At 68.0% G+C, this 228,398-nt stretch carries 197 protein-coding genes, 3 tRNA genes and 1 pseudogene (1 of these 201 cut by a window edge); 94 read left to right on the plus strand and 107 right to left on the minus strand.

Annotated elements, in window-relative coordinates:
- Positions 1 to 46 precede the first annotated feature (46 nt).
- Together F7Q96_RS04115 and F7Q96_RS04120 are read right to left on the minus strand one after the other, a co-directional pair.
- Positions 47 to 706 carry an amino acid ABC transporter permease gene (locus F7Q96_RS04115; RefSeq protein ID WP_006576846.1) on the minus strand — a complete coding sequence of 220 codons (660 nt, stop codon included), beginning with the start codon at positions 704 to 706 and terminating at the stop codon, positions 47 to 49.
- A 141-nt stretch (positions 707 to 847) separates the two neighbouring features.
- A complete protein-coding gene (locus F7Q96_RS04120; RefSeq protein ID WP_226994887.1) occupies positions 848 to 1,585 on the minus strand; it encodes a transporter substrate-binding domain-containing protein in 738 nt (245 codons plus the stop codon).
- Positions 1,586 to 1,911: 326 nt separating this feature from the next.
- Here F7Q96_RS04120 and F7Q96_RS04125 point away from each other — a divergent pair, with 326 nt between their 5' ends.
- Positions 1,912 to 3,342 (plus strand): polyamine export protein PaeA, encoded by a 1,431-nt coding sequence (locus tag F7Q96_RS04125; RefSeq protein ID WP_082371407.1) that lies wholly within the window; start codon positions 1,912 to 1,914, stop codon positions 3,340 to 3,342.
- A gap of 148 nt (positions 3,343 to 3,490) precedes the next feature.
- On the opposite strand, the pseudogene F7Q96_RS27435 reads toward F7Q96_RS04125, so the two are convergent.
- Positions 3,491 to 4,465: pseudogene (locus F7Q96_RS27435) on the minus strand (phosphatase PAP2 family protein); the annotation flags it as partial.
- Between the two features lie 176 nt (positions 4,466 to 4,641).
- Here F7Q96_RS27435 and F7Q96_RS04135 point away from each other — a divergent pair.
- The gene (locus F7Q96_RS04135) at positions 4,642 to 6,819 is read left to right on the plus strand and encodes a S8 family serine peptidase (protein WP_053821265.1); all 2,178 of its coding nucleotides are present in this window, start codon (positions 4,642 to 4,644) and stop codon (positions 6,817 to 6,819) included.
- Positions 6,816 to 8,159: an MBL fold metallo-hydrolase gene (locus tag F7Q96_RS04140; RefSeq protein WP_151022160.1), complete on the plus strand. Its 1,344-nt coding sequence runs from the start codon at positions 6,816 to 6,818 to the stop codon at positions 8,157 to 8,159. The genes F7Q96_RS04135 and F7Q96_RS04140 overlap by 4 nt, the downstream gene beginning before the upstream one ends.
- Positions 8,160 to 8,202: 43 nt before the next feature.
- Here F7Q96_RS04140 and F7Q96_RS04145 read toward each other — a convergent pair whose 3' ends face one another.
- Entirely contained in the window at positions 8,203 to 9,156 is a 954-nt protein-coding gene (locus F7Q96_RS04145) for a LysR family transcriptional regulator (RefSeq protein ID WP_053821262.1), read from the minus strand.
- Positions 9,157 to 9,281: 125 nt separating this feature from the next.
- Between F7Q96_RS04145 and F7Q96_RS04150 the strand changes: the two genes are divergently transcribed.
- From F7Q96_RS04150 to F7Q96_RS04160, 3 genes are all read left to right on the plus strand, one after another.
- A complete protein-coding gene (locus tag F7Q96_RS04150; protein WP_053821261.1) occupies positions 9,282 to 10,544 on the plus strand; it encodes a D-amino acid dehydrogenase in 1,263 nt (420 codons plus the stop codon).
- Positions 10,545 to 10,673: 129 nt separating this feature from the next.
- Positions 10,674 to 11,627, plus strand: coding sequence for a glutamate/aspartate ABC transporter substrate-binding protein (locus F7Q96_RS04155; protein ID WP_082371607.1), 954 nt, complete (start codon positions 10,674 to 10,676; stop codon positions 11,625 to 11,627).
- A gap of 170 nt (positions 11,628 to 11,797) precedes the next feature.
- Complete coding sequence (locus tag F7Q96_RS04160; RefSeq protein ID WP_053821260.1) at positions 11,798 to 12,754, plus strand: Rpn family recombination-promoting nuclease/putative transposase; 957 nt, start codon at positions 11,798 to 11,800, stop codon at positions 12,752 to 12,754.
- A 101-nt stretch (positions 12,755 to 12,855) separates the two neighbouring features.
- Here the strand turns inward: F7Q96_RS04160 and F7Q96_RS04165 are convergent.
- The 4 genes from F7Q96_RS04165 to F7Q96_RS04180 all read right to left on the minus strand — a co-directional run bounded on the left by F7Q96_RS04165 (position 12,856) and on the right by F7Q96_RS04180 (position 17,062).
- Positions 12,856 to 12,945 (minus strand) — tRNA-Ser (locus tag F7Q96_RS04165).
- Positions 12,946 to 13,056: 111 nt separating this feature from the next.
- Entirely contained in the window at positions 13,057 to 14,370 is a 1,314-nt protein-coding gene (gene serS / locus F7Q96_RS04170; protein WP_053821259.1) for a serine--tRNA ligase, read from the minus strand.
- A 124-nt stretch (positions 14,371 to 14,494) separates the two neighbouring features.
- Positions 14,495 to 15,859, minus strand: a complete 1,365-nt coding sequence (locus F7Q96_RS04175; RefSeq protein ID WP_053823012.1) for a replication-associated recombination protein A — start codon at positions 15,857 to 15,859, stop codon at positions 14,495 to 14,497.
- Positions 15,860 to 16,021: 162 nt separating this feature from the next.
- On the minus strand, positions 16,022 to 17,062 hold the full coding sequence (locus tag F7Q96_RS04180) for an ABC transporter ATP-binding protein (protein WP_390884816.1): 1,041 nt from the start codon (positions 17,060 to 17,062) through the stop codon (positions 16,022 to 16,024).
- A 208-nt stretch (positions 17,063 to 17,270) separates the two neighbouring features.
- Here F7Q96_RS04180 and F7Q96_RS04185 point away from each other — a divergent pair, with 208 nt between their 5' ends.
- Positions 17,271 to 18,959, plus strand: coding sequence for an ABC transporter permease (locus F7Q96_RS04185; RefSeq protein ID WP_082371405.1), 1,689 nt, complete (start codon positions 17,271 to 17,273; stop codon positions 18,957 to 18,959).
- Between the two features lie 168 nt (positions 18,960 to 19,127).
- Complete coding sequence (locus F7Q96_RS04190; protein WP_226994831.1) at positions 19,128 to 19,862, plus strand: hypothetical protein; 735 nt, start codon at positions 19,128 to 19,130, stop codon at positions 19,860 to 19,862.
- Positions 19,863 to 19,895: 33 nt separating this feature from the next.
- Here the strand turns inward: F7Q96_RS04190 and F7Q96_RS04195 are convergent, their stop codons facing one another.
- The 4 genes from F7Q96_RS04195 to F7Q96_RS04210 form a co-directional block, all read right to left on the minus strand.
- Positions 19,896 to 20,951, minus strand: a complete 1,056-nt coding sequence (locus tag F7Q96_RS04195; RefSeq protein WP_053821258.1) for a Fe(3+) ABC transporter substrate-binding protein — start codon at positions 20,949 to 20,951, stop codon at positions 19,896 to 19,898.
- A gap of 179 nt (positions 20,952 to 21,130) precedes the next feature.
- On the minus strand, positions 21,131 to 21,562 hold the full coding sequence (locus F7Q96_RS04200; protein WP_144425748.1) for a hypothetical protein: 432 nt from the start codon (positions 21,560 to 21,562) through the stop codon (positions 21,131 to 21,133).
- Positions 21,559 to 22,215 (minus strand): outer membrane lipoprotein chaperone LolA, encoded by a 657-nt coding sequence (gene lolA, locus F7Q96_RS04205; RefSeq protein ID WP_151022162.1) that lies wholly within the window; start codon positions 22,213 to 22,215, stop codon positions 21,559 to 21,561. Before lolA ends, F7Q96_RS04200 begins: the two co-directional genes overlap by 4 nt.
- A 133-nt stretch (positions 22,216 to 22,348) precedes the next feature.
- Positions 22,349 to 24,670: a DNA translocase FtsK gene (locus F7Q96_RS04210; protein WP_151022164.1), complete on the minus strand. Its 2,322-nt coding sequence runs from the start codon at positions 24,668 to 24,670 to the stop codon at positions 22,349 to 22,351.
- A gap of 184 nt (positions 24,671 to 24,854) precedes the next feature.
- Between F7Q96_RS04210 and trxB the strand changes: the two genes are divergently transcribed.
- Together trxB and F7Q96_RS04220 are read left to right on the plus strand one after the other, a co-directional pair.
- Positions 24,855 to 25,802, plus strand: coding sequence for a thioredoxin-disulfide reductase (trxB, locus tag F7Q96_RS04215; RefSeq protein ID WP_151022166.1), 948 nt, complete (start codon positions 24,855 to 24,857; stop codon positions 25,800 to 25,802).
- A 304-nt stretch (positions 25,803 to 26,106) separates the two neighbouring features.
- Positions 26,107 to 26,805 (plus strand): Smr/MutS family protein, encoded by a 699-nt coding sequence (locus tag F7Q96_RS04220; protein WP_053821257.1) that lies wholly within the window; start codon positions 26,107 to 26,109, stop codon positions 26,803 to 26,805.
- A 49-nt stretch (positions 26,806 to 26,854) separates the two neighbouring features.
- Here the strand turns inward: F7Q96_RS04220 and glnK are convergent, their stop codons facing one another.
- Positions 26,855 to 27,193, minus strand: coding sequence for a P-II family nitrogen regulator (gene glnK / locus F7Q96_RS04225; RefSeq protein WP_006578394.1), 339 nt, complete (start codon positions 27,191 to 27,193; stop codon positions 26,855 to 26,857).
- 81 nt (positions 27,194 to 27,274) lie between these two features.
- Positions 27,275 to 29,392 carry an NAD(+) synthase gene (locus tag F7Q96_RS04230; protein WP_053823008.1) on the minus strand — a complete coding sequence of 706 codons (2,118 nt, stop codon included), beginning with the start codon at positions 29,390 to 29,392 and terminating at the stop codon, positions 27,275 to 27,277.
- 167 nt (positions 29,393 to 29,559) lie between these two features.
- Between F7Q96_RS04230 and F7Q96_RS04235 the strand changes: the two genes are divergently transcribed.
- On the plus strand, positions 29,560 to 30,780 hold the full coding sequence (locus F7Q96_RS04235; RefSeq protein ID WP_053821256.1) for a GNAT family N-acetyltransferase: 1,221 nt from the start codon (positions 29,560 to 29,562) through the stop codon (positions 30,778 to 30,780).
- Between the two features lie 107 nt (positions 30,781 to 30,887).
- Here the strand turns inward: F7Q96_RS04235 and alaS are convergent, their stop codons facing one another.
- Positions 30,888 to 33,512, minus strand: a complete 2,625-nt coding sequence (gene alaS, locus F7Q96_RS04240) for an alanine--tRNA ligase (protein WP_151022168.1) — start codon at positions 33,510 to 33,512, stop codon at positions 30,888 to 30,890.
- A gap of 350 nt (positions 33,513 to 33,862) precedes the next feature.
- Between alaS and F7Q96_RS04245 the strand changes: the two genes are divergently transcribed.
- The 4 genes from F7Q96_RS04245 (at position 33,863) to F7Q96_RS04260 (ending at position 39,875) form a co-directional block, all read left to right on the plus strand.
- Positions 33,863 to 35,083 carry a CaiB/BaiF CoA transferase family protein gene (locus tag F7Q96_RS04245; protein WP_053821255.1) on the plus strand — a complete coding sequence of 407 codons (1,221 nt, stop codon included), beginning with the start codon at positions 33,863 to 33,865 and terminating at the stop codon, positions 35,081 to 35,083.
- Between the two features lie 120 nt (positions 35,084 to 35,203).
- Positions 35,204 to 35,662: a DUF2214 family protein gene (locus F7Q96_RS04250; protein ID WP_053821254.1), complete on the plus strand. Its 459-nt coding sequence runs from the start codon at positions 35,204 to 35,206 to the stop codon at positions 35,660 to 35,662.
- Between the two features lie 116 nt (positions 35,663 to 35,778).
- Positions 35,779 to 36,807, plus strand: coding sequence for a Bug family tripartite tricarboxylate transporter substrate binding protein (locus F7Q96_RS04255; RefSeq protein WP_053821253.1), 1,029 nt, complete (start codon positions 35,779 to 35,781; stop codon positions 36,805 to 36,807).
- A 206-nt stretch (positions 36,808 to 37,013) separates the two neighbouring features.
- A complete protein-coding gene (locus F7Q96_RS04260) occupies positions 37,014 to 39,875 on the plus strand; it encodes a hypothetical protein (RefSeq protein WP_053821252.1) in 2,862 nt (953 codons plus the stop codon).
- Here the strand turns inward: F7Q96_RS04260 and F7Q96_RS04265 are convergent.
- On the minus strand, positions 39,872 to 41,590 hold the full coding sequence (locus F7Q96_RS04265; RefSeq protein WP_053821251.1) for a potassium/proton antiporter: 1,719 nt from the start codon (positions 41,588 to 41,590) through the stop codon (positions 39,872 to 39,874). The genes F7Q96_RS04260 and F7Q96_RS04265 overlap by 4 nt on opposite strands.
- Positions 41,591 to 41,969: 379 nt before the next feature.
- Here F7Q96_RS04265 and F7Q96_RS04270 point away from each other — a divergent pair, with 379 nt between their 5' ends.
- Together F7Q96_RS04270 and F7Q96_RS04275 are read left to right on the plus strand one after the other, a co-directional pair.
- Positions 41,970 to 42,431, plus strand: a complete 462-nt coding sequence (locus tag F7Q96_RS04270; RefSeq protein WP_053821250.1) for a tripartite tricarboxylate transporter TctB family protein — start codon at positions 41,970 to 41,972, stop codon at positions 42,429 to 42,431.
- Positions 42,432 to 42,441: 10 nt separating this feature from the next.
- Entirely contained in the window at positions 42,442 to 43,944 is a 1,503-nt protein-coding gene (locus F7Q96_RS04275) for a tripartite tricarboxylate transporter permease (protein WP_053821249.1), read from the plus strand.
- A 73-nt stretch (positions 43,945 to 44,017) separates the two neighbouring features.
- On the opposite strand, the gene F7Q96_RS04280 is transcribed toward F7Q96_RS04275, so the two are convergent.
- Positions 44,018 to 44,908 (minus strand): LysR substrate-binding domain-containing protein, encoded by an 891-nt coding sequence (locus F7Q96_RS04280; RefSeq protein ID WP_053821248.1) that lies wholly within the window; start codon positions 44,906 to 44,908, stop codon positions 44,018 to 44,020.
- A 198-nt stretch (positions 44,909 to 45,106) separates the two neighbouring features.
- Here F7Q96_RS04280 and F7Q96_RS04285 point away from each other — a divergent pair, with 198 nt between their 5' ends.
- The 5 genes from F7Q96_RS04285 (at position 45,107) to F7Q96_RS04305 (ending at position 49,757) form a co-directional block, all read left to right on the plus strand.
- Positions 45,107 to 46,084, plus strand: a complete 978-nt coding sequence (locus F7Q96_RS04285) for a Bug family tripartite tricarboxylate transporter substrate binding protein (RefSeq protein ID WP_053821247.1) — start codon at positions 45,107 to 45,109, stop codon at positions 46,082 to 46,084.
- Positions 46,085 to 46,132: 48 nt separating this feature from the next.
- A complete protein-coding gene (ggt, locus tag F7Q96_RS04290) occupies positions 46,133 to 47,758 on the plus strand; it encodes a gamma-glutamyltransferase (RefSeq protein WP_053821246.1) in 1,626 nt (541 codons plus the stop codon).
- 143 nt (positions 47,759 to 47,901) lie between these two features.
- Positions 47,902 to 48,099: a hypothetical protein gene (locus tag F7Q96_RS04295; protein ID WP_144425745.1), complete on the plus strand. Its 198-nt coding sequence runs from the start codon at positions 47,902 to 47,904 to the stop codon at positions 48,097 to 48,099.
- A 73-nt stretch (positions 48,100 to 48,172) separates the two neighbouring features.
- The gene (locus F7Q96_RS04300; protein ID WP_053821245.1) at positions 48,173 to 49,042 is read left to right on the plus strand and encodes a PhzF family phenazine biosynthesis protein; all 870 of its coding nucleotides are present in this window, start codon (positions 48,173 to 48,175) and stop codon (positions 49,040 to 49,042) included.
- Between the two features lie 97 nt (positions 49,043 to 49,139).
- Positions 49,140 to 49,757, plus strand: a complete 618-nt coding sequence (locus tag F7Q96_RS04305) for a pyridoxamine 5'-phosphate oxidase family protein (RefSeq protein ID WP_053821244.1) — start codon at positions 49,140 to 49,142, stop codon at positions 49,755 to 49,757.
- Positions 49,758 to 49,784: 27 nt separating this feature from the next.
- Here F7Q96_RS04305 and F7Q96_RS04310 read toward each other — a convergent pair whose 3' ends face one another.
- From F7Q96_RS04310 to F7Q96_RS04325, 4 genes are all read right to left on the minus strand, one after another.
- The gene (locus F7Q96_RS04310) at positions 49,785 to 50,441 is read right to left on the minus strand and encodes a TetR/AcrR family transcriptional regulator (protein WP_053821243.1); all 657 of its coding nucleotides are present in this window, start codon (positions 50,439 to 50,441) and stop codon (positions 49,785 to 49,787) included.
- Positions 50,438 to 51,844 (minus strand): flavin-containing monooxygenase, encoded by a 1,407-nt coding sequence (locus F7Q96_RS04315; protein WP_170265836.1) that lies wholly within the window; start codon positions 51,842 to 51,844, stop codon positions 50,438 to 50,440. The genes F7Q96_RS04310 and F7Q96_RS04315 overlap by 4 nt, the downstream gene beginning before the upstream one ends.
- Positions 51,841 to 52,812 carry an NAD-dependent epimerase/dehydratase family protein gene (locus tag F7Q96_RS04320; protein ID WP_151022170.1) on the minus strand — a complete coding sequence of 324 codons (972 nt, stop codon included), beginning with the start codon at positions 52,810 to 52,812 and terminating at the stop codon, positions 51,841 to 51,843. The genes F7Q96_RS04315 and F7Q96_RS04320 overlap by 4 nt, the downstream gene beginning before the upstream one ends.
- 244 nt (positions 52,813 to 53,056) lie before the next feature.
- Positions 53,057 to 54,517, minus strand: a complete 1,461-nt coding sequence (locus tag F7Q96_RS04325; RefSeq protein WP_151022172.1) for a CoA transferase — start codon at positions 54,515 to 54,517, stop codon at positions 53,057 to 53,059.
- A gap of 189 nt (positions 54,518 to 54,706) precedes the next feature.
- On the opposite strand from F7Q96_RS04325, the gene F7Q96_RS04330 reads away from it, so the two are divergent.
- The 6 genes from F7Q96_RS04330 (at position 54,707) to F7Q96_RS04355 (ending at position 58,892) form a co-directional block, all read left to right on the plus strand.
- Positions 54,707 to 56,464: a glutamine--tRNA ligase/YqeY domain fusion protein gene (locus tag F7Q96_RS04330; protein ID WP_151022174.1), complete on the plus strand. Its 1,758-nt coding sequence runs from the start codon at positions 54,707 to 54,709 to the stop codon at positions 56,462 to 56,464.
- Between the two features lie 68 nt (positions 56,465 to 56,532).
- Complete coding sequence (locus F7Q96_RS04335; RefSeq protein WP_006578670.1) at positions 56,533 to 56,751, plus strand: RNA-binding S4 domain-containing protein; 219 nt, start codon at positions 56,533 to 56,535, stop codon at positions 56,749 to 56,751.
- A gap of 83 nt (positions 56,752 to 56,834) precedes the next feature.
- Positions 56,835 to 57,218 carry an MAPEG family protein gene (locus tag F7Q96_RS04340; protein ID WP_053821241.1) on the plus strand — a complete coding sequence of 128 codons (384 nt, stop codon included), beginning with the start codon at positions 56,835 to 56,837 and terminating at the stop codon, positions 57,216 to 57,218.
- A 125-nt stretch (positions 57,219 to 57,343) separates the two neighbouring features.
- On the plus strand, positions 57,344 to 57,667 hold the full coding sequence (locus tag F7Q96_RS04345; RefSeq protein ID WP_053821240.1) for a hypothetical protein: 324 nt from the start codon (positions 57,344 to 57,346) through the stop codon (positions 57,665 to 57,667).
- Positions 57,668 to 57,845: 178 nt separating this feature from the next.
- Positions 57,846 to 58,394 (plus strand): YaeQ family protein, encoded by a 549-nt coding sequence (locus F7Q96_RS04350; protein WP_053821239.1) that lies wholly within the window; start codon positions 57,846 to 57,848, stop codon positions 58,392 to 58,394.
- Positions 58,395 to 58,544: 150 nt separating this feature from the next.
- Positions 58,545 to 58,892, plus strand: coding sequence for an FKBP-type peptidyl-prolyl cis-trans isomerase (locus F7Q96_RS04355; RefSeq protein ID WP_006578666.1), 348 nt, complete (start codon positions 58,545 to 58,547; stop codon positions 58,890 to 58,892).
- 54 nt (positions 58,893 to 58,946) lie between these two features.
- Here the strand turns inward: F7Q96_RS04355 and F7Q96_RS04360 are convergent, their stop codons facing one another.
- Positions 58,947 to 59,267, minus strand: a complete 321-nt coding sequence (locus F7Q96_RS04360; protein ID WP_151022176.1) for a hypothetical protein — start codon at positions 59,265 to 59,267, stop codon at positions 58,947 to 58,949.
- Positions 59,268 to 59,429: 162 nt separating this feature from the next.
- On the opposite strand from F7Q96_RS04360, the gene F7Q96_RS04365 reads away from it, so the two are divergent.
- Together F7Q96_RS04365 and F7Q96_RS04370 are read left to right on the plus strand one after the other, a co-directional pair.
- On the plus strand, positions 59,430 to 60,161 hold the full coding sequence (locus F7Q96_RS04365; protein ID WP_053821238.1) for a gamma-glutamylcyclotransferase: 732 nt from the start codon (positions 59,430 to 59,432) through the stop codon (positions 60,159 to 60,161).
- A 13-nt stretch (positions 60,162 to 60,174) separates the two neighbouring features.
- Positions 60,175 to 60,981, plus strand: a complete 807-nt coding sequence (locus F7Q96_RS04370) for an ankyrin repeat domain-containing protein (RefSeq protein WP_170265837.1) — start codon at positions 60,175 to 60,177, stop codon at positions 60,979 to 60,981.
- 30 nt (positions 60,982 to 61,011) lie between these two features.
- Here the strand turns inward: F7Q96_RS04370 and F7Q96_RS04375 are convergent, their stop codons facing one another.
- Complete coding sequence (locus F7Q96_RS04375) at positions 61,012 to 62,712, minus strand: long-chain fatty acid--CoA ligase (protein WP_053821236.1); 1,701 nt, start codon at positions 62,710 to 62,712, stop codon at positions 61,012 to 61,014.
- Positions 62,713 to 63,024: 312 nt separating this feature from the next.
- Here F7Q96_RS04375 and trxA point away from each other — a divergent pair, with 312 nt between their 5' ends.
- Positions 63,025 to 63,870 carry a thioredoxin gene (gene trxA, locus F7Q96_RS04380; RefSeq protein ID WP_053821235.1) on the plus strand — a complete coding sequence of 282 codons (846 nt, stop codon included), beginning with the start codon at positions 63,025 to 63,027 and terminating at the stop codon, positions 63,868 to 63,870.
- A 207-nt stretch (positions 63,871 to 64,077) separates the two neighbouring features.
- Here trxA and F7Q96_RS04385 read toward each other — a convergent pair whose 3' ends face one another.
- Entirely contained in the window at positions 64,078 to 64,557 is a 480-nt protein-coding gene (locus F7Q96_RS04385; RefSeq protein WP_082371403.1) for a bacteriohemerythrin, read from the minus strand.
- Positions 64,558 to 64,676: 119 nt separating this feature from the next.
- Between F7Q96_RS04385 and F7Q96_RS04390 the strand changes: the two genes are divergently transcribed.
- Positions 64,677 to 65,255, plus strand: a complete 579-nt coding sequence (locus tag F7Q96_RS04390) for an AAA family ATPase (RefSeq protein WP_053821234.1) — start codon at positions 64,677 to 64,679, stop codon at positions 65,253 to 65,255.
- 94 nt (positions 65,256 to 65,349) lie between these two features.
- On the opposite strand, the gene F7Q96_RS04395 is transcribed toward F7Q96_RS04390, so the two are convergent.
- On the minus strand, positions 65,350 to 66,192 hold the full coding sequence (locus F7Q96_RS04395) for a tRNA threonylcarbamoyladenosine dehydratase (RefSeq protein WP_053823004.1): 843 nt from the start codon (positions 66,190 to 66,192) through the stop codon (positions 65,350 to 65,352).
- Positions 66,193 to 66,464: 272 nt separating this feature from the next.
- Between F7Q96_RS04395 and F7Q96_RS04400 the strand changes: the two genes are divergently transcribed.
- The 5 genes from F7Q96_RS04400 (at position 66,465) to F7Q96_RS04420 (ending at position 73,765) form a co-directional block, all read left to right on the plus strand.
- Positions 66,465 to 68,783: an AsmA family protein gene (locus F7Q96_RS04400; protein WP_151022178.1), complete on the plus strand. Its 2,319-nt coding sequence runs from the start codon at positions 66,465 to 66,467 to the stop codon at positions 68,781 to 68,783.
- A 345-nt stretch (positions 68,784 to 69,128) separates the two neighbouring features.
- Complete coding sequence (locus tag F7Q96_RS04405; RefSeq protein ID WP_053821233.1) at positions 69,129 to 70,322, plus strand: MFS transporter; 1,194 nt, start codon at positions 69,129 to 69,131, stop codon at positions 70,320 to 70,322.
- 190 nt (positions 70,323 to 70,512) lie between these two features.
- Positions 70,513 to 71,151: a pyridoxamine 5'-phosphate oxidase gene (pdxH, locus tag F7Q96_RS04410; RefSeq protein WP_053821232.1), complete on the plus strand. Its 639-nt coding sequence runs from the start codon at positions 70,513 to 70,515 to the stop codon at positions 71,149 to 71,151.
- 227 nt (positions 71,152 to 71,378) lie between these two features.
- Entirely contained in the window at positions 71,379 to 72,611 is a 1,233-nt protein-coding gene (locus F7Q96_RS04415; protein WP_053821231.1) for an SAM-dependent methyltransferase, read from the plus strand.
- A gap of 62 nt (positions 72,612 to 72,673) precedes the next feature.
- A complete protein-coding gene (locus F7Q96_RS04420) occupies positions 72,674 to 73,765 on the plus strand; it encodes a DUF72 domain-containing protein (protein WP_249041649.1) in 1,092 nt (363 codons plus the stop codon).
- A gap of 55 nt (positions 73,766 to 73,820) precedes the next feature.
- Here F7Q96_RS04420 and msrA read toward each other — a convergent pair whose 3' ends face one another.
- From msrA to F7Q96_RS04445, 5 genes are all read right to left on the minus strand, one after another.
- The gene (gene msrA, locus F7Q96_RS04425; RefSeq protein ID WP_053821230.1) at positions 73,821 to 74,366 is read right to left on the minus strand and encodes a peptide-methionine (S)-S-oxide reductase MsrA; all 546 of its coding nucleotides are present in this window, start codon (positions 74,364 to 74,366) and stop codon (positions 73,821 to 73,823) included.
- Between the two features lie 59 nt (positions 74,367 to 74,425).
- Positions 74,426 to 76,036 carry a class I adenylate-forming enzyme family protein gene (locus F7Q96_RS04430; protein WP_151022180.1) on the minus strand — a complete coding sequence of 537 codons (1,611 nt, stop codon included), beginning with the start codon at positions 76,034 to 76,036 and terminating at the stop codon, positions 74,426 to 74,428.
- The gene (locus F7Q96_RS04435) at positions 76,033 to 77,277 is read right to left on the minus strand and encodes an acyl-CoA dehydrogenase family protein (RefSeq protein ID WP_053821229.1); all 1,245 of its coding nucleotides are present in this window, start codon (positions 77,275 to 77,277) and stop codon (positions 76,033 to 76,035) included. Before F7Q96_RS04435 ends, F7Q96_RS04430 begins: the two co-directional genes overlap by 4 nt.
- 154 nt (positions 77,278 to 77,431) lie before the next feature.
- A complete protein-coding gene (locus F7Q96_RS04440) occupies positions 77,432 to 78,277 on the minus strand; it encodes an alpha/beta fold hydrolase (protein WP_053821228.1) in 846 nt (281 codons plus the stop codon).
- A gap of 47 nt (positions 78,278 to 78,324) precedes the next feature.
- Positions 78,325 to 79,395, minus strand: a complete 1,071-nt coding sequence (locus F7Q96_RS04445) for a peptidase M29 (protein WP_053821227.1) — start codon at positions 79,393 to 79,395, stop codon at positions 78,325 to 78,327.
- 193 nt (positions 79,396 to 79,588) lie between these two features.
- On the opposite strand from F7Q96_RS04445, the gene F7Q96_RS04450 reads away from it, so the two are divergent.
- Together F7Q96_RS04450 and F7Q96_RS04455 are read left to right on the plus strand one after the other, a co-directional pair.
- Positions 79,589 to 80,158 (plus strand): flavin reductase family protein, encoded by a 570-nt coding sequence (locus tag F7Q96_RS04450; protein ID WP_053821226.1) that lies wholly within the window; start codon positions 79,589 to 79,591, stop codon positions 80,156 to 80,158.
- Positions 80,159 to 80,202: 44 nt separating this feature from the next.
- A complete protein-coding gene (locus F7Q96_RS04455) occupies positions 80,203 to 80,634 on the plus strand; it encodes a MarR family winged helix-turn-helix transcriptional regulator (protein WP_006578454.1) in 432 nt (143 codons plus the stop codon).
- 39 nt (positions 80,635 to 80,673) lie between these two features.
- On the opposite strand, the gene F7Q96_RS04460 is transcribed toward F7Q96_RS04455, so the two are convergent.
- Positions 80,674 to 81,156: an Lrp/AsnC family transcriptional regulator gene (locus tag F7Q96_RS04460; protein WP_053821225.1), complete on the minus strand. Its 483-nt coding sequence runs from the start codon at positions 81,154 to 81,156 to the stop codon at positions 80,674 to 80,676.
- 183 nt (positions 81,157 to 81,339) lie between these two features.
- Between F7Q96_RS04460 and kynB the strand changes: the two genes are divergently transcribed.
- From kynB to kynA, 3 genes are all read left to right on the plus strand, one after another.
- On the plus strand, positions 81,340 to 82,020 hold the full coding sequence (gene kynB, locus F7Q96_RS04465) for an arylformamidase (protein ID WP_053821224.1): 681 nt from the start codon (positions 81,340 to 81,342) through the stop codon (positions 82,018 to 82,020).
- A gap of 87 nt (positions 82,021 to 82,107) precedes the next feature.
- Positions 82,108 to 83,364: a kynureninase gene (kynU, locus tag F7Q96_RS04470; RefSeq protein WP_151022182.1), complete on the plus strand. Its 1,257-nt coding sequence runs from the start codon at positions 82,108 to 82,110 to the stop codon at positions 83,362 to 83,364.
- A gap of 63 nt (positions 83,365 to 83,427) precedes the next feature.
- A complete protein-coding gene (kynA, locus tag F7Q96_RS04475) occupies positions 83,428 to 84,306 on the plus strand; it encodes a tryptophan 2,3-dioxygenase (protein ID WP_053823003.1) in 879 nt (292 codons plus the stop codon).
- A gap of 223 nt (positions 84,307 to 84,529) precedes the next feature.
- On the opposite strand, the gene F7Q96_RS04480 is transcribed toward kynA, so the two are convergent.
- Positions 84,530 to 85,264, minus strand: a complete 735-nt coding sequence (locus tag F7Q96_RS04480; RefSeq protein WP_226994884.1) for an IclR family transcriptional regulator — start codon at positions 85,262 to 85,264, stop codon at positions 84,530 to 84,532.
- Positions 85,265 to 85,612: 348 nt separating this feature from the next.
- Between F7Q96_RS04480 and F7Q96_RS04485 the strand changes: the two genes are divergently transcribed.
- The gene (locus tag F7Q96_RS04485; protein WP_053821223.1) at positions 85,613 to 86,815 is read left to right on the plus strand and encodes an acyl-CoA dehydrogenase; all 1,203 of its coding nucleotides are present in this window, start codon (positions 85,613 to 85,615) and stop codon (positions 86,813 to 86,815) included.
- Positions 86,816 to 87,010: 195 nt separating this feature from the next.
- Here F7Q96_RS04485 and F7Q96_RS04490 read toward each other — a convergent pair whose 3' ends face one another.
- Both F7Q96_RS04490 and F7Q96_RS04495 read right to left on the minus strand, forming a co-directional pair.
- Positions 87,011 to 87,655 (minus strand): peroxiredoxin, encoded by a 645-nt coding sequence (locus tag F7Q96_RS04490; protein ID WP_053821222.1) that lies wholly within the window; start codon positions 87,653 to 87,655, stop codon positions 87,011 to 87,013.
- 131 nt (positions 87,656 to 87,786) lie between these two features.
- A complete protein-coding gene (locus F7Q96_RS04495; protein WP_144425743.1) occupies positions 87,787 to 88,062 on the minus strand; it encodes a hypothetical protein in 276 nt (91 codons plus the stop codon).
- On the opposite strand from F7Q96_RS04495, the gene F7Q96_RS04500 reads away from it, so the two are divergent.
- The 4 genes from F7Q96_RS04500 to F7Q96_RS04515 all read left to right on the plus strand — a co-directional run bounded on the left by F7Q96_RS04500 (position 88,061) and on the right by F7Q96_RS04515 (position 90,786).
- On the plus strand, positions 88,061 to 88,378 hold the full coding sequence (locus F7Q96_RS04500; RefSeq protein ID WP_315904136.1) for a DUF883 family protein: 318 nt from the start codon (positions 88,061 to 88,063) through the stop codon (positions 88,376 to 88,378). The genes F7Q96_RS04495 and F7Q96_RS04500 overlap by 2 nt on opposite strands.
- Positions 88,379 to 88,557: 179 nt before the next feature.
- Complete coding sequence (locus F7Q96_RS04505; RefSeq protein WP_053821221.1) at positions 88,558 to 88,935, plus strand: phage holin family protein; 378 nt, start codon at positions 88,558 to 88,560, stop codon at positions 88,933 to 88,935.
- Positions 88,932 to 89,573: a DUF3318 domain-containing protein gene (locus F7Q96_RS04510; protein WP_082371402.1), complete on the plus strand. Its 642-nt coding sequence runs from the start codon at positions 88,932 to 88,934 to the stop codon at positions 89,571 to 89,573. Before F7Q96_RS04505 ends, F7Q96_RS04510 begins: the two co-directional genes overlap by 4 nt.
- A gap of 115 nt (positions 89,574 to 89,688) precedes the next feature.
- Complete coding sequence (locus tag F7Q96_RS04515; RefSeq protein WP_006578190.1) at positions 89,689 to 90,786, plus strand: AI-2E family transporter; 1,098 nt, start codon at positions 89,689 to 89,691, stop codon at positions 90,784 to 90,786.
- 77 nt (positions 90,787 to 90,863) lie between these two features.
- Here the strand turns inward: F7Q96_RS04515 and F7Q96_RS04520 are convergent.
- From F7Q96_RS04520 to ybgC, 10 genes are all read right to left on the minus strand, one after another.
- A tRNA-Lys gene (locus F7Q96_RS04520) sits at positions 90,864 to 90,939 on the minus strand.
- A 107-nt stretch (positions 90,940 to 91,046) separates the two neighbouring features.
- Complete coding sequence (locus F7Q96_RS04525; RefSeq protein ID WP_053821219.1) at positions 91,047 to 92,159, minus strand: YeeE/YedE family protein; 1,113 nt, start codon at positions 92,157 to 92,159, stop codon at positions 91,047 to 91,049.
- Positions 92,160 to 92,226: 67 nt separating this feature from the next.
- Complete coding sequence (queC, locus tag F7Q96_RS04530) at positions 92,227 to 92,916, minus strand: 7-cyano-7-deazaguanine synthase QueC (protein ID WP_053821218.1); 690 nt, start codon at positions 92,914 to 92,916, stop codon at positions 92,227 to 92,229.
- A gap of 166 nt (positions 92,917 to 93,082) precedes the next feature.
- Entirely contained in the window at positions 93,083 to 93,841 is a 759-nt protein-coding gene (gene ybgF, locus F7Q96_RS04535) for a tol-pal system protein YbgF (RefSeq protein ID WP_053821217.1), read from the minus strand.
- 67 nt (positions 93,842 to 93,908) lie between these two features.
- Positions 93,909 to 94,424 carry a peptidoglycan-associated lipoprotein Pal gene (gene pal / locus F7Q96_RS04540; protein WP_023264086.1) on the minus strand — a complete coding sequence of 172 codons (516 nt, stop codon included), beginning with the start codon at positions 94,422 to 94,424 and terminating at the stop codon, positions 93,909 to 93,911.
- 21 nt (positions 94,425 to 94,445) lie between these two features.
- On the minus strand, positions 94,446 to 95,699 hold the full coding sequence (tolB, locus tag F7Q96_RS04545; protein WP_053823001.1) for a Tol-Pal system beta propeller repeat protein TolB: 1,254 nt from the start codon (positions 95,697 to 95,699) through the stop codon (positions 94,446 to 94,448).
- 342 nt (positions 95,700 to 96,041) lie between these two features.
- Positions 96,042 to 97,055 carry a cell envelope integrity protein TolA gene (gene tolA / locus F7Q96_RS04550; RefSeq protein WP_151022184.1) on the minus strand — a complete coding sequence of 338 codons (1,014 nt, stop codon included), beginning with the start codon at positions 97,053 to 97,055 and terminating at the stop codon, positions 96,042 to 96,044.
- 51 nt (positions 97,056 to 97,106) lie between these two features.
- Complete coding sequence (tolR, locus tag F7Q96_RS04555) at positions 97,107 to 97,544, minus strand: protein TolR (protein ID WP_053821216.1); 438 nt, start codon at positions 97,542 to 97,544, stop codon at positions 97,107 to 97,109.
- A gap of 25 nt (positions 97,545 to 97,569) precedes the next feature.
- The gene (tolQ, locus tag F7Q96_RS04560) at positions 97,570 to 98,253 is read right to left on the minus strand and encodes a protein TolQ (protein WP_023264902.1); all 684 of its coding nucleotides are present in this window, start codon (positions 98,251 to 98,253) and stop codon (positions 97,570 to 97,572) included.
- A complete protein-coding gene (ybgC, locus tag F7Q96_RS04565; protein WP_053821215.1) occupies positions 98,250 to 98,654 on the minus strand; it encodes a tol-pal system-associated acyl-CoA thioesterase in 405 nt (134 codons plus the stop codon). Before ybgC ends, tolQ begins: the two co-directional genes overlap by 4 nt.
- 500 nt (positions 98,655 to 99,154) lie before the next feature.
- On the opposite strand from ybgC, the gene glyA reads away from it, so the two are divergent.
- The 13 genes from glyA to F7Q96_RS04630 all read left to right on the plus strand — a co-directional run bounded on the left by glyA (position 99,155) and on the right by F7Q96_RS04630 (position 110,017).
- Entirely contained in the window at positions 99,155 to 100,402 is a 1,248-nt protein-coding gene (gene glyA / locus F7Q96_RS04570) for a serine hydroxymethyltransferase (RefSeq protein WP_053821214.1), read from the plus strand.
- A gap of 70 nt (positions 100,403 to 100,472) precedes the next feature.
- Positions 100,473 to 100,937: a transcriptional regulator NrdR gene (gene nrdR / locus F7Q96_RS04575; protein WP_053821213.1), complete on the plus strand. Its 465-nt coding sequence runs from the start codon at positions 100,473 to 100,475 to the stop codon at positions 100,935 to 100,937.
- 166 nt (positions 100,938 to 101,103) lie between these two features.
- Positions 101,104 to 101,577 carry a type IV pilus modification PilV family protein gene (locus F7Q96_RS04580; RefSeq protein WP_144425741.1) on the plus strand — a complete coding sequence of 158 codons (474 nt, stop codon included), beginning with the start codon at positions 101,104 to 101,106 and terminating at the stop codon, positions 101,575 to 101,577.
- Between the two features lie 74 nt (positions 101,578 to 101,651).
- The gene (locus tag F7Q96_RS04585) at positions 101,652 to 102,575 is read left to right on the plus strand and encodes a PilW family protein (protein ID WP_226994829.1); all 924 of its coding nucleotides are present in this window, start codon (positions 101,652 to 101,654) and stop codon (positions 102,573 to 102,575) included.
- Complete coding sequence (locus tag F7Q96_RS04590; RefSeq protein ID WP_158507244.1) at positions 102,569 to 103,291, plus strand: pilus assembly PilX family protein; 723 nt, start codon at positions 102,569 to 102,571, stop codon at positions 103,289 to 103,291. The genes F7Q96_RS04585 and F7Q96_RS04590 overlap by 7 nt, the downstream gene beginning before the upstream one ends.
- A complete protein-coding gene (locus tag F7Q96_RS04595; RefSeq protein WP_053821210.1) occupies positions 103,288 to 103,731 on the plus strand; it encodes a type IV pilin protein in 444 nt (147 codons plus the stop codon). The genes F7Q96_RS04590 and F7Q96_RS04595 overlap by 4 nt, the downstream gene beginning before the upstream one ends.
- Positions 103,713 to 104,327: a pilus assembly FimT family protein gene (locus F7Q96_RS04600; RefSeq protein ID WP_082371400.1), complete on the plus strand. Its 615-nt coding sequence runs from the start codon at positions 103,713 to 103,715 to the stop codon at positions 104,325 to 104,327. The genes F7Q96_RS04595 and F7Q96_RS04600 overlap by 19 nt, the downstream gene beginning before the upstream one ends.
- A 154-nt stretch (positions 104,328 to 104,481) precedes the next feature.
- Positions 104,482 to 105,600, plus strand: a complete 1,119-nt coding sequence (gene ribD / locus F7Q96_RS04605) for a bifunctional diaminohydroxyphosphoribosylaminopyrimidine deaminase/5-amino-6-(5-phosphoribosylamino)uracil reductase RibD (protein ID WP_053821209.1) — start codon at positions 104,482 to 104,484, stop codon at positions 105,598 to 105,600.
- An 85-nt stretch (positions 105,601 to 105,685) separates the two neighbouring features.
- Complete coding sequence (locus F7Q96_RS04610; protein ID WP_053821208.1) at positions 105,686 to 106,324, plus strand: riboflavin synthase; 639 nt, start codon at positions 105,686 to 105,688, stop codon at positions 106,322 to 106,324.
- 182 nt (positions 106,325 to 106,506) lie between these two features.
- On the plus strand, positions 106,507 to 107,616 hold the full coding sequence (ribBA, locus tag F7Q96_RS04615) for a bifunctional 3,4-dihydroxy-2-butanone-4-phosphate synthase/GTP cyclohydrolase II (protein ID WP_053821207.1): 1,110 nt from the start codon (positions 106,507 to 106,509) through the stop codon (positions 107,614 to 107,616).
- Between the two features lie 67 nt (positions 107,617 to 107,683).
- Positions 107,684 to 108,184: a 6,7-dimethyl-8-ribityllumazine synthase gene (ribH, locus tag F7Q96_RS04620; RefSeq protein ID WP_053821206.1), complete on the plus strand. Its 501-nt coding sequence runs from the start codon at positions 107,684 to 107,686 to the stop codon at positions 108,182 to 108,184.
- Entirely contained in the window at positions 108,177 to 108,671 is a 495-nt protein-coding gene (gene nusB / locus F7Q96_RS04625) for a transcription antitermination factor NusB (RefSeq protein ID WP_006579655.1), read from the plus strand. The genes ribH and nusB overlap by 8 nt, the downstream gene beginning before the upstream one ends.
- A gap of 161 nt (positions 108,672 to 108,832) precedes the next feature.
- The gene (locus tag F7Q96_RS04630) at positions 108,833 to 110,017 is read left to right on the plus strand and encodes a pyridoxal phosphate-dependent aminotransferase (protein WP_053821205.1); all 1,185 of its coding nucleotides are present in this window, start codon (positions 108,833 to 108,835) and stop codon (positions 110,015 to 110,017) included.
- A gap of 123 nt (positions 110,018 to 110,140) precedes the next feature.
- On the opposite strand, the gene F7Q96_RS04635 is transcribed toward F7Q96_RS04630, so the two are convergent.
- On the minus strand, positions 110,141 to 111,256 hold the full coding sequence (locus F7Q96_RS04635) for a lytic transglycosylase domain-containing protein (protein WP_053822998.1): 1,116 nt from the start codon (positions 111,254 to 111,256) through the stop codon (positions 110,141 to 110,143).
- Between the two features lie 651 nt (positions 111,257 to 111,907).
- Here F7Q96_RS04635 and ubiD point away from each other — a divergent pair.
- From ubiD to F7Q96_RS04660, 5 genes are all read left to right on the plus strand, one after another.
- Complete coding sequence (ubiD, locus tag F7Q96_RS04640) at positions 111,908 to 113,455, plus strand: 4-hydroxy-3-polyprenylbenzoate decarboxylase (RefSeq protein ID WP_053821204.1); 1,548 nt, start codon at positions 111,908 to 111,910, stop codon at positions 113,453 to 113,455.
- Between the two features lie 110 nt (positions 113,456 to 113,565).
- Positions 113,566 to 115,047 carry an NAD-dependent succinate-semialdehyde dehydrogenase gene (locus F7Q96_RS04645; RefSeq protein WP_053821203.1) on the plus strand — a complete coding sequence of 494 codons (1,482 nt, stop codon included), beginning with the start codon at positions 113,566 to 113,568 and terminating at the stop codon, positions 115,045 to 115,047.
- Between the two features lie 99 nt (positions 115,048 to 115,146).
- A complete protein-coding gene (locus F7Q96_RS04650) occupies positions 115,147 to 117,225 on the plus strand; it encodes an acetoacetate--CoA ligase (RefSeq protein WP_053821202.1) in 2,079 nt (692 codons plus the stop codon).
- A 106-nt stretch (positions 117,226 to 117,331) separates the two neighbouring features.
- Entirely contained in the window at positions 117,332 to 118,261 is a 930-nt protein-coding gene (locus F7Q96_RS04655; protein ID WP_053821201.1) for an aldose epimerase family protein, read from the plus strand.
- A gap of 46 nt (positions 118,262 to 118,307) precedes the next feature.
- Positions 118,308 to 118,382: transfer RNA gene (locus F7Q96_RS04660), tRNA-Gly, on the plus strand.
- A 210-nt stretch (positions 118,383 to 118,592) separates the two neighbouring features.
- Here F7Q96_RS04660 and F7Q96_RS04670 read toward each other — a convergent pair.
- Entirely contained in the window at positions 118,593 to 119,987 is a 1,395-nt protein-coding gene (locus tag F7Q96_RS04670; protein WP_226994828.1) for a Fic family protein, read from the minus strand.
- Positions 119,988 to 120,240: 253 nt separating this feature from the next.
- Between F7Q96_RS04670 and trmB the strand changes: the two genes are divergently transcribed.
- The gene (gene trmB / locus F7Q96_RS04675) at positions 120,241 to 121,020 is read left to right on the plus strand and encodes a tRNA (guanosine(46)-N7)-methyltransferase TrmB (RefSeq protein WP_053821199.1); all 780 of its coding nucleotides are present in this window, start codon (positions 120,241 to 120,243) and stop codon (positions 121,018 to 121,020) included.
- A gap of 348 nt (positions 121,021 to 121,368) precedes the next feature.
- Here trmB and F7Q96_RS04680 read toward each other — a convergent pair whose 3' ends face one another.
- The 3 genes from F7Q96_RS04680 to F7Q96_RS04690 all read right to left on the minus strand — a co-directional run bounded on the left by F7Q96_RS04680 (position 121,369) and on the right by F7Q96_RS04690 (position 123,315).
- The gene (locus F7Q96_RS04680; RefSeq protein ID WP_006576557.1) at positions 121,369 to 122,250 is read right to left on the minus strand and encodes an undecaprenyl-diphosphate phosphatase; all 882 of its coding nucleotides are present in this window, start codon (positions 122,248 to 122,250) and stop codon (positions 121,369 to 121,371) included.
- A gap of 183 nt (positions 122,251 to 122,433) precedes the next feature.
- Positions 122,434 to 123,003 carry a DUF1439 domain-containing protein gene (locus F7Q96_RS04685; RefSeq protein ID WP_053821198.1) on the minus strand — a complete coding sequence of 190 codons (570 nt, stop codon included), beginning with the start codon at positions 123,001 to 123,003 and terminating at the stop codon, positions 122,434 to 122,436.
- Between the two features lie 21 nt (positions 123,004 to 123,024).
- A complete protein-coding gene (locus F7Q96_RS04690) occupies positions 123,025 to 123,315 on the minus strand; it encodes a YkgJ family cysteine cluster protein (RefSeq protein ID WP_053821197.1) in 291 nt (96 codons plus the stop codon).
- 198 nt (positions 123,316 to 123,513) lie between these two features.
- Here F7Q96_RS04690 and F7Q96_RS04695 point away from each other — a divergent pair, with 198 nt between their 5' ends.
- The 9 genes from F7Q96_RS04695 to F7Q96_RS04735 all read left to right on the plus strand — a co-directional run bounded on the left by F7Q96_RS04695 (position 123,514) and on the right by F7Q96_RS04735 (position 133,488).
- On the plus strand, positions 123,514 to 124,437 hold the full coding sequence (locus tag F7Q96_RS04695) for a TetR/AcrR family transcriptional regulator (RefSeq protein WP_226994827.1): 924 nt from the start codon (positions 123,514 to 123,516) through the stop codon (positions 124,435 to 124,437).
- Between the two features lie 13 nt (positions 124,438 to 124,450).
- A complete protein-coding gene (locus F7Q96_RS04700) occupies positions 124,451 to 125,560 on the plus strand; it encodes an efflux RND transporter periplasmic adaptor subunit (RefSeq protein WP_082371602.1) in 1,110 nt (369 codons plus the stop codon).
- 18 nt (positions 125,561 to 125,578) lie between these two features.
- Complete coding sequence (locus F7Q96_RS04705; protein ID WP_053821195.1) at positions 125,579 to 128,821, plus strand: efflux RND transporter permease subunit; 3,243 nt, start codon at positions 125,579 to 125,581, stop codon at positions 128,819 to 128,821.
- Between the two features lie 164 nt (positions 128,822 to 128,985).
- The gene (locus F7Q96_RS04710; RefSeq protein WP_053821194.1) at positions 128,986 to 129,639 is read left to right on the plus strand and encodes a protein-L-isoaspartate O-methyltransferase family protein; all 654 of its coding nucleotides are present in this window, start codon (positions 128,986 to 128,988) and stop codon (positions 129,637 to 129,639) included.
- 13 nt (positions 129,640 to 129,652) lie between these two features.
- Positions 129,653 to 129,979 carry a rhodanese-like domain-containing protein gene (locus F7Q96_RS04715; protein ID WP_006579501.1) on the plus strand — a complete coding sequence of 109 codons (327 nt, stop codon included), beginning with the start codon at positions 129,653 to 129,655 and terminating at the stop codon, positions 129,977 to 129,979.
- 162 nt (positions 129,980 to 130,141) lie between these two features.
- Positions 130,142 to 131,536 carry a TolC family outer membrane protein gene (locus tag F7Q96_RS04720; protein WP_053821193.1) on the plus strand — a complete coding sequence of 465 codons (1,395 nt, stop codon included), beginning with the start codon at positions 130,142 to 130,144 and terminating at the stop codon, positions 131,534 to 131,536.
- Between the two features lie 204 nt (positions 131,537 to 131,740).
- The gene (locus F7Q96_RS04725; protein ID WP_315904140.1) at positions 131,741 to 132,025 is read left to right on the plus strand and encodes a BrnT family toxin; all 285 of its coding nucleotides are present in this window, start codon (positions 131,741 to 131,743) and stop codon (positions 132,023 to 132,025) included.
- Entirely contained in the window at positions 131,979 to 132,281 is a 303-nt protein-coding gene (locus tag F7Q96_RS04730; RefSeq protein WP_053821192.1) for a BrnA antitoxin family protein, read from the plus strand. Before F7Q96_RS04725 ends, F7Q96_RS04730 begins: the two co-directional genes overlap by 47 nt.
- Positions 132,282 to 132,324: 43 nt before the next feature.
- Positions 132,325 to 133,488: an AAA family ATPase gene (locus tag F7Q96_RS04735; protein ID WP_151022186.1), complete on the plus strand. Its 1,164-nt coding sequence runs from the start codon at positions 132,325 to 132,327 to the stop codon at positions 133,486 to 133,488.
- A 126-nt stretch (positions 133,489 to 133,614) separates the two neighbouring features.
- On the opposite strand, the gene F7Q96_RS04740 is transcribed toward F7Q96_RS04735, so the two are convergent.
- From F7Q96_RS04740 to F7Q96_RS04755, 4 genes are all read right to left on the minus strand, one after another.
- Positions 133,615 to 134,466, minus strand: coding sequence for an META and DUF4377 domain-containing protein (locus F7Q96_RS04740; RefSeq protein WP_249041650.1), 852 nt, complete (start codon positions 134,464 to 134,466; stop codon positions 133,615 to 133,617).
- A gap of 130 nt (positions 134,467 to 134,596) precedes the next feature.
- Positions 134,597 to 136,015 carry a lipid IV(A) 3-deoxy-D-manno-octulosonic acid transferase gene (waaA, locus tag F7Q96_RS04745; protein WP_082371600.1) on the minus strand — a complete coding sequence of 473 codons (1,419 nt, stop codon included), beginning with the start codon at positions 136,013 to 136,015 and terminating at the stop codon, positions 134,597 to 134,599.
- A gap of 2 nt (positions 136,016 to 136,017) precedes the next feature.
- A complete protein-coding gene (gene waaC / locus F7Q96_RS04750) occupies positions 136,018 to 137,148 on the minus strand; it encodes a lipopolysaccharide heptosyltransferase I (RefSeq protein ID WP_053821191.1) in 1,131 nt (376 codons plus the stop codon).
- Positions 137,129 to 138,514 (minus strand): phosphomannomutase/phosphoglucomutase, encoded by a 1,386-nt coding sequence (locus F7Q96_RS04755; protein ID WP_053821190.1) that lies wholly within the window; start codon positions 138,512 to 138,514, stop codon positions 137,129 to 137,131. The genes waaC and F7Q96_RS04755 overlap by 20 nt, the downstream gene beginning before the upstream one ends.
- A 336-nt stretch (positions 138,515 to 138,850) precedes the next feature.
- Here F7Q96_RS04755 and F7Q96_RS04760 point away from each other — a divergent pair, with 336 nt between their 5' ends.
- From F7Q96_RS04760 to F7Q96_RS04790, 7 genes are all read left to right on the plus strand, one after another.
- The gene (locus F7Q96_RS04760) at positions 138,851 to 140,017 is read left to right on the plus strand and encodes a glycosyltransferase family 4 protein (RefSeq protein WP_315904141.1); all 1,167 of its coding nucleotides are present in this window, start codon (positions 138,851 to 138,853) and stop codon (positions 140,015 to 140,017) included.
- Between the two features lie 10 nt (positions 140,018 to 140,027).
- The gene (locus F7Q96_RS04765) at positions 140,028 to 141,353 is read left to right on the plus strand and encodes an exopolysaccharide biosynthesis polyprenyl glycosylphosphotransferase (RefSeq protein WP_053822997.1); all 1,326 of its coding nucleotides are present in this window, start codon (positions 140,028 to 140,030) and stop codon (positions 141,351 to 141,353) included.
- A gap of 101 nt (positions 141,354 to 141,454) precedes the next feature.
- Entirely contained in the window at positions 141,455 to 142,615 is a 1,161-nt protein-coding gene (locus F7Q96_RS04770; RefSeq protein WP_226994826.1) for a glycosyltransferase, read from the plus strand.
- Positions 142,615 to 143,883 (plus strand): lipopolysaccharide biosynthesis protein, encoded by a 1,269-nt coding sequence (locus F7Q96_RS04775; RefSeq protein WP_151022188.1) that lies wholly within the window; start codon positions 142,615 to 142,617, stop codon positions 143,881 to 143,883. Before F7Q96_RS04770 ends, F7Q96_RS04775 begins: the two co-directional genes overlap by 1 nt.
- Positions 143,873 to 144,994 carry a glycosyltransferase family 4 protein gene (locus F7Q96_RS04780; RefSeq protein WP_053821189.1) on the plus strand — a complete coding sequence of 374 codons (1,122 nt, stop codon included), beginning with the start codon at positions 143,873 to 143,875 and terminating at the stop codon, positions 144,992 to 144,994. Before F7Q96_RS04775 ends, F7Q96_RS04780 begins: the two co-directional genes overlap by 11 nt.
- A gap of 225 nt (positions 144,995 to 145,219) precedes the next feature.
- Positions 145,220 to 145,810, plus strand: coding sequence for an adenylyl-sulfate kinase (cysC, locus tag F7Q96_RS04785; RefSeq protein WP_226994825.1), 591 nt, complete (start codon positions 145,220 to 145,222; stop codon positions 145,808 to 145,810).
- Between the two features lie 105 nt (positions 145,811 to 145,915).
- Positions 145,916 to 147,130 carry a sulfotransferase family 2 domain-containing protein gene (locus tag F7Q96_RS04790; protein WP_053821188.1) on the plus strand — a complete coding sequence of 405 codons (1,215 nt, stop codon included), beginning with the start codon at positions 145,916 to 145,918 and terminating at the stop codon, positions 147,128 to 147,130.
- 53 nt (positions 147,131 to 147,183) lie between these two features.
- Here the strand turns inward: F7Q96_RS04790 and F7Q96_RS04795 are convergent, their stop codons facing one another.
- The 23 genes from F7Q96_RS04795 to rfbB form a co-directional block, all read right to left on the minus strand.
- Positions 147,184 to 149,091 (minus strand): polysaccharide biosynthesis protein, encoded by a 1,908-nt coding sequence (locus tag F7Q96_RS04795; protein ID WP_082371399.1) that lies wholly within the window; start codon positions 149,089 to 149,091, stop codon positions 147,184 to 147,186.
- A 12-nt stretch (positions 149,092 to 149,103) separates the two neighbouring features.
- Positions 149,104 to 150,087 carry an MraY family glycosyltransferase gene (locus F7Q96_RS04800; protein WP_053821187.1) on the minus strand — a complete coding sequence of 328 codons (984 nt, stop codon included), beginning with the start codon at positions 150,085 to 150,087 and terminating at the stop codon, positions 149,104 to 149,106.
- Positions 150,074 to 151,057: an NAD-dependent epimerase/dehydratase family protein gene (locus tag F7Q96_RS04805; protein ID WP_053821186.1), complete on the minus strand. Its 984-nt coding sequence runs from the start codon at positions 151,055 to 151,057 to the stop codon at positions 150,074 to 150,076. Before F7Q96_RS04805 ends, F7Q96_RS04800 begins: the two co-directional genes overlap by 14 nt.
- Before the next feature lie 37 nt (positions 151,058 to 151,094).
- Positions 151,095 to 152,255 carry a glycosyltransferase gene (locus F7Q96_RS04810; protein WP_053822993.1) on the minus strand — a complete coding sequence of 387 codons (1,161 nt, stop codon included), beginning with the start codon at positions 152,253 to 152,255 and terminating at the stop codon, positions 151,095 to 151,097.
- Positions 152,256 to 152,305: 50 nt separating this feature from the next.
- Positions 152,306 to 153,295 (minus strand): glycosyltransferase family protein, encoded by a 990-nt coding sequence (locus tag F7Q96_RS04815; RefSeq protein ID WP_211923500.1) that lies wholly within the window; start codon positions 153,293 to 153,295, stop codon positions 152,306 to 152,308.
- A 29-nt stretch (positions 153,296 to 153,324) separates the two neighbouring features.
- On the minus strand, positions 153,325 to 153,963 hold the full coding sequence (locus tag F7Q96_RS04820) for a histidine phosphatase family protein (RefSeq protein ID WP_053821185.1): 639 nt from the start codon (positions 153,961 to 153,963) through the stop codon (positions 153,325 to 153,327).
- On the minus strand, positions 153,960 to 154,928 hold the full coding sequence (locus tag F7Q96_RS04825; RefSeq protein ID WP_053821184.1) for a glycosyltransferase: 969 nt from the start codon (positions 154,926 to 154,928) through the stop codon (positions 153,960 to 153,962). The genes F7Q96_RS04820 and F7Q96_RS04825 overlap by 4 nt, the downstream gene beginning before the upstream one ends.
- A 12-nt stretch (positions 154,929 to 154,940) precedes the next feature.
- Entirely contained in the window at positions 154,941 to 155,990 is a 1,050-nt protein-coding gene (locus tag F7Q96_RS04830; protein WP_053821183.1) for a glycosyltransferase, read from the minus strand.
- The gene (locus F7Q96_RS04835; protein ID WP_151022190.1) at positions 155,987 to 159,640 is read right to left on the minus strand and encodes a glycosyltransferase; all 3,654 of its coding nucleotides are present in this window, start codon (positions 159,638 to 159,640) and stop codon (positions 155,987 to 155,989) included. The genes F7Q96_RS04830 and F7Q96_RS04835 overlap by 4 nt, the downstream gene beginning before the upstream one ends.
- On the minus strand, positions 159,637 to 161,583 hold the full coding sequence (locus tag F7Q96_RS04840; RefSeq protein ID WP_053821179.1) for a glycosyltransferase family 4 protein: 1,947 nt from the start codon (positions 161,581 to 161,583) through the stop codon (positions 159,637 to 159,639). The genes F7Q96_RS04835 and F7Q96_RS04840 overlap by 4 nt, the downstream gene beginning before the upstream one ends.
- The gene (locus tag F7Q96_RS04845) at positions 161,580 to 162,836 is read right to left on the minus strand and encodes a glycosyltransferase family 4 protein (protein ID WP_053821178.1); all 1,257 of its coding nucleotides are present in this window, start codon (positions 162,834 to 162,836) and stop codon (positions 161,580 to 161,582) included. Before F7Q96_RS04845 ends, F7Q96_RS04840 begins: the two co-directional genes overlap by 4 nt.
- A gap of 52 nt (positions 162,837 to 162,888) precedes the next feature.
- Complete coding sequence (locus F7Q96_RS04850; RefSeq protein ID WP_053821177.1) at positions 162,889 to 163,881, minus strand: glycosyltransferase; 993 nt, start codon at positions 163,879 to 163,881, stop codon at positions 162,889 to 162,891.
- On the minus strand, positions 163,878 to 164,996 hold the full coding sequence (locus F7Q96_RS04855; protein ID WP_226994881.1) for a glycosyltransferase: 1,119 nt from the start codon (positions 164,994 to 164,996) through the stop codon (positions 163,878 to 163,880). Before F7Q96_RS04855 ends, F7Q96_RS04850 begins: the two co-directional genes overlap by 4 nt.
- Before the next feature lie 130 nt (positions 164,997 to 165,126).
- Complete coding sequence (wecB, locus tag F7Q96_RS04860; RefSeq protein WP_053822991.1) at positions 165,127 to 166,242, minus strand: non-hydrolyzing UDP-N-acetylglucosamine 2-epimerase; 1,116 nt, start codon at positions 166,240 to 166,242, stop codon at positions 165,127 to 165,129.
- Positions 166,239 to 167,801 (minus strand): polysaccharide deacetylase family protein, encoded by a 1,563-nt coding sequence (locus F7Q96_RS04865; RefSeq protein ID WP_053821175.1) that lies wholly within the window; start codon positions 167,799 to 167,801, stop codon positions 166,239 to 166,241. The genes wecB and F7Q96_RS04865 overlap by 4 nt, the downstream gene beginning before the upstream one ends.
- Positions 167,798 to 169,180 (minus strand): phenylacetate--CoA ligase family protein, encoded by a 1,383-nt coding sequence (locus F7Q96_RS04870; protein WP_053821174.1) that lies wholly within the window; start codon positions 169,178 to 169,180, stop codon positions 167,798 to 167,800. Before F7Q96_RS04870 ends, F7Q96_RS04865 begins: the two co-directional genes overlap by 4 nt.
- Positions 169,181 to 169,308: 128 nt before the next feature.
- Positions 169,309 to 170,097, minus strand: a complete 789-nt coding sequence (locus F7Q96_RS04875) for an ABC transporter ATP-binding protein (RefSeq protein ID WP_053821173.1) — start codon at positions 170,095 to 170,097, stop codon at positions 169,309 to 169,311.
- Between the two features lie 4 nt (positions 170,098 to 170,101).
- Positions 170,102 to 170,932, minus strand: a complete 831-nt coding sequence (locus F7Q96_RS04880; RefSeq protein ID WP_053821172.1) for an ABC transporter permease — start codon at positions 170,930 to 170,932, stop codon at positions 170,102 to 170,104.
- Between the two features lies 1 nt (position 170,933).
- Complete coding sequence (locus tag F7Q96_RS04885) at positions 170,934 to 172,349, minus strand: mannose-1-phosphate guanylyltransferase/mannose-6-phosphate isomerase (protein WP_151022192.1); 1,416 nt, start codon at positions 172,347 to 172,349, stop codon at positions 170,934 to 170,936.
- A gap of 104 nt (positions 172,350 to 172,453) precedes the next feature.
- Complete coding sequence (rfbC, locus tag F7Q96_RS04890) at positions 172,454 to 173,041, minus strand: dTDP-4-dehydrorhamnose 3,5-epimerase (protein WP_053821170.1); 588 nt, start codon at positions 173,039 to 173,041, stop codon at positions 172,454 to 172,456.
- Positions 173,038 to 173,916: a glucose-1-phosphate thymidylyltransferase RfbA gene (rfbA, locus tag F7Q96_RS04895; RefSeq protein WP_053821169.1), complete on the minus strand. Its 879-nt coding sequence runs from the start codon at positions 173,914 to 173,916 to the stop codon at positions 173,038 to 173,040. Before rfbA ends, rfbC begins: the two co-directional genes overlap by 4 nt.
- A 10-nt stretch (positions 173,917 to 173,926) precedes the next feature.
- Positions 173,927 to 174,844 carry a dTDP-4-dehydrorhamnose reductase gene (gene rfbD / locus F7Q96_RS04900; RefSeq protein ID WP_053821168.1) on the minus strand — a complete coding sequence of 306 codons (918 nt, stop codon included), beginning with the start codon at positions 174,842 to 174,844 and terminating at the stop codon, positions 173,927 to 173,929.
- Positions 174,834 to 175,898 (minus strand): dTDP-glucose 4,6-dehydratase, encoded by a 1,065-nt coding sequence (rfbB, locus tag F7Q96_RS04905; RefSeq protein WP_053821167.1) that lies wholly within the window; start codon positions 175,896 to 175,898, stop codon positions 174,834 to 174,836. Before rfbB ends, rfbD begins: the two co-directional genes overlap by 11 nt.
- Positions 175,899 to 176,134: 236 nt before the next feature.
- Between rfbB and F7Q96_RS04910 the strand changes: the two genes are divergently transcribed.
- Positions 176,135 to 176,983 carry a symmetrical bis(5'-nucleosyl)-tetraphosphatase gene (locus F7Q96_RS04910; protein WP_053821166.1) on the plus strand — a complete coding sequence of 283 codons (849 nt, stop codon included), beginning with the start codon at positions 176,135 to 176,137 and terminating at the stop codon, positions 176,981 to 176,983.
- A gap of 48 nt (positions 176,984 to 177,031) precedes the next feature.
- Here F7Q96_RS04910 and F7Q96_RS04915 read toward each other — a convergent pair whose 3' ends face one another.
- The 10 genes from F7Q96_RS04915 to hemC all read right to left on the minus strand — a co-directional run bounded on the left by F7Q96_RS04915 (position 177,032) and on the right by hemC (position 187,637).
- Positions 177,032 to 177,838 (minus strand): lysophospholipid acyltransferase family protein, encoded by an 807-nt coding sequence (locus tag F7Q96_RS04915; protein ID WP_053821165.1) that lies wholly within the window; start codon positions 177,836 to 177,838, stop codon positions 177,032 to 177,034.
- A gap of 131 nt (positions 177,839 to 177,969) precedes the next feature.
- A complete protein-coding gene (locus F7Q96_RS04920; protein ID WP_144425737.1) occupies positions 177,970 to 179,280 on the minus strand; it encodes a dihydroorotase in 1,311 nt (436 codons plus the stop codon).
- A 100-nt stretch (positions 179,281 to 179,380) separates the two neighbouring features.
- Positions 179,381 to 180,352: an aspartate carbamoyltransferase catalytic subunit gene (locus F7Q96_RS04925; RefSeq protein ID WP_006575889.1), complete on the minus strand. Its 972-nt coding sequence runs from the start codon at positions 180,350 to 180,352 to the stop codon at positions 179,381 to 179,383.
- A 119-nt stretch (positions 180,353 to 180,471) separates the two neighbouring features.
- Positions 180,472 to 181,035 carry a bifunctional pyr operon transcriptional regulator/uracil phosphoribosyltransferase PyrR gene (gene pyrR, locus F7Q96_RS04930; protein ID WP_053821163.1) on the minus strand — a complete coding sequence of 188 codons (564 nt, stop codon included), beginning with the start codon at positions 181,033 to 181,035 and terminating at the stop codon, positions 180,472 to 180,474.
- Complete coding sequence (gene ruvX / locus F7Q96_RS04935; RefSeq protein WP_053821162.1) at positions 181,032 to 181,499, minus strand: Holliday junction resolvase RuvX; 468 nt, start codon at positions 181,497 to 181,499, stop codon at positions 181,032 to 181,034. The genes pyrR and ruvX overlap by 4 nt, the downstream gene beginning before the upstream one ends.
- Positions 181,492 to 182,064 (minus strand): YqgE/AlgH family protein, encoded by a 573-nt coding sequence (locus F7Q96_RS04940; protein ID WP_006575892.1) that lies wholly within the window; start codon positions 182,062 to 182,064, stop codon positions 181,492 to 181,494. The genes ruvX and F7Q96_RS04940 overlap by 8 nt, the downstream gene beginning before the upstream one ends.
- A 160-nt stretch (positions 182,065 to 182,224) precedes the next feature.
- Positions 182,225 to 182,965: a 16S rRNA pseudouridine(516) synthase gene (locus F7Q96_RS04945; protein WP_053821161.1), complete on the minus strand. Its 741-nt coding sequence runs from the start codon at positions 182,963 to 182,965 to the stop codon at positions 182,225 to 182,227.
- Between the two features lie 238 nt (positions 182,966 to 183,203).
- A complete protein-coding gene (locus F7Q96_RS04950; RefSeq protein ID WP_053821160.1) occupies positions 183,204 to 184,394 on the minus strand; it encodes a heme biosynthesis protein HemY in 1,191 nt (396 codons plus the stop codon).
- Positions 184,395 to 184,397: 3 nt separating this feature from the next.
- On the minus strand, positions 184,398 to 186,626 hold the full coding sequence (gene hemDX, locus F7Q96_RS04955; protein WP_053821159.1) for a fused uroporphyrinogen-III synthase HemD/membrane protein HemX: 2,229 nt from the start codon (positions 186,624 to 186,626) through the stop codon (positions 184,398 to 184,400).
- A 9-nt stretch (positions 186,627 to 186,635) separates the two neighbouring features.
- Positions 186,636 to 187,637 (minus strand): hydroxymethylbilane synthase, encoded by a 1,002-nt coding sequence (hemC, locus tag F7Q96_RS04960; RefSeq protein ID WP_053821158.1) that lies wholly within the window; start codon positions 187,635 to 187,637, stop codon positions 186,636 to 186,638.
- Between the two features lie 161 nt (positions 187,638 to 187,798).
- Between hemC and ppc the strand changes: the two genes are divergently transcribed.
- Positions 187,799 to 190,870 (plus strand): phosphoenolpyruvate carboxylase, encoded by a 3,072-nt coding sequence (gene ppc / locus F7Q96_RS04965; RefSeq protein ID WP_151022194.1) that lies wholly within the window; start codon positions 187,799 to 187,801, stop codon positions 190,868 to 190,870.
- A 45-nt stretch (positions 190,871 to 190,915) separates the two neighbouring features.
- Here ppc and F7Q96_RS04970 read toward each other — a convergent pair whose 3' ends face one another.
- Entirely contained in the window at positions 190,916 to 191,233 is a 318-nt protein-coding gene (locus F7Q96_RS04970; protein ID WP_053821157.1) for a helix-turn-helix domain-containing transcriptional regulator, read from the minus strand.
- Complete coding sequence (locus F7Q96_RS04975; RefSeq protein ID WP_053821156.1) at positions 191,214 to 191,564, minus strand: type II toxin-antitoxin system RelE/ParE family toxin; 351 nt, start codon at positions 191,562 to 191,564, stop codon at positions 191,214 to 191,216. The genes F7Q96_RS04970 and F7Q96_RS04975 overlap by 20 nt, the downstream gene beginning before the upstream one ends.
- 266 nt (positions 191,565 to 191,830) lie before the next feature.
- Here F7Q96_RS04975 and argH point away from each other — a divergent pair, with 266 nt between their 5' ends.
- The 3 genes from argH (at position 191,831) to F7Q96_RS04990 (ending at position 195,830) form a co-directional block, all read left to right on the plus strand.
- Positions 191,831 to 193,240, plus strand: a complete 1,410-nt coding sequence (gene argH / locus F7Q96_RS04980) for an argininosuccinate lyase (protein WP_053821155.1) — start codon at positions 191,831 to 191,833, stop codon at positions 193,238 to 193,240.
- A 244-nt stretch (positions 193,241 to 193,484) separates the two neighbouring features.
- Positions 193,485 to 194,084 (plus strand): TRAP transporter small permease subunit, encoded by a 600-nt coding sequence (locus F7Q96_RS04985; RefSeq protein ID WP_053821154.1) that lies wholly within the window; start codon positions 193,485 to 193,487, stop codon positions 194,082 to 194,084.
- A 12-nt stretch (positions 194,085 to 194,096) separates the two neighbouring features.
- Entirely contained in the window at positions 194,097 to 195,830 is a 1,734-nt protein-coding gene (locus F7Q96_RS04990; protein WP_053821153.1) for a TRAP transporter large permease, read from the plus strand.
- 104 nt (positions 195,831 to 195,934) lie between these two features.
- Here F7Q96_RS04990 and F7Q96_RS04995 read toward each other — a convergent pair whose 3' ends face one another.
- From F7Q96_RS04995 to apbC, 14 genes are all read right to left on the minus strand, one after another.
- On the minus strand, positions 195,935 to 198,205 hold the full coding sequence (locus F7Q96_RS04995) for an arginine/lysine/ornithine decarboxylase (protein ID WP_053821152.1): 2,271 nt from the start codon (positions 198,203 to 198,205) through the stop codon (positions 195,935 to 195,937).
- A gap of 195 nt (positions 198,206 to 198,400) precedes the next feature.
- Positions 198,401 to 198,967 (minus strand): dCTP deaminase, encoded by a 567-nt coding sequence (gene dcd, locus F7Q96_RS05000; RefSeq protein ID WP_053821151.1) that lies wholly within the window; start codon positions 198,965 to 198,967, stop codon positions 198,401 to 198,403.
- Between the two features lie 184 nt (positions 198,968 to 199,151).
- Positions 199,152 to 199,982, minus strand: a complete 831-nt coding sequence (locus tag F7Q96_RS05005) for a formate dehydrogenase accessory sulfurtransferase FdhD (protein ID WP_053821150.1) — start codon at positions 199,980 to 199,982, stop codon at positions 199,152 to 199,154.
- 93 nt (positions 199,983 to 200,075) lie between these two features.
- Positions 200,076 to 200,621: a superoxide dismutase family protein gene (locus F7Q96_RS05010; RefSeq protein ID WP_151022196.1), complete on the minus strand. Its 546-nt coding sequence runs from the start codon at positions 200,619 to 200,621 to the stop codon at positions 200,076 to 200,078.
- Between the two features lie 73 nt (positions 200,622 to 200,694).
- Positions 200,695 to 201,945 (minus strand): formate dehydrogenase subunit gamma, encoded by a 1,251-nt coding sequence (locus tag F7Q96_RS05015; RefSeq protein ID WP_082371395.1) that lies wholly within the window; start codon positions 201,943 to 201,945, stop codon positions 200,695 to 200,697.
- A 61-nt stretch (positions 201,946 to 202,006) separates the two neighbouring features.
- Positions 202,007 to 202,246: a hypothetical protein gene (locus F7Q96_RS05020; protein WP_053821149.1), complete on the minus strand. Its 240-nt coding sequence runs from the start codon at positions 202,244 to 202,246 to the stop codon at positions 202,007 to 202,009.
- Positions 202,243 to 202,932 carry a formate dehydrogenase FDH3 subunit beta gene (fdh3B, locus tag F7Q96_RS05025; RefSeq protein WP_053821148.1) on the minus strand — a complete coding sequence of 230 codons (690 nt, stop codon included), beginning with the start codon at positions 202,930 to 202,932 and terminating at the stop codon, positions 202,243 to 202,245. The genes F7Q96_RS05020 and fdh3B overlap by 4 nt, the downstream gene beginning before the upstream one ends.
- 10 nt (positions 202,933 to 202,942) lie before the next feature.
- Positions 202,943 to 205,972 carry a molybdopterin-dependent oxidoreductase gene (locus F7Q96_RS05030; protein ID WP_053821147.1) on the minus strand — a complete coding sequence of 1,010 codons (3,030 nt, stop codon included), beginning with the start codon at positions 205,970 to 205,972 and terminating at the stop codon, positions 202,943 to 202,945.
- A gap of 100 nt (positions 205,973 to 206,072) precedes the next feature.
- Positions 206,073 to 206,282, minus strand: coding sequence for a hypothetical protein (locus F7Q96_RS05035; protein ID WP_006579351.1), 210 nt, complete (start codon positions 206,280 to 206,282; stop codon positions 206,073 to 206,075).
- A gap of 265 nt (positions 206,283 to 206,547) precedes the next feature.
- Complete coding sequence (locus F7Q96_RS05040) at positions 206,548 to 207,180, minus strand: TorD/DmsD family molecular chaperone (RefSeq protein ID WP_053821146.1); 633 nt, start codon at positions 207,178 to 207,180, stop codon at positions 206,548 to 206,550.
- A 190-nt stretch (positions 207,181 to 207,370) separates the two neighbouring features.
- Positions 207,371 to 209,527, minus strand: a complete 2,157-nt coding sequence (locus F7Q96_RS05045; RefSeq protein ID WP_053822989.1) for a 4Fe-4S binding protein — start codon at positions 209,525 to 209,527, stop codon at positions 207,371 to 207,373.
- A 101-nt stretch (positions 209,528 to 209,628) separates the two neighbouring features.
- Positions 209,629 to 210,321, minus strand: a complete 693-nt coding sequence (locus tag F7Q96_RS27020; RefSeq protein WP_211923501.1) for a DUF3306 domain-containing protein — start codon at positions 210,319 to 210,321, stop codon at positions 209,629 to 209,631.
- A 126-nt stretch (positions 210,322 to 210,447) separates the two neighbouring features.
- Positions 210,448 to 210,978 carry a DUF3305 domain-containing protein gene (locus tag F7Q96_RS05055; RefSeq protein ID WP_053821145.1) on the minus strand — a complete coding sequence of 177 codons (531 nt, stop codon included), beginning with the start codon at positions 210,976 to 210,978 and terminating at the stop codon, positions 210,448 to 210,450.
- Positions 210,979 to 210,980: 2 nt separating this feature from the next.
- Positions 210,981 to 212,069 carry an iron-sulfur cluster carrier protein ApbC gene (apbC, locus tag F7Q96_RS05060; protein ID WP_053821144.1) on the minus strand — a complete coding sequence of 363 codons (1,089 nt, stop codon included), beginning with the start codon at positions 212,067 to 212,069 and terminating at the stop codon, positions 210,981 to 210,983.
- A 366-nt stretch (positions 212,070 to 212,435) separates the two neighbouring features.
- Between apbC and F7Q96_RS05065 the strand changes: the two genes are divergently transcribed.
- Both F7Q96_RS05065 and metG read left to right on the plus strand, forming a co-directional pair.
- Positions 212,436 to 213,068, plus strand: a complete 633-nt coding sequence (locus F7Q96_RS05065; protein WP_023263915.1) for an OmpA family protein — start codon at positions 212,436 to 212,438, stop codon at positions 213,066 to 213,068.
- A gap of 274 nt (positions 213,069 to 213,342) precedes the next feature.
- Positions 213,343 to 215,427, plus strand: a complete 2,085-nt coding sequence (metG, locus tag F7Q96_RS05070; RefSeq protein ID WP_053821143.1) for a methionine--tRNA ligase — start codon at positions 213,343 to 213,345, stop codon at positions 215,425 to 215,427.
- A 109-nt stretch (positions 215,428 to 215,536) separates the two neighbouring features.
- Here metG and bamE read toward each other — a convergent pair whose 3' ends face one another.
- From bamE to F7Q96_RS05085, 3 genes are all read right to left on the minus strand, one after another.
- Positions 215,537 to 216,085 carry an outer membrane protein assembly factor BamE domain-containing protein gene (gene bamE, locus F7Q96_RS05075; RefSeq protein ID WP_006578135.1) on the minus strand — a complete coding sequence of 183 codons (549 nt, stop codon included), beginning with the start codon at positions 216,083 to 216,085 and terminating at the stop codon, positions 215,537 to 215,539.
- 64 nt (positions 216,086 to 216,149) lie between these two features.
- Positions 216,150 to 220,451 (minus strand): translocation/assembly module TamB domain-containing protein, encoded by a 4,302-nt coding sequence (locus tag F7Q96_RS05080; RefSeq protein WP_151022198.1) that lies wholly within the window; start codon positions 220,449 to 220,451, stop codon positions 216,150 to 216,152.
- A 100-nt stretch (positions 220,452 to 220,551) separates the two neighbouring features.
- Entirely contained in the window at positions 220,552 to 222,393 is a 1,842-nt protein-coding gene (locus F7Q96_RS05085) for an autotransporter assembly complex protein TamA (protein ID WP_151022200.1), read from the minus strand.
- A gap of 182 nt (positions 222,394 to 222,575) precedes the next feature.
- Here F7Q96_RS05085 and F7Q96_RS05090 point away from each other — a divergent pair, with 182 nt between their 5' ends.
- From F7Q96_RS05090 to panC, 3 genes are all read left to right on the plus strand, one after another.
- Positions 222,576 to 222,764: a DUF3460 family protein gene (locus F7Q96_RS05090; protein ID WP_006579309.1), complete on the plus strand. Its 189-nt coding sequence runs from the start codon at positions 222,576 to 222,578 to the stop codon at positions 222,762 to 222,764.
- A gap of 67 nt (positions 222,765 to 222,831) precedes the next feature.
- Positions 222,832 to 223,710, plus strand: coding sequence for a segregation and condensation protein A (locus F7Q96_RS05095; protein ID WP_053821142.1), 879 nt, complete (start codon positions 222,832 to 222,834; stop codon positions 223,708 to 223,710).
- Between the two features lie 46 nt (positions 223,711 to 223,756).
- A complete protein-coding gene (gene panC, locus F7Q96_RS05100; protein WP_053821141.1) occupies positions 223,757 to 224,605 on the plus strand; it encodes a pantoate--beta-alanine ligase in 849 nt (282 codons plus the stop codon).
- Between the two features lie 49 nt (positions 224,606 to 224,654).
- On the opposite strand, the gene F7Q96_RS05105 is transcribed toward panC, so the two are convergent.
- On the minus strand, positions 224,655 to 225,854 hold the full coding sequence (locus F7Q96_RS05105; protein ID WP_053821140.1) for a PepSY-associated TM helix domain-containing protein: 1,200 nt from the start codon (positions 225,852 to 225,854) through the stop codon (positions 224,655 to 224,657).
- Between the two features lie 118 nt (positions 225,855 to 225,972).
- On the minus strand, positions 225,973 to 227,430 hold the full coding sequence (locus F7Q96_RS05110; RefSeq protein WP_053821139.1) for a cobyric acid synthase: 1,458 nt from the start codon (positions 227,428 to 227,430) through the stop codon (positions 225,973 to 225,975).
- A 210-nt stretch (positions 227,431 to 227,640) separates the two neighbouring features.
- Between F7Q96_RS05110 and cobU the strand changes: the two genes are divergently transcribed.
- Both cobU and cbiB read left to right on the plus strand, forming a co-directional pair.
- Positions 227,641 to 228,363, plus strand: a complete 723-nt coding sequence (cobU, locus tag F7Q96_RS05115) for a bifunctional adenosylcobinamide kinase/adenosylcobinamide-phosphate guanylyltransferase (protein WP_144425734.1) — start codon at positions 227,641 to 227,643, stop codon at positions 228,361 to 228,363.
- Positions 228,357 to 228,398, plus strand: the beginning of a protein-coding gene (gene cbiB, locus F7Q96_RS05120) for an adenosylcobinamide-phosphate synthase CbiB (RefSeq protein WP_151022202.1). 951 nt of this gene lie beyond the right edge of the window; the window shows 42 of its 993 coding nt (coding positions 1-42); the start codon lies at positions 228,357 to 228,359; its stop codon lies off the right edge, out of view. Before cobU ends, cbiB begins: the two co-directional genes overlap by 7 nt.

Here is a 228,398-nt window from a genome sequence, read left to right on the forward strand (position 1 = left end):
AGCGGGCGCCGGCAGGAGTGCCGGCGCCCGCTTCGCTATCGGCGGCTCAATGCCGCCCCGGCAACGACAGCCGGCGCTCCAGCAGCCGTTGCACGAACGACAGCAGCGTGCTCAATACCCAGTAGATCGCCGCCGCCGCCAGATAGAGCGGCAGCGGCTGATAGGTCGCCGCGATCAGTTCCTGCGTGGTGCGCAGCAGTTCGGTGACCGTGATCACCGACACCAGCGAGGTGTCCTTGATCAGGCTGATCAGGCTGTTCGACAGGCTCGGCACCGCGATGCGCAGCGCCTGCGGACCCACCACGTAGCGCAGCGTCTGCGCCGGCGTCAGCCCGAGGCTGTAGGCCGCCAGCCATTGCCCGCGCGAGATGCCGAGGATCGCGCCGCGCATGCTCTCCGACAGATAGGCGCCGACATTCAGGCTCAGCGTCAGCACGCCGGCGGGCGTGGGCTCCATCGTGATGCCAATGCCCGGCAGGCCGTAATACACCACGAAGATCTGCACCAGCAGCGGCGTGCCGCGCATCACGCTGACATAGACGCGCGCGATCGCCCTGAGCACGCGGTTATGGCCGATCCCCATCAGCGCGACCACCAGGCCGATCACCAGCCCGAAAGCCATCGACCACAGCGCGAACTTGATGGTCAGCACCATGCCTTGCAGCAGCACGGGCAGCGAATCGATTACCAGTTGAAGGGATGGCATGGCAGGCGGGGAATGTAGGCGGGGTGGAGGCGCTGATGACCGCGCAAAGTCGGAATCATAAAGGGGTGCCCCAAAAAACAAAACGGCAGTGCGATTGCACTGCCGTCTGTCATTGGGCGCTGTCGCCCGGCCGGACCAGGCTTACTTGACCGGCTTGGTCACGTCCGCGCCGAACCACTTGTTCGACAGCTTGGTCAGCGTGCCGTCCTTGCGCAGATCGTCCAGCGCGCGGTCGAGTGCCTGTGCGAACTTCGGATTGTCCTTGCGGAACGGGATCGCGACCTCGGTATCGCCGCCCTTCACCACCGCGCCGGCGCGCAGCGGCAGATTCGACGTCTTGATCAGGTAGTTGACCATCAGCCGGTCGTTCAGCGCGGCATCGACACGTTGCGCGGCCAGGTCGCGCAGATACTCGGGCGCGCCCGGATAGGTCTTGACGTCGATGCCCGCCACCGACTTGGCCAGCTCGTTGTAGTTGCTGCCCAGGCTGACGCCCAGCCGCTTGCCCTTCAGGTCTTCCAGCGACTTGAACTCGCGCTTGTCGTCCTTGCGCTGGATCAGCTGCGCGGCCGAGAAGACGTAGGGCTTCGAGAAGTCCAGCACCTGCTTGCGCTGCGGCGTCACGTTGACCTGATTGACGATCACGTCGAACTTGCCCGCCTGCAGCCCGGCGATGATGCCGCTCCATTCGGTGGTGACGAACTCGGGCTTGACGCCCAGCTTGGCCGCAACGGCGCGCGCGACATCGACGTCGAAGCCTTCGAGCTGGTTGTTGGCGCCGCGATAGCCGAACGGCGGATAGGTGCCCTCCAGGCCGATCTTCAGTACGCCTGCCTGCTTGACGTTGTCGAGCAGATCGGCGGCATGGGCGCCGGCCATTGTCAGGGCCAGCAGCGGCGCCGCGATCAGCGGGCGGATCCAGCCAGCGGGAAACCAGGTCATCGAGTTCTCCAATCGAAGTTGATGGACGGCATGATAGTGCATGGGCCTGACGGCGCCTCGGCAGCGTTTCAGCAGCGTTTCGGCACCGCCTCCGTACCGGCACAGACTAAGTCAATCGCTATCAAATCAAAAATAACAATTCATAATGGCTATATAACGGGCAGTCCAGGCGGCGTTCGGTTCGCATTGACAGCCCGCATCGGCCTGCACCATCATCGAAACGCCCTTCCGGCCTCCAGCCACCGGCCCCTGCCGCCATCGCCATGTTCGTCCTGATCCTGCTGCTGCTGATCCTGATCAGCGCCTTCTTCTCGATCTCCGAGATCGCCCTGACCGCCGCTCGCCGCACCAAGCTGCAGACGCTGTCGGAGCGCGGCGACCGGCGCGCGACCAAGGTGATGCTGCTCAAGGAGGAACCGGGCAACTTCTTCACCATCGTGCAGATCGGCGTCAATACCGTCGCGATCCTGGCGGGCGTACTGGGCGAGAAGCATCTGTCCGACGTTGCCTTCGCGCTGCTGTCGCCCCACTTCAGCGACACGATCGCGCAGCGCATCGCCAATATCGGCTCCTTCCTGCTGGTCACGCTGCTGTTCATCCAGTTCGCCGACCTGATCCCGAAGCGGATCGCGATGAGCTTCCCCGAGGCCTGCGCGCTGGCGGTGATCGGGCCGATGCTGTGGCTGCTGAAGGTGCTCAAGCCGCTGGTCTGGCTGTTCAATGCCGCCGCCGATGCCGCGCTGCGGCTGCTGGGCCTGCCCACCAAGGCGGTCGAGCAGATCACGTCGGAAGACATCGCCGCGATGGTCGATGCCGGCGCCGAGGCCGGCGTGCTGCTCAAGCACGAGATCCACCTGATCGAGAACGTGTTCGAGCTCGATTCGAAGAGCGTCACGGCGATCATGACGCCGCGCGACGAGGTGGTCTACCTCGCGCTGGACGAGAGCGCCGACAGCCTGCGGCGCAAGCTGGTCAAGTACCCGCACGCGCAATATCCGGTCTGCGACCACGATCTGGACGACGTGCAGGGCTTCGTCGAATCGCAGGACATCCTGCGCTCGATGCTGGCCGACGAAGCCGATTCCGCGATCGCCAATCTGGCCCGGCACTACGACAAGAACGTGCTGGTGATTCCCGACACGCTGACGCTGTCCGAGGCGATGACGCGCTTTCGCGAGATGCACCAGAGCTTCGCGGTGGTGATGAACGAATACGGGCTGGTCGTCGGCATCGTCACGCTCGACGATATCGTCGGCGCGCTGATGGGCGACATCCTGTATTCGTCGGAGGACGAGCAGATCGTGCGGCGCGACGAGGACTCGTGGCTGGTCGACGGGGTGACGCCGCTGGTCGATCTGAAGAAGGCACTGGACCTGGACGCGCTGCCGGCCGAGGACTATGTCGACACCGCGGCCGGGCTGGTGATCTATACCCTGAAACGCATCCCGAAGAAGTCGGAATTCATCGAGACCGCGGGCTATCGCTTCGAGGTGCTCGACATCGACCACCACAAGATCGACCAGTTGCTGGTATCGCGGCTGCCGGCCGGCCGCGGCGGCGGCGGCGGTGCCGCCAAGCCGGCGCAGGCATCGCCGCCGTCCGTGGCACCGCCGGCCGCTGCGCCGGCGGATCCAGCCGCGCCGGGCTCCATCCCTGCTCCCGCCCCGGCTCCGGCGCAACGGGCACGGCCTTAGCGGCATCGCGGTAGCGCTCCACGTTGTGGGGCAGATGATAGACGGCGACCCACGCACCCATCGCGAGCGCCGCGGCGGCGGCCACGCCGGCCAGGGGCGCCGCCGAGAGCCTGGCCGGCACATGCAGTGTCAGATAGGCGGTCGCCAGCATCACGATCCAGGCCATGCCCAGCGCGTAGCCGGCCACCACGTCGGACAGCCAGTGCATGCCCAGATAGAGCCGCGACAGGCCGATGGCGACCACCACGGTCGCGATCACCGCCAGCACCGGAATGCGCACGCGCCACGGCTGCCGCACGCACAGCAGAAAGGCCAGGAAGCCGTAGGTCACCATGCTGCTGGTCGCGTGCCCGCTCGGAAACGAGAACGACTCCACGCCGCCGTAGATGCTGGCCGGCCGCGCGCGCGCGAGGCCGTACTTGAGCACCAGCACGCAGGCTCGCGCGCCAATCAGCGCGATGGTCCAATAGACGGCCGCCGCCCACGCCCGGCGCCACGCCAGCCAGCCGAACACCGCGATCCCGATCGCCACCGAAATGCGCGCGCCGCCGAATTCCGTGATTGCGGTCATCGCGACATCGAGCCAGTCCTGCCGGCCCTGCTGCAGCCATGCGAACACCGCCTGGTCGACGCGTACCAGCGGCGTTTCCGCGGCGACCGCCAACGCGAGCCAGATCAGCAGGCCCCCGCTGGCCAGCAGCACCGCCGCCGCGATCGCCACCAGCAGGATTTCGGCGACCTCGCGCTCCAGCAGCTTCAGCACGCGCGGCCAGCGGTCGCCCGCCCGCGCGTGCAGCGCATCGTGTGCGACGCGGCGCAGCGAATCGAGCAGCCGCACCGCCGGATGGATCAGCACCAGCGCGATGCGAACGAGGCAAAGCCCCAGTACCGCCAGCACGACGAACAGCAGCAGGCCGCCGATCAGCAGGCCGGGCGTGGGTTGCTCGAAGCGCAGCCAGGCAGGCCACTCGGCGATCAGCTCGTCCATCGTGTCCTCGAACCGATCAATCCCGACCTCAAACTCATCTTCAATAGCAGCATGGGCAGATTCCGTGTATTCGTATTCGACCGCGGCAACGACCGTGTCGTCCGGGCCGGATAAAACGATCGCGTCAGCCCGCATGATAGAACGCGGCTCCGGGCAGATCGCGGCCGCGCGGCCATGGCATCGCAATGACGACGCGCTCGCGCTGCAATCCCGCTGCAATCCCGCTGAACTCACGCTTGAAAATTTTGCAGTGGCCGCCCCGGCACGAAGCCGTTAGGCTATGCAGCGAGCGCGACGAGGAGAAAACCCCGATGCCACGCGACGATACCCCGCCCCTGCAGCATCTGCATCCCAAGCTGCGCCAGGTCAGCAACGGCAGCGAGCCGGTCAACCAGCTGCGCGCGCAATACTCGCAATGCGTGGTCACGCGCAAGCCCGCGCTGCCCGAACCGGCCGAGCGCCGGCTGACGATCGAGCAGCAGGAACGCGACCGCTTTGCCGCCGGCCTCAGCGACTACAGCTGTCTGACGGTGCACCGGGGCCGCGTGACCCGGCCGAAGCAGCAGGCCATGCCGGTGGCCGACGACGTCTTCATCAACGTGGTTGTCGAAACCGAGCCGCGCGAGCCCGGCGCGCCCGACGATACCGAGCACGTGCTGCGCGCCATCGATCGCATGCTGGCCGAGGCGGGCCACCGGCGCCGTCCCGGCCAGCAGCCCGCCACGCCGCTGCTGCACCGGCGCAATTTCATCGCGGCCACCGTGCCGATCTCCACGTTGCGCGCGCTGGCGGCGCTCGACGGCGTGCGCTACGTGCATCGCAGCGAGACGCTGTCGCTGCGGCTGCCCCGCCCCGATCGCGTACCGGCGGCAGCGGCGGCGGCGCTCGAACCGACGCCGCGGCGCGTCGCGGTCGACGGCCAGACGCAGAACGGCGCCGGCGTGCTGATCGGCATCATCGACGTGGGCGGCTTCGATTTCTCCCATCCGGATTTCCTCGATGCCGACGGCAATACCCGCTTCGTCTCGATCTGGGACCAGGGCGGCGATTTCCGGCCGCCGCCGCGAGCCTTCGGCTATGGTGCCGAACTGACGCGCGAGCGCCTGAACGCGGCGCTGCAGGCCGCGCGCAACGGCGGCCCGCCCGCCACCGAGCTGGAACGCCAATCGCAGCAGGAGCCGGGCTCGCATGCGACTCATGTGGCCAGCATCGCGGCGGGCAACCAGGGCCTGTGTCCCGGCGCGCTGATCGCCGGCGTGCTGATCAGCGTCGAGCCGCCCGGCGACGACTATGCCGCGCGCCGCTGGACCTTCAGCGATGCCTCGCGCATCGTCCATGCGGTCGAATATCTGCTGGCGGTGGCCGAACGCGAGGGCCTGGCGCTGTCGATCAATATCAGCCTGGGCACCAACGGCGGCTCGCACGACGGCGCCAACGGCACCTGCCGCTGGCTCGACGCCTTCCTGGCCACGCCGGGCCGCGCGATCTCGATCGCGGCCGGCAACGCCGGACAGGAGCGGCCCACCGACGAGGACCGCTTCGGCTGGATCATGGGCCGCATCCACACCAGCGGCAAGATTGCGGCCAAGGGCCTGACGGTCGAGCTCGAATGGATCGTGGTCGGCGACGGCATCGCCGATCTGTCGGAAAACGAACTGGAGATCTGGTACGGGGCGCAGGACCGCTTGACGGTTTCGGTGCAGCCGCCCGGCTCGGCCGACTGGTACGAGGTCGCGCCGAAGCAATACATCGAGAACCGGCGGCTGCCCGACGGCACCGTGCTGTCGGTCTACAACGAGCTCTACCATCCGTCCAACGGCGACAACTACATCGGCGTCTACCTGTCGCCCTTCCTCGATGCGCGCGCCTATACGCCGATCACCGCCGGCGTCTGGAAGGTACGGCTGCACGGCGACGAGATCCGCGACGGCAGCTTCCATGCGTGGATCGAGCGCGACGATCCGATGGAACTGCAGCGCCGGCGCGAACTGGCGGCCTACCGCTTCCCATCGTTCTTCGCGGAGGCGACCAACGTCGATTCGCATTCGATCAATTCGCTGGCCTGCGCGCATTGGGTGATCGGTGTGGCCAACGCCGACACCGAGCAGGCGCGCGTGCATATCTCGAGCAGCCAGGGGCCGACGCGCGACGGCCGCAACAAGCCCGACGTCTGCGCGCCCGGCACCGGCATCGTCGCCGCCAACGGCTTCGTCGACGATGGCGGCTGGGTCGCGATGACCGGCACCAGCATGGCCAGTCCCTACGTGTGCGGCGTGATCGGCCTGATGCTGGCCGCCAGGCCGACGCTGACGGCGGCGCAGTGCCAGGGCATCCTGCGGCGCACCGCGCGGCCGCTGCCCTCGCACGACTACGCCTGGCGCAACGACGCGGGCTACGGCCTGATCGATCCGGTCGCCGCGATCGAGGAGGCGCGCGCGTTCGACGAGCGCCGCGAGCGGCGCGATCCACCGGCGCGGAGGCGCGCATGAAGATCCGCCTGTTCCAGTCCTATCAGGGCGACTGCCTGCTGATCGAGGCAGCGTCGGGCCACCGCATGCTGTGCGACGGCGGCACCGGCGCGGCGATGCGCGATTTCGTCGCGCCGTCGCTGGAGCGGCTCGCGCGCGACGGCGCCATGCTCGATCTGGTCTACGTCTCGCATATCGACGACGATCATCTGGGCGGCGTGCTGGCAATGCTCGAGGCCGCGCTCCAGTGGAAGGTCTACGACTACCATGCCGAGCGGGGCGATCCGCCCGCCAAACCGGATGCTCGCCGCGTGCCGCGCATTGGCGCGCTGTGGCACAACGCCTTCCACGATCAGATCGGCGCCAACGCCGGACCGATCCATACGCTGCTCGCCGCAAATGCGCGGGCGCTGCGGGCTAGCCATGTCGAGCCGCTGGAGCTGCTGGGCCGCGAATACGCGCGCATAGCCAATTCGGTGCCGCAGGCGCTGCGGGTATCCCGTCTGGTCAAGGCCGATCTGCTCGATATTCCGTTGAACACGCGATTGGGCGACGCCGCCGAGGCCGGCGTGGCGCCGGCCGGCGCTTCCGCCGGCAAGCTGATCGTCGCCCGGCCGGACGCCCCGGTGCAGTCGCTGGGCTCGCTGCGCATTCGTGTACTGGGCCCTACCGCGGCGGAACTGAAGCGGCTGCGCGAAGGCTGGAACAACTGGCTGCGCGATCCCGCCAATCGGCTGCGCGCGCAGGCCATCCGCGACCGCTATGCCAACGGACTGCTGGCGATGGCGGGCGGCCGGGCCGACGATCCGTTCGACCTGCGCGAATGGGAGGGCACGCCGTCTTACCGCGGTGTCACCACGCCGAACATCGCGTCGCTGATCCTGCTGGTCGAAGAGGAAGGCCATCGCGTACTGCTGACCGGCGACGCGCATCCGGACATGATCCTCGCCGGGCTCAAGCAGGCCGAACTGCTGCGCGACGGCGCGCTGCACGTCGATGTGCTGAAGGTCCAGCACCACGGCTCCGAGCACAATATGTCGCCGGCCTTCTGCCGCGCGGTGTCGGCCGATCATTACCTGTTCTGCGGCAACGGCGCGCATACCAATCCGGAGCTGACCGTGCTCGATGCCTTGCTGGCCGCGCGCGTCGGCCCCGCCGGGCAGCGGGCACGCGCACCGGAAGCCGAATCGCGGCCGTTCACGTTCTGGTTCAATACCACCGCCGCCGCGCAGACCCAGCAACGTCATATCGCCCACATGGAGCAGGTCCAGCGCTGGGCCGATGCGGCGCTGCGCAAGCATGGTCCCCGGCTGCGGGTGCGCTTCGTCGACGGCGCCTACGCCAGCCTGACGCTGCGCTGAGCACGGGCATCGCCGTGGCCATGCGGGGAGGCGATCCCGCCGGCTATTTGAGCGCGTGCTCGAAGGCGACCGCCGGCGCGGACAGGCGCCGGCCCAGCTGGGCGGCCAGTTCCTGCGCGGCCTCGGCAAAGCGCTCGCGCAGCTGCTCGGCCAGGCTCGGAATGCCGCGATGGCTGGCGCGCAGCATCTGGATCTCGAAGGCCATCGCCGGCTGGATCTCGTGCAGCGAGACGGCGTGCGGATCGCTGCCCAGCGCGGTGTACTGATCGAGCAGCGCCACGCCCAGCCCACCCTCGACCAGCTTGCGCGCCAGCGAGTAGGTCTGCACCTCCAGCGTCGAGCGCGGCTCCAGCGCATTGCGCGCCAGCAGCTGGCGCACCATCAGGCCGAGCGAGCTGTGGTCGTCGTAGCCGATGAAGGCGCGGTCCATCAGCCTGGCCATCGGCAGCGGCGTGCGCCGCGCCGCCCCGGACAGCGGCTGGCCGCGCGGCACCGCCAGCAGCATGCGGCCTTCGGCCACCGTCTGCGCGGCGATCGCCTCGTGCGGCGGCGGCGCGAAGGCAAAACCGATATCGATCTGGTTGCGCAGCAGCCCCTGCACGATCTCGTCCGTATGGTGGGTCAGCACCTGCACCTGCGTGTCGGGGTGGCGCGCGCAGAAGCGCTGCAGCGCCGGCACCAGCAGCGGATCGGCCAGGCTCGGCGTGGCCGCCACGCGCAGCCGGCCGGCGCCCTTGTGGCGCAGGCTCTCGGATACCCGCCGCACGCGGTCGATCTCGCCATATAGCCGTTCGACATCGCCGTACAGCGCGGTGGCCTCCGGTGTCGGGCGCAGCCGGCCCTTCGCGCGGTCGAACAGCCGGAAGCCGAGCGAGGCCTCGGCATGCTGCAGCACGCGCGTGACCACCGGTTGCGAGACATGCAGCAGCCGTGCGGCCTCGCTGACGGTGCCGGTCAGCATCACGGCGCGGAAGACCTCGATTTGTCGCAGGCGCATGGCAATCCAGGGGGATCGGGCAAGGTATAGCCTAAAGACATATTCTGGCACGTCTTCGCATTGGGCAGGCCGGGCGCCCTGCTCTACCCTTGCGACATCGCAAACCGGTAGGGATGAATACGGCAATGAAGGTGGTGATCACCGGCGCCGGCGTGGTCGGCATGGCCACCGCCTGGCAACTGGCCAACGACGGCCATCAGGTCACGGTGCTGGAACGGCGCGACGGTCCGGGACTGGAGACCAGCTTTGCCAACGGCGGGCAGCTCAGCTACAGCTATGTCGCGCCGCTGGCCGGTCCCGGCGTGCTGGCCAAGGTGCCCGGCTGGCTGCTGCGCCGCGACGCGCCGCTGCGCTGGCGGCCGCGGCTGGACCCTGCCCAATGGCGCTGGCTCGCCGCCTTCGTCGGCGCCTGCAATGCCTCGCGCAGCGATGCGACCACGCGCAAGCTGCTGCGGCTCGCCTTCCATTCGCGCGACCGCATGCGTGCCTTCCTCGACCGCCACGACATCGACTTCGATTTTGCGCGGCGCGGCAAGCTGATCGTCCACCGCGACATGGCCAGCTTCGACGCGGCGCGCCGACTGCTGGATTACCAGGCGGGGCTCGGCAGCGAGCAGCACGCGCTGGACCGCGACGCCTGCGTCGCACTCGAGCCGGCGCTGGCCGGCATCCGCGACCAGATCGTCGGCGCCATCCATACCCCGAGCGAGGAAGTGGCCGATTGCCACCGCTTCTGCGTCGGACTGGCCGATCTGCTGCGCCAGCATCCCAATGTGTCGCTGCGCTTCGGCACCGCGGTACGCGCGATCGAGCGCCAGGGCGACGCCGCCCGCGGCGTGCATACCGACGCCGGCTTCGAGGCCGCCGACGCGGTGGTGCTGGCTGGCGGCATCGGCAGCGCGACGCTGCTGCGGCCGCTGGGGCTGCGTGCACCGCTGTGGCCGCTGAAGGGATACAGCATCACTGTGCCGGTCGGCACCGGCGCGCAGGCCCCGCACATCAGCGTCACGGACTTTGCCCGCAAGATCGTCTATGCCCGCATCGGCAACACGTTGCGCGTGGCCGGCATGGCGGACCTGACGCGGCCCGATACCCGGATCGACCAACGCCGGGCGGCGACGCTGCTGGACGAGACCCGCTCGGTCTTCGGCGGCATCGCCGGCGACCGTTCCTTGTCCGACCTGCAGCCCTGGGCCGGTCTGCGGCCCGCCACACCGACAGGTCTGCCCCTGATCGGACAGTCGCGACTGCGTCAGCTGTGGCTCAACATCGGGCACGGAGGACTGGGGTTTACGCTGGCAATGGGCAGCGCGAGCCTGCTGGCAGATATGATCGCGAAGCGGCCGCCCACGGTCGATCCCGCCGACTACAGCGCGACGCTGGCGTAGCGCGCCACTGCCCGCAGCACAGAGCAGCAGAGCGGAACGAGGGGCCGCCGCTTGCACGGCCCTTGCTAGCAGTACCACCCGATGTTGCGTTTCAACAAGAGCCGTTCCACAACCAAGGAGAGCCTGACCATGAAACTGCCTACCGCCACCCGCACTGCGCCACGACAGGCGCGCCGTTCGCTGCGGTCCGCCCTGGGTGCGCTGCTGACCGCCGCGCTCGCTTACGGTGCGTTCGGCACCATCGGCGCCGCTCATGCCCAGCAGAACGACACGCTGGCCAAGATCAAGCAGAACGGCGTGATCATCCTCGGCCATCGCGAATCGTCGATCCCGTTCTCCTATACCAATGGCCGCGAGGTCATGGGGTATTCGCACGAGATCATGATGGCGATCGTCGACAAGGTGAAGACGCAGCTGAACATGCCGAACCTGCAGGTGCGGATGATCCCGATCACCTCGCAGAACCGTATCTCGCTGATGCAGAACGGCACCATCGATCTGGAATGCGGCTCGACCACCAACAACCTCGAGCGCCAGAAGCAGGTCGGCTTCACCAACAGCCTGTTCGTCTACGGCATCCGCATGCTGGTGCGCAAGGACGCCGGCGTGAAGGACTTCGATGACCTGAAGGGCCGCAACGTCGTGACGACCGCCGGCACTACGGGTGAGCGCCTGCTGGTCAAGATGAACGGCGAGAAGGCGATGAACATGAACCTGACCGGCGCCAAGGACCACGGCCAGGCCTTCCTGATGCTCGAGTCGGGCCGCGCGGTCGCCTTCGTCATGGACGAGCCGCTGCTGTACGGCGAACTGACCAAGGCGAAGAATCCCGGCGAATGGACCGTCGCCGGCACGCCGCTGCAGACGGAGAACTACGCCTGCATGCTGCGCAAGGACGATCCGCAATTCAAGGCGCTTGCCGACGGCGTGATCGCCGACCTGATGAAGTCGGGCAAGGCCGAGCAGCTGTACAAGAAGTGGTTCCAGTCGCCGATCCCCCCGCGCGGCATCAACATGAACTACCCGCTGTCGGCGGAGATGAAGGAGCTGTTCGCGAACCCGAACGACAAGGCGTTCCAGTAAGCGTTTTGGGTCTCCGCAACAGGAAGTCCGCATCGGCGCTCAGGCGTCGATGCGGACTTTTCTCATTCTGCGCGCCCCTCCGGCCGAAACGTAAAGCGCGTGCATTTTTCAGAAGCTTCCGGGTTCACCGATCGGCAAGCTACGCAGGTCTCAACACGGTATCGCCGATCATGGTTCTGACCTACGACTCCTGCTACAAGCTGCTGTTCTCCACGCCCGACCTGGTGCGCGAACTGGTCACCGCATTCGTCGAGAACGACTGGCTGCGCAGCCTCGATTTTGAAACGCTGGAGAAAATTCCCCCGCAATACGTTGGCGACAACTTGCGCCAACGCGCCAATGATGTGGTCTGGCGCGTCCGCGCCGATGACGATCGGCTCTACCTCTACATGCCGATCGAATTCCAGAGCACTGTCGACCCTTGCATGGCAGTCCGTGTCATGGAATATATGGGACTGCTCTATCAGGACCTTGGCCGCCGCAAGAACGTGCTCGCGGATCGCAAGCTGCCGCCCGTTCTGCCGCTGGTGATGTACACCGGCAAGGCGCCGTGGACCGCCCCTACCGACATGGCTTCGATGGTCGTTGCCGCTCCGCGTTTGGCAGCAAGATTCCAGCCGCAACTCGCCTATCTGCTGATCGATACGAGCCAGTATCGGGATAGCGATCTGCAGGCGCTGAACAATCGCGTGGCCATGGTGATCCTGATCGAGCGCGGGGATCTGGATCGCCTGCCCGAACTGGTCGATCAACTGAACGAGATGATCGATGGCGACGTCGAACTGCACCGGATTTTTTCGATCTGGATGCGTCAACTACTCCATCGCCGGAGCGACGGGGTTTTGTTGCTACCGGAGGTGGTCAACCTGAAGGAGGTCAATATGAGCCTGGTGTTATCGCTAAATGAGTTGAGACAGAAAGGAGTTTTGCAAGGCAAGGTAGAGGGGGAAGCATACGTGCTGCAGAAGGTGCTGACACAGCGATTTGGCTCGTTGCCGCCGGACATTGCCTCCCGCATCGCGCGGGCCAATACCGAACAACTCGAACGCTGGGTGGATCGGCTGGACTCAGCCCAATGCCTCGACGACATCTTCAGTGACCACACTGAAGGACGGGTCGCCGCCTGATTCCCTGATCGATGGATTGAGCCAGCGCACCCAAACCCGAACAAGAAGCACCGCCCAAAACAAAAACCCCCGAAGGCACGCCTTCGGGGGTTTTGCACTACTGGCGGAGAGGGTGGGATTCGAACCCACGGTACCGTTGCCGGTACGCCTGATTTCGAGTCAGGTACATTCGACCACTCTGCCACCTCTCCTGAACTGGTCGCGTTGCGGCGAAACCGAGATTATAGAGAAGTCAAAAACAGACTGCAAGAGGGTCGGCGCGTTTTTGGCGTGGCTTCTTGCTGCTGCCCGGTTGGCCGGCCTCAGGCCTCCGGTTCCAGCCGCGTCAGGCCGCCCAGATACGGTTGCAGCGCGGTCGGCACCGTGACCGAACCGTCTGCGTTCTGATAGTTCTCGAGGATCGCCACCAGCGTGCGGCCGACCGCCAGGCCGGAGCCGTTCAGCGTGTGCACGAGCTCCGGCTTGCCTTGCCCGGCGCGGCAGCGTGCCTGCATGCGGCGCGCCTGGAAGTCGCCCATGTTCGAGCACGAGCTGATCTCGCGATAGGTGTTCTGCGCGGGGATCCACACTTCGAGGTCGTAGGTCTTGGTGCTGCCGAAGCCCATGTCGCCGGTGCACAGCACGATCGTGCGGAACGGCAGGTCGAGCTTCTTCAGGATCGCCTCGGCATGGCCGGTCAGTTGTTCCAGCGCGTCGAACGATGCCTCCGGGCGCACGATATGGACCAGCTCGACCTTGTCGAACTGATGCTGGCGGATCATGCCGCGCGTGTCCTTGCCGTACGAGCCGGCCTCGGAGCGGAAGCACGGCGTATGGGCGACGAAGCGCAGCGGCAATTCGTCAGCCGACGCGATGACGTCGCGCATCAGATTGGTCAGCGGCACCTCGGCGGTCGGGATCAGGTAGTAGTTCTCGGTCCGCTCGCCGCCGTCCGCGCCCTCGCCGCCCACCTGGCGCGGCACCTTGAACAGGTCGTCCTCGAACTTGGGCAGCTGGCCGGTACCACGCATCGACGCCGCATTGACGATGTACGGCACGTACATCTCGGTGTAGCCGTGTTCGAGCGTATGGGTATCGAGCATCAGCTGCACCAGCGCGCGATGCATGCGGGCGATGCCGCCGCGCAGTACCGCGAAGCGCGAGCCGGTGATCTTGGCCGCGCTCTCGAAATCGAGGCCAAGCCGCTCGCCGACGTCGACGTGGTCGCGCACCGGAAAGTCGAAGCTGCGCGGCGTGCCGACGCGGCGCACTTCGACGTTGTCGTTCTCGTCCTTGCCGACCGGCACGCTGTCGTGCGGCAGGTTCGGCAGCGACAGCATCAGCTGCTGCAGCTGGGCCTGGATGTCGTCGAGCCGCGCCGCCGATTCCTTCAGCGTGTCGCCGATGCCGCCGACCTCGGCCATCAGCGCCGACGCGTCCTCGCCCTTGCCCTTGGCCATGCCGATCTGCTTGGACAGCGTGTTGCGGCGGGCCTGCAGTTCCTCGGTGCGGGTCTGCAGTTGCTTGCGCTCGCTTTCGAGCGACTGGAAGGCGCCCAGGTCGAGTTGGAATCCGCGCGTGGCAAGGCGTTGTGCCACGGCGTCGGGGTCTTTGCGGAGCAGCTGGATGTCGAGCATGTTTGCGGGAAAAGCGTGCGGTCGGAGCGATCGGGAAGCGGCAGGCATGCCGCCGAACCGCACATTTTACTGCACCGCGGCAGGGCCTGGCCGCGATGCCGGCCCGCGGCGCCGCTAGCCGCGGCTAGCCGCCGCTATCGTCGGCCTTGCTCCCCTTGCCCGCCGGCTGGCTCTTCTGCCGGCGGTGCCAGGCCTCGTCCAGCTCGCGCAGATGGCGCAGCTTGTCGCCGATCTTGCCTTCGAGGCCGCGCGGCGTCGGCTGATACCAGCCCTGCGCCTTCAGGTCGTCGGGGAAATAGTGCTCACCGGCGGCATAGGCTTCGGGCTCGTCGTGCGCGTAGCGGTAGGCGTGGCCGTAGCCGAGCTCCTTCATCAGCCTGGTCGGCGCATTGCGCAGATGGACCGGCACGGCGCGCGACTTGTCCTTGGCGACGAAGGCGCGCGCGGCGTTGTAGGCGTTGTAGCCGGCGTTCGACTTGGGCGCGACCGCCAGGTAGATCAGCGCCTGCGCCAGCGCCAGCTCGCCCTCGGGCGAGCCCAGGCGCTCATAGGTCTCGGCCGCGTCCAGCGTCATCCGCGCCGCGCGGGGATCGGCCAGGCCGATGTCTTCCCATGCCATCCGCACGATGCGGCGCGCCAGATAGCGCGGGTCGGCGCCGCCGTCCAGCATGCGGCAGAACCAGTACAGCGCCGCGTCGGGGTCGGAGCCGCGCACCGACTTGTGCAGCGCGCTGATCTGGTCGTAGAACGCATCGCCGCCCTTGTCGAAGCGGCGCAGGTTCTCCGACAGCGCGCTGCCGAGCAGCGCCTTGTCGATCGTCTGCGCGCCGGCGGTACGCGCGGCCCGCGCGACGATCTCGATATTGTTCAGCAGCTTGCGGCCATCGCCGTCGGCGGACGACACGATCAGCTGCAGCGCCTCGTCGTCCCACGCCAGGCCGCCCAGCGCGTCGCTGGCGCGCAGGGCCAGCTGGCGCAGTTCGGCATCGTCCAGGCTCTTGAGCACATAGACCGCCGCCCGCGACAGCAACGCGCCATTGACCTCGAATGAAGGATTCTCGGTGGTCGCGCCGATGAAGGTGAACAGGCCGCTTTCCACATGCGGCAGGAAGGCGTCCTGCTGGCTCTTGTTGAAGCGATGGACCTCGTCGACGAACACCAGCGTGCGCCGCCCGTGGGCGCGGTATTGCTCGGCACGCTCGACCGCCTCGCGGATATCCTTGACGCCCGACAGCACCGCCGACAGCGCGATGAACTCGGCATCGAAGGCATCGGCCATCAGCCGCGCCAGCGTGGTCTTGCCGACGCCGGGCGGGCCCCACAGGATCATCGAATGCGGCTCGCCCGATTCGAAGGCCACGCGCAGCGGCTTGCCCGGGCCGAGCAGATGCTGCTGGCCAATGACCTCGTCGATATTGCGTGGGCGCAGCCGTTCGGCCAGCGGTTGGCGGGAAGCGTCGGAAGGTTCGGAAAACAGCGTGTCCGGCACGGTGGTCAAGGCTTGGGTTTCAGTGCGGGCGGTGCGCAGGTCGCGATGCTGGTGTCGGTGCACGTCTCGGTGCACGTCTTTCCGCAGGCCGCGCGGCCGGCCAAAGCGCCAGTGTAGTGCATCCGTACGCGGTGCCGCCCGGCGGGGATCGGGCTCGCCGCGCTAGCGCGGAAACGCCACCACGTCGTCGACCTCGACGCGGATGCCGATCCAGTCGCCGACGCCGTGGTCGTGGTGCGACGGCGCCAGCGACAGCACCCTGCCGCCGCTGGCCAGCCGCAGCGTGTAGAGAATCTCGGCGCCGCGGAAGGCCTTGTGCAGGATCTGCGCGCGCAGCGCGCTCGCATCGTCGTGCAGGATGTCGTCGGGGCGGATCAGCACGTCGACCTCGGCCACGCCGGGCGCCAAGGCGAGGCCGTCGCGGCTGTGCAGCGTGCCCAGTTCGCAGTCAAGTTGTCCCGGCGCGGTGACGCGGGCGGGCATCAACACGCCCTGCCCGATGAAATCGCCGACGAAGCGCGTGGCGGGCTTGTGATAGAGCTGATGCGCCGTGCCCCACTGCTCGATCGCACCGGCGTGCATCACGCCGATCTCGTCGGCCATCGCGAACGCTTCGAGCTGGTCGTGGGTCACCAGGATCGCGGTCGCGCCCTGGGCCTTCAGGATCGCGCGCACCTCCAGGCTCAGCCGCTCGCGCAGGTCCACGTCGAGATTGGAAAACGGCTCGTCGAGCAGCAGCAGCTCGGGCCGCGGCGCCAGCGCGCGGGCCAGCGCCACGCGCTGCTGCTGGCCGCCGGACAGCTCGTGCGGGAAGCGCGCGCCGGCGCCCGCCAGACCGACCAGCTCGAGCACTTCGGCGACACGCTCGCGCCGCGCCTGGCGGCTGTCACGATGCAGGCCGAAGGCGACGTTGTCGGCCACGCTCAGATGCGGAAACAGCGCGTAGTCCTGGAACACCATGCCGACGCGCCGCCGTTCAGGTGGGACCGACAGGCCCGGTGCCGATACCAGTTGCCCGTCCAGCACGATGCGCCCGGCACGCAACGGCTCGAAGCCCGCGATGGCCCGCAGCACGGTGGTCTTGCCGCAGCCGCTGGGACCGAGCAGGCAGCCGATGCTGCCGCGCGCCAGCGAGAACGACAGGTCGTCGATCACGATCTGGCTGTCGAAGCCGTGGCGGATGTGCTCGACCTCCAGCACCAGATCGGGCGGCACGCTGGCTGGGGCGGCAGCCGCGACGGCGCCGGGCCGGGGCGAAGCGGTGGGCGCGGCAGGCGCGGCGGGAGGCGCGGTGTCGAGATCGAAGGCGGACATGCGAATCATTATAAGTATCAGCAACGCGGGACCGGCGATTGTTAGAATGCCCGAGCCGCGCCGCCCGCGGCACTTTCTTCCCAGCCGATCGCCGCGCATGTCCCTGCTCCATCCCGCCCGATTGCCCGATCACGACCATGCCGGTGTGGCACGGCGTGGACGGCGGCCGGCGGCCATCCATCCGCTGTCGTTCGCGGCGGGCGTGGTGGCCCTGCTGATCGCGGTGCCGATCCTGGTGGTGGCGGCCAGCCTGCTGACGCCGAGCACCGAGACCTGGCATCACCTGGCCGACACGGTGCTGGCCGAATACGTCGCCAATACGCTGTGGCTGCTGGCCGGCGTCGCCGTCGGCGTGCTGCTGCTCGGCGTGCCGACCGCCTGGCTGGTCTGCACCTATCGCTTCCCGGGCCGCAGCCTGATGGAATGGGCGCTGGTGCTGCCGCTGGCGATGCCCGCCTACGTGATCGCCTACGCCTATACCGACGCGCTGCAGTTCGCCGGCCCGGTGCAGAGCTGGCTGCGCGCACTGACCGGCTGGGGCGCGCGCGACTACTGGTTTCCGGACGTACGGACACTGGGCGGCGCGATCGTGCTGTTCTCGCTGGTGCTCTACCCCTACGTCTACCTGACCGCCCGCGCCGCCTTCCTGCAGCAGACGCTGAACACGCTGGAGGCGGCCCGGCTGCTCGGCCACGGGCCTTGGCGCAGCCTGTTGCGCGTGGTGCTGCCGCTGGCGCGCCCCGGCATCGCGGCCGGCACCGCGCTGGCGCTGATGGAGACGCTGGCGGATTTCGGCACCGTCGCCTATTTCGCGATCCCGACCTTCTCGACGGGCATCTATCGCGCCTGGTTCTCGCTCGGCGACAAGAGCGCGGCGGCGCAGCTGTCGGCCTGCATGCTGGCCTTCGTGATCGCGATCCTGGTGGCCGAGCGGATCTCGCGCGGCAAGGCCCGCGTGCATGGCGGCCAACGCCGCGCGCAGACCTATCGGCTGACGGGCTGGCACGGCTGGGCCGCGCTGGCGGCGTGCGCGCTGCCGGTGCTGCTGGGCTTCCTGGTGCCGGCGCTGATGCTGTTCGAGATGGCCTTCACCGACGGCGACGCGCAGTTCGGCCCGCGCTTCATCGGCCTGGTCCGCAACAGCTTCCTGCTGGCCAGCGTTACCGCGCTGGCCGCGGTGCTGATCGCGCTGGCGATCGGCTATGCCGGACGGCTCGGCCGCGGCTGGCCAATGCGGGCGCTGCTGCGGGTCTGCGGCATGGGCTATGCGCTGCCCGGCTCCGTAATCGCGGTGGGCGTGCTGGTGCCGGTCGCGCGGCTCGACAATGCGATCGCCGGCTGGATCCAGCAACTGACCGGCGCGTCGCCCGGCCTGCTGCTGACCGGCGGCATTGCCGCGCTGGTCTACGCCTATCTGGTGCGCTTTCTCGGCGTCGCGCTGCAGACGGTCAACGCCGGACTGGCCAAGATCACGCCCAGCATGGACACCGCCGCGCGCAGCCTGGGCCACGGCCCCGCCGCGACGCTGCGCCGCGTGCATCTGCCGATGCTGCGCGGCAGCCTGCTGACCGCGGCGCTGATCGTCTTCGTCGACGTGATGAAGGAACTGCCGGCGACCTTCGTGATGCGCCCCTTCAATTTCGACACGTTGGCCGTGCAGGCCTACAACCTCGCCGCCGACGAGCGGCTGGCCGAGGCCGCCACCGCCTCGCTGGTGATCGTGCTGGTCGGGCTGATTCCGGTGATCGTGCTGTCGCGGCAGATCCGCCGCAGCGCGCAGGACTGAGCGAGCGGCGCGCGGGCCGTAGGCAGCGTGCCTGCATGGGGTTCAGGCGCGCCGGTCCGCTCTCCATGTCGAGCTAAAGCCCGCCGCGATTTCGCCGATATCCCGTGAATGCCAAGCTGGGCCGCGCAAGCCGGCCCGCTTTCCTCGAACTCGATGGGCGGGAGTCGTATGCAAATTCGTTACCGGATGCTGGTCTTCAAGATGTCGCGCCTGGCCAGCCAGAACAAGCTGACGGCAGTGCAGGAGATCGGCTTCGCCACCGAACTCGCCGAACTGGTGGTCAAGGAAGGCATCGCCGAGCGGGTGGTGCAGGAACTGTTCGACGATGATCATCCGCAGCTGCGCCGCATCGCCGTCAATGCGATCCGCCGCACCGGGCGCTTCGACGTGCCGGGCCTGCAGTCGGCGCTGCTGCGCAGGTTGTCCGATGCCGAGCCGTGGCTGCGCCACGATGCGGTCTGGGTCATGCAGGAAGCGGCGATGGACGGCGGGCTGGTGCGCGCGGGGCTGCGCCGGCTGGCGGGCACCGTGCAATTGCCGCAGGACGCGGTACGTGCGAAGTCCAATCCCGGGGATGCGCTGCTGCAGGCCCAGGTGCGCGCACGGCAGGCGCTCGATGCCTTGCTGAAGAAGGATGCGCAGGCCGCACTGGCGGCGCTGCGAGCCACGTTGGCGACGTTCGCCGCGCTGAATCAGGAGCCGTATGGCAGCGGCACGGTAGGCCAGATGAACCTGGCGCGGCGCGAACTGCAGCGCCGCATGGCCAGGCGGGCCTTGTCGAGCAGTACGCGGCTGACCTTCCGCCGCGTCGAGGGGCCGGACGGCAAGGCGGCCTTCGCGCAGACCGCGAGCACCACCAGGTCCGGCCAGACCAGTGACGACGCGGCCGGCGATCCGTCGTGAGGATCCGCGCCGGCCGCGCCCTTCAGCCGGCGATCACTTGAAGCCGGCCTTGTCCGCCAGCTTCTGCGCGACCGGCTGATACTTGCCGAGTTCGGCCACATTGATCCGGTCGGCCTTGAAGCTGCCCATCGCCTCCAGCGCCGGATTGCCGACCTTGACGCTCGGCACCACCGGCCACTCGTTGTTGCCGTTGGCGAAGTAGGCCTGGGCCTCGTCGCTGGCGAGATACTCCAGGAACTTGACCGCCGACTCCTTGTTCGGCGCGTGCTTGAGCATGCCGCCGCCCGAGATGTTCATGTGCACGCCCTGGCTGTCCTGGTTGGGCCAGACCACGCCGAGCTTGTCGGCCACCGCCTTGTCCTCGGGCTTGGTCGACTTCAGCAGGCGCGCGATGTAGTAGGTGTTGGAGATCGCCAGATCGCATTCGCCCGCGGCCACGGCCTTCAGCTGGTCGGTGTCGCCGCCCTTGGGCGTGCGCGCCAGATTGGCGACGACGCCCTGCGCCCAGCGCTCGGTCTTCGCTTCGCCGTCATGCGCGATCAGGCTCGAGATCAGCGACAGGTTGTAGACGTGGCCGCTCGAGCGCGTGCACAGCTTGCCCTTCCACTTCGGGTCGGCCAGGTCCTCATAGGTCTTGATGTCGCCCGGCTTGACGGTGTCCTTGTTGTAGGCGATCACGCGGGCGCGCGCCGAGAAGCCGAACCATTCGCCGTTGGGATCGCGAAAGTTGGCGGGGATGCGCGATTCGAGCACCTTCGATTTGACCGGCGCGAACACGCCGGCCTGCTGCGCCCGCCACAGGCGGCCGATATCGACGGTGATGAACACATCGGCCGGGCTGTTGGCGCCCTCGCTCTTGATCCGCTCGAGCAGCGGATCCTCCTGGCCCTCGATGCGATTGATCTTGATGCCGGTCTGTTTGGTGAAGTTGCTGTACAGCGCCTCGTCGGTCTGATAGTGCCGGGCCGTATAGAGGTTCAGCACCTTTTCCTGTGAGCCCTGGGCCATCGCGGCCAGGGGAATCGACGCGGCGCTGGCCGCCATGGCGAGAGCTGCCGCAGCGGGCAGCAGACGACGAAACACGAACATGGACTCCTCCGGGCTTTGCGGTTCCGCCGCTGGCCGAATGTCAGCGGGCGAGCGCAAACAATAATGATTCCCGTTTTCGGCGTCAATGTCGGTTTCCCCGCGTGGAACGGCCGCGACAGGACTGCTCCACTGGCGGGAATATCACCAGGCCGGAATGTTCGCTTCGGCCTGGCACGCCCTCAGCCGCTGGCGCGAGACACCAGCGCGCCGACCGCGTCGGCCGGCAGCGGTCCGTGGCAGCCGCGTTCGCCGCCGCGCCGTTGGGTCACCAGCCAGACCCGGCCGGGCTGACCGGTCGGACGCAGCAGCCAGGCATCGCCGCGCGCGGCGCCCGGCAACTCCTCGAGCACGCCGCTGCGCTCGGACTGCAGCATCGTGGCGCAGTCGCGCGCGGAGGCGGCCGTGGCGGCCAGGAAATCCGCATTGGTCAGCACCTCGGCCAGCGTGGTGTCCGGCGCGCGCAGAAACGCGTCGATATCGAATTGCCGGCTCGGGGCCGCATTCCTGCCACCGGTGCATGCGCCCAGTGCCAGCAGCGTGGCCAGCGCCGGGCCGATCGCCAGACGCCCCCCCAATCGCAGCGCCGTGTGGCGCGAGGTGGCCGGCCTCATTGGCGGATCACGTCGGCGCCCTTGGGGACGCTGAAGCGGAAGGTGTCGGCCGGCAGCGACGGGTTCTTCTGCATCGCGCTGAAGGTCAGCAGCGTGGTGTTGCCGAACGCGTCGCGCAGCTCCATCGCTTCCAGGTTGCCGCCCTTGAAGCCGATGCCGATCCGCTCGAACTGGGTGTCCTTGGCCTTGGGCGTCAGCTCCAGCCATTCGACGCCGTCGCGGGTCGGGCCGTCCTTGACGACGAAGCTCTTCTCCAGGTCGTTGCTGCCGAACAGGATTGCCGCTGGGCTCGAGCCCAGCGCGGCGTCGAGCTTGCGCTCGGTGACCTGGTTCAGGTCCTTGTCGTAGATGTAGAGCGTCTGTCCATCGGCCTGCAGCAGTTGCTCGTAGGGCTTGGTATAGCGCCACGCGAATTTGCCGGGACGGGAGAACACGAAGGTGCCGCTCGAGGTGCCGGTGATGCGCATCGCCTCTCCCGTGCCCTTGACCTGGCGCTGCGTGAATTCGCCGCGTGCGCTCTTGACGGTAGTGACGAAGGTTTTCAGCTGATCGGTGGCGGCGGCTTGCGCGGTGGCCGGGGCCAGCGCGGCCCAGCCCAGGGTGGCGGCAGTGCCGACGGCGGCAAGTGCGGACGCCAGTACGCGATTAGGCATGCAATCGATCCTTGTTTTGGGTAAGTGTCCGGTTAGAGCCGGGGAGCGGCGCCGGATTCCGTCCGCGGGCGTCAGCAAGCGTGACACGCGTAACGGCATATTACCGGGCATGAGCCGGGCCGCCCGGCGCGCGCTATTCGTCGCGCGCGCCGCCGGCGGGGGCCAGGATGTCGCGATTGCCGTTGCCCGACATCGCCGACACCAGACCGGCCTTCTCCATGTCCTCGAGCAGGCGCGCGGCGCGGTTGTAGCCGATGCGCAGATGGCGCTGCACCAGCGAGATCGACGCGCGGCGATTCTTCAGCACGACTTCGACGGCCTGGTCGTACAGCGGGTCGGCCTCGCCGCCACCGCCGATGCCCGCACCGCCGCCCATGCCATCGACACCGATGTCGCCCTCGGCCAGCCCGCCTTCGAGAATGCCCTCGATATAGTTCGGCTCGCCGGCTTCCTTCAGCTTGTCGACCACGCGGTGCACCTCGTCGTCCGAGACGAAGGCGCCGTGCACGCGCACCGGCAGGCCGGTGCCCGGCGCGAGATACAGCATGTCGCCCATGCCGAGCAGCGTCTCGGCGCCCTGCTGGTCCAGGATCGTGCGCGAGTCGATCTTGCTGCTGACCTGGAACGAGATCCGTGTCGGCACGTTGGCCTTGATCAGGCCGGTGATCACGTCGACCGACGGCCGCTGCGTCGCCAGCACCAGATGGATGCCGGCCGCGCGGGCCTTCTGTGCGATCCGCGCGATCAGCTCCTCGACCTTCTTGCCGACCACCATCATCAGGTCGGCCAGCTCGTCGATCACGATCACGATGGTCGGCAGCTTCTCCAGCGGCTCCGGGGCATCCGGCGTCAGGCTGAACGGATTCGGAATCTTCTCCTCGCGGGCCGCCGCCTCGTCGATCTTCTTGTTGTAGCCGGCCAGATTGCGCACGCCCATCTTGCTCATCAGCTTGTAGCGGCGCTCCATTTCGCCGACCGCCCAGTTCAGCGCATTGCCGGCCTGGCGCATGTCGGTGACCACCGGGCACAGCAGATGGGGGATGCCCTCGTAGATGCTCATTTCGAGCATCTTGGGGTCGATCAGGATCAGCCGCACGCTGTCGGCCTTGGCCTTGTACAGCAGCGACAGGATCATCGCGTTGATGCCGACCGACTTGCCCGAGCCGGTGGTACCGGCCACCAGGCAGTGCGGCATGCGCGCCAGGTCGGCGACCACCGGCTTGCCGGCGATGTCCTTGCCGAGCGCCAGCGTCAGCTGCGAGGCGCTCTCGTTGTAGACCTGCGAGCCGAGGATCTCGCCCAGGCGCACCGCCTGGCGCTTCGGATTCGGCAGCTCCAGGCCCATGTAGTTCTTGCCCGGGATGGTCTCGACCACGCGGATCGACACCAGCGACAGCGAGCGCGCCAGGTCCTTGGCCAGGTTGACGATCTGGCTGCCCTTGACGCCGGTGGCCGGCTCGATCTCGTAGCGGGTGATCACCGGGCCCGGATAGGCGGCCACGACCTTGACTTCGACGCCGAAGTCCTTGAGCTTCTTCTCGATCAGACGCGAGGTGAATTCCAGCGTCTCGGCGCTGACCGTCTCCTGCGACGCCGGCACCGGATCGAGCAGCGACAGCGGCGGCAGGTCGGCATCCTGCAGGTCGGCGAACAGCGGCTGCTGCTTCTCGCGCTCGACCCGTTCGTGCTTGGGCACCGCCTGCGGACGCACGATCTGCACCGGCGCGGCCTCCTCGATGCGCACGCGCTGGACCTCGACGGTCTCGGTACGCTCGACCTTGGCCGCCTCGCCGATGATGCGGTCCTGCTTGCTTTCGCGGCGCGCCTTGAAGCCGAGGAAGGCGGTCTCGACGAAGGCGCCGACCTTCTCGCAGACCGACAGCCACGAGAAATGGAAGAACAGCGACAGCCCGATCGCCAGCATCAGCAGCAGCAGCAGCGTGGCGCCGGTAAAGCCCAGCGCGGTCTGCAGCCAGCCGCCCAGCAGGTCGCCCAGCACGCCGCCGGGCGCGCGCGGCAGCGCCTCGCGCAGCGGATACATGCGGACCGCCTCGAGGCCCATGCTGGCGGCCAGCGTCAGGCCGAAGCCGATCCAGCTGACCACCACGCCCTGGCGCGCCTGTTCTACCTGGTCGGGGAACTCGGCCGTCAGCATGCGCCAGCCGCGCCAGCAGCGGCGCACCAGCAGCACGCCGAGCCAGTAGGCGGAGAAACCGAAGATGAAGAACAGCACGTCGGCGAGCCAGGCGCCGACGCGGCCGCCGAGGTTGTGGATCTGCGCCACCTGGTTGGCGTGCGACCAGCCCGGATCGGCCTTGCTGTAGCTGGCCAGGATGCACAGGAAGGCCAGCGTCGCGGCCAGCAGCAGGAACCAGCGTACTTCTCCCAACAGCTTGCCGATGCGGGAAGGCAGGACGGAGGGATCGGTGCGGGTGGTCGTGGTGGTTCTGGCCATGCGGGGGTACGGATGGCGGCGCGGCACGGCGCCGTACGGAATTGCGGTGGCGGCATTTTACCTCCCCCGCAGGCTATCGCCGCCATTGGAATTTGCAACAATGCGCCAACGCCGGTCCACTTATAATGCGGGTTTTCGATTACCCATGCCGGCGCGCCATGCACGCCGGTCACAGGAACGCATCATGGCCAAACACGCGAAAGTGCTGATTCTCGGTTCCGGTCCCGCCGGCTACACCGCCGCCGTCTACGCGGCGCGCGCCAACCTGGAGCCGGTGCTGATCACCGGCCTGGCCCAGGGCGGCCAGCTGATGACCACCACCGACGTGGAAAACTGGCCGGCCGATCCGAACGGCGTGCAGGGCCCCGAGCTGATGCAGCGTTTCCTCGAGCATGCCGAGCGCTTCAAGACCGAAATCATCTTCGACCATATCCATACGGCCAGGCTGACCGAGCGTCCGATCCGCCTGGTCGGCGACGCCGGCGAGTACACCTGCGACGCGCTGATCATCGCCACCGGCGCCTCGGCGCAGTACCTGGGCCTGCCCTCCGAGGAAAACTTCATGGGCCGCGGCGTGTCGGCCTGCGCCACCTGCGACGGCTTCTTCTACAAGAACCAGGAAGTCGCGGTGATCGGCGGCGGCAATACCGCGGTCGAAGAGGCGCTGTACCTGTCCCACATCGCCAGCAAGGTCACCGTGATCCATCGCCGCGACAAGTTCCGCGCCGAGCCGATCCTGGTCGATCGCCTGCTGGCGCGCGAGAAGGAGGGCCGCGTCGAGATCGTCTGGAACACCGTGCTCGACGAGGTGGTGGGCGACGAGTCCGGCGTGACCGGCGTGCGCATCCGCAATGTGCAGAGCGGCGCCACCGAGGAGCGCAAGCTCGCGGGCGTGTTCGTCGCGATCGGCCACAAGCCGAACACCGACCTGTTCGTCGGCCAGCTGGAGATGAACAACGGCTATATCGTGACCAAGAGCGGCCTGTCGGGCGACGCCACGGCTACCAACATCCCGGGCGTGTTCGCCGCCGGCGACGTGCAGGATCACGTCTACCGCCAGGCCATCACCAGCGCTGGCACCGGCTGCATGGCCGCGCTCGACGCGCAGCGCTACGTCGAAGCGCTGAAGTAAGTTTCGCTGCTCGCCTGCGGCGAGCGGCCCTCTCCCCGGCCCCTCTCCCGCAGGTGGGAGAGGGGCATGCCGACGCCTCGGCTGCCCTCGGTTTTTTCCCTCTGTCCCCTCCCTCTCTTGCGGGAGAGGAATCACCGGCGCCTCGACTGTCCGTGGGTTTTCTCCCTTCTCCCGCAGGCGGCAGAGGGGCCGGGGGAGAAGGATTCCCACCGCTGCGCCCGCGCCACCTTCTGCCGCCGATCGTGTTACCTTGCCGGTTTCACGGTCTTGCCCGCCGCCACGCGGCGGTGCCGCTTTTCCCATCATGAAGCACGGTGCCAGCAAATCCGGCCGCCCTGCCGGTTCCTCCCCCACTCCCGCCCGTACCCGCCTTGGCCTCGACGACCTGGCACGGCTGCGCGACCAGATGAAGGCCGACGCCGAGCGCCGCGAGGCCGAGCGCCTGGCCGCCGAGGAAGCCGCGCGCCAGGCGGCGCTGGAAGCCAATGTGTTCCGCAACAGCATCGGCAATGTCCAGACATTGCGCGATCGCAACCGCGTGACGCCGCCCGCGCGGCGGCCCGAGCCGGTGCCGGTGCAAACCCGGCTCGACGACCAGGCGGTGCTGGCGGCCTCGCTATCGGATCAGTTCGATGTGGAAAACCTGCTGGAGACCGACGACACGCTGTCGTTCCGCCGTCCCGGCATCGGCAACGACGTGATCCGCAAGCTGCGGCGCGGCGAATGGGTGCCGCAGGACCGCATCGATCTGCATGGATTGCGGCGCGACGAGGCACGGGAGGCGCTGGCCGAATTCCTGCGCCGATGCGTGCGGCGCGGCGTGCGCTGCGTGCGCGTGATCCACGGCAAGGGCAACGGCTCGCCCGACAAGCAACCGGTGCTCAAGGGCAAGGTGCGCAGCTGGCTGGTGCAGAAGGAGGAAGTGCTGGCCTTCGTGGAGGCGCGGGGCGCCGAGGGCGGCTCGGGGGCCTTGATGGTGTTGCTGCGTCAGCCGTACGCTTGACGGCTGTGGCCCCCTCCCCCGGGCGGGAGAGGGGCAAAACCGGGCGGCCTCAGACCGCCGCTTCGTCCTGCTCGCCGGTACGGATACGGATCACGCGCTCGATCTCGGTGACGAAGATCTTGCCGTCGCCGATCTTGCCGGTATGGGCGGCCTTGACGATCGCGTCCAGCACGGTATCGAGCTGGCTTTCGGCCACGACCACCTCGATCTTGATCTTCGGCAGGAAGTCGACCACATACTCGGCGCCGCGATACAGCTCCGTGTGGCCCTTCTGGCGGCCGAAGCCCTTGACTTCGGTGACCGTCAGGCCGGTCACGCCCACGTCGGCCAGCGCCTCACGCACTTCGTCCAGCTTGAACGGTTTGATGATGGCGGTAATTTGCTTCATGTCGGCCCCCTTTCTGTCGTGATTGGTTGATGCAAGATTCTAGCCCGCGCGGCGCGATGACGCGCCAAAGCGGGTTGGGGATCACCCCTTGTCGTGTCGATTGCCGGCCTGCGCCGCCGCCCCACCCTTGCCCCGGGCGTTCGGCGCAGCGGCGGTGTCCGGAATGCGGTCCAGTTCGGCCAGCCACGCGCTGGACTCGCTGTCGCTGGGCGCGCGCCAGTCGCCGCGCGGCGACAGCGAACCGCCCGAACCGACCTTCGGCGCATTCGGAATGCACGAACGCTTGAACTGGCTGGTGCGGAAGAAGCGGTCGAGGAAGATCCGCAGATTGCGCTTGATGTCGGCCAGTTCGTACTGGTTGCGCGCGACATGGGCCTCCTCGGGCCACTGTCCCGCCTCGCGGTCGCCCCAGGCATGCAGTGCCAGGTAGGCGACCTTCGACGGCGTGAAGCCGAAGCGCAGCGTGTAGTACAGATTGAAATCCTGCAGCTCGTAGGGGCCGATCACGCTTTCGGTCTTCTGACCCGGCTTGTCGCTGGAATCGCCGGGCACCAGTTCGGGGCTGATATCGGTGCCCAGCACGTCGAGCAGCACCTCGCTGCCACCCGCACCGATCTGGCCCGTTTCGGCGACCCAGCGCACCAGATGCGAGATCAGCGTCTTCGGCACGCTGGCATTGACGTTGTAATGCGACATGTGGTCGCCGACGCCGTAGGTGCACCAGCCCAGTGCGAGCTCGCTCAGGTCGCCGGTGCCGATCACGATGCCGTTGTGGTGATTGGCCAGCCGGAACAGATGATTGGTGCGCTCGCCGGCCTGCACGTTCTCGAAGGTCACGTCGTAGACCGGCTTGCCGTCGGCGAACGGATGGCCCAGGTCCTTCAGCATCGCCAGGCAGCTCGGCCGGATGTCGATCTCGCGCGCGGTGCAGCCGACCACCTCCATCAGCCGCCTGGCCTGCTGCAGCGTGCGGTCGCTGGTGGCAAAGCCCGGCATCGTGAAGCCGAGGATATTGGCGCGCGGCAGTCCCAGCCGGTCCATCGCCTTGGCGCAGACCAGCAGCGCATGGGTCGAGTCCAGGCCGCCGGAGACGCCGATCACCACCTTCGAGATGCCGGTGGCCGACAGCCGCTGCACCAGCGCCTGCACCTGGATCTGGTAGACCTCGTTGCAGCGTTCGTCGCGCCGCCGGCGGTCGGCCGGCACATAGGGGAAACGCTCGACGCGGCGTTGCAGCGGCAGATCGCGGTCCTCGTCGACACCGAGCACAAAGCCGACGGTGCGGAACTTCGCCACCTCGGCGGCATGGCGGCGCACCGAGTCGCCGAACGTCGTCATGTGCATGCGCTCGCGCGACAGCCGCTCCAGATCGACGTCGGCGAAGATCATGTGCGAATCGTCGGCAAAGCGCTCCGATTCGGCCAGCAGTTCGCCGTTCTCGTAGACCAGCGCCTGGCCGTCCCAGGCGAGATCGGTGGTCGATTCCCCCTTGCCGGCCGAGCTGTACAGATAGGCGGCCAGGCAACGGGCCGACTGCTGCGACACCAGTTGATGACGGTAGCCGGACTTGCCGACCACGATATTGGACGCCGACAGATTGACCAGCACCGTGGCCCCCGCCAGCGCGGCGAACGACGACGGCGGGATCGGCACCCAGACGTCCTCGCAGATCTCGACATGAAAGCGCAGCAGCGGGATGTTCTCGACCTCGAACAGCAGGCCGGCGCCGAACGGCACGCTCTGGCCCAGCAGGTCGACCTGGTCGACCGTGGCGCAATCGGCCGCGCTGAACTGGCGCGCCTCGTAGAATTCCCAGTAATTGGGCAGGAAGCTCTTGGGCACGACGCCACGCAGCTGGCCGCCGGCGACCACCACGGCGCAGTTGAACAGCTGATGCTGGATCCGCAGCGGCATGCCGACCACCAGCGCGCACGGCAGCGTGCGCGAGGCCTCAACGATCTCGCCCAGCGCGCGCTCGCAGGCGTCGAGCAGGGTCTTCTGATGGAACAGGTCGTCGCAGCTGTAGGCCGACAAACCCAGCTCGGGGAAGGCCACCAGCGCGGCGCCGGCGTCGGCCGCCTGGCGGGCCAGCGCGATGGTCTGCTGCGCGTTGAAGGCGGGATCGGCGACCTTGCAGCGTGGCACGCCGACCGCCACGCGCACGAAGCCATGGGAATACAGATTGAAGAATCGGCTCATCTTGAACACCCTTGTTGTGCGCAGGGCCGCATGGTGCCGGACCGATGCCAGGCGCGGCCACAGGCGATAATGCGAGTCGGCACCTGCCCCGCAACCACCCGCATCACCCCTTCTGGCCGGAGGTCCCTCGGGCCTCGGCAAGGCACATCGTGAAAGCAAGCAAGTCCATGCCATCCCACGCAGGCCGCGCCGCCATGCCGGCGGAGCGACCCGAGAATTATCGCACGCGTATCGTCGAGAACCTGGCCGACCTCTCGCCGGTGGAGTGGGACGGCCTGCTGGCGCGGCAGCCCGGCCGCACGCCGTTCCTGCGCCATGCCTTCCTGCATGCGCTGCATGCGAGCGGCAGCGCCAGCGACGACACCGGCTGGAGCCCGCGCCATCTGACGTTGTGGAAGGAAACCGCCGACGGCGAGCGCCTGGCCGCGGCGATGCCGCTCTACGCCAAGGCGCACTCGTACGGCGAGTATGTGTTCGACTGGGCCTGGGCCGATGCCTATGCGCAGAATGGCCTGGAGTACTACCCGAAGTGGCTGTCGGCGATTCCGTTCACGCCGGTGCAAGGCACGCGCCTGCTGGCCGAGAACGCGCTGGCGCGCGAACTGTTGCTGCAGGTCGCGCTGACGCTGGCCGAGCAGAGCCAGCTGTCCTCCCTGCATGTGCTGTTTCCCGACGACGCCGAGGCCAAGCTGATGCAGCAGGCCGGCATGATGATGCGCCACGGCGTGCAGTTCCACTGGACCAATCCCGGCTATCCGGATTTCGACGCGTTTCTCGCCACGCTGTCGCAGAAGAAGCGCAAGAACATCCGGGCGGAAAGGCGCCGCGTCGCCGAGGCCGGCATCGCGTTCCGCCATCTGCGCGGCAACGAGATCGGGCCCGATGACTGGCGGCTGTTCCATCGCTGCTATCGGCAGACCTATCGCGAACACCGCTCGACGCCGTATCTGAACCTGGACTTCTTCGAGCGCATCGGCGCGGCCATGCCCGAGCATCTGCTGATGGTGATCGCCCGCCGCGAGGGCCGTGACATCGCCGCCTCGCTGCTGGTCTACGACGACGATCCGGCGGTCAGCACGTTGTACGGACGCTATTGGGGCGCGCTCGAACACCATCCCTGCCTGCATTTCGAAACAGCGTACTACCAGCCGCTGGCCTTCTGCATCGAACACGGGATCCGCACCTTCGAGGGCGGCGCGCAGGGCGAACACAAGATGGCGCGCGGCTTCCTGCCGGTCGCCACGCGCTCGGCCCACTGGCTCGCGCACCCGGCCTTCGCGGACGCGGTTGAGCGCTTCCTCGCGCGCGAACGCGCGGGAATCGATGCGTATCTGGATGAACTGAACGACAGGACGCCGTATGCGAGGACGGCGGGGGAGCCGGGCTAGCGCGGCCAGTGTGAGCGCGAAATAGCCCACGGCGGAGGGGTTCTCCCCTCTCCCACGTGTGGGAGAGGGGAGCAGGTCAGAGGGATCCGAAACGTCGCGCTACTACTTCAGACCTTCGCGGCCACCCACTCGCCCACGCCCGCCAGCGCCGCCGGCAGCTTCGCCGGTTCGGTGCCGCCGGCCTGGGCCATGTCGGGGCGGCCGCCGCCCTTGCCGCCGACCTGCTGGGCGACGAAGTTGACCAGCTCGCCGGCCTTGACCTTGCCGGTCGCGTCGGCGGTCACGCCGGCGATCAGGCTGACCTTGCCGTCCTGCACCGCGCCGAGCACGATGGCCGCGCTCTTTAGCTTGTCCTTGAGCTTGTCCATCGTCTCGCGCAGCGTCTTGACGTCGGCGCCTTCCAGCTGGGCCGCCAGCACCTTCAGGCCCTTGACCTCGATCGCCTGGCTGGCCAGCTCGTCGCCCTGCGACGCGGCCAGCTTGCTCTTCAGGCGCTCGAGCTCCTTCTCCAGCGCGCGGACCTGGTCCTGCATCTGGCCGATGCGCGGCACCAGTTCGCTCGGCTGCGCCTTCAGCCCGGCCGCGGCCTCGTTCAGGCGCGCGTCCAGCGACTGCAGATAGTGCAGCGCGTTGTCGCCGGTGATCGCCTCGACGCGGCGGATGCCGGCCGCGACGCCGCCTTCCACCACGATCTTGAACAGGCCGATATCGCCGGTGCGGGCCACGTGGGTGCCGCCGCACAGCTCCTTCGAGCTGCCGATCGACAGCACGCGCACCTCGTCGGCGTACTTCTCACCGAACAGCGCCATCGCGCCGCTCTTGACCGCATCGTCGAACGGCATCAGCTCGGCGCCGGTGGCCTCGTTGCGCAGGATTTCGGCGTTGACGATCTCCTCGACCTCGCGGATCTGCGCCGCGGTCAGCGGCGCGTTGTGCGAGAAGTCAAAGCGGGTCTTGTCGGCATCGACCAGCGAGCCCTTCTGCTGCACGTGGCTGCCGAGCACTTCGCGCAGCGCCTTGTGCATCAGGTGGGTGGCCGAGTGGTTGCGCATCGTGCGCGCGCGGCGCAGCGCGTCGACCTCGGCGGCCACGGTGTCGCCGACCTTCAGCGCGGCGCCGGCGAGCGTGCCCTGATGGCCGAACACATCGGCCTGCACCTTGGTCGTATCGGCCACCGCGAACACCGCCGCGCCGGCCCTGATCTCGCCCTGGTCGCCGGCCTGGCCGCCCGACTCGGCGTAGAACGGCGTGTGGTCCAGCACCACCACGCCGGTCTGGCCCGGCTGCATGGTATCGACCGAAGCGCCGTCGACGTACAGCGCGACCACCTTGGCGTCATTCAGCGCCAGCTTCTCGTAGCCGTGGAAGGTCGTCTTGGCGCCGGTATATTCGAGGCCGGCGGCCATCTTGAACTTGCCGGCGGCGCGGGCCTGCTCGCGCTGGCGCGTCATCGCGGCGTCGAACGCGGCCTCGTCGACCGAGACCTGCTGCTCGCGGCAGACGTCCTGCGTCAGGTCCAGCGGGAAGCCGTAAGTGTCGTGCAGCTTGAACGCGAGCTCGCCGTCCAGCATGGTGCCGCCTTTGGCCTTCAGGTCGGCCAGCGCCGCATCGAGAATGCTCATGCCGTTCTCGATGGTCTCGAAGAAGCGCTCTTCCTCGGCCTTCAGCACCTCGACCACGCGCGGCTCGGCCTCGGCCAGCTCCGGATAGGCCTCGCCCATCTGCGCGACCAGGTCCGCCACCAGCTTGTGGAAGAACGGCGTCTTGCGGCCCAGCTTGTAGCCGTGGCGGATCGCCCGGCGCACGATCCGGCGCAGCACGTAGCCGCGGCCCTCGTTGCCCGGGATCACGCCGTCGACGATCAGGAACGAGCAGGCGCGGATATGGTCGGCGATGACCTTCAGCGAGTTGTTGGCCAGGTCGTCGACGCCGGTTTCGCGCGCGGCGGCGCGGATCAGCGCCTGGAACAGGTCGATCTCGTAGTTGCTGTGCACGTGCTGCAGCACCGCGGCGATCCGCTCCAGACCCATGCCGGTGTCGACGCAGGGCTTGGGCAGCGGCGTCATGTTGCCCTGCTCGTCCCGGTTGAACTGCATGAACACCAGGTTCCAGATCTCGATGTAGCGGTCGCCGTCCTCTTCGGCCGATCCCGGCGGGCCGCCCCAGACCTCGGGACCATGGTCGTAGAAGATCTCGGAGCACGGGCCGCAGGGACCGGTGTCGGCCATCTGCCAGAAGTTGTCGGACGCGTAGCGCGCGCCCTTGTTGTCGCCGATCCGCACGATGCGCTCGACCGGCACGCCGACTTCCCTGGCCCAGATGTCATAGGCCTCGTCGTCCTCGGCATAAACCGTGACCCACAGCTTCTCGGCCGGCAGGTTGTAGACCTTGGTCAGCAGTTCCCATGCGTACTGGATCGCCTCGCGCTTGAAGTAGTCGCCGAACGAGAAGTTGCCCAGCATCTCGAAGAAGGTATGGTGGCGCGCGGTATAGCCGACGTTTTCCAGGTCGTTGTGCTTGCCGCCGGCACGCACCGAACGCTGCGACGAGGTCGCGCGCGAATAGGGCCGCTTGTCGGTGCCGAGGAAGACGTCCTTGAACTGCACCATGCCGGAGTTGGTGAACAACAGCGTCGGATCGTTGGCCGGCACGAGGCTCGACGAGCGGACCACGGTATGGCCCTTCGATTCGAAGAACTGCAGGAACTTGCTGCGGATGTCGGAGACTTTCATGTTTGGGGGCAAGGCGTCCCCGCATGGACATCGCAGGGCGCAGTCGGATTGGATTTGCAAACCGTTGATTATACGGGGAACGCGGCCGCAACGGCAGGCTGGGCCGGCGCTGGCGGGCGGTCCGCGGCGCCGTCCGGCGGCACGCGCGGCACGGAGGCAACACCGCTGCCGGGGTCCGCGGATGTGCGTCCGGCGACCCGCCGGTGGTACAGTGCTGGCTGTCCGGGCCGGGGCGGCCCCGCCCGCCTGCGCGCCTGTGCCGGCCGGTGCCGCCGGTTCGTTCGGCCGGCGATTCGCCGCCCTGCCCGATTCGTCGTCCCGCTGCCTCACCGCTACCGCCTGATATTCCCATGGGAGCCTTAAGCCACCTCCGCGTTCTCGACCTGACCCGCGTGCTCGCCGGGCCTTGGTGCGCGCAGAACCTTGCCGACTTCGGCGCCGACGTGATCAAGATCGAACGGCCCGGCGCCGGCGACGACACCCGAACCTGGGGTCCGCCCTGGCTGCAGGACGAGTCGGGCCGCGATACTGCCGAAGCCGCCTATTACCTTGCCGCCAACCGCAACAAGCGCTCGGTGACCTGCGACATCAGCACGCCGGAAGGCCAGCAGCTGGTACGCGAACTGGCCGCGCAGAGCGACGTGGTGCTGGAGAACTACAAGGTCGGCCAGCTGAAGAAGTACGGGCTCGACTACGAGTCGCTGAAGGCGGTCAAGCCGGACCTGATCTACTGCTCGGTGACCGGCTTCGGCCAGACCGGCCCCTACGCCGCCCGCCCGGGCTACGACTTCATCATCCAGGGCATGGGCGGCTTCATGAGCCTGACCGGCGAGCGCGACGACCTGCCCGGCGGCGGTCCGCAGAAGGCCGGCGTGGCGATCTCCGACCTGATGACCGGCCAGTACGCGACCATCGCGGTACTGGCGGCGCTGGCGCACCGCGACCGTACCGGCGAGGGCCAGTACATCGACATGGCGCTGCTCGACGTGCAGGTCGCCATGCTGGCCAACATGAACACCAACTACCTGGCCAGCGGCGTCGCGCCGAAGCGCTGGGGCAATGCGCACCCGAACATCGTGCCGTACCAGACCTTCCAGGCGGCCGATGGCTGGATCATCGTCGCGGTCGGCAACGACGGGCAGTTCCGCAAGTTCGTCGAGGCCGGCGGCAGGCCTGAACTATCGGCCGATCCGCGCTTCGCCACCAATCCGCAGCGCGTGGCCAACCGCGACACGCTGGTGCCGATGCTGGCCGAGATGGTCCGGCCGCGCACGCGCGCGCAGTGGATCGCCGATCTGGAAGCGGCCGGCGTGCCGTGCGGCCCGATCAATACGCTGGATGACGTGTTCGAGGACGCCCAGGTCAAGGCGCGCGGCCTGCGCGTGGACCTGCCGCACCCCAGCGCCGGCGAGGTCAAGCTGGTCGGCAGTCCGATCAAGATGAGCGCCACGCCGCCGCAGGCGGTGCGCCACCCGCCGCTGCTGGGCGAGCACACCGACGCGGTGCTGGGCGAGATGCTCGGCTATACGCCGGAGCGCATCGCCGAACTGCGGGCCAGGGGCGTGCTGTGACGGTTCGAATGACGACTGGAACCACGGCCTGAGCGATCAATGACGAGGCGGCGGCCGCGGGGCCGGCCGTCGTCCGCACCGATTTCGCCCCTCCCCCAACCGAACCGAGCCGGAGTACCCATGCAGATCGATGCCTTGCTCGCTTTTCTCCACTTCCTGTCCATCTTCGCGCTGATCACCTTCCTGGTCGCCGAGGCCGTCGTGCTGCGCCCCGGCATCACGCCGGCGGCGGTGCGCCGCGTCGGCATCTACGACCTGCTGTACTTCGGCTCCGCGATGGCGGCGCTGGCCACGGGCCTGCTGCGGCTGTTCTACGGCGCCAAGGGCGTCGAGTTCTATCTGCCCAACCCGTGGTTCCACGCCAAGATGACGGTGTTCGTGCTGATCGCGCTGTGCTCGCTGCCGCCGACCTTCCGCTTCCGCCGCTGGCGCGCGCAGGCGGCGGGCCAGGCCGGCTTCGTGCCGTCCGACGCGGAATTGAAGGCCGCGCGCCGCTGGGTCATGATCGAAGCGCATCTGCTGATCCTGCTGCCGCTGTGCGCCGTGATGATGGCGCGCGGGCTCGGCATCCGCGGCTGAGTCCGGCTGCCACCTCGGCAAAAGACCGCCAGGACGACCCAGACCGATACGAAACCAATACGAGGCGCCGGCGGACCCGCCGCGCCCGCCGATTCCCAACCTGCTGACTGGCTACCATGTTCAAGACCTTCGCCGCCAACGCGCTGACCGCGGCCGCCCTCGTGGCGTCCGTCGGCGCCGCCCTGTTCGCCGCCCCGGCGGCCGCGCAACCGCCTGCCGCCGCCTGGCCGAGCAAACCGATCCGCTTCGTCGTGCCCTATCCGGCCGGCGGCCCGCTCGATACCGTCGCGCGCGCGATCGGCGACAAGCTCAAGGACTCGCTCGGCCAGCCGGTCGTCATCGAGAACCGGCCGGGCGCCGGCGGCAATCTCGGCGCCGACTACGTGGCCCGCCAGCCGGCGGACGGCTACACGATCGTGATGGGCGCGGTCGCGACGCACGCGATCAACCCGACGCTGTTCGCGAAGATGCCCTACGACCCGGTCAAGGATTTCACGCCGATCACGCTGGTCGCGGACGTGCCCAACGTGCTGGTGATGCACCCGGGCAAGGCCGCCGAACTGCATATCGAGTCGGTGCGCGACCTGGTCGAATATGCGCGCAAGAACCCGGGCAAGCTGGACTACGCCTCGGGCGGCAACGGCAGCGCCGGCCATCTGTCGGGCGAACTGTTCAAGAGCCTGGCCAAGGTCAGCATGGTCCATATCCCGTACAACGGCGCGGCGCCGGCCCAGCTGTCGGTGCTGTCCGGCCAGACCGACCTGATCTTCGACAACCTGGCCTCGGCCAGCGCCAATATCAAGGCCGGCAAGCTCAAGGCCTTCGCCGTGACCACGCCGGCGCGCGCCAGCGCCGTGCCCGAACTGCCGACCATCGCCGAAGCGGGCAAGGGCCTGGGCCTGGAGAGCTTCGACATCTCGACGTGGTTTGGCGTGTTCGCGCCGGCCAACGTGCCGCGCGACGTCGTCGACCGTCTCAATCGCGAGATCGTCGCGATCCTGAAGACCGACGAGATGAAGGCCCGCATGGCCCGTATCGGCGCCCAGCCCGCGCCGACCACGCCGGAACAGTTCGGCGCGCTGGTGCAGCGCGAACTGAAGAAGTACGCGCAGATCGTCAAGGCCTCGGGCGCGAAGGTCGACTGACGACATCGGCCCGGCCTTCCCCGGCCGGCGCGATTGCGGCCCGCCGCCCGTCATGGGCGGCGGGCCGTTTCCTTTGTTGACATCGAGATGGCCGCGCGGACCGATTTGACAATGTTTGCGCATGCCGGGACATCGCCTTCCCCCTTATCGTGAGCCACGCGACCGCCAGCCGATCGCGAATCGAAACGCCCTCGGGGGGAGACATCATGACCGCCAGCCATATCGACTTCGACATGCCGCTGCCGCCTGCCGCCTGGCACGGCGGCTGTCACGTGCAGTGCGGCGCCGATGGCAGGCTCGAGCTCGGCAGCAGTTTCGCCATGGCGCTGCGCGCCGGGCTTCACCGGATCTTCCGTATCGGCAAGACCAGCGCCGACGCCGCACGCAACCGGGCGTCATGGCGCGCGCTGATCGCCGCGTTCGAAAGCCGGGGCGGCGCCGCGGTACGCGAGCGCCTGTGCCGCGCCAGCCTGGCCCTGCCCGGCGATCGCGCATCGGGCCTGACCATCGCAGACCGTATCGAGCGCGGCAGCTATCTTTCCCACGCGGCGCTGCTGCAGGTGTTCCAGCTGTTCCGCTGTACCTTGTCCGTGCATCGCGCCAATCAGCGGCTCTATGCCGAATTGCTGACCCCGGCCGCCAATTCGGCGGCGGCCACGCCGCTGTACGCGATGCTCGATGGCATCAGCCTCGGGCTCGGCGACACCGCCGACAGCGGCGCCGCCTGCCCGTTGCCGGCCACCCGCGCCTACGTCGCCGAACAACTCAAGCTTGGACTGCAGGCGCAAGCCACACGGCCGCGCCAGCGCGATCCCGCCGTGCTGCTGTCCACGCTGGCCAGTTGCGCCCCCGAGCTGGCGAGCCCGAACAACCTGGCGGGGCGCGACCGATGGCTGCGCGAATACGACCGCCGTCTGCGCACCGGGCCGATCCAGCAGGCGGCGATGAGTCCCAGTGAACGCAAGGCCTGCGACCGGGAGGCCGCGGTCGCGGGATTGCTGGCCGACCTGAAGCACGGGGAGCTGGTGCGCGACCTGAAGCAGAACGAAGCGGACATCGCGGAAAAGCGGTCCCGGTCGGCACGCGAGTCCGGCGACGACGCCGACGACATGCTGGCCGAGCTGCTGGCCACCCGCACCGGCCTGCTCGCGGCGCTGAAGGAGCGCGAGCTGCACGATGTGCTGCGCCGTTGCGATGGCGAGCTGGCGCTGAGCCCGCTGAGTCAGGACGCGACGCACATCCGCTCGCTGATGCAGCGCCGCAGCCATGCGCGCGCGCAGCTGGACGGCAACCTGGCGGTGCAGAAGCAGCGCGACCTGATCCGAGCCGATCTGGTCAAGGGCCTGTGCCTGGCCGTACAGCAGGAAGTCGATCGCCATACCGCGCGCGGCGAACGGATGGACGAATCAGGACTGCTGCGCGTCGTCGACGCGAAATTGTCGGCCCCCGCCTGCCTGCGCCAGTTTCTCGCCGCCCGCAATCTGCAATATCTGCACGACCTCGGCCATGGGCACGATCGCGCCGCCGCCATTGCCGCGCTGGTGCGCGCCAGCGATCGGTATCCGTTCGACGAAGCCACACGGGGCGAACTCGACAGCAGCGACTTCCAATGGCTGTCCGCCGCGCTCGAAGCCGGCGAAAGCGAAGCCGTGGCACTGAACCATCGGCCCATGCTGAACGGCGCGCGCAAGCTGTTCGCGCGCTTCTTCCGGGAACGCTGGCCGATCGCCGCCATCTGCGACAACGTTGCCGCCCTGCTCGACGACTTTGCCGAAGACCACGGGCACGCGTCGCATCGGCGCGGCTGCTATCCGGCGATCCCGCTGGAGGCACGCTGGCAGGCCGGCGTACATGCGCTGCACGACCGTATCCGCAACGCCGAGCTTGGCCCGTCCGATGTGATCGGCGTCATGTTTCCCGCGATCAAGTCGTACCTGCGCGCACGGCACGAGGTCATGGAGCAGGTGCGCCGCGACATGCTGGTGGCCGAAGCCCGGCTCGACGAACTGCGCGGCCTGTTCCCCGAACTCTCGGGCTGGACCGCCAGCGTGCCGGCCGGCGCGATGGCCGCGACGCTGCTCGACCTGGCCAGCGTCCACATTACCGGCCGGCTGATGAACGCGCACAATCGGCGCCTCGAGGCCAGGCGGGTGCAAGACTTCGCGCGGCAGGAAGGGCAGCTTGCAGTCAGGGCGGCCCGCAGGCTGGACGACTCGCTGCAGCAGTGGACCAGCCTGCGCGACCAGCATCGGGCCAGGATGGCGGACCACGGCATTGACGAGCCCGATACGGACGGCGCCGGCCGCGAGGGCCCGGCCGACTGGGGCAACGATGGCGAGGGCGCGCTCGCGAACAGCTTGCGGCAGCAATGGGACCTGGCCGACCGGCATGCCTCGATGGCGCTGGGCGACACCGCCAATGCGCTGGAGAATCGCCTGGACGCGGAAATCGAGCAGCTGCGCCGGCAATCGGCGGCGCAGATGGGGAATGTCAAGCGGGATATCGAGCGGGCACTGCGCGACGCGCTCGAAGGCAGCCGGTCCAGGCCCGGCATGCTGGAAACCGTCTGCGACGTGCTGGACCGCGCGAGTGCGAAATTGCCGGGCTGGCTGGCGTCGATGAACCACGACGGCGAACTCGAGGCAAACCACGCCACGCGCCGACAGGCGCTGGAACTGCGCGAGGCGGCAGCCAATGCGCTGCCGTTGATCGACCGGATCCGGCGCGAGCACGTTGTCCCGCTCGACCACACCGCCGATCTGCCGGACGCCGCGGTCGCGCCATACCGGGAGGATCTCCAGGCGGTGCACCGAGCGCTGGACGCGCTGGCCCACTCGCTGCAATGGGTCGTTTCGACGATACGCATCGCCGGCATGGAGACGGCCGCCTCGACGCGCGATATCGCCAAGCCAGCTCCCTTCGGCCCGTCCCACCCGATCCGCCTGCAGGTTCAATGCGGCAAGCCCTCGGCCGGCAGCAAGATCGCGCTCGACCTCTATCGCGGCAAGTTGCCGCCCGTGCTCGGCTGGACCGTGCGTCAACTGGTCAATATGGGCGCACTGCGCTAAACCCGTCGCGGCAGCCTCAACCCGACTTGCAGGATCCGGCCGTCTTCCATGCGCACCGCGGTCAAGTTCAGCCCCGCGATCTCGACCGTATCGCCTTCCACCGGCGGGGTGGCGAAGGCGTTCAGCATCGCAGCCTCGAGCGTCGACGGATATTCGCCCGGCGTCAGATCGCGCGTGCCGTACAGCCCGGCCACATCGCGCAGCAGCGCGTCGCCGGACAGCACGAAGTCGTGCGGCACCTGTTGCCAGACCGGCGCCCGTTCGGGCGTGCTGAACAACCTGGCCAGCGTCGGCATGCTGCTCGCAGGCCCCAGCACCGAGACCGTATCGCCGGCCCGCAGCACGGCCTGCTCGGGCGGCAGCAGCGCGTCGTCGCGGGCCACCGTCATCAGGCGGCAACGCGGCGGCAATTCCAGCCGATCCGCCCGCACGCCGGCCGCCGCCGAGTCGGGCTGGACCTCGAACTGCATCAGGTCCATCGCCGGCGCGCGGGTGCCGTGCAGCCGTTCACGCGCCAGCGGCTCGGGGTACGCTGGCCGCAGCACGCGACCGAGACGCGCGGCCAGCGGTACCGTGGTCCCCTGCAGCAGCAGGCTGGCCAGCACCACGGCAAAGGCGATACGGAACAACAGGCCGGCATCGGGCATGCCTTGCAGCAGCGGGAACAGCGCCAGCACGATCGGCACCGCGCCCCGCAGTCCCATCCAGGCAATGAAGCCTTTCTCGCGCGCATTGAAGCGGAACGGCAGCAGGGAAATCCAGACCGCCAGCGGACGAGCCACCAGCATCAGGAACAGCGCCACCGCCATCGCCGGCACCGCCACGTCCCAGATCCGGTGCGGCGTCACCAGCAGGCCCAGCAGCAGGAACATCGCCGACTGCGCCAGCCACGCCATGCCGTCCATCGCCCGCATCGCGTCGGGGCTGACCGCGCGGTCGCGGTTGCCGATCAGCATGCCGGTCAGATAGACGGCCAGGAAGCCGCTGCCGCCGGCGCTCTGCACGATCGCAAAGACCATGGCACCGCCCGAACACAGCAGGATCGCCTGCAGGCCCTCGGCGACCCGGATGCGCTCCAGCACATTGGCCAGGCAATAGCCGAGCGCCAGGCCCAGGGCGCCGCCGACGCCGAACTGCACCAGCAGCCGCCACAGCAGCGCGCCGCCCGTCAATCCCTGCGGCGCATGGATCCACTCGATCAGCGTCAGCGTCAGGAAGATCGCCATCGGATCGTTGATGCCCGATTCGATCTCGAGCACGCTCGCGACGCGTTCCTTCAGGCGCACCCCGCTGCTGTTGAGCAGCGAGAAGACGGCCGCCGCGTCGGTCGAGCCGACGATCGCGCCCAGAAGCAGGCCGAGCTTCCAGTCGATCTCCAGCACCCAGGCCGCGAACAGGCCGACCAGCCCGGTGGTCAGCAGCACGCCCACGGTGGCCAGCGCCAGCGATGGCCGCAACGCGACGCGGAAGGTCGCGTATTGGGTTCGCAGTCCGCCATCGAGCAGGATCACCGCCAGCGCGAGATTGCCGACCAGGAAGCTGAGCCAGGTATTGGAGAAGCGGATGCCGCCCGGACCGTCGACCCCGGCCAGCATCCCGACCAGCAGGAATACCAGCAGGAACGGCACGCCGATGCGCGCAGAGAAGGCGCCGACGACGATGCCGAGCGACATCACCACGGCGCCGATCAGGATCACGTGTTCAATGCTTTCCAAACTGGCCCTTGCAAGTAACGGTGGAACAGGGGGAGACGGCGGCGCGGCATGAGCGCCGCGGCGCCGCCGATGATAGCCGACTGCCATGACGGCACCGCCGCGGTCCACGGCACCGCCCGCCGGTACGACCGGTCGGGCGGCATCGGCGGGGACCTAGGGAGATACCCTCACATTGACCAAGTTTGCAGACATCTGAAAGGTCGCTGAAAGGTGGCGCCCTTACCTTCCCCCTGCCTGCGGACGGGGAGGGTGCCGCGCGCGGTTTCGTTGCACCGCACAAACGCTGCAACGTCCCGTCGCGACACCATGAGACCAGCGCCATCGACGCGCGGCTCGCAGCACCGCAAGCACCAGTTTTGTCAAATCGAGGAGAATCATTTTGCGCATACGTAGCCAAAAGGACTTTGCCTCCGGCCTGATGTTCATCCTGGTCGGATTCGGCTTTTCCTGGGTCGCTCGCGGCTATTCGATGGGAACCGCCGCGAAGATGGGTCCGGGGTATTTCCCGTTCTGGCTCGGCGTCGTGCTCGCCCTGCTGGGCGTGCTGGTGCTGATCGGATCGTTGTCCAGCAAGGGCGAGAGCGACGAGCTGGCCCGCTGGGATATCAAGCTGCTGCTGTGGATCCTCGGTTCGGTGGTGCTGTTCGGCCTGCTGCTCAAGCCACTGGGCATGGTGCTGTCGGTGATCGTGCTGGTACTGGTGTCGTCGATGGCCAGCCACGAGTTCACGTGGCGCGGCGCCATCCTGAACACCATCATCCTGGTGCTGATCAGCATGGGCGCTTTCGTCTACGGCATCAATCTGCAGATGCCGGTGTGGCCGGCCTTCATTACCGGCTAAGGAGCGCCAGATGGAACTGCTAACCAACCTGGGCATCGGCTTCTCGACCGCCCTGACCTTCCAGAACCTGGCCTACGCCTTCCTCGGCTGCCTGCTCGGCACGCTGATCGGCGTGCTGCCGGGCCTGGGCCCGCTCGCGACCATCGCGATGCTGCTGCCGATCACGTACACGCTGCCGCCGGTGGCCGCGCTGATCATGCTGGCCGGCATCTATTACGGCGCGCAGTACGGCGGCTCGACCACCGCGATCCTGGTCAACCTGCCGGGCGAATCGTCGTCGGTGGTGACCACGATCGACGGCTACCAGATGGCGCGGCGCGGCCGCGCCGGGGTGGCGCTGGCGACTGCGGGCATGGGCTCGTTCTTCGCCGGCTGCGTGGCCACGCTGATCCTGGCCGGCTTTGCCGCCCCGCTGTCGGAACTGGCGTTCAAGTTCGGCCCCGCCGAGTACTTCTCGCTGATGGTGCTGGGCCTGATCGGCGCCGTGGTGCTGGCCTCGGGTTCGCTGGTCAAGGCGATCGCGATGATCGTGCTGGGTCTGCTGCTCGGCCTGGTCGGCACCGACGTGAACTCGGGCGCGGCGCGCTTCTCGTTCGACGTGCCGGAACTGACCGACGGCCTGAACTTCGTGGCCGTGGCGATGGGTATCTTCGGCTTCGCGGAAATCATCGCGAACCTGGAGCAACGCGAAAAGCGTGAGACCTTCACCGACCACATCACCAGCCTGTTCCCGACCAAGGAAGACTTCAAGCGGATGGTCCCGGCGGTGCTGCGCGGCACCGTGCTGGGCTCGGCGCTGGGCATCCTGCCGGGCGGCGGCGCCTCGCTGGCTTCGTTCGCGGCCTACACGCTGGAGAAGAAGTCGTCGAAGTATCCGCACGAGTTCGGCAAGGGCGCGATCGAAGGCGTGGCGGGTCCGGAATCGGCCAACAACGCCGCCTCGCAGACCTCCTTCATCCCGCTGCTGACGCTGGGCATTCCGCCCAACGCGGTGATGGCGCTGATGGTCGGTGCGATGACGATCCACAACATCCAGCCGGGTCCGCAGGTGATGACCAGCAACCCGCAGCTGTTCTGGGGCCTGATCGCCTCGATGTGGATCGGCAACCTGATGCTGATCATCCTGAACCTGCCGCTGATCGGCATCTGGGTCAAGCTGCTGAAGGTGCCCTACCGCTTCCTGTACCCGGCCATCCTGACGTTCTGCTGTATCGGCGTCTACTCGGTCCAGAACACCACCTTCGACGTGTTCCAGACCGCGGCCTTCGGCGTGGTGGGCTATCTGTTCCTGAAGCTCAAGTGCGAACCGGCGCCGCTGCTGCTCGGCTTCGTGCTCGGACCGATGATGGAAGAGAACTTCCGCCGCACGCTGCTGCTCTCGCGTGGCGAGTTCTCGGTGTTCTTCACCCGTCCGCTGTCGCTGAGCCTGCTGATCGCCGCCGCGATCCTGGTGCTGATCGTCGCCCTGCCGTCGATCAAGGCCAAGCGCGAGGAAGCGTTCCAGGAAGAATAAGTAGCAAGGACGCAGATGCAGAACGGGGTGCCGGCCGGCACCCCGTTTTTTTTGGCCGATGCCGGCGACAGCGCTAGCGCGGCTCGCAGAACAGCGCGGCGCACGCCGCGCGGATCGCCTCGGTGATGTGCCGGCGCGAATGATCGCGCCGCTCCAGCATGCCGATGGTGCGCCATACCGGCTCGCCGCCCGCCTCCAGCGGCAGCACCCGCAACGCTTCGTCGTCGCGCCAGCGCGCCCGCTGCAGCAGCGGCACCACGGTCACGCCAACCTGCTGCCGCACCAGCTCGACCAGCGCTTCGATCGAATTGAGCTCGAGGAATTCGTTGACGCGCAGATGCGCGCGCCGCAGGGCCCGCTCGACCAGCATGCCGGTCAGCTGCGTGCGGTCGAAGCGCAGGAACGCCTGGCCCGCCAGCGCCTGGCGCGCGTCCGCGGCGGCGCTGCCGGCCGCGGCGATCGCCACCAGCGGCTCCCGATACAGCGGCGTCCAGCGCAGCGCCCCCGCCAGCCGTCCCGGGCCCTCCACCACGATGGCCGCATCGAGCTCGCCGGCTTCGACCAGCGTCGCCAGCTCGATCGACTTGGCGCCGACCAGCCGCACGTCCAGCGCCGGATGCTCGGTCTTCATGCTGGCCACCACGTGCGACAGGCCGCCCATCACCGACACCACCGCGCCGACGGCGACCGCGCCCGCCATCGCCTCGGGCGTCTCCGGCGCGGCGCGCATCTCGTCGTACAGCGCGAGCAGCTGGCGCGCGCGCGGCAGCAGCTCGCGCCCGCCCGCGTTGAGCACGACCACGCGCCCGGTCCGATCGAACAGCTCGCGCCGCAGTTCGCCCTCCAGCGCGCGCATCTGCAGGCTGACCGCGGCCTGGGTCAGCGCGACGTGGCCCGCGGCGGCGGCAAAGGAGCCGTGCTCGGCGACCGCAACGAAGGTACGAAGGAAGCGGATGGTGCTCATAACGGATGGGGAAGCGATCAGCGCCGGACGTCGAGCGCGCCTTCAACGAAACTGGATGCGCGGACTGAAACGGGGCCTTAAGCGAAACTTGAGGGAAAAGAAAGAAATATTAGCTTTCATTATGTAAAGCTGCACGGAATAATGCGGCATCGGCCGGTCCGCCGGCACCGACCCGACAACGTCCACGGAGATTGAACGATGACATCCTGGCTGCGCCTGCTGGGCACCGGCCTGGCGGCGACGCTGGCCTTCGCCGCCGCGCCCGCCCTGGCCGAGAGCTATCCCGCCAAGCCGATCCGCCTGATCGTGCCCTTCCCCGCCAGCGGCGCGACCGATCTGCTGGCGCGCGCGATCGCGCAGAAGGTCGGCGCCAATCTGGGCCAGCAGGTCGTGGTCGACAACCGGCCCGGCGCGGGCGGCGCGATCGGCTCGGACATGGCCGCCAAGGCCCCGGCGGACGGCTACACGCTGCTGATGGCCACCAGCAGCACGCATTCGATCGGACCGCATATCCACCCGCGGCTGCCGTACAACGTGCAGACCGATTTCACGCCGATCGGCCAGGTCGCCAGCGCGACCAACCTGCTGGTGGTGACGAACCATCTGCAGGTCAACAGCGTGAAGGACTTGATCGCCTATGCCAAGGCGCATCCCGGCGAACTGAACTACGCGTCCAGCGGCAACGGCACCGTGGTCCACCTGATGGCCGAGGCATTCAGCGCGCAGGCCGGCGTCCAGTTGACGCACATTCCGTACAAGGGCACCGCGCTGTCGATCGCCGATCTGATCTCGGGCAAGGTGCATATCCTGTTCGACAGCATCGTCACCGCCCTGCCCCACGTGCGCGACGGCAAGCTCAAGGCGCTGGCGGTGACCAGCGCGAAGCGCTCGTCGCTGGTGCCGGACGTGCCGACCGTCGGCGAATCGGGCCTGCCCGGCTTCGTCAGCGAGACCTGGTTCGGCATCTATGGCCCGAAGAACCTGCCGGCCGACCTGGTGACGCGCCTGAACGCCGAGTTCAACAAGGCGATCCAGGCGCCGGAGGTCAAGGAACGGCTGGCCAAGCTCGGCGCCGAGCCGGTCGGCGGCACGCCCGCGCAGTTCGCGGCGATCGTCGGCAAGGAAAGCGCCCGCTGGGGCAAACTGATCAAGGACCGCAACATCACCGCGGAATAAGCGGCAGCCAACCATAGCCGCCATCACGGCAACGCCAAGAGACAAGCCATGCAGACCTTCGACTGGACCAATCCCTACCCCTCCGTGCGCATTCCGCTGTTTGCGCGCAACGTGGTATCGACCTCGCATCCGCTGGCCGCGCAGGCCGGCCTGCGCATGCTGCTCAAGGGCGGCAATGCGATCGACGCGGCAATCGCCGCCGCTGCCGCGATCACCATCGTCGAGCCGGTCTCGTGCGGCCTGGGCAGCGATGCCTTCGCGATCCTGTGGGACGGCAAGCAGCTGCACGGCCTGAACTCGTCGGGGGTGGCCCCGGCCGCCTGGAATCCCGAGTACTTCCGCAACAAGTACGGCGAGGAAGGCAACGGGCTGGCAAAACGGCCGATCCGCGGCTGGGACAGCGTCACCGTGCCGGGCGTGGTGGCCGGCTGGGCCGCGCTGCACGAGCGTTTCGGCAAGCTGCCGTTCGCCGACCTGATGGAACCGGCGATCGAGATCGCCGAGCGCGGCTATGCGGTGCCGCCGATCGTCGCGCACAAGTGGGCCGCCGCGGTGCCGGACCTGAAGGACCAGCCGGGCTACGCCGACACCTTCATGCCGAACGGCCGCGCGCCGCATACCGGCGAGAAGTTCGTGATGAAGGCCGCCGCGGAAACGCTGCGCCGCATCGGCGCCAGCGGCGGCCGCGACTACTACGAGGGCCAGATCGCCGAGCGCATCGCCGCCTTCAGCAAGGAGTGCGGCGGCGCGATGACGCTGGCCGACCTGCGCGACTACCGCCCGGACTGGGTCGAGCCGATCCGCAAGTCCTATCGCGGCTACGAGATCCACGAGATTCCGCCCAACGGCCAAGGCATCGCCGCGCTGATGGCGCTCGGCATCCTGGACAACTTCGACGTGGGCAGCCTGCCGGTCGACTCGATCGACTCGCAGCATCTGCAGATCGAGGCGATGAAGCTGGCGTTCGCCGACCTGTACCGCTACGTGTCGGACCCGCGCAGCATGGAGGTCACGCCCGAGCAGATGCTGGACGACGGCTACCTGAAGTCGCGCGCCAGGCTGATCGACATGAAGCGCGCCACGCATTTCGACTTCGGCATGCCGAAGGTCGGCGGCACGATCTACCTGACCGCGGCCGACGAGAACGGCATGATGATCTCGTTCATCCAGTCGAACTACATGGGCTTCGGCTCCGGCGTGGTGGTGCCCGGCACCGGCATCAGCCTGCAGAACCGCGGCGTCGGCTTCTCGATGGATCCGAAGTCGCCCAATGTGGTGGCCGGCGGCAAGCGGCCGTTCCACACGATCATCCCCGCCTTCATGACGCGCGACGGGCAGCCGGTGATGAGCTTCGGCGTGATGGGCGGCGACATGCAGCCGCAGGGCCATCTGCAGACCGTGGTGCGCATGCTCGACTACAAGCAGCAGCCGCAGGCCGCCTGCTGCGCGCCGCGCTGGAAGGTCAACCGCGACTTCACGCTGGACGTCGAAGCGACGATGAACCCGGCCACCGTTGCGGGCCTGAAGGACCGCGGCCACCAGCTCAAGTCGGTCGCGGACCCGTATATGGACTTCGGCTCCGGCCAGTTCATCTGGCGCCTGTCGGAAGATCCCGAGCACGGCTATGTCGCCGCCAGCGACAGCCGTCGCGACGGACAGGCGGTGGGGTTCTGAGTTTTCGCGTTTTCGCGTCTTGATGGAAAGAAAGCCGGTCATGCCGGCTTTCTCCTTTTTGCGGGGTTGTTGCGTGTTAGCGGATAGATTCAGCTCTACAACCGCACGACACTGGTCGACCCCAACATCGCCAGGAAGCAGGCATGACTCAGGAATCGAACACCGTCCAACGCGGGACAAAGCAGACCACCTCGACGTTGGAGGAAAAGCTGGCGCAGTTCATTCCGGAGTTGCACGGAGGCGAAGCTATTCCGTCCTCGCCTATCGACGAGACTCCGGCCGGCGCACCGAGGTCAATCGATCTCGCGGAAGCGAGTTCATCCAAACTGGCCCGACCGTGACGCCGTTAACTGTACATGGCTCTCACGTGCCATCCGCCTACACTGGCAGCCTGTCCCCGACGATTCCACCGCCATGCCCACCTACGCCTTCCGCCTGCTCAATGTCTTTGCCGAATCGACCTTCGGCGGCAATCCCCTGTGTGTGTTCGAGGACGGCCGCGGGCTGGACGATGCCACCATGCAGGCGCTGGCGCTGCAGTTCAACCTGTCCGAGACGACCTTCATCCTGCCGTCGGAGCGGGCCGACGCGATGGTGCGGATCTTCACGCCCGGCTACGAGATGCGCTTCGCCGGCCATCCGACGCTGGGCACCGCCCACGCGGTACGGGCGCTGCGCAACACCGGCGATGCGCTGACGCTCGAGTTCAAGGCGGGCGTCGTGCCGGTGCGCGCGCAAGGCGATGTGTGGACCTTCACCGCGCCGCATCGCGGCCAGCCGAAGACCGCGCCGGCGCCACTGCCCGATGCGGAAGTCGCCGCGCTGCTCGGACTGCGGGCCGACGATCTGGCCGGCTCGCCGATCTGGGTCGATACCGGCGCCGATCAGCTGCTGGTGCCGCTCAGCAGCCCCGACGCCGTGCGCCGCGCGGTGCCCGACGGCAGCCGCCTGGACGCCTGGCCCGCCAGCAGCCTCGGCCGCAAGACCGCCTATCTGTTCGCCTTCGATCCGCAGCAGCCTGGGTGCGTGGTCGCCCGCTACTTTTTTACCAAACAGGGCGGCGGCGTGGCCGAGGACCCGGGCACCGGCTCGGCCTGCGCGAATCTCGGCGGCTGGCTGCTCGCCACCGGCCATGCCTTGCCGGCGCGCTACGAGATTGCCCAGGGCGATCTGGTCGAGCGGCCCTGCCGGCTGCGGCTGGAAGTCGATGTCGAAGATGGCGAGGGCGCGATCCGCGTCGGGGGCCGCGTGATCGAGATCGGCCGGGGCACCGTCACGCTGTAGACTTGCCGATGCCGCGCACCGCCCGAACGGACCACCCGTCGGAAATTCAAACCCGCGGCCGCCCCACTCCTCCACCTCGCTCGACCGCCCATCCGCCATGACCGATCACACCATCGCCACGCTGGCAGACCTGGAAACGCACTACGGCAAGCCCGCACCGGCCTCGCTGGCCAAGGAAGTCGATTACCTGCATCCGCACTATCGCGCCTTCGTCGAGGCCTCGCCGTTCTGCCTGCTGTCGACGGTGGCCGACGGCATGGCCGAATGTTCGCCGCGCGGCGATGCGCCCGGCTTCGTCAAGGTGCTGGACGACCGCACGCTGCTGCTGCCGGACCGCCGCGGCAACAACCGCATCGACAGCCTGCGCAATATCGTCGCCGACCCGCGCGTCGGCCTGCTGTTCCTCGTGCCTGGCGTCGACGAGACGTTGCGCGTGGCCGGCACGGCGACGATCTCGACCGATCCGGAACTGATCGCGCAGTGCACAGTCGACGGCAAGGCCCCCTCCACCGTGCTGCTGATCGCGATCCGCTCGGTGTTCTTCCAGTGCGCCCGCGCGCTGGTGCGTTCGCGGCTGTGGTCGCCCGAAGCGCAGATTCCGCGCAGCGCGTTGCCGAGCACCGGCACCATCCTGGCGACGCTGAGCCGCGATGCCATCGACGGCCGGGCCTACGACGCCGAGCTGCCGCAGCGGATCCGCCAGACGCTGTACTGATCTGCGCCGAGTCGAAGGCGTGCCGCGCTAGGCTGCCGGCGCGCGCGCCCGCCTGCCGGCTGTCGATGCGGCCCGCTCCGGCCGCGCGCGGATGCCCTCGACCAGCGTACGCACCATCGCCTCGGCCAGGCGCTCGCGCGCGTGCTCGTCGGCATCGGCCTCCGGGCGATACCAGATCAGCGACCATTGGATGCCGCCCAGCAAGGTCTTCACCGCGATCGACAGATCGGCATCGGCGGCCAGCGAGCCATCGCGCCTTGCCGCCGCGGCCTGATCCTTGAACAGACGCTCGAAGCGGTCGCGGCTGGCGATCAGCTCGTCCAGCGTCTGCCGCTGCGACGGCGTGGTCGCGCCGAAGCGATGCATCTGCACGCCCTGCGCCACCACGCTCTCGAACGTGTGGTGTTCCAGCACGGCGACCGCATGCGCACGCAGCATCGCCGCCAGCACGGTGACGCCGTCGCCCTCGACCTTGCGCGCGGGCTCCACCGCCTCGAACAGCAGCCGCATGCCTTCGCGATGCACCTCGAAGAACAGGTCGATCTTCGACGCGTAATGATGGTAGATGCGGCCCTTGGTCGCGCCGAGCCGCCGCGCGACGTCGTCGATGCTGGTGGCATGGAACCCTTGTTCCATGAAGCATTCGGCGGCCTGGATCAGGATTTCCTGCTTGCTGGGGGTCATGCCGCCCCTCCCCGGGCGATATCGCGAAACAGTTCTCTGGCGTAGCGGCGGAAGTCCACCTCCAGCGTATAGCGTGCCGAGCCGACGAAGCGGCGCGATACGTAGCGCTGATGGGCATCGATTTCCGCCATCATGCCGTCCCGGCCCGGCAGCCGGATCTCGTTGGCCAGCACCGCGGCCAGCCATTTTCCCTGGATCTCGACCAGCGGAATCGTCGGGCCGATCGGCTGCACCAGCCCCAGCATGAACAGGCCATGGCGGCCGGGCGGCATCATGCGGCGATAGAGCTCGGCCTTGCCATCCGCGACCTCGAACACCTGCCGGTCGAGAAACGGAAAGCTGGCCCGGTAGCCGGTGGCGTGGATGATCGCATCGACGGCCTCACGCGTGCCGTCCTCGAACTCGACGTGGTCGCCATCCAGCCTGCGGATGTTCGGCTTGATGCGGATCCAGCCATGCCCGCAATACGGAATCAGCTCCTGGCTCAGCGTGGCATGCTCGCGCCAGATCTCGTGGCGGGGCCGCGGAATGCCGACGCGCGCCTGGTCGCCGGTGGCCAGATACGCCAGCCAGCGCACCAGCGTGCGCGTGACGCGTGTCGGCAGATGCAGGCGCCGTGCGAAGAAGGCGGACCAGCGGTCGATGGGATGGCCCATGATGTATTTCGGCATGATCCACGCGCTGCGCCGCGTCGAGATCCACGTGCGCTTGGCCGACTTGCAGACATCGACGGCGATGTCGACCGCGGAATTGCCGATGCCGACGATCAGCACGTTGCGGTCGCGGAACGGCTCGGCGGTGCGGTAGTGGTGCGAATGGATCTGCTCGCCGGAAAACTGGCCGTCGAAGCTCGGCCAGCGCGGGTCCCACAGATGGCCGTTGGCGACGATCACCGCGCGATAGCGCCGGCTGCTGCCGTCGCCCAGCGTGACCCGCCAGCTGCCGTCGCCGACCGGCGCCACGCGCTCCACCCGCGTGTTGAAGCGGATATGCGGCGGGATGCCGAAGCGCTCGGCATAGGCTTCCAGATATTCGATCACCTCGTAGTGCGACAGGAAATCGGGATACCGGTCAGGGATCGGGAAATCGGAGTAGCCCAGGTTGGTGCGGCTCGTGTCGATATGCAGGCTGCGGTAGGCCGACGACATGCCGTTGTCGTTTTCGTAGCGCCACATGCCGCCGATCTTCGAGCCCAGTTCGAAGCAGTCGAAGGCGACGCCCTTCTCCTTCAGCGCCTTGGCGGCGGTGACGCCCGAACAGCCGGCGCCGACGATGCAGACCGGCAGCGCGGCGACCTCGGGCGACAGCCGGTCGTCGAAGCGCATCGCGGCGTCGGCCTGCCGCTCGTGTTCATTGGTGGAGAGCGGGCCGTTACGGCGGAATCCGATCGCGGGGTTCTTCATGCCGTCCCCTTGCTGTCGAGGTAAGCGCCGAGAATCGCGTCGAAATCGGCGTCGGCATGCAGGCCGAGCGCGCTGGCCTTGTCCGAGGTAAAGGTGCGCGGCCAGCTGTCGACCACGCGCTGGAGCGCGGGGTCCGGTTCGTAACGGATGCGCGCCGCGGCCGCGTCGCCTGCCACGCGGCGCAGCGCGGCCACCATCTGCGCCACGGTGGTCGACAGCGACGGCAGATTGAGCGCCCTGTCGTGCGGCAGCCGGTCCGCCGGCAGATCGTGCATGGCGATCAAGGCCTGCGCGACCGCCTGCGCCGACGCTACCGGCATCCGCGTGTCCGGATGCAGGCCGCAGACGACGTCGCGGCTGGCCAGCGGCTCGCGCACGATCGCGGCAATGCGGTCCGACACCGCGGGCAATGGCGCGCCGTCGCGGATCAGCACGACCGGCAGGCGCAACGCGCGCGCGTCGACGCGGCCGCGGCGGCTGTAGTCGGCCAGCAGCAGCTCGGCAATGGCCTTGTGCGTGCCATAGGTCGTGTCGGGCTCGGCGCGCAGCCCATCGCCGACCGTCTCGGGCAGGTCTCCCCCGAAGACGGCGATCGAGCTGGCCAGCACCAGCCGGGGCGGCCTGGCGAAGCCGGCGATCAGCCCGCGCAGGGCCTCGACATGCAGCCGATAGGCGCGCGGCTCGTCGGCTTCGGCCTCCAGCGTCAGGCTGGCCGCGAGATGAAACACGCTGTCCGGCGCCAGCGCCGCCAGTTGCGCGGCAAAGCCGGGCTCGGCCAGGTCGCCGCGCAGCACGGTGCGCCGGCACGGCGCGTCCCCAGGCAGCGGCACGTCGGCGCGGTCGGCCAGCACGAGTTCGTCGATCCGGCGCGGCGTGCCGCCGGGGTCGGCCAGGCTTGGCCGCGCGATCAACGCGCGTTGCAGCGCGGTGCCGATAAAGCCGGCCGCGCCCGTGATCAGAACCCGCATGCTCTGTCTCCTTGTTGTCGTTCTTGTCGCCGTTCTTGCCGAAGGTGGGCCTTCGTCGGAAAAACATACTACTCGGTAGGTTTTCTCCCGTCAAAAAAATATCGAGGTGGTCGCCCTGCCTGGCCCTGCCTGGCCCTGCTTGTCTCGGCCATGGCGCGGCATGGCGGGACGCCGGCAGCGAAGGACGGCGGCCGCGCGTCAACGGGCCACCGTCGGCAAGGTTCGACCAGGATTGCGGCTCGCCTTACTTCGCCCCACCGCGCGGCAACCACTGCGCGGCGTCGCTGCCCAGCGGCACCGATGGCTGTTCCCAGCGGGCCGGCGTTTCGGACAGTTGCGCCGCGTGCCGTACCGTCGTCAGCATGCCGAAGCCCGACGGCACGGCCTCCAGCAGGTCGCTGATGTCGTCGATGCGCTGATCCGGCGCCTGCAGGCCGTTGTCGACCCGGCCAAGGCCGCGCAGCCACTGCGCGGTCTGTGCCAGCGATACGCGTACGTGCCAGCTGCCGCCCTCGGTGGCGCGCCGGTGCAGGGCCGCCATCGCGCCGAGCGCGAGCAGGTAGCCGGCGGCGTGGTCGAGCACCTGTGCCGGCAGCGGACGCGGCGTGTCGCTGCCGGCCGCTCGGGCCTCGGCGTCGTTGAAGCCAGTCGCGGTCTGCACCAGCGAATCGAAGCCGCGCTTGCCGGCCCACGGTCCGACATGGCCATAGGCCGACAGCGAGACATAGACGATGCCGGGGCGGGCGCGCGCGGCCGCCTCGGGGCCGAAGCCCAGCGCCGCGAGGCCGCCGGGCCGGTACCCCTGCAGGAAGACATCGGCGCCGTGCAGCAGCTTGTGCAGCGTGTGCTTGTCGTCGGCATCGCGCAGATCGAGCTGGCAGGACCGCTTGCCGCGGCCGGTGTCGATCACCAGCGGCGCGATCGACGGCAGATGCGGCGCGGTGACCAGCAGCACGTCCGCGCCATGCGCGGCCAGCGTGCGGCCGGCCACCGGGCCGGCGATGATGCGGGTGAACTCCAGCACCCGCACGCCGGACAGCGGCCGGGCGTCCTGCGCCGGCAAGTCCGGCAAGGGCATCGGCGGCGCGTCGCCGATCCGCTCGATCACGATGGGCGGCAACTCGCGCAACGCGGCGGCCTGCGGATGGCCGTCCCATTCGTCGAAGCTGCGCATCGCCGCGACAACCAGGCCGGCATCGGAAGCGGCGGTCTCGAAGGCCTCCGCCTCCCATTTGCCCAGCGCGGCCTGCACCGCGTCCTTGTCGTTGGCGCAGCCGAGCAGCCGCAGCACGCCGTCGCGGTGATGCATGAAGTTCGTGTGCAGCCGGACCCAGCGGCCATCGCCGCAACGATAGGCGCCCGCGATCTTGTCCCACAGCTCCGGCGCCGGACCGCCATCGACGCGCAGATAACGCTCGCTGCGAAATTCCGCGATGGCGTGGCGCATATCGACCGCGACCTGCTGCCAGCGGCCGGTGCGCTGCTGCCACAGCGCCGCGGCCGCCAACGCCGAAGCGGCCACGCTGGCCTGCGCGGCAGTGCCGACCGCGAACGATGACGGCAGCACCGGTTCGGCGCCGCTCAGCGTTGCCTGCGCGAGGGCGGCCTCGGGCAGGCCGGTGGCGCGCCACAGCGCGGCAAGGGTGGCGGCGGGATCGGGAGATGGCATGGGGCTCCTCGTGAACGATGGGGTCGGAAACGCCATGCTAGCGCGCGTCCGACGATTGCGCGCGCGGCCGATGCGCCGGCACGGTAAAATCCCGGGTTCCCGCCAACATGCCGCGCCTTCCGGGACGCCGGCACGCTGGCCCGGCGCAAATCCGCGCCGATCCTTACCCCGAATCCGAATTCGCCCTGAAGCCGGCCGCGACCCGCGGCCCAACCTGGCCAAACCATGAGCCACGATCCCAAAGCCCAAGACAGCACGCCCGCCGCCTCGAATTTCCTGCGCAGCATCATCGACCAGGATCTGGCCGCCGGCACCTATGCCGGCCGCACCGACGCGCAGGGTCGGCCGCTGCCCGCCGTGATCACGCGTTTTCCGCCGGAGCCCAACGGCTATCTGCATATCGGCCACGCCAAGAGCATCTGCCTGAATTTCGGGCTGGCGCGCGACTACGGCGGCCGCTGCCACCTGCGCTTCGACGACACCAATCCGGTCAAGGAAGACACCGAGTACGTCGATTCGATCATCGACGCGGTGCACTGGCTCGGCTTCAGCTGGGACAGCACCGATGCCCAGGGCGGCCAGCAGGCCCACCTGTACTACGCCAGCGACTACTTCGACCAGCTGTACGCGTTCGCCGAGAAGCTGATCGAGCGCGGCGTCGCCTATGTCGACAGCCAGAGCGCAGAGCAGATCGCCGCCAGCCGCGGCAACTTCGCCGAGCCGGGCACGCCCTCGCCCTACCGCGGGCGCAGCGTCGAGGAAAACCTGCAGCTGTTCCGCGACATGCGCGCCGGCAAGTACGCCGACGGCGAACACGTGCTGCGCGCGAAGATCGACATGGCCGCGCCGAACATCGTGATGCGCGACCCGGTGCTCTACCGGATCCGCCATGCGCACCACCATCGCACCGGCGACAAGTGGTGCATCTATCCGATGTACGACTTCACGCATTGCATCTCCGATGCGATCGAGAACATCACGCACTCGCTGTGCACGCTGGAGTTCGAAAACAACCGCCCGCTGTACGACTGGGTGCTGGCGCAGCTGCGCGATTGCGGCCTGCTGCGCGAGCCGCTGCCGCATCAGTACGAGTTCGCCCGGCTGAACCTGACCTATGCGATCACCAGCAAGCGCAAGCTGCTGCAGCTGGTCAACGAGGGCCGCGTGGACGGCTGGGACGATCCGCGCATGCCGACCATCGTCGGCATCCGCCGCCGCGGCTATACGCCCGAATCGATCCAGCTGTTCTGCGACCGCGTCGGCGTGGCCAAGTCCGACAGCTGGATCGACATGAGCACGCTGGAAGGCGCGGTGCGCGACGACCTCGATGCGCGCGCGGCGCGCGCCGTGGCGGTGCTCGATCCGCTCAAGCTGATCCTGGACAACTATCCCGAGGGCCACAGCGAGGAGTGCTCGGCGCCGGTCCATCCGAAGCAGCCCGAGCTCGGCAAGCGCGTGTTCCCGCTGTCGCGCGAACTGTGGATCGAGCGCGAGGACTTCAGCGAGAACCCGCCGAAGGGCTACTTCCGGCTGTTCCCGGGCAACAAGGTGCGGCTGCGCTACGGCTACGTGATCGAGTGCACCGGCGTCGACAAGGACGCCGACGGCAATGTCGTCGCCGTGCACGCCAACTACCTGCCCGACACCAAGAGCGGCACGCCGGGCGCGGACAGCGTCAAGGTCAAGGGCAACATCCACTGGGTCAGCGCGCAGCACGCGCTGCAGGCCGAGGTGCGGCTGTACGACCGGCTGTTCAACGACCCGCATCCGGATGCCGGCGGCAAGAACTTCCTCGATGCATTGAACGCGGACTCCAAGCGCGTGGTCACAGCGTATCTGGAGCCCGGCCTGCGCGAGGCCAGGGCCGAGGACCGCTTCCAGTTCGAGCGGCACGGCTACTTCGTCGCGGACCGCGTCGACAGCCAGCCGGGCCGCCCGGTCTTCAACCGCATCGTCGGACTGAAGGACAGCTGGGGCAAGTAATAGCCGCGGCTCACGCCGGCGCGCCGAAGGTTCGGCGCCCGGCGCCACCTCCCAACCCGATCTTCACCATGCAGACCCTGACCTTCCCGCTGGACCGCGAGCACATCGCGCTGAACGATCTGCTCAAGCTGGCCGGCGTGGTCGACAGCGGCGGCGCCGGCAAGGCGCTGGTCGCTGCCGGCGAGGTCGCGGTCGACGGCGTGGCCGAGTCGCGCAAGACCGCCAAGATCCGTGCCGGCCAGGTGGTGACGCTGCCCGGTGTGACGATCCGGGTGGTGGCGGCGTGATTTCCGACTGAGCGCGCCCCGATCGCCGCCCGACCGCCGCCCGACCGCTGACAACCGCCGACGACATAACCGAGGACAACGCCATGCCGATCGCTTTCTGGTGCGTGCTGATCGCCGGCATCCTGCCCATCGTCACGGTGGGCATTGCCAAATGGGGCGCGCCCGGTTTCGACAACCACGATCCGCGCGCCTGGCTGGAGCGGCAGACCGGCCGCGCCCGCCGCGCCGATCTCGCCCACCGCAACCACTTCGAAGCCTTTCCGCTGTTCGCCGCCGCGGTGCTGTGCGCCAGTCATCTGCAGGCGCCGCAGGCGCGCATCGACGAACTGGCGGTCGCCTTCATCGTGATCCGCCTGCTCTACACGGTCTGCTATCTCGCCGACCGCGCCACGCTGCGCTCGCTGTGCTGGACGCTCGGCTTCCTGTGCGTGCTGGGCATTTTCCTGCTGCCGGTGCTGGTGCCCTGACCGACTGCCGGCTTCTTCCGCAGGTCGACCAAGCGACACCTGAAATCCCGAAATCTTCTGTAGAATCAGCGCTTTGCAAAATTCAGCCCCGGCTTTTTCGCCCGGGTGCGACGGGACGGGGAATCATGTTCGGGATTGGACTGGGGGATGTGGTGGCGGCTTCGCTCGCTGCCGCAGGGGCGTGCTTGATCTGCAGCATTCCGCGCGATTTCGTCGGCCACCTGCTGCGCAACTTCCCCGGCTGGGTGATGCGCACCTACGGTCGCCGCGCCCTGGTGATCCCGGTGCTGGTGATGCTGGTGATCGGCCGCCTGGTCGAACTCGGCGTCAACGGGCAGATCGACAGTCCGGCCGGCCAGGCGATGGTGATCGCCGCCGCCTTCCTCGCGCTGGTGATCGCCTCCGCGCTGCTGCGCTTCTACTTCAGCGACTACCGCAAGTCCCGTTGACCCCCGCGCCGCGCCTCCGGCGCGGCGTTGTGTTTTTCACAGTCCGCTGCCGCTTGCCTGCGGCCATGTCCCGCACCGTCATGCGCGCGGTGATCGGGTAACATGCGCGCTTTGCTGGCCGGCCATGCCGGGCATCCTGCCCGCGCCATCGCGCCGGCCCGCCGTCCCCTCTTCCCCCATGGCCCTGAAGTCCACCATCTGCAAAGCCGAGCTGTCGATCTCCGATATGGATCGGCACTACTACGGCACCCACGCGCTGACCGTCGCGCAACACCCGTCCGAGAACGATGCCCGCATGATGGTGCGGCTGCTGGCGTTCGCCTGCGAGGCCAGCGAGACGCTGAGCCTGACGCGCGGGCTCGACGAGCCCGATGAGCCGGACCTGTGGGAGCGCAGCTTGACCGGCGAAATCGAACACTGGATCGACCTGGGCCAGCCCGACGAGACGCGGCTCAAGCGCGCCGCCTCGCGCGCCGCGCGCGTGACCGTGTTCGCCTACCAGCCCGCCAGCGCCCGCGAATGGTGGAAGGGCATCGCCGGCAAGGCCGGCAAGCTGCGCAATCTGACGGTCCACGCGGTGCCGGGCGAGGCGGTCGACGCGCTGGCCGGCATGGCGCGCCGCGCGATGCGGCTGACCGTGACGATCCAGGACGGCGAGATCTGGTTCAGCGACGACGAGCGCAGCGTGCAGTTGCGCCTGGATACCTGGCAGCGGGCCGACGCCTGAGCGCTTGCGGGTACACTGCCGTCTCGGCAGCACCGCGGCAGCACTGCGGCAGGACCGTGAGCGCGGCCACGGCCGCGGGGTCCATGCTCCGAATCACCACGCGGGTCGCGATCCCCGACCGCGATCCGCAGTCACACAAAGGAAAGACCGATGATCACCACTCCTTCCGGCCTGCAATACGAAGACACCGTGACCGGCCAGGGCGCCGAAGCGACCGCGGGCAAGCACGTCACCGTGCATTACACCGGCTGGCTGTACGAGAACGGCCAGGCCGGCCGCAAATTCGATTCGAGCAAGGATCGCAACGATCCCTTCGTGTTCCCGCTGGGCGCCGGCCATGTGATCCGCGGCTGGGACGAAGGCGTGCAGGGCATGAAGGTTGGCGGCACGCGCCGGCTGGTGATTCCCGCGGACCTGGGCTATGGCGCACGCGGCGCCGGCGGCGTGATTCCGCCGAACGCCACGCTGCTGTTCGAAGTGGAGCTGCTGGCCGTCTGAGGCGGTAGACGCTCCAGCAAGGCAACGAGCCGGCAAGCCGGCTCGGAAGCAGATTCAGAAGCCGATCGACGCGTTGCCGACGTCGACGCGCACCCGATCGCGGCCCAGGATATGTGCGGCATGCCGCGCGTACTCCCGGGCCCAGTCCGGATCGCTGGCAAAGCGCTGCTCGCCCGAGAAGCGCGCCACGCTGAGGATCTTGTCGATGACCAGCACCTTGCCCACCGGGCTGGAGGCCTGGCAGTCGAGCTCCGCATACTCCCGATCGAACAAGCGCCAGCCGGCATCGTCGCTGATGCCCGCGAGCTCGGTATCGCCGATGGTGAACTCGAATTCCTTGCCGGTGCCGAAGGCCACCGTAAGCGTTCGCGCCATGTCCATCCCTCCTGGTAGTTGGCAGCCATTGTAAGGACGGCGCAACATCGGCCGCCACCCCGCCGGCAGTGGGTGGGGCTTCACCGTTGCCCCACGCCGACATCTCCCTGCCATGTGGTGTACCAAGCCTCCCGCTGCCCGGCTTTGCATTATGCTTGCACCATGGCCATCACCCGACAAGATCTTGAAGCGGACCGGCTGCGGACCACGCTGGGCGGTACCCCGGTGGCTTCCTCGCTGCTGTCGGACGACGCGCTCGAGCGCTCGTTGCGGTCCACGCTGGATCGCCGGCCAGACCAGCCGGACCTGAATGGCGACGTCTGGCTGTTCGGCTACGGCTCCCTGATCTGGAATCCGATGGTCGTGCACACCGAGCGCCGGCTCGCGACCGTGCACGGCTATCACCGCGGCTTCTACCTGTATTCGCGCATCAACCGGGGCACCTGGGACAACCCGGGCCTGGTGCTGGGCCTGGACCGCGGCGGCAGCTGCCACGGCATGGTGTTCCGCATCCCGAGCCACGTCGTCGAGCAGGAATTTCGCGTGCTGTGGCGCCGCGAGATGATGACCGGCGCCTACCATCCCCGCTGGCTGCGCGTGAAGCTCGACGGCGAGGCGCCCCCGCAGCGGGCGCTCGCCTTCGTGATGAACCGCGCCCACGAAGCCTATGCCGGCCGCCTGCCCGACGAGCGCGTGGTGGCCTGCCTGCGGCGCGCCACGGGGCTTTACGGCCCCGCGCGCGACTATCTGCACCAGACGCTGCTGGGTCTGGCCACGCACGGCGTCGACGATCCCTATCTCGGCCGGCTGTGGCGGCAGATCCAGGCCGCCGACGCCGAACCGGCCGGCGACATCGACGCGCCCGGCGATACCGAAGCGGCCAACGCCGCCTGAACCGGAGACCGCCATGCCCGCCCCCGCCCGAGCCCGCCGCCTGATGGTCGCCGAAGCGCTGGGGTTGTCGGGGCTGCTGCTGGGTGGGGCGTTGCTGTCAGGACCGGCCGGCGTCTCGATGGCGGCGCGGCCCGGTTCGTCCTCGCCCGCTCCCGCCTCGCCGTCGTCCCCGCCGCGGGCCGCCGCCCAGCCGGGCAGTGCGGGCCGGCCGCACGACGCGCTGAGCGCGCTGAACCGCAATCTGCTGACCGCCGCCGCGCTCGGCGACGCGGCGCTGGTGCGCAAGCTGCTCGGTGCCGGCGCCTCGCCGCATGCCGCCGACGAGCGCGGCCGCACCGCGCTGCTGCTCGCGGTCTATCAGCGCCACGGCGAGGCCGCCCGCGCGCTGATCCACGCGGGAGCCGATGTCAACCACAAGGACGAGCAGGCCAACAGCGCCTTCCTGCTGGCCGCCGCCAGCGGCCAGATCGAGCTGGTGCGGCTGGCGCTGGCGCACGGTGCCGATCCGCGCAGCACCGACCGCTATCGCGGCACCGCGCTGACCGCGGCGTCGCAGCACGGCAACCCCGAGGTGGTCAAGCTGCTGCTGCAGGCCGGCGTGCCGGTCGATCATGTCAATGCGCTGGGATGGACGGCGCTGCTGGAGGCCATCGTGCTCGGCGACGGCAGCACGCGCTACGAGCATGTGGTGCAGCTGCTGCTCGATGCGGGCGCCGACGCCAATCTGGCCGATCGCGACGGCGTCACGCCGACGCGCCACGCGCGCGAACGTGGCTACAAGACGATGGTCAAGATGCTGATGCGGGTGCGCGGGCACTGAGCGATTGCGCACCCCTTGTACCGCGCGCCGTCAACCCAGGCGCGCGTTCTCCGCTTCCTGCAGCTGGCGCCACATCACCTTGCCGGTCCCCGACTTCGGCAGCGCGTCGACGAACTCGACCACGCGCGGGTACTTGTAGGCGGCCATATTGTCCTTGGCCCAGGCGATGATGTCGTCGGCGGTGGTCTTGCCCTTCGCATGCGCCTTCAGCACGACCACGGCCTTGACCGTCTCGCCGCGATAGGCGTCGCGCGTGCCGATGATGCAGGCCTCCTGCACGTCGGGATGCTTGTACAGCAGGTTCTCCACTTCGGCCGGCCAGACCTTGAAGCCGGACGCGTTGATCATCCGCTTGAGCCGGTCGGTGATGAAGAAATAGCCCTCCTCGTCCATCCGGCCGAGATCGCCGGTGCGAAAGAAGGTCTTGCCTTCGAACTCGATGAAGGCCTCGCGCGTCGCGTCCGGCTTGCCCCAGTAGCCCTTGAACACCTGCGGGCCGCAGACGATGATCTCGCCGACCTCGCCCGGCGGCAGCTCCTTCAGCGTGACCGGGTCGACCACGCGCGCATCGGTGTTGAAGGTCGGCACGCCCAGGCACTGCAGCTTGGGCCGGTCGGCCGGATTGCTGTGGGTCGGCGCCATCGTCTCGGACAGGCCGTAGCCCTCCAGATAGTTCAGGCCGAACTGCTCGCGCAGCCGCTCGGCGATCGCCTGCGGCATCGCCGCCCCGCCCCCGCCGATATAGCGCAGGCTCGACAGGTCGAACTCGGCCAGATTCGGGCTGGCCAGGAAGTCGATCACCATCGTCGGGATATTGGTCCAGTGCGTGACCTGGTAGCGCGAGATCAGCCGGCCCGCGACCTCGCGGTCCCAGCGCGGCAGCATCACCACGGTCGCGCCGCTGTAGATCGGGCCGTTCATGCCGTACTGCATGCCGGTCACGTGGAACAGCGGCAGCACCGACAGGATCACCGACTCGGCGCCCGAGCCCGACCAGGTCGAGCCGCCGACCACGTTGTGCATCACCGAGCGATGGGTATGGATGCAGCCCTTCGGGAAGCCGGTGGTGCCCGAGGTATAGGGCATCACCGCCATGTCGTCGGGACCTGCGGTATGCGGGCCGGGCTGGTGGCCGGCGGCCAGCGCGTCGCGCCACTGCACGGCACCGGCCGGCAGCGGATGCTCGGCGGTCAGCCAGGCGGGCGGCGCGTCCTCGGGGTGCTCGTGGCGCTCGGGCAGCGCGTCGGCGTATTGGGTCACCAGCAGATGCTGCAGCTGCTGTTCCTGCGGCAGTTCCGCATTGGCGGCCGCGGCACCGCTGGCCAGATCGGCCGAGCAGATCGCCACGCGAGCCTGCGCGTCGGTGATGTAGTGCTTGAATTCTTCGGCCCGGTTCATCGGATTGACGGGCACCACGACCGCGTCGGCGCGCAGGATCGCGTAGTAGCCGACGATGAACTGCGGGCAGTTCTGCATGTACAGCAGCACCCGGTCGCCCTTGGCCACGCCGGCCTCGCGCTGCAGCCAGCCGGCCAGCGCGTTCGCCTGCGCCTCGAGCTCGCGGAAGGTGATGGCCTTGCCGAAATAGCGGATCGCGGCCTTGTCGGCATAGCGGCGCGCCGACACCTCCAGATTGACCCACAGCGAGGTTTCGGGCAGCACGATGGCGGTGGGCGCCCGCTTGGGCCAGAACTGGAAATGCGGGCGCGCGGCGGGCTTCTGGGTCTGCATGCGTTGTCTCCTGAGCGGTCTTCGCGACCTGTTCTCGAGCGTCGTTGCTGGGCGTCGTTGTCTGGCGTTGAGCCGACGCCGCCGCGGCCGGCAAGCAGCCCCGGCGGCGAATCGTCAAGCAATATAACCGAACGACCGTTCTATTTCCAAGGGGTAGATTCCCGCAACCAGGGTTGATATGCGCCGCGCCGTCCCCACATCGACCACAGGAAACCGGCCGTCCGGCGCGAGGCCGAACCTGTCCGCACGCGCCTTGGGGCCGGGGCGCGGATCTCACGCGATACCGGGAATTCACGAACAGCGAGGCAAGGAATGAGCGACGTCACCCTGCAGAACTTTGACCACGACGTGATTGCTATGTCGCGCAGCGTCCCCGTGCTGGTGGACTTCTGGGCGCCATGGTGCGGACCGTGCCGCACGCTGGGCCCGCTGCTGGAAAAGCTCGAGCGCGAGGCCGGCGGCAAGTGGAAGCTGGCCAAGATCAATGTCGACGAGAACCAGGAGCTGGCGGCCCACTTCGGCGTGCGCAGCATCCCCCATGTGATCGCCTTCGTCGACGGCAAGCCGGTCGACCAGTTCATCGGTGTGCTGCCCGAATCGGGGCTGCGCGAATTCATCGCCCGGGTCACGCCTGACCCGGGCCAGATCGCGCTGCGCGAGGCCCGGCAGGCGGCTGCCGGCGGCAAGCGCGAGATCGCGCGTGAGGCCTTCCAGGCGGCACTGGCCTTCGACCCCGGCTTCGACGAGGCACGCATCGACTACATCGCCTTCCTGCTCGACGGCAATGCGCTGGAGGAAGCGCAGGCCCAGTTCGGCATGCTGACGCCGCGCGCGCCGCAGCACGATGCCTATGCCGCGCTGCAGACGCGGCTGGAGGCGATGAAGGGCCTGGGCGACCTGCCCGACGAGGCCACGCTGACCGGCCGCATCGAGGCCAATCCCGCGGACCTGCAGGCCCGGCTCGATCTGGCGCGGCTGCTGATCGCCCGCCGTCAATACGAGCCGGCGCTGGAGCAGCTGCTGGCCATCGTACGCACCGACCGCGGCTTCGAGGATGATGTCGGCCGCAGGACGATGCTGTCGGTATTCGAGATGATGGGCGACGCGCCGGAGGCCGTGTCGCGCTGGCGCCGGCAGCTCAGTGCGGCGTTGAATTGATGTTGCGGGCCTGAGGGGGCGCGGTCGCCCTCTCCCGCGGGCCCCGGCCCCTCTCCCGCGCGCGAGAAGGGAAAAACCGGGGAGAAAACCGCGGAGAAAACCGGCGGTACTCTCCCTCGCCGCCTCGATGGTGTTCTTCCTCGCCCCTTCAGCGGGAGCGGGCCGGGCAGAGGAAGCGGCTCTAAAACGCAGGCAACGGCCCCGCCCTCACGCCGCCGGCCCCTCCACCAGCGTAAAGCCGTTCTGCCGCATGTAGGCCACCATCGCGGCGTCCTGCTTGCGCACGTGCAGCGCGAACCAGCCGGGCAGTTCCGCCACCAGGCGGCGCCCGGTCTCGAAGTCTCCTTCCTGCTCGACCTTGGCCCGGACCTTGTCGACGATCTCCAGCATCTGCCGATGCTCGCCGGCATGGCATTGGCGCGGGCCGAAGTTCATCGCTTCCATCCACGCCTCTTCCATGCCGAAGTGATAGCGGGTGTGGTCGATCCACTCGTCCAGCGCGGCCAGAAAGCCGTCGTCGCTGGCGCGCGCGGCGGCCTCGAGCAGCAGCACGAACTCCGCATGGGTATGGTCGGTGACCGGCTCGCCCAGATGCAGGTCGGCGGGCAGCGCGCTGCTGTCGAGATCGGGCGGTGCGGCGGTCGGGGTTGCGGGAATGGAAGCGGGAGCGGGAGCGGAAACGGTCATGAAGGCGATCGGTTATGCTGCGCGGAATGCCCGAAGGCACAGGGATACGCGCAAGGATACCGAATCCCGCGCGAATTCCGCGCCGGGCACGCCGTCCTTCCCCCCCTTCGTTCCCCTCGATGCCACGACTGATTTTCTTCTGCGGCCATGCCGGTACCGGCAAGACCACGCTGGCCCATCGGCTGATCGGCCCGCTGATGGAGGCCACCGGCGAGCCGTTCTGCCTGCTCGACAAGGACACGCTGTACGGCCGCTACAGCGCCGCCGCGATGGGCGCGCTGACCGGCGACCCCAACGACCGCGACAGTCCGCTCTATCTGCAGCATCTGCGCGATCCGGAATACCAGGGCCTGCTCGATACCGCGCGCGAGAACCTGGCGCTGGGCATCAGCGCGATCGTGATCGGCCCGCTGTCGCGCGAGATCCGCGAGCATCGGCTCAGCGATCCGGACTGGCTGGCGGTGCCGGCCGGCACCACGGTGCGCATCGTCTGGGTCCATCTGCCCGAGGACGAGGCGCACGCGCGCATCGTGCGGCGCGGCAATCCCAACGACGCCTACAAGCTCGCGCACTGGGAAGACTATCGGCGGCGGCGCTTCATGCCGGCGGCGGCCGACTATCCGGAACTGATCTTCTTCGACAACCTCGCGCCCGGCGAGGCGCAGGTCGCGCGGCTGCTGGACGCGCTGCGCGCCTGAACACTCGTGTCGTCCCCTGCAGGCGGGACCCAGTGGCTTGAGCTCAAGTCGCTGGCCCCCCCGCGTTCGCGGGGGCGACAGGGAACCGCCAGCGTCAGCGGGCCTGCGCGATCGCGCTCAGCGCCACCGACGCCGCGACGAAGCCGAACACCGCGGTGACCGCGACCGACGAGCCGAAGCCCGCGCAGGCCAGCCCCTGCGGCCCCTGCCGCGGCGGGTGGGCGGCGTCGGCGAACGGCGCCTCGTCGATCTCGCATGCCTGCTGTTCGGGCTCGGGATAGCGCAACGGTTCGTCGGAATACACGGCCGGCAGGCCGAACGGCTTCTTCGGATCGCGCGGCAGACCCCACTGCTTGCGCAGCCCGGCACGGACCTTGGCCAGCAGCGGGTCCTGGATCGTGCGGGACAGGTCGGCGACGCGCACGCGGGTCGGGTCGAGCTGACCGCCCGCGCCGCCGCAGGTGACGATCGGCAGCCGCTGGCGCCGGGCCCAGCCCAGCATCGCGATCTTGACCTTGACCGCGTCGATCGCGTCGATCACGTAGTCATGGCCGGCCAGCAGCGCCTCGACGTTGTCGGGCGTCACGAAATCGTCGACGGGACGCACCCGCACGCGCGGGTTGATCTGCACCAGCCGCTGCGCCATCGCCTCGACCTTGGCGCGCCCGTACTCGTCGCCCAATGCGTGGATCTGCCGGTTGGTATTGGACGGCGCGATATGGTCCAGATCGATCAGCGTGATGCGGCCCACCGCGTTGCGGGCCAGTGCCTCGGCGGCCCAGCTGCCGACCCCGCCGATGCCGACCACGCAGATGCTGGCCGCCTCCAGCCGGGCCAGCCCGTCGGCGCCGTAGAGCCGCGCCACGCCGCCGAAGCGGCGGTGATGGTCGTCGGCCTCGGCGCTGTCGTGCGGCAGCGCGGCGGGCAGTTCCGCCAGCGCGAGCGCGGCGGCGGGGTCGTCATTGCGGTCGGGTCGGGAGTGCGCGTTGCGGTCGTCGGCCATCGAGGACTTCACCATCGGCTGGACCCGCCGGCCGAGCAAAGACGGTGGACGGCGGCGGGCAAAAAATGCGGAAAACGCGGGCATCATTGTCAGTCGCATGCCGACAGGAGGGCCCGGCGCGCAACTATACAATAGCCGCAACGTGGTACGTCCGCCGCGCCAGCGCACCAGCCCGGTCCGCGCGTGCGCCGGCCAGGAGCCCTTCAATGTCGTTGCGCCGCCAGGCCGTGCTGTGGAGTGTGTTGACGCCCTTGGTATTGATCGCGGCGGTGGTGGCGTTCGTGCTGCTGTTCGACTGGAACCGCCTCAAGCCCTGGCTCAACGAGAAGGTCAGCGATGCCATCGGCCGGCCGTTCGCCGTCAATGGCGACCTGATCCTGACCTGGCGCCGGCCCGAAGGCGAAAGCGGCTGGCGACGCCTGGTGCCGTGGCCGCGGCTGTCCGCCCGCGACATCACCATCGGCAATCCCGACTGGACCCAGCAGCCGAACCTTGCCACCGCGCGCGAACTGGTGTTCCTGCTGCGGCCGCTGCCGCTGCTCACGCGCGAAATCTCGCTGCCGACCATCACCATCGACGGCCCGTCGGTCGCGCTCGAGCGGCTGGCCGACAAGCGCAACAACTGGACCTTCCCCACCCGCGAAGACAAGGAGCCATCGCAATGGCATCTGGAAATCGGCGAGGTGGTGCTCACGCGCGGCCATCTGGCGCTGAACGATGCCGCCAGCAAGATCGAACTGCGCGCGACGCTCGAAACCATCGGCGATGCCCCGCTGTATGACAAGGATCGCGACGGCCCGCTTGCACCTTCATCGGCACCTTCGTCGGCACCTTCGTCGGCACCTTCGTCGGCACCGGCCGCTTCGGCGGCCCCCGCGAGCGGCGCCAGCGGGCCGGCCGCGGCTTCGGCCGCCGCGGCCTCCGCCGCCAGGGCAAACAGCAAGGGCGAACCGGTCTACGGCATCCGCTGGCGCGCGGTCGGCCACTACAACAAGGCCACCATCAACGCCAACGGCAAGGCCGGTGCGGTGCTGAACCTGCGCGACGCCAGCCGGCCCTACCCGCTGCAGGCCGATATCCGCGTCGGCAGCACCCGCGCGCAGATCGAGGGCACGCTGACCGAGCCCGCCCGGCTCGCCGCGCTGGACCTGATGCTGCAGCTGTCCGGCGAGAGCATGGCCGACCTGTACCCGCTGACCGGCGTGGTGCTGCCGGAGACGCCGCCGTATCGGACCAACGGCCGGCTGACCGCGACGCTGCGCAAGGGCGCGTCGGTCTACCGCTATCAGGACTTCAGCGGCCGGGTCGGCGGCAGCGACCTCGGCGGCACGCTGACCTATACGCAGCGCGATCCGCGCCCGCTGCTCGCCGGCGAGCTGGTGTCGAAGCAACTGCGCTTCGAGGACCTGGCGCCGCTGATTGGCGCCAACGCCAAGCCGGGACAGGCGGCGCCGCGCAGCCCGGTACGCCAGCCGGCCGACAAGGCGCTGCCGGTGGCGCCGTTCCGCACCGAACGCTGGGACGACATCGACGCCGACGTGCGTTTCACCGGCCAGCGCATCATCCGCGACGTCGATCTGCCGATCAACAATCTGCAGACCCACATCGTGCTGCAGGACGGCGTGCTGAATCTGAAGCCGCTGAACTTCGGCGTCGCCGGCGGCACGCTGAGCTCGACGCTGCAGCTGAACGGCAAGCGCACGCCGATGGGCGCGACCATCGACATGACGGCGCGCCGTCTGAAGATCAAGCAACTGTTCCCCAATCTCGAATCGATGCGCGCCAGCATCGGCGAGATCAACGGCGCGGCCAAGCTGTCCGCCACCGGCAATTCGGTCGCGGCGCTGCTCGGCTCGTCCAACGGCGAGGCGCGGCTGCTGGTCGAGAACGGCACCATCAGCAAGTTCATCCTGGAGGCGATGGGACTGAACGTCGGCAGCGTGATCATCGCCAAGCTGTTCGGCGACAAGCCGGTGCAGATCCATTGCGGCGTGGCCGACTTCACGTTCACCAATGGCATGGGCCGGGCCCGCACCTTCGTGATCGACACGCAGGACGCCACCATCAACGCCACCGGCGTGGTCGATCTGGCCAGCGAGCGGCTGGGCCTGACGATCAACCCCGACTCCAAGGGCATGCGCGTGTTCTCGCTGCGCTCGCCGCTGTATGTCGGCGGCACGCTGAAGGACCCGCGCGTCAGCCCCGACATCGGCGTGCTGGCGCTGCGCGCCGGCGGCGCGGTCGCGCTGGCGCTGCTGGCGCCGGTCGCCACGGTGCTGCCGCTGATCGACCTGTCGCCGGCCGAGGACAGCCAGTGCGGCAAGCTGCTGGCCGAACTGCGCAAGCGCCCGACCGCGCCGCCGCCGGGCAAGACCTATCGCGATTGCCGCGCGCCGGCCGCCTCCGGTCCGGCCGCGCAGCCGCCGGCGGGCGGCAACGAGCCCGAGCCGCGTCGCCAGAATCCAACCGCGCCGGCCGCACCGTCGCCCGGACCCAACAGATCGCCGATGTACCAGGGCGGTTGACGCGCAGCGCGATGCACTCGTCTGCGCCGCTGCCTCGGTTACCGATGCTCCAGCGCAACACTCTCGAACGCACGCCCCCTTTCTGTGCACCAAAACCTAAAAGACCGTTGCACGCTGTCAACAAGCGTCCCATAATTAAATGGCCATTTACATGGAGACGCCAAGCGGTAGCGGCGGCTCGATGCACAACACCACGCTGTAAACGGATGGCAATTTGCAGGTGACGTCCTTCAGGATGCCGCCTGTTGCGGGGCGCGGCGCATGCCGCCCCCCGTTCGTCTTTTTTCGGGTTGTTCCCGTCTTCCGGTCCTTCGTTCCACCTTCCGCCTCCCGGTCCCTGCACGAATGACGCCGTATCCCGCCGCCGCCATGCCGATCAGTGTTCTGATCGCGCTGACGGTGTGCAACCACGTGGCGTTCAACGCCAGCCGCGTCGTCGTTTCCCTGTTCGCCATTTCGCTGAAGGCCTCGACCATCACGCTCGGCCTGCTGATGTCGCTGTACGCGCTGCTGCCGATGCTGCTGGCGATCCGCGCGGGGCGCCGCATCGACCAGATCGGGCCGCGCCGGCCGATGACGGCGGGCTCGCTGATGGTGGTCGGCGGCACGCTGTTGCCGGCGATCTGGCCGAGCATCGCCGCGCTGTACCTGTCGTGCGCGCTGATCGGTGTCGGCTTCATGCTGGTCCAGGTCGCGATGCAGCTGCTGATCGGCCAGCTGTCGACCGACGAGACCCGTCTTCGCAACTACACCTGGCATGCGCTGGGCCTGTCGGTGTCGGGCACGCTCGGTCCGGTGGTGGTCGGCTACGTGATCGAGCACGCCGGCTACCGCCCCGCCTTCCTGCTGCTGGTCGGCGTCGCGCTGATCGGCCAGATCGGGCTGCGGCTCGTCCATGACCGCCTGCCCGCGCAGGGCGCCGGCGCGGCGCGCCAGGCAGCGCTCGATGGCAGCCGCGGCTCCGCGCTGGACCTGCTGATGGTGCCCGAGCTGCGCGCCGTCTTCGTCGCCAGCGCGGTGCTGTCCGCCGCGTGGGACCTGCATGCCTTCCTGATCCCGATCCAGGGCACGCGCGTCGGCCTGTCGCCCTCGTCGATCGGCTGGGTGCTCGGCGCCTTCGCGATCGCCACGCTGGCGATCCGCATCGCGATGCCGCTGGTCACGCGCCATCTGTCCGAATGGAAGATCATCCGCGGCGCGCTGCTGGTCGGCGGCATCGCCTACCTGCTCTATCCCTTCGTCTCGACGTTCTGGCTGATGTGCTGTCTGGCGTTCGTGCTGGGACTGGCGCTCGGCAGCGCGCAGCCCAACGTGATGAACATCCTGCATAGCGCGTCGCCGTCGGGCCGCGCCGGCGAGGCGCTGGGCCTGCGCTCGGCCGTGCTGAACACCAGCCAGGTGGTCTGGCCGCTGACCTTCGGCGTGGTCGGCACCGCGCTGGGCATGCTGCCGATCTTCTTGTCGATGGCCGGCGCGATGGGCGTCGCCGGTTTCTATTCGCGCGGACAGACGCGCAAGCTGCCGCCGCCGGCCGCCTGAAGGCCGCCCCGGTGGGAAGGCCAAGCGGAGCCCGGTCGGAGCCGGCTCGCGGGCCGGGATGCGTTCGCTATACTCGAGGCATCCGGATCCGCATATCGACCGCGCGCAAGCAGGTGCGCCGACGCGATCGGAGAACCGTTCAGGAATCTTCAGCCATCCCCTCCGCGGCCATGCCGCTGCCCTTCCCGCCATGACGCAACTCGCCGATCTCCGTCGTACCTATGTGCTCGGTTCCCTCACCGAAGCCGATGTCGCGCCCCAACCCATCGCGCAGTTCGAACGCTGGTTCGAGGAAGCGCTGACCGCCAAGCTGCCCGAGCCCAATGCGATGACGCTGGCCACCGTCGATGCAAGCGGCCAGCCGTCGGCCCGCATCGTGCTGCTCAAGGGCATCGACGAGCGCGGCTTCACCTTCTTCACCAATTACGAGAGCCGCAAGGGGCTGGACCTCGCGGTCAACCCGCGCGCCGCGCTGCTGTTCCACTGGGTTCAGCTCGAACGGCAGGTGCGCATCGAAGGCGTCGTCGAAAAGGTCAGCGACGCCGAGAGCGATGCCTACTTTGCCTCGCGGCCGCTGGGCTCGCGCATCGGCGCCTGGGCTTCGGCGCAGAGCCAGGAGGTGGCCGACCGCGCGCTGCTGGAACAGCGCGAGGCCGAGTTCCGCCAGCGCTTCGGCGAGAACCCGCCGCGGCCGCCGCATTGGGGCGGATATCGCGTGGCGCCGACGCGCGTCGAGTTCTGGCAGGGCCGCCCGTCGCGGCTGCACGATCGCATCGCTTACCTGCGCCAGCCGGACGGCAGCTGGCGCATCGCGCGCCTGTCGCCGTGATCGTTCTGACGGGCGCGCTGCGCTGTGCCTGTTTTGCCCCTGACATCGACATGGGGTCTAGGCAGTGCACTGCACACCGGCGCGGTTTGGCGTATAAAGTGAAACGCCAGACGCACCCGGCAGCGGGCTCTGGCGTTGGGTATGGCACAGCTTGATATATCTGGCAGCGAGGCCGCCCACAGCTGTTCGTTCGGAAATATGCCGCCATTCATCAGGAGGAAAGCCGCATGTTTTTCAAGCAAGCACTGGACACGCAACTGGAGCGCTGGGTCGCGGAACTGCGCGACAAGGCCAACCTGCCCGTCAAGCTGCGGCTCTGGAATGGCCATGAATACGCGCTGGGCAACTTCGAACAACCCGCGGTCACGCTGACCGTGCGCGAGGCCGGCGCGCTGCCGCTGCTGCTGACGCCGACGCTGGACAATCTGGGCGAGGCCTACGTCCAGCAGAAGATCGATCTGGAAGGCAAGCTCGCCGACATCATCGCGGTCGGCTACGGCTTCTCGCGCGCGACCACGCAGCTGGCCGGCAGCACGCTGGCGCGCGTCGCGCAACGCTTCACCCATACCAAGCAGGAAGACAAGGCGTCGATCGAATACCACTACGACGTCTCCAACGACTTCTACAAGCTGTGGCTGGACCCGAACATGGTCTACTCGTGCGCGTACTTCGAGCACGGCACCGAGGACCTGGCCACCGCGCAGCTGAAGAAGATCGACCACATCCTGACCAAGATCCGCGTGCAGCCGGGCCAGACGCTGCTCGACATCGGCTGCGGCTGGGGCGCGCTGGTGCTGCGCGCCGCGCAGAAGTTCGGCGCGCGCTGCGTCGGCATCACGCTGTCGGAGAACCAGTTCGCGCTGGCGACCGAGCGCGTCAGGCAGGCCGGACTGCAGGACCAGATCGAGATCCGGTTGCAGGACTACCGCGACGTCACCGGCACGTTCGACCGCATCACCAGCGTCGGCATGTTCGAACACGTCGGCAAGGAAAACCTGGTCACCTACTTCAGCCGCATGTGCGAGCTGCTGGCCGACGACGGCATCGCGATGAACCATGGCATCACCTCGCCCGACCCGGACAGCGGCAAGGTGCCGATGGACGGCGCGCAGTTCATGGACCGCTACGTGTTCCCGCAGGGCGAGCTGCCGCATATCGGCATGGTGCTGCATACGCTTGCCAAGGGCGGCCTCGAGGCCTACGACGTCGAGCTGCTGCGCCGGCACTATGCGCAGACGCTGCGGCACTGGGCCGACAACTTCGAGGCGCACGGCGAGACCATCCGCGCGATGGTCGGCGAGAAGAAATACCGCATCTGGCGGGTCTATCTGGCCGGCTGCGCGCAGGCCTTCGACAGCGAGAAGATGTCGATCTACCAGGTGGTCTGCCACAAGGCGACCCAGCCGTCGAGCACGCTGCCCTGGTCGCGCCATTACATCTACGACAAGACGCTGGATTGAGGTCCTGGCTTGACGCCGACGTTGCCGACTCGCCGACTCCATCAGGCTCGACTGAACCCCCTTTGACTGAAGATCTGTTCGGCGACCCGGTGTCCGACACGACATCGGGTCGCATCGCTTCTACCGCAGCCCCCGCCGACCCCGCGGCCCCGGCCGCGTCCGCAACGGGCGCCAAACCGGCCCGGCGCGGCAAGACGGTCCAGCCGGTCGCGCCCTCGGCGGAACTGGCGGCGCTGGCCGCGCGCCTGCCCGCTCATCTTTATCTCGGCACCTCGACCTGGTCCTATCCCGGCTGGAAAGGCCTGGTCTACGACGGCGACTACAGCGACAGCCTGCTTTCGCGCAAGGGCCTCGGCGCCTACGCCAGCCATCCGCTGCTGCGCGCGGCCGGCGTGGACCGCGGCTTCTACGCGCCGATTCCGCTGGCCGACTATCTGGCCTACGCGGCGCAGGTGCCCGACGATTTCCGCTTCCTGGTCAAGGCGCCCGCCAGCGTCTGCGATCCGTGGCTACGGGCGAGCAACGGCGCCGGCCGGCTCGCCAACGCGGCATTCCTCGATGTCGAGATCGCGATCCGCGACTTCATTGCGCCGGCCACCGCTGGGCTGGGCGCCAAATGCGGGCCGCTGCTGTTCCAGCTGTCGCCGCTGCGCGCGATGGCGGCCGATGCCGCCGGCTTCCTGTCGCGGCTCGATGCCTTCCTGTCGGCGCTGCCCGCGCTCGACCCGGCGCAGACGCCGAACGCCTGCTACGCGGTGGAACTGCGCGACCCCGAACTGCTGACGCCGCGCTTCATCAAGCTGCTGCGCGCGCATCGCGTGCGTTTCGGCTGTGCCGCGCGCGACCGCATGCCGCCGCTGGCGCGCCAGGCCGCGGCGCAGGCGCTGCGCGACGAGGGCGAGCCGGGGCCGCTGGTGCTGCGCTGGCTGCTGCATCAGGGCTATGGCTACGAGCAAGCCGAGGCGGCGTTCGAACCGTTCGACCGGCTGCACGCGCTCGATCCGCAGACGCTGGCGGCCGCGGCCGATCTGGCCGTGCGTACGCTGCAGGCCGGGCAACCGGCCTATCTGATCGTCAGCAACAACGCCGAAGGTTGCGCGCCGCTGACGCTGGCGCGGCTGGCGGAAGCGATCGCGCAGCGGCTGGGCGTGTAGCGTCTCGCCGCTGCCGTGTTGGCTGTGATTGGCGTATTGCGCGTTTACTGCGCGCTTACTGCGCGCGCAAGCGGTGCGCGAAGCTCTTGCGGAACTTGGCCACCTTCGGCGAGATCACGAAGGCGCAATAGCCCTGTTCGGGATGATTGCGGAAGTAGTTCTGGTGATAGGCCTCGGCGCGCCAGTAGCGCTGCGCCGGCTCGACCTGCGTGACCAGCGGCCCGTCGTACAGCTGGCGCGCGGCGATGTCGGCCATCACCTGCTGCGCGGTCGCACGTTGCGCGTCCGAGTGGGTGTAGATCACCGAGCGGTATTGCGTGCCGACGTCGTTGCCCTGGCGATTGAGCGTGGTCGGATCGTGGATCGCGAAGAAGATCTCGAGGATCTCGCGATAGGAGATCACCGACGGATCGAACGACACCCGCACCACTTCGGCATGGCCGGTGTCACCGCTGCAGACCTGCTCATAGCTGGGATCGTCGACATGGCCGCCGGTATAGCCGGACTCCACCGCGGTCACGCCCTCGACCTGCTGATAGACCGCCTCCAGGCACCAGAAGCAGCCGCCACCGAGCGTGGCGATTTCGGTTCGATCTTCCATGGATGCTTACCCGTTGGGATGCGCGGCAAGGCGCGATCGAACGATGATACCCGCCGCGCTCAGTTCGTGCCGCCGCTGCCGCCGCTGCCGCCCCGCGCCGCCTCCAGCGTCGCGCGCAACTGCGGCTTCAGGACCTTGCCGAGCGCGCTCCTGGGCAGCGCGTCGAGCAGCACCACCTCGCGCGGCAGCTTGAAGCGGGCAATGCGCTCCGCCAACGCCTTGCGCAGCGGTTCGGTGGCGAGCGCCGCGCGGTCCGCGCCCGGCGCGGGGACGATGACCGCCACCGGCACCTCGCCCCAGCGCGGATCGGGCAAACCCACCACCGCGCATTCGGCCACGCCGGGCAACGCGACCAGCGCGTTCTCGATCTCGGCCGGATAGATGTTCTCGCCGCCCGAGATGATCATGTCCTTGCTGCGCCCGACCACCTCGATGCAGCCGTCGGCGTCGCGATGCGCGAGATCGCCCGAGCGGAACCAGCCGTCGACGAAGCCGGGATGGGACGGCTCGCGCCAGTAGCCCTGCATCAGATTGCTGGCGCGGATGCAGATCTCGCCGACCTCGCCGTCCGCCACTTCGTTGCCGTCGCGGCCAAGCAGCCGCACCTGCGCCTCGGGCTGCGGCCAGCCCGCATAACCGGGCCGCGCCATCGCTTCGTGCAGGCGCAGCACGATCGATACCGGACCGGTCTCGGTGGCGCCGTAGACCTGCCCCATCGGCACGCCGCGCGCATGGAAGGCATCGATATAGGCGCGCGGGATCGTCGACGAGCCGGCCATCACGCCGCGCAGCACGCTCAGGTCGGCGTCGGCCCAGCCGGGATGCTCGAGCACCGCGCGCAGCGTGGCCGGCACCATCAGCGACAGCGTCGGCCGTGCGCCGGCCAACGCCTGCAGCCAGGCGTCCGGCGTGAAGCGTTCGTGCAGCGTCACCTGTGCGCCCAGCAGCAGCGCCGGCACGGTCTGGATGCACAGCCCGCCCACATGGAACAGCGGCAGCGTCGACAGGACATGGTCGCTGTCGCGCATCTCGTGCGCCCACCAGCTGGCGCGCGCATTGGCCAGCAGCGCCGCCTGCGTATGCAGGGCGCCCTTGGGCTGACCGGTGGTGCCGGACGTGTAGACCAGCAGCAGCGGCGTGTCGTCGGGCATCGGGCCGATCGGTGCTTCGGTCGGCTCGGGCGGGGCCGGACTGTCGATCAGCCGGTCGATATGGGCATGGCGGACGGCACCGGACAACGTACGGGGCAACGCATCGCCTTCGGCGGCACGCGCGACCGCCGCCGCGGTCTGCGCATGCGCATCGTCATGGAAGATCGCACGCACGCCGGCGTGCGATGCGATGGCGGCAAGCTCCGGCACCGCCAGCCGGTAGTTCAGCGGCACGAAGATCGCGCCGAGCCGCGCGCAGGCGAACAGCAGCGCCAGCTGCAGATCGTGGTTCAGGCATAGCGTCGCCACACGGTCGCCGCGCGCGATGCCCCAGTCGGCCAGCAGATGCGCGGCGACGCGCTCGATGCGGCTCCACAGCTTGGCATAGCCGATGGTGCGGCCGCCAACATGCAGCGCCGGGCGTTGCGGCTGCGTGTCGGCCAGCGCGTGCAGCGGCCGCAGCAGCGCGCCGACGCTGGCCGCATCCAGATGCGGCCGTCCTCCGCAGGCGCCGCTCATTCGTCGCGCTCGCCCGGTTCGTACAGCGTCTCGCGGCCCATGCGGTCGAGGATCAGCTCGGCGGTCCACGGCAGCATCAGCGCGCCGCAGCGCGAATCGCGATAGAGCCGCTCGAGCGGCAGGTCCTTGAGCATCGACTGCCCGCCGCAGGTGCGGATCGCCAGCCGTGCGATATCGTTGGCCCCCTCCATCACCGCGTAGTGCGCGGCGTAGAGACGCATGCGCTGGTCCTTGGTCGGGTTGGGCCGCGCCTCGTGGATGACGCGCCAGAACAGCGAGCGCATCGACTCGAGCTGGATGCGCATCTGCGCCACCGCGATCTGCTTGGTCGGGTACATCCGGCGCTTGACCGGGGGCTGCCCGGGCACTTCGCCGCGCAGGTATTGCACGGTGAAGTCATAGGCGGCCTGCGCCACGCCGAGATACGTCGGCGACAGCGTGAAGAACATCGCGGGCCAGGTCTGCGCAGCCTTGTAGTAGACGCCGCGCGGCATCAGCTGCTCGTCGTCGGGCACGAACACGTCCTTGAGCAGCAGCGTGCGCGAGACCGTGCCGCGCATGCCCATCGGATCCCAGTCGCCGGTCACGGTCAGTCCTTCCGCCTTGCCGGGCACCGCGATATACAGCGTGTCGCGCATGTCGGGATGATGATCGCCGCGGTCCTCGGTGCAGAGGATGCCGTAGTAGTCGGCCGCGCCCGACAGCGACGCGAAGATCTTGCGGCCGTTCAGCAGCCAGCCGCCGTCGACCTTGCGCGCGGTGGTGCCGAACGGCGCCTTGCCGGCCGCGGCCGCCGAGCCTTCGGAGAACGGCTGCGCATAGACGGCGCCGTCCTTGACCACGCGCGCGAAATGCAGCTCGCGCCGGGCCGCGTGTTCGGCGCGCTGCGCGTCGGTCATCGCGATGCCGTCGGCCAGCATGCCGGTCCACATCGTCGAGCAGATATGCATGTTGTAGGTCAGCGCGGTGGCGCCGCAGAAGCGGCCGATCTCCGCGCCGATCATGCAGTAGGTCGCGAAGTCCGCGCCCTCGCCGCCGAAGGCCTTCGGCACGCACAGCGCCAGCAGCCCGGCCTCGCGCAGGTCGTCGTAGTTGGCGAACGGGAAGCTTGCCTCGCGGTCCCATTGCGCCGCGCGCGGCGCGAAGCGTTCGCGGCCGAGCCGGTTGGCCAGCGTCAGCAGACGGACCTGATCGTCGGTGAAATCGGCCTCGCCGACAGCGGGAACGAAGTCCAGGGGCATGATGGTGTCTCTCGTGGTCAGCTTGTTATGAGTTGGGTGCGGTAGTGCGTCGGTGCGTCGGTTCGGTTGTGCCGTGGTGCGGTTGTGCGGTGGTGCGGTTGTGCGGTGGTGCCGGGGTGCGGTGGCGCCTTGCTTCGACACGTCCGGGCCGACGTCAGCGGACCGGAAAATGCCGCGCCAGGAAATCGAGCACGGCCTCGTTGAACCGCGCCGGCCGCTCCATGCAGGCCAGATGGCCGACGCCCGGCAGGCAGCGGTACTCGGCGCCGGGGATGCGCGCCGCCATCCGTTCCATCACGGCCGGCGCGGCATTGGCGTCGTGCTCGCCGGCCAGCGCCAGCACCGGCACCGCGATGCGCGCCAGCGCCTCGCGCTGGTCGAACCGCACCAGCGCATGCAGCGCGGCGCGATAGGTGTCGGGCGGCACGCTCGCCATCACGCGCGTGGCGAAGGCCACCGCGTCCGCCGGCGCATCGGGCGCGACCATGCCGCGCACCAGGCCGGCCGCCATCTCGGCCATCGTGCGGCCCGCGTCGAGCGGCGCGGTGCGGGCCGCGATGAAGCCGCGCTGCCAGTCGCCGTCGGCCTTCCCGAAAGCCGGCGAGGTGCCCGACAGCACCATGCCGTCGATCGCCGCGGGCATCGCCGCACAGGCCTGCTGCGCGACCATGCCGCCCATGCTGTGGCCGAGCAGCACCACGCGCCGCCCGGCATCGCGCTCCGCTTGCAGCACCGGCGCCAGCGCGGCGGCGAGGCCGGCGAAGTCGTAAGGATCGATCGTCGCGCTGTCGCCGTAGCCGGGCATGTCCCAGGCGACGGCGCGATAGCCGGCGTCGCCGAGCGCGTCGAACTGCGCGGGCCACGCCGCCTTGCCGCCGCCGATGCCATGCAGCATCACGACCGCGACGGGACCGTCGCCGCGGACCAGCGTGGCAACGCCGTTGGCGTGGCGGATCGTGGCATCGCGCTGGGCGTCGCGGCGGGAGTCAGGCTGGGACATCGAAGCTCCTGTCTTGGAAGGGATAGGCGGATCGGTGGATCGACAGGTCACCGCGGCATGGCCGCCAGCCGGCCCTGCTCGACCTCGGCCACGCCATCGAGCGTCACCGTGCAGCCGCGCAGCGGCAGATCGAAATGGCCGAGCGTATGGCGGCCGGCCACTTCGTTGGCGCCCGTCGAGTAAAGGAAATTGCCGGCGAACGCGCGCAGCTCGGTGCCGTTGCAGTCGCGCCTGTCGTAGAAGGTCAGCGCGTCCCAGCGCGCCTGTGGGTTCATGCCCCAGCCGACATGCGAGACCGCGTAGGCGTCGCGCGTGCCCTCCTTGTCGGCCCAGGCCGCGTAATAGCCGCGCATCATGTCGGCATCGACGCCGTTGCCCTCGATGCCGACGATGTAGTCGTTCTCGACATGGCAGACCACCGTATCGCGCAGATAGGTCTTGAAGGTCAGGTTGACGTCGCCCGGCGCCAGCACCAGCGTGCCGTTGACCTGCCCGGTGGCGGGGAACGCGAGGCACAGCCCGCCCGGCCAGTGCGCGACCTGGCCCGGCTTGTTGCAATAGCCCCAGACGCCGCCGACGCGCGCGCCGGCCAGGCCGATGCGCAGGTCGGTGCCGGCGCCGGAGGTCACGCGCATCCCGGATGCACCGCGCAGCCGCCGCATTGCCGCGCGCACCGCGGTCTCGAGCTCGGGATCGGGCACGCAGCGTTCCAGAATTTCGGGATGTTCGTTGCTGATCATCAGCAGCCGCGGCACGACGCCGTCGGCGCCCTGCAGGATCCGCGGCAATTCGGGCGCATGCAGCAGGCCTTCGACGGTGCAGTCCAGCACCAGATGGCAGCGCGACAGCGCGGCGACGACCGGTTCAAGCCGCTGCAACGCGTCGCTGGCGCCGGTCGAGCGCACCGGCGCCGGCGCCTGCAGCGCGGGGGTCGGCACGCGCACGCGGATCGGGGTCGCACCCAGCGCCTGTACGGCCAGCTCGGCCAAGTCCACGATGACTTGTCGGGATTGCGACTCCGATACAATGCCGACAACTTCACCCGCGGAAAGCGCGCACAGCTCCAGCGTCCGCCGAAAGGCCGCCAGCCAGCGGTGTTCGATCTGCTCGACGAGCATGACGCTCCTCCTCTGCTGCTGATTGGGGGCCGGGCCCCGCCCCTCGGTGCGTTCCGCGGCAGTCGCAGCAAAGCCCCGCCTTGCCGTTTGCGATCCCGCGCCCGTATGGATTGCTTGTGTTTCTTCGCTTGTGATTCTGCGTTCTGCGGCAAATAATATATGAAATTTCATGGAAATCAGCGGTACCCGACCTATGGGATTTCCCGACGCCAACCCGCCTGACCGGGACCCGACGCCGCACGGCCAGGCCGCCGCGCCGGACTTCGACGCGCTGCATTTCCGCCGCGCGCTGTCGCAGTTCGCCACCGGGGTGACCGTCATCACCACACGCGCCATGCGCGAATCGCCGGCCGATCCGCCCTTCGTCGGCATCACCGCCAGCTCGTTCAATTCGGTCTCGCTCGATCCGCCGCTGGTGCTGTGGAGCATGGCCACACGCGCCAACAGCCTGCCGATGTTCCGGGGCGGCTCGCACTACATCATCAACGTGCTGGCCGCCACGCAGCTGGACCTGTGCCAGCGCTTCGCCACGCTCAAGGGCGACCGCTTCGCCGGCGTCGATTACCGCCTGTCCGCCACCGGCCTGCCGATCCTGGCCAATGCGCTGGCCTGGTTCGAATGCCACAACCGCAGCCGTTACGACGAGGGCGATCACGTGATCTTCGTCGGCGAGGTCGAGCGCTGCGGCATCCACGACAGCGGCGGCCTGCCGCTGGTGTTCCAGGGCGGCGCGTTCTCCACCACCTGCCCGCTGCGCGACTGAACGCGCCGCCCCCACAGCGCCCGCCGAACAGGCCGAACGTGACCATGCCCTTCGTCGACGGTTATCTGCCCTATCTGCTGGCGCGCGCCAGCCATCTGGTATCGGGGGAATTCCACCGCAAGGTCGAGGCCGCGGGCCTGAGCGTGCCCGAGTGGCGCGTGCTGGCGACGCTGGCCGACCGCGACGTCTGCACGGTCGGTGCGCTCGCCGATATCACGCTGACCAAGCAGCCGACACTGACCAAGCTGCTCGACCGCATGACGGCCGATGGCCTGGTCGAGCGCCGCCGCGAAGGCGCGCCCGACCGGCGCCAGGCGCTGGTATCGATCACCGAGCGCGGCCGCGAACGCGCCCGGCCGCTGCTGGTCCAGGCGGCCGAACATGAGGCCCAGGTGCTGGCCGCGTTCGGGGCCAGCCAGGGCGACCAGTTGAAGGAAACGCTGCGCCGGCTGATCGCGCTGCATGCGCGGCGCTGAGCCGCCGCCAGGCTGGCGCCCTGCTCGCGGGGCGGCGCGCTAGCCCTGCGCGCCGGGCTGCACCAGCGCCAATGGCGAGCCCTCGGTCTTGATCCGCTGCAGCACGATGTTCGAGCGGATGTCCATCACGCCCGGAGTCCGATAGAGCCGGTTCACGATGAAGTCGGAGTAGTGCTTCAGATTGCGCGCCTGCACGCGCAGGATGTAGTTGCTGTCGCCGGTGATCACATAGGCCGACAGCACCTCGGGCCACGACTGCACCGCCGCGTTGAACGTGTCGTGCCACCCCTCGACCGCCGGCCGCATCGATACCTGCACGATCGCCTCCAGTTCCAGCCCCAGCCGCTCGGCGTCGAACCACGCGCGATAGCCGCCGATCACGCCGCTTTCCTCCAACAGCCGCACCCGCCGCAGGCAGGCCGACGGCGACAGCGCCACGCGCTCGGCCAGGTCCTGGTTGCTGATGCGGCCGTTCTGCTGCAGGCAGGTCAGGATGCGTAGATCGATCGGGTCCAGGGTCATGTCGAAGATTATTTCATCATGAATTCGATTCATGGAATTCTATGCGAAATATGGCTGGAACAGCCGTCGAAATAGCAAGCCTCTTTCTCGGAATCTTGACTATCATGCCCGGAGCGGCGCGACTGCCGTGTCGCGTCAATCGCTTCCGCATTCCATCCATCCCCGCACCGAGGCGCCAGCCCCATGTCCGACGGTTTTTCCGCTTCCCCGCCCTCGCCCCCGGCCCGCACGCTGTGGGACATCAGCCCGCCGCTGTCGCCGGCGACGCCGGTTTGGCCCGGCGACACGCCGTTCCAGCAGCAGGCCGCCTGGCAGATGGACGAGCACTGCCCGGTCAATGTCGGCCGCATCACGCTGTCGCCGCACACCGGCGCGCATGCCGACGCACCGCTGCACTACGCGGCCGACGGCGCGCCGATCGGCGAGGTCGATCTGGACCCGTACCTCGGCCCCTGCCGCGTGATCCATTGCATCGGCGCCGCGCCGCTGGTCCGGCCGGAACAGATCGCGGGCGCGCTGGCGAGCGCACCGGCACGCGTGCCGCCGCGCGTGCTGCTGCGGACCTACCGCAGCGCGCCGCTGGCCGAATGGGACCCGGACTTCTGCGCGGTGGCGCCGGAAACCATCGCGCTGCTGGCCGAACACGGCGTGCGGCTGATCGGTATCGACACGCCGTCGCTCGATCCGCAGCCATCGAAGACCATGGACGCGCATCGGATGGTGCGAAAGCATCGGATGGCGATTCTCGAAGGGCTGGTGCTCGACGCCGTCGCGCCCGGCGATTACGAACTGATCGCGCTGCCGCTGCGCCTTGCCGGGCTCGACGCCAGCCCGGTGCGGGCGGTGCTGCGCAGCCTGGCCTGAGCGGCGACCGGCCCGGCATCCCCGCATCCCGGCATTGACAGCGATCGCCCCCCCCGACGGCGATCGCCAACCATCATCAAGGAACCCATGACCGCAACTACCCGCGAGCACTGCCTGTCGCTGGACCGGCAAGACCCCTTGCGCCCGCTGCGCGACGCCTTCGCGCTGCCCGACGGCGTGATCTATCTGGACGGCAATTCGCTGGGCGCCCGCCCGCGCGCGGCCGCGGCCCGCGCCGCCCAGGTGGTCGAGCAGGAATGGGGCGAGGGCCTGATCCGCAGCTGGAATACCGCCGGCTGGTTCGAGCTGCCGCAGCGCCTGGGCAATCTGCTGGCCCCGCTGGTCGGCGCCGGCCCGGACGAGGTCGTCGTCACCGACACCACCTCGGTCAACCTGTTCAAGGTGCTGGCCGCCGCGCTGCGCGTGCAGGGCCTGCGCGCGCCGGGCCGCAAGGTCATCGTCTCCGAGCGCAGCAACTTCCCGACCGATCTGTATATCGCCCAGGGCCTGGCGGATCTGCTGCAGCAAGGCTATTCGCTGCGCCTGGTCGACAGCCCCGACGAGATCGACGCCGCGGTGCGCGACGATACCGCGGTGCTGATGCTGACCCACGTCAACTACAAGACCGGCGAGATGCTGGACATGGCGGCGCTGACCGAGCTGGCGCATGCGCGCGGCGCGCTGACGGTCTGGGATCTGGCGCATTCGGCGGGCGCGGTGCCGGTCGCGCTGCGCGAGTCCGGCGCCGACTACGCGGTCGGCTGCACCTACAAGTACCTGAACGGCGGCCCTGGTTCGCCAGCTTTCCTGTGGGTCGCGCCGGCGCTGCGCGACGCCTTCTGGCAACCGCTGTCGGGCTGGTGGGGCCACGCCGCGCCGTTCGCGATGGAGCCCGACTATCGCCCGCGCAGCGGCGTCTCGCGCTTCCTGTGCGGCACGCAGCCGATGACGTCGCTGGCGATGGTCGAATGCGGGCTGGAGGTCTTCGGCCGCACCGACATGCAGACGCTGCGCGCCAAGTCGCTGCAGCTGACCGACCTGTTCATCGCGCTGGTCGAAGCGCGCTGCGGCCATCATCCGCTGACGCTCGTCACGCCGCGCGAGCATGCGCGCCGCGGCAGCCAGGTCAGCTTCGCCCATCCGCAGGGCTATGCCGTGATGCAGGCGCTGATCGAGCGCGGCGTGATCGGCGACTACCGCGAGCCCCGGATCATCCGCTTCGGCTTCACGCCGCTCTACACTGGTTTTGCGGACGTCTGGGATGCGGTGGAGGTGCTGCGCGACGTGCTCGACAGCGGCGCCTACGAAGCGGCGCGCTTCCAGACGCGCACGGCGGTGACCTGAGCAGCGAGCGAAACGATGACCATGGAATCGAAGAACATCAAGGCCGGACACGGCGGCTGCCCGATGTCGGGCGGCGCGGCGCACCAGGCAGAAGGGATCCGCGAGGCCGGCACCCGGTCCGGCGACCAGTGGCATGGCGCCCAGCTCGACATGCGCCAGCAGATGAGCTACGGCGACTATCTCGCGCTGGACCAGATCCTGAACGCGCAGCATCCGCTGTCGCCGGATCACAACGAGATGCTGTTCATCGTCCAGCATCAGACCACCGAGCTGTGGATGAAGCTGATGCTGCATGAGCTGCGCGCCGCGCGCGAAGCGGTGCGGCGCGACGACCTGCCGCCGGCGTTCAAGATGCTGACGCGGGTGTCGCGCATCATGGACCAGCTGGTGCAGGCGTGGAACGTGCTGGCGACGATGACGCCGCCGGAGTATTCGGCGATGCGGCCCTATCTGGGGATGTCGTCGGGCTTCCAGTCGTTCCAGTACCGCGAGATCGAATTCATCCTCGGCAACAAGAACGCCGCGATGCTGCGCCCGCACGCGCACCGTCCGCAGCACCATGCGCTGGTCGAGCAGGCGCTGCGCACGCCGTCGCTGTACGACGAGGCGATCCGGCTGATGGCGCGGCGCGGCCTCGCGATCGACGCGGCCTGCCTCGAGCGCGACTGGACCGAGCCGGCCGGCTACAACGCCTCGGTCGAGGCGGCGTGGCTCGAGGTCTATCGCCGGCCCGAAGCGCACTGGGAGCTGTACGAGCTCGGCGAGAAGTTCGTCGATCTGGAGGATGCCTTCCGCCAATGGCGCTTCCGCCATGTCACCACGGTCGAACGCGTGATCGGGTTCAAGCGCGGCACCGGCGGCACCGAGGGCGTCGGCTATCTGCGCAAGATGCTCGACATCGTGCTGTTCCCCGAGCTGTGGAAGCTGCGCACGGACCTGTGATGGCGATCGCTCGCTGAGCGGCCCCGGCGACCCAAGCGACTCGGATGACCGGGGCGGCCTCTGCGGCCCGGCCACCTCAGCGGCCTCTGCGGCCCGGCGGCCCGGCTACCTCAGCGGCCTCTGCGGTCTCTGCGGCCCCGCCCCCCTCAGCGGCACAGCGGCTTCGGCCGCCTCGGCCGCCTCGGCGGCCCGAGCAACCACATCGGCCGGGACGCCGCCGCTCTCAGCGCGCGGCGCCCTCCGACAACCGCGCCGCCAGCGCGCGCAGCGCGGGCGCCAGCGTCCGGTGGAACGTCGCTTCGTCGACGCTGCCGTAGGACGCGCTGCAGCTCAGCATGTGGATGTCCTTCTCGCCGATCGGCCGGAACGCCACCGCACAGGCGTGGATGGCCGGGTGCCAGTCGCGGAACGAGGCCGCGTAGCCGCGTTGCTCGGCCTCCGCCACCGCCGCGCGCATCGGCGCCTGCTGCGCCTTCCATTGCTCCGGATAGGCCTGCGCGAATTCTGCCAGCAGGCGTTCGCGCTTCGGCCCGGGCAGCGCCGCCAGATAGGCGCGCCCCATCGAACTCGACACCAGCGACAGCCGCGATCCGACGCCGAGCCCCAGCATCGAGCCGGCATCGTTGCGGATCGACTCCAGATAGATGACCTCCAGCCGCTCGCGCTTGCCGAGCGACACCGACACGCCATGCGTCTGCGCGAACGCCAGCATATGGGGCCGCGCCAGCGCCACCACGCCGGAGGCCGACAGGTAGGCAAAACCGAGCGCCAGCACGCCGGCGTCCAGCGCGTACTTCCCCAGGCTGTCGTCGTAGCGCAGATACCCCAGTTGCACCAGCGTGCCGGCCAGGCGGCTGACGGTCGCCTTCGGCAGGCCGGTGCGCCGCACGAAATCCTGGTTGCCCAGCATCGACTCGCCGGTGCGAAAGCACCGCAGCAGCTCCAGGCCCCGGGCCAGCGCGGTGACGAAGTTCGGATCGCTCTCGCGCGCCGCACGCTCGGGCTTGCCGTCCGGAACCTCGTTGGCGGCGGTGGCGGCGGGAGAAAGCACGTCGGAGTTGGCCACGGCGGGCTCCTCGGTCGAAAGGCGTTGAAATGCGGTGAAAGGAAGTCCGGGCGTTTCCAGACGGCAGGACATGGGTGTTGCCGGCCGGACGCTTTGCGCTATACTAACGCATCGGAACACGGTTCCGCAATGCGGAACTTCAAAACAAGCCCGGCGGCACCTCGCCAGCCGGTTCGCCGCGCCGATTACCGACTTCAATCACGCTGACCCGCGTTTACCGCTCTACCGAAGGAGACCTCGATGGCCGCCAACGCCGAATTCCACTGGGCCGACCCGCTGCTGCTCGACCAGCAACTGACCGCCGACGAACGCATGGTGCGCGACGCCGCCGCGGCCTACTGCCAGGACAAGCTGATGCCCCGCGTGCTGGAGTCGTTCCGGCATGAAAAGACCGACGCGACCATCTTCCGCGAGATGGGCGAACTCGGCCTGCTCGGACCGACCATTCCCGAGCAGTACGGCGGCCCGGGGCTGAACTACGTCAGCTACGGCCTGATCGCGCGCGAGGTCGAGCGCGTCGATTCGGGCTACCGCTCGATGATGAGCGTGCAGTCGTCGCTGGTGATGGTGCCGATCTACGAATTCGGCAGCGAGGCGCAGAAGCAGAAGTACCTGCCCAAGCTGGCCACCGGAGAATGGATCGGCTGCTTCGGCCTGACCGAGCCGAACCACGGCTCCGATCCGGGCTCGATGGTGACGCGCGCGAAGAAGGTGGACGGCGGCTACGAGCTGAGCGGCGCGAAGATGTGGATCACCAACTCGCCGATCGCCGACGTGTTCGTCGTGTGGGCAAAGCTCGCCGACGATCCGCAGAACGGCGGCAAGGAAACCATCCGCGGCTTCATCCTGGAAAAGGGCTGGAAGGGCCTGAGCGCGCCGGCGATCCACGGCAAGGTCGGGCTGCGTACCTCGATCACCGGCGAAATCGTCATGGACCAGGTGTTCGTGCCGGAAGAGAACCTGATGCCGGGCGTCAGCGGCCTGAAGGGTCCGTTCACCTGCCTGAACTCGGCGCGCTATGGCATCGCCTGGGGCGCACTCGGCGCCGCGGAGTTCTGCTGGCATACCGCACGCCAGTACACGCTGGACCGCAAGCAGTTCGGCCGCCCGCTGGCCGCGACCCAGCTGGTGCAGAAGAAACTGGCCGACATGCAGACCGAGATCACGCTGGGCCTGCAGGGCTGCCTGCGCCTGGGCCGGATGAAGGACGAAGGCACCGCGGCGGTCGAGATCACCTCGATCATGAAGCGCAACTCCTGCGGCAAGTCGCTCGACATCGCCCGCGTGGCGCGCGACATGCTCGGCGGCAACGGCATCTCGGACGAGTTCGGCGTGATCCGCCATGTGGTCAACCTCGAGGTGGTCAACACCTATGAGGGCACGCACGACATCCACGCGCTGATCCTGGGCCGCGCGCAGACCGGCATCCAGGCATTCTTCTGAGCGGCCTCGTGCGGAACCGGGCCGGGCACGCGAGCACGGCCAATAAAAAGGCCCGGCTGTCGCCGGGCCAAAGCACACTACCAAGGAGACGACGGGCGAACCCGTCGGTACGACACCGTTGCCGCCGCCGGGGGCCCGCTTGCACCACGCGGGCCCGGGCGGCGTTTCCGTTTCTGTTTTCGTTTCCCGGGACGCTTATTGCTGCTTGTCCGGCTGCGGCGTCATCCGCAGGTACGGGCGAATCGCCTTGTAGCCCTTCGGGAACTTCTGTTTGATCACCTCTTCGTCCTTCAACGACGGCACGATCACCACATCCTCGCCCTGCTGCCAGTTGCCGGGCGTCGCCACGCTATGCTTGTCGGTCAGCTGCAGCGAATCGATGACGCGCAGGATCTCGTTGAAGTTGCGGCCGGTGCTGGCCGGATAGGTGATGATCAGCCGCACCTTCTTGTTCGGATCGATCACGAACAGCGAGCGCACCGTCAGCGTCTCGTTGGCGTTCGGATGGATCATGTCGTAGAGCTCGGACACCTTGCGGTCGGCGTCGGCCAGGATCGGGAAATTGACCTGGCAGCCCTGCGTTTCGTTGATGTCCTGGATCCAGCCCAGGTGCGACTCGACCGGGTCGACCGACAGCGCGATCGCCTTGACGTTGCGCTTGGCAAACTCGTCCTTCAGCTTGGCCGTCAGTCCCAGCTCGGTCGTGCAGACTGGCGTGAAGTCCGCCGGATGGGAGAACAGCACGCCCCAGCTGTCGCCCAGCCATTGATGAAAGCGGATGCGGCCTTCGCTGGAATCCTGTTCGAAGTCCGGCGCAATGTCGCCTAGCCTGAGTGCCATGGTTGCCTCCTTGCCTGTCGGTCGTCAGTCGTCTGTCCAATGTTGCTTGCCTCCGGGCCGCCAGCGCCCGGACTCAGACCAGTCTATTCCGATTGCGGTGAGACACAAACAAATATAAAGTCACTACAACATCACGCGAAGTCATTTGCCGAATCAATCGTCGAAGACTCCGGCGTGACGCCGAAACCCGCCGCCACCTCGCGATCGGGACGCGCCGGAGCGGCACGCGACGCCTGACGGCGTGCCGGCCGGGCAAAACGATTAAGGTTTGCCTCGCGCTGCGCCGATGTCCTACATGACTTGTAGGACTCGCTGTCTTGAAACCATTGCTGAGCGCCGCATATCCTAGGAAATGCTTGGACCGCAGCAAGGCGAAGACACCCTACGAGAGCGAGGAAGGCCAACATGCAACTATCCGAAACAACCGCCCGCAACCAGGAGAAACTGATGAGCGATGTCAAAACCGTCCTGTCCGATGCCGAGGAACTGCTCAAGCAAGCCGCCTCGACCACCGGCGAGAAGGCCGCCGAACTGCGCGAGCGTGGCATGGGCCTGCTGAAGCAAGCCAAGGAAAAAGCGCAGGATCTGCAGGACGCCGTCGTCACCAAGAGCAAGGCCGCGGCCCGCGCCACCGACGACTACGTACATGACCATCCCTGGCGCGCGGTCGGCATCGCCGCCGGCGCCGGTCTGCTGATCGGCCTGCTGCTGAATCGCAAGTAAGGGCTGCCGGTCGGGCCGAAGGAACCAGCCGGTTCCCGCGCCCGACCGCGACTTGCCGGCCTGCGCCGGCGCCAAGCCGGGCCCCGTTCGCGGGCGCCCGCGGCGCGCCGACGGCGCGGGCCCCCTCCTGCCGGGTGCCGCGACGCGGCGCATGACGACACTCCAATCAGCGGAACCGCATGACCGACACCTCCTCACCCAAGTTGCTGGACTCGCTGCGCACACTGGGCAGCTCGGTGGCGGCGATGGTGCAGACCCGACTGGAACTGGCCAGCGTCGAACTGTCCGAGGAAAAATCGCGGCTGTTGCGCATGGCGCTGCTGGCGCTGGTCGGCCTGATCTTCTTCGGACTCTCGCTGTTCGCGTTGACCGGCCTGATCGTGCTGCTGTTCTGGGACAACTACCGGGTGCAGGCGCTGAGCGCGGTGGTCGTGGTCTATCTGCTGCTCGGCGGCATCTGCCTGCTCGCCGCACGCAACATCATCCGCAATTCGCCGCCGATGTTCGAAGCCACGCTGGCCGAAATCGACAAGGACCGGGAGAGCCTGCGCCAATGACACCGACCCCCGCTCCAACACCGGCCTCCACTCCGGTCCCGACACCGGCCCCGACGCCAGCCGCCTCCGCGGAATCGTCGGCCGACGCTTACGCCGCGCCCTCGGCCGCGGCGCTGAACGAAGCCGGACTGCCGCCGATGCCGCCGACCGGCGTCGGCGCCCGGACCGCCCGATCCGAACCGCCGGCACGCCGGCGCACGGACCGCGAGGTGCGGCTGCCGCTGGCGGTGCGCAAGGAGCTGCTGATCACGCGCGCGGCCCTCGAACGCTACGATTGCGCGCAATCGCTTGCCGACGTGCGCGCCAGCGTCCGCAACATCGGCCGCATCGGCGCCTGGCTGCCGCGCATGGCGCGGCCCCAATCGATGTGGAAGCTGCTCGGCATGGCCAAGGACTATCCGGTCATGAGCTCGGCACTGTCGCTGGCGTTGCCGCTGATGCGGCGCGTGCCGGTGCTGCGCTGGGGCTGGAAGCTGTCCAAGCTGGGCGCGGTTGCCGGCGCAGGCTACTGGGCCTGGCGGACCTTTCAGCAGGCGCGCGCGCAGACGCCCGAAGGCAATGTCCCGGCAGCCGGGACCGCCCGCGACGCCGCCGGCGCACGCGCCGATACCGGTTTTCACGATCCGCTGGTACGCTGAACCGTCGCGACCCGCCGCAGGACACCAGATCGCACTGGCATCCGGGCGGGCCGCCAGCTCGCCGGCGCATCGCCCATTCCATCTCGTGTCCTTGACACCTCGACACTGAACCGCCATGCACCAGAAGGCCTTCTACATCCTGTTGGCCATCGTCACCATCGCCTTCTTCTGGGTGCTCCAGCCGTTTTTCGGCGCGGTATTCTGGGGCGTGATCCTGGCGATCATCTTCACCCCGCTGAACAATCTGCTGACGCGCAAGATGCGCGGCCATCCGAACCTCGCCGCGCTGATTACGCTGCTGCTATGCCTGCTGGTGGTGGTGCTGCCGATGTTCCTGGTCACCGCCTCGCTGCTCAATGAAACCACCGCGGTGGTGCACCAGATCCGCTCGGGCCATATCAATTTCACCGCCTATTTCGAACAGGCCGTGGCGGCACTGCCGTCGAGCCTGAACTCGGCGCTGACCCGGCTCGAGCTCAACGACGTCGCCTCGATCCAGGAAAAACTGGCCACCGCGGCGGGCCAGATCAGCCAGTACCTGGCCACGCAGGCGCTCAGCATCGGCCAGAACACCTTCCAGTTCGTCATCAGCTTCGGCGTGATGCTGTATCTGCTGTTCTTCCTGCTGCGCGACGGCGCCAAGCTGACGCGCAGGATCCGCCTGGCGCTGCCGCTGAGCGACGAACACAAGCAGATGCTGCTGCTGAAGTTCACCGGCGTGATCCGCGCGACCATCAAGGGCAATATCGCCGTGGCCGCGCTGCAGGGCCTGCTCGGCGGCCTGCTGTTCGCGGTGCTCGGCATCCAGGGCGCGGTGCTGTGGGGCGTGGTGATGGCGGTGCTGTCGCTGCTGCCCGCGGTCGGCGCCGGCCTGATCTGGGGACCGGTCGCGATCTATTTCCTGCTGACCGGCGTGATCTGGAAGGGCATCACGGTGATCGCGTTCGGCGCGCTGGTGATCGGCGCCGTCGACAACGTGCTGCGCCCGATCCTGGTCGGCAAGGACACCAAGATGCCGGACTGGGTGATCCTGATCTCGACGCTGGGCGGCATGGCGCTGTTCGGCATCAACGGCTTCGTGATCGGCCCGCTGATCGCCGCGCTGTTCATCGCCAGCTGGGACCTGTTCGTGTCGATGCGCGAGACCGAGTCGAACACGACGACGACCAAGACGCCGACGCCGCCGACCCAGCCGCCGACGCCGGGCCGCTGAGACGCCCGGCCTGGCGGCGACACGGCGGCACCATGCAAAAAGGGCCTACGGCTTGCGCCACAGGCCCTTCGCAATACTGGTGGGTCGTGCAGGATTCGAACCTGCGACCAACGGATTAAAAGTCCGCTGCTCTACCGGCTGAGCTAACGACCCGAAAAAACCGAAGCCGCGATTATAGTCAGCTTCGCTTGCTCATGTCAACGGCAATGCCCTTGGCGGGCTGGATTCGCGGCGGGCCCCGTGATGCCTGACCGTGCCGTTCAGACCATCCGCTCGAGCCGCCACATCTGATAGCGGAACGCCAGCACGGCGCCTAGCAGAATGCCGGCCAGCGCGATGAAGGAACCGATCGCCAGCGTCGATACGCCCGACAGGCCCTGCCCGATCGTGCAGCCCAGCGCGGTCACGCCGCCCGCACCCATCAGGATGCCGCCGACGATATGGTTGGCGACATCCTCGGCATTGCCGAAGCCTTCCCAGCGGAACGTGCGCGAGGCCAGCGCATAGGCCGCGGCGCCGGCGATCACGCCGATCACGCTGACGATGCCGACCGTCAGCACCTTGCTCTTGTCGCTGAACATCATCAGCCAGTCCAGCGTATAGGCATACGGCGCGACGAAGCTCAGGCTTTCCATGCGGCCGCTGTTGGTGGCGACGAACACCTCTTCCAGCGTATCGGGATCTTCCGGCACGAAGCCGAGATGGCCGGACACGTACCACATCGCGACGATGATCAGGCCGACCGCGATGCCGCCGAGCAGGTTGTCGAACGTGCGGAAGCCCTTGCCGGCCAGCGCCCACAGCGACAGCACGCCGCCGAGCAGCAGGCCCAGCACCAGCTGCAGCGTGCCGCGCGACAGGCCGGTCTGCGCCAGCAGCGACGGCAGGTCCTGCGAGGTCGGCAGCTGCATCGCCACCGCGTCGACGGTATTGACACGAATCACGCCGAACAGCCCGCGCAGCGTCATATACGCCGACAGGCCCAGGAACACGAATACCACCAGCGACTTCAGGTTGCCGGCGCCGATCCGCACCAGCGTCTTGCTGCCGCACCCCGAGGCCAGCACCATGCCGAAGCCGAACAGCAGCCCGCCGACCAGCGCCGACAGCCAGGTCAGCTTGTCGGCCGCGTAGATGGTCCGCGCCGGATCGATCTGTCCGGACCACGCCAGCACACCGGTGCCGATCATCGCGACGCCGATCGCCAGCACCCACATGCGCATGCGGGTCCAGTCGCCCATGTTGACGATGTCGGAGACAGCGCCCATGGTGCAGAAGTGCGTGCGCTGCAGGACCGCCCCGAACAGGAAGGTCAGGGCAAAGGTGCAGGCCAGCACGGTGCGCGTGAGCGCGGGGACGTCGATTTCAGGCATGGCGGGGGTTGCCGGTGGCAGGACGATAAGGAGCAAGCGGAGCGAACCGCGACGCTGCAGGTTGCGGTCAGGATGCCGCGGCGTTCTGGTATCGGGTCGGGTCGGGCACGCCCGCGGCCTCGAATCCCGCACGGCGGATCCGGCAGGAATCGCAGACGCCGCAGGCACGGCCCTGCTCGTCGGCCTGGTAGCACGACACCGTCATGCCGTAGTCGACGCCGAGCCGGACACCGGCCTGGATGATCTCGGCCTTGGTCATGTCGATGATCGGCGCGTGGACGCGGATGCGTTCACCCTCGACACCGGCCTTGGTGGCGAGATTCGCCAGCGCCTCGTAGGCCTGCACGTATTCCGGACGGCAATCGGGGTAGCCCGAGTAGTCGACCGCATTGGCGCCGAAGAACAGGTCGCGGCCGCCGATCGCCTCGGCCCAGCCGAGCGCCAGCGACAGCATGATCGTGTTGCGCGCCGGCACGTAGGTCACCGGGATACCGCCTGCCGCGCCGTCGGTCGGCACCTCCAGCGCGTCGTCGGTCAGCGCCGAGCCGCCGAAGCGGCGCAGGTCCAGGTCGACGATCTCGTGCCGCCTGGCGCCGAGCGCCGCGGCGACCCGCTTGGCCGCCTCCAGTTCCGACGAATGCCGCTGGCCGTAGCGCATCGACAGCGCGTAGGTCTCGAAGCCCTGGGCCTTGGCCATGGCGAGCACGGTGGCGGAGTCCAGACCGCCGGAAAGCAGGACGATTGCGCGTTGGGTCATCTTTGGGGGCGTGTGCCGGGGTAGCGCGCGAAGGACTACCGGCCCTCGCAGTAAATCGGGTAACCCGTTATTGTAGCGCGACCACGAAAAAAGGCCCGCTCGCGCGGGCCTTGGCACTTCGGACGCCGGCGTCGCCGCCGGGCAGTCGCGCTACGTCGGGCGCGATCTACTTCAGCGTCTTCAACCGGTTGCTGGCCGCCTGGGCGCCTTCGGTACCGGGGTACTTGGCCACCACCTGCTCCAGCGTCTTGCGCGCCGCCACCTTCTGGTTCGACTCCAGCTGGTTGTTGGCGATCGCGATCATCGCGTCGGGCACCTTGGGGTGCGTCGGATTCGCCTGCACCATGTTCTGCAGCACCGTGATCGAGCCGCGGTAGTCGCGCTGGGCGTACAGCGAATTGCCCAGCCAGTACTGAGCCAGCGGCAGGTACGGGCTCTGCGGATACTTCTTGATGAAGGCCGAGAAGTTGGCGCCGGCGCCCTTGAAGTCCCCGGTCTGGAACTGCTTGAGCGCGGCGTCGTACTCGGTCTTCTCGCCCGGCTGGGCCATCCCCTGCTGGCCTTCCACGGTGACCTGCTGCGGCTCGAACTTCTTGAGCCGCGCGTCCAGGTCCGCGTAGTAGTCCTTCTGCTGGCGCTGCAGATTCGCTACCTCGTTCTGCAGCACCTCGTTCTGGCCCCGCAGGCGCGCCACTTCCTGGCGCAGCCCTTCGAGCTGGTTCTGGATATCGATCTGGGCGCGGCTGTTCTGGTCGATCCGCTGCGAGGCAGTGGCCTGGAAGCCATTGAACTGCTCTCGCAGCGTGATGATGGCGCGACGCGCCTCGTCATCGTCGAAGACACCGGCCTGCGCCTGGGCGACCGGCAACAGGCCGGCACAAACTGCGGCGACTAGCCACGACAAGGTAGAGACGCGTGCTTTCATGGATCGACTTTCTTCAGCGCGGGATCAACGGATCGAAACGAACCCAGAGGGTATCAATGGACGCGAATCAATAGACGATATCGGCGCGGCGGTTCTCGGCCCACGACGCTTCGTCATGGCCCAGCGCCTTGGGCTTTTCCTTGCCCAGGCTGACCGCTTCCATCTGGCTCTCGGGCACGCCCATCGTCGCCAGCGAACGGCGCACCGCCTCGGCACGCTTCTGGCCCAGCGCCAGGTTGTACTCGCTGGTACCGCGCTCGTCGGTGTTGCCCTGGATCAGGATGCGGCGGCTGCGGTTGCCCTGCAGGTACTTGGCGTGCTCGTTCAGCATGCCCTGGTATTCCGGCTTGACGCTGTAGCTGTCGAAGTCGAAGTAGACGCTGCGGCGGGCCAGCGGGCTGTTCGGGTCGTTCAGCGGATCGCGCGAGACATCGACCGGCGCGACGGCGCGCGGGTCGGTGGTCGCGGCGCCGCCGGTGCCGGCGCCGGCCTTGGCTGAGTCGTCGAGCTTGACGCCCGACGAGCAGGCGCCGAGGGTCAGCAGAACGGCGATGGCGAGAGACTTGGTCATCATGTTGGACATGGTAGGAGGCTCCTGTTTCTGTTATTGCATGAAGGGTCCCCAGGACGGCTCGCGAACCTCGCCGGACTGGAGCGACAAAACCTGCTTGGTACGTCCATCGGTCGACACCGCCGCCAGCACCGCGCGACCGCCGACGCGAGTGGCGTAGAGAATGTACTTGCCGTTGGCCGCGAAGCTGGGCGCCTCGTCGTTGGCCGTATCGGTCAGCGCGGTGACATCGCCGCTGCCCAGGTCCATCAGCTGCAGCTTGAAGCCACCGCCGCGGCTAATGTACGCCAGTTGCTTGCCGTCCGGCGAAACCCGCGGGCTGACGTTGTAGTTGCCCTTGAAGGTCACGCGCTGCGCCGCGCCCGACTCCTCGCCGGCGGCCGGCATGCGGTAGATCTGCGGCGCGCCGCCGCGGTCGCTGGTGAAGTAGATATGGCGGCCGTCCGGCGAATACTGCGGCTCGGTATCGATCGCGCTGCTGCGGCTCAGGCGGCGCAGCCCCGAACCGTCGGCGTTGACCTGATAGATCTGCGTATTGCCGTCGCGCGACAGCGCCAGCGCCAGATGGCGGCCATCCGGCGACCATGCCGGCGCGCTGTTGTTGCCCTTCTGGTTCGACACCAGCGTGCGGCGGCCCGTGGCCAGGTCATGGACATAGACGACCGGCTTCTTCGCCTCGAACGAGACGTAGGCCACCTTGGCGCCATCCGGCGACCACGACGGCGAGATGATCGGCTCGTTGCTGGTCAGCGCGACGCGCGAATTCTGGCCGTCGGAGTCCGAGATCAGCAGCTGGAAGCGGTTGCCGACGCGCGAGACGTAGGACAGACGGGTCGCGAACACGCCGCGCTCGCCCAGCAGCTTCTCGTAGATATAGTCGGCAATCTTGTGCGCGGTCACGCGCAGCTGGTCCTGGCCGACGGTAAAGGCCAGGCCGCCCAGGCTGGCGCCCTTGACGGTGTCGTACAGGCGGAAGCGGACCTCGTAGCGGCCGCCGCCGGCCGGCGTGACGCTGCCGGCCACGAAGGCGTCGGCGCCGCGGGTCTTCCAGCCGGCCAGGTCGACGTTGGCGGTCTCGGGCACGGTCGCGCCGGCCACGTCGACGTTGCGGAAGCGGCCGCTGCGCTGCAGGTCGGCGCGGATGATCGCCGTCAGGTTGGTCGGCGCCGCGCCTTCATTCTGGAAGTTGGCGACGGCGATCGGGAACTGGCTGGAGCCGACGCCGGAGATTTCGACGTTCAGCTGGGCGTGGGCGGTGCCCATCGTCAGCATCATGGCCAGCGCCATCGTGATCCAGGCCAGCACGGCCGAACGGGCGGTGCGCCGGCTGGCGGGCGAGGTCGCCGGGGTGCGTTGGCGGGCGTCGGCCGCCCGATAGGCGAAGCCCCCATGGGCCGGACGGGCCAAATGAGCCAAAAGCGGGGCCCAAAGCGGGGTCAATAGCGATCGCATGCTGCTCCTCTATCTATATCGAGATCGTCAATCGATGATCGGACGCGTCGGCAACGGCGCGCGGAGCGAGGCGCCGCCGGGCCGCGCCAGGCAACCGTCGATGGTAGCCAGCCGCCCCGCGGCCAGCGATCCCGGTTGCACTATGTTGCAAATCATACGCTTCCCCGCTTCCCCGGCTCAGTCCTTGGGCCGGAAGGTGATCGTGAAGCTGGACGGTGCCTTGCCGTTGTCGTCGCGCGGCAGCGGGTCGGAACGCTCGACCGCGCGCAGCACGGCGTTGTCCCAGGCCGAATTGCCGCTGGACTTGGACAGGCGGGCCGACAGCAGCGAACCGTCCGGCGCCAGCGACACCGACACCACGGCGGTCGGGTTGCCCTGCACGTCCTCGGTGAACACGATGTTCGGCTTGACCCGGCGGCGTACCTTGTCGGCATAGCCCGGCGAGGCGCGGCCGCCCGAGCCGGCGTTGTCCGAGGTGCCGCCGCCGGAGCCGCTGCCGCCAGCGAGCGCCTTCAGGCGGGCCAGTTCGGCCTGGCGCTGCGCGTTGGCGGCGGCCTCGCGCCTGGCCTTCGCCTCCGCGTCGGCCTTGGCCTTGGCCTTGGCCTCGGCATCCGCCTTGGCCTTCTTCGCCTGCTCTTCCTTGCGTTCGCGCTCGGCCTGTTCCTTGCGCTTCTGCTCGTCGGCGCGCTTCTGGTCTTCCTTGCGCTGCGCCTCTTTCCGCTGCTCTTCCTTGCGCTGCTCTTCCTTGCGCTGCTCTTCCTTGCGCAGGGCTTCCTTGCGTTGTTCTTCCTTGCGCTGCGCCTCGCGGCGCTCGGCCGCCTCGCGTTCCTCGCGCTCCTGGCGCGCCTTCAGCTCGGCCTGCTTGCGTGCGGCCTCGCGCGCCTCGGCCTCGCGGCGCTTCTGGCGCTCGAGCGCGATGTCGGCGTCCTCTTCGGGCCTGGGCTGCGCCACGGGCGCCGGCGGCGCCGGGGTCGGCTGGGGCTGGGGCCGCGGAGCCGGCTCGGGAGCCGGAGTATCGGGGACTTCCTCCCACAGCTCGGCTTCGACGCCGGCCGGGGTGCTGATCTGCCAGTTGACACCGTAGTACAGCACGATGCCCAGCAGCAGATGCATGAAGAGCGCCAGCAGGAAGGAGCGCAGCGTGCCGCGTTCCTTGACCGGCTGATACGGATAGGAGTCGGCGGTCTTCATCGGAAAGGCTAACGGCAGGGTTCCGGGCGACATCCGGTCGTCATCCAGCGGTTACTTGGACTTGACCATCAGGCCGACGCGCTTGACGCCATCGGCCTTCAGTTCGGACATCACGTCGAGCACCGCCTCGTACTTGACCGCACGGGCGGCGGCGATCACCACCGGCTGGTCCGGGTTCTCGTTCTGGCGCTGGTGCACGAAGTCCAGCAGGCCCTGGGTGTCGAGCTTGCGCTCGAACGATCCGCCCTCGGGATTCTTGCCGCGCGCGGTCAGCGTGCCGTCCTCGTGCACGGTGACGACGATCGGCGGGGTCTTCTGCTGCGGCGTGGCGTCGGCCACGGTCGGCAGGTCCACCACGGCGGGGCTGACGATCGGCGCCGCCACCATGAAGATGACGAGCAGAACCAGCATCACGTCGATATACGGCACGACGTTGATGTCGGCGCTGGCCCGGCGGCGCGAGCCGCCGCGGCGCTGAATGGCTGCCATGCTGCGCTTCTCCTTGGCCTGGCCTTCAGCGGGTCTGCCGCTGCAGGATGTTGAGGAATTCTTCCATGAAGCTCTCGAAGCGGATCGCCAGCCGGTCGATCTCGGTCGCGTAGCGGTTGTACGCGATCACCGCGGGGATCGCCGCGAACAGGCCGATCGCGGTGGCCACCAGCGCTTCGGCGATGCCCGGTGCGACCGAGGCCAGCGTGGCCTGCTGGACGTTGGACAGGCCGCGGAACGCGTTCATGATCCCCCAGACCGTGCCGAACAGGCCGATGTACGGGCTGACCGAGCCGACCGAGGCCAGGAACGGCAGGTGGGATTCGAGCACGTCCATCTCGCGCTGGTAGGCCGCACGCATCGCGCGGCGGGCCGCGTCGAGCAGCGCGCCGGCATCGTTGCTGCGCTCGCGCGCCTTCAGGTATTCGCCCATGCCGGACTCGAAGATCCGCTCGAGCGCGCCGGTGCTGTGCCGGTTGTTGGCCGCGCTGTGATACAGCGCCTGCAGATCGCCGCCCGCCCAGAAATCGCGCTCGAAGCCTTCGGTCTGGGTGCGCGCGGCGCGCAGCGCCATGTGCTTGCGGAAAATATAGGTCCAGGAAAACAACGACATGACGACCAGCAAGGCCATCACGGCCTGCGCCAGGAAGCTGGCGTGCATCACCAGCGTAAGGATCGACATGTCTTGCGTGACGGTCACGGGATTCATCGAGCGGTCTTGATGGTTGCGAGGACTGGTGCGGGAATCGGGGCCGGGCGGAAGCTGTCGCGGTCCACGCATCCCACCCGGATCGTGCCCGCGGCCAGCATCAGCGGCCCGCGCCACGCTTCCTGGGCGAATTGGACCGAGGCCGGCCCGACCCGTTCAATACGGGTGCGGATCTCCAGCAGATCGTCCAGCCGGGCGGGCGCATTGTATTCCACCGCCGTGCTGCGCACGACAAAGACCACGCCGGATTCGTCGGCGAGGGCCTGCTGCTCGATGCCGAGCGCGCGCAGCCATTCGGTGCGCGCGCGTTCGAAAAACTTGAGGTAGTTGGCGTAGAACACCACCCCGCCGGCGTCGGTATCTTCCCAGTAGACGCGCAGGGGCCATACGAAATTCGTCATGGCCGCGATTGTAACGGACGCGGGCGCGGCTTCGGTGTCACACGGCGTCCGACAACGCAACGCCGGGGCGTCCTACAGACGAGCGCCCCCCTTCCAGCCCGCCGGGCCCCGCCACAGGCCGCCCGGCCGGCTTGCGGCGAGCCGGGGCCTCGCGTAAACTCCGGCCAACCATTCCACCTTGCGCGACTGGCGAAGTCAGTGGGTACTACCACGAGGAAGCGCAAGATCTCTGGCGCCACGCCACCGGAAGCGGTCCGATGCCAGGCACGATGCCCGGCCCCGGCCCTTGCGATGGCCGCCGCGCCTGCCGCTCGCCTGGGCCAGCGAATGGGAAGCAGGGTGCGCCCTGCGCCGCCAGCTCCGGGCCCCGCGCCCAGGCCGGCGACGCGGTTCGCATGCGTCTTCCCCGCGCGCCCTACCGTCGTTCCGTTCCCGTATCCTTCGGTCATCCGCCGTCATTGCACGGTTTTCACCGATCCTTCTACAGACGAGTTTTCGCCATGTTCGAACGCAGCCGCTACACGATCGACCAGATCGATCCCGAACTCTGGTCCGCCATCCAGCAGGAAAATCAGCGCCAGGAAGACCATATCGAGCTGATCGCCTCCGAGAACTACACCTCGCCGGCCGTGATGGCCGCCCAGGGGTCGCAGTTGACCAACAAGTACGCCGAGGGCTATCCCGGCAAGCGCTATTACGGCGGCTGCGAATATGTCGACGTCGTCGAGCAGCTGGCGATCGATCGCGTCAAGCAGCTGTTCGGCGCCGAGGCCGCCAACGTGCAGCCGAATTCGGGCTCGCAGGCCAACCAGGGCGTGTTCTTCGCCGTGCTCAAGCCGGGCGACACGATCATGGGCATGAGCCTGGCCGAAGGCGGCCACCTGACCCACGGCATGGCGCTGAACATGAGCGGCAAGTGGTTCAACGTGGTCAGCTACGGCCTGAACGCCGACGAGGACATCGACTACGGCGCGCTGGAAAAGCTGGCCCAGGAAAAGAAGCCGAAGCTGATCATCGCCGGCGCGTCGGCCTTCTCGCTGCGCATCGACTTCGAGCGCATCGCCGCGGTGGCCAGGTCGGTCGGCGCCTATTTCATGGTCGACATGGCGCACTACGCGGGCCTGATCGCCGCGGGCGTCTACCCGAACCCGGTGCCGCACGCCGACTTCGTCACCACCACCACGCACAAGAGTCTGCGCGGCCCGCGCGGCGGCGTGATCCTGATGAAGGCCGAACATGAGAAGGCCATCAACTCGGCGATCTTCCCCGGCATCCAGGGCGGCCCGCTGATGCACGTGATCGCCGGCAAGGCGGTCGCGTTCAAGGAAGCGCTGTCGCCGGAGTTCAAGGCCTATCAGCAGCAGGTCGTCAAGAACGCCCAGGCGCTGGCCGACACGCTGATCGCGCGCGGCCTGCGCATCGTCTCGGGCCGCACCGAGAGCCACGTGATGCTGGTCGACCTGCGCGCCAAGCAGATCACCGGCAAGGAAGCCGAGAAGATCCTCGGCGACGCCCATATCACGGTCAACAAGAACGCGATCCCGAACGATCCGGAAAAGCCGTTCGTGACCTCGGGCATCCGCCTGGGCTCGCCGGCGATGACCACGCGCGGCTTCAAGGAAGAGGAAGCGCGCCAGGTCGCCAACCTGATCGCCGACGTGCTGGACAACCCGCACGACGCCGCCAACATTGCGCGCGTGCGCGAGCAGGTCGCGGCGCTGACCAAGCGCTTCCCGGTCTACGGCTGATCGGCCGTCGCCGCGCGCCGCCGATTGCCGGCGGCGCGCGGCCGCTCAACCTCCGCCTCCAGGTGGTCCGATGAAATGTCCCTTCTGCGGTCACTCCAATACCCAGGTGCTCGACACCCGCATGTCCGAGGAAGGCGACACCGTGCGCCGGCGCCGCCGTTGCGAGGCCTGCGACCGGCGCTTCACCACCTATGAGCGGATCGAGCTGTTCTTCCCTGCCATCGTCAAGAAGAACGGCAGCCGCGTCGATTACGCGCGCAGCAAGCTGAAGGATTCGATGCGGCTCGCGCTGCGCAAGCGGCCGGTGTCGGCCGAGGCCATCGACGAGGCGATCGCGCGCATCGAGGAAAAGCTGCTGGCGCTGGGACAGAAGGAAATCCCGAGCAGCCAGGTCGGCGAACTGGTGATGCGCGAACTGCGCAAGCTCGACAAGATCGCCTATATCCGATTCGCTTCGGTCTATCGCAGCTTCGAGGACGTGTCCGAGTTCTCCGACGTGCTGGCCGAGGTCAGCTCGCCCAACGGCAAGCGCTGAGGTGGCGCCGAGGGGCGCAGCGGCCTTGCTCGTGGTCGTTGCCGCCGCCGTTGCGGCCACCCTTGCCGCTGTTGCAAACCTTGTCGAATCCTCCACGATTCGACACCGGATCTCCGCCCGCTGACGATTACTCTGGTCCCCGCTTGTCACGCACAGGACCAGAGCGATGGTTGCGATCCCTTCGGCGGCTTCCCCTTCCTTTCTCTACCGATCTGCTGGCGGGCGCGTGCGGCGCCGCGGCTACCTGCTGATCGAATCCTTGATCGCACTGGCGGTGCTGGGCATCGGCCTGCTGCCGCTGGCCCGGCTCGGCCCGGCCGCGCTGCAATGGTGGCGTGATCCCTTGCTGATCGGCCAGGCGCTGCGGCTCGCCGGCGAGGGCGCGGAACTCGCCGGGCTGGCGGGGCCGGATGCGCTGCCCGATCCCGCCAGGCTTCCGGCAGTCTCGCAAGCCGGCGGCCTGCCGGCGCCACGCTGGTGCGCATCGGTACCGGCCGACGCGGCGCAGTCCGACTGTCCGGCCGGCCAGCGCGTCGTCGTGGTCGGCCCCCTGGCTTCATCGCCAGGCTCGCGCAGCGAGGCAGGCGTCGCCCCTTCCCGGACCGCGTTGCGCGCGATCGCGCTGCGGCTGCGGCCATGAGTGCGATCGTGCTCGGCGGGCCCACGTCCTCGTCGGCCGCGGGCCGCGGCAGGGCGATGCCACGGCGTGCGCGTATGCCCGCCGGATCGTCGCTGGTCGACGTGATGGTCGGCCTGCTGCTCGGCACGCTGGCGACCGGCGCTGCGGTGACGGTCTTCCTGACGGTGCGTTCCGCCTACGCAATCGCGGCCGAGCAGCGCGAGCTCGAACAGCGCGGCGCCGCCCTGCTCGACGCGATTGCCGCGCTGCTGCGCCACGCGGGCTGGCATCCGGATCCGACCACTGCCCTGCCTCCGCCGCTGAGCGGCCGCGACGACTGCGGCCAACCGAGGCTCGGCGGCACGCTCGCTTGCGACAAACCCGGCGTCGCCGGCAGCGATGCGCTGCTGATCCGCTTCGGCGGCGATCATCCGGCCGGCGATCCGGCGCTGCCGGACCGCTATCTGACCGACTGCAGCGGATACCCCGTCCCCATCGCGGCCGCCCCTGTTGAAACCAGGCCGGCATCGGCGCCGCCAGCGGCGGACTATCTGACCGCCAATCTGCTGTACGTCGCCGACGGTGCCGACGGCGAGCCGCAGTTGCTGTGCCGCTACCCGGGGCGCGGCGATGGAGGCAACGGTGGCGGCAGCGCTGGCAGGACCTGGAGCACAGGGGCGCTGGCCCGCGGCGTCGAGACCCTGCAGCTGCGCTATGGCATCGACCGCGATGGCGATGGCCGCGTCGACGCCTTCCTGCGCGCCAGCGAGCTCGCCGTGGCCGGACCCGGTGCGTGGTGCAGCGTGTTGGCCGTGCAGATCGCGCTGGTGCTGCGCACCGGTGCCGGCACGGCTGCTGCGCCGCGGCCGATGCTGCCTCTGCTGCCCGCGCGCATGGCCGGTGAGCAGGGCGACGATATCGTGTTCCGGCCGCGCTCCCGGCCCAACGCATCGAGGCGGGTCTTCGCCACCACGGTATGGCTGCGCAATGCGCCGTTCTGCGCGGGGTCGCCATGTTGAAAGCCAAGGACGAGGCGAGGTCTCGGCAAGCTGAACGCGGCGCCATCACGCTGATTTCCGTGGTCGTGATGTCGACGCTGACGCTGGCCCTGGCCGGGGCGCTGTTCGTGCTGCTGCTGGCAGGACATCAGGCGATCGGCCAGCGGCTCGAACGCGAGATTGCGTTGCGCAACGCCGAGCTTGCACTGACCGATGGCGAGCACGATCTGCGCGGCAACACGAAGGTGACGGCCAGCGCCGCGGCCAGCGCGGCATCGGCCTTGCCTGGCCATCGCTTCGCGGCCTGGCCTGCGCCCGGTCGTTGCGGCACGCAGGCGCAGCGCGGCTTGTGCAGCGCCGCCGTGGGGCAGCCGCCGCCGTGGCGGGCCTGGATGGGGGTGGGCCCGCCTGCCGACGACATCGGCATCCCGATCGGATCGGCGACCGGCGCGACGCTGCCCGTCATCCCTGCGGAGATGGCCGGCGCGACCACGGTGCCGCGCTATCTGATCGAACGGCTGCCGCAAAAGGACACCGGCGCATCGGCGCCCGCCGGCGTGCACGCGCAGCGCTACCGCATCACCGCACTGGGCCAGGGACGCGATCCTGCCGCCCGTGTCGTGCTGCAAACCGAATGGATCGATCCGTCTGCACGCGACGGCGCCGCAAGCCAGCCGGGACCCGCCGGCATCCGGCGCCTGGGCTGGCGCGAACTCGTGCCGCCATATCCGCCATGATCGTGCCCCGCCCCGCCGCCTTCACACTGATCGAGCTGTTGGTGGCGATCACCATCGCTGCCATCGTTGCCGGCCTCGCGGCCGCCAGCTGGCATCGGCACCTGCAGCGCAGCTGGCGCGTGCAGGCGCGCACCGCGATGATCGCGGCGATGCTCGAGCTGCAGCGCCACGCGATGGCCCGCGGCAGCTTCGCCGACGACGGCGGGCGCCGGCCGGCCGGAACCTGGCCACAGTGGCTGCCGGCGCCGCCGGCGCGACCGCAATACCGTCTCGCGGCGCTGCCCTGCACCGATGCCGGCCTCGACCGTTGCATCGAACTGCATGCCGCGCCCCAATGGCCGGACCCCGCCTGCGGCACGCTGATCCTGCGCAGCGGCGGGGAGTGGCTGATCGAATCGGCGGACATGGCGGGCCCCGTACCATGGCCCGCAGGGTGCTGAGCGCGCGGCGCGGCGATCGCCGGCGGCACGGCGCAGGCAATACGGGGGCCACGCTGATCGAATCGCTGGCCGCGCTTGCCATCACGGCAATGCTGGCCGCCGCCAGCTATCCGTCGTATCGCGATGCGCTGGAGCGCCAGCAGGTCCGCGTCGCCGCCGACCTGCTGGCGGCCTCGATCGAGACGGCGCGCGCATTCGCGCTGGCCAGGCGCGGCAACGTCCTGCTGTCGCCGCGTCAAGGCTTCCCCGACTTCTCGCGCGGCTGGCGCATCGTCGCCGGAGAGGCCAATGAGCCCAATGAGCCCAATGAGCCCAATGAGGCCAACGAGATCGGCGAGGCCCCCGCGCTGTCCGTGGTGACCCTCGGCGCCGGCTGCCTGCGCGTCGCGCTGCGCGCCACGGACGGCAGCCACGCGCTGCGGCTGGCTCCTGTGGGATACTCTCGGTCGGAACGTGGCGGCTTCTATGCCGCCACCTTTACCCTGCGCTGCGGCCACGCGCAGCGTCAGGTCAGGCTCGGCGCGCTGGGCCGCCTGCGCATCTGTACGCCCGGGCAGGACACCGACTGCGACAGCCGGACCGACGCCGGGCCCTGAGCCACGCCGGCCCCGAAGCGCGGCCCGGCATGCCGGATCCGACCACGCCAGCCAACTACGCCAGAGCAATACGCCAACCCAATACGCCAGCCCATCGCGCCAGCCCATCGCGCCAGTCACCCCGTCAAGACAACCGGCAGGAAACCGCCCACTCATGTTCTCCGAAACCGATCACGCCGCCATGCAGCAGGCCCTCGCGCTCGCCGCCCGCGGCATGTTCATCACCACGCCGAATCCGCGCGTGGGCTGTGTGCTGACCAAGGGCGGCAAGGTGATCGGCGAAGGCTATACGCAGCCCGCGGGCCAGGACCATGCGGAGATCCAGGCGCTGAAAAACGCCGCCGCGCGCGGCATCGATGCTGCCGGGGCGACCGCCTACGTCACGCTCGAGCCATGCAGCCATTTCGGCCGGACACCGCCGTGCGCCGACGCGCTGGTGCGCGCCGGCGTCAAGCGCGTGGTCGCGGCGATGGAAGATCCGAATCCCACGGTATCGGGACGCGGCCTGCAGCGGCTGCGCGATGCCGGCATCGACGTGCGCTGCGGCCTGCTGGAGAAGGAAGCGCGCGATCTGAATATCGGCTTCGTCTCGCGCATGACGCGAGGGCTGCCGTGGGTCCGCGTCAAGGTCGCCGCCTCGCTCGATGGCGGCACCGCGCTGCACGACGGCACCAGCCAGTGGATCACCGGGCAGGCCGCGCGCGACGATGGCCATGCCTGGCGTGCCCGCGCCTGCGCGATCCTGACCGGCATCGGCACGGTGCGCGACGACGACCCGCAACTGACCGTGCGCGCCATCGACACGCCGCGCCAGCCGCAGCGCGTGCTGATCGACTCGCGCCTGGAGGTGCCACTGGACGCCCGCATGCTGGCGCCGGACACCGGGGATTTCGCCAAACCCGTACTGGTGTTCTGTGCGATCGACGACCGCGCGCGCCGCAGCGCGCTGGAGGCACGCGGCGCCGAAGTGGTGGTGCTGCCCAACGCGCACGGCAAGGTCGAGCTGCGCCGCATGCTGGAGGAACTGGGCCGGCGCGGCATCAACGAGCTGCATGTCGAGGCCGGCTTCAAGCTCAACGGGTCGCTGATCCGCGAGGGCTGCGCCGACGAATTGCTGATCTATCTGGCGCCCCGGCTGCTCGGCGACGCCCAGGGCATGTTCAACCTGCCGCCGCTGGCCCGGCTGCAGGACGCGCCGGCCTTCCGCTGGCACGACGTGCGGCAGATCGGCGACGACCTGCGGCTGATCGCGCGCCGCCATCCGGCGAGCTGAGCGGCACGTCATTCTTCGGGCTGCCAGCATGCCGCTTTCGCTTCCCCCTTTCGCTTTCCCCTTCTCTCTCCCTGCTGACCAGACCATGTTTACTGGCATTGTGGCGGCCGTCGGCCGCATCGACTCCGTGACGCCGCTGGGCGACCAGAACTCCAACGACGCCGGCGTACGGCTGCAGATCGACGCGGGCGGGCTCGACCTGTCCGACGTGCAGATCGGCGACAGCATCGCCATCCAGGGCGCCTGCATGACCGTGGTGGCGATGCAGCCCGGCCGGTTCGACGTCGAGGTCTCGCGCGAATCGCTGGACAAGACCACCGGCCTCGCGCAGCCTGGCCGCGTCAATCTGGAAAAGGCGCTGCGGCTGGCCGACCGGCTTGGCGGCCACCTGGTGTCCGGCCATGTCGACGGCCTGGGCGAGGTCACCCATTTCGCGCCGGTCGGCGAATCGCACGAGCTGCGCGTCAAGGCGCCGCGCGAGCTGGCGCGCTATCTGGCCTACAAGGGCTCGGTGGTGGTCAACGGCGTCTCGCTGACGGTCAACCGCGTGGCCGACCAGCCCGACGGCTGCGAATTCTCGATCAACCTGATCCCCCACACGATCGAGGTGACCACGCTGCAGGACCTGCGCCCAGGCGCGAAGGTCAATCTGGAGATCGACCTGATCGCCCGCTATGTCGAGCGGATGCTGAGCGCCGAGGGCAAGGCAGGCGAACGCCTCTGACGGCCGGCACCGGCCGCGCAGGCCGGCCCGGCTGCCGAGGCCCAGGCCCGGCGCCGGGCCCCTTGCCCCCGGCTCGCATCGCGTACAATGCCGGGTTAAACCGCGCGCCGCCCCGGCGCGCCGCAGTCGCCTCACGGGCACCGCCCGGGGCCGCCCCCGCCAGACTTTCCTTTGCCTACCTCATGACGATCGCCCCAACCGAAGACATCATTGCCGAGATCCGTGCCGGCCGCATGGTTATCCTGGTCGACGAGGAAGACCGCGAGAACGAGGGGGATCTGGTGCTGGCGGCCGACTTCGTCACGCCCGAGGCGATCAACTTCATGGCCAAGTACGGCCGCGGCCTGATCTGCCTGACGCTGACGCCCGAGCGCTGCCGCCAGCTGGAACTGCATCCGATGGTCAGCCGCAACGGCACCCCGCACGGCACCGCCTTCACGGTGTCGATCGAGGCGGCCGAAGGCGTGACCACCGGCATTTCGGCGGCCGACCGCGCCCGCACCGTGCAGGCCGCCGTCGCGCGCGACGCCAGGCCCAGCGATCTGGTCCAGCCCGGTCACATCTTCCCGCTGACCGCCCAGCCCGGCGGCGTGCTGATGCGCGCCGGCCATACCGAGGCGGGCTGCGACCTGGCCGCGCTGGCCGGCGTGACCCCGGCCGCGGTGATCTGCGAAATCATGAAGGACGACGGCACCATGGCGCGGCTGCCGGACCTGATCGAATTCGCCGAGCTGCACGGCCTGAAGATCGGCACCATCGCCGACCTGATCCACTACCGCAGCCGCACCGAATGCATCGTCGACCGCGTCGGCGAGCGCACCATGCAGACGCCGTACGGCACCTTCCGCAGCATCGCCTACCGCGACAAGCCCAGCGGCCACGCCCATCTGGCGCTGATCAAGGGCGAACCGCAGCCCGACCGCGAAACGCTGGTGCGCGTGCACGAGCCGCTGTCGGTGCTGGACCTGCTCGAAGTCTCCCGCACCACCCACTCGTGGACCGTGCCGGCCTCGCTCGAGGCGATCGGCGCGGCCGACAGCGGCGTGATGGTGCTGCTGAACTGCGGCGACAGCGCCGAGCGGCTGTTCGCGCAATTCAGCGCGCTGGACGAGCCCCAGACGCGCGCCCCGCGCAAGCCGGACCTGCGCACCTACGGCATCGGCGCGCAGATCCTGCGCGACGTGGGCGTCGGCAAGATGCGCGTGCTGGCCTCGCCGCGCAAGATGCCCAGCATGACCGGCTACGATCTCGAAGTGACTGGCTACCAGCCGATGAACGGCGACGACGACTGAGCGCCCCCCCAACACCAGCGGCCGGCCCATCCCGGGCACGGCTGCCCACCGAACCCTGGAGAACGATATGGATCACGGTTTCTACCCGAGCAACCTCGACGGCGAAGGCCTGCGCATCGGCATCGTGCAGGCGCGTTTCAACGAGCCGGTCTGCGACGAACTGCGTGAAGCCTGCCTGGCCGAGCTGGAAAAGCTGGGCATCGAAGGCGAAGACACGCTGGTGGTGACGGTGCCCGGCGCACTCGAAGTCCCGCTGGCGCTGCAGAAGATGGCCGAGAGCGGCCAGTTCGACGCGCTGATCGCGCTGGGCGCCGTGGTGCGGGGCGAAACCTACCACTTCGAACTGGTTTCGAACGAGTCGGGCGCGGGCATCACGCGCGTCGGCCTGGACTTCAACCTGCCGATCGCCAACGGCATCCTGACCGTCGATACCGACGCCCAGGCCCATGCCCGCACCCGCGAGAAGGGCCGCGACTGCGCCCGTGCTGCGGTGGAAATGGCGAACCTGGTGGCGGCGCTCGATTCGCTGCGCGGCCAGGACGACGAGGACGAGGACGACGATGAGTGATGCAGCACAGGGCGGCAAGCCTGCCGCCAAGTCCGGCCGCTCCGACGCCAAGGCGCCGCCCAAGAGCGCGCGCCGCCGCTCGCGCGAACTGGCGCTGCAGGGCCTGTACCAGTGGCTGCTGAACCGCAACGACATCGGCGCGATCCAGGCCCATCTGCACGATGCGCAAGGCTTCAACAAGGCCGACCGCGAGCATTTCGACGCGCTGCTCAACGGCGCCGTGCGCGAGGAAGAACGGCTGACCGCGGCCTTCTCGCCGTTCCTGGACCGCACCGTCGACGAGCTGTCCCCGGTCGAGCGCGCCGCGCTGCTGATCGGCAGCTACGAGCTGGTGCACTGCATCGACATCCCGTACAAGGTCGTCATCAACGAGGCCGTCGAGCTGACCAAGACCTTTGGCGGCGTCGAAGGCTACAAGTACGTCAACGGCGTGCTCGACAAGGTCGCCGCGCAGGTGCGCGCCACCGAGGTCGCCGCCCGGCGCTGACCGGCGCCCTGCCCCGCGGCATGCGCCGGACCGACACCCGCCCAGGCGGGTGTTTTCATTTCCGGCGATGATTGCGGCTGGGCCCGCGCCTCGCCTGCCCTCTTTCAAGCACCGCCTTCCCGCCGATTCCACCGATTCCACCGATTCCACCGTTTCCCGCCATGGACCCACAGCGCCTCGCCACCGCCTCCCGCCTCGCCAATATCCGCGCCTTCCACGTGATGGAGCTGGCCAAGCAGGCCGCCGAGCTCGAACGAGCCGGCCGCCACATCATCCACATGGGCATCGGCGAGCCCGACTTCACCGCGGCCGAGCCGGTGGTTCGGGCGGCGGAAGCGGCAATGCGTCGCGGCGTGACGCAATACACCGGCGCGCTCGGCATCCATGCGCTGCGCGAGGCGATCGCCGGCTATTACAAGAGCGCCTATGGGATCGATATCCCGGCCCGGCGGGTCATCGTCACGGCCGGCGCCTCGGGCGCGCTGCTGCTCGCCTGCGCGGTGCTGGTCGAGATCGGCGCCGAGGTGCTGATGCCGGACCCGAGCTATCCCTGCAACCGTCACTTCGTCGCGGCATTCGACGGCGTCGCCAGGATGGTTCCCAGCGGCCCGGAGGCGCGCTTCCAGCTGACCGCCGATCAGGTGCGCGAACACTGGGGCGAATCGACCCGCGGCGTGCTGCTGGCCTCGCCGTCGAACCCGACCGGCACCTCGATCCTGCCCGACGAGCTGGCGCGCATCCTCGCCGAGGTGCGGCAGCGCCGCGGCTTCGCGATCGTCGACGAGATCTACCAGGGGCTGTCGTACGACGGCGCGCCGGTGTCGGCGCTGTCGCTCGACGACAATGTCGTCACGGTGAACAGCTTCTCCAAGTACTTCAACATGACGGGCTGGCGGCTGGGCTGGCTGGTGGTACCGGACGCGCTGGTGGTGGACTTCGAGAAGGTCGCGCAGAACCTGTTCATCTGCGCGTCGGCGGTAGCCCAGCACGCCGCGCTGGCCTGCTTCACGCCCGAGGCACTGGCGATCTACGACGAGCGCAAGGCCGAATTCCAGCGCCGCCGCGACGCCATCGTGCCCGCGCTCGAGGCGCTGGGCTTTGGCGTGCCGGTCAGGCCCGATGGCGCGTTCTATGTCTATGCGGACTGCCGCGGCGTCCAGCACCCGGCCGCCGGCGATTCGGACCGGCTGACGCAGGCGATGCTGCACGATGCCGGCGTGGTGCTGGTGCCCGGTCTGGACTTCGGTCCGCATACCGCGCGCGAGTACATTCGCATCTCGTACGCCACGTCGATGGCGCATATCGAGGAAGCAATGCGGCGGCTCGGCAAGCTGTTCGGGAAATAGAGATAGCGCAATCGCGGCGGCCATCGCGGCCCGCCAAAACGAAAGCGGCGCAGCCAAACAGGCTGCGCCGCTTTTCTTCGGGCCCTGCGCGGACGCGGACAAAGCCGCGCCGCAATCCGGCAATCAGGCCTTGCGGGGCGCCTGCGCCGCCTCCAGCTCGATGCCGTCCTGCGGCTCGGGCGTATGCTCTGCCTGCGTCTTGGTCGACGACGGGCCCGGCAGCGACTCGGTCGCGTCCGGCGTCGCCGCCGGTGCATTGCCGCGGATGCCCAGCACCTGACGCAGCTTCGCGCGCTCGGCCAGGACCTTGGCGCCATAGCCGCCATCGGTGGCCGTCGTCGCGCCGACGTAGTATTTCAGGCCGCCTTCGATCGAGCCGGCGCGGGCGATGCAGTCCTTCAGCACCAGCGCACCGATCTTGATGTTGGCGTAAGGATTCAGTGCAGCCGCGACGCCGCCGACGTGCTCGTACTTGTCCTGGTGGACCTTGGTCATGACCTGCATCAGGCCCTGCGCGCCCACGCCGCTCTCCGCGTACGGATTGAAGCTGGACTCGATCGCGATCACGCCCAGGATCAGCAGCGGATCGATGCCGACCTCGCGGCCGGTCAGATAGGCGGCCTTGACCAGTTGCGCGGTCGCCTGCGCGGCCACGCGGTACTTGCGCGCGATGTACTCGGCCACCGCGGCCTGTTCGCGTGCATTGGCCAGCGTGCTGCTGTAGCGCGCGTCCAGGGCCACGCGCTGGGCCGGGATACGGGCCGCCAGATGCGCGACCGACGGCACCTTCGACTGGCCTGCATTGGCCCATTCGCCAACGCCCGAGACGCTCGGCAGGCCGGCCGGCGCAACGGCAGGCACCGTGGCGCCAGCCGCCGGTACCTTGACCGCCGGCAGCAGCTTGGCCGCCGCCACGTCTGCCGTGCTGGCATGGACGGGCGCCGATGCGGTCGCCGCCTCCAGCAGAATGGCAGGCGCTTCGTCGCCGGCCAGCATGCCGGCCAGCGCGGTGCGCCATTCCTGGCTGACCGACAGCGAAATGCCGGCCACCACCGCAATCAGACCCGCGCTGTTCAGCGCGTACTTCAACGTTGCACGACCGCCGCGCAGTGCGCGGCCGGCCACCGGATGCGCGAGACGAACCTGCAGGGCGCGCCGCACACCGGGAACCGGTTGCCTGAAGCGGACCTGCAACGCCCGCCCGACACCGGGAAGATGAAGGGTTTTCCAACCACTCATGCTTACCTCCATGCGCCGCCGTCTCCCGGTCCTGCAGGGCATTCGCCCACGCATCACCGTGCTCTGGCAACGTAGTCAAGTAAGGACACCGCACCGCCTTGCAGGGACGACCGGCATCTGTTGTTGGTGGGCGCTCCCCAAGCGCCCAGCGATTAGCAGAGGAGGCTCTTGGGGTAGCCTGCCCTGCTGCGAAGACTCAAGACGCGCCGGTCGTTGCCGGCGGTGATCGGAGGGACCTCCCTTGTAGCGGTCCGCTCTGGTTGATCCAACGTGGTGATCTGCGTTACACCCCTTGACAGGATCGAGAAGTTCGTTGTTGCAACGCAGCACACCTTTGAGCAGACGCGATTGTAAAAACCGTTTTATATCGAGTCAAGAATTAAGGAATCTAAAACAATTCCTTTTCGTTATATCAAAACCCCGCTATCGTGGGGTGCAGGAATCACTCAGCTGGCCGCAATCGTAGTGCTGGCCTAGGATGTCCCGCCCTGCTCGTCCGCCTGTCTTTCAAAAAAACTTACAATTTGCCGGTACGCTGTGCCGCAAAATTTTTCTTCCGAACCGGTCCAATATGGACCGTAGTTCACTCAGATCGACACTCCGACGAGCGCGGCGCCATTGCCGCGCCCCTCGCCAAACCACAAATTCCTGATGCAATACAAAGACTTGCGCGATTTCATCGGTCAGCTCGAACAACAGGGCGAGTTGCGGCGCATCGCGGCGCCGGTGTCGCCCGACCTCGAAATGACCGAGATCTGCGATCGCCTGCTGCGTGCCGAAGGGCCCGCCGTGCTGTTCGAACGGCCCACGCACAAGGCGGCGGGCAACGCCACGGCAGGTGGTGAGGCGATTTTCGACATGCCGGTGCTGGCCAATCTGTTCGGCACACCACGCAGGGTCGCATTGGGCATGGGCGCGGAATCGCTGGCCGATCTGCGCGACATCGGGCGTGTGCTGTCGGCGCTGAAGGAACCGGAGCCGCCGCGCGGCCTGCGCGAGGCCGGCAAGCTGTTCACGCTGGTCAAGTCGGTCTGGGACATGGCGCCGAAGAAGGTGTCGAGCCCGGCCTGCCAGGAGATCGTCTGGGAAGGCAACGACGTCGACCTGGCGCGCCTGCCGATCCAGAAGTGCTGGCCCGGCGACGCCGCACCGCTGATCACCTGGGGGCTGGTGGTCACCAAGGGCCCGCACAAGAAGCGGCAGAACCTGGGCATCTACCGGCAGCAGGTGATCGGCCGCAACCAGGTCATCATGCGCTGGCTGGCGCACCGCGGCGGCGCCCTCGACTTCCGCGAGCACGCGCTGGCCAATCCGGGCAAGCCGTTTCCGATCGCGGTCGCACTGGGCGCCGATCCGGCCACGATGCTCGGCGCGGTGACGCCGGTGCCCGACACGCTGTCCGAATACCAGTTCGCCGGCCTGCTGCGCGGCAGCCGCACCGCACTGGCCGGCTGCCTGACGCCGACGCTGTCCGAACTGAGCGTGCCGGCCTCGGCCGAGATCGTGCTCGAGGGCCATATCCAGCCCGACCCCACGCATCCGTCCGGCTACCAGCACGCGCTGGAAGGCCCGTTCGGCGACCATACCGGCTACTACAACGAGCAGGACTGGTTTCCGGTCTTCACGATCGACCGCATCACGATGCGGCGCGATCCGATCTATCACTCGACCTACACCGGCAAGCCGCCCGACGAACCCGCGGTGCTCGGCGTCGCGCTGAACGAGGTGTTCGTGCCGCTGCTGCAGAAGCAGTTTCCCGAGATCACCGATTTCTATCTGCCGCCCGAGGGCTGCAGCTACCGGATGGCGGTGGTGCGCATGAAGAAGCAGTACGCCGGCCACGCCAAGCGCGTGATGTTCGGCGTCTGGAGCTTCCTGCGGCAGTTCATGTATACGAAGTTCATCGTCGTGGTCGACGACGATGTCGACGTGCGCGACTGGAAGGAGGTGATCTGGGCGATCACCACGCGGGTCGATCCGACGCGAGATACGGTGCTGGTCGACAATACGCCGATCGACTACCTGGACTTCGCCTCGCCGGTGTCGGGCCTCGGTTCGAAGATGGGCATCGATGCCACCGACAAGTGGCCCGGCGAAACCACGCGCGAATGGGGACGTCCGATCCAGATGGACGCGGCGACCAAGACCCGCGTCGACGGCATGTGGGAGACGCTGTTCGCGCAGCCGTCCGGCGGCTGAGAGCCTGGGGGTCCCAGACAGCCGGGCGTCCGGCGCTCCAGGCAGCCCGGACGCGGCCGCCGCCATCCCCCGCTATCATCTGCAACCAGAACCGATTACAGGAGACCACGATGGCCAATGCGCTAGACCGAATCCAGGACCGTGCCCTGGTCCGCAGCCAGTCCTATGTCAACGGCGAATGGGTCGGCGCCGACAACGGCACGACCTTCCCGGTGATCGACCCGGCCAACAACGAGGAACTGCTGCAGGTAGCCAACCTGGGCGCCGCGGAAACCGAGCGCGCGATCGCCGCCGCCGAGGCCGCCTGGCCGGCCTGGCGCGCGAAGACGGCCAAGGAGCGCGCCAACCTGATGCGCCGCTGGTTCGATCTGCTGATCGCCCACACCGACGACCTTGCCGCGCTGATGACCGCGGAACAGGGCAAGCCGCTGGCCGAATCAAAGGGCGAGGTCGTCTACGGCGCGTCCTTTATCGAGTGGTTCGCCGAGGAAGCCAAGCGCGTCAGCGGCGACGTGCCGGCCTCGACCTGGGCCGACAAGCGCATGGTGGTGCTGAAGCAGCCGATCGGCGTCTGCGCGTCGATCACGCCGTGGAACTTCCCGATCGCGATGATCACGCGCAAGTGCGCGCCCGCGCTGGCCGCCGGCTGCACCATCGTCGTCAAGCCGGCCGAGCAGACGCCGCTGTGCGCGCTGGCGATGGCCGAACTGGCGCACCGCGCCGGCATCCCGGCCGGCGTGATCAATATCGTCACCGGCGACGCCGACCAGTCGATCGCGATCGGCAAGACGCTGTGCGCGTCGCCGGTGGTCCGCCATCTGTCGTTTACCGGCTCGACCCCGGTGGGCCGCATCCTGATGGAGCAATGCGCGCCGACGGTCAAGAAGATCGCGCTGGAACTGGGCGGCCACGCGCCCTTCATCGTGTTCGACGATGCCGACATCGACGCCGCGGTCGAGGGCGCGATCGCGTCGAAGTACCGCAATGCCGGCCAGACCTGCGTCTGCACCAACCGCTTCTATGCGCACGAGTCGATCTACGACGAGTTCGTCGCCAAGCTGGCGCGCCAGGCCGAGGGGCTGCGCGTGGGCAACGGCTTCGACGCCGGCGTCGCGCAGGGCCCGCTGATCGATGACCAGGCGGTACAGAAGGTGCGCCAGCATATCGACGATGCGACCTCGCGCGGCGCGCGCCTGCTGACCGGCGGCAAGCTGGTCGAGGGCCTGGGCTCGAGCCGCTTCATCGCGCCGACCGTGCTGGCCGATGCCACCCCCGAGATGCTGATCTCGCGCGAGGAAACCTTCGGCCCCGTGGCCGCGGTGTTCAAGTTCCGCGACGAGCAGGAAGCGGTGGCGCTGGCCAATGCCAGCGAGTTCGGGCTGGCCTCGTATTTCTACAGCCGCGATATCGGCCGCGTCTGGCGCGTCGCCGAGCAGCTCGAATACGGCATGGTCGGCATCAACACCGGCCTGATCTCGAACGAGGTGGCACCGTTCGGCGGCGTCAAGCAGTCGGGGCTCGGCCGCGAGGGTTCGACCTACGGCATCGACGAGTACCTCGAGCTGAAGTACCTTTGCCTCGGCGGCATCTGAGCGCCGCGCGGGCGCCGGCGGCGCCCGCCCCCATCCCTTGAGCCATCCCGACCCGCGCCCCATCGGCGCGGGCGCAAAAAACAAGGCAGAGGAGGAGACATGACGACACTGGAAGAAGGCAAGCTGGTCTGGACGCCGTCGCCCGCGGTACGCGAGCGCGCGCGGCTGACGCCCTTCATGCGCTGGCTGCGCGCAACGCACGGCCTCGCGTTCGACGACTACGACAGCCTGTGGCGCTGGTCGGTCACCGAGATCGAGGCCTTCTGGGACGCGATCCGCGCCTACTTCGACGTCCGCTTCGACACGCCGGCCAGGCAGGTGCTGACGCGCCGGGAAATGCCGGGTGCGCGCTGGTTCGAAGGGGCCACGCTGAACTATGTGCAGCAGGTGTTCCGCCATGCAGGCGAAGGCGCCGCTCGCCAGCGCGCCGCGATCCGTCATGCGGGCGAAGCGCAACCGCTGGCCGAACTGAGCTGGGACGCGCTCGAGGCGCAGGTCGCGGCGCTGGCCCATACGCTGCGGCAACTGGGTGTCGAGCGCGGCGATCGCGTGGCGGGCTATCTGCCCAATATCCCCCAGACCATCGTCGCCTTCCTCGCCACCGCCAGTGTCGGCGCGGTCTGGTCGGGCTGCGCCCCGGACATGGGACAGGTCGCGGTGATCGACCGCTTCCGCCAGATCGAACCGAAGGTGCTGATTGCCGTCGACGGCTACCGCTACGGCGGCAAGACCTATGACCGCACCCCGGTCGTCGCGCAGCTGGTCGATGCGTTGCCATCGCTGACGGACCTGATCGTCGTGCCGCTGCTGGGAGCGCCGGACGAGGTACCGACCACCGCGCTGGAAACTGCGCGGGCAACTACGCTGGAAACTGCACCGGAAAGCGCCCCGGGCAAGGCGAGCGCGCTGCGCCGCCATCGCTGGCAGGACGCGCTGGCGCATCAGGTGCCGCTGCAGATCGACAGCGTGCCGTTCGACCACCCGCTGTGGATCGTCTATTCGTCGGGCACCACCGGCATGCCCAAGCCGATCGTCCACGGCCACGGCGGCATCGTGATCGAGCAGCTGAAGCTGATGGCGTTCCACAACGACCTCGGCCCCGACGATGTCTTCCACTGGTACAGCAGCAGCGGCTGGATCATGTGGAATGCGCAGGTGGCCGGGCTGCTGCTCGGCAGCACCATCGCCATCTACGATGGCAATCCGGCCTGGCCCGATGCCGGCGTGCTGTGGCGCTTCGTCGAAGACGCCGGCATCACGGTGTTCGGTGCCGGCGCGGCGTTCTTCACCGGCGGCATCAAGGCCGGCGTGGTGCCGTCGCGCGAGGCCGACCTGAGCCGCCTGCGCGGCATCGGCTCGACCGGCTCGCCGCTGCCCGCCGAGGCCTACGACTGGCTCTACCGCAACGTGCGCGCCGATATCTGGCTGGCCCCGATGTCCGGCGGCACCGACTTCGCCGGCTCCTTCGTCGCCGGCTGCCCGCTGCTGCCGGTCTACGCCGGCGAGATGCAATGCCGCTGCCTCGGCGCCAAGGTCGAGGCCTTCGACGAGGCCGGCCACCCGCGGATCGACGAGGTCGGCGAACTGGTCTGCACCGAGCCGATGCCGTCCATGCCGCTCTATCTGTGGGGCGACACCGACGGCAAGCGCTACCGCGACAGCTATTTCGATACCTACCCCGGCGTCTGGCGCCACGGCGACTGGATCAAGATCACCTCGCGCGGCGGCGCCATCATCTATGGCCGCTCGGACGCCACCATCAACCGGCACGGCATCCGCATGGGCACCAGCGAGCTGTATCGCGTGGTCGAGGAACTGCCGGAGGTGCTCGACAGCATGGTGGTCGACCTCGAATATCTCGGCCGCGACTCGTATATGCCGCTGTTCGTCGTGCTGCGCGAAGGCATCGCGCTGGACGACAGGCTGGTCGACACGATCCGCGCGCGCATTCGCGAGGCGCTGTCGTCGCGGCACGTGCCGAACGCGATCCTGAAGGTGCCGGGCATCCCGCGCACGCTGTCGGGAAAGAAGATGGAGGTGCCGATCAAGAAGCTGCTGCTGGGCCATGACCCGGACAAGATCGCCAATCGCGACGCGATGGCCAATCCGGACACGCTGGACTGGTACTTCGAATACGCGCGGCGGTACTTGAGCGAGACCAGCGCGGCGACCGCCTAGCGCATCGCGGCATCGACGCCATCGACGCCATCGACGTATCGAAGGTCGGGCGGCGCCGTGCCGGTATCATGCGGTTTCGCCCGCCTGTCCCCGTTCCGCGACTACCATGCCCAGCTACCCGACGTTTCGCTTCCAGGACCAGGACCTGATCCGCATCGGCGACGAGCGCAACGCCCTGCTGCTCGCACCTTGGGCCGGCGGCCGCCTGGTGCGCTGGATCCATCGCGGCACCGACATCCTGTACTGGCCGGACAACGCCGACTGGTCGCGCCCGGCGAAGGTCCGTGGCGGCAATCCGCTGCTGTTTCCCTTCATCGGCCGCCATTTCGTCGACGGCGAACCCGGCAAATGGCGCGATGGCAAGGGCGTGGTACGTCCCATGCCGCAGCACGGCTTCGCGCGCGACCTGCCGTTCGAGATCGCCGACTGCGATCCGGCGCGCTCGATCACGATGGTCCTGACCGATTCGGATGCGACGCGCGACGCCTATCCGTTTTCGTTCCGCTTCGAGGCAAGCTACCGGCTGCTGGAAGACGGACTCGAAGTCACGTTGGCGGTGCGCAATGCCGGCCGCGAGCCGCTGCCCTTCTATGCGGGCCACCACTTCTATTTCGCCGTGCCTCACGAATTGCGCGGCCAATGCCGGCTGACGATGCCGCCGGCCGAATGGCTACGGCAGCGCCCCGGTGGCAGCCTGACCGCGGCCCGGCCCGGCGAAGCGGTCTACGCACTGGATGACCCGCGCCTGCAGGACACCTTCCACCGCTTGCATGCGCCCGTGGCCGGCGCGTGCGAGCTGGCGATTCCGTCAAGCGATGGCGGCGATACGGGCCACGCCATCCGGATCGATCTCGATGCCAACGGAAGGACGGTCCCCTGGCAAGCCGTGACGACCTGGAGCGAACGCGAGGATTCGGACTTCTATTGCGTCGAGCCGTGGCTGGCCTTGCCCGACGCGATTCATCGGCGCGGCGAAACGCTGTGGGTCGCGCCAGGCAACCGCACCGAGGCGGTTTGCCGGCTGCTTCCCGCGTAGCCGCCTTGCGCGCGCAGCCGGATCGCGCATAAAATGGCCGCCTCGCGCGGGCGTCGTATAATGGCTATTACCTTGGCTTCCCAAGCCAAAGACGTGGGTTCGATTCCCATCGCCCGCTCCACCCTTCCCTCCTGCAGTTCCTTCCGGTTGTAAGAGCGCCTGTCGGTGTTCTCTCGCGATACCGGCCGTTTCGCCGAATAACGCAGTGCCCCGATCAGCGATCGCATCGCCCGCGACGAATGGCGGCAACTCGGATAGTGGAGGTGGTAGCCGGGAAACATCGCCGCTCGGGGCGCTGCCCGGTGCGCCACCTCGGAGCCCGCCTCCACCGCTACCGAGGCCTGCCTGCGCTGATCCATTGCTCGACCTGTCGCAGGGTCAGGCGATAGCGCGCGCAGTTATATAGGTCCAGGCTGCGAAGCTCCGCATCGAGCAGGGTTCGGAAGACCTCGCTTTGGTCCTGCTGCAGCGACATGGCGGCGATCGCCTCTTCAGCGGTTTGGCGCTCCCGTACCACGCGGCCGATCGCCTCGTTCAAGGCTTCGCGGAACTGCAGCCGCACAGGGTCGGGAACGCCCATCGCTTCCAGCATCACGGCGTATTTCCGGATCGAACGCCGGTAAGCCCATTCGAACAGGTCGGCGGCCAAGGCGACGTTGCGGTGTTCGTAGACGCCCATCATGGCCCACGCGTAGTCGCGCACCTCGATATCGAGAAACGAAAGCGGCGCACAGTTGTAGAGCATCAACGGAATGTTGGCCGACAGCCTGCTGGTGCGCTTGTTGCCGTCCTCGAACGGCTGCAGGTAGGCGAGATTGACCCACAGGAAGAACGAGGCTTCGACGGGGTTCTTGACGCTTCGGGCCTTCTCGATGATCTGGCCCAGCATCTCTTCGAGCAGGTTCGGCACCTGGGCCGGCAAATAGGTCGTGTCGGTGATATTGACCACCTTGCGACGAATGCCGCCGAGTCCGCTGGCGTCCGCTAGCAGGTCGCGCATCAGGATGGCATGCACGTTTCGGACGAGCACCGTGGTCAACCCATACTCGGGCACCGCATCGACCATGAATTCGATGGCGGCCTTGTGATTGAGCAGCATGACCGCATCGAGGTCGCCGTCCGTGATCCCGCTCTTGAAGAGCTGCTCCGTAGCCAGCAGCGAATAGCGGTTGCCTTCGAGCCTCGACGACGACCAGGACAGATCGATCAGCAGCGGTTCCAGCACCTTGCGCGCATAGGTGCCGGCAGGCTGCTGGCCGCTCATCCGGCCTTCCTCGGCCAGCGCGGCCGCCAGTCTCGGAGGCAGCAACGTGCTGACGTTGGGCACATAGGCGTCGACGAACGATCGATCGTAGGTGACCGGCTCTCGCATGCCCAAGGGAAGCGACAGTATCGCCAGGATCGCCTTGCTTTCGTCGGACCACGCCGGTCCGAGATGGTCCGCGGGCCGCGGCGCCACCGTCGCGACCGGCTGGCCGCCCTCGGCAAGGCGATATCGCGTGGCGCGTGACCGCCCCTCGCGCACCACCTGGCCGTCTCGGACGAGCGCGTCGAGTTGACGCTTGACCGTGGTCCAGCTGGCCCGGACTTTACTTTTAAGTTCGGTAGAGCTGAGCCATGGGGCGCTCGTACGGCTTTGCTGTTGAAGTGCAGCAAGAACCTCATCTCTGACTGTCATTGGCCTCGTCCGGGCAGTTTTGGCCCATTCTAGCTCATTGCAGCTCATTGCAGCTCATTTCCAGCTCATTTCCAGCTCGTTCCAGCTCATTGCAGCCCATTTCGGCCCGTTGCAGCTCATTGCACCCATTCCAGCGCTGAAAGACAGGCCACACCGCAGACCGAAAGTATCGTCCCGGGACAAACAGCGGCGCGGCTATTGCGCCGGTACGCCTGCGGTAAAATGGCGCCCCTGACGAACGTATCCTCTGGCCGCCGCTCTCGCCCTGTTCGGTGAATCGCCCGGCGGCCTTTTTGTTGCCATGCTTCCCGACGAATCCACCCCTACCCTGCCCGACGACGAGATGTCCGGCACTGCCGGCGAACCGAGCGGCCACGCGCAGGACCCCGCCGCCAATGTCGCCCATCCGCGCCGCATCCGCTCCTTCGTGCGCCGGGCGGGGCGGACCTCGACCGGCCAGCAGCGCGCAATCGACGAGCTGGGCCCGCGCTTCGTGCTGCCCTACACCGGCCAGCCGCTGGACTGGCAGGCGGCGTTCGGGCGAGAAGCGCCATCGATCCTGGAGATCGGTTTCGGCATGGGGGAGACGACGGCGCATATCGCGCAGCTGCGGCCGCAGGACAACTTCCTCGGCTGCGAGGTGCACGAGCCGGGCGTGGGGGCACTGCTCAAGCTGATCGGCGAGCGCGGCATCGGCAATATCCGGATCCTGCAGCACGACGCGGTCGAAGTGGTGGCCCACATGCTGACCGAGGAGAGCCTGGACGGCGTGCACATCTTCTTCCCCGATCCGTGGCACAAGAAGCGCCACAACAAGCGCCGGCTGGTGCAGCCGCCGCTGGTCAAGCTGCTGGCGAGCCGCCTGAAGCCGGGCGGCTATCTGCACTGCGCAACCGACTGGGAGGAGTACGCGCACCAGATGGTCGAGGTGCTGTCGGGCGAGCCGACGCTGGCGAATACTTCGGACACGCCGGGCGGCTTTGCCGAGCGGCCCGACTACCGGCCGGTGACCAAGTTCGAGCGCCGCGGGCTACGGCTTGGACACGGCGTCTGGGATGTGGTGTTCCGCAAGCGGGGATGAGCGGAGGCTGAAGGACAGCTGACCTGACCCTCAGGCGACCTATTGCGTTCCCCCTCTCCCCTCATGGGGAGAGGGCCGGGGAGAGCGAGGTGGTTCAATCGGCATTGGCATGACCACCGCCGCATGCCCTCTCCCCCGCCCCTCTCCCGCAAGCGGGAGAGGGGAGAAAGAATGCAGCACTACGGGGCTTGGCAAACCTAATGCGTTCTCCCTCTCCCCCTCATGGGGGAGAGGGTTGGGGAGAGGGAGGTGGTTTCAAACCATGCCGGCATGACCACCGCCGCATGCCCTCTCCCCCCGCCCCTCTGTCGCAAGCGGGAGAGGGGAGCAAACCACGCGGCAAAACGTTCAACCGTGCCAGGCCACGATGCCCAGCTGCGCGGTGGCCAGCACCAGCACGCCGAACACGATCCGGTACCAGGCGAACGGCTTGAAGTCGTGCGTCGCGACGAATCGCAGCAGCCAGCGCACGCACAGGAAGGCCGACAGGAAGGCGAACACGAAGCCGATCGCGAACACGCCGATGTCGTCGGCCGACAGCAGATCGCGCGCCTTGTACAGTTCGTAGACGCTGGCGCCGAAGATCACCGGGATCGCCAGGAAGAACGAGAACTCGGTCGCGACCTGGCGCGACAGTCCGAACAGCATGCCCCCGATGATGGTGGCGCCCGAGCGCGAGGTGCCCGGCACCAGCGCGAAGCACTGCGCGATGCCGACCTTCAGCGCGTCGCGCCAGTTCATGTCGTCGACCGATTCGATGCGCGGCGCGCTGGCCTTGGCCGCTTCCAGCAGCGCATTGCCTTGCGGATGCGACACCTGCCCGCGCCGACTCTCGCGCCATTCGGCCAGCAGGATCACCAGTCCGCCGACGATGAACGCCGTCGCCACCGTGATCGGGTTGAACAGATAGGCCTTGATCCATTTGCCGAGCAGGAAGGCCAGCACGATCGCCGGCACCGTCGCGATGATCACGTTGATCGCGAAACGCTGCGCGCGCGGCTCGGTGGCGAGCCCGCCGACGACGTCGACGATGCGCCGGCGGAATTCCCAGCACACGGCCAGGATCGCGCCGAACTGGATCACGATCTCGAAGATCTTGCCCTTCTCGTCGTTGAAGTTCAGCAGCTCGCCGGCCAGGATCAGGTGCCCGGTGCTGGAGATCGGGAGAAACTCGGTCAGTCCTTCGACGATGCCGAGGATCAGGGCTTTGAGGGCGATGGCGATATCCATGCGATAGCGGACGATTGGAGCGATTCAGGGACAAGGCGCCCGCCGGCCGGCGCATTGGCGCAGCCACACGAGCACGCGTAAATAGCGAATAGCGTTGATACCGGGGACGACCCAGGGCGGCACGACCATGCCGCCCCGCGAAGGCCGGGCGAACGCCGGCCTCGCATCGATTGTTCTGCGCTGCTACGGACGATTGATCTTGACGTTGATGCCGTCCGGCAGCACGGTGATTGTACCGGGCTCGACACGCGAGCCGCCGAACCTGAGCTCGTCGGGCTTGAACGTATAGAGCGGATAGTCCTGCAGCAGCTGCTCGGCCAGAATGCCGCCGAGCGCGTTCAGCTGACGCGAGTACTGCTGCGGCAGCCCGGCCACGTCGAACTGCTTGACCTCGGGATCCTGCAGCACCACGGACTTCGTCGCCGGGTCGTAGCGCAGCGCGCTGTCGAGGGCAAAGCGTCCCTTCATCGCCTCGCGGAAGAACAGCCGGTTGTCCAGCGTCGCGTCGAACGCGATGCTGACGCGATTGCGCTGCGGATCGAGCACCAGTTGCGGGTTGGCCAGCTGAATGTCGAACAGCTGCATGTAGCGCTGGCTGAACGGAAACTTGCGCTCGAGCGCGGACTGCAGCTGGCTCTGCGAAAAGGTGTATTCGTTGCCGACCCAGCCGCAGCCGGCCAGCCAGGCGAGCGACACGGTCAGCGCGGCGGTGCCGCAGGCCGCCAGCCAGCGCCGGCGAGAAATCGTGGCCATCCACTGTTCTCCAGGTTGGGATCAGGCGCCGCGGGCCGATGCCGGCGCGGTCGCGACCTCAAGTTGCGTCAGCCAGTGCAGCGCCGCGTCGCGCGAATCGCCGCACATCTCGGCCGAGGGCCGCAGGCCGCCGCAGAAGGCAGGCCGCTCGGGGCGGCCGAACACCGCGCAGCGCATATCGGGCAGCAGCTGCGCGCACGGTACGCCGGCCGGCTTGCCCCGCGGCATGCCCGGCAGCGGCGAGGCGATCGACGGCGCGATACAGCAGGCGCCGCAACCGGCACGGCAGGAAACGTCAGACTGGCAGGACATCGCAATGGTTCAGAACGGCCTGGCGCGGGCGGGTTCGCCCCGGCGCCAAAGCCGCCATTGTGCACCACTGCCCGGCCGCGGCCTGTGTTCCGGCCCACATCCGGGCGCCGCGCTTGACCTCTCCCGGGCGTGCACACTACATTACTGACCCATCGGTTATTTATTTCGCCGCCCGTCCTGGCGCGGTGCTCCCCTGCAGTGAATCCACCCCAAGTCCGACGCCTCGATGCCAGCGTTGGCGCCAACGACGGTGCCCACGGCGGCGCCCCCGAAGCGCGGCGCTGGTCGCGCCGCAAATCCGCCCGTCCGCAGGAGCTGGTGGCGGCGGCGCTCGAACTGTTCGTCGAGCGCGGCTACGCGGCCACGCGGCTGGAGGACGTCGCCGCGGCGGCCGGGGTATCGAAGGGCACGGTCTATCTGTACTTCGCCAACAAGAAGGAACTGTTCAAGACCGTGGTGCGCGAGAACCTCGTGCCGGCGCTGGTGCGCGGCACCGATCTGGTCGACAGCTACGAAGGCTCGACGCCGGAACTGCTGCGCGAGCTGCTGCGCGGCTGGTGGGGACTGATCGGCGCGACCCCGGTGGCGGGCCTGACCAAGCTGATCATGGCCGAATCGGCCAACTTCCCCGATATCGCGCGCTTCTACCACGAGGAAGTGATGGTGCCCGGCGACGAGCTGTTCGCGCGCGTGCTGGCGCGTGGCGTCGCCCGCGGCGAGTTCCGCGCGCTGCCGGCCAATCCGACCACCACGCTGATCTGCGCCCCGCTGGTATTCCTGATGCTGTGGCAGCGCGCCTTCCGCATCGGCGCCGACACCGACATCGACCCCGAGGCGTTTCTCGACAACCTGCTGCAGGTGCTGCTGTTCGGCCTGACCGCCGGGGCCGCGCGCGATACGCCGCTGCCACCGCAGGCCGGCCCCTACGTCTGGGAACAGATCCGGGACGAGATGCAGCAGCAAGCGCGATTGCAGGATGACGCGCCCCTCGATGGAAAGCAGCGCCCCACCGCGCGCCCGGCCGCACGTGCAAACGGCCGCCCCACCGCGGCGGCCAGCCCCGAACCGAAACCGAAGCGCCGCCGCGCCGGCCGCGCCCCCGACGATGAAGATTCCGCGTAACAAGCTGCTGCCCATGGTGTTGGGGCTGGCCGTGCTGGCCCTGGCCGTGCTGGTCGGCGCCGGCGCCATGGTGCGCAAGGCCAGCGGCAGCAGGCAGCCCCCTGCAGCGGTGGCCCCTGCCCCGGCGGCCAACGTGATCGAGCTGCTGCAGGCCGACGTGGTTGCCGCCGACATTCACGATCTGCGCGTGACGCTGCCGCTGTCGGGCAGCCTGCGCGCGCTGAACCAGGCCGCGGTCAAGGCCAAGGTCTCGGGCGAGGTCCGCGACGTGCTGGTGCGCGAAGGAGAGCCGGTGCGCGCCGGCCAGGTGATCGTGCGCATCGATCCGACCGAATACCAGGCCAAGGTCACGCAGGCGCGCGGGCAGATGCTGGCCCAGCGCGGGCAGTACGAGAACGCGCGGCAGACGTACGAGCGCAATCGCGATCTGGTCGGGCGCGGCTTCATCTCGAAGACCGCCTTCGACAAGTTCCAGTCCGAACTCGACGTGGCCAGGGCCAATCTCGATGCGGCCGAAGGCGGACTGGCGGTTGCGCAGAAGGCGCTGTCCGACACGGTGGTCAAGTCGCCGCTGGACGGCATGGTCGCGGTCCGTTCGGTGCAGCCGGGCGAGAAGGTGTCGCCGGACACCGCGCTGCTGGAGGTGGTCGACCTGCGCGTCCTCGAACTGGAAGCGCCGGTGCCGATGGGCGACGTGGGCCGCGTCGCGATCGGCCAGCCGGTGCAGCTCGACGTCGAGGGCGCGGGCCGCTTCGAGGGCAAGCTGGTGCGGATCAATCCGGCCGTCACGCAGGGCACGCGCAGCATCATGGTCTACGTGCGCGTCGACAACCCCGAGCATCGGCTGCGCGCCGGCATGTTCGCGCAGGGCGGACTGGTGCTGGGACAGCGCGCCGGCGTGGTGTCGGTGCCGATCACCGCGGTACGCACCGAGGGCGAGCGCGCCTTCGTCTATGTGATCGAGAACGGCGTGCTGGCCGAGCGGCCGGTGCAGCTTGGCATCCGCGACGACAGCACCGGGCTGGTCGAGATCGCCGGCGGGCTGGCGAGCGGCGCGCAGGTCGTGCGCAGCAACCTCGGCACCTTGCGGGTCGGCAGTCAGGTTCGCCTGACCAGGGCCTGAACGAGCGGAGCGCCCGATATGTGGTTCACGCGTCTGTCGATCCGCAACCCGGTGATGGCCACGATGATGATGATGGCCTTCATCGTGATCGGGCTGTTTTCGTACCAGCGGCTGCCGGTCGACCAGTTTCCCGACATCACCTTCCCGATCGTCGTGGTGCAGACCGAATATCCGGGCGCGCCGCCCGAGTCGGTCGAGTCCGATGTCACGCGCAAGGTCGAGGAGATCGTCAATACGATCTCGGGCATCGACGAGATCTTCTCGCACTCGTACCAGGGCACCTCGGTCGTCGTGATCAAGTTCGACCTGTCGGTCGACGTGGCGCAGGCCGCCCAGGACGTGCGCGACAAGATCGCGCTGATCCGCCCGCAGTTCCGCGACGAGGTCGAGGAACCGCGCGTGCTGCGCTACGACCCGTCGGACGCGCCGATCTTCCATCTGTCGGTCTCCAACGCGCCCGGCTCGGCGCGCAGCCAGCGCGAGCTGACCACCATCGCGGACCAGATCGTGCGCAAACGGCTGGAGACGGTGCGCGGCGTCGGCGCGATCAGCATCGTCGGCGGCACCAAGCGCGAGATCGAGATCCGCATCCGGCCGGCCCAGCTCGAGGCGCTGGGCATCGGCGTCGATCAGGTGATGACTGCGATCCGCAACGAGAACCAGGAGCTGCCGGCGGGCGAGCTGCGTTCGTCGGCGACCGAGACCGTGGTGCAGATCAAGGGCCGCGTGGTCGATCCCGCCGCGTTCAGGCAGATCATCGTCGCGCGGCGCGGCAACCAGCCGGTCACGCTGGAGCAGGTGGCCGAGGTACGCGACGGCGAGCAGGAACAGGAAAGCCTGGCCCTGCTCGGCGGCAAGCGCGCGCTGTTCCTGTCGGTCGTCAAGGCGCAGGGGCAGAACACCGTCGATACCGTAGACGGGCTGATCCGCATGACCGACGAGGTGCGCAAGCTGGTGCCGGCCGGCGTGCAGCTGACCGTGATCAACGACAGCGCGCGCGGCATCCGCCGCAGCGTCGACGAGGTCCGCTCGACGCTGCTCGAGGGCGCCTTCCTGACAGTGGCGATCGTCTTCCTGTTCCTCGGCTCGTGGCGCAGCACGGTGATCACCGGCCTGACGCTGCCGATCGCGCTGATCGGCACCTTCGGCGTGATGTACCTGTTCGGCTTCACGCTGAACGTGATCACGCTGATGGCGCTGTCGCTATGCGTCGGCCTGCTGATCGACGATGCCATCGTCGTGCGCGAGAACATCGTGCGGCACAACCTGATGGGCAAGAACCACCGCGCGGCGGCGCTGGACGGCACCGAGGAGATCGGCCTGGCGGTGCTGGCGACGACCTTCTCGATCGTCGCGGTGTTCCTGCCGGTCGGCTTCATGGGCGGCATCATCGGCCGCTTCTTCCATCAGTTCGGCATCACCGTGGTCGCCGCGGTGATGATCTCGATGTTCGTGTCGTTCACGCTGGATCCGATGCTGTCGTCGGTCTGGCACGATCCGGACCTGCACGGCACCGGCAACAAGCGCAGCTGGTACGGGCGCAGCATCGGCCGGCTGCTGGACTGGTTCTCGGCGCGGATGGACGCGCTCGGCCACGGCTATGGCGCGATGCTGGGCTGGGCGCTGAAGCACCGGCTGGCGACCGCGCTGATCGCCGTGGCGACCTTCTTCGGCAGCTTCGCGCTGGTGCCGCTGATCGGCACCGAGTTCGTGCCGAACGCCGACCTGGGCGAGACGCAGATCGGCTTCACCACGCCGGTGGGCACCGCGCTCGAGGTCACCGAGGCCAAGGTGCGGCAGGTCGAGGCCGCGCTGCGCGAATTCCCGGAGGTCGCCTATACCTACGCCACCATCAATGCCGGCAACACCTCGGGCCGCAACAACGCGCTGGTGTCGGTGCGGCTGGTCGACCGCAAGCAGCGCGAGCGGACCACTGCGCAGCTCAATCCCTTGATCCGCGAGCGCATGAACCGCATCGCCGGCATCACGCTGACGATGGTCGGCATGCCCGATGGCGCCGGCGGGCAGAAGGCGATCCAGGTCTCGCTGCAGGGCGACGACCTGGGCGAACTGAAGCGGCTGTCGGAGGAGGCTTCGCGCAGGATGCGGGCGATCCCCGGGCTGGTCGATCTCGATTCGAGCATGAAGGACGACCGTCCCACGGTCGAGGTGCGCATCCGCCGCGAGCTGGCCTCGGACCTGGGCATCGGCATCGCGCAGATCGGCAACGCGCTGCGGCCGCTGCTGGCCGGCGATGCGATCAGCAGCTGGCGCGCGCCGGATGACGAGAACTACGACGTGCGCGTACGGCTGCCGAAGGACGCGCGCACCGGCATGGCGGACCTGTCGGCGCTGATGATCGCCAGCACGCAGACCAACCCCGACGGCTCGCCCCGGATGGTGCCGCTGCGCCAGATCGCCGAGCTGGTACCGACCACCGGCGCCAACCAGATCAGCCGCCGCGACCTGAACCGCGAGGTCGAGCTGACGGCCAATACGGCCGGACGGTCGCAGGGCGAAGTCGCGCGCGACATCAAGCAGGCGCTCGACGGCATGACATGGCCGGTCGGCTACAAGTACCGCTTCGGCGGGTCGACCAAGTCGATGAACGAATCGTTCGGCTATGCGGTGTCGGCGCTCGCGCTGGCAGTGATCTTCATCTACATGATCCTGGCGTCGCAGTTCGCCAGCTTCTTCCAGCCGATCGCCATCATGACCTCGCTGCCGCTGACGCTGATCGGCGTGTTCGCGGCGCTGCTGCTGTTCGGCTCGACGCTGAACATGTTCTCGATCATCGGCTTCATCATGCTGATGGGCCTGGTGACCAAGAACGCGATCCTGCTGGTCGACTTCGCCAATCAGGCGCGGCGCGGCGAGCATGGCAAGGCGCCGCTGTCGCGCGAGGCCGCGCTGGTCGAGGCGGCGCGCGTGCGGCTGCGCCCGATCCTGATGACCACGCTGGCGATGATCTTCGGCATGGTGCCGCTGGCCTTCAGCCTTGGCGAAGGCGCCGAGCAGCGCGCGCCGATGGGGCAGACGGTGATCGGCGGCATCATCACCTCGTCGATCCTGACGCTGGTGGTGGTGCCGGTGATCTACACCTACCTGGACGACCTTGGCGGCTGGCTGGCCCGACGCTGGCGGGGCAAGGCGGCAGCGGAGGGGCCGGAGAGCGGGACCGAGGCAGTGGCACCAGCGAGCCAGGACCCGGCCGCGGAGCCTGCCCTGCCCGCCCCGGGCCGTCCCGCGAGCGCGGAATGACGGCCCGGCCCGCCGGCGCCGTGCGCCCCGCCCCCCGCTCCGGTCGGATGCCCCGGCGTCACGCCGGGGAGTTAAAATGTCGGGTTTGACGGAATTCCCCGGCCCCTGGCACCGCGCGGCCGGAACACGAAACAAACAGCGGTTGGCATAGCAAGGAAGGCAAGATGGACCTCGAAAAAGCCCGATTCAACATGATCGAACAGCAGATCCGGCCCTGGGACGTGCTGGATCAGGAAATCCTCGACCTGCTGGCCGTGGTCAAGCGCGAGCAGTTCGTGCCCACGGCGTACCAGGCGCTGGCCTTCGTCGATACGGAAATCCCGCTGCCGGGCGGCCAGAACATGCTGGCGCCGCGCGTCGAGGCCCGCGTGCTGCAGGAACTGGGCGTGCGCAAGCACGAGAACGTGCTCGAGATCGGCGCCGGTTCCGGCTACATGGCCGCGCTGCTGGCGCATCGCGCCCGCCACGTGCTGACCGTCGACATCCGCCCCGAGCTGGCCGCGCTGGCCCGCGACAACCTCGCCAAGGCCGGCATCGTCAATGCCGAGGTGGCCGAGGGCAACGCCGCCGAAGGCTGGCCCGCCGGCGCCCCCTACGACGTGATCTGCATCTCCGGCTCGCTGCCGGCGGTGCCCGAGGCGATCCTGTCGCAGATCAAGGTCGGCGGCCGCATCGCCGCCTTCGTCGGCACGCTGCCGGTGATGGAGGCGCAGCTGATCACGCGCGTGTCGGACACCGAATACCAGACCGTCAATCTGTTCGAGACCGCAGTCGCCCCGCTGACCGGCATCAAGCCGCCGTCGCGCTTCCAGTTCTGAACCGGAAACCACCATGCAGCAGATTACCGCCACCGAGTTGTCCCAATGGCTGGGCGACGCCAACCGCGCCAAGCCGGTGCTGCTCGACGTGCGCGAGGACTGGGAAGTCCAGACCTGCGCGCTGCCCGGCATCACGCATATCCCGATGGGCCAGATCGTCGCGCGCGCGGCCGAACTGGACCCGGACGCCGAGGTCGTCTGCGTCTGCCATCACGGCGGCCGCAGCATGCAGGTGGCCAACTTCCTGGAGCGGCAGCACGGCTTCGGCAAGGTCTACAACCTGAGCGGCGGCGTGCATGCGTGGGCCGAGCAGGTCGATCCCGCGATGCCGAAGTACTGAGCGGACGCTAACCGTCGGCCGCGCAGCGTCCGACAAGCTGGAGACGTCATGAGGTTTGCGCTGTGTTCCGCGCGGAGTGCCGCGCATGCTGTTGCGTCGAATGGTCTATCGAATGATCTGTCGAAGGGTCGCTCGAGCGGCCGTCCCGTTGGCCTGACCGGCATGGCGCTGGCGCTGTGCCTGGCCGCCGTGATGCCCCTGCCGGCCAGCGCGGCGGACCTGCTGCAGGTCTATCGCGAAGCGCAGTCCAACGACGCCCAGTTCGCCAGCGCGCGGGCCCAGCTTGCGGCCTCGCAGGAACGGCTGCCGCAGGGCCGCGCCGGGCTGCTGCCGCAGATCAACGGCGTGGCCGGCGTCACCCGCACCAAGATCGACCAGAGCGCGCCGATCGACGCCAACCGCTTCCTGAACAACAAGAACTGGGCGCTGCAGCTGACGCAGCCGCTGTTCCGCTGGGACCGCTGGGAAACCTACAAGCAGGGCGAACTGGCCGCGCTGGCGGGGGAAGTGACCTTCAGCCAGGCGCAACTGGACCTGATCACGCGCACCGCGCAGGCGTATTTCGACGTGCTGGCCGCGCAGGACAACCTGTATCTGGCCGGCGCGCAGAAGCGTGCGATCGCCGAGCAACTGGAGCAGGCCAAGCGCAACTTCGAGGTCGGTACCGCGACGATCACCGATACCAACGATGCGCAGGCCCGCTACGACCTGGCCGTCTCGACCGAGATCGCCGCGCAGAACGAGCTCGAGGTCCGGCGCGCGACGCTGCAGCAGATCACCGGCAGGCCGGTGGACGAGCTGATGGGCCTGCGCCCTGCCGCCGATATCCCGGGACCGCAGCCGGCCGACGTCAATCTGTGGGCCCAGCAGGCGGAACAGACCAACCCGCAGGTCAGCCTGGCCCGCTACAACCTCGAGACCGCGCAGCGCGAATACAACAAGGCGCGCGCCGGCCACCTGCCCTCGGTCGATCTGGTGGCCTCCTACGGCTATCAGGACTCGTCCGGCCTGATCCAGCAGCAGGTCAACGTCGCCAGCCGCTACAACAGCGCGCAGATCGGCGTGCAGCTGACCATTCCGATCTACGCAGGCGGCCAGATCCAGTCGCGTGCGCGCGAAACGCTGGCGCTGGCCGACCGTGCCGCCAGCGATCTCGAATTCGCGCGCCGCACCGCGGCGCAGAACGCGCGGCAGACCTTCTCCGGCGTGTCCAACGGACTGGCCCAGGTACGCGCGCTGGAAGCGGCCGAGCGCTCGGCGCAGACCGCGGTCGAATCGAACCGGCTCGGCTACGAGGTGGGCGTGCGGATCAACATCGACGTGCTGAACGCCGAGGCCCAGCTGTTCTCGACCCGCCGCGACCTGGCCCGCGCCCGCTACGACACCATCATGAACGGCCTGCGCCTGAAGGCCGCCACCGGCTCGCTCAGCGAAGACGACCTGGTGCAGATCAACACGCTGCTGACCCTGCCGCCGGGGTCGATGTACAAGCTGCCCGAGCCGCCGAAGGCCGCCGCGCCGGCGGCGAAGCCGGCGCGCACGGCAAAGCGCGGCTAGCGCACAACGATTCACGGCCGTCGGTGCAATGCCGATGGCCGAATTTCTTCCGTTGGCGCCGCAACGGCAAAGCGGCGATCCCCCTTTCGCAATTCAATCCGCCATGGGCGTGCGCCATGGCATGTCTCCACGCGCCCCACTCCCAGGTCCTGATCTCCCCAGGCACATTTTTGTGCTACATAAATTCATCCATCCGTCGCTATAATGGCCTTGACACTGTCTTTCGACGCCGCGAAGCGCGAACGTACGCTCGCGGAACGGGGGCTGGATTTCGCCGAATGCGCGAAGGTATTTGATGGCCTTCACTTCACGCGCGCCGACCGCCGACAGGACTATGGAGAACCGCGTTTCATCTCCGTGGGAACGCTGGACCAACGCGTGGTCGTCATCGTGTGGACGCTCCGCGGCAAGACGCGACGCATCATCAGCATGAGGAAGGCAAATGCAAGAGAACAAGCGCACTACCAGGCAGCACTCGCTCGAGTCTGACGATGCGCCTGAACTGGATGCCGACTTCTTCCACGAAGCCGATCTCTACGAGGGAAAGCGCCTGGTACGCCGAGGGCGGCCCAAGCAGGCGCAAACCAAACAACATGTCTCCCTGCGGCTGTCACCCGAAGTCCTTGCCGTGTTCCGCTCCAGCGGCAAGGGCTGGCAACGCCGCGTCGATGGCGCCTTGAAGGTGTTCCTGGTCGAACACCCTCTCGAGGATGCCGACGCCGATTTCGCCATCGAACCGAACTGAATACGGATGACATCGGCATGGCGCCTGATCGGACCTCCAGCACATGATCACCACCCTCGCCATCGCCAACTACCGCTCCATCCGGGAGCTGGTGATGCCGCTGGGGCCGCTCAATGTGGTCAGCGGCCAGAACGGGACCGGCAAATCGAATCTGTATCGCGCGCTGCGTCTGCTGGCCGCGACCGCGCAAGGCGGTGTGGTGGCAGCGCTGGCGCGGGAAGGCGGCATGCAGTCGACGCTGTGGGCCGGTCCCGAAACGATCTCCCGGGCGATGCTGCGCGGCGAACAGCCGGTGCAGGGCACGGTGCGCCAGCATCCGGTGTCGCTGCGCCTGGGCTTCGCGTCGGACGAGTTTGGCTATGCGATCGAACTCGGACTGCGGCAGGCGATCGATTCGATGTTCACGCTGGACCCGGACATCAAGCGCGAAACCATCTGGCATGGCGAGGCCGCCCATCCTTCGTCGCTGCTGGTCGACCGGCGCGGCGCCGGCGTGCGGGCGCGCGATGACAAGGGGCGATGGCAAACCCTGCCGCTGCCTCTGCGCGGCTTCGACAGCATGCTGACCGAATATGCGGACCGCCGCAGCACGCCCGAGATGCTGACGGTGCGCGAGCAGGTCCGCTCATGGCGCTTCTACGATCATTTCCGTACCGATGCCGATGCGCTGGCACGCCGCCCGCAGGTCGGCACGCATACGCCGGTGCTGTCGGACGATGGCCGCGATCTGGCCGCGGCGTTGCAGACGATCCGCGAGATCGGCGATCGGGAGGCTTTGAACGAATGCATCGACGATGCGTTTCCCGGCTCACGCATCGAGGTCGGCGCGCAGGACGGCCGGTTTGAACTGCTGCTGTGGCAGCCGGGCATGCTGCGGCCACTGCGCGCGGCGGAGCTCTCGGACGGCACGCTGCGCTATCTGCTGCTGGCCGCGGCGCTGCACACGCCGCGCCCGCCGGAACTGCTGGTGCTCAACGAACCCGAGACGAGCCTGCATGCCGATCTGCTGCCTGCGCTGGGACGCATGATCGGCAAGGCCGCGCAACGCTCGCAGGTCATCGTGGTATCACATGCGGCCCGGCTGATCGCGGCGCTCGAGCAGCAGCCCGACAGCCAGTCGATCGTGCTGGAGAAGCAGCTGGGGCAGACGCAGGTGGCTGGCCTTGTCGATCTGCAGCGGCCGGCGTGGAGCTGGTTGCCGCGTTAGCCGGGATGCGGGCGCTGCCGCGCCCTCCTTTCCGGCGATGGACAAGCGCACTGTGCCTCCCTCTCGCCGGCGGGCACAGTGCCGGGGGGCGTGGGATTGCGCTCCATCGGTAAATCCTGCTTGCCTTCAATTCACCCGCGTACGCCGCTGTACCTCCAGCAGCTCCCAGCGGATCGCGGACGCATCGGCCGGGGGATTGGGCACGCGGTACTCGCGCACGCGCAGCGTGTAGGCGATGCCGGGCTCGAAGTCGAGTCCTTCGATCGGCCCGTACCACAGCTGCCACGGGGCGTTGGGATCGTCGCGGACCCGATAGCAGGTCTGCTTGCCGACGCCAGTGCATTCGACGCGCTGCGAGTCCACATAGACGGTCTTCTCGACGCCCGACGCGGCTGCCTGCGGCTGGGACTGGCCCTGCTGACCTTGCTGGCCTTCGAGACGTTCGCCGCGGCGGCCCACGCCCTCGCGTTCGACGAAATGCAGCAGATCGCCATCCGCCGTCTTCCAGATGATCTGCCGGCCCGTGGAGCCCGCCGACGGCTGCGTGCCGACCGTCGTAAACGGGGATTGCATCGCCTTCAGCAGGCTGTTTTCCACCTCCATCAATGGCGGCGGGCACGCGCGGCGCGTGGTGGCGATGCGATCGAAGCGCATGCCGCTGTCGGTCTTGCCATAGCTGCCGGTCATCCGGTTGCAGCCGGCGCTGCCGGTCACCGTGCCCTGCGCCGCATCGATGCCGGCATTGAACTCGAACAGTACCGGCTCGCCGTTGTCGCCATGCGGGATCTGCTTCAGCGAGCCGTCCGGCATCTGCCAGCGCACCAGCTCCCAGCGGCTGGGGCCGCCGGGCCGGGTCTCGCTCAGGGTCGGCGTGGCCGACGGCGAATCGGGGGCCGGCGCGGTGGCGCAGCCGGTCATCGCCGCGCCCAGCAGCGCTGCTGCCGCGGCGGCGGTACCCATGCGGAAGGACAGGGACATCGGTTCGCTCCTCGGGTTGGCGGGATGCATCGCAGACGATGATGCGTCCCGAAGCAAAGAGAATGCCGGACGCGCCCACACGGGGCGCGCCTGGCAGCAAGTGTACGCAATTGGTTTGACGCGGCCGCGGTCAGCGAGTGCCTTCGCTGTGCGGCGGGGCCGATCCATCGGCCGCATGGCCAGCATGGCCGGCAGGGGTCGGCGGGGTCGGAGCCTGGGCCGGCGCCGGCAGCGCGGGCACCAGCGCCTCGACGGTACGCGCGGTGGCGCCGCGGTGTTCGCCAGCAAAGGCGCGCGCCTGTGTCTGCATGCGGGCGAGCCGTTCGCGATCGGACAGCAGCACCGCGGCGGTATGCATCAGCTGCTCGGCACTGTCGATGCGCAGGCAGGCGCCGGCGGCGATCGCATCGTCGGTGGCCTGGGCGAAGTTGAAGGTATGCGGGCCGATCAGCACCGGCGTGCCGACCGCGCAGGCCTCGATCAGGTTCTGGCCGCCCAGCGGCAACAGGCTGCCGCCGATAAAGGCGACATCCGATGCCGCGAAATACATGGCCATTTCGCCCATCGAATCGCCCAGCAGCACGTCGGCCTCGATCGGGCGATCGAGCCCGTCCTCATCCAGCGCGCTGCGGCGCTGCAGCGTGAAGCCGGTCTGCGTGACCATCGCCGCCACCGCATCGAAGCGCTGCGGGTGGCGCGGCACCAGCAGCAGCGCCGGCGGACGCTCGTCGCCCGAACCCTTGCCCCACACGTCCCCGCACAGCTTGCGCCAGCGCGACAGCGCGTCGAGCAGCATCGCTTCCTCGCCCTCGCGCGTACTCGCCGCGGCCAACACCGGCCGCGTGCCGAAGGCCCGGCGCAGCCGTTGCCCGCGCTCGATCTGCTCGGCCGATGGCTGCATGTCGAACTTCAGGTTGCCGGTCACGCGCACCGCCGCCACGCCCAGCGCGCGAAAGCGCTCGGCATCGCCCTGGGTCTGCGCCAGGACCTCGGTGAAGTCCGCATACATCGCCGCCGCGGCGAGGCCGAAGCGGGCGGTACGGCGGAAGCTGCGCGGCGACAGCCGCGCATTGACCAGGTACAGCGGCACGCCGGCCAGCCGCGCGCCGCGCACCAGGTTCGGCCAGACCTCGGTCTCCATCAGCATGCCGGCCTCCGGCCGGAAATGCGCGAGGAAACGCCGCACCAGCGCCGGCACGTCGTAGGGCAGGTAGCACTGCACCAGCCGCGGCGGATCGGTGGCCATCTCTGCGCCGAACAGCTCGGCGCCGGTCTGCCGGCCGGTCGGCGTCATATGGGTCAGCACGATGCGATGGCCGGGATAGGCGGCCAGCAGCCGCGCAATCAGCGGCTGCGCGGCGCGCGTCTCGCCAACCGAGACCGCATGGACCCAGATCCATGGGCCCTGCGTCGGCAGCCCCTCGTAGCGTCCGAGCCGTTCGCCGACATGCCGCAGATAGCCGGGCTCCTTGCGCGCGCGCCACGCCAGCCGGGCCAGCGCGGCCGGCAGGATCAAACCCCATGCCAGGTTGTACAGAACACGCAACAGCATCAGCCTTCCCGTCCGAGCCCACGCACGCGGCGCGCCGCCGCATGGACCTCCTCGACCGTCGGCGTCTCGCCGTCGTCGCCGACATTGGCGATGCGCGCGGACCAATAGCCCTCGGTCTTCCAGCGCCAGGTCGCGGTATAGATTTCCACGGTCGGCCGGCACAGCGCCGCGGCGATATGCACCAGCCCCGTGTCGACGCCGACCACCAGTTCGGCGCGATTGATCAGGCCGAAGCCCTGCATCACCGTGAAGCGCGGCAGCACGCGCGAGCCCGGCACGCCGGCGGCGATGCGCTCGGCGGCCTGCCGCTCGGCCTCGTTGCCCCACGGCAGCATCACCGCCAGCCCCTCGGCGAACAGGCGCCGGCCCAGCTCATGCCAGTGTTCCAGCGGCCAGCGCTTCCTGGCGCCGGCGGTCGCATGGAAGCAGACCGCGTAGCGCGTCGGCAGATCGGACCACAGCGGATCGTTGGCATGCAGCACGCGCGCCTCGTCGCCGAAGAAGCGCGGCGGCTCCGCCGGCGCGACGCCGGTCAGCGCGGCACCGAGCAGGCGCGAGCGACGAACGGAATGGGTCTGCAGCGGGACCTGGATCGGATCGGTGTAGAACAGCCGCGCGGCCGGCTCATAGCCCGAGCCCTGCGTCGCATTGGCCAGGCCGATCACCGGCGCCCCCGGATGGCGGCGCGCGATGCGCGAGACGACCGCGGTCTTCAGCAGTCCCTGCGTCTCGATCACCGCGTCGTAAGCGTCCTCGCGCAGCGCGCGGCGAAAGGCCGCCAGCTCGCTCCACACCGCCCCGGAGGACAGGCCCTTGCGCCAGCGCCGCAGCGCGAACGGAATCACGCGCCGCACCTGCGGCAGCAGCCGCACCAGTTCGACATAGCCCTCCTCGACGACCCAGTCGATCTCGCAGCCGGGCCAGCGCGCGCGCAGATCGTGCACCAGCGGCATGTTGTGCACCACGTCGCCGAGAGAAGACACCTTGACCACCAGGATGCGCGGCCGCTCCGGCATGCGCACGTCCAGCGGGCGCGGCATGCCGGCGGCCTCGATCGCCTCGGGGGCGGCGCTGTCCTGCAACGGAACTGCCGGTTCGACCGGCATCCGCTCAGAACGGCAGCTGGGCATCCGGCTTCTCGGCCAGGATCACGCGCTTGAATTCCGCCTGGATGCGGGCCAGCGCGGCGTCGTTATCGGCCTCGAAGCGCATCACCACCACCGGCGTGGTGTTCGACGGACGGGCCAGCCCGAAACCGTCGGGATATTCGACACGCACGCCATCGATCGTGATGACCTCGCGCGCGCCTTCGAACTTCGCATTGGCGCGGATCTTGTCGAGCAGCGTGAAGGGCTCGCCCTCCGCGCACTTCAGTTGCAGCTCGGGCGTGCAGATCGAATTGGGCAGCGCGTTCAGCACGGCGCTCGGGTCGTCGTGCCGCGACAGGATTTCCAGCAGGCGGGCCCCGGTATAGAGCCCGTCGTCGAAGCCATACCAACGGTCCTTGAAGAACACGTGGCCGCTCATCTCGCCGGCGATCGGCGCGCCGGTTTCCTTCAGCTTGGCCTTGACCAGCGAATGGCCGGTCTTCCACATCAGCGGCTCGCCGCCATGCTCGCGGATCCACGGCGCCAGCTTGCCGGTGCACTTGACGTCGTAGATGATCTGCTGGCCCGGATGGCGCGACAGGATCTCCTGCGCGAACAGCATCAGCTGGCGGTCGGGGAAGATGACCTGGCCGTCCTTGGTCACCACGCCGAGCCGGTCGCCGTCGCCGTCGAAGGCCAGGCCCAGTTCGTTGTCGGTCTCGCGCAGGCAGCGCATCAGGTCCTGCAGGTTCTCCAGATGCGCGGGGTCCGGATGGTGGTTCGGGAAGTTGCCATCGACGTCGCAGAACAGCTCGGTCACTTCGCAGCCCAGTGCGCGGAACAGATCGCCGACGAAGGCACCGGCCACGCCATTGCCGGCATCGAGCGCGATCTTCATCGGCCGCGCCAGCTTGACGTCGCTGGCGATGCGGTCCAGATACAGCTGGCGGATATCGACCTGCTGATAGCCCCCGGCGCCGCTGGCAAAGCGCTCGTCGACGATGCGCTGGCGCAGACCCTGGATCTGCTCGCCGTAGATCGCCTTGCCGGCCAGCACCATCTTGAAGCCGTTGTAATCGGGCGGGTTATGGCTGCCGGTGACCATGATGCCCGAGGTCGCGCGGCGGCCGGCGAGCTCGATATTGGTGCCGAAGTACACCATCGGCGTGGCAACCATGCCGAGGTCGATCACGTCCATGCCGGCGGCGCGCAGGCCCTCGACCAGCGCCGACAGCAGTTCGGGCCCGGACAGGCGCCCGTCACGGCCGACGACGACCGCGGTCTCGCCGGCCTCGGCGGCGGCGGAACCGAAGGACAGGCCAATGGCACGGGCGACGTCGCGAGTCAGGGTCTTGCCGACGATGCCGCGGATGTCGTAAGCCTTGAAGATGGAGGAGTCGATTTGCATGCAGCTTCCTGGAAGTGAAGGGAGCGGGCGCCCCACCGAGGGCTTGGAGCCGGGCAGTTCGCATGCCCTGCCATGTGCCCAGAACGGCGCGCCAAAACCTGTATTTTGCCGGATTGCGATCAGGCACGGCAGTTATAATCGGTTCGGCCGGGCAGTTCGGTGTCCTGACACACGCCATCGCACGCACGATTTGCTGCGCCGCCCGCCGCCATTCCCGCCGCCATTCCGATATCGCGCCCTCCTGCCACCGTGCCCCTGTCGCCGCGCTCGTTTCCCCATTCTCCGGCGCGCCGGTCCCAGCGCCGGTCCCAGCTTCAGCCCCTGTCCCCCTCCGCCGTGCCGGCGGATCGGGAGCGGGCCGAACGGCCCCGTATCGCCTACCTGATCACCAATTCGGAGATCGGCGGCGCGCAGGCCCATGTGGCCACGCTGCTGGAGGCGCTGGGCAACCGTGTGGAAGCGCTCGTGCTGGCCGGCGGCGACGGTCCGCTGCTGCCGACTGCCGAGGCACTGGGCGCACGCGCGATCCGGCTGTCCCTGCTCGACAACGCGCTGTCGCCGCTGCGCGCGATCGCGGCGCTGCGCGAATTGATGGCGGCGCTGCGGCAGGCCGATCCGGACCTGATCCACGCGCACAGCGCCAAGGCCGGCGCGCTGGGCCGCATCGCCGGTTGGCTGCTCGGCATCCCGGTCGTCTATACCGTGCACGGCTTCGGCTTCAAGCCCGCCGCGCCGCGCCGGCAGCGGCTCGCCGCCCGCGCCGCCGAATGGCTGCTGGCCCCGCTGACCGCACGGCTGATCTGCGTGGCCCAGGCCGAGCGCGAACTGGCGCGCGGCCTGCCCCTGCCGGCGCGGCGGATTGCGGTGATCCACAACGGCATTGCGGATGTGCCGGAACGCGCTGTGCCAGGCGCGCCGATGCATCGCATCGTGATGGTTGCGCGCTTTGCCGCCCCGAAACGGCCCGATCTGCTGATCCGCGCCTTCGCCGAGCTGGCCCATGGCGATGGCGCGCTGGCCGGTTGCGAACTGGTGATCGCCGGCGATGGTCCGCTACTGCCGACGATGCGGGCGCTGGCCGAACGCCTCGCCCCCGGCCGCGTGGTGTTCAGCGGCAACGTCGCCGACGTGCCAGCGCTGCTGGCATCGGCGCAGGCCTTCGTGCTGGCCTCCGACCACGAGGGCTTTCCGCTGTCCATTCTGGAGGCGATGCGCGCCGGTCTGCCGGTCGTCGCCACCGATCTGCCCGGCATTCGCGAGCAGCTCGACGACGGACGCTGCGGCTTGCTGTGCGCGCCCGGCAGCGTGCCGGCCTTGGCCGACGCGCTGGCGCGCCTGGCCGGCGATGCCACGCTGCGGGCGTCGCTGGGCACGGCCGCACGCGAACGCTGGGCGCTGCACTATGGCGTGACCGCAATGGCCGATGCGACCTGGTCGACCTACCGCGAGCATCTGCCGGCTGCCGCGCCGGCCAACGTGCCGCTCGCGCGGGACAGGGCCTGAGGGAATGCGCATGGACAAGGCATCGGGCACCGCCCGCCAAGCCCGCGTACCGCTGGCCATCCGCGCCCGCGGCTCCGAAACGATGCGCCGCGCCAGCCGTATGCTCGGCTGGGCCCTGCTCGGCCTGCTGCCTTTCGCGCTGAACATGGGGCTCGCCGAGGCAGCCCATCAGGCCGGCTATGTGACCCACGTGTTTCCGCGCACGCTGCTGTGGTCGATCGCGCCGTATCTGCTGGCCTTCGTGCTGCTGCACCGCTCGCTGCATCTGCCGGCGATGGAAGGCAACAGCCTGGTCGGCCTCGCGGCGACGCTGCCCTTCGTCGCGCTGCTGTTCGCCTTCGCCGCCTTCCAGATTCCGTACTCGCGCGGCGCGCTGCTGCTCGGCTACCTGACCACGCTCGCATGGATCTGGGCCGGCTACCGGCGCTATGTGCAGAACTACGTGCCGGTGTTCGGCTACACCGACCCCGCCGCGCTCGCGCAGCTGCAGCAGCTGCTGGCGATGCCCGGCGCGCTGCCGCCGGGACGCACCCGCTTCGAGCCGATCGGCTCGATCGAGGAAGCGGTGCACTGCGACGGCCTGATGCTCGATCGCAGCGCCGCCGCCGATCCCGAACGCACGCGGCTGCTGGCGCGCTACAAGATGAGCCACGTGCGGATCTACTCGGTCGAGCGCGTCGGCGAGATGCTGACCGGCCGGCTGGGGCTCGACCATATCGACGAGAACTTCCTCGACGATCATGCCGCGCACTATTTCTACGGCTATCTGAAGCGGATCATCGACGTTGCCGCGGTACTGTGCCTGGCCCCGTTGGCGCTGCCTGCCGCCCTGGCGGTGGCGCTGGCGATCCGCCTCGACTCGCCGGGCCCGGCGCTGTTCCGGCAGACGCGTGTCGGACTGCTCGGCAAGCCGTTCACGATGCTCAAGTTCCGCAGCATGGAAGCCGCGCCGCAGGACACCGCGCGCTTCGCCGCCCGGCGCGATCCGCGCGTGACCCGCGTCGGCCGCGTGATCCGCAAATACCGGCTCGACGAGATTCCGCAGCTGTGGAACGTGCTGACCGGCGACATGAGCCTGATCGGCCCCCGTCCCGAGCAGGTGCCGATGGTCGATCGCTTTGCCGACACGATCCCCTACTACCCGTACCGGCACTTGGTGCGGCCGGGGCTGTCGGGCTGGGCGCAGGTCCAGCAGGGCTATGCGGGCACGCATGAAGAGACCGTGACCAAGCTCAGCTACGACCTGTATTACGTCAAGCATTGCAGCTTCGCGCTGGATTTGCTGGTGGCGGTGAAGACGGTGCGGACGCTGCTGACCGGGTATGGGGCGCGGTGATGCAGGCGCATGAGCGCGGCGTGGCGCCGGTGCGTGGCCTGTCGGCAGATGCGCCCGAATCGTTGGGTTCGACGGCATTGCCGTTCGCGTCGGCCTCCTCCATGGAACTGCCGCAGTTACCGCGCTCGCCGATGCGCATTCTGCTGCTGACCACCGGCCTGCGCCTTGGCGGCGCAGAGCAGCAGGTCGCCGCGCTCGCGCGCCGCTTCGATGCACTGGGCCACGCGGTCGCCGTAGTCAGCCTGACGCCGGGATGCGAGGTGGCACTGCCGCCCGGCATCGATACATTGAACCTCGCCATGCGCAAATCGCCGTGGTCGATGGCGCGGGCGCTGCGGCAGATGCGCGGTTTCATCCAACACTGGCGGCCGGACGTCATTCACGCGCACATGGTCCATGCCAACCTGTTCGGCCGCGCCCTGATCGCAACCGGTCCGGCGCGCACCATGCCGCCGCTGGTCTGCACCGCGCACAGCGCGCGCGAGGGCGGCATGGCGCGCATGCTGGCCTATCGGCTGACCGATCGCTGGGCTGGACTGACCACGCATGTCAGCGCCGAAGGCCGGGAAAGAATGATTACGGCTGGTGCGGTGCCGGCGGGGCGCATCGTGGTGCTGCCCAATGGCATCGATACCGCACGGTTCCGGCCCGATGGCACGGCGCGGGCTGAGACCCGCGCGGCGCTGGGCCTCGATGCGGCCACACCGCTGCTGCTTCATGTCGGACGACTCGTCCCCGAGAAGAACCAGGCTTTGCTGCTGGAGGCATTTGCCCGCCTGCCGTCGTCGCTTGCTTCCGCACGACTGCTGATCGCGGGCGACGGCTCCGAACGCGCCGCGCTGGAATACCGCATTGCGGCCCTTTCCCTCGGCGACCGCGTCCGTCTGCTCGGCACGCGCGCCGACATCCCGGCCCTGCTCAATGCAGCGGACGTGTTTGCGCTGTCGTCCGACATCGAAGGCATGCCGCTGGTCGTCGGCGAAGCGATGGCCTGCGGCTGCCCGGTGGTGGCGACCGATGCGGCCGGTGTCGCGCAGATGGTCGACGGCTTTGGCCAGGTCGTACCGCGCGGCGATGCCGACGCGCTGGCAGCCGCCCTCGCTCGCGCCCTGCGCGACGGACGCGGCGACATCGCACAGCAGGCGGCAAGGCACAGCCATATCGCGGATTCGCTCGGCCTCGAGGCCATCTCGGACCAATGGCTGGCCCGCTACGCCGCGCTCGCCGCTGCAAAGGCCCACGCACGCATGGGGACCGCCTGATGCGCAGACGGGTCGCCGGCAACCTGCTGTGGATGCTGACCGAGCGCGGGCTGCAGGTCGTCACCGGCATCGCGATCGTCGCGATGCTGGCGCGCGCGCTCGGCCCCGAAGGCTTCGCGCATTTCCAGTATGCCCAGGCCGTGGTCACGATTGCGGCATCGGTCGCGTTGATCTGCGGCAGCGAAGTCGTGGTGCCGCGGCTGGTCGCCGATGCGGCGAGCGCGGCGCAGCATCGCCTGCTCGCGCATGCCTTCGTGCTGCGCGCGTTTGGCGGCCTGCTCGGCTATGCGCTGATGTGCGGCTATCTGGCCGTGGCAGGCGCCGCCCCCGAAGTCTGGGCCGTGGCACTGCTGCTCGGCATCGCGATCCTGCTGCGCGAACCGTTTGGCGTGGTCGGTGCCTGGATGCAGGCGCATACCAACAACCGGCCAGCCACCGTGTTCAGCCTGATTTCGCTGACCATCAAGGCCGGCATGGTCGGGCTGCTGTTCACCGCCGGCAGCCGCGCCGCACCGGCCTTCGCCAGCGCCTTCGCCGTCGAGGCGGTGGTGCTGGCGCTGCTGCTCGCCGGCTACTACCTGAGCCGGGTCCCGCACCGGCGCATCGCGGTCGATTCGGCGCTGGCGGGGCAATTGCTGCGGGGCGGCACGCTGTTCTGGGCCAGCTTCATGATGATGATGGCCGCGCGCCGCGTCGATCAGCTGATCCTGCAGCCGCTGGTGCCGCTCGCCGACTTCGGCGCCTATGCCGCGACGATGCAGATCCTCGACAACTACGCCGCGGCGGCCACCATCATCGCGGCCGGTGCCGCGCCGGTCTATGTCTACGGGCAAGCGGATGCCGCTCTCGCCCGCCGCAACGTCGGCCTTCTTGCGTTGCTGCTCGGGGTGGTTGGCTTCGCGGGCGCGGCGGTGATTGCCGGTACGGCGGACTGGATCATTCACCTGCTGTACGGCGAGCAATTCGGCACCGCGATCGGGCTGCTGCGGGTCGCGGCGTTCGCCACCGCGCTGCTGTTCGTCGATGTCGGCCTGACCCTGCTGCCGGTCTATCTGCGCAAGCCCGAATGGGTCGCGCTCAAATGGGCGGGCACGCTGGCGATGATCCTGGTATTCGACCTGATCGCGGTGCCGCGCTATGGCATCTGGGGCGCGGTCGGCGGCTATGCGCTCGCCAACGGCTTCGCGGTAGTGATCGGACTCGCACTGTGGTGGCGTTGCCGCACGGCTCGTCCCGTGCAATCGACCATGGCGGCCCATGAGCGCTAAGCCTACCCTCTGCTTTCTGACCGGAACACTGAACGCGTTCGCCGGCGCCGAACGGATGACGGCGGTGATCGCCAACGAGCTGGCGCGGCGCGGGTACACCGTCCATATCCTCAGTCTATGGGACGCCGCCAGCTGTTTTGACCTCGAACCGGCGGTGCGGCACGACGCGCTGTTCGCACAGCGGCCTTCGTTCAAGACGCGCTACTTGTCGACCGTCTTCGGCATTCGTCGGTATCTGAAGCGCCATCGGATCGATGTGCTGATCGAAGTCGATACGATGCTGACGTTGTTTACGCTGCCGGCATGCGCGGGGCTCGGCGTACGGCGCATTGCGTGGGAACACTGCAACTTCGATCAGGATCTCGGACGGCACGCGCGGCGCGCCGCTCGGCGGCTTGCGGTTCGCACTTGCGAGCGTGTCGTGGTGCTGACGCAGCGGGATCGCGAGAAATGGGAGCGGGCGCTTGGGGCGCGCAATGTGGTGGCCATTCCGAATGCGTTGCCGTTCGCGATGCCTGCAAAGCCGGCGGAAAGAAACTCGAAGCTCGCGCTCGCCGTCGGGCGGTTGACGCATGCCAAAGGCTTCGATGTGCTGTTGCACGCCTGGAAGATGGTCGCGCGCGAGCATCCGGATTGGCGGCTGGATATCGTTGGCGATGGGGAACTGCACGACGCGCTGATGAACTTGCGGAACGAGCTCGACTTGTCGGCGAGCGTTCGGCTACTGCCCGCGCGTCGGGATTTGTCGGAGCTGTATCGCGGCGCATCGTTGTTCTGCCTGTCGTCCCGCTATGAAGGCTTCGGCCTGGTACTGGTCGAGGCGATGGCCTATGGCCTGCCCGTCGTGGCGACCGATTGCGAGACAGGTCCGAGAGAGGTACTGGGAGCCGTGGCGCACGGGGCGCTGGTCCCCGTTGACGACGCCGATGCGCTGGGGCGCGCGATTTGCCGAACCATCGCGCATCCGGACATGGCGGCCCGAATGGCACAACACGGAATCGAGCGGGCGAAAAATTACGAGGCAGACAGGATTGCGACGGCCTGGCTTCCGCTGCTCGAACGAACCGAAATAGCGCGCGCACACCAAAGCAGAGTCAAACCTCGATCCTGATATTCGCGTGCTAACATTCGAATCCAGAAAATAAGCAGTATCGAGTCCCTCGGCAACGCAGTTGTTTAAATCTGCATTGCACAGCAATTAACACGGCAATATGGAGCGGCCATCCGGCGCGTTTTTATCGGAGCTCCTGTCTTTCCGGCTGTCGGAACGACGCGCTCGGACCGCATTGCGCAGATTCGCCCGTATTGGCCCGGTCAAGCCAGCGCCAAGTCAACGATGACGAAGGAAGCTCGCCCATCGCCCGATGTCAAGGCGGTCGATGCTCCACCGCCCACGCGTTCCTACCCGATCACGCTCTGGCTGACCGGCCTGAGTGGGGCCGGCAAAACGACGCTTGCCAGGAACCTGCAGCGATGGCTGTACGACCGTGGCATCACGGCCTTGCGCGTGGACGGCGACGAGCTGCGCGCCGGACTGACCAGCGATCTCGGATTTTCCGCGGAAGAGCGCCACGCCAATGTCCGGCGCGCTGCGCATATGGCGAAGCTGCTGAACGATCAGGGCGTACTGGTTCTGGCTTCGCTGATCTCGCCTGCCGCGCGCGATCGTGAAGCGGCGCGGGAAATCGTGGGTGCGGATCGATTTGCCGAAGTGTACGTTCACGCGGATCTGGAGCGCTGCCGGCAACGCGATCCCAAGGGCCTCTATCGCAAGGTCGCCAGCGGAGACATCGCGCAATTCACCGGCATCAGCGCACCGTACGAGCCTCCGGTCGCCCCGGACTTGACCGTGGACACCACCACCACAAAGGTCGAGGAATGCGTCGAAGTGCTGGCCGCTTTCCTGGACGGTCGTCTTTCCCGCTAGACGAAGTCCATCCATGCCTGCCGATGAGGAAAGCGTTGCCGATTCGCCGAGACTCGCCAATGCCGGGCGCTAACAAAATCCTTCGCGCATCCCTGGTTGCCCATCATGCACGCACCGATCTTTTTCATTCATCCGCCCAAGAGCGGCGGTTCTACCGTCATTTCCTTCTTCGAGCTGAATCGAGGTGAACGCCAGTTTGTTCATTTTGAATGGGACCGGGATCCGGAATGGCGTACCAGCCTGGGACGATTGGTGAAAACCGGAGTAGGCGGCGGCCATCATCCGTTCGGCATGCACCGGTTGCTGAAAAAGCCGCTGGCCTATTGCACCATTCTGCGCGATCCGCTGGCGCGGCAGATTTCGCACTACTGGTATGCCTTCAATGGCAAGAACGGCGAGGTCGAACGCGGCGCCAGCGTATCGACGGTAGAAGCCATGGTCCGGCGCGGCGAGATTTCGCTCGACGAATGGGTGGCTGGATCGTACGCCGGCAAGAATCTGTACGTTCATATGCTCAGCGGCGATCCGGCATTGAACGAGCACAGCCTCGACCTGGCCCGATATAACCTGCGCCACCATATCCCGGTCGCCGGACTGTGCGAGGACATGAGTGCGTTTCTGTTGAGATTGTGCGGAAGGACAGGCTTTGGCCTGCCCTTCTACGCTGAAACCAACGTGACCAACATCTCGGGCAGCCGCAAGCAACAGCTCAGCGAGTCGGCGCGCGAAAAATTCCTGGCGGACAATGCGTGGGACTACGCGCTGTACCGGGATGTCCGCGAGTCGAACGACCGCGACAAGGCCGCTGGCGGCGAGCTGTTCGACAAGGCATTGGCCCTGGTCCGGACCGTACAGGCGGAACTGAACAAGGTCGAGAATCCGCACGAACATGCGTCGATGATCTTCGGCTACGACCACGCGCACCTCGGCAAGCTGCGCGATATCGCGCTGAGTTTCGACCTTGCCCCGATCCGCGACTATATCGAGCATAGCCAGCGATCCATCGCCGCGCCCGCGGACATCTACGAGGGCTTCGTCGACGCCGTGGGGGAGAACATGGTCAGCGGCTGGGCAATCAATCTGACCCGGCCAGACCGGCCGGTTTCCATCGAAGTATGGAGCGGGAACGAGGTGGTAGCGGCCGGAACGACTGGCGGGCCGCGTCCAGATGTCGCTGCCGCGGGCTATGGCAGCAGCAACACCGGCTTCTCCATCGCGCTCCCGCCGCTGCACGGTACGGCGTTCCGCGTGGCAATCGCGGGCGCCGGCGACCCGCTAGGAAATGCAGGTCCTTGGCGCCAGGGGTGGCATATCGGCTAACGCCACCGCCGCCTGCCTGCTGCGGGCGGCGGCACGCGCCGCGGGCAGCCTGTTCAGCCCGTCCTGGACCACGACCGCTCGCGCACCGGCTGCAATGTCGGCCGTACGCTCGGCGTATATTCGACGATCCAGCGGCGCAGGTCGCGTCGCACCTCGTCATCGGAAGGAATGCGCCGCTGCATCAGCCACGGCAGCACCTCGCTGAGCAGCTCCTCCGGCACCTCCCGCGCCCGGGCAATACGCAGCTTGTCGTGGGGCGTTGGACGGGTGGTCTCGTCATCCATCAGCAACTCTTCGTACAGCTTCTCGCCGGGCCGCAGGCCCGTATAGACGATCCGGATCTGGTTCTCGTCGAAGCCATACAAGCGAATCAGGTCGCGCGCCAGGTCGGCGATCTTGACCGGTTGCCCCATGTCGAGCAGGAAGATCTCTCCGCCCTCGCCCATGCTGGACGCCTGCAGCACCAGCTGGGCTGCCTCCGGAATCGTCATGAAATACCGGATGATCTCCGGGTGCGTGACGGTAACGGGACCACCGCGGGCAATCTGCTGCTGGAATTTCGGAATCACGCTGCCGGCGCTGCCGAGCACGTTGCCGAAACGGACCGTTTCCAGCTGGGTCGTCGAGGTCGTCTGCTGCAGCGCCTGGCAGACCATTTCCGCAAGGCGCTTGGAGGCACCCATCACGTTGGTCGGATTGACAGCCTTGTCCGTGGAGATCAGCACGAAGCGCCGGACTCCGTGGTCGATCGCGGCACGCGCCACGCGGTAGGTGCCCAGCGTGTTGTTTCGGACCGCCTGCCAGGTGTTGAGCTCCTCCATCATCGGAACGTGCTTGTACGCGGCAGCGTGGTAGACGATGTAGGGAGCGAAGCGCCGCATCGTCTGCTCCAGCAGTAGCGTGTCCTTGACGTCTCCGACCACCGAAATCACATTGAGCCGCGGGAAGTGCTCGTGCAATTCCTCCGCGAGTCGGTAACTGGCGAATTCCGAGATCTCATAGGCGATCAGCGTGGCCGGGTGGAACCGCGCGATCTGGCGGCAAAGTTCCGAGCCGATCGAGCCGCCTGCGCCGGTGACCATGACGGCCCTGCCTTCGAGCAACTGCGCGATGTGCGGCGTGTCGATCGTCACCTCTTCGCGGCCCAGCAGGTCCTCCAGGTCGATCTGCCGCACGCGCGACATGAACGGCTGACCCTGGGTCAGCGGCGTCAGCGCCGGCAGCACCAGCGCACGGACATTGGCGCGTACGCACAGGCGCGCCACGCGCCGATGAATCGGGGCGGGTGCCGACGGCATCGCGATGATCACGTGCTCGATCTTGTGGCGCTCCGCCACTTCCTTCAGATCGCTGATGCGGCCGAGCACCTTGTAGCCATGGATCTCGCGCCCGAGCTTGCGCTCGTCGTCATCGAGCAAGCCGACCAGCCGCCATTGCGGCGACCGGCGCAACTCCCGGGCCAGGCTGGCGCCGGCCTCCCCGGCCCCCAGCAGCAACACCGGCTTGCCTTGGCCGATCAAGCCGCCATAGCGGTAAAACTCCTTGGTGGCACGATACGCCGCCCGGCTTCCGCCCATGATGAAGAACAGCATCACCGGCATCAGCAGCAGCACCGAGCGCGGGATCGGCGGCGACGGTTGCAGCATCGTGGAGGCGACGGTCACGACGATGGCACCCGCGACGATCGCCTTGGCGATGCGGAACAGGTCGGGCAGGCTCGCGAACACCCACATGCCAAGATAGAGGCCGAATACGCGGAACATCACCGCGTACACGGGAACGACCCACGCGATTGCGGTCAACCCGCTCTCGCGGAAATCGTCCGGCGGCATGCCGTTGAAACGGATCACGTAGCAAAGGAGCCACGCAACGGCCACGGAACCGACATCGAAGGCGAACGCGGCCAGCGACAACCAGCGCGCACCCACGCGTGAGGCTTTGAGAATCGGCATCTTGGACATCTCTCGGTAAATCTAACCGGACTTGAATTGACGCCAGCGACGATCGATCGTCACACCAAGACCGATCAGCAGCAATCCCCATGTCACCATCACCGCACCTGATTTCCAGCCGGGCATGTCGACCGACATGACGGCCAGAATTGTACCGACCAGCATCAGCACATACCACCGCAGCACCACACTGCGATGGCCGGCGGCCATCTGCACCATCCGTTGATAGTAGTGCGTCCGATGCGCTTCCCAGAAGCGCTCTCCATTGAGCAGCCGCCTCAACAACGTCACGGTCGCATCTGCCACGAAGGGCCCGAACACGAACGCGGGAAACCAGAACGGCCAGGCCTGTTCCCGCCAGCCCCAGTAACCGAGTGCCGCGGCCAGGAAGCCGAGCGGCACCGAGCCGGCGTCGCCGAGAAACATGCGCGCCGGCGGATAGTTGAAGACCAGAAAGCCGGCGGCGGCCGCCGCCACCGTGATCGAGGCAATCGCCAGGTCCGCATGTGCCGGACCGGCGCCAACGGCGTAGGCGCCAAAGCCGATGACTGCCATGCCTCCCGCCAGGCCATCCGCGCCATCCATGAAGTTGTACAGATTGACCGCCCACACGACGGCAACCGCCAGCACCGGTGCAAGCATCCACAGCGCGGATGGCAGCGGAAGCAGCCACAGCAGCGTGGCTGCCGCACCGAGATGCGCCGCGAAGCGGTAGCGCGCCGGCATACCCCATCGATCGTCGGCCAACGACAGCATGCCGAGTGCCAGCGCGAGTCCGGCCAGTGCGCTCAATGCGGGGGCAAATACGGCGATCGATATCGCGCTGACAAGCGTCACGCCGACGCCCCCGACGCGCGGGGTCGGACGCTGATGCAGCGAGCGCGCATTCGGCACGTCCAGGGCCAGCCGCCATGCGAGGCCGGTACGAAGCAACAGATAGAGCAGCGCCGCATTGGCGATGAAGGCGAGAGCCGCTGGCGGCAGCAGCAGGCTAGCGAACGGCATGCGCGATCTCGCCCGTGGTTTGTTGCCGATACCAGTCCGCCGTCTGCTTGAGCGCCTCGCGCAGCGTCAGTGGCGGTCGCCAGCCCAGTTCGCCGACGATCCTGGCGCTGTCGACCCGCAGCGGCTCGACCAGCCGCGCGACGGCATCGCGCCGGCCCGTCAGGGCACCAGCCAGCTTCAGCAGCGTCAACGGCACCGGCAGCAGGCGGGCGGGCCGGCCCAGCGCGTCGCCCATCAGCCGCGCCAGTTTCGCGACCGTGACGTCCTCGCCGTCGCAGACATGGAAGATCTTGCCTGCGGCGGCGGGGTGGCGCGCACATGCCAGCAGCGCATCGGCCAGATTGTCGACAGCGACCAGACTGCGCGGCGCATTGGCGCATGCCAGCGGAAGCGGTACGCCGCGAGCCACCGCGCCAAGCAGACTGCGAAAGTTCGCCCCGACCTCCGGGCCGTAAACCAGCGGCGGGCGCACCACCGTCCATTCCATTCCGTGATCCCGGCACAGCTCAACCAGCGCTTGCTCGGCTTCCCGCTTCGATATGCCATAGGGATCGACCGGCGCCGGCGTATCGCTCTCCCGCAGCGGACGCCCGGGATCGGTTTCAGCCACCGCCTTGATGCTGCTGACATAGACGAAACGCCGTACGCCCGCCCGCGCCGCGGCACGGGCCACGCGCAGCGTGCCTTCGACGTTGGTTGCCCGGAACGCGGCAAGCGGATCGGGCGCACGATCGCGCATGACATGGACCCGTGCCGCCAGGTGGATCACGCAATCCGGCCGCAGCGAGTTCGGCCACACCGCGTCGATATCGGCGAAGTCGTCGGCGACGACGAGGTAGCGCCGCTGCATTTCCGGCCGCCCTGGGCCACTGCGGACCACACAGGTCGTTTGCGCATGGATGGCTTCCAGCGCGCGCAACAACGCCGCGCCAACGAATCCGCCAGAGCCGGTCAACAGAACATGGTCCATCGCGCCTCCATGATTGCCATCCTTGCGTAGACGCACGCTAGGCCCGCTGCGTGGAGCGGCCCGCCGCGCAAGCCGCCACGACTTCTTGATACAGATCGCTGTACGCTCGCCCCAGCGCAGCGCCGGAGAACAGCTGCTCATAGCGGCAGCGCGCGGCGCGGCCCATTCGATCGGCGAGCGCGCCGTCATCCAGCAAGCGGGAAGCGGCCGCCGCCAGTTCGGAAGGCGATTCCGGCGGCACCACGAAACCCGTGACGCCGTCGGCATTGACATAGGAAGTGCCGGTGCCGATCTCGCACGAGACCATCGGCCTGGCGAACATCGATGCCTCCACCAGTACCATGCCGAATGCCTCCGACCGCAATTGCGAAGCCAGCACGAGTGCGCGGCAGCCACGCAGCAGCGCGGCCTTTTCCGCATCGGAGACCTGGCCCGCGAAGACGACGTTGGCGGCACCCTTCTGCGCCGCCAGCGCGCGAAGCCGCTCCATCTCCGGACCGGACCCGGCGATGACGATATCGCCCGCGATGGCCGGCGCCGCCTCGATCAGGGAGTGCAGCCCCTTGTAGTAGCGCAGCACCCCCAACGCGAGCAGGAACGGCCGTCCGCTCAGGCCGAAGCGCTGCAGCAGCGATTCCGCCTCGCCGGCATTCGGCGCCGTATCGGCCAGATCCGCCATGCCGAGCGGGATGACGCGCAGCCGCTGCGGTGCGACATTGGCCTTCAGCACCTCGCTGGTCCGGGCATAGGCTGGCGATGTCGCGACTACCGCGTCCATCGCGCGCAACGTGCGACGCATCAGCGGACCATAGACCTGGCCCAACATCCGTTGGCGCACGATATCCGAGTGGTACGTCATCACCGCGGGACGGCTGCTGCCGCCGAGCAGATGCAGGACGTCGCCGAACGGCCAGGGAAAGTGAAAATTCACCACATCGGCCCAGGCCGCTGCCCGCCGATAGCGCAGCACGGACCCGATCCCGCCGAGATCGCACGACGCCGGCGCCGCCCAGGAGCGGCTGCGCAGTACCGTCCCTTCGGGCAGAGCGATCTGCGATGGCGCGGGTTTCGGAGAAAGCGTGAAGATGCGGCTCTCGACGCCGTAAGGCTGGCAACCGAGCGCGATCTGCCGGATGGCTTCCTGCAGCCCGCCGGGCGGGTCCGGGAAATACGTCCGATACACGTGCAGCACCCGCAGCGGCCGCCGCCCGCCCTTTGTCACGATGGAGGCGCCCATCATCGCAGGCCTCATAGCACCGCGGCCAGCGCGGCGGCGCTCGCCTCCACGTGGTGACCGCGCATCACGTCGTCAAACGCTGCATCGCGGATCCGGTGCCGAAGCGCGCGGTCCCCGGCAAGGCGCTCGAGCGCGTCCACCCACTCCTGAAAGTCGTTGCCAACCAGCAGCCCGGTGCGTTCCGGCACCACGCAACCCTGATAGATCGGTGCCGACGAATAGATGCCCGGGACGCGCGCGGTACCGTAGTTCAGATACTTGAAGGGGTTCTTGCATGCGTTGAACTCGGCCGCCTCCACGTCCTCGCTGCCGCCCAGCGGAGTGATCGCGAACTGGTAGCGGCCTGAAACCAGCGCGCGCATGTAGTCCGCATACGGCATCCGGTTTGTGAAATGCAGGAACGGCAACGAGAACATCTCCGGAAAGGGGTCGCCATAGAAGTCCAGCGCGTAGTCCGGATGACGCAGGAAAAAGACCTGGAGCGCAGTCAGCAGCATGTCCTTCGCGCTCTGCATCTTCAGGAAGTCTGCGTTGGTGAAGACGATGCGCGGCGGCATCGCTTCTTCGACCACGCCCGCCGCATATTTCTCCACCCACATGCCGTTCGGCACCAGCACAGGTTCCGGCACATAGGGCCGGACCTTGTCGAGCAGGACGGTGTTCGCCACCGTCACGACGTCGCACAGGGCGAGAATCTCGCGGATAAGCGCGACCTTGCTGTTGTGGGCCTGCGCACCGCTATAGCTCGGAAACGAAAAGATCCAGTCGTCGATGTCGTAGACGACGCGCACGCCGCGGGCCCGGGCATGGCGGACAAGGTCAAGCGCGCGCTGAGAGCTGTGCTTGCTCAGGATCAGCACATCGGCCCAATTGACGCCGTTGCGCGCCGCTTCGTCGTTCTCGGAAATCGCCGTGAAGACCAGCTGGCCGCGCGACTCCATGAACTCCAGCACCTCGGTGATACGGGCCGCGACGGATAACGACGGCACGCCCTGTGCCACATGCGATTCGCGATGCAAGGCGACGACCTTCACGATGCCGCCCTCCCCCGCGCGCCATGGATGGCGACCGGCAGGTTTTCCAGCGGACCCAGCGCGAAAGCAAGCAGGCGGCCATGCCATACATCATCGCCGCGCACCATTTCGATCGCCGACAGGCTGGCATGGGCCGGCAGGAAGGCCGGAAAGCGCTCCATCCCCACGCCGTGGATATGCTGCAGAATGCAGGAAATGGGGCCCGAATGGGCCACCACCATCAGGGCATCGACCGGCCGTGCCAATTGCTCGTCGAGCCAGCCCAGCACGCGCTGGTTCAGCGCGAGATGCGACTCGCCACCCGGATAGCGGTTGCCCGGATCGGCATAAAAGTCCGGACATTGCGCAAGAAAGCGAGCGAGCTGCCAGTCGGCAACTTCGCCGGCATCGGTCTCGCCCAACCGGGAGTCGACTTCCCAATCCGCGGCCGGCATCAGCAAGCGGGCAGTCTGCTGCGCGCGACACCACTGGCTGGTCATGTACCGATCGGCCACGATGCCGGCATGCGACAACCACGCCGCCATGCGCTGCGCCTGCGCGACCCCGATGGCGTCGAGCTCGTCGGCTGTGGTGCCGGTGACCAGCCCGGCATCGTTGGCCACGGAACGGCCATGGCGGACCAGATAGAGCATCATCTGGCAATGCTCCGCAGGATGTCGATCAGAGGATTGATGGCGCCGGGAAGGCAGAAGCGCCGCATGTCATCGACCAGCGAGGTAGTATCGGCGGGCAGCGCCAGCACCTGATCGACGGCAGCGGCGATGGCCTCGTCGCTAGCGGGATCGGCATAAACCGCATGATCGCCAAAGTGCTCGCGCGACCAGGCCGAATCGCTCAACAGCAGACGGCAGCCGGACAGGCCCGCCTCGATAGCGGACAGCCCCGGCGGCTCATGCGAGACCTCGATATAGAACAGCGCTTCCTGCAGCGCGCTGCGGACGATTTCAGACTTTTGCGGCAGTCCCTTGATGAACAGCACGTTGTCGCCGCCAGCCTCGCGACATTGGCGGAAGTACGCTTCCTCGCGGCTGCGGCCGACCAGCACCAGGGGAATGCCCTTTTCGCGCAACACGCGAATCGCGGCCAGCTGGTTCTTGTTCGGCTCGATCACGCCGAACCAGATCGCGTAGCGATCCAGACCATACAGGCTGCGGAACAGGCCTTGTGGCGCTCGTTTGATGTAGGCAGCGTCGGCACCGACCGTGACGCGGTGCTCCTTCTCGGCCGGCAGGCGGAAGCGCTCGCGGAAGTGCGCGAGTTCTGCGTCCGACTTGAAGATCACCGCGTCGGCGAGATCGACATGCCGATTGACCAGGTCGACCGGCGCGTTGCCGATGTCCCGGACCCACAGATTGGGCCACAGTGCCACCGGCTTGCCGGTCGCCTTCAATTCCTGCAGCAACTCGATACCGCCTCCGTGCACCGAAAAATGCAGCACGACATCGTAGTTGTCCATGTCCCTGGAATAAGGACCGTAGATGTCGACGATCAGACCGCGCTGCTTCAGGCTGTCGGCCACCGAGAAGATTTCGTACTCGCCGCCGCCACGCACCAGAAACGCCTGGTGGTAGGTGGTGATCAATACACGAGGATCGGACAAGATGATATCCAGCTAGAAGTTGTTGGCCTGGCGCGGCACCGACAGCACAGCGGCGAGGGCCTTGTCGTCGGCCTGCGCCAGCACGGCCGCCGCGCGCCGCTTTCCGGCTTCGATCATGGCGGCACGGCGCCCCGGGTCGCGATGCATCTGCAGGATCGCCGTGCGTGCCTCCTCCAGACGGTCGAACGAGACGGTGGCATCGGCGCCGACCTCGCTCGCGGCAGTACCGGAGCGCACGAAGGTCGGCACGCCCAGATGCATGGCCTCGAGCACGGGCACGCAAAACCCTTCGTGCTGGCTGACGGACAGCATGGCGCCGGCGCGGTCGAAGCGCGCGAACAGGCTTTCGTCATCGATCATCCCGGTGATCTCGACGTGCTCGGCCACGCCGCATTGCGCCGCGCGCTCGCTCAGGAAAGCGAGATAGACGCCGTTGGGCGCGCTGCCGACGATTTCAAGCTTGGCGTCGACACCGCTTTCCCGGACCATCGCCAGGATCTCGATCGCATCCTCGACCCGCTTGTGCGGAACGACCCGTCCCACCACGAGCAGCGTCAATGGGCCGGTGCGGTCGGCTCGCCCGGCAGGGACATGCCGGAACAGCGGCATATCCGGCCATACCGGCGGAATCACCAGAATCTCGTCGGCCCGCAGATGCGGCGCGAGCGATGCCGCAGTCAGCCGGGAATTGGCCATCACCAGATCGAACTGCCGCAGCAGCGGATACTGCTCCAGCGAGCGTGCGCACAGATCCGCGGTGACGGGCTCGAATTCGCGCAGCAGCTCTGGCTCCGTCACGCCGTGGAAGTAGCACAGTTTGCGATTTCCCAGCGCGAGCAGGCGCTCGAGCATCGGGTCGTAAATCGAATAGCTGACCAGCAGCGTATCTTGCGGCTGAATCTGCTCGAACAGCATGTCCAGCGGCTCGACGTCGCCCGTGAAGTGTTTCGCGCAGGCGCGCGCCGGGATGCCCAGTCGCTCGGCGGCGCGGGCAATACCGAGGCAGTGATTGCCCACGGCGTCGCCGATGTGGATGTCCGGTGCGGCGATGAATAGCGTCATGCGCCCTCCTTGCTCGCTGCGTTCAGTTGCTGCAGCCGTTCGAGATAGTTGCGCCCCACCGCTTCCGGCGAATAGTGGGCCAGCACGAAGTGCTTGCCCGCCAGCGCACGCTGCCGGCGCTCGCCTTCGTCCTCGACACAGCGCCGCATCTGCGACGCCGCCGACTCGACGTCGGCATCCCACCAATGCTGACCGTCCGCGAATGCATACTCGCCGGCACCAACTGCGATGGCTTCGCCACCGACCATGAAGGCCGTGGTGTCGTTGGTAAAGTCCGTGTTGCCCGAGAACGCCGATACGATTACCGGCTTCTCCAGCAGCATGGCTTCGGCGATATTGCGGCCAAAGCCCTCGGCACGATGCAGCGACACGAAGCAATCGCAGACGGATTGCAGCCCGATCACCGCTTCGCGCGCAATGGCTTCGGAGATGATGGAGACACGCGGATCGTCGCGGCACAGCGCCAGCACATCGTCCCATTGGCTCGGCGCACTGCCCATGTTCATCGTCTTGAACAGCAGGTGAACACCGCCGGTGCCGGGCGGGAACGCCCGCTGGAACGCCTTGATCACCGCCAGCGGATTCTTGCGATGGACGCTGGAATTGCCGTCCAGGATATTGAGGAAGACGAACGCGTCCTCAGGCAGGCCGAACTCTGCCCTGGTGTAGGCACGGCTCAACGGCGGCAACGCGACTGCCATCGGCATGACAAGCACTGGCTTGTCGGTGGCACCGCGCATTGCCTCGGCGGTGAAACGGGTACTCGACCAGATTTCGTCGACGAGTTCCAGCGCCAGCTCCATGCCGCGGGGGTAAGCCGGCAACTCCCACTGCCAGCAGCCGATGTTGTAGCGGTCGCCGAACAGTTTTTCGCCGGTGGCGCCCAGCAGCCGGATCGTCTCGTAATGGGGCAGAAACACGAGATTGGTGTTGTACAGCGGCGCGTCCACCTCATAGGCACGCAGAGACAGGTCCTGCTGGCGTGCGCCGATCGCCAGCGGGATAGCGGGCACGCACAGGTCCATATCGACGTGCCGCAGCGCCAGCGATGCCATTCTGACGTCCTCGCCGATCCCCAGTTCGCCGCGCCCGAAGCCCACGATATTGACGCCCCCGCGCAGGAACTTGCCGGTTGTCCCGCCGTGCGGCGGACGCCGGATTTCATGCGTCGGCGGCTCTTCGTCCTCGATATGCAGGCGCAGCTCGTACTTGCCGAAGTTGAACAGCCACAAGTTCAGCGCCAGGCGGCCTTCGGCCGTGCCGGTGTCGAACGCGTCCCGCAGGTCGGACCGTTGGGCATAGGCCGCTGCGGCGAGCGGATGCACTACGTCGCGCTCGTTGCCGGGCTGCGTCGGGTCGGAGATGCCGAGTGTTGCGTCGGTGGGCAGCAGCGCGCGGGGAACCGCGCCGCGCAGCAGTTGCTCGCTCCACCATGCCACCAGTTCACCGCGGCCCTCAGCCTGCTCCAGGGCCTTGTCGGTACCCGGCCCGCCGGCCAGCGCCGTGTACAGCGCCCGCATCGCCCGCGTAATGGGAACCTGCTGGTCCTGCGTCACGGTGGCGTCGGGCTGCTGCAGCTGGTCTCGGGAGATCAGCTGGGCCAGAAACGCGTTGCCCGGCACCTCGCGAATCCACCACGAGACAAAGGCCGCGCGCCCTTCCCTGTCCGCCAGATCGGCAAATTCGCGCAGATCGTCGCGGGCAGCGTGCAAGGCCTGCATGCCCCGCGTAATCGGCAGAGGCGCATCCTGCGCGATATCGCGCGCCAGCTCATGATAGAACGCGATTGGCAGGAAGCCGTCGAATGCCGGTGTTCCGGCGCCCTCGCGGATCCACCATTGGATCAGCTTGCCCCTGCCTTCGGGCGTGGCCAGATCGATCTGGTCGCGCAGATCCGTGCGCGCCTTGCAGACGGCATGCAGGCCCTTGGTAATGGGCAGAAGTGCGTCCTGCACGATCGCCGGGTCGACGGCCGCATACTCCTCAGGCCGCACGATGCAGATGGGTTGGGCTTCGTGGCGGCCGTCCAGCACCCACCACGACACGAGCCGCTCGCGCCCTTCGCGCGTGGCGGTATCCATGTCCCGCAAGTCCTGCCGCGCTACCCTGAGTGCCAGCAAACCGCGCGTCAGCGGAATGGCGGCATCCTGCTGGACCTGAGTGCACACCTCCGCGTACAGCGCCGCGGGCATGCACGTCCTCAGCGAAGGATCGTGGATCCCCTCGAGCATCCACCAGGAAAGTAGCGTACGCCGCCCGGCCTCGGTCGACAGATCCGCCTGCTCGCGCAAATCGTCGCGAGCCTCGCATAGCGCGTGCAAGCCGCAGGTGATGGGCAGGGGCTGGTCCTGCACCACGGTTTCGTCGACGCGCGCGTACATGTCGTCGCGCATGAAGCCGACGTAGCGCGCATCGCGCAGTCCTTCCAGCAACCACCATGACACCAGACCGTGCCTGCCGCCGCGGGTGGCCAGATCGAACGAGGCACGCAGATCGTCGCGCGCAAGATAGATGGCATGCAGGCCGCGCGTCAGCGGCAGCCAGCCGTCCTGCGGCAGCGTGGTATCGGGGCGCGCCAGCCAGTCGCGCTGTTCGCCATCGATCGCGACGCCCTGGTTCAGGTGGATGGCGGCGCAGTGCAGCGGATCGTCGAGATCGAACTGGGACCGCAGCACACGATTGCCCAGCCACAGCGCCTCGAGCACCGGAGTGCGGCCGAACGGCGTCTCGCTCTTCTGCCGCCGCTGGAACAGCGTCGCCAGACTGCGGTAATGCCGATGGTCGGAGAGATCCAGGCTGCGCTCGACGATGGGGTTGTCGAACAGATACCGGTTGCGTTCCTGCACCTGCTGGATTTCGTCCGGGATGCTGCCGGCGTCCTGCTCGAGCCCACGGGAATGCAGCCACGTATAGTCGACAATGCGAGCGCCGGTCTCGCGCAGCCGCATCGACAGCGCATGTTCGTCGACTATCGAGATTGCCTTCGCCTGAAAGCGCTGCAGGTTCTGCGGCGACAGTTCGAACACCGAATGCCATTTGCCGTGCGGCAGACCATCGCCGGTCAGCCATTCGAGCAGATAGGACTGGTAGTTCGCCGACAAGGGCGCGTCTTCACGGAAGGGGCGGTCGGACGAAGGCGCGAACAGCGCCTCCGCGCCAAACCGGCCGACGAAGCTGCCAAGCTTGCGAATGCGCTCGGGGACCGCAATCAGGAACTTGGAACAGCCCCACGTCTGGAAACTGCGTCCGAACTGCCGCACTGCGTCGGGATAGGCATCGATATGCGCCAGCACGACATCGTCGTGGCTCGCCGCATAGTCGAACATCTGCCGATTGATGTACGGATAGAAGCCGTTGTACTCGTTCTCGAACGCCGACGTCACGATATGTACGAGATCGTACCCGTCCAGCAAAGCGGGAAAGCGCGCCAGCGCGGTGTCCCAGCCGCTGAATTCGCGGCGCGAGTTGTCGCCGCCGATCATGACGATGTTCGGACCGAGGCTGACCGTCAGGTCCGTGGGCAGCGCCGTGTCGATCAGGACCGCATCGTAGTCGAGCCCTTCGATGCGCTGGTACAGCTGGCACAGCCGCTTGAATGCGCCCTGGTAGTCGGCATCGCCGTAGCGGACGAACAAGGTAAGCAGCTTCATTCTTCCATCTCCACTTCGAAGATGACCTTGTTCTGCGCCGCATTGGCCCAACCCGCGCGCTCCACGTCGAACTGATCGATCCGATAGAAGAACTCCAGCCGCTGCAGGCAGCGCCCGGCATCCGCATCGCGCAGCGATGCGTCCACCAGCGCGAGCACTTCGCGGGCAGCCGCCTCCCAACCGAAGACCTGGGCGGGCCGTCGCGTCTGGGTCCGGCAATTCGTCCAGTAGTCCTTGCGCTCCAGCACCTCGCTGACGGCACTCAGCAATTCGGTCCGCCGCGAGAACGGCACGATGCCATCGACAGGACTGACGCGCGTCCGTATCTCGTCAATCAGCTGGCTTTGCCGCGCGATCACCGGCTTGCCGAACGACAGCGCCTTCAGCACGGGAAGACCGAATCCTTCATAGAACGACGGGAACACCAGGCACGCGCATTCGCGGAACAGCGTATCGACCGCTTCGTTGGACAACATGCCCGATGGCAACTGCTCGACGTTGGGGTATTGCTCCCCGACCTCGCCGAGAACGCGGATCCGTGCCTCCGGGAAGCCCGCAGCAAGCACGCGCACCGCTTCGTGCAGGCCCTTGTGGTAGTACTGGTTGCCGACCACCAGCACATACGGCTCGCCGTCCGGCGCGTCGCCCCCTGTTGGCGGTGCATGGTATTCAGCCGGATCCAGCGAGCAGTAAGAGATGGCGCTCGGCACATCGCGCGATGCCGGGAAGCGCTCGTGAAACGCATTGCGCGTATAGCCGCTGTTGAAGACGAAGCCGTCGGCATAGCTGGCAGCCGCCCGCCATACGCCATCGATATGCGGCATGCGGATGTAATGGCAGTCCCAGGCGATGGCGTCCATGATCAGATACAGATTCACGGTCGACCGGCGCGCCTGGTCGCGCAGTTCGCTGAAGCTCCACGGTTGCGACAGACGGATGGCCGCATCGAAGATGGCATCGTCGGGCATCGTGTGGATCAGGGCATCCGGCATGGTCCGATCCAAACCGTGGAACTGCGCGGCCTCGGGAAGCACCCAGAAACGCGGGGCCACCGACACACTTTCGGCGAGCCGGACAATCGGATCAAGCAGCGAAAGGATGTGCTGCGCGGTGCCGTTGTAGCCGGGCGCGAGGTTGCGGATATCGAACAATACGGTACGCATTGCTTTCGGCTTGAGCCGCTGCCACAGCAGCGCCTCCCAGCGCTGCTCCGGGAACTCCGCACGGCGCGCAATGGCGCGCGCATAGTCGGCCGCCCGTTCGATCGACGGCGGCTGCGCCGCACCGGGATAGGGCGCGGACTCGGCGGCAAAGAACAACGCGCGGTTGCAGACCACGGCACTGTATCCGCGGCGGTTGGCACGGATGAACAGCCGCCCGAGCGCATCGCCCAGCCGCTCGTCCTTGCCGTCGAGCCGGCCAAAGTGGTAAAGCATGTCGCCCCGCACGAGTACAGGCGCGCTAGTGACAATGCCACCGCCCCAGCGCGACGGCAGGGCCTGCAGAAACGGCGCGAGGGGTTCGCGGCTGGCCAGGGCCTCGTCCCCGGACTGGCGCGGGATGGGGGCCGAGCCGCCGATATTGGTGCGCGGCACGGCAAAGCCATACAGCGGATCGGCTTCCAGCGCCTCCAGCAGCCGCGCGACCGCCTCCCCGTCGAATGCGTATTCGGGCGCGGTGAACAGTACCGGCGTGCCGGCTTCCGCCAGCGGATGCACGACGCGGTTCAACCGTGCGATGTAGTCGCCGGCGTCCCGCACCGGGATCGTCTCGATCATCGGATCGTCAGAGATCGGCGCGGCGCCCGCGGGCACGAAGACATGGACGCGCTCGACGAGCTGCCGCAGCGGCGCATCGGCCAGTGCGCCATGGCATGCAACGGCCTGCTGCTCGGGACGCGCGGCTTCGGGCAGGGTAATGACGATGGCGATCTTGCTGGTCAAGCTGGCACCTGTTCGATGTCGTGGTTGCGGCACGCGTCAATCCGGCCGGTCAGGGCGGAATACACGCTTTCGGAACCGAAATGTTGTTCGATGAAGGCGTGGGCGGCCTGCTGCAGCGCGACGCGCTCCGGCTCCCGCGCCAGCAGCGCTACGATCTCTCGTGCAAACGCGACCGCGTCGTGGACGATCACCGCCGGCACGTCGCCGAGCTCCCGGAGTCCGTCCGCTGCGGAAGGCCAGGCCACATGCGCCTTGCCCCATGCCAGCGCCTCGATGGTCTTGATCTTCAGGCCGGTACCGACGCGGCAGGGATTGACCACGACCGCAGCCTGCTCGTACTCCGCCTCGAGGCTCTCGACAAAGCCGAGCAGCGATACGGTCGGATCGTCGCAATGCACGAACTGGCACACCTTGCCGATCACGCGAAGACGCGCGCCGGGACGCGCGGCACGTACCAGCGGCCACGTATAGTCGAGGAAGTCCTGCGTTCCCTTGACGTTGAATTCGTTGCTCGATGCGACGATCAGCACCTGGTCGGGCACCACCGCGGCGGGATCGCCATGATGGATATCCAGATCGAACGAGGTCAGCAGCGCCTCGACTTCCGGCACCAATTGCCGCAGCTCATCCTGTTCGGCCTTCTGGATCGCCAGCACGATGTCGGCGCGGCGGAGCAAGGCGCTTTCCTGTGCCTCGGTCAGGCTCAGGCTGTAGTTCTTGATCCCATACTGTTCTACGGTCTTCTGCTTGCGGCAGAACAGGTCATGGGCGTCGATGATCTTCAGCGCATCCCCGCATTCCGGCAATTCGAGGATACGGCTCATGAAGACGTATTGGGCGATCACCACGTCCGGACGGACCGCGGCCACGATCGGTGCCACTTCGGCGGCAAACCAGTCGGGGCAGAAGCCGTCCTGGATGCGGGACAGTTCGGCGTCGGCAAAGTCGGTGTCGACCTGCACCGGCTTGGCCATGGTGCCTCCGGGCCGCGGCAGCACGATACGATTGTCGAACACATGCAGCTCGTCGACGACGTCGCGCAGACCGAGGATGCACTGATTGCTGACTTCGGTGTCGCCCAGCGGCTTCAGCACCAGCGTGACCGCATATCCCTTGCGCCGGAACCACGACAGCATCTTGTAGATGCGGATCTCGTTGCCCGCCGCGGGCGGATACGGCATCACATGGGTGACCATCAGGACGCGCGGCTTGGCGCTGCTCTGCGGGGTGGAAGCGAAACGGGGTTTCATCATCGTTCTAATGGCGTATGGCCGTTCTGTGTATCTGCGCGTCGATCGGCATGCGTTACGCCAGCTGCCGGTAGACATCGCGCAACGCCGCCGTCGTGGACGACCAGGTGAACGCCTCCGGCCGGAACGCGGACGCCGCGGCGTTCGCCTGTCCCGGCGCGCCCGCGCGGCCACCGTTCGACAGCATGGTGCGCATCGCGTCGGCGATCGCGTCGACCGACGCCGGGTCCACATACACGGCACGGTCGCCAAAATACTCCTGGCACGACCCCTCCCGGGTCAGCAGCAGCGGCGCGCCCTGGGCCGCAGCCTCCAGCGCCGCAAGACCGGGAGTCTCCAGCGTACTGGGCAGGGCGAACAGTTCGCATGCGGTGTACGCGGACAGCAGCGTTTCGTCGTGCGGCATCGGTCCCAGGTAGCTGACCTGCTCGCCGCCCTCCTCCAGCACCCGGCCCGCGTACTGCGGATCGCGCTGATGACCGATCAGGACCAGGCGGAACTGCGGCAGCCGCTTCATGGCGCGCACCAGCGCCAGTTGATTCTTGCGCGGCTCGATATTGCCGACGTTCAACACGAACGGACCGTCGATACCGAAGCGTTGCCGGAATCCTTCCGGGCCGACCTTCTGCAGGAAGAACTCGTCGATGCCGTTGTAGACGGTGGCAAACTTCGAGCGCGGCAGGTCCAGCACGCTGGCCAGCATGTCGCTCTCGATGTCGGAGTTGGTGACGGCCCGGTCGGCGAGCGCCAGCTGGGCACGAATCTCGTCCACCGGGTAAAGATGCCGCGTGCCTTCGGTGATCCACAGGCTGGTCGACACGACCAGCGGCAAGCCCAACTGCTTGACGAAATGGCAGAAGTGCACCGACCCGCCGATGCACGAGAAGAAGTGGACCACGTCGTGCTCGAGAAAACGCGGCGCCCATTGGTCAAACAGCGAAACGTCGACGCCATGCGCGGGCAGGTGCTTGCGGTAGGCCAGCAGCTGGATCTCACCCCCGCCTGGCGTGTGGAAGGCCATCGGGTAGGTGGCGAACATCACCTTCATGGTCTGGCCTCCAACGTACGGACGCGTTCGAGCATGCGCACGGTGCGTGCCCGCCAGGTGTTGTCGCCGACAAAGCGCCGGGCCTCCTCCTCGCCCAACCGTCCTCGCCCCAGCTGGCGCTCGATCGCCGCCTCGAACGCGTCCGCGTCCGCGCCGATTTCCAGGCCTGCCGGACCGTCCTCGGCGAACGCCAGCGGAGTCGACACGACCGGCAGGCCGGCCGCCAGGTATTCGAAGAACTTCATTGGAAACATCGATCTGGTGTAGTCGTTGATCAGTGTCGGCAGCAGTCCGACCTGCATGCCGCGCAGATAGTCGGGCAATTGCGCATAGCTGCGGTAGCCCAGCAGATGCACGTTCGGCAACGCCGCCAGCGCATCCACCAGCGGGCTCTGTTGCCCCTCGCGCTGCTCGCCGATCAGCACCCAGTGCCACTCCGGCCGCCGACGCGCGACCTCCAGCAGCAGCGCGAAGTCGACCTTGAAATCGGACAGCACGCCGTGATAAACCAGGCGCGGGGTCGGGATGGCCGCGAGGTCGTCGGGCACCGGTCCGGCCGCCAACGCCTTGCCGAAGTGGCGATCGTCCGCGACATTGGGCAGAAAATACGTGCGCGGATTGAACGGGCGACAACGGTCCTCGAGCGCACGAGCGGTGACGAAGACCGCGTCGCACGCCTGCAGCAAGCCGCGCTCGGCGGCCTCGAACGCTGCCACGTCGACGCCCGGCACCGCCGACAGATCGTCGACGCAGTGGTAGACCAGCGCACCGCGCGGCACGTCCGCGATTGCGTTCTGCATGTACGGATGGTAGGTCCACACCAGCGGGCGCGCGAAACGCCTGGCCCGCAGGAATCGCCTCAGCGCATGCCGCAGCAGGGCCTGATTGATCCAGCGCACCACGGGCCAATGATGTTTCGCCGGCACGATCAGTGGCGACAGCACCCAGATATTGTCGCGGCGCCGTGGTGGACCGATCAGCACCGACTGCACGCCGCGCCAGAGGCGTCGCCACAGGCGCTTCCAGTCTCGTCCGCTCGCCATGCGGGGCCTGCGCAGGCCCACGCTCTCGATGTACAGGACCCGCCAGCCGAGGCCGGCCAGCTCGCATGCCATATGCTGCTTGTTGGTCCAGTAAGGCTCGTCCCAATCGGCGGTGGAGAACAACACGCAATCGCCCGCTTCCGCGCCGGCTACCACGGACGCGGATGGACGGGCGCTCGCCGTTTCAGGCGTGTCGATCGCCTCAACCACCGAAGTCCTCCATCGGCCGACCCAGCAGGCTCGCGACCACGCGCGCCGACGCGCGACCGTCGCCATATGGATTGGCACGATCGCGCAACGCAACGACACGCTGCGGGGCATCGAGCCAGTCCGCAACCGCCGCGCTGATCGACCGCGGGTCCTGGCCCGCCAGCGTCGCAAACCCGGCATCGACGCCTTCACGCCGCTCGGTATGGCTGCGCATCACGACCACCGGCACGCCGAAGGTCGGCGCCTCTTCCTGGATGCCGCCCGAATCGCTGACGACCAGGTCGCTGCGGCTGATCAGATAGAGACTGGTCGGATAGTCGACCGGCTCGACCAGCGACAGATTCGGAACGCCGCCCAGTTCACGCAGCACCGGCCCGCGCACCGCCGGATTCAGGTGCACGGGGAAGATCCAGCGGTGGTGCGGATAGCGGCGGCACAGCTCGCGCAGTGCGGTACAGATACCGAGCATCACGTCGCCGAAGTTTTCGCGCCGATGGCACGTGACCAGGACCTGCGGACCGTCATGGCGCAGCTCGGGGGCCAGCTCCGGTATCCGGCCCGCCCAGCCGGCGCGCACCATTTCGATGGCGTCCACGACGGTGTTGCCGGTCGTGACGATCGTATCGGCGCGGACGCCTTCGTTCAGCAGGTTGTCCCGTGCCGATCTGGTCGGCGCGAAGTTGCGGGCGGCGATGCGGCCCAGCAGGCTCCGGTTGGCTTCCTCGGGAAAGGGACTGGCCAGATCGCCAGTGCGCAGGCCCGCCTCGACGTGCCCGACGCGTACGCCGCGATGGAACGCCGCCAGGCCCGCGCAAAAGGCCGTGGTGGTATCGCCCTGCACCAGCACCCAGTCGGGCCGCTCGGCGGCGATGGCGTCGTCCAGCTCGGCCAGCAGGCGTGATGCCAGACCATTCAGCGATTGGCCGGGCCGCATGCAATCGAGGCCAATATCCGGCGACAGCGCAAAATACGACATGGCCTGCTCGAGCATCTCGCGGTGCTGACCGCTGCTGCAGACCGTGACGTCGACCGCTTCGCGCAGGGCCGCGACGACAGGCGCGAGCTTGATCACCTCGGGGCGGGTGCCCATCACGACCATGACTTTCATCGCGATGCCTCCCATCCGGTCGCGCACATCCGGCGGCCGTGATACTCGATCGCGAGTTGGAGTCCGTTCGATGCGCCGACCGGCACGGCGACACGATAGGCGCCCTCTTCCTCACGCACCGACGCCTGCGCCCGATATTGCAGGAAGTCCATTGCCGCCTCTTCGTGCAGGAAAAGCGGCGACTGAGCGCGCGCGCGGATATGTGCGATCAATTGTCGATGGGCATCGATGCGGGCCGCTTCATCGGCCCAGCCATAGGCATACCGCGCGGAGAAGGGGTGATCGAGATAGCCGAACAACGTGCCGGTGGCATGAGCACGGTCGAAAGCCTCACGATAAACGGCCAGCGGATCGCCTTCCGCGAGCAGGCAGTCCCCGTGAAGCATGCATTGCTGGCTGTGGCCGACAAAGCCTGCCGGCAGACCGGCCAGTTCGCCGCCCCGCGCCAGAACGAATTCGGGATCGTTGCGGATGATGCCGCCGATGCAGCCGGCATAGCCCAGATCGGCCAATGCGTGCAGGGCGTAGCGCGGAGTCTGGTGAAACGGCGAAACCGCGTAGCGGACCTCGCGGCCGGTCACCGCGTGCAAGCGGTGCGCCGAGGCCCAACCTTCGTGCAGCGCCGCTTCATAACTGCCGCCCCATTGCGGCGCGTGCGTCGCGGTATGCGACAGCACAGCCCCGCCGTCGGCGATCAGCTCGCGCAGCAGCCCGTGCTGGCGCTCGTCCGCCAGCGTGCTGGTATGCACCGCCAGCGAAAACGGCACGCCGGCCTCGCGGTAAGCGTCCCACAAAGGGCGGGCCGACTCGACGTCTTCGTCGCAATCCAGCCGCGACGTAATGGCGGCGTCATGGCCCCAAGGCACTTCGGACAGCACGGGATGGCAGGGAAGCGTCTCCGCCCCGTGCGCCGACACGAATTGCTCGACGATCCGCCATTCCCAGGAATCGCATGGGCCGGCGGCGCGATTGAACCACAGCACGCTGGCGTCGTCGCGCCGTGCCAGCGCGGCATAGCTGCCCTGGCGCCGGCCATCGATTTCGATCGCTGCCAGTTCGTCTGCGCCGGTATCCATACCGACCGCGATGCTCCAGCACGAACCGTCCGCGCGGATCGCACCGTAGCCGAGGTTGTTCCACTCGTCGGCAAAATCGAAGCGCTCGAACGGTCGGTGCCATGCCGGCAAACCCAGCGCCGCGGCCGCAGCGCCATAGCGCACCGCGGCACGGCTCGCCGCCATGCCCGAACGCGGTGCCGGCTCGCTGCGGCTGGCCCGTTCGAGCGCGTCCGGCAACGCGGACGGTTGCCAGCCCAGATGGCGTGCCAGCACGTCCGAGATACGGCCAAGCACGATCAGCTTGCGCCTTCCCCGAGCCAGCCACGCGATCAGGTCGTCCGTCCAGGCGTCGGGCATATCGACCGCTACCAGGGTCGAGACCGATGCGAGCGCGCCCCGCGACAAAGCCGCCGCCTGTGACGCGCTGACCGAACGGCGCAGGGCCGCGAGCACCAGTTGCCCGGTTGCCCGCGCGGGATAGGGAAAGGCGACGCCGATCATCCAGTCACCACATGCCTGAACTTGGCGCGGGATCCGACCCGCACGAAGTCGTCATGGCCGACAAACGCCACGGTGAAGGCATCGCCCCAGAACGCCTTGAGCTTGGCCATCGTGTCGTCCGCGCTGGCCCAGGGCTCGAGGACGATCCGGAGCGTCGGCGGCGAAGTGCGCAGGTCGATCTGGAATTCCTGAATCCCGCCGACCCGGTGATCCAGCATGTCCTGGATATGGTGGGTCGGGTGATCGACGCCATTGATCGGCACGACGTCGTGGATGCGGCCGACCACATCGGTCAGATAGAAGCCGGTCGGAAGTTCCTCGACGCGAGCCAGGTCGCCGGTGGCATAGCGCACCAGCGGCATCAGCCGGTTGCGGAAACCGGTGAACACCAGTTCGTGCGCACCGTCCGCATTGTTCTCGACCGTGCGGGACTCCGGCCATCCCTCCGACTCCAGCACCTGGAAGCCCCCCTGTTCTCCGTCGAGCTCGTACGCCATCACGCCAAGCTCGGCCAGACCGTAGCGATCGACCACCCGGCATTGCAACGCGGCCGCAATGGTCTTCCTGGCGTGGGGCTCCAGCAGCTCACCGCTGGACTCGAACACTTCGAAGGTCTTTCCACCGCCGTATCGGCGCTGCACATAGCAGGCCAGCGCATAGATGGTCGACGGATGCGCATGGACCAGATACGGCCGGCGCCGCTGCAAGGTACGCCAGATCTCTTCCAGACCCACATCGTCGATGCGATCGAAGAAGATGTTGCTTCGGTTATTGACGAAGCATTTGAAGTCTTCACGGGACGGCCATTGCGGAACCGCCATATCGGGAAAGCGACAGGCGAAATGCAATTCCGATCGATGGCCCGACTTGCCGATGCGCTCGCGCGCATAGCGCGTGACGGCCGACGAATAATCGGCCGCTTCCTGATCGTAATAGATAGTGCAGGACAGCCCGGTCGACCCGCCTGTCTTGCACGCGTGGTGCCGCAGTTCGGCCAGCGGGCGCGACAGCATGCGTTCGCCCTGCTCGCGGATGATGTCCTTGGTCAGGTAAGGCAGGACCTCGAGTCGGCGCGGATCCTCGGCGGCACGCTGCGGATCGAAACCGACCTGGCGGAACAGGTCCCGGTAGTACGGCACATGGGTGCCGGCGAAGGTCAGGATGTCCCCGAGCCGCCTCTGCGCAATCCGGCGCCGTTCGGCCATCGGCTGGGCGTAATGGCGGCGGAGCTCCGCCACCTTCGGCGTGACGCTGCGGCGCTCCCGCCGTTCGGCGATCGGATAGCCGATATAGCCGCCGACCACGCCCTTCAGCGTGCGCAGCGGCTGGCGAGCAAAAACGAGTTCGCCATAACGAAGCAAGGGATGATCAGCTCGCATAGTAAATGTCATGTCGCTCATAGGGCTGACCGCACTGTGTTCGGGAAAGCCGCCGAAGGCGGGGCTGCGCTTTCCATGGCGCCTGTCGGTACGCAGGCGTCCTTGTAATCGATATCCGACGACGCGCCTTAGCCGACCGAGCTGGCAGCCAGGCCGGCAACCGCCGTTGCCGCGTCCTCCTCCCTGGCGGGGGCTGCGGCGACCACTGGCTCGTCCGAGACGATCCGGCCGTGTTCCATCTTGATCTGCCGATTGCAGACTCGCGCCACCAGCTTCGGGTCATGCGACGCCAGCACCAGGATCGAAGCCTTGCCGACCAGCTCGTCCAGGCGCTTGGCCGCCTTCAGGCTGAAGTCGGCGTCGCCCACGCTGAGCCATTCGTCCATGATCAGGATGTCGGCCTCGACACTGGTCGAGATGGCGAAAGCCAGCCGCAGCATCATCCCGCTCGAGTACGTGCGAACGGGCAGGTTCAGGTAATCGCCAAGTTCGCTGAACTCGGCGATCTCGTCGATCTTGCTTCGAATGCGCGCGGGCCGCAGGCCGTCGAGAATGCCACGCAGATAGATGTTCTCGAATCCGGTCGCGTCGGGGTCCAGTCCCATCGACACGTCAAGCAGCGAGGCGATCTTGCCACGCGTATGCAGTTCGCCGCTGACCGGCGCATAGACGCCCGACAGCGTGCGCAACAGCGTGGTCTTGCCGGAGCCGTTGTGGCCCACCAGTGCGACCCGCTCACCATCCGCGAAGCGAAAGCTGAGCCGATCGAGCGCGGTCACGATCGCGTGCTTGCCGGCATCCTGCCCGATCCGGCCGCCCGTGGTCAGGTTCAGCACGGCCTTCTTCAGAGAACGGTGCGAGTTCTCGTAGATCGGAAAGGCGACGGAGATGTCTTTTGCAACGATGGATGAGGTCACGGTGTTACAGCCAGTATGGAACGCGATTGCGGTATCGGCTCATCAGATACTGCGCGAACGCGAATCCCAGAATCAGCAGACCGAACGACCAGGCCCAGGATTCCCAAAGCATCGGCCTGCCGGTAATCGGCGCGCGGATTGTCTCAATGAGGTGATACAGCGGGTTCATGTGGGCAATCCAGGAGCGATCCTTCAGGATCTCCGGCATCCACATCACGGGCGTGAAGAAGAAAATCACCTGAACCAGGTTCGTCACGATCGGCGGAATATCGCGGAAGCGGGCGCACAGCACGCCAAGAGCGACGCCGACCCAGATGCCGTGCAGCAGCAGCATGGCCAGGCCAATCGGCACGAGCAGGAATTCCCATGTCGGCCAATGACCGAAGCCGACCATCAGGATGATCACCACCGGCAGGCTGTGCAGCAGGATGACGAAATTCCGCCACGCAATGCGGCACACATGGACGGTCAGCGGGATGCGTATCTGCTTGATCAGATAGGCCGACCCGATGAACGCGGTACACCCTTCGTTGGCGACCGAGGCCAGGTATTGCCAAACCACCAGGCCGATGGCCAGGTACGGCAGATAGTCCGAGATTTCCTGCTGCAGCAGCGTCGAGTAAAGCGCCCCCAGCACGATCACCATGATTGCCGTGCTCAACGTGAACCAGAACGGCCCGATCACCGAGCGCCGATAGCGCTGGCGGATGTCATGCCAGCCCAGCGTGCCCCAGATGCGGGACGCACGCATGCCCACCAGCATGTCGTCGCTATGACTATGCCGGGTGATGTCGTCGGTGTCGTAGCTGTGTTCAGCTGCTGCGGTTTCCGCCATGTCACGCACGTCCGTAAATGTCCTCGAAGCGGACGATATCGTCCTCGCCGAGATACTCGCCGCTCTGCACTTCGATCATGACAAGATCGACCACGCCCGGATTCTCGAGCCGGTGCTTGTGGCCAGCCGGGATATAGGTCGATTCGTTGATTGCGACGAAGAATTCCTTGTCGCCGTTGACAACCTTCGCCATGCCGCTGACGACGATCCAGTGTTCGCTGCGATGGTGATGCATCTGCAGGCTCAGGCTGGCGCCGGGCTTCACTTCGATACGCTTGATCTTGAAGCGCGGGCCTTCTTCCAGCACCGTATAGGTGCCCCAGGGCCGGTGCACGGTCCGATGCAGGCGGTGCGCCTCATGGCCTTGCGCCTTGAGCTTGGCGAACACATGCTTGACGTCCTGCGCCCGTTCCCGGTTGGCGATCAGCAGCGCATCGGGGGTGTCGATCACGATCAGGCCTTCCACGCCGACCGCGCCGATCAACCGGTCGCGGCTCACCAGATAGCAGTCGCTGACGTCATGCAACAGCGCCTCGCCTTCGACGCGGTTGCCCTTGTCGTCGGCCTTCGACAGTTCGCTCAGCGCGGCCCAGGACCCAATGTCGCTCCAGCCGATCGAGCACGGCACCACCGCGGCGCGCGTGCATTTTTCCATCACGGCGTAGTCGATCGAGTCTTCCGGCACCGCGGCGAAGCTCTCCGACGCCAGCTCCACCTGAGTCCAACCCTTCGCGGTAGCGACACGCGACCTGGCAAGGCTGGCCTCGGTAGCCTCCAGGATATCCGGCGCGTGTTCCTTCAGCTCGCGCAGCATGGCGCCCGCGGTGAAGCAGAACATGCCGGAATTCCACAGGAATCGCTGCGACGCCAGATATTCGCGCGCCTTTTCCAGCGACGGCTTTTCGACGAAACGCAGTACCTTATTGCCATCGGCCTCGATATAGCCATAACCGGTTTCGGGAGATTCCGGATGGATGCCAAAGGTCACGATGCGGCCCTCGCGCGCCAGCGCTTCGGCCTGCTGAACCGCATCGCGGAACGCGTCCTGATCGGCGATCAGATGATCGGCGGCCAGCACCAGCATCACGGTATCGTCACCATGGGTCTGCGCCACGCGCAGCGATGCTGCCGCAACCGCGGCGGCGGTGTTCCGGCCGAGCGGCTCAAGGATGTAGGAGGTAGCGCAATGTTGTTCATTGACGGCACGGAATTCGTCCTCCGTCTTGAAGAACAGCTCCCGGTTCGTGACCGTCAGGATTTCCGCCACGCCCGGCAGAGCCGCCGCGCGCAAGAATGCTTTCTGCAGCAGGCTCTGACCATCCGACAGACGGATGAACGGCTTCGGATGCAGTTCACGCGACACGGGCCACAGCCGGGAACCGGCGCCACCGCACAGGATGATGGGTACCAAACTCACATGTTCCTCACAATGCGCGTCAAACTTTGCGCTTGGTGTTGCGTTTCAAATGTCGACGTTGGATCTGGCCGCAAGGCACATTCCCGTCGGAATCCGGCATCGAATCAGGCGCGCCCTGGCCCCTGCAGCGATGGATCGTCACTCGAGAACAGGTCCGCTTCGGCAAGCGGCTTGCCCGCGGCGTCCTTCGCGGCCAGCATCGGCTCCCCATCGATCGGCCAGTCGATACCCAGGGCCGGGTCGTTCCACAACAAGCTGCGCTCGTATTCGGGATACCAATAATCGGTAGTCTTGTACAGGAACTCGGCATGGTCGGACGTCACCAGGAATCCATGCGCGAAGCCTTCGGGCACCCATAACTGGCGCTTGTTCTCCGCCGACAGCGTGACGCCCACCGCCTTGCCGAAGGTCGGCGAGCCCTTGCGGATATCCACCGCCACATCGAACACCTCGCCCGCCACCACGCGGACCAGCTTGCCCTGGGGATGCTGGATCTGATAGTGAAGACCGCGCAGCACACCACGCGCCGAGCGCGAATGGTTGTCCTGCACGAAGACGCGGTTCAAGCCGGTCGCCTCGGCAAACTGCCTGGAATTAAAGCTTTCGAAGAAAAAACCGCGTTGATCGCCGAATACCTTCGGCTCCAGGATCAACACCTCGGGGATCTCGGTGCGAATGACGTTCAGGCTCATTTGATGGCCTCCGACAGGATCTGCATCAGATACGCACCATAGCCGTTCTTCGACAGCGGACGCGCCAGCTCGGCAACCTGATCGGCGGAGATCCATTTATTGCGGAACGCGATTTCCTCGGGACACGCGACCATCAGTCCCTGCCGGCTCTGCAGCGTCGCGATGAAGCTGGCTGCCTCCAGCAGCGAATCGTGCGTGCCGGTGTCCAGCCAGGCATAGCCGCGGCCCATGATCTCGACTTCGAGTTGTGCCATCGCGAGGTAACGCTTGTTGACGTCGGTGATCTCGAGCTCGCCGCGCGCGGATGGCTTGATGTCGGCCGCGATATCGCAGACCTGGTTGTCGTAGAAATAAAGCCCCGTCACCGCATAGTTGGAGCGCGGCTTCAGCGGCTTTTCCTCCAGCGACATCGCACGGAAGTTTTCGTCGAACTCGACCACGCCGTAGCGCTCCGGATCATGCACGTGATAGGCGAACACCGTCGCGCCGTCTTCCTTCGCGCACGCCCGCGTCAGTTGGCTGACGAGATCATGGCCGTGGAAGATGTTGTCGCCCAGGATCAGGGTCGAAGGATCGTTGCCGATGAAATCGCGGCCGATCAGGAACGCCTGGGCCAGCCCATCGGGCGAAGGCTGAACCGCGTATTGGAGATTCAGTCCCCATTTGCTGCCATCGCCCAGCATTTCAGCGAAGCGCGGGGTGTCTTCCGGCGTCGATATAACGAGGATGTCACGAATCCCCGCCAACATGAGCGTCGACAGGGGATAGTAGATCATCGGCTTGTCGTAGACAGGCAGCAGCTGCTTCGACACCGAGCGGGTGATCGGATAAAGGCGGGTGCCGGAGCCCCCGGCCAGGATGATGCCCTTGCGCATGGCGAACCACTCAGGAAAGGATCTGGTCGAGCAGGTGGGCAATGCCCTGCTGCCAGTCCGGAAGATGAATGCCGAACGTATCGCGCAGCTTGCTGGTATCCAGACGCGAATTGGCCGGCCTTGGCGCGGGCAGCGGATACTCGTCGGACGCAATCGCGGCCACCCGGTCGGACGCGACCTTCAGCGCAATGCCCCTGGTTTCCGCGTAGCGCAGCACGGCCGTCGCATAGCCATGCCAACTGGTTTCGCCCGCGGCGGCGAGGTGATAGATCCCTCCGGCAAAGCCCGCTCGATCGCCGTGCAGCCAGTGGCGCGCCACGATCTGGGCCGTCACGTCGGCGATCAGCGACGCCGTGGTCGGAGCGCCGAACTGGTCGGCGATGACACGCAGTGCGTCTCGTTCCGACGCGAGCCGCAGCATCGTCTTGGCGAAGTTGGCGCCGTGCGCGCCGGCCACCCAGCAGGTCCGCAACACCAGTGCGTTGGCACCCGTTGCAGCGATGGCCTGCTCCCCGGCAAGCTTGCTCTTGCCGTAGACCGATTGCGGGTCGACCGGGTCAGTTTCGACATAGGGGCTCGTCTTGCGGCCGTCGAACACGTAATCGGTCGAGTAATGGACCAGCAGGCCGCCGAGTTCGCGTACCTCCTCGGCCAGTACGCCGGGGGCCACACCGTTGATCGCGTGAGCCAGCTCGGCCTCGCTTTCGGCCTTGTCCACCGCGGTATAGGCGGCGGGATTGACGACGATGTCCGGGCGGAGCTCCCGCACGACGCGACGAAGCTGCCCGGGGTCGGCCAGATCGCAGGCATTGCGGTCCAGCGCGACGACGCGGCCTAGCGGCGCCAGGCTTCGGCGCAGTTCGAAACCAACCTGGCCATTGCTTCCAGTGACGAGAAGGGTCGGGACACGGGAGGTTTCACGCCGCATACTGCTTCGCCACCCAATTTCGATATTCCCCGGACATCACGTCCTGCACCCAGGCCTGGTTGTCCAGATACCACTGCACCGTCTTGCGCAGCCCGGTCTCGAAGGTCTCCGCCGGCTTCCAGCCGAGCTCGCGCTCGAGCTTGCGGGCGTCGATCGCATAGCGCCGGTCGTGGCCGGGGCGGTCCTTGACGAAAGTAATCTGGTCCCGATAGGAGCCCGAAGCCTTCGGCTTCAGTTCGTCCAGCAGGTCGCACAGCGTGTGCACCACGTCCAGATTGGTCTTCTCGTTCCAGCCGCCGACGTTGTACGTCTCGCCGAGCCGTCCGCGCGCCAGCACCTCGCGGATCGCGGCGCAGTGGTCGCCCACATACAGCCAGTCGCGCACGTTCAGGCCGTCGCCGTAGACCGGCAGCGGCTTGCCGCCGAGCGCGTTGGCGATCATCAGCGGGATCAGCTTCTCGGGGAAGTGATACGGCCCGTAGTTGTTAGAGCAATTGGTCGTCAGGACCGGCAGGCCGTAGGTGTGGTGGTAGGCGCGGACCAGATGGTCGGAACCCGCCTTCGAGGCCGAGTATGGGCTGTTGGGCGCGTAGGCCGTCGTCTCGGAAAACGGCGGATCGTTCGGACCGAGCGAGCCGAACACCTCGTCGGTCGACACGTGCAGGAAGCGGAAGGCGGCCTTGCGGGTGTCGTCGAGCCCGCTCCAGTAGGCTCGCACCGCCTCGAGCAGCGTGAAGGTGCCGACGATATTGGTCTGGATAAACTCGCCCGGACCATGGATCGAGCGGTCGACGTGGCTTTCGGCGGCAAAGTGCAGAACAGCGCGGGGCTGGTACTCGGCCAGCAGCCGGTCCAGCGCGGCGCGGTCACAGATGTCGGTGCGCGAGAAAACGTGACGCGGATTGCCCTCCAGCGAGGCAAGCGTCTTCAGGTTGCCGGCGTACGTGAGCTTGTCGACATTGACGACGCTGTCGGCGTCGGCATTGCCAAGCCAGTTCAAGACGAAATTGGCACCAATGAAACCGGCGCCCCCTGTCACGAGGATGTGCGGCAAACCCCTTTCTCCCTAACAATCGATATGTTTCGAAAACGGGACAATAGCCCGGCGCCCGCCTTGATCCGTTTGGGGGACGGCAGGATCATCAGTGTTCTCAGAAGTGGCGGTATTCTATCCGAGCGCCCCCCCGGGATTACCCGGGCCAGTCATCTTTTTGTAGCCTGTTGTAACGGCTCCTGCCCCCCCTCTTTACAATCGACAAAAAGCCGTCTCCGGCTCTCTTTTTTACCGCTATGCCCCATTCCGTGGTGCCCGCCCCTTACCCCTACGCCATCGGCGACCTGCAAGGTTGCTGCCCCTCCCTGGAACAACTTGTCACCAAAATCCCCGACGATGCGCCACTTCGCTTCGTCGGGGATCTGGTAAACCGCGGGCCGGCGTCACTGGAGACCTTGCGGAAGGTCCGTGCCATCGGCGCGCGAGCCGAGTCGGTGCTGGGCAACCACGATATCCATCTATTAGCGGTCGCCGCGGGCGTACGCAATCCGGGTTCGTCTGACACGCTCGATGCCATCCTCCAGGCGCCGGACCGCGAGGAGCTGCTGCACTGGCTGCGCCACCGGCCGCTGGCCGTCCATGAGAACGGCTTCCTGCTGATCCACGCCGGCGTGCTGCCCCAATGGACCGTCGAGCAGACGCTGGAGCTTGCCGGCGAAGTCGAGCGGAAGCTACAGGGACCGGACTGGAAAGCATTTCTCGCGGATATTTTTGGTAATGCGGCAAACCGCTGGCACGAGGGGCTGCGCGGCATCGAGCGGCACCGGGTCGTGATCAATGCGCTGACCCGGCTGCGCTTCTGTACCGCCGACGGGGTGATGGACTTCAAGACCAAGGAGGGATTGGGCAAGGCGCCCGATGGCTTCCTGCCCTGGTTCGATGTGCCGACACGCCGGACCTCCGATACCACGATCGTCTGCGGGCATTGGTCGACGCTGGGACTGGTGATGCGGCCCGACCTGATGGCGCTGGATACCGGCTGCGTCTGGGGCGGCCGCCTGACGGCCGCCCGTTTGGCGCCGGAGCCGGCCGACCGCGCGGTCATCCAGGTCGATTGCCCGCAATATTGTGATCCTTTAGGCTGATCTTGTCATCACCTTGGCGGGGATGTCGGTGTGCAAGCGCACCGACGATCAGACCGGATTGTCGGTGGCCGTGGTTGTCGCCGGTGTGGCGGACGGCTCGCCGGCAGGCAACGGCGCGTTGCCCTGGAGTTGCCGGCACAACGCGACCACGGCCTCGCGCGCGTGGTCGGCCAGCGCACGGCGCCCGCCGTCGTCCGCCTGAAGCGGCTGGCCGAACGCGATCTGCGCGGTGATCGGCGGCGAGTGCAGGATCGCGTCGAGCGTCTGCAGCAGCGTCAGGTCGCCGATATAGGCCGGCGCGACGGTGCGTTCGCCGGTAGCAGCGTCGCAATAGCGAAGCGCCACCGGCAGCACCGGCAGTCCGGCGGAGATCGGCGCCTGCATCAGATTGGCGTGGAACGGCAGCACGTCGGTGCCGTCGGTGGTCGTGCCTTCCGGGAACACGCAGACGCGGTCGCCCTGCAGCATACAGTCGGTGATGTCGTGCAGTACGCGATGGGCGTCCCGCTTGCGGCCGCGTTCGATGAACAGCGTGCCGGTCTGCTCGCATAGCCAGCCGATCAGAGGCCAGTCGCGAATCTCCGACTTGGCGACGAAGCGGGACGGCTCCCAGCAGTGCATCACGAAGATATCGAGCCAGGAGATATGGTTGGCCACCACCATGGCGCCGCGGCCGGTTTCCGGTACCGGCCCGATCAGCTCGATATCGACCCCGCAGATGCGCAGCAGCCGGCGCGACCAGCGGCGGATATGCCATTGGCGCGACGTCTTGCCGAGCCACGGGAACAGCACCGCGCAGGTCAGCAGGCCGCGCAGCAGATGCAGGCAAAGGGCGAGCTTGCGCAGGGCGATCATGGGATCGATCGAAATAGCAGGCGTCGGAGCCGTGGCGGTGGGTCAAGGGCTGCTGCCCGCTCCCCCCGCCCCTCTCCCTCAAGCGGGCGAGGGGCGTATCGGTCTGCCAGGGCCGACGCCGAGCCTCGGGATCAGCGGGCGGCCACCGCCTCGCCGTTGCGCGACTGGCCGGCCAGCTCGTAGACCAGCTGGCCGCCGACCAGCGTGGCCGTGACACGGCCGCGCATTTCGTAGCCGAGCCATGGCGAGTTCTTGCCCTGGCTCTTCAGCGTGCGGCGCTCGACCTTCCACACCGCCTCCGGGTCGAACAGGCAGACATCGGCCGCGCCGCCGACCGCCAGGCGGCCGGCCGGCAGGCCGATCACGCGCGCGGGCTCGCTGGTGATGCGGCCCAGCGCCTTGATCAACGGCACCTTGTGTTCGTCGGCCCAGCGCAGCGTCAACGGCAGCAGCAGTTCCAGCCCCGTCGCGCCCGGCGACGCCTCGGCGAACGGCAGCAGCTTCTCGTCGTCGTCGACCGGCGTATGGTCCGAGCACAGCGCGTCGATGGTGCCGTCGGCCAGTGCGGCGACGATGGCGTCGCGATCGCGTCCGCTGCGCAGCGGCGGCGAGAAGCGCATCTGCGAATTGAAGTAGCCGATGTCCATGTCGGTCAGGCCGACATGGTGGATGTTGACGTCGCAAGTGACCTGCAGCCCTTCGCGCTTCGCCTGCCGCACCAGTTCGAGGCCCGCGGCCGACGACAGCCGGCACAGGTGGACCCGCGCGCCGGTCGAGCGCATCAGTTCGAAGATCGTATGCAGCCGCACGGTCTCGGCGATTACCGAGACGCCCGACAGCCCGAGCCGCGACGCGACCGCGCCGCTGGCCGCGACGCCGCCGCCCAGGTACGGATCCTCGGGCCGCAGCCAGACGGTGAAGCCGAAGGTCTGCGCGTACTGCAGCGCGCGCAGCAGCACCTGGGTGTTGCGGATCGGCGCCTCCGCCTGCGAGAAGCCGACGCAGCCGGCTTCCGTCAGTTGCGACATCTCGGTCAGCACCTCGCCCTTCAGGCCCAGCGTCAGCGCACCGAGCGGATACACATGGGTCTGGTTCAGCGTGCGGGCGCGGTACTTGAGCATTTCTACCAGGCCCGGCTCGTCGAGCACCGGGTCGGTATCGGGCGGGCACACCAGGCTGGTGACGCCGCCGGCGGTGGCCGCGGCCACTTCGGATTCGAGCGTGGCCTTGTATTCGTAGCCCGGCTCGCGCAGCCGGGCCGACAGGTCCACCAGGCCCGGGCAGACGATCAGTCCGCTGGCGTCGATGGTCTTGTTGGCCTGAAAGTCGGCCGGCGCGTTGCCGATGCCGACGATCTTGCCGGCGGCCAGGAACAGGTCCTGCTGGGCATCGATATTGCCGGCCGGGTCGATCAGGCGGCCACCCTTGATGTGGATCTTCATATCGTGTCGCTTGCTATCGCTTGCCATTGCGGCTCGTTTTGGTGCTGGGCGACCGTCATCAGGCCGGCGATTGCCTGGAGGATCGCCCTTCAGTCGTTCTTCAGTCGTTGTTGCCGGCGACGATGCCCATCACCGCCATCCGAACCGCGATGCCAAAGGTCACCTGGTTCAGGATCACCGACTGCGGACCGTCGGCGACGGCCGAATCGATTTCGACGCCGCGGTTCATCGGCCCCGGGTGCATCACGATGGCATCGGGCTTGGCCAGGGCCAGACGTTCGGGCGTCAGGCCGAAGGCCTTGAAGTATTCCTGCGCCGACGGCAGCAGCGCGCCGCTCATGCGCTCGTTCTGCAGCCGCAGCATGATGATCACGTCGACGCCCTTGAGCCCCTCTTCCATGTTGTGGAAGACCCGCACGCCCATCTGCTCCAGCCCAGACGGCAGCAGCGTGCGCGGACCGATCGCACGCACCTCGGGCACGCCAAGCGTGGTCAACGCGTGGATGTCCGAGCGCGCCACCCGCGAGTGCAGGATGTCGCCGACGATCGCGACGGTCAGCTTGGTGAAGTCCTGCTTGTAATGCCGGATCGTGTACATGTCCAGCAGGCCTTGCGTCGGGTGCGCATGGCGGCCGTCGCCGGCGTTGATCACGTGCACGTGCGGCGCGACATGCTCGGCGATCAGATAGGGCGCGCCCGAGCTGGCATGCCGCACCACGAACATGTCGGCCGACATCGCCGACAGGTTGTTGATGGTGTCGAGCAGCGATTCGCCCTTGCTGGTCGACGAGGCATTGATGTTCAGGTTCAGCACGTCCGCGGACAGCCGCTTGGCGGCGATCTCGAAGGTGGTGCGGGTGCGCGTCGAGTTCTCGAAGAACAGGTTGAACACGCTCTTGCCGCGCAGCAGCGGCACCTTCTTGACGTCGCGGTCGGAGTCCGACAGCGACACGAACTGGCTGGCGGTGTCGAGGATGTGCGTGATCATGTCGCGCGACAGCCCCTCGATGGACAGCAGATGCTTGAGCTCGCCGTTCCTGGTGAGCTGCGGGTTGCGGAACGTCTTGGTCATGGGTGAGGCGTGGGCGGGTGCGGTTTGGCTCGGTACGGGTGCGCGGGTGCTGGTGCTTGCCTTGGCTCGGGCTTGTGTGCTCGTTCTGCTGCGGTGAATGCGTGCCGGTTTGCCGCCGTTCAGCCGGCGGCGGAATCGTGGTTGCCGTTCAGCGCTTCGGTGGCAAAGGTAAAACGGATGCCGGCGCCCTCGCCTTCGCGCGACAACACCAGGTTGGTGCCGCGCGGCAGCGTGATGCGCTCGCCGACGAAGTCCGCCGCGATCGGCAATTCACGGCCGCCGCGATCGACCAGCGTGGCCAGCGCGACGCGCGCCGGCCGGCCGTAGTCGAACAGTTCGTTGACCGCGGCGCGGATGGTACGGCCGGTGGCCAGCACATCGTCGATCAGCAGCACCTGGCTGTCCTGCACCGAAAACGGCAGCGTGCTCGGCTGCGCCTGGCTGTGCAGGCCCTTCTTCGCGTAGTCATCGCGGTGGAAGGCCACGTTGATCACGCCGTAATGCGGCAACTGCAGATCGGCGGCCAGCCGCTCCGCGATCCACGCGCCGCCCGAATAGATGCCGGCGATCGACCAGGGCGCGCCGCCCGAACCGGAGCCCGACGTCGCGGACAGCATCCCTTGCACATGGTCGCGCAGCGCGCGGTACAGCGCTTCGGCGTCGGGGGTGGCGTTGGAAATCATAGCGGCAGTTGGTCGAAATACTGTTGCAGGATGATGCGGGCGGCCTCATGGTCGAGCGCGCCGGGCCTGGCGCCAGCCGCCTGGGCCTCGAGCGAGCTGTAGCGCTCGTCGACCCAGGTCACCGGCAGGTTGAAGCGGCCGTTGAGCTGATTGCCGAAGCGCCGCGCCAGCTTGGTCGCCGGCTGTTCGCCGCCCTCGGGCGTCAACGGCAGGCCGACTACCAGATGCACTGGCGCCCATTCGGCGATCAGCGCGGCGACAGCCTGGAAGCGCCCTTCGACGGTGATGTTCGGCAGGATGGTCAGCGGCCGCGCCTCGCGCGTGATGAAGTTGCCCAGCGCCACGCCGATCTTGCGCTCGCCGTAATCGAAGCCCAATACGGTGCCGTCGGTGGGCACGGCGGACACTGGCGCGCCTTGCGGCGCCGGCTTGTGGAGCGGCGTAGCCGCGTCCGCGCTAGGCATGCCCCGCCTCGCCGGAGAGCATGGTGATGTCGATGCCCAAAAGGCGAATGGCGGCGGCGAAGCGCTCCTCGGGAGGGACGCTGAACACGATCTCGGGGTCGGCCTGCACGGTCAGCCAGCCGTTGCGGCTGAGCTCTTCCTCCAGCTGGCCAGCGCCCCAGCCGGCATAGCCCAACGTCAACAGGAAGCGGTGCGGGCCGCTGCCGTTGGCGACGGCCTCGAGCACGTCCTTGGAGGTCGTCATCTCCAGGCCGCCGGGCACCGTCAGCGACGATACGTAGACGCCGACCGGGTCGTGCAGCACGAAGCCGCGCTCGGTCTGCACCGGGCCGCCGAAATAGACGGGTTGTTGCGCAACGGGCTGGATTTCGAGCTTGAGATCGATCTTGTCGAACAGCGTGGCCATGTCGATGTCGATCGGCCGGTTGATCACCAGGCCGAGCGCGCCACGCTCGTTGTGTTCGCAGATGTAGACGACGGCGCCGGTAAAAGTCGGATCCGCCATGCCGGGCATGGCGATCAGGAATTGATTCGTCAGATTGATGGGGGCTGCGGACGTCGCCATGCGTTGCATTTTATCAAATCAGCGCCAATGTTCCGGAAAAGATTCCCTCGTCCGGGCCCGCGCAGGGATCGGGATGGTGCGTGCCGCCCCCACAGCCGTTGCATCGCAGCATCGGGGCCGCGGTGAGCCGTGCCGCCCAGTCCCCGCCTCAGTCCCCGCCTCAGTCCTTGCGCGCCAGTTCGGCCAGATCCGCCGGCGTCAGCCAGCGCCATTCGCCGGGCGCGAGCGCCGGATCCAGCGCCAGTCCGCCGATGCGGCTGCGATGCAGCGCGGCGACATGGTTGCCGGCCGCGGCGACCATCCGCTTGACCTGATGATACTTGCCTTCGGCCAGCGTCAGCCGCAGCGCGCGTTCGCCGACGATCTCGCAGGCCAGCGCCGCGATCGGGGCGGGTTCGTCCTCGAGCTGGACGCCTTCGCGCAGCGCCGCGGCCTGGGCCTCGGTGGCCGGCTCCGCGGTCGTGACCTCGTAGACCTTGGGCACCTTGCGCCTGGGCGAGGTCTGCGCGTGGATGAACTGGCCGTCGTCGCTGAGCAGCAGCAGTCCGGTGGTGTCCTGGTCCAGCCGGCCGACCGCCTGCACGCCGCGCTCGCGCAGCGGCACCGGCAGCAGCGTGTAGACGCTCGGATGATGCAGCGGCCGCTGCGAGCATTCGTATCCCGTCGGCTTGTGCAGCATCAGATAGGCCTTCTCGTGGCAGACCCATGCCTCGCCATCGACGGTCAACCGCAGCCCTTCAAGGATGAACTCCGCGCGCGGGTCGTCGCACGGCTCGCCCTCGACCTCGACCATGCCGGCCCCCACCAGATCGCCGCAATAGCGGCGCGTGCCGAAGCCTTGCGATTGCAGGATGCGGTCCAGCGGCGTGGTCTTGGGCGGTTTGGCGGTCTTCGGGCTCATCGGCGGTCAAGGGGAGTCGGCGTGTTGCAGGGGGACATGGCGCAGGCGGCCATGCTACGGCATGCGGTCGGGCAAGCGGCGCACACTGACGGAGAGTCGAGTTTGGACCCGTCCACCCATCGCGAACCGTACAGGAACAGGGAAGGGATCGGCATGACGGGCGCCTTGCCCTCTGGCCAGCCCCTCTCCCGCATGCGGCTGAGGGCAGAAAGCGGAAAGCCGCTGCAGATTGGCGGGCCTACGCCGCCAGCAGCGCGCTTTCCCGATAGTGCCGCTGCGCGTCCTCCGGCCGTTCGGTCTGCTCGAACAGCCGCGCCAGCGCCAGATGCGCGCGGATGCGAAGGCGGCGCTGTTCCTCGCTGGTCGCGTACTTCAGCGCGCGCTCGAAATTGGACTGCGCCTTGCCCCACAGCTGTTCGCCCAGGCACAGCACGCCCAGCGTGAAATGCAGCTCGGCATCGTTCGGATGCTGGGCCAGCCATCTCTCGGCCTGCTGGATCTGCGGCAACGCCTGGCCGGGCTCGGCGCAGTCGGCGTAGCGCAGCACCAACCGGCTGTCCCAGTTGACCTTCAGCGCGTCCTCGACGATCCGGCGGGCTTCCTGCTGACGGCCCAGCGCCGAGAAATAGCGCGCGGCCGGCTCGGCGATACGGGCGGCGCGGCGCTCGTCGTTCGACAGCGAACGCCAGAAGTCCTGCAACGCGTCGGCGTCGTGGCGGCGCTCTTCCAGCATCGCCTCGCAGGCCAGCTGCTTCAGGCGCAGCGCCAGCACCGGATGCAGCGCGTTGCGCTTCTCCAGCGAGCGCGCCAGCCGCAGCACCTCGCTCCAGTTCTTCAGATGCTGGTGCGCACGCAGCGCGATCCGTTGCACATGGATCTGCCGCCCGCCCTGCGCCTGCAGCTGCGCGATCGTTTCCAGCGCGCCATCGGCATCGCGGGCGTCGACCAGCATCTCGGCCAGCGATACCAGCCGTGCCTGTTCGCGCTCGGGCGCGGTGACCTGGGCCAGCCAGCCGTCGCGCCGCTCGGCCTCCTGCATCTGATGCGCGGCGCGCGCCCCGATCAGCGCCGCGGTCTGCGCCTGCTCGGGCCAGACCTGGGCTTCGCGCGCGGTGCGCTCGGCGCGGGCGAAGCGGCCCGCAAACAGATTCTCGATCGCCTCGCGCAGCGCGGCCTGGGCCTTCAGCATGCGGTTGCGCTCGCGATAGGCGGCGGCGCGCCGGGGCATCTCGGACAGATGCCGGATCGCCGACAGCACGGTCCAGGCAATGAAGAACAGCAGCAACAGCAGCGCCAGCGCCAGGTTCAGCGACAGCTCGACCCGATACGGCGGGTAGAACAGCACCACATTGCTTTGATTGAATTGCGTGAACAGCGCCAGCCCGACGGCGCCGCCAAACAGGATCGCCACCCAGAATAGAAGTCGCATGCGCTACTCCTTCTTCAGGGAACGAAGCGCGCCGAGGCTGTCGGACATCGTCGGCAGCTGCACGGCCACCGCGCCGGCCTGCGCCTGCTTCAGCAGCGTCTGCACGGCCTGCACGCGGCGGCTCTTGGTATCGAAATAGCGTTCGATCATGCCGTGGGCCGCGGCCAGATCGTTGCGGAACACCTGCTCGTTGCGCGACAACAGCGCCAGCCGCGCGTTCAGCAGCCGCAGCTTGACGTTCTCGCGCAGGAACCAGCCCTGGTCGCCGGTCAACAGCAGCGCCTCGGTATCGTCGACGCGCCGCACGCGGATTACCCGCATCAGCTCGTCGCGCACGGTCGCCCAGACGCCGGCGAACCATTGCGTCACGCGATTGCCGGGGCCATCGCCATCACCGGCGGCCGCGGCCGGCTGGGACGCCGCCGCCGTACCGCGCGGCGTGCCTTCGCTGCGTTCGAGCATCCGTTCGCTGGACAGCAGCGGCAGCGCGTCGATCTGGTTGATGGCTTCGTCGAGCTTGATCGCCGCGCCGGTCAGATCGGTGTCGGGCATCGCCTTCAGACGGCCGATATCGCGCGCGATCGCGCGGCGCAGCTGGTTGTATTCGGGCTTGTCGGAACGGGCCAGCCGAACGTCGGCGCTCTGCAGCGCGGACAGCGCGACCTGGATGTTGCCGGTCAGCTGCAGTTGCTGGCCGGCGTTGGTCAGCAGCTGCTGGATCTCGGCGATTTCCCAGTCGTCGCGGTTGCGCATCAGGTCCTGGTAGACCTGCTCGAGCGTGGCCTGCTTGTCGCGCGTCTCGCCGACCTGGGCTTCCAGCGCGCCGACCTTGGCCTGCATTTCCTTGACGGTGGTCTGCGCCTCGCGGGTCAGCACGCGCGACTCCTGCACCAGCGCGTCGTTGTTCTGCTGGCGGCGCGCCAGTTCCTCGGTCAGCCGGTCGACCCGTTGCTGCAGCCACCAGAACGCGCCGCCGGCGACCAGCACGAAGATCGCCAGCAGCAGCCAGGCCAGCGCGCCGCGGCCGCCCGTGCTGCGCGAGGCCGGACGCTCGCCGGGCGAGGCACTGGAAGGCGCCGCACCGGGCGGCATGCCGGCCGGTGGAACGGAGGAGGAAGCGGTGGAGGTTTGCTGTTGCGTCACGCGATCGACCTTCGTTGACGTGGATTGCGGTGATTCGGTGGGCGGGGGCACCGCGGCCGCCGGCACACCGGCTGCAGCCGGTGCCGTCGGAGATGCCGCCTGCGGTGGCACGACGGGCGACTTCGCCGCGGTCGGAGCGGTCGGCGCTGTCGCGGCGCCTGCGGCAGCGGCGGCGGCAGTCGAGCCAGCCTCGGCCTGCGGCACCGGTTGCGACGCCGCCGGCGACGCGCCCCGTTCCTGGTTCCGGTACGGCTCGGCCCAGCGCAGACAGGCGGCCAGCAGGCCCTCGTCGCCCGGCGCGGCCGGCAATATGTGCTGGAAGCCAAGTGCCGCCGCCTGCTCGGCAATTCTCGCATGCGGGGCAATGCACTGCACTTCACGCAGCGCGGCGCCTTCGTCCGGCGACAGGTTGTCGCGCGCCAGCCGATCGAGATTGCGTACCGCCTCGGAACTGGTCAGCAGCCAGGCCTGCGGCGCGGCGCCCGGCTTCAGACCGTCGCGCACCGCCTGCCATTGCATCGATCCCGGCACCGGTATCGTGCGCCGATAGGCCTCGACCGCCAGCACGGTGGCACCGGCCTCGCGCAGCTTGTCGCCGAGCCAGTCGCGGCCGCCGTTGCCGCGGACGATCAGCACCTCGCGGCCGGCCAGCGCCGGCACGTCGAGCTGGGTCCACAACGCCTCGGAATCGAAGCGGGCCTCGGCGGGATCGATCTCGGCGGCGCTGCCATCCGCACCCGCCGGCGAGATCACGCGATGGCGCGGGGCGGCGATGCCGCGCTCGGCCAGGGCCGCCACGCTGGCGGGTCCGACCACCGCGACCGGCACCGTTTCCGGCCAGCCCGCGGCGCCGCCCTGGGCCAGCGCGAGCGCATCGAGCGCATAGGCGATCGCGTTCGGGCTGACGAAGACGACCAGCGCAAAGTCCGGCAGCCGCGCCAGCGCCGCGCGCAGCGGGCCGTCATCGGCCGCCGGGCCGATCGCCAGCAGCGGAAAGCTCAATACGTCCAGACCCGCGGCCTGCAGCGCCTCGGTCAGTTGCCGGGACTGCCCGGCGGGTCGTGTGACAACGACGGTCGGGCGGGGCATCGCTTCCCCTCAGTCGCCGCTTGGGCGCACCGGCGCGCCGTCGTTTTGCAGCGCGACGGCCAGCAGCGCGTCGGCGCCCTGGGCCAGCAGCGAATCGGCGACGGCGTTGCCCAGCGCTTCCGCCTCGGCAGGGGTGGCCACCTCGGCCGCGTGCTGGGCGTGCACACTGCGGGCGCCATCGGGCGTGGCGACGAAGGCGTCCAGTTGCAGGCGGACGCCATCCCAGTGCGCGTGAGCAGCCAGTGGCACCTGGCAGGAGCCGCCGAGCCGGCGCGATACTGCGCGCTCGGCACCGACCGCCAGCGCGGTGGGAAGATGATTGAGCGCGGCCAGCCAGGCGGCCAGCTCTGGGCGGTCCGAACGGATTTCGATGCCGAGCGCGCCCTGCCCCGCCGCCGGCAGCGAAGTCGCCGGCTCCAGCAGCGCGCGGATGCGATCGGCCAGGCCCAGGCGCTTCAGGCCGGCCGCGGCCAGGATGATCGCGCCGTAGTCGCCGCGATCGAGCTTGGCCAGCCGGGTATCCAGATTGCCGCGCAGCGGCTGCACCACCAGATGCGGATAGCGGCTGCGCAGTGCGGCCTCGCGGCGCAGGCTCGAGGTGCCTACCACGGAGCCGGCCGGCATCTCGTCGAGCGAGGCGAAGCGGGTCGACACCAGCGCGTCGCGCGGGTCCTCACGCTCCATCACCGCCGCCAGCGCGAAGCCCTCGGGCAGCTCCATCGGCACGTCCTTCAGCGAATGCACCGCCAGGTCGGCCCGGCCCTCGGCCATCGCCACTTCCAGCTCCTTGACGAACAGCCCCTTGCCGCCGACCTTGGAAAGGCTGCGGTCCAGAATCTGGTCACCCCGGGTAGTCATGCCCAGAATGGACACATCGCACGCGGGATAGTATTGTTGCAACGCAGCACGCACATGTTCGGCCTGCCACATGGCCAGTCGGCTTTCGCGTGACGCGATCACGAGCCTGCCCGGTGCGGCGGATGAGGATGCGGAAGGGACGGAAGCTTGCATGCCGCGAATGGTAGCACGCACCCCCTGCCGGTCCGGCCGCCGCCCGGATGCTGGCGGCGTGGCGCCCGAAGGCCGCAGAGCCGGGGCAGCAGCGGGTCTGGAAGGCGATCGGAACGATCGGAAACAACAGCAGCATCAGAACCAAACGCAGAGGAGATTGCATGACGCAGCCAGCAGCGCGCCCGGCCGGCCGCCGGATCCGCGCCGTCCGAGGCCGATCGGAATCCGCCGGCGACGGCGCAAACGGAATCGAGGGGCGCGAAGACGCCAATAGATCGATCGGAGCGCAGACAGCCGCCCCCTCGCTCCAGACCGCTGAATCGGCCCAGCCGACGTCTTCCACCGGCCGCCCGCCCCGCCGCGCCGCCGCAAAAGCGGCCTCCCATCTCGAAGTGGTGCCGGCAGCACCGGCGCGCAAGGCGGCAAGCGACAAGGACCTGCCGCTGCGCGAGGACATCCGCTTCCTTGGCCGCCTGCTCGGCGACGTGCTGCGCGAGCAGGAAGGCGAGGCGGCCTTCCAGATCGTCGAAACGATCCGCCAGACCGCGGTGCGGTTTCGCCGCGAGAACGATCGCGCCGCCGCGGCCGAGCTCGACCGGCTGCTCAAGCGGCTGTCGCGCGACCAGACCAATCAGGTAGTGCGCGCCTTCAGCTATTTCTCCCATCTGGCCAATATCGCCGAAGACCAGCACCACAACCGCCGCCGGCGGGTCCACGCGCTGGCCGGCTCGCCGCCCCAGCCCGGCAGCATGGCGCGCGCGCTGCAGGCGATCGACGCCGCCGGGGTCACCGGCAAGCAGCTGCGCAAGTTCTTCGACGAGGCGCTGATCGTGCCGGTGCTGACCGCGCACCCGACCGAGGTCCAGCGCAAGAGCATCCTGGACGCCGAGCGGGAAATCGCCCGCCTGCTGGCCGAGCGCGACCTGCCGATGACCGCGCGCGAGCTGGCGCACAACACCGCCCAGCTGCGCGCCAAGGTCACCACGCTGTGGCAGACCCGGATGCTGCGCAATACGCGGCTGATGGTGGTCGACGAAATCGAGAACGCGCTGTCGTACTACCGCACCACCTTCCTGCGCGGCATCCCGCAGCTGATGACCGAGCTGGAGGAGGATATCGCCGCGGTATTCCCGGCCTCGCGCCGCGCCAAGACGGAACCCGGTCCGCTGCCGCCGTTCTTCCAGATGGGCTCGTGGATCGGCGGCGATCGCGACGGCAATCCCAACGTCACGGCCGACACGCTGGAGCACGCAGCCTGCCAGCAGGCGCTGCTGATCCTCGAGTGGTATCTGGACGAGGTGCACGCGCTGGGCGCCGAGCTGTCGATGTCCACGCTGATGGTCGAGGCGAGCCCCGCGCTGCTGGCGCTCGCCGACGCGTCGCCGGACCGCTCGGAGCACCGCGCCGACGAACCGTACCGGCGCGCGCTGATCGGCATCTACGCGCGGCTGGCCGCGACCTGCCATGCGCTGACGGGCCGCGCGGCGCCGCGCCATCCGGTCGCCGACGCCGAGCCCTACGCCAGTGCGGAGGCCTTCGCCGCCGACATCGAAGTGGTGATCGACTCGCTGCGCGAACACCACGGCGAAGCGCTGGCGCGCGCGCGCATCGACGCGCTGTATCGCGCGATCGGCGTGTTTGGCTTCCATCTGGCCTCGATCGACATGCGCCAGGTGTCGGACGTGCACGAGGCCGTGATCGCCGAGCTGTTCGCCGCCGCCGGCGTCGAGGCGAACTACGCCGCGCTGCCGGAGGCGCGCAAGCTCGAGCTGCTGCTGGCCGAACTGCGCCAGCCGCGTCTGCTGACGCTGCCGTGGCACACCTATTCGGAGCAAACCCAAAGCGAGCTGCGCGTGCTGACGACCGCGCGCGAACTGCGGGCCCGCTACGGCGCCCGCGTGGCGCGCAACTACATCATCTCGCACACCGAGACGCTGTCGGACCTGGTCGAGGTCATGCTGCTGCAGAAGGAGACCGGCATGCTGCGCGGCACGCTGGGCAGCAAGAACGATCCGGCGCGCATGGAACTGATGGTGATTCCGCTGTTCGAGACCATCGAGGACTTGCGCAACGCCAGCGGCATCATGCAGGCGCTGCTCGATCTGCCGGGCTTCGCCGCGGTGCTGGCCAACCAGGGCGGCGAGCAGGAGGTGATGCTGGGCTATTCGGATTCGAACAAGGACGGCGGCTTCCTGACCTCGAACTGGGAGCTGTACAAGGCCGAACTGGCGCTGGTGCAGCTGTTCGCGCAGCGCAAGATCAGGCTGCGGCTGTTCCACGGCCGCGGCGGCACGGTCGGACGCGGCGGCGGCCCCACCTACCAGGCCATCCTGTCGCAGCCGCCCGGCACGGTCAACGGACAGATCCGGCTGACTGAGCAAGGCGAGATCATCAACAGCAAGTTCGCCAACGCCGAGATCGGGCGCCGCAACCTGGAGACGGTGATCGCCGCCACGCTGGAGGCGTCGCTGCTGCCGACGCAGAACGCGCCCAAGGACCTGGCGACGTTCGAGAGCATCATGCAGAAGCTGTCGGATCGCGCCTTCGTCGCCTACCGCGACCTGGTCTACGAGACCCCGGGCTTCAAGGACTATTTCTTCGCCACCACGCCGATCACCGAGATCGCAGATCTGAACCTGGGCTCGCGCCCGGCCTCGCGCAAGCTGATGGACAAGAAGAACCGCCGCATCGAGGACCTGCGCGCGATTCCGTGGGGCTTCTCGTGGGGACAGTGCCGCCTGCTGCTGCCCGGCTGGTTCGGCTTCGGCAGCGCCGTGCGCGCGCTGCTCGACGAGGCCGGCGACGACAAGGCCCGCAAGGCGCTGGTGGCGACGCTGCGCCGCATGGTCAAGACGTGGCCGTTCTTCTCGACGCTGCTGTCCAACATGGACATGGTGCTGGCCAAGACCGATCTGGCGGTCGCCTCGCGCTACGCCCAGCTGTGCGACGACGCGGCGCTGCGCAAGGCGGTGTTCAACCGCATCAGCACCGAATGGCACCTGACCGGCGAGATGCTGGGGCTGGTCACCGGCAAGCACGAACGGCTGGCGGACAACCCGCTGCTGGCCCGCTCGATCAAGAACCGCTTCGCCTACCTGGACCCGCTGAACCACCTGCAGGTGGAACTGCTCAAGCGCTACCGGGCCGGCAAGGACGGCGACGACGTGCGCGTGCGGCGCGGCATCCATCTGACGATCAACGGGATTGCGGCGGGGCTGCGCAATACCGGTTGACGGTGAGGGGCTGGAGGGCGGTGGCCCTGCCCTCCAGCTTGGCGGTCAAGCAGCGTGACGCGGTGCCGATGACTTCAGCGGCCGCACGGCCAGACACAATCCCATCGCCTTCAGAATCGCAGTCAGGCTGCTCAGCGCTGGATTTCCATTAGGCGATAGCGTGCGGTAAAGCTGGGTCGGATTGAGGTCCGCCTGCTGCGCTACCGCTTGCACGCCGCCGAACGCCTGCGCCAGTTGTCGCAGCACCGTCAGCAATTCACCCTGATCGCCATCCTCCAGGATGCCGTTGATGACATCGAGCGCGAGCGCCGGATCGCTGCGATACAGCTCGGCCATCGCCTCGTCATGGGGTCTGCTTCTCATCGTCACCTCTTTGTTGCCAGTCCTGCCAGAAGGCCACGGCGCGGTCGATATCGGTCTGCTGGTTTCGTTTGTCGCCACCACATAGCAACAGTACGAGCCGGTGGCTGAACAATGCATAGTACACGCGATAGCCCGGCCCCACGTCGATACGCAACTCCCACACACCCTCTCGGCAATAGCGACAGTCGCCGAAATTGCCGTGCTCCATGCGGGCCACTCGCCGGATGATCGCCACTCTGGCCTTAGGGTCCCGCAGGTGCTTCAACCAGTCGATGTAGGGGTCTTTCCGCCCCTCAGGCGTCAGATAGTGTTCGATCCAATACGAGCTCATCTTCGTTTATAGACGAATATTGGTCAAGTGGGAGACAACGACGGACGGTCGGTCAGGACAAGCCCGGGTCAGCGACCCATGGCCGGCGGCATGGTGGCGCCCCGTGCCGCCGCGTCGAAAACAGCGCACGAGCGTAGTCGGTGGGACATAGACAAACTGTTTCAGTCGGTCGCCGGCGACGGGCAACGATATAATTCCCGCTTTTCCTATCCTTTCCGTTGCCCGGCACGCCTCGGTGCGTGGGCACTGTCCAGTTCCCTACCGCCATGACCTCCCAACTTGCCAAGAAAGGCGAAGCCTGGTCCGCCCGCTTCTCCGAACCGATGTCCGACCTGGTGAAGCGCTACACCGCTTCGGTGTTCTTCGACAAGCGCCTCGCGCTGTTCGATATCCAGGGCTCGCTGGCGCATGCGGCGATGCTGGCCCGGCAGGGCATCATCAGCGACGCCGACCGGGCCGAAATCGAGCGCGGCATGGCGCAGATCCGCGGCGAGATCGAGGCCGGCAACTTTGAATGGAAGCTGGACCTGGAAGACGTCCACCTGAATATCGAGGCGCGGCTGACCGCGCTGGTCGGCGATGCCGGCAAGCGGCTGCATACCGGCCGCTCGCGCAACGACCAGGTGGCGACCGATATCCGCCTGTGGCTGCGCAGCGAGATCGACAACATCGTCGGCCTGCTGGGCGACCTGCGCAACGCGCTGCTCGATCTGGCCGAGCAGCATGCCGACACGATCCTGCCGGGCTTCACCCATCTGCAGGTCGCGCAGCCGGTGACGTTCGGCCACCATCTGCTGGCCTACGTCGAGATGTTCACGCGCGATGCCGAGCGCATGCAGGACGCCCGCAAGCGCGTCAACCGCCTGCCGCTGGGTGCCGCCGCGCTGGCAGGCACCAGCTATCCGATCGACCGGGAGTTCGTTGCGCAACAGCTGGGTTTCGACGGCGTCTGCCGCAACTCGCTGGACGCGGTGTCCGACCGGGACTTCGCCATCGAATTCTGCGCGGCCTCGGCGCTGATCATGACGCACGTGTCGCGCTTCTCGGAAGAGCTGGTGCTGTGGATGAGCCCGCGCGTCGGCTTCATCGACATCGCCGACCGTTTCTGCACGGGCAGCTCGATCATGCCGCAGAAGAAGAACCCGGACGTGCCGGAGCTGGCGCGCGGCAAGACCGGACGCGTCAACGGCCATCTGATCGGCCTGCTGACGCTGATGAAGGGCCAGCCGCTGGCGTACAACAAGGACAACCAGGAAGACAAGGAGCCGCTGTTCGACACGGTCGATACCGTGGTCGACACGCTGCGCATATTCGCGGACATGGTGCCGGGCATCACGGTCAAGCCCGAGGCGATGCGCGCCGCGGCGCTGCAGGGCTATGCGACCGCGACCGACCTGGCCGACTACCTGGTCAAGAAGGGCCTGCCGTTCCGCGACGCCCACGAGGCGGTCGCCCACGCCGTGCGCGCCTGCGACGCGCGCCAGTGCGATCTGGCCGACCTGACCGTGGCGGAGCTGCGCGACGCCACCGGCCTGGGCGACAAGGCGGCGCTGATCGGCGACGACGTCCACGGCGTGCTGACGCTCGAGGGCTCGGTGGCCGCCCGCAACCATATCGGCGGCACCGCACCGGACCAGGTCCGCGCCGCGATCGCGGCCGCGCGCAAGGCCGGCTGATCGAAGGCCGACCGGCTGATCCGGCGATCGGCCATCCGCCTTGCAGCGTCCCCGTTCTCCACGGGGACGCTCCCCACCAAGGTGGGGAATTCCCCCCTCCCGCCCCCCTCCTCCACCGGCCCGCTTCCGGGTCAGACAACGCAGACAATGTGACGAATTGGGGATTAACCCTAGCGATTTGCCGTGGGGTTCAACCGTAAACTGACGCGCCACCCCGGTTTTTCCCCATCCCTAGGACGTTCACATGTCTCTCCTCATGAGGATCTCACGGCTTATCGACGCCGTGAACGATGCCATCGGGAGGTGGGCGAAATGGCTGATCCTGCTGGCCGTACTGGTCTGCGCGGGCAACGCCATCATTCGCTACACCTTCAGCGTCAGCTCCAACGCCTGGCTCGAACTGCAGTGGTACATGTTTGCCGGCGTGTTCCTGCTCGGCGCGCCGTACACCCTGCGCAAGGACGAGCATGTCCGCATCGACGTGATCGCCGGACGCTTCTCCGAGCGCACGCAAGTCTGGATCGATATCGTCGGCATCCTGCTGTTCCTGCTGCCGATCTCGCTGATCATCCTGTGGCTGTCGATCCCCTACTTCTGGCTGTCCTATGCCGGGCAGGAGATGTCCGGCAATGCCGGCGGCCTGATCCGCTGGCCGGCCAAGTTCCTGATCGTCGCCGGCTTCTTCCTGCTGAACCTGCAGGGCCTGTCCGAGCTGATCAAGCGCTTCGCCTACCTGCGGGGCGAGCTGCCGTTCGAGGCGTTCCGCAAGCACGGCCACAGCCCCGCGGAAAACGCCGCCGCGCTGACCGATGGCGGCCGTAGCGGTCCCCCGGCAACCCCGTAAGCGAGGACCGCGATGACGCAATTCCTGATCGACAACATGGCGCCGATCATGTTCGGCTCCCTGGTGGTCTTCCTGCTGTCGGGCTTCCCGATCGCCTTCGCGCTGGCCGCCAACGGCCTGCTGTTCGCCTTCATCGGCATCGAACTGGGCCTGCTTCCGCCGGAGCTGCTGCAGGCCTTGCCGAGCCGGCTGTTCGGCATCATCGAGAACGACACGCTGCTGGCGATTCCGTTCTTCACCTTCATGGGGCTGATACTGGAGCGGTCCGGCATGGCCGAGGACCTGCTCGATACCATCGGCCAGCTGTTCGGCCCGATCCGCGGGGGCCTGGCCTACGCGGTGATCTTCGTCGGCGCGCTGCTGGCGGCGACCACCGGCGTGGTGGCGGCCTCGGTGATCTCGATGGGGCTGATCTCGCTGCCGCTGATGCTCAAGTACAACTACGACAAGCGGCTGGCCACCGGTGTGATCGCCGCGTCGGGCACGCTGGCGCAGATCATCCCGCCATCGCTGGTGCTGATCGTGCTGGCCGACCAGCTGGGCCGCTCGGTCGGCGACATGTACAAGGGCGCCTTCGTGCCCGGCATGGTGCTGACCGGCCTGTACATGGGCTATGTGTTGCTGGTCACGCTGTTCAAGCCCGCCGCCGCCCCGGCGCTGCCGCTGGAAGCGCGCACCTTCCGCGAGCCCAGCGGCAAGAGCGGCTCGACCTCGGTGCTGGTGCTGACCGCGCTGGCCGTGGTCGTCGGCGTGGTGGTCGACATGAACTACAACCCCGGCGGCCCGCTCGACGAGCGGCTGGTGGTGTCGATCGGCGCGGCGATCTCGTTCGCCTTCGTGCTGGCGGTGATCAACCGCGTGCTCAAGCTCAATCTGCTGTCGCAGATGGCCGAGAAGGTGACCTTCGTGCTGATCCCGCCGCTGGCGCTGATCTTCCTGGTGCTGGGCACGATCTTCATCGGCGTGGCGACGCCGACCGAGGGCGGCGGCATGGGCGCGCTCGGCGCGCTGGTGCTGGCGCTGATCAAGGGCCGGCTGAACCTGGGTCTGACCAGGCAGGCGATGGAGTCGACGCTGAAACTGTCGGCCTTCGTGATCTTCATCCTGATCGGCGCACGGGTGTTCTCGCTGACGTTCTACGGCGTCGACGGCCACCTGTGGGTCGAACATCTGCTGACGGCGCTGCCCGGCGGCCAGACCGGCTTCCTGATCGCGGTCAACGTGCTGTTCTTCCTGCTCGCCTTCTTCCTGGACTTCTTCGAGCTGGCCTTCATCCTGGTGCCGCTGGTCGGCCCGGTCGCCGACAAGCTGGGCATCGACCTGATCTGGTTCGGCGTGCTGCTGGCGGTCAACATGCAGACTTCGTTCATGCATCCGCCGTTCGGCTTCTCGCTGTTCTACCTGCGCTCGGTCGCGCCGCGCTCGGTCAAGACCTCGGACATCTACTGGGGTTCGGTGCCGTTCGTGGTGATCCAGCTGATCATGGTGTCGCTGATCATCATCTTCCCGGGCCTGGTGACCACCGACAAGACGAAGGCCCAGGACCGCAGCATCACGCGCAGCCTGGACATCGACTTCGGCACCACGACGCAGCCGGCGCCAGGCGGCACGGCGCCGTCCGGACCGTCGGAGGCACCGGAAGCGCCAACGCTGCCGGGCGGCGCGCAGCTCGAGACGCCGAGCGCGCCGGGCCAGTCGAGCGACAGCGGCCCATCGGCCCCGGTGTTCGAGTTCGAGAAGAAGTAGTTCGAGCCGGGATCGTTCGAGCCGGCCTCGCTCGAACGACGGCATCAAGCAAAACGGCCGGCATCCGTTGATGCCGGCCGTTTTGCTTTACCGTGCCGCCGCCGTCAGGCCGTCTGCTTCACGCAATCGACGAAGTACACGCGCTTGCCGTCGATCTCCTCGGCCACCAGGCCATGGATATCGGTCTCGAAGCCCGGGAACAGCTGGTTGAACTCGCGCGCGAACTTCAGGTACTGGACGATGGTCCGGTTGAAGCGCTCGCCCGGGATCAGCAGCGGAATGCCCGGCGGGTACGGCGTCAGCAGGATCGCGGTGACGCGGCCCTCGAGGTCGTCGACCGGCACCCGCTCGATCTCGCGATGCGCCATCATCGCCCAGGCGTCCGACGGCTTCATCGCCGGCTCCATGTCCGACAGGTACATCTCGGTGGTCACGCGGGCGACGTCGTTGGCCTTGTAGACGCTGTGGATCGCGTCGCACAGGTCGCGCAGGCCCATCCGCTCGTACTGCGGGAAGCGGCCGACGAACTCCGGCAGCACGCGCCACAGCGGCTGGTTCTGGTCGTAGTCGTCCTTGAACTGCTGCAGCTCGGTCACCAGCGAGTTCCAGCGGCCCTTGGTGATGCCGATGGTGAACATGATGAAGAACGAGTACAGGCCCGTCTTCTCGATGATGATGCCGTGCTCGGCCAGGTACTTGGTGACGATCGCCGCCGGGATGCCGCGCTCGCTGAACTCGCCGTCGACGTCCAGCCCCGGCGTGATGATCGTGGCCTTGATCGGGTCCAGCAGGTTGAAGCCGTCGGCGAGGTCGCCGAAGCCGTGCCAGCGGTCGTTGGCCTTCAGCATCCAGTCCTCGCGGTCGCCGATGCCGTCCTCGTTCAGGTCTTCCGGGCCCCAGACCTTGAACCACCAGTCGCCGTTGTTGCCGGCGTCGTAGTCGCCCTCGACCTTGCGCATCGCGCGGCGGAAGTCCAGCGCCTCCTGGATGCTCTCCTCGACCAGCGCGGTACCGCCCGGCGCTTCCATCATCGCCGCGGCCACGTCGCACGAGGCGATGATCGAATACTGGGGGCTCGTCGACGTATGCATCAGGTACGCCTCGTTGAAGCGGTACCGGTCGAGCTTGCGCGTCTCGGAGTCCTGCACGAGGATCTGCGAGGCCTGCGACAGCCCCGCCAGCAGCTTGTGGGTCGACTGCGTGGCGAACACCAGCGCGTCCTTGCTGCGCGGACGATCGCGCCCGATCGCGTGCATGTTGCGATAGAAGTCGTGGAACGCCGCGTGCGGCAGCCAGGCCTCGTCGAAATGCAGCGTGTCGATCTCGGCCGCCAGCATCTCCTTGATCTGCTCGGCGTTGTACAGCACGCCGTCGTAGGTGCCCTGCGTGATCGTCAGGATGCGCGGCTTCTGGTTCTTCGCCTGGCTGGCGAACGGGTGCGCGGCGATCTTCTTGCGGATGGTCTCCGGGTCGAACTCGCTCTTAGGAATCGGGCCGATGATGCCGTAGTGGTTGCGCGTCGGCATCAGGAACACCGGGATCGCGCCGGTCATCATGATCGCGTGCAGGATCGACTTGTGGCAGTTGCGGTCGACCACCACGATATCGCCGGGCGCCACGTTGGCGTGCCACACCATCTTGTTCGACGTCGACGTGCCGTTGGTGACGAAGAACATGTGGTCGGAATTGAAGATCCGCGCGGCATTGCGCTCGGACGCCGCGACCGGCCCGGTGTGGTCCAGCAGCTGGCCCAGTTCGTCGACCGCATTGCAGACGTCGGCGCGCAGCATGTTCTCGCCGAAGAACTGGTGGAACACCTGGCCGACCGGGCTCTTCAGGAAGGCGACGCCGCCCGAGTGGCCCGGGCAGTGCCACGAGTACGAACTGTCCTGCGCGTAGTCGATCAGCGCCTTGAAGAACGGCGGCGCCAGCGATTCGAGGTAGACCTTGGCTTCGCGGATGATATGCCGGGCCACGAACTCAGGCGTGTCCTCGAACATGTGGATGAAGCCGTGCAGCTCGCGCAGGATGTCGTTCGGGATATGGCGCGAGGTACGGGTCTCGCCGTACAGGAAGATCGGCAGATTCGCATTGCGCCGGCGCACCTCGGTGACGAAGGCGCGCAGCTTCTCGATCGCCGCCGCTTCGGGTTCGTCGGTGCCGCTGGCAAACTCGTCGTCGTCGATCGACACGATGAAGGTCGAGGCGCGGCTGGACTGCTGCGCGAACGAGGTCAGGTCGCCATAGCTGGTCAGGCCCATCACCTCCATGCCCTCGGCCTCGATGGCCTGGGCCAGCGCACGGATGCCCGAGCCGGAAATGTTCTCGGAGCGGAAGTCTTCATCGATGATGATGACGGGGAAGCGGAATTTCATCGGGCGTCCTCGCGGAAAGGAGAGAGAGGCAAAAGGACTTGAGCCACATGGCCCGCGTTCGGCGCGCGGGGACATGTGGCTCGGATATTCATGGCGTAGCGGTCGGGCCGCTGCGCCGGTTCTGGATGTTCCGTGATGGCGGTCGGTGCGGTGGTCCTGGTGCGTCAAGCGCCATTGGGCCGCATTGTAGGGCAATCAGGTTTTCGGCAGCGTGACACCGTGCTGGCCCTGGTACTTGCCGCCGCGGTCGCGGTACGAGGTTTCGCAGACCTCGTCGCTCTCGAAGAACAGCACCTGGGCGCAGCCTTCGCCGGCATAGATCTTCGCGGGCAGCGGCGTGGTGTTCGAGAATTCCAGCGTCACGTAGCCTTCCCACTCGGGCTCGAACGGCGTCACATTGACGATGATGCCGCAGCGCGCATAGGTGCTCTTGCCCAGGCAGATCGTCAGCACGCTGCGCGGGATGCGGAAATACTCGACGGTGCGGGCCAGCGCGAACGAATTCGGCGGGATGATGCAGACATCGCCCTTGAAGTCGACGAACGACTTCTCGTCGAAGTTCTTCGGGTCGACGATGGTGCTGTTGATGTTGGTGAAGATCTTGAATTCGTCGGCGCAGCGGATGTCGTAGCCGTAGCTCGAGGTGCCATAGGAGACGATCTTGCGGCCATCCATTTCCCTGACCTGGCCCGGCTCGAACGGCTCGATCATGCCATGCTGCTCCGCCATGCGGCGGATCCACTTGTCGGATTTGATGCTCATAAGGTAGCGGTGAACGGAAGAAGCGCCGCGAAGTGGAACGCCGCAACGGGCGGCATGGCGCGCAATGGGCCGCATTGTACAACCAAAGCGCGGCCGGCCCGGCAAGCTCGGCCGGGGATATCAGGGGGCAAGCCGGAAGGACAGCGGAAGGGAGAGCGGGAGTTTGACCGCGTGGAGATCGGCCTTATGCCACCGCGGCCTGCGGCTCGCTATGACGGAAGCGCTGGCGGCCGGTATAGAGCAGGAAATGCTTGCCGGTGCAGCGCGCGAACAGCGTCATGTTGACGCGCTTCGCCATCTGATAGCCCATCTGCGTGACGCCCGAGCGCGACAGCAGGAACGGGATGCCCATCTGCGCGCCCTTGATGACCATCTCCGAGGTCAGGCGGCCGGTGGTGTAGAACACCTTGTCGGCGCCGTCCATTCCTTCCAGCCACATCCGTCCGGCGATCGCGTCGACCGCGTTGTGGCGGCCCACGTCCTCGATGAACATCAGCAGCTCGCGCCCCTGGAACAGCGCGCAGCCGTGCACGGAGCCGGCCTGCTTGTAGACCGACTGCTGCAGCCGGATCGTATCGACGATGCTGTAGAGGGTCTGCTGGTCCAGCACCGCGTCGTCGGGCAGCCGGATCTGGTCGACCTCGTCGAGCAGCGAGCCGAACACCGTGCCCTGGCCGCAGCCGGTGGTGACGATCTTGCGCGCGGTGCGCTCCTCGATGCGGTCGACACCGCCGCGCGTGGTCACCGCGGCCGACTCGGTCTCCCAGTCGACCTGGATCGCGGCGATGTCCTCGATCGACTCGACCAGCCGCTGGTTGCGCAGATAGCCGAGCACCAGCGCCTCCGGGGCGCCGCCCAGCGTCATCAGCGTGACCAGCTCGCGCTTGTCGAGATAGACCGTCAGCGGCCGCTCGCCCGGCAGAAAGGCCGAGCGCACGCGGCCCTGCTCGTCGACCACCTCGACCTCCTCGATCAGCGGGACGGCGGCTTGGCTCAGTTCGGGACGCAGGGACATGGGTACGGGGAAATCGAAAACATCGAGGCAGGGCCGGCGCTCGGGTAGGCCCGCCCGCTCAGCCGCGGCGGGCCACGGCGCCGGCCGCGCCGGTCAGGACTTGACCACCACGCCGCAGGCGATGCGGCCGCCCGAATTGCCGGTGGGCTGGGTCTTGTAGTCGTCGGGGTCCTTGTGCACGACCACGGCCCGGCCGACCACGCTGTTGGCGCCAGGCGCGACGGTCATGCCGGTCAGCTGGAAGCTGGCCCGTGCGCGGCCATTGGCGTCGGCGGTCAGGTTCGGCATGTCGCCGACATGGTGGTCCGGCGTATTGACGGAACCGTGCGGCTTCCCGGTCGGGTTGAAATGGCCGCCGGCGCTCATCGCATCGGGGGCCGAGCAGTCGCCCTTCTCGTGGACATGGAAGCCGTGCACCGAATTCGGCGGCAGGCCGGTCACGTCGGCCAGCACCATCACATGGTCGCCATGCTGGGTGAAGGTCACGGTGCCCTGGGTATTGGTGCCGCTCTTGGCGGTCAGCGGCGCGACTGCCCGTTCCGCCGTGGCGCCGCCGCCCATCATCTGTCCCAGCTGCCCCGTCTGCGAACACGCTGCCAGCGCGCCGCTTGCCACCAGACCGAAAAGAATACGCTTCATGCCGAACCTCCTGTCACGGTGATGTCGAGCATGCATTGTAGCGCTCATCCCAGCCTGGTCCGCGGGGTACGGCTTACGCTTCGCCCGGCGCGGGCCGGCGCTCCGGCTGGCGGCGCGAAGGGGCGGAACGCTGGGCCGGGATCTTGCCGGACTTGACGTCGTCGTACCAGTGCTCGTGGTGCTCCTTCGCCCAGGCCTCGTCGACATAGCCGTCGCGCATCGCGCGATAGGCGCCTTCCATGCCGATCGTGCCCATGTAGATATGGCCGAACGCCATCGCCATCATCACGATCGCGGCGATCGAGTGGACGATATGGGCCAGCTGCATCGTGGTGCGGTAGTAGTCCAGTCCCGGCACGATCTTGTCGAGCACGAAGCCCGAGGCCGAGATCAGCAGGCCGAGCAGGAACACGCCGACCCAGAACCAGCCCTTCTCGCCGGCGTTGAAGCGGCCGCTCGGCACGTGCTTGCCGCTGGCGATGCCGCCCAGGCTGGTCAGCCAGCGGATGTCGTCGCGCGACGGCAGGTTGTCTCGCACGAAGATCACGAAGCCGACGATCAGCGACAGCGTGAACACCGGTCCGACGATGTTGTGGACGTTCTTCAGCAGATAGGTCAACCAGCCGAACAGCGTATGGCCCATGATCGGCAGCAGGAAATGCTTGCCGAACAGCATCACGATGCCCGACACCGCCAGCACGACGAAGGCGATCGCCATGGTCCAGTGGACGATGCGCTCGAGCGGCGTGAAGCGCTCGATCATGCGGCCGGTCGGTTGCGACTTCAGCGGAATGGTGCCGCGCCAGACGAAGAAGGCGAGGATCGCGGCCGGTACCAGCACCAGCAGCCAGCCGCCCCAGACCGTGATCACGCCGTTGCGCAACAGCCGCCATTCCTGGCCGGTACGCAGGATCAGCACGCCGGCTTCCTTGTCAGGCAGGCTGCTGTAGTGGCGCTGGTCCGAATTGATCTCGCGCCAGACCGGCGCGTTGTTGCCCGGCTGCGTGCGCGTGCGGCTCTGCTGCTCGCGGGCCTCGGCGGCGATGTCGCGCTCGGGCACGTCGAAAATGTTCTGCGAGGCGATGCCCGAGAACGGCTGCTGCGGATGCAGCGCGGGATTGTTGGTGTCGGCTTCCGCCTGCGTCGGCGTCGCTGCCGGGCTCTGACCCTGGGCGGCTGCCTGCGCGGGCGCTTGCGCGGGTGTGGTCTGCGCTTGCGCCGCGCCGGCATGCAGCAACGGAACGGCCAGCGCCAGCGCGCAGGCGGCCGCCGCCGCGGCGGCGCGGGCCTTGCCGGCCAGCGCGGAAATCAGCTTGGCGCTCATAGGGCCTCCTTCGGATCGGCTTGAAGTCGGCGGCAACGGCGGCCGCCCATGCACGCCTGGCTCATTGGACGCGCGTGTACTCGTTCTGCAGCTGGTTGCGCTGGCGGATCTGCTTCTGCCAGCTGGTCTGGTCGCCCTGCGTCCAGCCGGCGGCGACGAAGGGATCGCCAGGCGCGCCCTTCCAGGCCGCGGTGTCGGTCTTCTTCGGGCTCGGCCTGGCGGTTTGCGGCTCCTCGCCGCAGCCCGCCAGTCCGATCAGCGCGGCGAGCGCCGCGGTCCACATCAGCTTGTTCCTGTTCATGATGCCTGCCCCGCGGGAGTGGACGGGCCGGCCGGCGTCTGCTGGGCCGGAGCCGGGGTGCCGGCCGGCGCGGCCGGAGCGCGCTGGGCGGCCTGGCCGTTGGTGCCGTAGGCGGTGCCCCAGCCGAACACGTCGCCGCCGGTGCCGCGCTTGATCACGCGGTTGCGCAGGATGTCGGCGATCACGTCGCCGTCGCCGCCGAGCAGCGCCTTGGTCGAGCACATCTCCGCGCACAGCGGCAGCTTGCCTTCGGCCAGCCGGTTGCGGCCGTATTTCTCGAATTCGGCCTCGCTGCCGTTGGCTTCCGGACCGCCCGCGCAGAACGTGCACTTGTCCATCTTGCCGCGCACGCCGAAGGTGCCGGTCGACGGGAACTGCGGCGCGCCGAACGGGCACGCATACGAGCAGTAGCCGCAGCCGATGCAGACGTCCTTGTCGTGCAGCACCACACCGTCGTCGGTGCGGTAGAAGCAGTCGACCGGGCAGACCGCCATGCAGGGCGCGTCCGAGCAGTGCATGCAGGCCACCGAGATCGATTTCTCCGCGCCCTGCACGCCGTCGTTGACCGTCACCACGCGGCGCCGGTTGACGCCCCACGGTACCTCATGCTCGTTCTTGCAAGCGGTGACGCAGCTGTTGCACTCGATGCAGCGCTCGGCGTCACAGATGAATTTCATGCGTGCCATTGTGTTCCCCTTACGCGAAGCGCTCGATCTGGCAGACCGTCGTCTTGGTTTCCTGCATCATCGTCACCGCGTCATAGCCATACGTGGTCGCCGTGTTGACCGCCTCGCCCCGCACGATCGGATGCGCACCGTCCGGGTAGTAGTCCAGCATGTCCTTGCCCTGCCACCAGCCCGAGAAGTGGAACGGGATGAAGGCGGTATCCGGGCCGACGCGCTCGGTCACCAGCGCGCGCACCTTCAGCGTGGCGCCGGTCGGCGTCTTGACCCAGCAGTAGTCGCCGTTGCGGATGCCGCGTGCGGAGGCAGCGCGCGGATTGATCTCGACGAAGTTCTCCTGCTGCAGCTCGGCCAGCCACGGGTTCGAACGCGTTTCCTCGCCGCCGCCCTCGTATTCGACCAGACGGCCGGAGGTCAGGACGATCGGGAACTTCTCGTGGACCTTGTTCTCGATGTTGCGCTGCTGCACGGTCTTGTACAGCGTCGGCAGGCGCCAGAACGCCATCTTGTCGTCGTGGGTCGGATACTTGGCGACCATGTCCGGACGGGTCGAGTACAGCGGCTCGCGGTGCTGCGGAATCGGATCCGGGAAGTTCCACACGACGGCACGCGCCTTGGCGTTGCCGAACGGATGGCAGCCGTGCACCTTCAGCACGACGCGCTGGATGCCGCCCGACAGGTCGGTCTTCCAGTTCTTGCCCTCGGCCGCCTGCTTCTCGGCATCGGTCAGGTCGTCCCACCAGCCCAGCTTCTTCAGCAGCACGTGGTCGAACTCGGGATAGCCGGTGGTGATCTCCGCGCCGACCGAGTGCGAGCCGTCCTCGGCCAGCAGGCTGACGCCGTCGCGCTCCACGCCGAAGTTCGCGCGGAAGTTGCCGCCGCCGTCCATCACGTGCCGGGTGGTGTCGTACAGGTTCGGCGAGCCCGGGTGCTTTAGTTCCGGCGTGCCGTAGCACGGCCACGGCAGGCCGAAGTAGTCGCCGGTCAGGTCGTAGCCGGTGGCCGCGTCCTTGCCGCCCTTGCAGCGCAGCGTCTTGACGTCGAACATGTGCATGTTCTTCATATGCGCCTTCAGCCGTTCCGGCGACTGGCCGGTATAGCCGATGGTCCAGTTCGACTTGTTGATCTCGCGCAGGATCGACTCGGGCTCCGGCTCCATCCAGGTACGGCCGGCGCGCTTGACCTCGATCATCTTGAAATTGCGCGACAGCTCCTTGCCGAAGCCCAGCTTGTCGGCGAAGGCCTGCATGATCGTGTGGTCGGGCATCGATTCGAACAGCGGCTCGATGACCTTCTCGCGCCATTGCAGCGAGCGGTTCGACGCGGTGCACGAGCCCGAGGTCTCGAACTGCGTGGCGGCCGGCAGCAGATAGACGGCGCGGTTCGGATTGACCTTGTCGCCCTCGGCCGGCGGCATGTTGGCCATCGCCGCGGTGGCGGACGGATACGGATCGATCACGACCAGCAGGTCCAGCTTGTCGAGCGCCTTCTTCATCTCCAGGCCGCGCGTCTGCGAGTTCGGCGCATGGCCCCAGAAGAACACACCGCGGACGTTGTTGTCCTGGTCGATCAGGTCGCTCTTCTCGGTGACGATATCGATCCAGCGCGACACCGTGGTGCCGGACTTCTCCATCATCGCCTGCGAGGGGAACTGCGACTTGATCCACTCGTAGTCGACGCCCCAGACCGCGGCGTAGTGCTTCCACGCGCCGGTGGCCAGGCCGTAGTAGCCCGGCAGCGAGTCCGGGTTCGGGCCGACGTCGGTCGCGCCCTGCACGTTGTCGTGGCCGCGGAAGATGTTGGCGCCGCCGCCCGACACGCCGATGTTGCCCAGCGCCAGCTGCACGATGCACGAGGCGCGCACCATCGCATTGCCGATCGTGTGCTGGGTCTGGCCCATGCACCAGACCAGCGTGCTGGGCCGGTTCTTGGCCATGGTCTCGGCGACCTTGTAGACCTGTTCCTCGGGCACGCCGCAGGCCTCTTCCACCTTGTCCGGCGTCCACTTGGCCAGCACTTCCTCGCGCACCTTGTCCATGCCATAGACGCGCTGACGGATGTACTCCTTGTCTTCCCAGCCGTTGTTGAAGATGTGGTACAGCACGCCGAACAGGAACGGAATGTCGGTGCCCGAGCGGATGCGGACGTACTGCTCGGCCTTGGCGGCGGTGCGGGTGTAGCGCGGATCGACCACGATCACCTTGCAGCCGTTCTCCTTGGCATGCAGCAGATGCAGCATCGATACCGGGTGCGCCTCGGCCGCGTTCGAGCCGATATACAGCGCCGCCTTGGCGTTCTGCATATCGTTGTACGAATTGGTCATCGCACCGTAGCCCCAGGTATTGGCCACGCCCGCGACGGTGGTCGAGTGGCAGATGCGCGCCTGGTGGTCGGTGTTGTTGGTGCCGAAGAACGACACCCACTTGCGCAGCAGATACGACTGCTCGTTGCTGTGCTTGGACGAGCCGATGAAGAACATCGAATCCGGGCCGGTCTCCTGGCGGATCTGCTTCATCTTCGCGGTGATCTCGTCCAGCGCCTGGTCCCAGCTGATGCGCTGGTACTTGCCGTTGACGAGCTTCATCGGGTATTTGAGGCGGTACTCGCCGTGGCCGTGCTCGCGCAGCGCCGCACCCTTGGCGCAGTGCGCGCCCATGTTGATCGGCGAATCGAACACCGGCTCCTGGCGGACCCAGACGCCGTTCTGCACGACCGCATCCACCGCGCAGCCGACCGAGCAATGGCCGCAGACGGTGCGGCGCACGACGATGTCGCCCTTGCCGTTGCCGGCGGCCTTGCCGTCGGCCGCATCGGCCTTGCGGATCAGCGTCAGTTGCGAGGCCGCGAGGCCCGCGCCGACGCCGATGCCGGAGCGCTTCAGGAAGCTGCGGCGGTCCATCGTCGGCATCGCGCCGGCGAGGCTCGTGGCCAGTCGTGCCGACAGGCGTGCGGACGAAGCGGCGGCCGGCTGAGCGGACGCGAGTCGATCAACGCGCTGCGCAGGGGCGCCGCCCTGGGCCGCGTGCTTGCGGGTCAGAATCATGTGTCACCTCGGGAAAGGTACGAAGCGGGTAAAGGCGATATCGCGAGATGCGGCCGCGCCGGGATGACTGGCATCACGGCGAACCGGCAAATCGCGGGGCTTATACCAGCGTCGTCCGGTAATACTTCCGTACGTGTTCAGAGACACGGTAACCGTTGCTGTCGGCAGCAGTGGGTTCCGGCGCGGGGATCGCACCGGCGGGGGCGGCAGGAGTGCGCGCGGTCAGGGCCGCGGCACCCGCGGCGGCGGCGACGACGCCAGCGCCCGCGAGGAAATGGCGACGTGCGACCCGGGTTTCCTTCTCTTTCATGGGGGGGCTCCTCGGTAATATTTACCGATTACCAATCTAGTTATGCATTGTTTTGCGTATTGTAGATCGATATGCACGCAATGACCATGCTGACCGCGGGTTTATCCTGATTTTCCGTAATCATGGCGCTGTGCATCAAATGTCTTGAGACATGTCGTTGCACACCACACGCTGGCACCCGCATCCGCATCGCGACATCTCGTTCCGCACGCCAACTCGCGTTTATCGGCTCGCCGAGCCGCCCGCTTTAGCGCTGTCACGCATATCAATGCATCTCCATCGCGACCGCCTCGACGGCCGCGAACGACTTCAGCAATTCCGCCGCACGCGCATAGAAGCGCGCGCCCGGATGCGCGATCACCGCATCGCACAGCGACTCGACCCACGGCTGCAGATGGCGCGCGAAGAAACGCTGCTGCTCGCCGAGGTTCGACACCGAGAGGTCGTCGCCGGCGATCAGGAAGCGCATCACCTCGCATAGCGTCGCGATATGGTCCTCGGGTTCGCTGACGCCTTCATGACGCTCGAGCCCGTAGCGCGCCAGGTCCTCTCGCACCGCGACCAGCGGGCGCTCGTGCAGGAAGCCGGTCTGGTAGTACGAGCCGTACAGGAAGATGTCGGGCTTGCCGATGCCGACGAAGAGCTGCTGGTATTCGTCCGCGGCCTCCGCCTCGGTGGTGCCCGCCGCGGCTTCGCCCAGCGCATTCCACGCCTGGCCAAGCGGGCTGCCGGCATCGTCGGCAGGAGCGCGATTGGCGGCGATATGGTGCAGCAGCGCCGCGTCGGGGGCGCGATAGAACAGCGTGGCCAGCAGGCCGTAGAGGTCGGCGCGGGCGGTGTCTTCGGCCTGGTCCGTGGGAGCGGATTCGGTAAGGCGGATCGGTCGGGTATCGCTCATCGTTCGGCGGGTCGGGTCGTAGGCGGGGTTGAAAACGTTGGGGCGTGTCGTCGGCGGGGCTGCCTCTCCCCTGCCCCTCTCCCGCCCGCGGGAGAGGGGAGGCATCCGCATGCGCCATCGGATGGCCTTTCACTGTCCTCTCCCGCTCGCGGGAGAGGACCGGGGAGACGGTACGCCGCAGCGGATCGGACTACTGCAACGTCGCGCCGGTCGCGGCGCCGGTGTCCTTCTCGATCATGTCGACGACCCGGCAGTCGCTGCACATCTTCAGGCGATCGGCAGCGGCGCCGGCGAAGGCCGGATGGCCGGCCAGACGTCCCAGCATCGCCTCGACCATCTGCGCGGTGCCGAATGGCTTGGCGCAGCGGATGCAGTGGAAGGGCCTGGTCTCGTGCAGCGTGACGGGCTGGCGCACGCCATCGCCGGTCAGCAGCCGCGGCACCAGCGTGATCGCGTCTTCCGGGCAGGTCCGCTCGCACAGGCCGCACTGCACGCAGTTGCGCTCGAGGAAGGACAACACCGGGCGCTCGCTGTTGTCGCGCAGCGCCTGCGACGGACAGGAGCCGACGCAGGCCATGCACAACGTGCAGCGGCCGGTGTCCACCTGCACCGCGCCCAGCGGCGCGCCAGTGGGCAGCGGCACGGTCTCGGCCGGCAGCGGCGCATGCGCGGCCAGGTGGTCGAGCGCGAAGCCCAGCGTTTCGCGCTTGGCCGCCGCGGCGTGGAACGCGGCCGCGGGCAGCGCCGCCTGGTTTGGCTTCAGCGCGGCAAGCGCACGATCGAGCGAGCCGGCATCGGGGGCGTCGATCAGCGTAAGGAACTCGCCGCGATAGCCCAGGCCCGCGAGGATGGCCTGAGCCACGCCCATCTGCTCGGCCAGCGCCGTGCGATATTGCGGCGCCTCGTCGCCGGTCAGCATCACCGCGACGCGGTCCGCGCCCCAGGCGATCGCCGCCAGCCACAGTTCAAGGCCAACCGAGGCGGGATGGAACAGGCCGACCGGAATCACGTTCGGCGCGATGCCGCCGAGCCGGCCCGCGCGCGCCTCGCGGCCGAGCGCGAGAATGCGCGGGTCGCCGTGTTCCTGCCCATGCAGCAGCAGCACGGCATCGCGGCCGCCAGCCTGCCGGTAGGTCGACAGCAGCGTGCGCAGGCGCCGGCCCTGATGATCGGGCTTCGGATACGCATAGCTGATCGCGCCGGTCGGGCAGACCGTGGTGCACGCCCCGCAGCCCACGCACAGATTCGGCGCGACCTCGATGCGGCCCTTGCCGTCCTGCCAGCGCGAACCGATCGCCTCGGCCGAACAGACGTCGATACACGCCGAGCAGCCGGTGGTCCGGTTGCGGCCGTGCGCGCACAGCGATTCCTTGTACTGGAAGAACTTGGGCTTCTCGAATTCGCCGACCAGCTGCGTCGCGGTCAGCGCCATCCGCTGCTGCCGCAGCGGGTCAGCGCCCGCATGCAGATAGCCCTGCGGCGGCGCATGCCGGCCGAAGAACGGACTGTCGTTCAAATCGAAGACCAGGTCGAAGCGCTCGCTGACGGTGGCGGCGGGCCGGTCGAAGTCGATCGCCGCGGCCGCGCCGCACGCCTTGACGCAGTCGCGGTGCGCGGTGCAGCGGCTCAGGTCGATCTGGTAGCTGAAGTCGATCGCGCCTTCGGGGCAGGCGTCGATGCAGGCATTGCAGCGCGTGCACAGGTCCAGGTCGATCGGATTGGCGCGGCCCGCGCCGGTTTCCCAGCTGGCCTCGAAGGCGCCGAGCCAGCCGGTCAGCTTGTCGAGCCGGCCGCTGTGGACCGGATAGTCGCGCATTGCCGGCGGCGCCGCGCCGTCCAGAGCGCCCGCGCCGGCAGCACTCAGCAGCACCGTCACCTGCAGGCCCGCCTCGCCGAGACGGTCCGCCCAGGGCAGCGCCCGCGCGGCCGGACCGATCACCAGCACGCTGCCGGCCGAGCGGTATTCGACCACCGGCACCGGGTCCGGGTCGGGCAGCGCCGCGGCGGCGAGCAGCGCCGCGATCTTGGCGTTGGCGGTGCGCGGGTCCTTGTGCGCGCCGCGCGACCAGCCACCGGTCTCACGGATATTGACGAAGCGCACCGGCGCGGTGACGACGCCGTCGGCCTGCGTCTTCGCGGCCAGTTCGGTGAACAGCGGGCGTTCCTGCGTGCAGGCGACGATCACGTCTTCGGTGCCATCGAGCGCGGCGGTGAAGGCGCCGACCTCGCGGCGGCACAGCAGGCGGTGGACTTTCAGCGGGGCGGCGCCCGGCTGGATGGAGGCATCCGACAGTACCGCCCCGTCAAGCGGCATGGTGTCGTTGCAATTGCAGATCAGCGTCGGCATGGTCGGTACAGCTGGCCGGCTTGTCGGTCCGCTTCTGTCGAGCGGGTCCGCGCCGGCGGTTTGTGGGGGAGTGACATTGTAGGCCCGAGGCCGGGCCGGGGCTACGCAGGTTTGTCCGTAGCTGGTCCGGTATGCCGCACGGCCGCGGCGACATCGGCCGCCGGAGCGGGTGCGGTTTGCGCCCCGGCTTGCGCGCCGGTCTGCGCCTGCATGCCGTGCTCGGCGCCGTCGTCCGGGGCTGCCTGCCCCTTGCCTTCCGGCTCGCCGGTGCCGTCCTCGGGGACATCAACGGACGATTCGGCCGGGGCTTGAGCGTCGTCGACTGAAGCCAGGTCCCGAGGGCCGGCTGCGGTGCCGGCCTCTTGCGCTTGCTCGATCGGATCGAACAGGCCCAGCGTCTCGGACTGGCGCAGGCGCCGCAGCACATCCGGCGGAATCGGGTCGGGCTTGCTGTAGTCGTCGATATAGATGTCGAGCCCGTCCATCACATTGAAATGCGGGTCGGCGAACAGCGTTTTCAGCGCGGCACGCTTGACGGTCTCGTCGACGCCCTGCGCGACGAAGCGGGCCACGCTGTCGCCGGGCTTGAGCATCGCCACGTCGGCCAGCGTCGGCGCAGGCGGCGCTTCGGCCTCGGGGACGACGGCACCGGCCGGCGCATCGGTCTTCGCCGGAACGGCAACCGGCGCGGCGGGCGGCGGCGCCGGTTCGGCCGCCACGGCCTTGCCCTCGCGCACGGCGGCCTTGCGGCGCGACCAGCGGGACAGGAAGGACGTTTCGGTCGAATCGCTCATGATGGAGAGTCGGGCGGCAAAGGGTCGGTCAGCGACATCCGTACCGCGGATTTCAGTAGCACGTTCAGAGGTGCGCTCGGCAGCGCGTTCGGTGGTGCGTTCAGTGGTGCGCGTTCAGTGGTGCGTTCAGTAGCGCGCCCGGTCCTGCGGCGACTTGAACGACTCCGGCCGCCGCCGCTTCTTCGGCTCGGGCCGGTAGTGCTCGGCCACATAGGCCTGCAGCCAGGCCAGCTGTTCGGGCGCGAGCGGCACGTTCTCGACCGTCTCGCCGGCGTCGAGCCAGCGTCCGGCCTCGTTGTACGACAGCGAGACGGTCACCGGCAGCGGCCGGCGCCGGTCTTCCGGCAGCGACTCGTCCATGCGCCACAGCACGAACCAGCACGGCGCGGTGGAGCTCAGGTTCAGATAGTAGCCCTCGGCTTCGTCGCGGAACAGCGCGACCGGGTAGCCGGGATAGAGCCAGCGCGCGCCCTGGTCGTCCTCGTGCAGGCAGTGCGGCTCGGCGCCGAATGCGCCGAGGTCCGGCACCACCGCCTCGAGCTCCCATTTCCAGGGTTGCCAGCGGCTGGCCAGCGCGACCTTGCGCATCACCACCGCCATCGTCACCGCGGGACGGCTGCCGGCCGGCGCCGGGACTTCGGACTGCATCGGTTCCATGATCAGGTGTTCTGCACGACGATGCTGGGGAACTTGCTGGTCATGTCGCGCGCCTTGTCGGCGACCTTGATCGCCACCTTGCGGGCGATGCCCCGGTAGAGCTCGGCGATCGGGCTGTCGGGCTCGGCCACCACCGTGGGCCGGCCGGAATCGGCCTGCTGGCGGATCGACAGGTTCAGCGGCAGGCTGCCCAGCAGGTCGACGCCATACTGCTCGCACATCCGCTCGCCGCCGCCCTCGCCGAAGATATGCTCGACGTGGCCGCAGTTCGGGCAGCAGTAGACTGCCATGTTCTCGACGATGCCAAGGATCGGGATGCCGACCTTCTCGAACATCTTCAGGCCCTTGCGCGCGTCCAGCAGCGCGATGTCCTGCGGCGTGGTGACGATCACCGCCCCGGTCACCGGCACCTTCTGCGACAGCGTCAACTGGATGTCGCCGGTGCCCGGCGGCATGTCGACGATCAGGTAGTCCAGCTCGTGCCAGTTGGTCTGCCGCAACAGCTGCTCCAGCGCCGAGGTCACCATCGGACCGCGCCAGACCATCGGATTGTCCTGCTCGATCAGGAAGCCGATCGAATTGGCCTGCAGGCCGTGGCCTTCCAGCGGCTCCATGGTCTGGCCGTCGGCGGATTCGGGGCGGCCGTCGATGCCCAGCATCATCGGCAGGCTCGGGCCATAGATGTCGGCATCCAGCATGCCGACGCGCGCGCCCTCGGCCGCCAGCGCCAGCGCCAGGTTGACGGCGGTGGTCGACTTGCCGACGCCGCCCTTGCCGGACGCGACCGCGATCACGTTCTTGACGCCGGGCAGCAGCTTGACGCCGCGCTGAACCGCGTGGGCGACGATATGCATCGTCACGGTCACGCTGACATTGGTGACGCCCGGCAGGGCGCGCAGCGCCGCGATCACCAGCTTGCGGATCGGGTCGAGCTGGCTCTTGGCCGGATAGCCGAGTTCGACGTCGAGCGAGACATCGCCGCCATCGACACGGATATTGCGGGCGGAGCGCGTGCTCACCAGATCCTTGCCCGTGTTGGGATCGATCACGGCACGCAGGGCTTCGGTAACCTGGTCAACGGTAAGGCTCAAGACAATCTCCGCTACTTGATATGTGGGGGAAGGCGCGTACTGTATCAAAGAGTGGCCCCGCGGCTCGGCAACCGGCCGGAAGGGCTCGATTACCCCTGCGGTGTACAAGGGATTACACGCGCTTACAACTTTCACAGCGTCGCGCTTGTGCACGGGGCGGCATCTCCCTATTGTAGTGCCCCGATACGTCGGCTCGCCCAGGATCCGGTCAGGGACTTTGGCAGGGCCACAAGGCTGCCTGCAACGCCACTTGACGCTTGCATTTTTTGGAAGCTGCTGGCGCAATTAGGCCAGTGCGTCACAATGCCCCAACCCGGGGCGCAGGCAGCCGCAGTTGAAGCACAACAATCGACAGAAGGAGAAAGCATGAAACTCAAGCTCGTCAGCCTTTCGATCGTCGCCGCACTGGCCGCCGGCTGTGCGACCGAGCAGGGTACGCACACCGCCGTCGGTACCGGCGCGGGCGCGGCGGTGGGCGCCGGCCTGGGCAACCTGATCGGCGGCAATACCAAGGGCACCGTGATCGGCGCCGCCGTCGGCGCGGCCGCGGGCGGTGCGCTGGGCTACAACTGGAACGCGATCCGCGGCAAGCTGAGCCGCGATACCGCGGGCACGGGCACCCAGATCACCGAGCAGCCGGACGGCTCGCTGAAGGTCAATATCCCCAGCCAGGTGACGTTCGATACCGACAGCGCCACCATCAAGCCGTCGTTCCGTTCGGTGCTGGACCAGGTCGCCCAGACGCTGAGCCAGCATCAGGACGTCAACGCCACGGTGATCGGCCATACCGACAGCACCGGCAACCCGACCTACAACATGCAGCTGTCCCAGCGCCGCGCCCAGAGCGTGGCCGGCTACCTGGGCGACCGCGGCGTCGCGCGCAACCGGCTCAGCGCCGAAGGCCGGGGCCAGTCCCAGCCGATTGCGGACAACGCCACCGAGGCCGGCCGGGCCCAGAATCGCCGGGTCGAAATTTTTTTGAAACCAATTCAAGGATGATGGAGTCATAGAAACAGGTACCGCTTGCCACCGTTGCTGGCTCGCGATGGGTGGCTGACCTCCCGGGCGGTACCTGATTTCTCCTCCTTTTCCGTTGTGGAAAGCTGCGCCGGCTCTGACCGGCGCTTTTTTTTTGGCCGCGCGGTCCGCAACGGCGTCCGTACCGGCGCCGCCGGTGGCCGCCTGCCCCGCTTGCTAGAATGGCGGTTTTCCGCGCCGGCCCGCCCGCGCAGCGGAACACCGATATCCAACCGCTTCCCGACCGGCATTCCCCATGACAGCACGTCGCATCCTCGTCACATCTGCCCTGCCTTACGCCAACGGCCAGATCCATATCGGCCACCTGGTGGAATACATCCAGACCGATATCTGGGTCCGCTTCCAGCGCATGATGGGCAACGAGGTCTATTACGTGGGCGCCGACGATACGCACGGCACGCCGGTGATGCTGCGCGCGGAGAAGGAAGGCATCACCCCGAAGCAGCTGATCGACCGCGTCTGGAACGAGCACAAGCGCGATTTCGACAGCTTCCTGGTGTCGTTCGACAACTACTACAGCACCGACTCCGAGGAGAACCGGCTGCTGTGCGAGAAGATCTACCTGGCGCTGAAGGCCGAGGACCTGATCGCCGAGCGCGAGGTCGAGCAGTTCTACGACCCGGTCAAGAACATGTTCCTGCCGGACCGCTTCATCAAGGGCGAGTGCCCGAAGTGCGGCGCCAAGGACCAATACGGCGACTCCTGCGAGGTCTGCGGCACCACCTACGTGCCGACCGACCTGAAGAATCCGTACTCGGTGGTGTCGGGCGCGACGCCGGTGCGCAAGTCCTCGACCCACTATTTCTTCAAGCTGTCCGACCCGCGCTGCGAGAGCTTCCTGCGCGAGTGGGTGGCCGACCTGGCCCAGCCCGAGGCCAGCAACAAGATGCAGGAGTGGCTGGGCAGCGACGGCGAGGCCTCCACGCTGTCGGACTGGGACATCTCGCGCGACGCGCCCTACTTCGGCTTCGAGATCCCCGGCGCGCCGGGCAAGTTCTTCTACGTCTGGCTGGACGCGCCGATCGGCTACTACGCCAGCTTCAAGAACCTGTGCGAACGCAAGGGCATCGACTTCGACGCCTGGGTCGGCCCGCATTCGACCGCCGAGCAATACCACTTCATCGGCAAGGACATCCTGTACTTCCACACGCTGTTCTGGCCGGCGATGCTGCGCTTCTCGGGCTACCGCACGCCGACCAATGTGTTCGCGCACGGCTTCCTGACCGTCGATGGCGCCAAGATGAGCAAGTCGCGCGGCACCTTCATCACCGCGCAGAGCTATATCGACACCGGCATGAACCCGGAATGGCTGCGCTACTACTTCGCCGCCAAGCTTAACGCCAGCATGGAAGACCTGGACCTGAACCTGGACGACTTCGTCTCGCGGGTCAACAGCGATCTGATCGGCAAGTACGTCAATATCGCGAGCCGGGCCGCGGGCTTCCTGGTCAAGCGCTTCGACGGCCGCGTCGACGACGCCGCGCTGTCGCACCCGCTGCTGGAGCAGCTGCGCCAGGCCGCGCCGCAGATCGCGCAGCTGTACGAGGGCCGCGAATACAGCAAGGCGCTGCGCCTGGTGATGGAGCTGACCGACGCCGTCAACGCCTTCGTCGATGCCGAGAAGCCGTGGGAACTGGCCAAGGACGACGCGAAACGGCCGGCCCTGCACGCGGCCTGCTCGGTCTCGCTGGAAGCGTTCCGGCTGCTGACCGTCTATCTGAAGCCGGTGGTGCCGAACGTCGCGGCCGGCGTCGAGGCCTTCCTCAATGTCGAGCCGCTGGACTGGCGCGCGATTGACCGCCAGCTGAGCAGCGCCAGCCCGATCAAGCCGTACTCGCACCTGATGACCCGGGTCGACGCCAAGCAGATCGACGCGCTGCTGGCGGCCAATCGCGATTCGCTGCAGGCCACCCCAGCCGCCGGCACCGAGGCCGGGTCCGGCAATGGCGCGGCCGGCGCAGGCATCGAGCCGATCGCCGACACCATCACGATCGACGACTTCGCCAAGGTCGACCTGCGCGTCGCGCGCATCGTCGAATGCCGCAAGGTCGAGGGCTCGAACAAGCTGCTGCAGCTGACGCTGGACCTGGGCGAGGGCAAGACCCGCAACGTGTTCTCGGGCATCCAGTCGGCCTACCAGCCGGAGCAGCTGGTCGGCAAGCTGACCGTGGTGGTCGCCAACCTGGCGCCGCGCAAGATGAAGTTCGGCCTGTCCGAAGGCATGGTGCTGGCGGCCTCGGCGGCCGACGAGAAGGCGGCGCCGGGCCTCTACATCCTCGAACCGCATGCGGGCGCGGTGCCCGGCATGCGGATTCGCTGAGCAGCAGCGCATCGACCTGTCGTCCCCGCGCAGCCGGGGACCCAGTGCCTGATCAGGCGCTCGTGGAAAGGCGCTGGGCCCCCGCCTGCGCGGGGGCGGCAGACCTCGGTCAGCCGCCCTGCACCTTCGACGGATCGTCGCTGCGCGAGGTATGCGTGACGAGCCCGTCCGTGCCGAAGTGCACGTTGAAGAAGGCCTTGTCCTGCGAGGTCTCCCACCAGCGGTAGCCCCACACGGTCTCCTGCTTCAGGCGGAAGGCCTCGATCTTGGTCGGCTTGCCCAGCATGCGGCGGACGCTGTCCTGGCTCATGCCGGCGCGCACGCGCTGGAAGTTCTCCGCGGTCAGCACCTGCTCGATCGCGCCGACCTTGCCATCGGCACCGATCGTCACCATCCAGGTGGTCGCGCCCTCGGGCCCGCGCGGATACTCGAGACGGCGCGCGCCGTTTTCCTCTTCCCATACGATCTCGGGCTTGCCGGCCTGGCGGCGGACGTCGTCCTCGCTGGAGACGCCGGGCTCGATCCCCTTGAACAACTGGCTGTCGGGCTGGATCGTTTGCCAGGCCGAGCGCGCGGCATCGCCCGCCTTGTTCAGCGCCTCGTCGACCTTGCGCTGGTCGCAGCCGAACAGCGCCAGCACCGAAGCGATCAGTCCCATCGCTGCGATCCCGCGCGCGGACCGGCGGCCGCTGCCCACGCCGCTGCCCGGACCATGGCCGCCGTCATCGCTTGATGGCCTCGGCAGGCCCTTCCGGTGCCGTGGGTGGCGTGGGCGGATTGTCGGCGTCCCCGTCGGTGCTTCCGGTGCTTGCATCCTGCTCCCTCCTGGCGCCCTCGCGCCGTGTTGTCGATCCTGAAAACAGCTGGCTCCAGCTGTCGAAGCGGCGGTTGAACAGCAGCGACAGCCCGTTGATCGAGCCGCCGCGCGCGATCAGCGACCAGCGCCGCGAGAACGCCCAGGTCAGCTTGGCGACGTTGGCCGCCGAGGTCAGGCTCTGCTCGTAGCCGACCGAGATCTTCTCGCTGACGGCCTTGCCGACGCTGACCACCTGCTGATCGCTGAGGCCCGCCGTGCTGGGGCCGATCGAGAACTCGTCGATGCCGAATCGCTGCACGATGCCCTTGCCCGCCTTCGAGCCCAGCATGCCGAGCGCCGCGCCGCCCAGCGCACCGCCGCTCAACTGCTGTTGCTGCCCCGCCGCTGCGCTCTCGGCGCCGTAACCGAACATCAGCCATGACAGCTTGTCCTCGTCTGGAACATTGGGCTCGGACACCAGCCGCACCCGCGGCAACCGTACCGTGCCGGTGACCTCGACCCCCGCCTCGACTTCCTGGTTCAGCCGCATCGCGCGGATATTCAGGTTCGGATTGCCGACCGGGCCGTTGAAATTGACGATGCCGCGCGTGATCTGCAGACGGCGGCCGAAGGCTTCGTAGGTGCCGTCGACCACCCGCACGGTGCCGGTGACGCGCAGCGGCGTCAAGGGCTCGCTGTTGACGCCCAGGCGTCCGGCCAGCAGCAAATCCGCACCCGCGCCGCGGAAGCGGAAGCGGTCGCCGAGGTCGACCGACAGGTCGATCACCGGGGCGAAGCGGCTGGTCGGCTGCGACTCGGGCACCGCCGGCGTGGCGGCGGTACGCACGTCGCGCTCGGCACGCCGGTCGGACTTGCGCACGATCACCACGTCGTCGCCGAGCACCGGCGCGCCGGCCTTGGGCAGGTCGAACAGTCCGCGGTCGACGCGGAACTTGCCGCGGATCACGAACTGCCGGTTCTCGTTGGCCATATCGGCATTGCCCGACACCACCAGCGTGCGCTCCGGGCTGGCGAACAGTTCGAGCCGCTCGGCGACGATGCGCGCGCGCAGCGTCGGGTCGGCCTCGCCCAGCCGCACATTGCCGCTGGCGGTCAGCGTGCCGTCGCCGCCGCGGAATCGCACCTGCCGCAGCTCGATCACGTTGCGGTCGAGCACGATGCGGACGATGCCATCGGTCAGCCGGATCCCGAGGTCGTACAGCGTGACGCCCAGATCGTCGCCGTTGACCGTGCCGGTCAGCACCGGCGCCCCTACCGTGCCGGCCAGCTGCATCGCCGCCGCCAGCCGGCCCTCGAACGCGTACTGCGGTCCGGTCAGCGCCTCCAGCGCCTTGAGGCGCGGCACGTCGAAGGAAACCTGGCCGCCCAGCGCCGAGGCCGGCGTCACCGTCAGCACGCCTTGCTCCGGCATCAGCCCGGCGAATGCGTCGACCTTCGCGTTGCCCAGGCGCGACGACACCACGCTGCCGCGCAGCTGCAGGCGGTTGCCGGCGGCCTCGGCGCGCAGCACGGTCTGGCCCAGTCCCATCGTGGTAAAGCCGCGGCCCGCATTGACCGACAGGTCGCCGCTGCGGCGGCGCAGTTCGGCAAAGCCGGCCGCGGTTTCGGCCAGATTCAGGTTCCATTCGCCATCGAGCACCAGGTCCGAACGCAGCGGCGGCGCCTCGCCGGTGAAGATCTCGGCCAGTTCCAGCAGATGGCCGACCTGCAGGCCGCTGAGCTGGCCCCTGGAGCGGATGCGGCCGCGGTCCCAGTCGAGGCTGTCCAGCACGATGGTCGAGCGCTCCAGCTGCAAGCGGGTGGCGCCCAGCGTCAGCCGCTGCGAGCCGGCGCTGACGGCCACCGGCGTCAGCAGGCGCAGTTCGACGGTGCTGCGCTCCTCCAGCGTATCGAGCGTGCCGGTCCAGGTGCCGTTCTTCCAGCTGCCCTGCCCGGCGGCCTGCAGTTGCAGCGGCCGGCGCCGCACGCGGCCCTCGCCCTGGACGCGGAAGCTGTGCCTGGCCTGGGTGCCGTCCAGGCTTGCCTGCAGCGTGCCGATCGTCAGTTGCGGGCCGCGATAGCCGCGCGCATCGAGCCGAAGTCGCAGCGGCCCGTCGATGCCGCCGCGCAGATCGGCGTTGCCGCTGGCGCTGTCGACCCGATGCGGGCCCATCGACAGCGCGCGCGCATCGTAGGTCGCGGTGACCTCGGGCCGTTGCCAGGTGCCGCTGACCTGGGCGTCGAGCTTGAGCGTGCCGCCCACGCCGAACTTCAGGCGGTCGAGCTGCGGCGCGTCGACGGCCACCGTCATGCGGTCGCCGCGCGCACCGAAGCTGCCGCGCAGGTCGGCGCGGTTGCCCGCCATCGACAGCGTCGCCTCGCTCGGCAGCAGCCGCTGGCCGGCCAGCCGGACCTTGCCGCCGCCGGTCATCGGCAGCCCCGCGTATTCGCTGTCGCCGACGGAAAAGTCCGCCGCCACGCGCGGCTCGCCGGCCAGCGTGCCGGAGGCGTCGATGTTCGCGTTGATGCGCCCCTTGGCGACGCTGGCGAGCCGCGCCGGGTCAAGATCGGTGATGCGGCCCTTGAAGCTGAACGGCTGCTGCTCTTTCAGTCCGAGCCTGCCCTCGGCGTGCAGGCTTCCCTGCGCGACGCCCAGGCGCAGCGCGGCCAGCGTCACCGCATCGGCGTCGATGCGCGCGTCGGCGAACAGCTTGAGCTCGCCGCCGCCCAGGTCCAGCGCCACGCTCTGGCGGCCGGGCTCGAGCCGCACGATCACCGGGCCGGCCAGCCGCGCGCTGCGCAGCTTGCCGTGCAGCGCATGCGGATCGAGCCGGCGCACGTCCAGATCGAAGCCGCCGCGGCCCTCGCGCAGCGAACCGCTGCCGGCGATCTCCCCATTGCCGGCCAGCGCCACGCGCAGGTCGCGGACATGCTGGGCGGCCTCGCTCAACTCGACCGTGGCGCGCAGCGACTGCACCGGCAGCCGCTCCGCGTCGAGCGGTCCAGGCTCGTGATTGCGGATGGACACTTCGCCGGCCACGGTCAGCGGCGCGGCGGCCGGTGCCGCCGAGGGCCATGGTTGCGGGGCCGACGCCGCCGGAACGCTGGCCGCAGGGGCCGAGGGCACAGACGTTGCAGGAACACTGGCCCGAGGGGCCGAGGGCGCCGGCGCTGCCGGAACACTGGCCGCAGGAGCCGAAGGCGCCGACCCTGCCGGAACATTGGCCGGCGCGGACGCGGCCCCGGGCGCAGCGGGCGCCGCTGCGCCGCCGCTGCGGTCCACCGGCCGCAGTTCGGCGTGCACCGACAGGTTCGCCTGCGGCGCGGCTGGATTGAACAGCCTGGGATTGATGCGCTCGCCATCGACCCGCAGGCGCGTGAACGGCACCGGCCCGAACGGCGTCAGCTCGACCTCGCCGCGGCCGCGCAGCCGGTCGCCGCTCGCCTCGATATCGGCACGCAGCGCCTGCAGCGTGCCGTCGGCGCGCGCGCTGACGTTGTAGGCCTCCTTCTGCCATTCGCCTTCGAGCAGCGCCTCGCCATTCAGCGCGAACGGCGCGTCGCCGGCAAGCTGCGCGTTGGCCGACAGCTTGCCGTAGGGCGTCACCAGGCGATCGACGGTCAGCCGATGCCGGCTGCCGTCCGTATGCAGCGCGGCCGACAGATCGGAAAACACCAGCGGCGATGCGGTCGCCTCGGGCCCGCGCAGGATCGACAGCCGCGCCAGCGTCAGCGCATCGACGTCGATCGCCAGCGGCAGCGACAGCGAATCGGGCAAGGTCGGCGGCGGCTGGTCGGGCTTGTCCTCGGACGGGGGCAGCCGGACGTCGACGTTGCCCAGCCGCAGCGCGGCCACATGCAGCCGCGCCCGGCCGGGCCCGAGATGCCAGGCCAGCGACCAGCTGCCGTCGAGGCGGTCGACGCCGACCCGGGTATCGCCCTGCGCAAATACCACGTCGCGCAGCTGAAGTCCGTGCGCGAAGGTGCCGCCCTGATACTGGCCGGCCAGCACGCCGGCGGACAGCCGCGTCGCCAGCGACCACAACTCGCGCGAGCCGCGCTCGGTGCGCAGCGCCGCGCCGAGCGCCACCGCCAGCAGCACGATCAGCGCCACCAGCGCGAGCAGCACGATGCCGAACACGCGCAGCCAGCGCCGGCGCCGCGGCTGCGGCGCGCGCGGCGGCTCGCTGCCGCGGGCGGGAACGGAAGGCAGGTCGGGCGTGCTCATGCGCCGGGGCTCGGGAAGGCGGCAGGGACGGTGGCGAGCGATGCGATCCGGGCGCTCGGCAGATGCACCGGTGCCGGCCGGCACGGAGGACGCATCGCCATCAGAATGCCACTCCCAGCGAGATATGCGGCCGGAATTGCCGCTCCTGGATGCCGTAGCCGACGTCGAGCTGGACCGGCCCGACCGGGCTGCGCCAGCGCGCGCCGATGCCGACACCGTGGTAGATGCGCACGCCGTCGAGGTTGTTGGTGGCGGTGCCGGCGTCCCAGAAGATCGCCGCGCCCCAGTCGGGCTTGAACCAGTACTGGTACTCCAGGCTGGTGGTGGCCAGGTACTTGGCCGGCAGCACGCTGGCGCCCCGCCGCGTGCCGATCGACTGGTAGCCGTAGCCGCGGATCGAATCGGTACCGCCGGCGCGGAAGCGCAGCGTGGCCGGGATCTTGTCGGCGCTGCCGCTGGTCAGGTCCGCCCCGAGCTCGAGCCGGGCCACGATCAGGTCGCGCGTGCGCACCGGAATGTATTGCCGGATGCGGCCGTAGAGGCGGACGAAGGTCTGGTCGGTCAGCAAGCCCTCGACCGCCGCGCCGACCTGCGTGTTGATGATATTGCCGCGGCGCGGGAACACCGGGTTGTCGACATCGCGCCGGGTCCACGCATATTGCGGCACCAGCGCCTTGCTCAGCTGGCGCGGCTGATCGTAGGGCCGCAGGTCGTCGTAGTAGAAGTCCAGCGACAGCGCGGTGTCGTAGCGCTCGCGCGTGCGGGAGCGGCGCACGCCGGTGCGCCAGCTCCGGGTATCGGTGTTCTCGATGTCGGTGGTGCGCTCGTAGCTGCCGTAGACGCTGTTGCGATAGGTCTTGCTGTCCGGCGGCATCGCGATCTCGGCGAAGGCGTACTGGCGCTTCTGCTCGATGCGGGCCTGCGAATCGAAGATCCAGGCGCGGTTGAACAGGTTGTAATAGGCGTAGCGCCCCTCGACCTGCGCGCCGGTATCGGTGTTGTAGCCGACGCCGGAAACGATCCGATGAACCGGATACTCGCGCACCCGCACATTGACCGGCGCGGTCACCGTCTCGCCGTTGCCGTCGGCATCGGCGACCGGATCGCCGAGCTCGACCTGGACATTGGAGAAATATGGCTGGTTCTGGATTGCGCGCTGCAGTTCCAGCAGCCGCTCGACACGGTAGGGTTCGCCGACGTACAGCGGATTGACGTTGTGGACGATCTGCTCGGGATAGCGGCGGGTGCCGCGCACCGTCAGCGCGCCCATCCGGTAGGCGGGGCCGCTGTCATAGCTCGCGCTCAGATCGGCGGCGCGCTCCTCGGGCTCGATGCGCGCCTGCGAGGCAGCCAGCCTGGCGCCGTAGTAGGCGTTGCTCTGCAGCTCGACCAGCGCGTCCTCCTTGGCCTTGTCCCAGTCGGACTGGCGGAACGGCTCGCCGACCGGCAGGCCCCACTTCTCCCGCATCGCGGCGACCTGCTCGGGCGAGCGCGTGGCGGCCGGCCCGCGCACATCGACATCGACCGCGCGGATCAGCGTGCGCGCGCCCGGGTCGACCGTCACGTGGATCACGCGGCTGTCGCCGCTGCCCTCGACGCGGGTGGTGGTCTGCGGATCGAACCAGCCTTCGGTGGCGGCAAAGGCCCGGACCTGGTCGCCGACCGTCTCGATCATGTAGGCGATCTGGTCCTCGCCCAGGTCGGCGCGTTCGCGATAGCGGACCAGGTCCAGATGCTCTTCCAGGATGTCCTTCAGCGGCTCGGGCGCCTCCACCTGGACCCGGTAGGCCGCCTGGACCGGCGCCGGCAGCATGGCGAACAGCAGCACCAGCGGGAATGCCAGCAGCGGGAATGCCAGTATCGGGGCCAGCCGCCGCGAGGCCGGCGAGGGCGCGGGCGCCGCCGCGCCGCAGGCCCGGGGGCGGCGGAATCCGAGGCGCATGATCCCGAGGTCCAATATCATCCGTCGTTGCGATCCGGCAAAGTCGCTATTTGACCACACCCGGCCGCCCGATCCGCAAACCCCGAGCGCCCGGGGCCGGCAAAGCCCGCCGCGGCATGGCAATACGGTAGAATCGCGGCAGTTTTCCATTCCCCTTTTGCATTCTGTATAGCTTTCCTGCCATGGCCATGTACGAATCCGACATCACCCAGTTCCTGAAGGCGCTCAAGCAGGAGCGCCCGTCGCTGGAGGCGGAACAGCGCCAAGGCCGCGCCCTGCTGTGGGACAAGGCCCCGATCGACCTCGAGGAGCGCCAGCGCGCCGAGGCATCGCGGGTCCCGCAGAAGCCCTACGTCTACTCGCTGGACTGATGCCGGCACGCATCCCGGCGCCGCAGTCCCTGCCGGCGACCGCGATGCGTGCAGATCCGCCCCACTCATGAACCATAGCGAACAGGACAAGCTCGCGCTCGCGCTCGAGCTGCCCAGCGTGGCGCCCGATGGCACCTCGCCGGAGACGGTCGACGGCATGGCGTTCGCGCGCCTGTACGGCGAGCCGCTGTTCCAGCTGCCCCAGGACCTGTATATCCCGCCCGACGCGCTCGAGATCTTTCTCGAGGCGTTCGAAGGGCCGCTGGACCTGTTGCTGTACCTGATTCGCAAGCAGAACTTCAATGTGCTCGACATCCCGATGTCGCAGGTCACGCACCAGTACCTGGCGTATGTCGAGCAGATCCGCAAGAGCAACCTGGAGCTGGCGGCCGAATACCTGCTGATGGCCGCGATGCTGATCGAGATCAAGTCGCGCATGCTGCTGCCGGTCAAGAAGGCCGACAGCGACGAGGACGCCGAAGATCCGCGCGCCGAGCTGGTGCGCCGGCTGCTCGAATACGAGCAGATGAAGCTGGCCGCGCAGAAGCTCGACCAGGTGCCGCAGCTGGGCCGCGATTTCCTGCGCTCGCAGGTCTTCATCGAGCAGAGCCTGGCGCCGCGCTTCCCCGATGTCGACACCACCGATCTGCAGGCCGCCTGGGCCGACGTGCTCAAGCGCGCCAAGCTGAACCAGCACCACAAGATCTCGCGCGAGGAACTGTCCGTGCGCGAGCACATGAGCCAGATCCTGCGCCGCCTGCAGCATGCCCGCTTCATGGAGTTCACCGAGCTGTTCGAGGATGCGATCCGCTCGGGCAAGGGCGTGCCGGTGGTGGTGGTCAATTTCATCGCGATGCTGGAGCTGTCGCGCGAGTCCCTGGTCGAAATCACCCAGGCCGAGCCCTATGCGCCGATCTACGTGCGCCTGGCCTATACCCCCGCATAGCCCCGGCACCGCCGCGCGCTTTTCCTGACGAGCAGTACACGCATCCATGAAAGTCATTTCCTCCATTCACGAGCTGCGCGACCAGTTGCGCGGCCAGAACCGGATCGCCTTCGTCCCGACCATGGGCAATCTGCACGAAGGCCATCTGTCGCTGATGCGGCTGGCGCGCCAGCACGGCGATCCGGTGGTGGCCTCGATCTTCGTCAATCGGCTGCAGTTCGGTCCGAACGAGGATTTCGACAAGTATCCGCGCACGCTGCAGGACGACATCGAGAAGCTGCAGAAGGAAGGCGTCTACGTGCTGTTCGCGCCGACCGAGCGCGACATGTATCCGGAACCGCAGGAATACCGCGTCGACCCGCCGCATGACCTGGGCGACATCCTCGAGGGCGAGTTCCGGCCCGGCTTCTTCAATGGCGTCTGCACGGTGGTGATGAAGCTGTTCTCGTGCACGCAGCCGCGCGTCGCCGTGTTCGGCAAGAAGGACTACCAGCAGCTGATGATCGTGCGGCGCATGGCCAACCAGTTCGCGCTGCCGATCGACATCGTGCCGGCGGAAACGGTACGGGCCGAGGACGGCCTGGCGCTGTCGTCGCGCAACCGCTATCTGTCGGCCGACGAGCGGGCCGAGGCGCCGACGCTGTACCGCACGCTGCATCAGGTGCGCGACCAGGTGCTGGCCAATGCCGGCGGCGGCACCGAGCTGAGCGCGGTCGAGGCGCAGGCGCTCGACGCGCTGAAGGCCCGCGGCTGGAAGCCCGACTACGTCTCGATCCGCAAGCGCAGCAACCTGCAGGCACCGAGCCGCGACGAATACGCGGCCGGCGAACCGCTGGTGGTGCTGGCCGCCGCCAAGCTCGGCGCCACGCGGCTGATCGACAATCTGGAAATCTAGCCAGACGGACCGCTGCGCCCGCGCGCGCTCGCACGCGCGGGGCACGGCATCAGCGGCGGGCCGCCTGACGCTGCTCGGTCTTTTTCAGATGGCGCCGGTGGCCGCGCTGGCGCTTCCACCAGATCAGCACGCCGGTCAACGCGAACAGCAGCGGCGCCAGCCCGAACGCGGAAATGAAGATGCGCCCCGGCATGCCGAACGCCTCGCCGGTATGCAGCGGGTACATCCAGTTCAGCACGGTGTCGCCGGCCGGCGCGGCGAGCGGATCGCGCACGCCGAGGCGGGCACCGGTATAGGCATCGAGCCACAGCCGCGTCGCGCCGCTGCCCTGGCGCACCTCGCCGGGCTGGCGCAGCCGGATCTCGTAGGCGTCGGTCGGCTGGCGCGGGAATGACACGCGCGACACGATCGCCTGCGGATACAGCGCCTGGGCCGCCGTGACGGCCTGCTGCACGCCCATCGGCATGGCACCCTCGTAGGGCGGCGTGGAAGCCGGCCGCGCGGGCGCGGTGACCGTCATCACGCTGCCGACCAGCGGCGTGACCCACTTCGGCAGATTCAGATACCACCCGGAAAACGCGATGGTCGCGAGCACCGGCGCGGCCAGGATGCCGCCGGCGCGATGCAGCGAATAGTTCAGCCGCCACCATGAACCGCCGTGCGTGATGCGGAACGCCTGCACGATCGCACGCACCTTCAGCTTCGGCCACCATAGCGCGATGCCGGCCAGCACCGTCAACAGCAGCAGCATGCCGCCGACGCCGGCCACGGTCTTGCCGGTATCGCCAGCCAGCAGATAGTGATGCAGGTGGAACAGCGTGGGCATCAGCAGCGGGCGCGACAGCCCCGGCTGACCCCAGACCCGCTCGCCCTTGATCGCCAGCGTGACCGGGTCGACCATCACCTGCCGCGAGCGGCCCGGCACCACGCTGCCGGTGCCGGGCTCCTTGACGTGGTACCAGGCGATGAAGACGTCGCGCTCCGACACCGGCAGCATCAGCATCCTGGGCTTGCCGTACTGCGGGTCGGCCTTCAGCCGCGCCACCACCTGCTGCACGGTGTCCGCCCGCAGCGGCAGCGTGACCGATTCCGAGGCCACCAGCAGTTCGGGATTGAGCGCGGCGTCGATCTCGTGGCGCCACGACAGCACGGTGCCCGTCAGCCCCAGCAGCACGAACAGCAAGCCGAGCCACAGGCCGATATACAGATGGAGTTTGACGAGCAGGACGCGCAGGCGGCCGGTAACCATGGTGCGGAACGATGGCGCGGCCGGCCGATGACCGGCGCGCTGGAGGGCTGACAAAGCCGACAAGTGTAGCAGGCCGGTCCTTGCGGGACCGTGTCACCCGGGGCCCGGGCCTGAAGCGTCAGCCCGCATGCCGCAGCGGCGCGAGCAAGGCCGCCAGGTCCAGATGCGCGGCCATCGTATCGGCCAGCCGCTCGAGCGAGGCTTCGCGCAGCGCGGCGAGGTCGACCCCGTCGGCGCCATCCAGGCCGGCCCAGCGTAGCAGCGCGGCGCAGCCCGCCGGATCGTCGAACAGGCCATGCAGATAGGTGGCCAGCACCTGGCCATCGTCGGACAGCGCGCCGTCGGCGCGGCCGTCTTCGAGCCGCAGCGCCGGCCGCGCCAGCGCCGGACCTTCGGTGACGCCCAGATGGATTTCGTAGCCGGCAACGCTGGCGTTCCCCTGCGGCAGCGCCAGCGTGCCGCGCGCCTGGCGCAGCTGCTTGTCGGCCGCCAGCACGGTGGCGAAATCGAGCAGGCCCAGGCCGTCGCTGCCGCCGGGTGCGCCCTCGCGTCCGTCCGGGTCCTCGATGCGGCGCCCCAGCATCTGCATGCCGCCGCAGATGCCGACGACCTTGCCGCCATAGCGCAGATGCCGCAGCAGCGCCCGGTCCCAGCCCTGTTCGCGCAGGAAGGCCAGGTCGGCGCGCACGCTCTTGCTGCCCGGCAGCACGATCAGATCGGCCGGCGGGATCGGCGTGCCGGGCCCGATCCAGCGCAGGTCCACGCGCGGATGGGCCCGCAGCGCATCGAAATCGGTATGGTTCGAAATGCGCGGCAGCACCGGCACGATCACGCGCAGGCGCGGCGCGCCGTCGTCCTTGGCCGACTGCGAGGCCGCCACCGCGTCCTCGGCATCCAGATGCAGCCCGTGCAGATAGGGCAGCACGCCCAGCACCGGCTTGCCTGTGCGCTGACGCAGCCAGTCCAGTCCCGGTTCCAGCAACGAGATATCGCCGCGGAAGCGATTGACGATGAAGCCCTTGACGCGCGCGCGCTCGCTCGGCGACAGGCAATCGAGCGTGCCGACCAGATGCGCGAACACGCCGCCCCGATCGATATCGGCGACCAGCACCACCGGACAATCGACCGCCTCGGCAAAGCCCATGTTGGCGATGTCGCGTTCGCGCAGATTGATCTCGGCCGGGCTGCCGGCGCCTTCGACGAGCACCACGTCGTAGCCCTCGCGCAGGCGCCGGTGCGAGGCCAGCACCGCCTGCATCGCGACCGGCTTGTATTCGTGATAGGCACGGGCATCGAGGTCCAGCCGCGCGCGGCCGTGGATGATGATCTGCGCGCCGGTGTCGCTGCTCGGCTTGAGCAGCACCGGGTTCATGTCGGTGTGCGGCGCCAGCCCGGCCGCCTGGGCCTGCAGCGCCTGCGCGCGGCCGATCTCGCCGCCGTCGGCGGTGACCGCGCTGTTCAGCGCCATGTTCTGCGGCTTGAATGGCACGACCCGCACCGCCGCACGCGCCAGCAGCCGGCACAGGCCGGCCACGACGGTGCTCTTGCCGGCATCGGAGGTGGTGCCCTGGATCATCAGCGTGCCACGCAGCGCGGACCACGGCACGGAGGCTGGCGCAGGGCCGGCAGGGTCAGCGGGCTTGGCAGGCGTGGCGGATTGGGGAAGGGCTTGCATCGCGGCGATTATCGCATCGGCCCGAGCGGCCATTGCCGGCGCCGGCTCATTCCGCGCCGATCCACGCGGATCCGCCCTGTCGGCATGCGATGCGGCCGCTACAATACCCGGATGGAACCCAAGGTCCCTCCTCACGCCGCTGGCACCGGCCCAGCCGATACGCCGTCCGATGTCGTGCTGCCCGCCGGCGAGGCGGCCATCGCGGTAGCGACCCAGGCGGCCGTCGGCCTGCCCAGGCCCGGCCCGCGCGAACTGACGCTGGTGCTGGGCGGCGCCCGTTCCGGCAAGAGCCATTACGCCGAGCAGCTGGCGACCGATCACGCGGTGGCCACCGGCGGGCCGGTGACCTATATCGCCACCGCACGCGAGGATCCCGACGAAACCGACGAGGAAATGCAGCTGCGCATCGCGCTGCATCGCGCGCGCCGCCCGGCCGACTGGAATCTGGTCGAGGAGCCGCTGCGTCTGGCCGACGCGCTGTACGCGCATGCCCGCCGGGACGGCTGCATCCTGGTCGACTGCATGACGGTCTGGCTCAACAACCTGATCTTTCTCGACAAGCGTCCCTATCCCGAACACGGCGTGATCACGCCGCCGCCGGCCTTCACCGAGGAAATGGACGCGCTGCTGGCCGCGCTGCCGACGCTGCCCGGCCATGTGATCCTGGTCTCCAACGAGATCGGCTTCGGCGTGGTGCCGATGGGCGCGATCACGCGCTTCTACGTCGACGAGCTTGGCCGCCTGAACCAGAAGCTGGCCGCCGCGGCGGACCGCGTGCGCCTGCTGGTCGCCGGTCTCCCGGTTGCGATCAAGGGACCGGACCCGGCATGGTGAATTCGCTGTGGCCCGCGGCGCCGCTGGCGCCGGGA

This window comes from Cupriavidus gilardii, assembly GCF_008801915.1.
Classification (GTDB): domain Bacteria; phylum Pseudomonadota; class Gammaproteobacteria; order Burkholderiales; family Burkholderiaceae; genus Cupriavidus; species Cupriavidus gilardii.

Bases quoted from the DNA above. Each gene is read 5' to 3' on its own strand.
- F7Q96_RS04115 (WP_006576846.1), bottom strand. From the start codon at position 706: ATGCCATCCCTTCAACTGGTAATCGATTCGCTGCCCGTGCTGCTGCAA.
- F7Q96_RS04120 (WP_226994887.1), bottom strand. From the start codon at position 1,585: ATGGCCGGCGCCCATGCCGCCGATCTGCTCGACAACGTCAAGCAGGCA.
- F7Q96_RS04125 (WP_082371407.1), top strand. From the start codon at position 1,912: ATGTTCGTCCTGATCCTGCTGCTGCTGATCCTGATCAGCGCCTTCTTC.
- F7Q96_RS04135 (WP_053821265.1), top strand. From the start codon at position 4,642: ATGCCACGCGACGATACCCCGCCCCTGCAGCATCTGCATCCCAAGCTG.
- F7Q96_RS04140 (WP_151022160.1), top strand. From the start codon at position 6,816: ATGAAGATCCGCCTGTTCCAGTCCTATCAGGGCGACTGCCTGCTGATC.
- F7Q96_RS04145 (WP_053821262.1), bottom strand. From the start codon at position 9,156: ATGCGCCTGCGACAAATCGAGGTCTTCCGCGCCGTGATGCTGACCGGC.
- F7Q96_RS04150 (WP_053821261.1), top strand. From the start codon at position 9,282: ATGAAGGTGGTGATCACCGGCGCCGGCGTGGTCGGCATGGCCACCGCC.
- F7Q96_RS04155 (WP_082371607.1), top strand. From the start codon at position 10,674: ATGAAACTGCCTACCGCCACCCGCACTGCGCCACGACAGGCGCGCCGT.
- F7Q96_RS04160 (WP_053821260.1), top strand. From the start codon at position 11,798: ATGGTTCTGACCTACGACTCCTGCTACAAGCTGCTGTTCTCCACGCCC.
- serS (WP_053821259.1), bottom strand. From the start codon at position 14,370: ATGCTCGACATCCAGCTGCTCCGCAAAGACCCCGACGCCGTGGCACAA.
- F7Q96_RS04185 (WP_082371405.1), top strand. From the start codon at position 17,271: ATGTCCCTGCTCCATCCCGCCCGATTGCCCGATCACGACCATGCCGGT.
- F7Q96_RS04190 (WP_226994831.1), top strand. From the start codon at position 19,128: ATGCAAATTCGTTACCGGATGCTGGTCTTCAAGATGTCGCGCCTGGCC.
- F7Q96_RS04195 (WP_053821258.1), bottom strand. From the start codon at position 20,951: ATGTTCGTGTTTCGTCGTCTGCTGCCCGCTGCGGCAGCTCTCGCCATG.
- F7Q96_RS04200 (WP_144425748.1), bottom strand. From the start codon at position 21,562: ATGAGGCCGGCCACCTCGCGCCACACGGCGCTGCGATTGGGGGGGCGT.
- lolA (WP_151022162.1), bottom strand. From the start codon at position 22,215: ATGCCTAATCGCGTACTGGCGTCCGCACTTGCCGCCGTCGGCACTGCC.
- F7Q96_RS04210 (WP_151022164.1), bottom strand. From the start codon at position 24,670: ATGGCCAGAACCACCACGACCACCCGCACCGATCCCTCCGTCCTGCCT.
- trxB (WP_151022166.1), top strand. From the start codon at position 24,855: ATGGCCAAACACGCGAAAGTGCTGATTCTCGGTTCCGGTCCCGCCGGC.
- F7Q96_RS04220 (WP_053821257.1), top strand. From the start codon at position 26,107: ATGAAGCACGGTGCCAGCAAATCCGGCCGCCCTGCCGGTTCCTCCCCC.
- glnK (WP_006578394.1), bottom strand. From the start codon at position 27,193: ATGAAGCAAATTACCGCCATCATCAAACCGTTCAAGCTGGACGAAGTG.
- F7Q96_RS04230 (WP_053823008.1), bottom strand. From the start codon at position 29,392: ATGAGCCGATTCTTCAATCTGTATTCCCATGGCTTCGTGCGCGTGGCG.
- F7Q96_RS04235 (WP_053821256.1), top strand. From the start codon at position 29,560: ATGCCATCCCACGCAGGCCGCGCCGCCATGCCGGCGGAGCGACCCGAG.
- alaS (WP_151022168.1), bottom strand. From the start codon at position 33,512: ATGAAAGTCTCCGACATCCGCAGCAAGTTCCTGCAGTTCTTCGAATCG.
- F7Q96_RS04245 (WP_053821255.1), top strand. From the start codon at position 33,863: ATGGGAGCCTTAAGCCACCTCCGCGTTCTCGACCTGACCCGCGTGCTC.
- F7Q96_RS04250 (WP_053821254.1), top strand. From the start codon at position 35,204: ATGCAGATCGATGCCTTGCTCGCTTTTCTCCACTTCCTGTCCATCTTC.
- F7Q96_RS04255 (WP_053821253.1), top strand. From the start codon at position 35,779: ATGTTCAAGACCTTCGCCGCCAACGCGCTGACCGCGGCCGCCCTCGTG.
- F7Q96_RS04260 (WP_053821252.1), top strand. From the start codon at position 37,014: ATGACCGCCAGCCATATCGACTTCGACATGCCGCTGCCGCCTGCCGCC.
- F7Q96_RS04275 (WP_053821249.1), top strand. From the start codon at position 42,442: ATGGAACTGCTAACCAACCTGGGCATCGGCTTCTCGACCGCCCTGACC.
- F7Q96_RS04280 (WP_053821248.1), bottom strand. From the start codon at position 44,908: ATGAGCACCATCCGCTTCCTTCGTACCTTCGTTGCGGTCGCCGAGCAC.
- F7Q96_RS04285 (WP_053821247.1), top strand. From the start codon at position 45,107: ATGACATCCTGGCTGCGCCTGCTGGGCACCGGCCTGGCGGCGACGCTG.
- ggt (WP_053821246.1), top strand. From the start codon at position 46,133: ATGCAGACCTTCGACTGGACCAATCCCTACCCCTCCGTGCGCATTCCG.
- F7Q96_RS04295 (WP_144425745.1), top strand. From the start codon at position 47,902: ATGACTCAGGAATCGAACACCGTCCAACGCGGGACAAAGCAGACCACC.
- F7Q96_RS04300 (WP_053821245.1), top strand. From the start codon at position 48,173: ATGCCCACCTACGCCTTCCGCCTGCTCAATGTCTTTGCCGAATCGACC.
- F7Q96_RS04305 (WP_053821244.1), top strand. From the start codon at position 49,140: ATGACCGATCACACCATCGCCACGCTGGCAGACCTGGAAACGCACTAC.
- F7Q96_RS04310 (WP_053821243.1), bottom strand. From the start codon at position 50,441: ATGACCCCCAGCAAGCAGGAAATCCTGATCCAGGCCGCCGAATGCTTC.
- F7Q96_RS04315 (WP_170265836.1), bottom strand. From the start codon at position 51,844: ATGAAGAACCCCGCGATCGGATTCCGCCGTAACGGCCCGCTCTCCACC.
- F7Q96_RS04320 (WP_151022170.1), bottom strand. From the start codon at position 52,812: ATGCGGGTTCTGATCACGGGCGCGGCCGGCTTTATCGGCACCGCGCTG.
- F7Q96_RS04325 (WP_151022172.1), bottom strand. From the start codon at position 54,517: ATGGCGTTTCCGACCCCATCGTTCACGAGGAGCCCCATGCCATCTCCC.
- F7Q96_RS04330 (WP_151022174.1), top strand. From the start codon at position 54,707: ATGAGCCACGATCCCAAAGCCCAAGACAGCACGCCCGCCGCCTCGAAT.
- F7Q96_RS04335 (WP_006578670.1), top strand. From the start codon at position 56,533: ATGCAGACCCTGACCTTCCCGCTGGACCGCGAGCACATCGCGCTGAAC.
- F7Q96_RS04340 (WP_053821241.1), top strand. From the start codon at position 56,835: ATGCCGATCGCTTTCTGGTGCGTGCTGATCGCCGGCATCCTGCCCATC.
- F7Q96_RS04345 (WP_053821240.1), top strand. From the start codon at position 57,344: ATGTTCGGGATTGGACTGGGGGATGTGGTGGCGGCTTCGCTCGCTGCC.
- F7Q96_RS04350 (WP_053821239.1), top strand. From the start codon at position 57,846: ATGGCCCTGAAGTCCACCATCTGCAAAGCCGAGCTGTCGATCTCCGAT.
- F7Q96_RS04355 (WP_006578666.1), top strand. From the start codon at position 58,545: ATGATCACCACTCCTTCCGGCCTGCAATACGAAGACACCGTGACCGGC.
- F7Q96_RS04360 (WP_151022176.1), bottom strand. From the start codon at position 59,267: ATGGCGCGAACGCTTACGGTGGCCTTCGGCACCGGCAAGGAATTCGAG.
- F7Q96_RS04365 (WP_053821238.1), top strand. From the start codon at position 59,430: ATGGCCATCACCCGACAAGATCTTGAAGCGGACCGGCTGCGGACCACG.
- F7Q96_RS04370 (WP_170265837.1), top strand. From the start codon at position 60,175: ATGCCCGCCCCCGCCCGAGCCCGCCGCCTGATGGTCGCCGAAGCGCTG.
- F7Q96_RS04375 (WP_053821236.1), bottom strand. From the start codon at position 62,712: ATGCAGACCCAGAAGCCCGCCGCGCGCCCGCATTTCCAGTTCTGGCCC.
- trxA (WP_053821235.1), top strand. From the start codon at position 63,025: ATGAGCGACGTCACCCTGCAGAACTTTGACCACGACGTGATTGCTATG.
- F7Q96_RS04385 (WP_082371403.1), bottom strand. From the start codon at position 64,557: ATGACCGTTTCCGCTCCCGCTCCCGCTTCCATTCCCGCAACCCCGACC.
- F7Q96_RS04390 (WP_053821234.1), top strand. From the start codon at position 64,677: ATGCCACGACTGATTTTCTTCTGCGGCCATGCCGGTACCGGCAAGACC.
- F7Q96_RS04400 (WP_151022178.1), top strand. From the start codon at position 66,465: ATGTCGTTGCGCCGCCAGGCCGTGCTGTGGAGTGTGTTGACGCCCTTG.
- F7Q96_RS04405 (WP_053821233.1), top strand. From the start codon at position 69,129: ATGACGCCGTATCCCGCCGCCGCCATGCCGATCAGTGTTCTGATCGCG.
- pdxH (WP_053821232.1), top strand. From the start codon at position 70,513: ATGACGCAACTCGCCGATCTCCGTCGTACCTATGTGCTCGGTTCCCTC.
- F7Q96_RS04415 (WP_053821231.1), top strand. From the start codon at position 71,379: ATGTTTTTCAAGCAAGCACTGGACACGCAACTGGAGCGCTGGGTCGCG.
- msrA (WP_053821230.1), bottom strand. From the start codon at position 74,366: ATGGAAGATCGAACCGAAATCGCCACGCTCGGTGGCGGCTGCTTCTGG.
- F7Q96_RS04430 (WP_151022180.1), bottom strand. From the start codon at position 76,036: ATGAGCGGCGCCTGCGGAGGACGGCCGCATCTGGATGCGGCCAGCGTC.
- F7Q96_RS04435 (WP_053821229.1), bottom strand. From the start codon at position 77,277: ATGCCCCTGGACTTCGTTCCCGCTGTCGGCGAGGCCGATTTCACCGAC.
- F7Q96_RS04440 (WP_053821228.1), bottom strand. From the start codon at position 78,277: ATGTCCCAGCCTGACTCCCGCCGCGACGCCCAGCGCGATGCCACGATC.
- F7Q96_RS04445 (WP_053821227.1), bottom strand. From the start codon at position 79,395: ATGCTCGTCGAGCAGATCGAACACCGCTGGCTGGCGGCCTTTCGGCGG.
- F7Q96_RS04450 (WP_053821226.1), top strand. From the start codon at position 79,589: ATGGGATTTCCCGACGCCAACCCGCCTGACCGGGACCCGACGCCGCAC.
- F7Q96_RS04455 (WP_006578454.1), top strand. From the start codon at position 80,203: ATGCCCTTCGTCGACGGTTATCTGCCCTATCTGCTGGCGCGCGCCAGC.
- F7Q96_RS04460 (WP_053821225.1), bottom strand. From the start codon at position 81,156: ATGACCCTGGACCCGATCGATCTACGCATCCTGACCTGCCTGCAGCAG.
- kynB (WP_053821224.1), top strand. From the start codon at position 81,340: ATGTCCGACGGTTTTTCCGCTTCCCCGCCCTCGCCCCCGGCCCGCACG.
- kynU (WP_151022182.1), top strand. From the start codon at position 82,108: ATGACCGCAACTACCCGCGAGCACTGCCTGTCGCTGGACCGGCAAGAC.
- kynA (WP_053823003.1), top strand. From the start codon at position 83,428: ATGTCGGGCGGCGCGGCGCACCAGGCAGAAGGGATCCGCGAGGCCGGC.
- F7Q96_RS04485 (WP_053821223.1), top strand. From the start codon at position 85,613: ATGGCCGCCAACGCCGAATTCCACTGGGCCGACCCGCTGCTGCTCGAC.
- F7Q96_RS04490 (WP_053821222.1), bottom strand. From the start codon at position 87,655: ATGGCACTCAGGCTAGGCGACATTGCGCCGGACTTCGAACAGGATTCC.
- F7Q96_RS04500 (WP_315904136.1), top strand. From the start codon at position 88,061: ATGCAACTATCCGAAACAACCGCCCGCAACCAGGAGAAACTGATGAGC.
- F7Q96_RS04495 (WP_144425743.1), bottom strand. From the start codon at position 88,062: ATGTTGGCCTTCCTCGCTCTCGTAGGGTGTCTTCGCCTTGCTGCGGTC.
- F7Q96_RS04505 (WP_053821221.1), top strand. From the start codon at position 88,558: ATGACCGACACCTCCTCACCCAAGTTGCTGGACTCGCTGCGCACACTG.
- F7Q96_RS04510 (WP_082371402.1), top strand. From the start codon at position 88,932: ATGACACCGACCCCCGCTCCAACACCGGCCTCCACTCCGGTCCCGACA.
- F7Q96_RS04515 (WP_006578190.1), top strand. From the start codon at position 89,689: ATGCACCAGAAGGCCTTCTACATCCTGTTGGCCATCGTCACCATCGCC.
- F7Q96_RS04525 (WP_053821219.1), bottom strand. From the start codon at position 92,159: ATGCCTGAAATCGACGTCCCCGCGCTCACGCGCACCGTGCTGGCCTGC.
- queC (WP_053821218.1), bottom strand. From the start codon at position 92,916: ATGACCCAACGCGCAATCGTCCTGCTTTCCGGCGGTCTGGACTCCGCC.
- ybgF (WP_053821217.1), bottom strand. From the start codon at position 93,841: ATGAAAGCACGCGTCTCTACCTTGTCGTGGCTAGTCGCCGCAGTTTGT.
- pal (WP_023264086.1), bottom strand. From the start codon at position 94,424: ATGTCCAACATGATGACCAAGTCTCTCGCCATCGCCGTTCTGCTGACC.
- tolB (WP_053823001.1), bottom strand. From the start codon at position 95,699: ATGGCGCTGGCCATGATGCTGACGATGGGCACCGCCCACGCCCAGCTG.
- tolA (WP_151022184.1), bottom strand. From the start codon at position 97,055: ATGAAGACCGCCGACTCCTATCCGTATCAGCCGGTCAAGGAACGCGGC.
- tolR (WP_053821216.1), bottom strand. From the start codon at position 97,544: ATGGCAGCCATTCAGCGCCGCGGCGGCTCGCGCCGCCGGGCCAGCGCC.
- tolQ (WP_023264902.1), bottom strand. From the start codon at position 98,253: ATGAATCCCGTGACCGTCACGCAAGACATGTCGATCCTTACGCTGGTG.
- ybgC (WP_053821215.1), bottom strand. From the start codon at position 98,654: ATGACGAATTTCGTATGGCCCCTGCGCGTCTACTGGGAAGATACCGAC.
- glyA (WP_053821214.1), top strand. From the start codon at position 99,155: ATGTTCGAACGCAGCCGCTACACGATCGACCAGATCGATCCCGAACTC.
- nrdR (WP_053821213.1), top strand. From the start codon at position 100,473: ATGAAATGTCCCTTCTGCGGTCACTCCAATACCCAGGTGCTCGACACC.
- F7Q96_RS04580 (WP_144425741.1), top strand. From the start codon at position 101,104: ATGGTTGCGATCCCTTCGGCGGCTTCCCCTTCCTTTCTCTACCGATCT.
- F7Q96_RS04585 (WP_226994829.1), top strand. From the start codon at position 101,652: ATGCCCGCCGGATCGTCGCTGGTCGACGTGATGGTCGGCCTGCTGCTC.
- F7Q96_RS04590 (WP_158507244.1), top strand. From the start codon at position 102,569: ATGTTGAAAGCCAAGGACGAGGCGAGGTCTCGGCAAGCTGAACGCGGC.
- F7Q96_RS04595 (WP_053821210.1), top strand. From the start codon at position 103,288: ATGATCGTGCCCCGCCCCGCCGCCTTCACACTGATCGAGCTGTTGGTG.
- F7Q96_RS04600 (WP_082371400.1), top strand. From the start codon at position 103,713: ATGGCCCGCAGGGTGCTGAGCGCGCGGCGCGGCGATCGCCGGCGGCAC.
- ribD (WP_053821209.1), top strand. From the start codon at position 104,482: ATGTTCTCCGAAACCGATCACGCCGCCATGCAGCAGGCCCTCGCGCTC.
- F7Q96_RS04610 (WP_053821208.1), top strand. From the start codon at position 105,686: ATGTTTACTGGCATTGTGGCGGCCGTCGGCCGCATCGACTCCGTGACG.
- ribBA (WP_053821207.1), top strand. From the start codon at position 106,507: ATGACGATCGCCCCAACCGAAGACATCATTGCCGAGATCCGTGCCGGC.
- ribH (WP_053821206.1), top strand. From the start codon at position 107,684: ATGGATCACGGTTTCTACCCGAGCAACCTCGACGGCGAAGGCCTGCGC.
- nusB (WP_006579655.1), top strand. From the start codon at position 108,177: ATGAGTGATGCAGCACAGGGCGGCAAGCCTGCCGCCAAGTCCGGCCGC.
- F7Q96_RS04630 (WP_053821205.1), top strand. From the start codon at position 108,833: ATGGACCCACAGCGCCTCGCCACCGCCTCCCGCCTCGCCAATATCCGC.
- F7Q96_RS04635 (WP_053822998.1), bottom strand. From the start codon at position 111,256: ATGAGTGGTTGGAAAACCCTTCATCTTCCCGGTGTCGGGCGGGCGTTG.
- ubiD (WP_053821204.1), top strand. From the start codon at position 111,908: ATGCAATACAAAGACTTGCGCGATTTCATCGGTCAGCTCGAACAACAG.
- F7Q96_RS04645 (WP_053821203.1), top strand. From the start codon at position 113,566: ATGGCCAATGCGCTAGACCGAATCCAGGACCGTGCCCTGGTCCGCAGC.
- F7Q96_RS04650 (WP_053821202.1), top strand. From the start codon at position 115,147: ATGACGACACTGGAAGAAGGCAAGCTGGTCTGGACGCCGTCGCCCGCG.
- F7Q96_RS04655 (WP_053821201.1), top strand. From the start codon at position 117,332: ATGCCCAGCTACCCGACGTTTCGCTTCCAGGACCAGGACCTGATCCGC.
- F7Q96_RS04670 (WP_226994828.1), bottom strand. From the start codon at position 119,987: ATGAGCTGCAATGAGCTAGAATGGGCCAAAACTGCCCGGACGAGGCCA.
- trmB (WP_053821199.1), top strand. From the start codon at position 120,241: ATGCTTCCCGACGAATCCACCCCTACCCTGCCCGACGACGAGATGTCC.
- F7Q96_RS04680 (WP_006576557.1), bottom strand. From the start codon at position 122,250: ATGGATATCGCCATCGCCCTCAAAGCCCTGATCCTCGGCATCGTCGAA.
- F7Q96_RS04685 (WP_053821198.1), bottom strand. From the start codon at position 123,003: ATGGCCACGATTTCTCGCCGGCGCTGGCTGGCGGCCTGCGGCACCGCC.
- F7Q96_RS04690 (WP_053821197.1), bottom strand. From the start codon at position 123,315: ATGTCCTGCCAGTCTGACGTTTCCTGCCGTGCCGGTTGCGGCGCCTGC.
- F7Q96_RS04700 (WP_082371602.1), top strand. From the start codon at position 124,451: ATGGTGTTGGGGCTGGCCGTGCTGGCCCTGGCCGTGCTGGTCGGCGCC.
- F7Q96_RS04705 (WP_053821195.1), top strand. From the start codon at position 125,579: ATGTGGTTCACGCGTCTGTCGATCCGCAACCCGGTGATGGCCACGATG.
- F7Q96_RS04710 (WP_053821194.1), top strand. From the start codon at position 128,986: ATGGACCTCGAAAAAGCCCGATTCAACATGATCGAACAGCAGATCCGG.
- F7Q96_RS04715 (WP_006579501.1), top strand. From the start codon at position 129,653: ATGCAGCAGATTACCGCCACCGAGTTGTCCCAATGGCTGGGCGACGCC.
- F7Q96_RS04720 (WP_053821193.1), top strand. From the start codon at position 130,142: ATGGCGCTGGCGCTGTGCCTGGCCGCCGTGATGCCCCTGCCGGCCAGC.
- F7Q96_RS04725 (WP_315904140.1), top strand. From the start codon at position 131,741: ATGGCCTTGACACTGTCTTTCGACGCCGCGAAGCGCGAACGTACGCTC.
- F7Q96_RS04730 (WP_053821192.1), top strand. From the start codon at position 131,979: ATGCAAGAGAACAAGCGCACTACCAGGCAGCACTCGCTCGAGTCTGAC.
- F7Q96_RS04735 (WP_151022186.1), top strand. From the start codon at position 132,325: ATGATCACCACCCTCGCCATCGCCAACTACCGCTCCATCCGGGAGCTG.
- F7Q96_RS04740 (WP_249041650.1), bottom strand. From the start codon at position 134,466: ATGTCCCTGTCCTTCCGCATGGGTACCGCCGCCGCGGCAGCAGCGCTG.
- waaC (WP_053821191.1), bottom strand. From the start codon at position 137,148: ATGCCCAGCTGCCGTTCTGAGCGGATGCCGGTCGAACCGGCAGTTCCG.
- F7Q96_RS04755 (WP_053821190.1), bottom strand. From the start codon at position 138,514: ATGCAAATCGACTCCTCCATCTTCAAGGCTTACGACATCCGCGGCATC.
- F7Q96_RS04765 (WP_053822997.1), top strand. From the start codon at position 140,028: ATGGACAAGGCATCGGGCACCGCCCGCCAAGCCCGCGTACCGCTGGCC.
- F7Q96_RS04770 (WP_226994826.1), top strand. From the start codon at position 141,455: ATGGAACTGCCGCAGTTACCGCGCTCGCCGATGCGCATTCTGCTGCTG.
- F7Q96_RS04775 (WP_151022188.1), top strand. From the start codon at position 142,615: ATGCGCAGACGGGTCGCCGGCAACCTGCTGTGGATGCTGACCGAGCGC.
- F7Q96_RS04780 (WP_053821189.1), top strand. From the start codon at position 143,873: ATGAGCGCTAAGCCTACCCTCTGCTTTCTGACCGGAACACTGAACGCG.
- cysC (WP_226994825.1), top strand. From the start codon at position 145,220: ATGACGAAGGAAGCTCGCCCATCGCCCGATGTCAAGGCGGTCGATGCT.
- F7Q96_RS04790 (WP_053821188.1), top strand. From the start codon at position 145,916: ATGCACGCACCGATCTTTTTCATTCATCCGCCCAAGAGCGGCGGTTCT.
- F7Q96_RS04795 (WP_082371399.1), bottom strand. From the start codon at position 149,091: ATGTCCAAGATGCCGATTCTCAAAGCCTCACGCGTGGGTGCGCGCTGG.
- F7Q96_RS04800 (WP_053821187.1), bottom strand. From the start codon at position 150,087: ATGCCGTTCGCTAGCCTGCTGCTGCCGCCAGCGGCTCTCGCCTTCATC.
- F7Q96_RS04805 (WP_053821186.1), bottom strand. From the start codon at position 151,057: ATGGACCATGTTCTGTTGACCGGCTCTGGCGGATTCGTTGGCGCGGCG.
- F7Q96_RS04820 (WP_053821185.1), bottom strand. From the start codon at position 153,963: ATGATGCTCTATCTGGTCCGCCATGGCCGTTCCGTGGCCAACGATGCC.
- F7Q96_RS04830 (WP_053821183.1), bottom strand. From the start codon at position 155,990: ATGACGCTATTCATCGCCGCACCGGACATCCACATCGGCGACGCCGTG.
- F7Q96_RS04835 (WP_151022190.1), bottom strand. From the start codon at position 159,640: ATGAAGCTGCTTACCTTGTTCGTCCGCTACGGCGATGCCGACTACCAG.
- F7Q96_RS04845 (WP_053821178.1), bottom strand. From the start codon at position 162,836: ATGATGAAACCCCGTTTCGCTTCCACCCCGCAGAGCAGCGCCAAGCCG.
- F7Q96_RS04850 (WP_053821177.1), bottom strand. From the start codon at position 163,881: ATGAAGGTGATGTTCGCCACCTACCCGATGGCCTTCCACACGCCAGGC.
- F7Q96_RS04855 (WP_226994881.1), bottom strand. From the start codon at position 164,996: ATGGCATGCGAGCTGGCCGGCCTCGGCTGGCGGGTCCTGTACATCGAG.
- wecB (WP_053822991.1), bottom strand. From the start codon at position 166,242: ATGAAAGTCATGGTCGTGATGGGCACCCGCCCCGAGGTGATCAAGCTC.
- F7Q96_RS04865 (WP_053821175.1), bottom strand. From the start codon at position 167,801: ATGATCGGCGTCGCCTTTCCCTATCCCGCGCGGGCAACCGGGCAACTG.
- F7Q96_RS04870 (WP_053821174.1), bottom strand. From the start codon at position 169,180: ATGCGAGCTGATCATCCCTTGCTTCGTTATGGCGAACTCGTTTTTGCT.
- F7Q96_RS04880 (WP_053821172.1), bottom strand. From the start codon at position 170,932: ATGGCGGAAACCGCAGCAGCTGAACACAGCTACGACACCGACGACATC.
- rfbC (WP_053821170.1), bottom strand. From the start codon at position 173,041: ATGAGCCTGAACGTCATTCGCACCGAGATCCCCGAGGTGTTGATCCTG.
- rfbA (WP_053821169.1), bottom strand. From the start codon at position 173,916: ATGCGCAAGGGCATCATCCTGGCCGGGGGCTCCGGCACCCGCCTTTAT.
- rfbD (WP_053821168.1), bottom strand. From the start codon at position 174,844: ATGCGGCGTGAAACCTCCCGTGTCCCGACCCTTCTCGTCACTGGAAGC.
- F7Q96_RS04910 (WP_053821166.1), top strand. From the start codon at position 176,135: ATGCCCCATTCCGTGGTGCCCGCCCCTTACCCCTACGCCATCGGCGAC.
- F7Q96_RS04915 (WP_053821165.1), bottom strand. From the start codon at position 177,838: ATGATCGCCCTGCGCAAGCTCGCCCTTTGCCTGCATCTGCTGCGCGGC.
- F7Q96_RS04920 (WP_144425737.1), bottom strand. From the start codon at position 179,280: ATGAAGATCCACATCAAGGGTGGCCGCCTGATCGACCCGGCCGGCAAT.
- F7Q96_RS04925 (WP_006575889.1), bottom strand. From the start codon at position 180,352: ATGACCAAGACGTTCCGCAACCCGCAGCTCACCAGGAACGGCGAGCTC.
- pyrR (WP_053821163.1), bottom strand. From the start codon at position 181,035: ATGATTTCCAACGCCACCCCCGACGCCGAAGCGCTGTACCGCGCGCTG.
- ruvX (WP_053821162.1), bottom strand. From the start codon at position 181,499: ATGCCTAGCGCGGACGCGGCTACGCCGCTCCACAAGCCGGCGCCGCAA.
- F7Q96_RS04940 (WP_006575892.1), bottom strand. From the start codon at position 182,064: ATGGCGACGTCCGCAGCCCCCATCAATCTGACGAATCAATTCCTGATC.
- F7Q96_RS04945 (WP_053821161.1), bottom strand. From the start codon at position 182,965: ATGAGCCCGAAGACCGCCAAACCGCCCAAGACCACGCCGCTGGACCGC.
- F7Q96_RS04950 (WP_053821160.1), bottom strand. From the start codon at position 184,394: ATGCGACTTCTATTCTGGGTGGCGATCCTGTTTGGCGGCGCCGTCGGG.
- hemDX (WP_053821159.1), bottom strand. From the start codon at position 186,626: ATGCCCCGCCCGACCGTCGTTGTCACACGACCCGCCGGGCAGTCCCGG.
- hemC (WP_053821158.1), bottom strand. From the start codon at position 187,637: ATGCAAGCTTCCGTCCCTTCCGCATCCTCATCCGCCGCACCGGGCAGG.
- ppc (WP_151022194.1), top strand. From the start codon at position 187,799: ATGACGCAGCCAGCAGCGCGCCCGGCCGGCCGCCGGATCCGCGCCGTC.
- F7Q96_RS04970 (WP_053821157.1), bottom strand. From the start codon at position 191,233: ATGAGAAGCAGACCCCATGACGAGGCGATGGCCGAGCTGTATCGCAGC.
- F7Q96_RS04975 (WP_053821156.1), bottom strand. From the start codon at position 191,564: ATGAGCTCGTATTGGATCGAACACTATCTGACGCCTGAGGGGCGGAAA.
- argH (WP_053821155.1), top strand. From the start codon at position 191,831: ATGACCTCCCAACTTGCCAAGAAAGGCGAAGCCTGGTCCGCCCGCTTC.
- F7Q96_RS04985 (WP_053821154.1), top strand. From the start codon at position 193,485: ATGTCTCTCCTCATGAGGATCTCACGGCTTATCGACGCCGTGAACGAT.
- F7Q96_RS04990 (WP_053821153.1), top strand. From the start codon at position 194,097: ATGACGCAATTCCTGATCGACAACATGGCGCCGATCATGTTCGGCTCC.
- F7Q96_RS04995 (WP_053821152.1), bottom strand. From the start codon at position 198,205: ATGAAATTCCGCTTCCCCGTCATCATCATCGATGAAGACTTCCGCTCC.
- dcd (WP_053821151.1), bottom strand. From the start codon at position 198,967: ATGAGCATCAAATCCGACAAGTGGATCCGCCGCATGGCGGAGCAGCAT.
- F7Q96_RS05005 (WP_053821150.1), bottom strand. From the start codon at position 199,982: ATGTCCCTGCGTCCCGAACTGAGCCAAGCCGCCGTCCCGCTGATCGAG.
- F7Q96_RS05010 (WP_151022196.1), bottom strand. From the start codon at position 200,621: ATGAAGCGTATTCTTTTCGGTCTGGTGGCAAGCGGCGCGCTGGCAGCG.
- F7Q96_RS05015 (WP_082371395.1), bottom strand. From the start codon at position 201,945: ATGAGCGCCAAGCTGATTTCCGCGCTGGCCGGCAAGGCCCGCGCCGCC.
- F7Q96_RS05020 (WP_053821149.1), bottom strand. From the start codon at position 202,246: ATGAACAGGAACAAGCTGATGTGGACCGCGGCGCTCGCCGCGCTGATC.
- fdh3B (WP_053821148.1), bottom strand. From the start codon at position 202,932: ATGGCACGCATGAAATTCATCTGTGACGCCGAGCGCTGCATCGAGTGC.
- F7Q96_RS05030 (WP_053821147.1), bottom strand. From the start codon at position 205,972: ATGATTCTGACCCGCAAGCACGCGGCCCAGGGCGGCGCCCCTGCGCAG.
- F7Q96_RS05035 (WP_006579351.1), bottom strand. From the start codon at position 206,282: ATGAAAGAGAAGGAAACCCGGGTCGCACGTCGCCATTTCCTCGCGGGC.
- F7Q96_RS05040 (WP_053821146.1), bottom strand. From the start codon at position 207,180: ATGAGCGATACCCGACCGATCCGCCTTACCGAATCCGCTCCCACGGAC.
- F7Q96_RS05045 (WP_053822989.1), bottom strand. From the start codon at position 209,527: ATGCCGACGCTGATCTGCAATTGCAACGACACCATGCCGCTTGACGGG.
- F7Q96_RS27020 (WP_211923501.1), bottom strand. From the start codon at position 210,321: ATGAGCGATTCGACCGAAACGTCCTTCCTGTCCCGCTGGTCGCGCCGC.
- F7Q96_RS05055 (WP_053821145.1), bottom strand. From the start codon at position 210,978: ATGGAACCGATGCAGTCCGAAGTCCCGGCGCCGGCCGGCAGCCGTCCC.
- F7Q96_RS05065 (WP_023263915.1), top strand. From the start codon at position 212,436: ATGAAACTCAAGCTCGTCAGCCTTTCGATCGTCGCCGCACTGGCCGCC.
- metG (WP_053821143.1), top strand. From the start codon at position 213,343: ATGACAGCACGTCGCATCCTCGTCACATCTGCCCTGCCTTACGCCAAC.
- bamE (WP_006578135.1), bottom strand. From the start codon at position 216,085: ATGGGACTGATCGCTTCGGTGCTGGCGCTGTTCGGCTGCGACCAGCGC.
- F7Q96_RS05080 (WP_151022198.1), bottom strand. From the start codon at position 220,451: ATGAGCACGCCCGACCTGCCTTCCGTTCCCGCCCGCGGCAGCGAGCCG.
- F7Q96_RS05085 (WP_151022200.1), bottom strand. From the start codon at position 222,393: ATGCGCCTCGGATTCCGCCGCCCCCGGGCCTGCGGCGCGGCGGCGCCC.
- F7Q96_RS05090 (WP_006579309.1), top strand. From the start codon at position 222,576: ATGGCCATGTACGAATCCGACATCACCCAGTTCCTGAAGGCGCTCAAG.
- F7Q96_RS05095 (WP_053821142.1), top strand. From the start codon at position 222,832: ATGAACCATAGCGAACAGGACAAGCTCGCGCTCGCGCTCGAGCTGCCC.
- panC (WP_053821141.1), top strand. From the start codon at position 223,757: ATGAAAGTCATTTCCTCCATTCACGAGCTGCGCGACCAGTTGCGCGGC.
- F7Q96_RS05105 (WP_053821140.1), bottom strand. From the start codon at position 225,854: ATGGTTACCGGCCGCCTGCGCGTCCTGCTCGTCAAACTCCATCTGTAT.
- F7Q96_RS05110 (WP_053821139.1), bottom strand. From the start codon at position 227,430: ATGATCCAGGGCACCACCTCCGATGCCGGCAAGAGCACCGTCGTGGCC.
- cobU (WP_144425734.1), top strand. From the start codon at position 227,641: ATGGAACCCAAGGTCCCTCCTCACGCCGCTGGCACCGGCCCAGCCGAT.